The organism is Pseudomonas zeae (assembly GCF_014268485.2).
GTDB classification, from domain to species: Bacteria; Pseudomonadota; Gammaproteobacteria; order Pseudomonadales; family Pseudomonadaceae; genus Aquipseudomonas; species Aquipseudomonas neuropathica.
On the sequence record NZ_CP077090.1, the window covers coordinates 2,726,619 to 2,957,304 of the forward strand.

Here is a 230,686-nt window from a genome sequence, read left to right on the forward strand (position 1 = left end):
TCACCAGCGACTATCACCCGCAGCAGGCCGAGGTCACCAGCCATTTGCTCTATCAGCAATTGCGTGACCGGCCGATGCCGCAGCAGATGGGGTTGTGGGGATGATCAATCTCGATTGCGACGACCTGTTCGACACCTGGCGCCAGCAGGCGCGCTGGCTGCTGAGCCATGAAGTCGATCCGAGTCTGGTGAGCTGGGCCTCGCAAGGTGTGGGTGATCTGTTTGCCAGTGATGAGCCGGTGCCTGAAGGGCAGGGGCCATTTCAGGCACGTATTCCGCGAGCGCTGCTCGACACCCTGGAACAGGCCTCGCGTTATCGCGGTGATCAACGCTGGAGTTTGCTGTATGAAGTGCTGTGGCGCGTCAGCCACGGCGACCGTACCGCGATGATGGCCGGGGACAAACTCGGCAGCGAGTTGCAGCGACGGATCAAACAAGTGCATCGGGAGGCCCATCACCTGCACGCATTTGTACGTTTCATCGAGCGGCCACCGTCCAGCGCAGGCCCGCAATACGTGGCATGGCACGAACCGGCCCATGACATCCTGCACAGTGCCAGCGAGCATTTCATCGGGCGGATGGGTCGCCATCGCTGGTTGATCGCCACCCCGCGTGACGGGGTCTATTACGATGGCGAGCAACTGATCCATCAACGGCAATGCCCGCTGGAATGGCAGCAGTTGGCGCAGAACGTCGACGATCCTCATGGTGATCTTTGGCTGACCTATTACAGCCATATCTTTAATCCTGCGCGGTTGAACGAGAAGGTCATGCAGGGGCATTTGCCGGCACGGTTCTGGAAGAATCTGCCGGAGGGGGAGTTGATTCCCGGGTTGATTACGCAGGCGCGGATGGGTAAGCAGCAGAATGGGCAGGCGAGTGGGATTGCTGATCGTGCAGGTAAACGCATCGCACTGAAAAGCCCCTCACCCTAACCCTCTCCCAGAGGGAGAGGGGACTGACCGAGGTGTTTGGACTTGATCCATCGACCTGAAAGTTCGCGTCGAACTTCTGTCTGGAGAACAACCGAGATCGGCCCCCTTTCCCCCTCGCCCCCTTGGGGGAGAGGGCTGGGGTGAGGGGGAAAAGATCTCCAGCCTTACACAAAAAAAACCAACAACCACAATCAAAAAAGCCCCCCACCAATCACTCGGTGGAGGGCTTTTCTACATCAACACCCGTCAGATCAAACCTTGACGATCCAGCCCGCTGGCGCTTCGATGTCGCCGGTCTGCACGCCAGTCAGCTCTTTGTAGAGCTTCTGGGTCACAGGACCCACTTCGGTCTCGCTATGGAACACATGCAGATGGTCGTTGTAGCTGATGCCACCGATCGGGGTGATCACCGCAGCAGTACCGCAAGCGCCGGCTTCTTTGAAGTCCGACAGTTTGTCGATCAGCACATCACCTTCCACCACTTCCAGGCCCAGACGCGATTTTGCCAGTTCGATCAGCGACAGGCGGGTGATGCCTGGCAGAACGGACGGCGAGTTCGGGGTGATGAACTTGTTGTCGTGGGTGATCCCGAAGAAGTTGGCCGAGCCGACTTCTTCGATCTTGGTGTGGGTCATCGGATCCAGATAGATCGCGTCGGCGAAGTTGGCTTTCTTCGCTTTCGAACCCGGCATCAGGCTGGCCGCGTAGTTGCCGCCGACCTTGGCTGCGCCGGTGCCTTGTGGGGCGGCGCGGTCGTAGCTGGAGATCTGGAAGTTGTGCGGGGTCAGGCCGCCCTTGAAGTAGGCGCCGACCGGAATGCAGAAGATCGAGAAGATGAACTCGGGTGCAGTGCGCACGCCGATGTTGTCACCAACGCCGATCACGAACGGACGCAGGTACAGCGCGCCGCCGGTGCCGTAGGGCGGAATGAAGCGCTCGTTGGCGCGAACCACGGCTTTGCAGGCTTCGATGAACTGCTCGGTGTCGACCGTCGGCATCAGCAGACGCGCGCAGCTGCGTTGCATGCGCAGGGCGTTCTGGTCCGGGCGGAACAGGTTGATCGAGCCGTCCTTGCAACGATAGGCCTTCATGCCTTCGAAGCACTGCTGGCCATAGTGAAGGGCCGTCGAGCCTTCGCTGATGTGCAGCACGTTATCTTCGGTCAGGGTGCCTTTGTCCCACTCGCCATCGCGAAAGTACGACAGATAGCGTTTGTCGGTCTTGATGTAGTCAAAACCCAGCTTGTCCCAATTGATGCTTTCGTTACCCATGACACCCTCTATCACTGAACAACCGCCGAAACGGTTCAAGGCTTCTGACGTTTTTTGGATGGGCACAACAATACTTCATTCTTGAGCGGTTTCGCAGCCCGGACTATCGGATGGCACACAGATAAATCGTGTTGCCCTCAAGAATTCGCGAGCAGGCTCGCTCCCACATTTGAAATGCATTCCCATTGTGGGAGCGAGCCTGCTCGCGAAGGGGCCATCACAGCCACCCATCATCACAGGTGCAACGCATGCCCCAAAGCACGCAACGCCGCTTCCTGCACCGCTTCACCCAGGGTCGGATGCGCGTGAATGGTGCCGCCGATGTCTTCCAGCCGCGCGCCCATTTCCAGGCTTTGTGCAAACGCAGTCGACAACTCCGACACGCCAACGCCCACAGCCTGCCAGCCGACAATCACATGGTTATCCCGACGAGCGACCACGCGCACGAAGCCGCTTTTTGACTCCAGCGTCATCGCCCGGCCGTTGGCGGCGAACGGGAAACTCGAAACAATGCAGTCCAACCCCGCAGCCTTGGCCTCGTCCGGCGTCTTGCCGACCACTACCAGTTCCGGGTCGGTGAAGCACACGGCAGCAATCGCAGTCGGGTTGAATTCACGGGTTTTGCCGCTGATCAACTCGGCAACCATCTCGCCCTGAGCCATGGCGCGGTGGGCCAGCATCGGCTCGCCGCTCAGATCGCCGATGGCGTAGACGTTGCGCATGCTGGTCTGGCAGCGGCTGTCGATCTTGATCGCCGAGCCGTTCATATCCAGATTCAGCGCTTCGAGGTTCCAGCCCTGGGTATTCGGTTTGCGGCCGACGGCGACCAGCACCTGATCGGTTTCCAGGTTCAGGGTTTCGCCCTCTGGATCGCGCACCTGCAACGTGCCATCGAAACCCAGCACGCTGTGTTTCAAATATAACTTCACGCCCAGTTGCTTCAACGCTTCATGCACCGGTTGCGTCAGCTCCGCATCGTAGGCCGGCAAGATACGATCCTGCGCCTCGACCACGCTGACCTCGGCGCCGAGCTTGCGATAAGCAATGCCCAGTTCCAGACCAATGTAACCACCGCCCACCACCACCAGACGTTTAGGCACGGATTTCGGCGCCAGCGCTTCAGTGGAGGAGATGATCGGCCCGCCAATCGGCAGGATCGGCAGATTGACGCTGGTCGAACCGGTGGCCAGCACCAAATGTTCGCAGTGGATGCGCGTGTCGCCGACGTCAACAGTCTTGCCGTCGATGACTTTGGCCCAGCCATTGATGACCTGAACCTTGTTCTTCTTCAGCAGCGCCGCCACGCCAGTGGTCAAGCGATCAACGATGCCGTCCTTCCACTCGACGCTTTTCGTGATGTCGAGCGTCGGCGCCGAAACGCTGATACCCAGCGCTGAATGCTGGCTGTGATGCCGGGTCTGGTGAAACTGCTCAGCCACATGAATCAGCGCTTTCGACGGGATGCAGCCGATGTTCAGGCAGGTGCCGCCCAGAGATTGGCCTTCGACCAGAATCGTCGGGATGCCCAGTTGCCCGGCGCGAATCGCCGTTACATAACCGCCGGGGCCGCCGCCGATAATCAGCAGCGTCGTGTTCAGAGATTGCATGCGCGCCTTACTCCACAAACAAAGTGGCAGGTTGTTCGATCAGGCCACGAATGGCCTGGATGAAGAGTGCCGCGTCCATGCCGTCGACCACGCGGTGATCGAAGGAGCTGGAGAGGTTCATCATCTTGCGGATCACCACCTGGCCTTTGACGACCATCGGTCGTTCGACGATTTTGTTGACGCCGACGATCGCTACTTCCGGCAGATTCAGCACCGGCGTGCTGACGATGCCGCCCAGTGCACCGAGGCTGGTCAGGGTGATGGTCGAGCCGGACAGTTCATCACGGCTGGCCTTGCCATTACGCGCGGCGTTGGCCAAACGCGAGATTTCCGTGGCGCTGTCCCACAGGCTGCGCGCCTCGGCGTGACGCACCACCGGCACCATCAGGCCGACATCGCTTTGCGTGGCGACGCCGACATGCACCGCGCCGAGGCGAGTGATGACCTGGGCTTCGTCGTCATAACGGGCGTTCATCTGCGGGAAGTCGCGCAGGGCCACAACCAGAGCGCGGACGAGGAACGGCAGCAAGGTCAACTTGCCACGGCTGGCGCCGTGTTTTTCATTGAGATGCGCGCGCAGTTCTTCAATTGCGGTGACATCGATTTCCTCGACATAGCTGAAGTGTGCGGCACGCTGGGTAGCGTCCTGCATGCGCTGGGCGATCTTGCGGCGCATGCCGATCACTTGAATCTGTTCTTCTTCGTTACGCTGGGCGTAAGCGGCGGCGACTGGTGCCGAAGCGTTCGACTGACCTTGCGCCAGATAGGCCTCGAGGTCTTCGTGCAACACACGACCGGCCGGGCCGGAACCGCGTACCAGGCGCAATTGAATCCCCAGATCCAGTGCATGTTTGCGCACGGCCGGCGAGGCCAGTGGGCGCTCATCCGCTTCGCGGGCAACCATCGGGCCTTGGCAAACTGCAGCTGGACGTGGTGCGGCAGCAGGTTTGCTTTCCACCACGGTTTCAGCTTTCGGTGCAGCAGGTGCTTCTTTGACGGGAGCAGGCGCGGCCGATTCTTTCAGATTGCCGGCCCCTTCCACCTCAATGCTGATCAACACACTGCCAACCGCCATCACTTCACCTGGCTGACCACCGAGCGCAATCACTTTCCCGTGTACCGGCGATGGAATATCGACCATCGCCTTGTCGGTCATCACGTCCGCCAGCACCTGATCCTCAACGACCAGATCGCCAACCTTGACGTGCCACTGCGACAGTTCGACTTCTGCGATGCCTTCGCCGATGTCCGGCATCTTGATAACGTGCGTGCCCATTCAGACCTCCATAACCCGTTTCAACGCCGCGCCCACTCGGGACGGCCCAGGGAAATACGCCCACTCTTGCGCGTGCGGGTAGGGGGTGTCCCAACCGGTGACGCGTTCGATCGGCGCTTCCAGGTGATGGAAGCAATGCTCTTGCACCAGCGACACCAGTTCGGCGCCGAAACCGCAAGTGCGGGTGGCTTCGTGAACCACCACGCAACGGCCGGTCTTCTTCACCGACTTGACGATGGTTTCCAGGTCCAGCGGCCACAGGCTGCGCAGGTCGATGACTTCGGCATCAACGCCGGATTCTTCGGCCGCGACTTGCGACACGTAGACGGTGGTGCCATAAGTCAGCACGGTCACGTCCTTGCCCGGACGGGTGATCGCCGCGACGTCCAGCGGCACGGTGTAGTAACCGTCCGGCACTTGGGCTTGCGGGTGTTTCGACCACGGCGTTACCGGGCGATCGTGGTGGCCATCGAACGGGCCGTTGTACAGGCGTTTCGGCTCAAGAAAGATCACCGGGTCATCGTTTTCGATGGAGGCGATCAGCAAGCCTTTGGCGTCATACGGGTTGGATGGCATAACCGTGCGCAGACCGCAAACCTGAGTGAACATCGCCTCGATGCTCTGGCTGTGGGTCTGGCCGCCGTAGATGCCGCCGCCGCAAGGCATGCGCAGGGTCATCGGCGCGGTGAACTCGCCGGCCGAGCGATAACGCAGGCGCGCCGCTTCGGAAATGATCTGGTCGGAGGCGGGGTAGACGTAGTCGGCGAACTGAATCTCGGCGACCGGACGCAGACCGTAAGCGCCCATGCCCACGGCAACACCGACGATGCCGCTTTCCGAGATAGGTGCGTCGAATACGCGGGAGGTGCCGTACTTGGTCTGCAGGCCTTCGGTGCAACGGAACACGCCGCCGAAGTAGCCGACGTCCTGACCGAACACCACGACATTGTCGTCACGCTCAAGCATCACATCCATGGCCGAGCGCAGGGCCTGGATCATGGTCATGGTGGTCGTGGTCATGGCGGTTTCCAACTGAATATTGTTGTTGTGATCGTTCATGTCAGATCCCCAACTGCTGACGCTGGCGCTTCAAGTGCTCCGGCATCTCTTTGTAGACGTCTTCGAACATGGTCGCGGCGCTAGGAATCTGGCCGCCGGCAAGGGTGCCGTACTGTTCGGCCTGTTTCTGCGCGGCAATCACTTCGGCTTCAAGCTCGGCGCTGACGGCGGCGTGCTCTTCTTCTGACCAGTGACCGACCTTGATCAGATGCTGTTTGAGACGGGCGATCGGGTCGCCGAGCGGGAAGTGGCTCCAGTCATCGGCCGGGCGATATTTCGACGGATCGTCGGAGGTCGAGTGCGGGCCGGCGCGGTAGGTGACCCATTCGATCATGGTCGGGCCGAGGTTGCGGCGGGCGCGTTCGGCAGCCCAGGCAGAAGCGGCGTACACCGCGTAGAAGTCGTTGCCATCCACGCGCAGCGAAGCGATGCCGCAACCGACGCCGCGTCCGGCGAAGGTGGTGGCTTCACCACCGGCGATGGCCTGGAAGGTCGAGATCGCCCACTGGTTATTCACCACGTTGAGGATCACTGGCGCGCGATAAACGTGGGCGAAGGTGAGGGCGGTGTGGAAGTCCGATTCGGCGGTGGCGCCGTCGCCGATCCATGCCGAGGCAATTTTGGTGTCGCCCTTGATCGCTGAAGCCATGCCCCAGCCGACGGCCTGAATGAACTGGGTGGCGAGGTTGCCGGAGATGGTGAAGAAGCCAGCGTCCTTGACCGAGTACATGATCGGCAACTGACGGCCCTTGAGCGGATCGCGCTCGTTGGACAGCAGTTGGCAGATCAGGTCGACCAGCGGCACTTCGCGGGCCATCAGAATGCTTTGCTGGCGATAAGTCGGGAAGCACATGTCGTCGATGTTCAAGGCCAGAGCCTGAGCACTGCCGATGGCTTCTTCGCCAAGGCTCTGCATGTAGAACGACATCTTTTTCTGACGCTGGGCGACCACCATGCGGTTGTCGTAGATCCGCGTCTTGAGCATGGCGCGCATGCCCTTGCGAAGGATCTCGACCGGGACGTTTTCGGCCCAGGGGCCGAGGGCGTTGCCCTGATCGTCGAGCACACGGATCAGGCCACGCGCCAGGTCGGCGGTGTCGGCAGGTTCGACATCAATGGAAGGTTTGCGCACCGTACCGGCATCGGTCAGATGCAGGTAGGAAAAATCGGTTTTGCAGCCTGGACGGCCCGAGGGTTCAGGGACGTGCAGACGCAGCGGTTCATACGCTTGGGTCATGGCTTCTACGCTCGATCTTGTGAATTTCTTGTAGTGAGCTGGCAGTCATTCTTCGGTAGAAGAAATCTTGTCCTACAACAATCATAGGCCCGGGCAAGAAGAATATTTATCTCTGTTTCGTTGCGCTGGAGATGATTTGCAGATAGAAATTCTGCATAAACATAAAAAACAGGTGGTTTTGTCTCATGCGCAAACTGGACCGTACCGACATCGGCATTCTCAACAGCCTTCAGGAGAATGCGCGCATCACCAACGCCGACCTCGCACGCTCGGTCAATCTGTCGCCGACACCGTGCTTCAACCGGGTCAAGGCGATGGAAGAATTAGGCCTGATTCGCGAGCAGGTCACGTTGCTGGATGCCGACCTGCTGGGGCTGCATGTGAACGTGTTCATCCATGTCAGCCTGGAGAAACAGGTGGAGGAGGCGTTGCAGCATTTCGAAGAGGCGATTTCTGATCGCCCCGAGGTGATGGAGTGCTATCTGATGGCTGGCGATCCGGATTATCTGATTCGGGTGTTGGTGCCGACGATTCAGTCGCTGGAGCGGTTCATGATGGACTTCCTGACCAAAGTGCCGGGTGTGGCAAATATCCGGTCAAGCTTTGCGCTCAAGCAGGTGCGCTACAAAACCGCGTTGCCGTTGCCGGCGAATGGGTTGACGTTAGGCGCCTGACCCGAAGCGGAACGCGGAGCGTCCCCGGCAGCATTCCCACGCAGAGCGTGAGGAACGATCGATGTAGGAGCTGCCGCAGGCTGCGATCTTGTGCTGTTAAAGCTTATTGATCGGGATCTTCAGATAAACGACGCCGTTGTCTTCCGCCGCCGGCAGATTCCCCGCCCGCACATTGACCTGAATCGCCGGCAGCAACAGCGTCGGCATGCCCAGCCCGGCATCACGCTGGGTGCGCATTTCGACAAACGCCGCCTCATCAATCCCGTCATGCACATGAATATTGCTTTTGCGCTGCTCACCGACCGTGGTCTGGCACTGCGCGGCGCGGCCCTCGGGCGGGTAATCGTGACAGACGTAGAGTTTCACGCTGGCCGGGAAGGCCAGCAGTTTATGAATCGAGTTGAACAACTGATGGGCGTTGCCGCCGGGGAAGTCGCAGCGCGCGGTGCCGACGTCGGGCATGAACAGCGTGTCGCCCACCAGAATCTGTTCGCCGTCGATCAAGTAGGCCATGTCCGCCGGGGTATGCCCAGGCACATGCAGGGCAGTGGCTTTGAGATTGCCGATCCTGAATGACTCGTTCGGCGCAAACAGGTGATCGAACTGCGAGCCATCGACGCAGAACTCCGGCTCCAGATTGAACAGCGCCTTGAACACGTTTTGCACTTTGCTGATCGATTCACCAATGGCGATTTTCCCGCCCAGCTCCCGGCGCAGATAAGGCGCGGCGGACAGGTGATCGGCGTGGGCATGGGTTTCCAGCAGCCACTGCACTTGCAGATTGTGCGCGCGGACGAAGGCGATGATTTTATCGGCCTGGGCGGTGCATGTGCGCCCGGCGGCGCCGTCGTAATCGAGCACCGGGTCGACGATCGCACATTGCCCGCCGTCGGTTTCATAGACCACGTAGCTGTAGGTCGAAGAGGCGGGGTCGAGGAAAGCTTCAATCTGCGCGGGCATGGACACCAACCTGAACAAGGAAAATGGGTTGCAACACTTTATCTAAAAACATAATGTTCGCAGCTTAAGTGACCTTGAAGGCATCGTGCAAATGCAATCCAGTCTGACCGAATGTGAAGTCGCCCAACTGCGCGCCTCGGCCTCCAAGGCCTGCGCCTTGCTCAAGGCCATGGCCAATGAGGATCGCCTGTTGATCCTCTGTCAACTGACCCAGGGCGAGCGCAACGTTGGCGAACTGGAAAAGATGACCGGCGTACGCCAGCCAACGCTGTCCCAGCAACTGGGCATCCTGCGGGATGAAGGCCTGGTCGCGACTCGGCGTGAAGGCAAGTACATTTTCTACGGCCTCGCCAGTCCGGAAGTCATTCAGGTCATGAAGACCCTCTCCGGGTTGTATTGCGGGGCCGTGCTGAAAAGCCTGGGCCATCAATAAATGCCAGCCATGACACTGGTTCAATGTGGGAGCGAGCCTGCTCGCGAAAGCGTTAGGTCAGGCAATACTTGCATCGACTGACACGCCGCCTTCGCGAGCAGGCTCGCTCCCACATTGGGATTTGTGTTGGCTAGAAAACTCCTTGCGTGCAGCAAAAGGAACAAGCAATGAACGATCAACACTGGGGCCCATCCATCAGTGCAGACATCGTGGTCATCGGCGGCGGTACGGCCGGTATCGGTTTTGTCGCCAGCCTGCTCAAGCGTGACCCTGCGCTGAAAATTACCGTGATCGAACCGAGCGCCCAGCATTACTACCAACCGGCGTGGACGCTGGTCGGCGGTGGCGCCTACGACGTCAAAGACACCGTCCGGCCGATGAACAAGGTCATGCCCCGGCAAGCGAACTGGCTGCAAGCGGCGGTCACCGCAATCGACCCGGACCAACGCCAACTCACCCTCAACGATCAACGCACGGTCAGCTATCAGAACCTGATCGTCTGCCCCGGCCTGCGCCTGGCCTGGGAAAAGATCGAAGGCTTGCAAGAGAGCCTCGGCCAGCACGGCGTCACCTCCAATTACAGCTATCAGCACGCGCAGTACACCTGGGATCAGGTGCAGAAACTGCGCGGCGGCAAAGCGCTGTTCACCCAGCCGGCGATGCCGATCAAATGCGCCGGAGCGCCGCAAAAAGCGCTGTACCTGTCCTGCGATCACTGGCGCAAAACTGCCGTGTTGAACAACATCCATGTCGAATTCAACCTTGCGGGCGCCGCGCTGTTCGGCGTGGCGACGTTTGTGCCGCCGTTGATGAAGTACATCGAGAAATACAACGCGCAGCTGGCGTTCAACTCGAACCTGGTCAAGGTCGACGGCCCGGCTAAAACCGCGTGGTTCGAGATCAAGGACGCCGACGGCAACGTCAGCCGCGTAGCGAAAACCTTCGATCTGTTGCACGTGGTGCCGCCGCAGGTGTCGCCGGATTTCATCGCGCAAAGTCCCTTGGCCGACGCGGCCGGCTGGTGCGAAGTCAACCCGCACAGCCTGCAACATCCGCGTTATCCCGAAGTGTTCGCGCTGGGTGACATCTGCGGCACCAGCAATGCGAAAACCGCCGCAGCAGTGCGTAAACAAGTGGTGGTGGTCGCGGAAAACCTGCTCGCCCAGCGCAAGCAACAACCGCTGCCGCTGAAGTACGACGGTTACGGTTCCTGCCCGCTGACGGTGGAGAAGGGCAAGGTGATTCTTGCCGAGTTCGGTTATGCCGGTAAGTTGCTGCCGACCTTCCCGATGGACCCGACCGTGGCGCGGCGCTCGGCGTGGTTGCTCAAGGCGACGCTGCTGCCGTGGTTCTATTGGAATGGCATGCTCAAAGGGCGCGAGTGGCTGACCGGCCTGTCCAAAGTCGACTGAGAACATCCTATGTTGCTGGCAAGCCTGTTTGGTGTGGTGATGGGGTTGGTACTCGGTTTGACCGGGGCCGGCGGCGGGATTCTCGCTGTTCCGGCGCTGGTCCTCGGCCTCGGTTGGACGATGACCCAGGCAGCGCCGGTGGCGTTGTTTGCGGTGGGCAGTGCGGCGGCGGTCGGGGCTATCGACGGTTTGCGTCATGGCCTGGTGCGCTATCGTGCGGCGTTGTTGATTGCCGCGCTCGGCGCGGTGTTTTCGCCATTGGGGATCTACTTCGCGCACCAGTTGCCGGAGAAAATCCTGATGATCCTGTTCAGTCTGCTGATGGTCATGGTCGCCTGCCGCATGCTGCGCCGCGAGCATCAGCAGGAAGGGCCGAGTGATCATGGTCATGCCAGTTGGGGCCAGAAGAATTGCATGCTCAATGCCGAAACCGGGCGCTTTGACTGGACCGCGAAATGCACCGCAACGCTGGCAGCGTTGGGCGCGATTACCGGGGTGGTGTCCGGTTTGCTCGGCGTCGGTGGCGGCTTCTTGATTGTGCCGGCATTCAAGCAACTGACTGATGTGCAGATGCGCGGGATTGTCGCGACGTCGTTGATGGTGATCAGTCTGATTTCGGCAATCGGGGTGATCGGATCGTTTCACGCCGGTGTGCGGATTGACGGGCAGGGTGCGGCATTTATCGTTGCCAGCATCGTCGGCATGATCATCGGTCGTAAGCTCTGTGCGCGGGTGCCGGCGCGGGCGTTGCAGGTGGGATTTGCCAGTGTCTGTCTGGTGGTGGCGGGGTATATGTTGTTGCGGGCTTAAAGCAAAAATCGCAGCCCGTGAGGGCTGCGATCCATTAACCGCTTACAACACCAGATGCGGCAACCACAGCGAAATCGCTGGCACGTAGGTCACCAGAAGCAACACCAGAAACAGCACCGCATAAAACGGCAGCAGCGCTTTCACAGTGCTCTCGATACTGACCTTGCCCACCGCCGAACCGACAAACAACACCGCGCCCACCGGCGGTGTTATCAGCCCGATCCCGAGGTTGACCAGCATGATCATGCCGAACTGCACCGGATCCACACCGATGCCGAGAATCACCGGCATCAGGATCGGCGTCAGGATCAGGATCAGCGGCGCCATGTCCATCACCGTGCCGAGCAATAGCAGCATGACGTTGATGCACATCAGGATCACGTAGCGGTTGTCCGACAGGGTCAGGAACAGCGTGGTGATCTTCGCCGGGATCTGCATCAGGGTCATGATGTAGCCGAAGCTCGCAGCGAAACCGATCAGGATCATCACGATCGAAATCGTCCGCACGGTGCGGTGCATCAGTTTCGGCAGTTCACTCCATTTGTAGTCGCGGTAGATGAACATGGTGACGAAGAATGACCACAGCACGGCAATCGCCGCCGACTCGGTCGCGGTGAAGATCCCCGAGAGAATCCCGCCGAGGATGATCACCATCGCCATCATGCCCCACAGCGCTTCGCCGCAGATCTTCAAAGCCTCGCGCAGCGGGATGACGTCGCCCTTCGGGTAGTCGCGCTTTTTCGCGAAAATCAGGCACAGCACCATCAGGCACGCGCTCATCAACAGGCCCGGAACCACGCCGGCCATGAACAGTGAGGCAATCGAAACAGTACCGCCGGCCGCCAGCGAATAGAGCACCGAGTTATGGCTTGGCGGTGTCAGCAAGGCCTGCACCGAACCGCTGACGGTCACTGCCGTGGAGAACTCACGCGGATAACCTTTGCGTTCCATTTCCGGAATCAGTACCGAACCGACCGAAGCCGTGTCGGCCACTGATGATCCGGAGATCGCGCCGAAAAAGGTCGAGGCCATGATGTTGACCAACGACAGACCGCCACGCACGAAGCCGACCAGCACCCCCGCGAATGCCACCAGCCGGCGTGACATGCCGCCCTCGGCCATGATCGCCCCGGCCAGCACGAAGAACGGAATCGCCAGCAGCGAGAACTTGTTCACTCCGCCCGCGACCTGAATCATCAAGGCCTGAAACGGAATGTCGATCCACCACGCGCCAATCAACGCCGACAGCCCGAGAGCGTAAGCGACCGGCATGCCGATCAGGATCAACAAGATAAAACTGCCCAGCAGAATCAATGCGTCCATCAGGCAGCCCCTTCGTTTTCTTCAACCAGGTCGAAGCGCACAACCCGACGGTTGCTCTGGTCGCCAAACATGAGTTTTTCCAGCACGAACACCAGCGTCAGCGCACCGCCAATCGGGATCGGCATGTAGGTGATGCCTACGCGCAGGGTGGGCAGGGCGCTCATGAACTGGTTCCACGTCGAGGCGCACAGCTTGGCGCCCCAGATGGTCATGAACAGGCAAATGGTGCCCATCAGCAACTGCGAAACGATGCTCATGGTTTTGCGCAGGTTCGGTGGCAAACGGTCGGTGACCATCGCCACCGCCATGTGCGCACCGGCGCGATAACTGGCAGCGGCGCCGATGAAGGTAAAGACCATCATCAGCAGGATCGCGGTGGGCTCCGGCCAGCTCGAACCTGTGCCGAGGGCATAACGGGCGAACACGCCCCAGGGAATGATCAGGGCGATGGCCAGCACGGACAGGCCAGCGACCCAGATGCAGGTCATGTACAGCTTGTCGTTGAGGCGCAGCAGCGAATTCTTCATCGGGTTCCACCGTAACCGGGCAGCCGCGAGCGTCAGTGGACGCCAGCGCTGCCGGGCCTTTCATTGAGGGCTGGGAGGGTTACTGCACGGCTTCGATGCGCTTGATCAGGTCGGCGTAAGGCGCGCCGTATTTCTCGCGAACCGAGGCGGTGGCCTCGTAGAAGGGTTTCTTGTCGACGGTGATGAATTCGACGCCGGCCGCCTTGAGTTTTTCTTCGCTGCTGGCGGACTTGGCATCCCACAACGTGCGTTCTTCAAGCTGGGCAGCCTTGGCGGCTTTTTTCACCAGGGTTTGCTGCTCGGGGGTGAGTTTTTCCCAAGTGATTTTTGACATCACGATCGGCTCGGGCAGGATCAAATGCCCGGTCAGGCTGTAGAACTTGGCGTTCTGAAAGTGGTTGTGTTCGAGCAGGGTCGGCGGGTTGTTTTCCGCGCCGTCGATGACCCCTGTCTGCAGGGCGCTGAAGATTTCCCCGGTGTCCATCGCAATGCCGTTGCCGCCCATGGCATTGATGGTTTCGATGAACATCGGGTTGCCTTGCACGCGGATCTTCATGCCCTTGAGGTCTTCGAGTTTGCGCACCGGTTTCTTGGTGTAGATGTTGCGCGTGCCGCCGTCCATCCAGGCCAGTGCGACCAGACCGAATTCAGAGTTGGTGATCTTGTCGAGGATCGCATCGCCGACTTCGCCATCGATCACCGCGCGCATGTGCGCCTGGTCGCGGAAAATGAACGGCATGTTGAACACGTTCACATCCGGCACCACCGGCCCGACGATGCCAAGGCTGACGCGGGTCATCTGGATCGCGCCGACCTGGGCCTGTTCGATGACTTCTTTCTCAGAACCGAGCACGCCGCCCGGGAAATACTTGAAGGTGAGGTCGCCATTGGTTTCCTTGGTCAGGGTTTCGCCCATGCTTTTTTCAGCGACCACGGTCGGATAACCGGCGGGATGAATATCGGCGAACTTGATTTCCAGCGCCTGGGCGCTGCTGGCGAGGGTGAAGGCGAACGGTAAAGCGACGGCGAGCAAGGTGCGTTTGAAGTACATGGGGGTGAGTCTCCAGTCTTGTTATTGTTGTGTTCAAGGCGCAGCGGTGCAGCAGAGGGTTTAAAGCAAATCGTTGAACAAGGGTTCCGCAAGGCCTTTGACGTTGGGGTTCAGGGCGAACACGCCACCGGCCAGAGAGTGCGGATCGTGGTCGTCGCCGGGACGAATCGAGGTGACGAACAAAGTGTCCATGCGGCTGCCGCCGAAGGCACACATGGTCGGTTTTTTCACCGGCACCTCCAGTGAGAAATCAAGACGACCGTCCGGCGCGAAGCGGTGAATCAGGGCGGCGTCGTTGGCGCAGATCCAGTAAAAACCTTCAGCATCCACGGCAGCGCCATCGGGCCGCCCGGGAAAGTGGTTCATGTCGACGAACACACGACGGTTCGATGGCGTGCCGGTATCGGTGTCGTAATCGAACGCCCAGATCAGTTGCACGTCGGGGTGCGAATCGGACAGGTACATCGTCGTGCCGTCAGGGCTGAAACCGAGGCCGTTGGGTACGATGAAACCGTCGAGCTGCGCTGCGATCACGCCAGACTGCCCGGCGCCGTAGCGATAGAGCCGGCCTTCAGGCGCACTCAGGCCCATGTTCAGCACCATGCTGCCGGCCCAGAAACGGCCCTGTCGGTCGCAGCGACCATCGTTGAGGCGCATGTCTGCGCGACTGTGCGCGACGGTGGCGAGCAACTCGCTGTCGAGGCTGCCGTCGCTGTGTGGGTGCAGATGAAAAAAGCCGCTCTCCATGCCGGCAACCCAGCCGCCACCGCTATGGCGGGCGATGCAGGCGAGCATTTCCGGGGTTTTCCAGGCATGCACGTGGCCGGTGTCGGCGCTCCAGCGTTGCAGCCCGCCGTTGGCAATATCCACCCAATACAGCGCGTTTTCCTGCGGCACCCAGACCGGGCTTTCGCCCACGGCGTTGCGGGCATCGACGATCAATTCGGCTTGCATACTCATTCCTTCGCGTCGTTGTCAGGGTGATCAGTCGCCGAACGGACCTGCGGCGACAAACGCGCCGCCCTGATAGATCCGCGCCGGGTCATCGGCGGCCGGCATCGGTTGCGCCTCGACTTTTTCGCGGAACACTTCGGAGCTGTCCTTCGCTTCAAAACCGAGGTGACTGGCGAATTTGTTGTCCCACCAGACGTCCTTGTTGGCGGACATGCCGTAGACCACGGTGTGGCCAACGTTCGGCGTGTACAGCGCGCGTTCGAGCAATTGCGTGAGGTCGTCGAAACTCAGCCAGGTGTGCATCATTCGGCGGTTTTGCGGCTCGGGAAACGAGGAGCCGATGCGGATGCTGACGGTCTCGATGCCGTAGCGATCGAAGTAGAAACTGGCCATGTCTTCGCCGTAGGACTTGGACAGTCCGTAGTAACCGTCGGGGCGGCGCGCGGAGCTGGCGTCGAGCGGCTCGTCCTGTTTGTAGAAGCCGATAACGTGGTTGGAGCTGGCGAAGATCACCCGCTTCACGCCATGTCGGCGCGCCGCTTCGTAGATGTGAAACACGCCGCAGATGTTGGCGCCGAGGATTTCTTCGAAGGGTCGCTCGACGGAGACGCCGCCGAAATGCAGGATCGCATCGACACCTTCGACCAGTTGATGCACGGCGTGTTTGTCGGCCAGATCGCAAGGGACGATTTCTTCGCGATCATCGACGGCCGGGGCAATGGCGGCAATGTCCGACAGGCGCAGGACATTGGCATAAGGGCGCATACGTTCGCGCAGAACTTTGCCCAGGCCCCCGGCAGCGCCGGTCAGCAGCAAACGGTTGAGCGGGGCGTGGGGAGTAGAGGTAGACGTCATGGCAAGCCCTTACACGTTGTTATTAGGTTTGTTGTAGGTTGTCGTATGACTGCGCTGAAGTATCGGTAGGGTTTCCGGAACTTGTCAACGCGACTTTTGGTGTAAATGACGGAAGGCCCGGTTCCTTTCCCTTCAGCACAATTCCCTCCTTGCAATGCAATCCCCTTTAGGAGTGAGCCTGCTCGCGATAGCGGTGTGTTGAGGAAGAGGCGGCTGACACACCGCTATCGCGAGCAGGCTCACTCCTACAGGGGGATTGCGGCGCCCGCTGGTTACAACAACGAAATCGGATAACTGATAAAGATCCGGTTTTCATCAAACTCGTTGGTGCTGAAGTCCCGGCGTATCGTCGCGTTGCGCCATTTCACGTTGAGGTTTTTCAGCGGCCCGCTCTGCACCGTGTAGGCCAGTTCCGACTCGCGCCCCCATTCCTTGCCGTCATTGGTGGTGGCGGTGTGCACGTTGTCGCCGCTGATGTAGCGGTTCATCAGGGTCAGGCCGGGGATGCCGAGGGCGACGAAGTTGTAGTCGTGGCGCAACTGCCAGGAGCGCTCTTTGGCGTTGTCGTAACTGGCGTTGTAACTGTCGTTGGCGAGGGTGCCGCCGCTGGTGCCATTGACCCGCATCCACGCGTCGTCGCCGCTGAGCTTTTGCAGGCCGACATAAAACGTGTTGCCACCGTATTTGGCCGAAAGCAGGGCAAACGCAGTCTTGTTGTCGAGGTCGCCGGCTTGGGCGCTGCCGTCCTCCTTGCCGGTGAAGAAACCGAGGTTGGCGCCCAGGGTCCAGTCGCCCAACGGCTGGCTGTGGCTGAGGTTGAAATACTGCTGCTGGTAGATGTCGCTGAGTTCGGCGTACCACACGCCGACCAGGGTGCGTTTGTCGTTGAAGGTGTATTCGCCGCCGCCGAAGTTGAAGCGATCGGAAGTGAACGCCCCACGGCCGTTCATGGACATGTCTTCCATGCTCGCATCGTTGCGCGGGCTGTTGCCACGGAACTGGCCACCGTAGACGGTCAGACCGTTGATCTCGGTGGACGTGATCTGCCCGCCGCGAAAGGTTTGCGGCAGCGAGCGGCCATCGTCAGAGCGCAGGATCGGCAGCACCGGCATCCATTCGCCGACCTTCAATTCAGTCTTCGAGACTTTGGCCTTCAACGCCACGCCGAGCCGTCCGAAATTGTCGGCCGGACGCCCGTCATCGTGGATCGGCAACAGTTGCGTACCGCCCGTACCTTTGCCGCCATCGAGCTTCTGCGAATACATCCCCAGCACATCGAGGCCGAAGCCGACGGTGCCCTGAGTGAAGCCGGATTTGGCATCGAGAATGAAGTTCTGCGTCCATTCCTCAGCCTTGCCTTGTGGGTAGGCAGGGTTGACGAAGTTGCGGTTGAAGTAGGCATTGCGCAGGTTCAGCGTGGCTTTGCTGTCTTCGAGAAAGCCTTCGGCATCGGCGCTCATCGGCAAGGCCAAGGCCAGGCTGCTGCAACCGATCAGGCCAAGGGTGGTGTGCGGGCGCAGCGTGGCAAAGCGGGAAGGGCGGACGAAATTACGGGCGAGTGTGCTCACTGTGACGCTCCCTGTTGCGTTTGTTGTTTTTATTATTGTCATACGTCGTCGTACAACATGGTTGCGGATATTTCCTAGGTTTTAGGGGAATGTCAACAGCAAGTTATACGATGACTCCCGGCCATCACACAGAACCCTTGTGGGAGTGAGCCTGCTCGCGATAGCGGTGTATCAGTCGACATTTCCATCATTGACACATCGCTATCGCGAGCAGGCTCACTCCTACAAGGATTTGTGTTGTCCATGGGATGTGTGTTGCCGGTGAATTTGCGGCAAACTTCACCCACCTTCCGCACAAGGCCTTTCCATGGATCACTACGCCCCGCGCAACTGGCAGCCCCACGAAAAGCCCAGTCTGCCCGGTTCCCCCTCGACGCCGTTGCACTCCAACCCCAAGCGCCTGGCCTATGCGCTGGTCGGTGTACTGGTGGCGGTGACCGGTGGCTTGGGCAACTCGCTGGTGGTGGCCAACCTGCCTTATCTGCAAGGCGCACTCGGCGCAACCACGGCGGAAATGGCCTGGCTGCCGGCGGCGTATGTGATGACCAACGTGTCGATGAACCTGTTGCTGGTGAAGTTTCGTCAGCAGTTCGGTTTGCGTGCATTCACCGAAGTGTTTCTGGTGCTGTATGCGCTGGTGACTTTCGGCCATCTGTTCGTCAACGATCTGAATTCGGCGGTGGCGGTGCGCGCGGCCCACGGCATGGTGGGCGCGGCGCTGAGTTCGTTGGGCCTGTATTACATGGTCCAGGCGTTCCCGGCGAAATGGCGGCTGAAGGCGCTGGTGCTCGGTCTCGGCACATCGCAACTGGCCTTGCCATTGGCGCGTTTATTTTCCGAAGACTTGCTGCAGATCGCCGAATGGCGCGGCTTGTATCTGTTCGAACTGGGCATGGCACTGCTGTCGCTGGGCTGTGTATTGATGCTCAAGTTGCCGCCGGGCGACCGCTTCAAAACCTTCGAAAAACTCGACTTTCTCACCTTCGCCATTCTCGCCACTGGCGTGGCGCTGCTGTGTGCGGTGTTGTCGCTGGGGCGGATTGACTGGTGGCTGGAGGCCAACTGGATCGGCTACGCGCTGGCTGCCTCGATTGCTTTGATCCTCGCCGGTCTGGCCATCGAACATAACCGCAGCAACCCGCTGCTGATGACCCGCTGGCTTGGCAGCGGGACGATGATCCGCCTGGCGCTGGCGGTGACCCTGATTCGTATGGTCACCTCGGAGCAGTCCACCGGTGCGGTCGGTTTCATGCAGAACCTGAACATGGGCTATGAGCAGTTGCACAGCCTCTACGTGGTGATGCTGATCGGCAGTGTCGCGGGGCTGTTGACCAGCGCGTTGACCATCGACCCGAAACACCTGCTGATGCCGTTGATCATCTCGCTGGGTCTGATGGCCACCGGGTCGGTGATGGACAGCTTTTCCAACAACCTGACCCGCCCGGAAAACCTCTACTTCAGCCAGTTTCTGCTGGCGTTCGGCAGCACGTTTTTCCTCGGCCCGACCATGGTTTTCGGTACGCGCAACGTGCTGACCAATCCGCGCAATCTGGTGAGTTTTTCCGTGTTGTTCGGGATCTGCAACAACCTCGGCGGCCTGCTCGGTGCGGCGCTGCTGGGCACTTTTCAGATCGTCCGGGAAAAATTTCATTCCAGTCACATCGTTGAACACCTGACGCTGTCTGACCCCTTGGTGGCCGCGCGCGTGCAGAGCGGCGGTTCGGCGTATGGCTCGTTGCTGGCCGACCCGAGTCTGCGCAACCTGGCGGGGATTCGCAGCCTGTCCAACGCCGCGACCCGAGAGGCCAACGTCCTGGCCTATAACGATGTGTTCATGCTGATCGCCGTGATTGCGGTGCTGACCATGATCTGGCTGTCCATTCGTGCGTTGTGGCTGATGAGCACCACCAAAGCCATCGCCACTGCGCCTTCCACACCTTCGAGCGGTGCCACTTCTTCATGACCGAACCGACCACCACAACCACCAATGCCATTGCCGCCACGCCCGAAGGTGTGGCGCCGCCGTCATCGCCGAATACCGAGCCGCGCTCGCTGCGGGTGCGGATCATTTCTTCGCTGGGCTTTGCCGCGATTGCCATCGTCGGCGTGTTGATCGTTTTGTATGCCTGGCAATTGCCGCCGTTCAGCAGTGCGGTCGAAACCACGGAAAACGCCCTGATTCGTGGGCAGGTGACGATCATCGGCCCGCAACTCGCCGGTTATGTTTACGAGGTGCCGGTGCAGGATTTCCAGTACGTGAAAGCCGGGGATTTGCTGGTGCGTCTGGACGACCGCATCTATCAGCAGCGACTCGACCAGTCACTGGCGCAACTGGCGGTGCAGAAAGCCGCGTTGGCCAATGTGGTGCAGCAACGCAACAGCGCCGAAGCGACGATCAAATTGCGTCAGGCGGCGCAGGCCGACAGCGAAGCGCAGTTGCGCAAGAGTGAAGCGGATCTGCGCCGCAATCAGGAATTGGTGCGCGACGGTTCGGTGTCGAAGCGCGAGATGGACGTCGCGCTGGCGGCGAATGCGCAAAGCATTGCGGCGGTCGCACAAGCCAAGGCCAATCTGGAAATTGCCCGTCAGGATCTGCAAACAGTGATCGTCAATCGTGGCTCGCTGGAGGCGGCCGTGGCCAGCGCCGAAGCGGCGGTGCAATTGGCACGGATCGATCTGTCGAATACGCGCATCGTCGCCCCGCGTGATGGCCAGCTCGGGCAGATCGGCGTGCGCCTCGGTGCTTACGTCAACTCCGGAGCGCAGTTGATGGCGTTGGTGCCAAACCAGAAATGGGTGATCGCCAACATGAAAGAAACCCAGATGGATAACGTGCGCGTCGGGCAACCGGTGCGCTTCACCGTCGATGCGCTGAATCACCGCCGATTCACCGGGCATGTGCAGCATATTTCGCCGGGGACGGGCTCGGAATTTGCCCTGTTGCAGGCGGATAACGCCACCGGCAACTTCGTCAAAATTGCTCAGCGGGTGCCGGTGCGGATCACCATCGATCCGGATCAGCAGGAAGAGGAGCGGTTGCGGCCGGGGATGTCGGTGGTGGTCAGCATCGACACCGCAGCGGGCGACACCCAGCCCCACTGACTCAATGCATAACTCTGTGGGAGCGAGCCTGCTCGCGAAAGCGTCGTATCAGTCACATTTTTTTATCTGAGACACCGCTTTCGCGAGCAAGCTCGCTCCCACAGTTGAACGGTGTTTATCCTGTGATCATCGGGGGTAGGGTGCCCAGCAGCGAAACCGCCGCCACCGCGCCAATGCCGAGCAGCCACTCCAGCATCACACTGCGCCTGAGCGCGCCTATCCGCTGCTCGCAATCATCAATCCGCAAACGATTGAACAGCGCCAAGCCAAGCATGCCCAGCACGATCAGCGCCTTGATCAACAGAATCAACGCAAACCCGCTGAACAACGGCGTCGGCCACCACTGGCCGGTCAGCACGCGCACATTGATCAATCCCGTCAGCAGCAGCCCCGCGACCAGCGCATAACCGACGCCGCTGAAACGCCGCAACACTTCACGCATCGGTTCCGTCGGCTGACGCAGAATCATCACCAGCAACAACAAACCACCCAGCCACGCCGCCACGCAGGTCAGATGCACGATCTGGTTGAGAATCAGCAATTGCCCACTCAACCCGTCGAGCATGGCGCCGTGTCCGACCGGAGCGAGAGTCGCCAGCAGCAAGGCGCTCAAGCCCAGTCGCAACGGCATGCTTGAATGCCAAGGCGTGAACAACAGCGCCAACAGCGCGGCATTGATCAGCAAATGCCAGCGCCATACCTGACCAAAAAACGTATTGCCCAGCACCAGCGCAACCGTGTCCGGGTCAAACGCCGCCGCTGCCGAACCGGCCATGCTCGCGGTGATCAACAGCGCCCAGGCAATCCCGCTGAGCAGTGCCACAGTCGCCAGCCAACGCGCCAGTCGCGCCAGGTGCCGATCCACTTGCGGCGCTTCATCCTTGAGCAGCAACGGCCTGAACAACCAAGCCCCAAACAGCATCAACACCACGATGAAATGCACAAAGCGGCACAGCACCAGCGCTTCACCCATGAATTACTGACTCACCTTGAACTGGTAGGCGCCTTCGCTTTTGTGCGTGTCGACCGACACTGCGTGCCATTCGACTTTGTACTCGCCGGCGGTCAACGATGCGGCGGGGGTGACGATCAGGGTTTTCTTGTCGCCCTCGGTGGTCAGCGGTTTGACCGCGACCGGTGCGCCATCGCGAGTCAAGGTGACTTTGGTGAAACTGGCCTCGACACCTTCGGAAAAGGTCAGGCGCAAATCGGCGGGAGCTGCGACTGTGCTATCGGCGGCCGGGGTCTGGCTTTTCAAGTGGGCGTGGGCAAATACGGAAGATGCGGCGAACAGCGAAGCGAGCAGGGCAGTGGTGGTCAGGACGTTCTTGAACAGCATCGCGGATACCTCTGAGGCAGGATCGAAGAAGCGTCAGTTTAGCCATCCGCTCACACCAGTACGAAGTTTTGTTTGCAGCGGTCGCCCGCGGACCAGAGCGGATGCTAGTCTTGGGCAACGCTGTTGTCAGGGAGCCCTCATGGGCAATCACAAGATCGAGATTCGTCGCAACAACGTCGAGAAAATTCTCCTCGCGGCGGAAAAAGTCTTCGCCGAAAAAGGCTTCGGCGGCACGGCCATGGCCGACATCGCGGCTGAGGTGCAGCTGCCGCGTTCCAATCTGCATTATTACTTCAGCACCAAGAGCGAGCTGTACAGCGCGGTGCTGTTCGATCTGCTGGAAGTATGGAAACAGGATGCGCTGTGCTTTGAGATGTTCGACGATCCGCGCGTGGTGCTGAGCAGCTACATCCGCGCCAAGATGAACCACTCGCGCAGCCGACCGTACGGCTCGAAAGTCTGGGCCAACGAAATCATCCACGGCGCGCCAACGTTGGGCGAGGCGCTGGATGTCAGCCTGTATGACTGGGCGAAGATGAAGGAAGCGAAGATTCGTCAGTGGGTCGAGGACAAGCGGATTCTGCCGGTGGAGCCGTCGAGTTTGCTGTACATGATCTGGGCGTCGACGCAGCACTATGCTGACTTTGATCATCAGGTGAATATTCTGAATGAGCATCAGCCGTTGTCGGACATGCAGTTTGAACGGGCGGTGCAGACGGTGACGAGTGTGATATTGCGTGGGATCGGGTTGGAACCCTAAAAGCAAAAGCCAACCCTCACCCCAGCCCTCTCCCGGAGGGAGAGGGGGCTGACCGAGGTGTCCTGCGAGATATATCGACCTGAAAAACCGAGTCGATTGCGGATTCAAAGCAAATCGTTCATGTCGGTGGATTTCTGAAGCATCCCCCAATCAGTCCCCTCTCCCTTTGGGAGAGGGTTAGGGTGAGGGGGCTGTTGGATCAGTCGGCGATCTAGACCGCAACGTGATACGGGTTCCGCGGATCATGATTCCAGTCCAGAAACGGCTTCCCAGTCTCCATCGGCACCATCTCGATACAGTCCGCCACCGGACAAGTAATCTGACACAGATTGCAGCCCACACACTCCTCATCAATCACTTCATATTTATGCGTACCGTCCGCCTGCTTCAGACTGCTGATCGCCTGGTGTGAAGTGTCCTCGCAAGCAATGTGGCAACGCCCGCAGCCAATGCACGCATCCTGATCAATCTTCGCGATCACCTGATAGTTGATGTCGAGGTACTTCCAGTCCGTGGTGTTGCCCACCGCGCGCCCGGAAAACTCGGCGATGCTGGCGTAACCCTGACTGTCCATCCACCGCGACAAACCGTCCTTCATCTCCTCGACAATGCGGAACCCATGCAGCATCGCCGCCGTGCACACCTGCACCGCGCCGCTGCCCAGCGCCATGAATTCCGCTGCATCACGCCAACTGCCAATACCGCCAATCCCGCAGATCGGCAAGCCCTGGGTCTGCGGGTCGCGGGCGATTTCGGCGACCATGTTCAGCGCAATCGGCTTCACTGCCGAGCCGCAATAACCACCGTGGGTGCTTTTGCTGCCGACGGTGGGCAGGGCGACCATGTGTTCCAGGTCGACGCTGGTGATCGAGTTGATCGTATTGATCAGCGACACCGCGTCCGCACCGCCGCGATGGGCGGCGCGGGCGGCGACGCGGATGTCGGTGATGTTCGGCGTCAGTTTGACGATCACCGGCAGCGAGCAATAGGTTTTGCACCAGCGCGTGACTTGCTCGACATATTCCGGCACCTGACCGACCGCCGCACCCATACCGCGTTCAGGCATGCCGTGCGGGCAGCCGAAATTCAGCTCGATACCGTCAGCGCCGGTGGCTTCCACCAGCGGCAGGATGTGTTTCCACGACTCTTCGACGCACGGCACCATCAGCGAAACGATCAGCGCGCGGTCCGGCCAGTCCTTCTTCACCTGAGTGATTTCGCGCAGGTTGATTTCCAGCGAACGGTCGGTGATCAGCTCGATATTGTTGATGCCCAGCACTTCACGGTTATTGCCGTAGTGCGCCGAGTAACGCGACGACACGTTGACCGCCGCCGGATCCTCTCCGAGGGTTTTCCAGACCACGCCACCCCAGCCCGCTTCGAAGGCGCGGACCACGTTGTAGGCTTTGTCGGTCGGTGGCGCAGAGGCCAGCCAGAACGGATTCGGCGCTTTGATGCCAGCGAAGACAATCGACAGATCGGCCATTTACGCAGCCTCCACGTTAAGCATCAGTTGAGCATTGATCGCCTCGGCGGCGCGTTTGCCGTGCTGCACGGCTTGCACGGTGAGGTCCTGATCGAGGCTGGTGCAGTCACCGCCGGCATACACGCCGGGGATGCTGGTGCGCAGGTTTTCATCGACGTAGATGCGTTCGCCCTGACGCTTGAGTTCACGGGCCAACGGGTCGGCGAGGGCGCTGCCATCGAACGCCTGACCGATGGCTTTGAAGATCGCGTCGGCGGCCAGCTCGAAGGTCTCGCCGGTGGTTTGCAGGCGACCGTCGACCAGATCGGTGCGGGCGAAACGCATGCCGCGCACTTGGCCCTGAGCGTCGAGCAGCACCTCTTCCGGTTGTGCCCAGGTCAGCAGGCGCACCTGATTGGCTTTGGCGATGTCCTGTTCATGACCGGTGGCGCCCATGTCGGCAGCGCCACGGCGATACACCAGATTGACGTCGCGGGCCCCGAGGCGAGCCATTTGCACGGCCATGTCGATCGCCGTGTTACCGGCGCCAAGGACGATGCAGCGTTCGGCCAATGGCAATTGCGTGAGGTCATCGGCCTGGCGCAATTCGCGAATGTAGTCGGTGGCAGCGAGCAGGCCCGGCGCATCTTCGTGGGGCAGGCCGAGTTGTTTGCTGGCATTGAGGCCGAGGCCGAGGAACACCGCGTCGAACTGCTGATGCAGTTCGCTGAGGGTCAGATTCTCGCCGAGTTTCTGCCCGTGACGAATCTCGATGCCGCCGATCTGCAGAAGGAAATCCAGTTCCTTCTGCGCGTAGTCGTCGACCAGTTTGTACTTGGCGATTCCGTATTCATTGAGACCGCCAGCCTTCTCCCGCGCTTCGAAAATCACCACGTCATGACCGTGCATGGCGCTGCGATGCGCACAGGACAAACCGGCCGGCCCGGCACCGACCACGGCGATGCGTTTGCCGGTCGCTGCGGCGCGCTGGAACGGATGTTCGCTGAAGTGCGCGTTGTCCACGGCGTAGCGTTGCAGCAGGCCGATCAGTACCGGCGCGCACTCCTGAGCGTTGTTGCGCACGCAGGCTTGTTGGCAAAGGATCTCGGTTGGACAGACACGCGCGCAACTGCCACCGAGGATGTTCGCCGAGAGGATTTTCTGCGCTGCGCCGGGGACGTTGTCCTGATGAATGTTGCGGATGAACGACGGGATGTCGATCTCGCTGGGGCACGCATTGACGCACGGCGCGTCGTAGCAATACAGGCAGCGCGAGGCTTCCAGATGCGCCTGCCGGTCATTGAGCGGCGGCGCCAGATCGGTGAAATGCCCGGCGAGGGCGGCCGCGCTTTCGTGCGGGTGGGGGAGATGGTTCAGGGTCTCGATCACGGTTTATGGCCTCACGGTTATTTGAGGTGCTGCCTCTGATGGGCATTGGTTTTTGTGTTGCCTGGACTGGCCTTTTCGCGAGCAGGCTCGCTCCCACAGGGGAATGCGTTTCAAAGGTGGGAGCGAGCCTGCTCGCAAAGGCCGAAGGCCTGGATTTCAGCGTTTCACAGCAGTCGGCTTATGTTGCTCAGCCCGCTTGCTCAGCAAATCAAACACCGCCGGATACGCCGGCCGTTCGATATACCGCCCGGCGCCACGCTCGGCACGCAGGTCGCCATCGGCCCAGACCACCCGGCCCTGGCTGACGGTATGGCTCGGCACGCCGCGCACGGTCTTGCCTTCGAAGATGTTGAAGTCCACCTGCTGATGGTGGGTCTTGGCGGAAATGGTCCGGGTGCCTTGCGGATCCCACAGCACCAGATCGGCATCGGCGCCGACGCGAATCGCACCTTTGCGCGGATAGAGATTGAAGATCTTCGCCGTGTTGGTGGAGGTGAGGGCGACGAAATCCTGCATCGAAAAACGCCCGGAGTTAACCCCCTCATCCCACAGCACTGCCATGCGATCTTCGATACCCGCCGTACCGTTGGGGATCTTGCTGAAATCATCGCGGCCGGCGGCTTTCTGCTCGGCGCAGAAGCAGCAATGGTCAGTCGCGGTGGTGTGCAGATTGCCGTTTTGGAGTCCGTGCCACAGCGCCTCTTGATGGCCGCGCGGACGGAACGGCGGGCTCATCACGTAACCGGCAGCGGTCTGCCAGTCCGGGTGTTGATAGACGCTGTCGTCGAGCAACAAATGCCCGGCCAGCACTTCGCCGTACACCGGTTGGCCCTTGCTGCGCGCATAAGTGATTTCGTCGAGGGCTTCCTTGGTCGAAACGTGCACCAGATACAACGGCGTGCCGATGGTTTCAGCAATACGAATCGCCCGGCTCGCCGCTTCACCTTCAACCTGCGACGGCCGCGACAGCGGATGCGCCTCCGGCCCGGTGATGCCCTGCGCCATCAACTTGCGTTGCAGGTGATAGACCAACTCGCCGTTTTCCGCGTGCACGGTCGGCACCGCGCCGAGTTCCAGGCAGCGCTCGAAACTCGCCACCAGCGTGTCGTCGGCGGCCATGATTGCGTTCTTGTAAGCCATGAAATGCTTGAAGCTGTTGATCCCGTGATGGCTGACCAGCTCGGCCATTTCCTCACGAACCTGCTCGCTCCACCAGGTGATTGCGACGTGAAAGCCATAATCCGACGCCGATTTCTCGGCCCAGCCGCGCCACTGATGAAAGGCTTCCATCAGCGACTGCTGCGGATTGGGAATCACAAAATCGATGATCGATGTGGTGCCGCCGGCCAGACCTGCCGCCGTGCCGCTATAGAAATCCTCGCTGGCCACGGTGCCCATGAACGGTAGTTGCATGTGCGTGTGCGGATCGATGCCGCCAGGCATCAGGTATTGGCCGCTGCCGTCGAGGACTTCGGCGCCGGCGGGAATATCAAGGTTTTCACCGATGGCTTTGATCACGCCGTCGGCGCAATAGACGTCGGCGCGATAACTTTCATCATGGGTAACAACGGTGGCGCCACGGATCAACAGAGACATTCCGAGTTCCTCGCAGGCATTGACCGACTTGTGCCGGTTCTAGATGTTTTATTGATGTACGGCGATGAAAGGCGTATTCCTGTCAGCGCTGTCAGGAATAGAAACTAGTCGCAGATTTGCAATAGAGCAAGATTATTTTTTATAAGCTTATGACTGTTTTAAGTGTATGAAAAATAACGATAAAAAACGTAAATCACCAAAATGGTGAGGCTGTTCACCATTTTGACGCACTTGACAGGATGGAAATATGAGCAAGATTTCCTATGTGAAATCAGCCGCTTGAAGTTGAGCTGCGGCTGCTCGCTCACGATGAAAATAAATGCAGTGCACCAGTTTGAGTCCTGTCTGTTCGGACAACTTGCCAGGTGTTTAGCCTGAGCACCCAGACAAGTTTCCGCGAACTCCTCCGGTGAATAATTAAAACTGATGAATATCAGAAAGTTGCAAAGCGTTTGACCCTCGGCCCGATGCGTAAGCGGGGCACCCGGCACGTTTATTGATGCCGCCGCTGACACCTTGGCCGGTGCACGAAAGTTGTCAGTTCCTCCGGCCATCGTCCGGCTCGCACCCGCGTGTGCCTGCCGCCTGATGAGCAAAAAAATAATCAGAAGAACAGTGGAGCGGCCATGCAACAGATCAGATCGCAAGTGACCGAGCGCGACGGCTTGTTCGAACTCGAAGCCGGCAGCGACGTCCTCGACAGTCCCCGTTACAACCACGATATGGCACCGACCAAGGTGCATGAACGAACCTGGAACAAATGGCACATCACCGCGCTGTGGGTCGGCATGTCGATCTGCGTGCCGACTTATACCCTCGGTGGCGTGCTCACGGCGTACTTCGGCTTGAGCGTCGGTGAAGCGCTGCTGGCGATTCTGTTCGCCAACATCATCGTCCTGATTCCGCTGACACTTAACGCTTTCCCCGGCACCAAGTACGGCATCCCGTTTCCGGTGTTGCTGCGCTCGTCGTTCGGCATTCTCGGTTCCAACGTGCCGTGTCTGATTCGTGCGTTGGTGGCGTGTGGCTGGTTCGGCATTCAGACGATGTTTGGCGGGTTGGCGATTCACCTGTTTCTCGGCTCGGTGTTCGAGGGCTGGAAATCCCTTGGCGGCACGGGGGAGGTGATTGGCTTCATGGTGTTCTGGGCGCTGAACCTGTGGGTGGTGATTCGCGGCGCTGAGTCGATCAAGTGGCTGGAAACCTTGTCGGCGCCGTTGCTGGTGGCGGTCGGCATCGGTCTGCTGGTGTGGGCGATGCCCAATGTATCGATGAGCGAATTGATGGCGATCCCGGCCAAACGTCCAGAAGGCGCGAGCGTGTACGGTTACTTTGCCGCCGGCCTGACGGCGATGGTCGGCTTCTGGGCGACGTTGTCGTTGAACATTCCGGACTTCAGTCGTTACGCAAAGAGCCAGAAAGATCAGATTCTCGGGCAGATCATCGGCCTGCCGCTAACCATGTTTCTGTTCGCTGCGCTGGGTGTGGTGATGACCGCCGCGTCGGTGAAACTGGTCGGTGTGACGGTGTCCGATCCGGTGACGCTGATCGGCCATATCCAAAGTCCGGTGTGGGTCGCGGTGGCCATGGCGCTGATCATCATCGCCACGCTGTCGACCAACACCGCAGCCAACATTGTCTCGCCAACCAACGACTTTCAGAACATCGCGCCGAAGGTGATCAACCGCACCAAAGCGGTGTTGCTGACCGGGTTGGTCGGGCTGTTGTTGATGGGGCATGAGCTGTTGAAGAAGCTAGGCTGGATCGTTTCCGAGGTCAGCCTGGAAAGTGTCTACTCCAACTGGCTGCTGGGTTATTCGAGCCTTCTCGGACCGATCGCCGGGATCATGGTGGTGGACTATTTTCTGATCAAGAAACAGCAATTGGACCTGGCCGGGTTGTACCGCGACGACGTCTATCCAGCGTGGAACTGGGCCGGGTTTGTTGCCTTTGGCGTACCGGTGGTGTTGACCGTGATGTCGCTGGGCAGCGATGCGTTCAGCTGGTTTTACAGCTATGGCTGGTTCACCGGCTCGGCGCTGGGCGGGATTATTTATTACGGGTTGTGCGTGATGCGCGCGCAGCCTTCGGTCGTGAAGTCGGCGGTGTAGCACATGATCATTCCCACGCTCTGCGTGGGAATGCAGCCCGGGACGCTCCGCGTCCCAACAGCGGACGCAGAGCGTCCATGGATGAGTTCCCACGCAGAGCGTGGGAACTATCGGTATCAGCACTGAGGAGATCCCCATGAACGCAGCCGTAGACGTTCTGCAATCGAGCCATCAGCACATCAACCGCGACCGCCTGTGGGCCTCGCTCATGGAACTGGCCAAACTCGGCGCGACGGTCAAGGGCGGGGTCTGTCGCCTGGCCCTGACCGATCTCGACCGCCAGGCCCGCGACCTCTTTGTGCAATGGTGCAAGGACGCCGGATGCAGCGTCACGGTCGATGCCGTCGGCAACATTTTTGCCCGTCGCCCGGGACGCAATCCCGACCTGCCGCCAGTGATGACCGGCAGCCACATCGACACCCAACCGACTGGCGGCAAGTTCGACGGCTGCTTCGGCGTACTCGCCGGCGTCGAAGTCCTGCGCACGCTCAACGACCTCGGCGTGGAAACCGAAGCGCCGCTGGAAGTGGTGGTCTGGACCAACGAAGAAGGCTCGCGCTTCGCCCCGTGCATGATGGGCTCCGGGGTGTTCGCCGAGAAATTCACCCTCGAAGAAACCCTCGCCAAAGTCGATGCCGACGGCGTCACCGTCGGTGAAGCGCTGAACGCCATTGGCTATGCCGGTCCGCGTAAAGTCAGCGGGCACAAGGTCGGCGCCTATTTCGAAGCACACATCGAGCAAGGCCCGATCCTCGAAGACGAACAGAAAACCATCGGCGTGGTGCTCGGCGCGCTGGGGCAGAAGTGGTTCGACCTCAAGCTGCGCGGCGTCGAAGCCCATGCCGGTCCAACGCCGATGCACCTGCGTAAAGATGCACTGGTCGGCGCCTCGGTGATCGTCGGTGCGGTCAACCGCGCCGCCCTCGGCCATCAACCCCATGCCTGTGGCACCGTCGGTTGCCTGCAAGCCTATCCCGGCTCGCGCAACGTCATTCCCGGCGAAGTGCGCATGACCCTCGATTTCCGTCACCTGGAACCGGCGCGCCTCGACTCGATGATTGCCGAGGTTAAACAAGTCATCGAAGCCACCTGTGAAGAACACGGTCTGACTTATGAACTGACGCCGACAGCGGACTTCCCGCCGCTGTACTTCGAAAAGGGCTGCGTGGAAGCGGTGCGCGGCGCAGCGAAAGGGCTGGGTTTGTCGAATATGGACATCGTCAGTGGCGCCGGACATGACGCGATTTTCCTCGCCGAACTCGGCCCGGCCGGAATGATCTTCGTGCCGTGCGAAGGCGGCATCAGCCACAACGAAATCGAGAACGCCGCGCCGGATGATCTGGCGGCGGGGTGTGCGGTGTTGTTGCGGGCGATGCTGGCGGCTTCGGCGATGGTCGCGGGAGGGCAGCGGGCGGCTTGAAGATGAAAAGATCGCAGCCTTGCAGCAGCTGTCGAGTGTAACGAGGCTGCGATCTTTTCCTGTCACCCGAACGTCACGAACCTGTGCGATGTTGCCGGCCCATGAAAATCATCACCTCCGGCGCGTCCTATCTGGACATTGACGCCTACGCCTGCTGCATTGCCTATGCCGAATTGCTCAACCTGCAAGGCATTCCCGCCCGCGCCGTCAGCAGCGCGCCTGCCAACGCCAGCGTTTCGCCAAGCGTGCTCGGCTGGGGCGCGGCTTTTCACGACTACCAGCCGACATCGGACGATGAGTTTGTCTTGGTCGATGTCTCGGACTATCACCATTTCGACCCGTTGGTGGTGCTTGAACGGGTGGTGGAGGTCATCGACCATCATCCAGGCTACGAAAACTATTGGCAGCAGAAGCTTGGATCTGCTGCCGATATCCGCCCGATCGGCGCCGCAGCAACTCAGGTTTTTCAGCGCTGGCAGGCGGCCGGTGTGCTGCCGCAGATCAGCGTGCAAAGTGCCGCTTTGCTGGCCACCGCGATTCTCGACAACACGCAGAATTTCACCGGGCAGATGACCACGCCAGCGGACATCGAGGCTTACGTCGACCTCGCTTCACGGGCAAAACTGCCGGCAGACTGGCCCCGGCAGTATTTTCTCGAGTGCCAGGCCAACATCGAGTCGAACCTTGCCGCTGCATTGGCAGCCGACTCGAAACGGATGAAACCCGAGAGCAACCTGCCATGCTTTTTCGCGCAAATGACTGTTTGGGATGCCGACACCTTGCTGCAAAAGCACCGGCCGATGATCAATTGCTGGATGGCAGAGCAGGGCGATGACTGGCTGCTGAATGTGATCAGTATCCGCGACCGCGAAAGCTGCTTTCTGGCGCCAGCCGAGGTCAGCCAGCAAAAGCTCAATCGCTTGTTGCCACTCGACTGGCAGGGCGGATTGGCCGTGCGCGTACCCTCAATGCTGCGCAAGGAACTGTTGAAATTGGCACTGGACGCTGGCAGTCACTGCGCACCAAACACCATCGTCCAGTAAACCCCTTCATCACTGCGCGCTTCACTGGCAAACCCGGCACCGACCTGGGTAAACATCGGGTTCATCAGGTTGGCGCAGTGCCCGGGGCTGGCCAGCCATCCGGCCATGGCTTTGCCCGGTGAACTCTGTCCGGCGGCGATGTTTTCACCGATTTGCCGACCGCGATAGCCGGCTGCACGGGCGCGATCGGCAGGCAGGTCGCCGTCCGGATCGCGGTGGGCGAAGTAGTTGCCGTAAGCCATGGCTTTGCTGTGCCCCTGCGCGGCGGCGCCCAGCGCTGCGTTCCAGCTCAACGGCCGGGCGGCGGCGAAGCGCTGGCGTCCGCACATCCGTGGCCGGGCGCGCGCGGCATTGACCTCAGCGAGCAAGGCCTTGCCGACGCTGCGGTTATCGCCAACGCGGCTGTCGAGCACCGGTTGCGCCAACACCACTTGCCATTCATTACGCGAACGACTGATGCCGATGTCGGCATAGCTCGCATCCAGCAGCGCGGCGCAGTGTTCGTCTTGCAGCAAGTCGAAGGCCTCTTCGGCGTCCTCGGCCCCAATCACGCGAATACTGCGTACCGCGATGGCGGAATACCCGGACGACTTCAGCGCTTCACGCATGCCGCCGGCGTAGCGATAACCGATCGGCAAGGCCAGGTTCGACTTCAGCGCCAACGGCGCCAGGCGTTGTGCCGGACGTCGATCGCAACGTTGTGGATGGGCACGATAGTCGTTGATGGCGGCCACCAGTTGTCGCTCCGCGCCGGCATGGGCGGTTTCCGCGAACAGCGGCGAAAGGATCAGCAGGCACAGCGAAACGAAGCGAGACGAACGAACGGCGTGGCGCATGAGACGAGCAGCTCTGAAGAGGGACAGCGCAAAAGTTGAGTGAGCCGCAGAAAGCGGCGCGAGTAGGACTGGGCTTTTTCGACTTGGTTCAAGGGGCGGTGAAGGCTTTACGGCGAAGCGACGAACAGTGGAATCAAACAGAGCGCTATGTTGCGCCGGATGACGCTATCGCGAGCAGGCTCACTCCTACATTTGGAATGCGTTCCCCTGTAGGAGTGAGCCTGCTCGCGATGGCGTCACTGAAAACAATACAAAAGACACAGGCAGACCACTATCACCGATTCAACACATCCTTCATCCACTGCAAATACTGCGCACGATCCGAGATCGAGTTATGCCCCGAATCCGGCACCACCCGGAGCATCGCCACGCCTTGCGGGAAACTTTCCAGCAAACGCTGGGTGCTGGCGCGCGGAATCACCTCGTCATCACTGGCCGCGAGCAACAACGTCGGCACGCGGATATGCGCGGCGTACTTGCCGGATTCAAATCGGTCCTTGAGCAACCACTGCACCGGCACCCACGGATACTGGCGCGCCGCGATTTCTTCGAGGCTGTTGTAAGGCGTCACCAGAATCAGCTGTTGCAGCGGCCGCTGACTGGCCAGACGCACCGCGACGCCCGATCCCAGGCTGCGGCCAATGAGCGAAACCTGCGGGTGGCTGGCGTACACCTGATCAAAAAGTGCCAAGGCATCCTCGGCAATCGCCGCTTCCGACGGTGAACCGCCGCTGCCACCGAAACCGCGATAGTTGAGCAAATACACTGCGTAATCGGGAAACGCCTCGGCAAACTCCGGCAGATTGCGCGATACGTCCTCGGCATTGCCGCCGAAATAGATCAGCGCCCGTGGCCCGACGCGCTCGCGGGTGATCACTGAAACCCGCGCGTCCGGCATCGACAGGATCAGTTGTGAGTCGCTGCCGCCGACGGTATTGGGCTGCGGAAAATAGATCAGCGAGCGCTGAAAAAAGAACAGCGCTGCGCACAGCACCAGGTACACGACAACGATCAATGCGACGAGTGACATCAGGGTTCGGGACATTCGGCTACTTTTAACGGTGTGTGAAGGATCGCTGTCGCAGTGTAGTTCAGCCCTGCCACCGGGCCGCTCGCACACACAACAGGCAACAGATCCACGCAGCAGGGGAACCAGCATGAGCCACACTGAGGGTTACTCCCGTCGCCAATTGCTCACGCTGGCTGCCGGGGTTTCGGCGGTCTTCACCATTGATCGGGCGCTGTCCACAACCACCACGTCCACGACCACCGGAGGCCAAACCATGCAGACCCGTGCCATCCCGTCCAGTGCCGAGTCGCTGCCCATCGTGGGCCTGGGCACCTATCGCGGCTTTGACGTCGCCCCCGGTGACCCGGCCTATCGGCAATTGCCGGCGGTGCTCGATGAGCTGTTCAAAAAGGGCGGCACGCTGATCGACAGTTCACCGATGTATGGCCGCGCCGAACAGACTGCCGGTGAGCTGCTGTCGATCCACGAACCGCGTTCGCCAGCGTTTCTGGCGACCAAGGTGTGGACGCGCGGGCGCAAGGAAGGCATCGCGCAGATGGAACAGTCGTTCAGCCTGCTACGCACCGAACGCATCGACCTGATGCAGATCCACAACCTGCTCGACTGGCAAACCCACCTGCCGATCTTGCGTGAATGGAAAGCTCAGGGACGGATCCGTTACATCGGCATCACCCATTACACGCCCTCGGCCTATGAGGAAGTCGAATCGGTGTTGAAGGCCGAACAACTGGACTTTCTGCAAATCAATTACGCCCTCGATGACCGAGGCGTGGAGAAACGTATTTTGCCTTTATGCCGCGAACGTGGCGTCGCGGTGATCTGTAATCGGCCGTTCGGTGGCGGGGGACTGCTGGCCCGGCTCAAAGGCAAACCGTTGCCGGGCTGGGTGTCGGATGTGCAGGTCAACAGCTGGGCACAATTGGCGTTGAAGTTTCTGCTCTCGCATTCGGCGGTGACTTGCGTGATCCCGGGCACGGGCAATCCGCGCTATATGGCCGATAACGCCAAGGCCGGGTTCGGGCCGATGCTCACCGATGCGCAACGGCATCAGTTGATTGCGTTAGCCGCGGGATAATCGATCTCGTAGACGGCGCTTAACCGCGATAGCGCAACGCCTCCAGCAACAACGCAAACGCCGGCGCCGCCTGACGTCGGCTCGGGTAGTAGAGGTGATAACCGGCAAACGTCGGGCACCACTCGTCCAGCACTTGCAGTAAACGGCCGTCGGCCAGATACGGCGCGACGATGTTCTCCGGGATGTAGCTCAGGCCAAAACCGTCCAGCGCAGCGTCGAGCAACGGGTAGACGCCGTTCAGAGTGATCTGCCCGGAGACCCGCACTTTCAGGCTTTCGCCATCCTTCTCGAACTCCCAACTGTACAACCCGCCGTTGGTGGGCAGGCGCAGGTTGTTGCAGGCGTGCTCGGTCAGATCGCGTGGCGTTTGCGGCGCGATTCGTTTGGCGAAATAGGCCGGTGAGCCAACCACCGCCATGCGCATGTCGGGGCCGATGCGGGTGGCAATCATGCCTTGCGCGACGTCCTCGCCCAAGCGCACGCCAGCGTCGAAACCCTGGCCGGCGATGTCGACGAAACCATAGTCGCAGCTCACCTCGACGCTGATGTCCGGATATTTGGGCAGAAATTCCTTGAGTACTGGGCGCAGCAGCCAGTCCAGCGAATGGTCGGTGGCGTTGAGGCGGATCTTGCCCGCCGGGGTGTCACGTAGATTGCTCAGTGCCGCCAGTTCCACTTCGATCTCTTCGAAGCGCGGGCCGATGGTTTGCAACAGGTGCTCGCCAGCCTCGGTGGGCGAGACGCTGCGGGTGGTACGGGTCAGCAGACGCAGGCCCAAACGGGCTTCGAGTGCGCGGATGGTATGGCTCAACGCGGACTGCGAGACACCGAGCTTGGCCGCGGCCTTGGTGAAACTGCGCTCACGGGCCACGGCGAGGAAGGCGAGCAGGTCGGTGGCGTTTTCTCGAAGCATTGATGAGTGTCCTGCATAAGTTTTTTCAAATTCTAGTCGATTATCTGAAGAGTTGACGCCGGTAGAGTGCTGACATTGTTTATCTGGAGGAATTGCCATGAACCCGATTGCCGCTTCTGCGTTGACCCTTTCTCTGTTGGCGGGTGAGGTGCAGGCCAATGAAAATCCCCGAGTGACCGTCACCCCGAATGGTTCGCAACCTTCGGCCAAGGGCCCGTCAGATTGGTTCACTGGCACTGTGCGGGTGGATGCGCCGTTCAAAGGCTCCGACGCGGCGCGGATCAGTGGCGCGACAGTGACGTTTGAGCCGGGCGCGCGTACCGCGTGGCATACGCATCCGTTGGGGCAGACCTTGATCGTCACGGCCGGTTCCGGTTTTGTGCAGGAGTGGGGGCAGCCGGTTCGTCAGATTCGTCCAGGGGATACGGTGTGGATTGCACCGGGGGCCAAGCATTGGCATGGTGCGGCGCCCGGTACGGCGATGACTCATATTGCTATTGCTGAAGTGCTTGATGGCAAGGTCGCGGATTGGATGGAGCAGGTGAGTGATGAGCAATATCCGTCAACCGAGTGAGGCTTTTCCCTCACCCCAGCCCTCTCCCGAAGGGAGAGGGGGCCGACCGAGGTGTCTGGCGTCATACATCGACCTGAGAGACCGAGTCGATTATGGATTTACAGGAAAACGCTATCCATCGATCTGAAAGTGCTGTGTCAATTATGGATTCACAACAGGACGTTCAAGTCGGCGCAGCTTCCGAACATCCCCGGATCGGTCCCCTCTCCCTTTGGGAGAGGGCTAGGGTGAGGGGCTCTTTTCAGGCGTTTAGATCATCTCCGGCAGTGAAGAAAGGATTTTATCGAGGGTAACCGGATACTCCCGTACTCTCGCCCCCGTAGCGTTGTAGATCGCATTAGCCACCGCCGCACTGACCCCGCAAATCCCCAACTCACCGACACCCTTGGCCTTCATCGGCGAAGACACTGGATCAGTCTCATCAAGAAAAATCACCTCCTGGTGCGGTATGTCGGCATGCACCGGCACCTCGTACCCGGCCAGATCATGATTGACGAAAAACCCAAGTTTCTTGTCCACCGCCAACTCTTCCATCAACGCCGCACCGACGCCCATGGTCATCGCACCGATCACCTGACTGCGTGCCGAAGTCGGATTGAGAATCCGCCCTGCTGCACACACCGCCAACATGCGCCGCACGCGCACTTCACCGGTGGCAGCGTCGACGGCGACTTCGACGAAATGCGCACCGAAGGTCGACTGCTGATACTTCTCGGCCAGATCACCGAACTCGATGCTGTCCTCGCCGACCAGCGCGCCGCCTTCAGCCGCGTTGCGCAACGGTACGCTCTTGTTGCCGAGCCGCACCTGACCGTCGACAAACTCCGCCTGATCCGCCGCCATGCCCAGCTTGCCCGCCACCGCTTCACGCAGTTTTACGCACGCGGCATAGACCCCGGAGGTCGAGCAGTTACCGCCGAACTGGCCGCCGGAGCCGGCCGACACGGGGAAGTTCGAGTCACCCAGCCGCACCACCACCGCGTCGAGGCCAACGCCCATCATCTCGGCGGCAGTCTGCGCGATGATCGTATAGCTGCCGGTGCCGATATCGGTCATGTCGGTTTCCACAACAATCTTGCCGTCACGCTCCAAATGCACGCGGGCGCCGGACTTGACCAGCAGGTTGTTGCGAAACGCCGCCGCCACGCCCATGCCGATCAGCCAGCGACCTTCACGACGGCTAGCCGGTTGAGCCTTGCGCTGGTTCCAGCCGAATTTCTCGGCCCCGGTCTGCAGGCATTTGACCAATTGCCGCTGGGAAAACGGCCGTTCGGTCTTCACCGGATCGACCTGCGTATCGTTGAGAATGCGGAATTGCACCGGGTCCATCTTCAGTTGCTCGGCCATCTCGTCCATGGCGATTTCCAGCACCATCAACCCCGGTGCTTCACCCGGTGCACGCATGGCGTTGCCTTCGGGCAAATCGAGCGGCGCGAGGCGCATGCTCACGCGACGGTTTTCGGCGGCGTACAGCAACTGGCTCGGTTGTGCAGCGAGTTCAACCTTGCCGTCGGCAAGGTTGCCCGACCAGCCTTCGTGAGCGATGGCGGTGAGCTTGCCGTCCGCCGTGGCGCCCATGCGGATGCGCTGAATTGTCGCCGGACGGTGCGTGGTGTTGTTGGCCATCTGCGGGCGGGCGAGGGCCACTTTCACTGGTCGGCCAGCCATGCGCGCACCGAGGGCGGCAAGAATCGCGTCGGCGCGGATGAACAGCTTGCCGCCGAAACCGCCACCGATATACGGCGAGACCAAACGAACTTTTTCCTTCGGTAAACCGAGGGTTTTCGCAATGTCGCCGACACTCCACGCGACCATCTGATTGGAGGTCCACAAGGTCAGTTGATCGCCTTTCCACGCTGCCAAAGTCGCGTGGGGTTCCATCATCGCGTGGGACTGGTCCGGGGTGGTGTAAGTCTGATCGAACTGTACCGGCGCGGCGGCAAAGGCCTTGTCGAAGTCACCATGATTGACGTCGGGCAACTCGTCTTTCGGCTCGACGCCCAAGTCTTTCACGCTGGCCAGATCGAATTTGCCTTCGACGGCCTCGTAATCGACCTTGACCCGTTGCGCGGCGGCGCGGGCCTGTTCGAAGGTCTCAGCGACGACCAGCGCGACGGCCTGCTGATAATGCTGCACTTCGGGACCGGCGAGCAGGTGGGCGGCGTTGTATTGACCCTTGTCGAGCTTGCCGGCATTCGCGGCGGTGACAATCGCCAGCACGCCCGGCGCGGCTTTCGCCGCGTCCAGATGAATGGCTTTGATCCGCCCTTTGGCGATGGCCGCATCGACCATGACACCGTAAGCCTGATTGGCGGCCGCTTCATGTTGCTCATAGGCATAAGTGGCCTGGCCGCTGGTTTTCAACGGGCCTTCGATGCGCTCGGTGGGTTGGCCGATGACCTTCAACTGGTCGATCGGGTTGGTGGTGGCGGGCGTGTCGAATTTCATGCTTCATCCCTCGCTTGCGCCAACACCGAGCCGAGCGTGCGCTCGACCAGGGTCAGTTTGAACTGGTTGTCGTGGGTCGGCGTGGCGCCGTCGAGCAGGCGTTTGCTGACGGCTTTGGCGCCTTTTGGCAGCAGCGCTTCGGCCGCTTCAACCCGCCACGGTTTCGGCGCGATACCGCCGACTGCAACGCGACCGCTGCCGTCTTTTTGCAGGATCAGACCGACCGAGACCAGCGCGAATGCGTAGGACGAACGATCACGCACCTTGTGATAAATGTGGGTGCCGCCGACGGGCGCGGGCAGTGTCACCGAGGTGATGAACTCGCCGGGCGTCAGGCTGGTTTCGATGTTCGGCGTGGTACCGGGCAACTGGTGAAAGTCGGCCATGGCGATGCTGCGGGTGCTGCCGTCGGGTTTCACCGTGTCAATCTGCGCATCGAGAGCACGCATGGCAATCGCCATGTCACTCGGGTGCGTGGCGATGCAGGCGTCGCTGACGCCGATGATGCCCAGTTGCCGACTGACCCCGCCAATCGCCGCGCAACCGCTGCCGGGATTGCGTTTGTTGCAGGCTTGATGGGTGTCGTAGAAATACGGGCAGCGCGTGCGTTGCAGCAGGTTGCCGGCGGTGCTCGCCATGTTGCGCAACTGTCCGGAAGCCCCGGCGAGCAAGGCGCGCGAGAGCAGGGCGTAGTCTTGCCGCACGCGCATATCGGCCGCCAGATCGGTGTTGCGCACCAGCGCGCCGATGCGCAAGCCGCCCTCGGGTGTGGCTTCGATCTGATCCAGGCCGAGGTGGTTGACGTCGATCAGGTGCAGCGGGGTTTCGATGTCGAGTTTCATCAAGTCCAGCAGGTTGGTGCCGCCAGCGATGAAGCGTGCGCCCTCGACCTGTGCGGCTTGCGCAGCGGCAGCGGCGGGGGAGTCGGCGCGGCTGTAATTGAACGGTCTCATGCCGGTACCTCCGCGACTTCAGTAATGGCTTCGATGATGTTCGAGTACGCACCGCAGCGGCAGATATTGCCGCTCATGCGCTCCTGAAACTCTCTGGCGATCAACTGCGGCGCCTCGGTGAGGCTCTCACTGACGTGGCTGGGGATACCGTCGCGGATTTCCTTGATCACTGACACCGCCGAGCAGATCTGCCCCGGTGTGCAATAGCCGCACTGATAGCCGTCGTGCTTGATGAATGCGGCCTGCATCGGGTGCAGATTGTCGGGCATGCCGAGGCCTTCGATGGTGGTGATCTCGCTGCCTTCGTGCATCACCGCCAGGGTCAGGCAAGAGTTGATGCGTCGACCATCGGCGATCACCGTGCAGGCGCCGCACTGGCCGTGGTCGCAGCCTTTTTTGGTGCCGCTCAGGTGCAGGTGCTCGCGCAAGGCATCGAGCAGGGTGGTGCGGGTGTCGACGTCAAGCGCACGCGGCTTGCCGTTGACGTTGATCGTCACTTTGCTCATAGCCGGTTGCTCCAGATTGGCCGCGTAGGCCTTGAGGCTGATAAACGGCGGCATCGCGAACGCGGTGGCGGTCACGGCGCCGAGGATCAGAAATCCGCGTCGGGAAATCGTCATGGTTCGATTCCTTTTCTCTCTTCATCAGGGCAGCAGGGTCGTGAATGGCCCAAGCGGGCAGCCAGCGTCATCGCCGGTCTCGTAAAGGAGTGACTGCCGAAGAGAGGAAAAGGTTTTTGCGGATTTGCGCTATAGAGTTATGCGTGTGGTTCATCAATCGCCTGACTTGGCACAAATCCCTGTGGGAGCGAGCCTGCTCGCGAAGAGGTCGGCACAGCCAAAGTCTTCATTGCCTGACCGGCCGCTTTCGCGAGCAGGCTCGCTCCCACCTTTGAAATGTGTTCGGCCGGACTAATGCCCACCCACCACCATCGAGGTAAACGGCGCCACATACGCCTGCAACGTCACCAGCCCGCCGACCAGAATCGCCAGCACAATCGAGTGGAAGAACACATAGCGCAGAATCTCGCCTTCATGCCCATACCAACGGGTCGCGGTGGAGGCGACCACGATCGATTGCGCATCGACCATTTTGCCCATCACCCCGCCGGAGCTGTTCGCCGCCGCCATCAGGATCGGACTGATCCCGAGCTGTTCCGACGTCACCCGCTGCAAGCCGCCAAACAGTACGTTCGAAGCGGTGTCGGAACCGGTCAGCGCGACGCCCAGCCAACCGAGCAACGTGCCGAACATCGGATAGAAAATCCCCGTCGCGGCAAACGCCAGGCCCATGGTCGCGTCAAGTCCCGAGTAGCGCGTGAGAAACCCGAGCGCCAGCATCGCCGCAATGGTGATCAACGAAAACCGCACCACCCACAACGTGCGCAGGTATTGCTTGATCAGTTGCGGGATCGAATAGCCCATCAGCAAACCACCGACAATCGCCGCCAGCAGAATCCCGCTGCCGGTGGCGGTGAACCAGGTGAATTTGTACACCGCTTCCTCGGCTTTCGGGGCCGGTACCACCGGCGGGACTTTTTGCACTTGCAGGTGCAGGGTGGTGAAAGTCACGGTTGGGGCGAAGATCGGATTAGCCTCGTTCAGCGGCTTGCCAGTCGGGTCGAGTTTGGCCGAGTGGGTGACCGGATCGATCGCCGGCCGGACATCGAAGATGTTCTTGAAGCCCTGAGTACCCCAGGCAAACACGAACACGGTGAGGATGATCCACGGCATCCACGCGCGCATCACCGCCGGGCGCGCCTGATCGCTGAACGCGGCGCTGGCAGTGACTTTTTCTTCCTCGACTTTGGAATTGTCGACGCGCCCTGACAGCGCTGCCGAAGTGTGAATGGTCGCCGGTTTCCACACCTTCAAAAACAGCGTCAGACAGGCCATGGAAATCAGCGCGGCGATCACGTCCACCAACATTGGGCCGTGGTAGTTCGACACCAGAAATTGCGGGATCGCGAAGCTGACGCCGGCCACCAGAATCGCCGGCCAGATCTCCAGCATCTTGCGCCACCCGGCGAAGGCCCAGATCAACCAGAACGGTACCAGCACCGAGAAAAACGGCAACTGCCGACCGACCATCATCGACAGCTCCATTTCATCCAGGCCGGTGACTTTGGCCAGCGTGATGATCGGCGTACCGAGTGCGCCAAATGCCACCGGCGCGGTGTTGGCGATCAGCGCCAGACCCGACGCGGCCAACGGCGAAAACCCGAGACCGATCAGAATCGCCCCGGTCACCGCTACCGGCGTGCCGAACCCCGCCGCACCTTCGAAAAACGCACCGAAGCAGAAAGCGATCAGCAGCAACTGCAAACGGCGGTCATCGGTGATCCGCGCAAGGGAATCCTGCAGCACTTTGAACGAGCCGTTCTCGGTGGTCAGACGGTGCAGAAAGATGATGTTGAGGACGATCCAGCCGATTGGCAGCAAGCCATTCGCCGCACCGAACAACGCCGCAGAACCGGCCATGCTCGCCGGCATGCCGAAGGCAAAAATCGAAATCAGCAGGGCGGACGCCAGCGCCAGCAGCGCCGCGAGATGCGCCTTGACGTGGAAGAACGCCAGCGCCGCAAGCATCACCACCACCGGTACGGCGGCCATGAGCGTGGAGATCACCGGGTTGCCGAACGGGTCGTAAATTTGCTGCCAGACCATGGTCCACCTCTGCTTGTTGTTATTGAGGGCGCAGATCCATTGCGTGGGGCTTGGTTGCAAGGAGTATAGGTGGCATTTCGCCGCTGCTCGGGCAGCGCGGGCGGGGCGACAAACGGTCGATAGTGGCCAGTGAATCAACGGCGTTTTGCCCGGTCGTATCTGCGGCTGCGCGCACCGCGTCCTGAAGGCGCGGGGAGCGTCGCCGATTCCGTCGTCAAGACCTTGGTTTTAGGGAAGTGTTGAATGAAGCGCGCAACAACGATGCTGCTGACCGTGACCGCCGCCGTATTGCTCGGCGGCTGTGTCGCGGATTTTGATGATGACCACCGCCATGGCCGGCATTACGACCGCGATCATGGCCGCAATTACGACCACGACCGGCGCTGGGATGATCGCGATGATCGCCGCGATGGGCGTCGTTACTACCGTGATCGGGATGATGATTGATTGAACAAAAAGAGGGCGTTCCCCAAAAAGGAACGCCCTCTGTCATTAGCCCTCAATTAAAAGTGAGCGCTCGCCCGGACGCTGGATCGCGCAGGCACGGAGGCCTCGATGTCCAGCAAATGGGTGGCGAGAATGTCGCTCAGAAAACGGAACTGATCGTTGATGCCGACCACTTCATTGTTGAAATGATTGGTGGCGGCGGGCATCAGCAGATCTTCGAAATCTTCGTTGAACACCAGTGCCTGCGCCTTGTGCGACACGGCGTGCTGGTCGTAATAGTTGCTGCCGAACACCGGGAAACTCACGGAGAGTGTGACGTGGGTGTGAATCATGTTGTGAACTCCTCGTTGTGTTTCGGATGGGTCAATCGTGCCTTTGATGGGCGGTGGGCGGAAGGCAATCGTGGCGATGGTGAATATCGATGGCAGTGATGGTTGGGGTTTTTGGGGTGTTGCTGATGGCCTCATCGCGAGCAGGCTCGCTCCCACTTTGAAATGCATTCCCCTGTGGGAGCGAGCCTGCTCGCGAAGGCGCCAGTCCAGCCACAACCGGACAAACGGCCCGATACTCACACCTATACTCAAACTGCCTCCACACATTTGAAGGACACCCCCACCGTGAACCTCCGTGCGCTGCTCGTCGCCGCACTGTTGTTGCTGGCCGGCTGCGCCACTTCGGCGCGGGCGCCGGTGTCAGCGCCGCAAGCCGTGTTTGTCTCGCCGGCCACCTGGCAGCAGATCGACCGGGAAATCGTCAGCGCTTCGCAGCAGTCCACCGAGCAAGTCAAAGTCTTCGCCCGTGGCTCGATGGAACATTGGCGCACTCGGGTCTATCAGCAAACTGAAGAAAATTTCATTCCGTGGTTCAGCAGCTACTGGACCCAGGAATGGCTGTCGATGAAGGTCAGTTGGTACACGATCAATGCCGGCGGTGAGCAGGACGCCTCGGCCAAGCGGCTGGCGGCCTATCTGCTTGAGCAATATCAGGAAAGAGTGCTGGCGCCGGTGGCGGTGGAGATCGATCCGGATGCAATTCTGGGGCAGGCGACGGCGTTCTATGCGCAGTTGATGGCGCAGCAGATGCCGCTCATCGCCCAGCGTCATGGTGTGCCTGTCGCTCAGCTCAACGGGCGTTTGCAGAAAATCCCCGCCATTGCACTGGGCCCGCCGCCTGCGCGGGATGCTTCGTTGTTTCAAGTGATCAGCACGGAACCATTGAACACCTTGCCGGCCTATGCCGCGTTGATCGACAAGATCCACACTGACGGCGGCGCCAAGGGCATTGCCTCGACCGATGCCGGCATGGCCCCGGTGGCCAAGCGCGCCAGTCAGCGGATGGAAGCGGAAATGGCCCCGCGCGGGGCCGCCAGTGCTGTAGCGGCCGCGGCGGGGAAACTGGCTGGAGGGCTGATCTCGGTCGGTGTCGCCGGCATTCGCGCCATCCTCCAGGCCAATGACCGGCCCGACAGCGAAGCGCTGATTCGCAGCAGTCTGGGCAGCACCTTCGACAAAGCCTGGCTGAAACTGGTGCAGAGCCCGACGACCGGGGTTATGGCCGGCACGTTGCACGTGGCCGGGCAGGTCGAGCGCAATCTGGGTAGGGTTGATGAACCGTCGGTCGGCTTGGGCGTGAATCCTGTCGAATGGCAGCCGCCGCAATCGACTAACCAGCAGATCGAACCCAACGTGCAAGGAGAGTGATCATGGCTTACATCGATATTTTTGTAGCGCCGGTGCCAACCGCCAATCGTGAGCAGTACAAAAAACACTGTGAAATCGCCGCGAAGCTGTTCAAGGAATATGGTGCACAGGGCGTGGTTCAGTGCTGGGGCGATGACGTGCCGGAGGGCAAAGTCACCTCATTTCCGATGGCGGTCAAACTCAAGGAGGGCGAGACGGTATCGGCTGGCTGGCTGATCTGGCCCGACAAGGCCACTCGCGACGCTGGCATGGGCAAAATGATGGAAGATCCGCGCATGCAACCGGACGTCAATCCAATGGGGTTTGATGGCCAGCGGATGATCTTTGGTGGCTTTAAAAATATTCTTGAGTCCTGAACCCGATTTTGGAATGGACAAGATTCATGCTTCACCACAAAACCCTGTGGGAGCGAGCCTGCTCGCGAATGCAGTGTGTCAGTCGACAAAAAGGTCACTGATACTCCGCTTTCGCGAGCAGGCTCGCTCCCACAGGATTAGTGCTCACTGGCTGTGTTCACTCGGCTGAAGGGGTGATGCGGCAGCTTTTACGGTTGCGGATCTGCTCGTCCGTCGGGCGTTCGCGGACGAATTCGAAGCGCGGCTCACCTTCGCTGTAATGCACCAGCCAGCCCCATTCCAGTTCACTTTCATCCTGCCCGGGATTGGGCGGGCGGGCCCACCACGGTTCTTTGCTGAGGATCGCGCGCATGGCGGCCTCCGGTTGATGGCAATCCTTGAACTATAGCTTCCTGTCACGAGTCGTCAGATCAGGCTGTGTAGAATCCGGCGGATCACTTTGAACAGGGGAGCAGGGCCATGACCGAAGAAGCGAAGCGACTGTTTTTCGCCCTCGATTGCCCGGCGGTGCAACGCAAGGCAATTGCTCAGTGGCGCGGGGAGTTGGGTTTACGCACCGGTAAGCCGGTGCCTGCGGACAATTTTCACCTGACGCTGCTGTTTCTCGGCGCCGTGCCCTTGGCGCAGATCAACGAAGTCTGCGAGGCCGCCGGACAAGTGCGTACGCCGGGAGAGGCCTTGAGAATTCCGCTTGATCGACTGCAGGTCTGGCATCGCCCCGGGGTGTTGTCGCTGGCGCCGGAGCAGGCGCCGCCGGCGTTGTTGCGACTAGTTTATGCGCTGGAACAGGCGATGTTGCCGTTCGGTTTTGAAGAGACGCCCCGCGAGTTTCGTCCGCATCTGACCCTGGCCCGAGACTACCGTGCGCCAGAGCCGGAATCTGCTACGCCGCCAGAGTTTTTCCTGCGCGCTGAACGTTTTGCCTTGTTCGAATCGCACAAAGGGCGCTACCGGATCCTGCAGGACTGGTCGCTGATCTGAGGCACAAAAAAAGGCGCCCGAGGGCGCCTGAAATTCACCTTGACCGAGGAAGCCAGGTGAGGCCGTTCATTGCAGGGTGCAGCGGTGGTAAGGCGCTGCGTGAACGGGAAATCTTTACACTGCATCGCTTTACTGTGGGAGCGAGCCTGCTCGCGAAGGCGTCGGAACATCCAACATTTTCAGCGCCTGTCCTACCGCTTTCGCGAGCAGGCTCGCTCCCACATTTGGATTTTCGCTGGCTTACTTACCGAGTTTCACTCGGGTCCAGCCACGGGTCATGATTCGCTGGGTGGCAATCGGCTGATCCGGCACCGCATACAGCGTCGCCATCACCGCTTGCGACGGGTACGAACCCGGGTCGTTGCGGATCGCTTCATCCACCAATGGCGTCGCCGCCGCGTTGGCGTTGCTGTAGCCGTTGCTGTTGGTGATCTCGGCGATGATCTCCGGGCGCATCAGGAAGTCCATGAACAGGTAGGCGTTCTCGACGTTCGCCGCATCGCGCGGGATCGCGACCATGTCGTAGAAGCTGCCGGCGCCTTCCTTGGGAATGCTGTAGTCGATCACCACGTTGTTGCCCGATTCCACCGCGCGGGCCTTGGCCTGCAGCACGTCGCCGGAGTAACCGACCGCGACGCAGATGTTGCCGTTGGCCAGATCCGAGATGTATTTCGAGGAGTGGAAGTACGCCACGTTCGGGCGGATCTTCATGAACAGCGCCTCGGCTTCCTTGATGTGCGCGGTGTCCTTGTCGTTCACCGGGTAGCCCAGGTAGTGCAGGGCGGCCGGGATCATTTCAGTCGGCGAATCGAGGAAACTGATGCCGCAGGCTTTGAGTTTTTCAGCGTTTTCCGGTTTGAACAGCAAGTCCCAGGAATTGGTCGGGGCGTTGGCGCCGAGCACTTCCTTGACCTTGGCCGGGTTGAAACCGATGCCGATCGAGCCCCACATGTACGGGAACGCGTGGGCGTTGTCCGGATCACTGGCAGCGGCGTTTTTCAGCAGCACCGGGTTGAGATTCTTCCAGTTCGGCAGCTTGGATTTGTCCAGCGTCTGATAGACGCCGGCCTTGATCTGCTTGGCCAGGAAACTGTTCGACGGCACGACCAGGTCGTAGCCGGATTTGCCCGCCAGCAAACGCGCCTCAAGGGTTTCGTTGCTGTCGAAGACGTCGTAGGTCACGCGGATGCCGGTCTCGTCTTCGAACTTCTTGACCGTATCCGGCGCGATGTAATCGGACCAGTTGTAAACACGCAGCACCTTGTCGTTGGCCTGGGCGCCCATGACCATTGCGCCCATTAAGGACAGTGTCAGCAGAGTCCTGCCAAACATTTTCATCGGTACAACTCCATTCTTTTTATTCACGTTACGCAAAGCCCCCGAACCCCCTCCCGAGGGAGAGGGTTAGGGATACAGGTTAAGCGGTTGCTGCGGATTGCTGAGGCTGCCACGACTCGTTTGCGGTCTGATCCATCGCTTCCTGAATCGCTCGTTTGCGATTGGCTTCTGCCTTGCGGCCGAAGTACCAGACCAGGAAGGTCACCAGTGACACCGCCAGCAGAATCAGGCTGGCCACGGCGTTAATCTCAGGCTTGACGCCCAGACGCACCGCCGAGAACACTTCCATCGGCAGGGTCGTCGAACCCGGCCCGGAAACGAAGCTCGCCAACACCAGGTCATCCAGCGACAAGGCAAACGACATCATCCCGCCCGCCGCCAGCGACGGCGCGATCATTGGAATGGTGATCAGGAAAAACACCTTGAACGGTTTCGCGCCGAGATCCATCGCCGCTTCTTCGATCGATAGATCCAGTTCCCGTAAGCGCGCGGAGACTACCACCGCGACATAAGCGGCACAAAACGTGGTGTGGGCGATCCAGATCGTGACAATGCCACGCTCCTGCGGCCAGCCGATCAACTGCGCCATGGCCACGAACAGCAGCAACAGCGACAGACCGGTGATCACTTCAGGCATCACCAACGGCGCGGTGACCAGACCACCGAACAGCGTGCGACCCTTGAAACGCGTGACGCGAGTCAGCACGAAAGCGGCGAGGGTGCCCAGCGCCACGGCAGCAATCGCCGTGTAGCAGGCGATTTCCAGCGAGCGCACCACCGAGCCCATCAGTTGCGTGTTGTCGAGCAAACCGACGTACCACTTCACCGACCAACCGCCCCACACCGTCACCAGTTTCGAGGCGTTGAACGAGTAGATCACCAGAATCAGCATCGGCAGATAAATGAACATCAGACCGAAGATCAGCATGAACTTGGAAAATCCGAAGCGTTTCATCCCCGTGCCTCCATCTCTTTGGCCTGGCTGCGGTTGAACAGCAGAATCGGCACAATCAGGATCAACAGCATCACCACCGCCAAGGCAGACGCCACCGGCCAGTCGCGGTTATTGAAGAACTCTTGCCACAGCACGCGACCGATCATCAGGGTCTCCGGGCCACCCAACAGTTCCGGAATCACGAACTCACCGACCACCGGAATGAACACCAGCATGCAGCCTGCGATGATGCCGTTCTTGGCCAGCGGCACGGTGATTTTCCAGAAGTTGTTGAAGTTGCTCGAACCCAGGTCCTGCGCGGCTTCCAGCAGACTGCCATCGTGCTTGACGAGGTTGGCGTACAGCGGCAACACCATGAACGGCAGGTAGGCGTAGACCACGCCGATATACACGGCCGTGTTGGTGTTGAGGATCTCGATCGGGTGATCGGTCAGCCCCGTCCACATCAGAAACGCGTTGAGCAGACCGTTGTTGCTGAGGATGCCCATCCACGCATAAACGCGGATCAGGATCGCGGTCCAGGTCGGCATCATGATCAACAGTAGCAGGACGTTTTGCGTTTCCTTGCCGGTCTTGGTGATCGCGTAGGCCATCGGGAAACCGATCAGCAGGCACATCATCGTGCTCAGTGCCGCCACCTTCAGCGAACCGAGGTAGGCCGAAAGATACAGCTCGTCTTCGCCGAGCATGGTGTAGTTGCCGATGTTGAGCATCAGCTGGAATTTCTGTTCGGCGTAGGTGTAGATCTCCGAGTACGGCGGGATCGACAGCGCGGCTTCCGAGAAACTGATCTTCATCACCAGAAAGAACGGCAGCATGAAGAACAGGAACAGCCAGATGAACGGAATGCCGATCACCAGTTTTCGCCCGCTGGGCACCAGGCGCAGGAATTGCTGATTGAAGGTTCTCATGAGCGCAGTACCACGCCGCTGTCGTCTTCCCACCAGACGTAAACCTTGTCGTCCCAGGTCGGTCGCGCGCCACGGCGTTCGGCGTTGGCCATGAACGACTGGACGATTTTGCCGCCGGGCAATTCGACGTAGAACACCGAGTGACCGCCGAGGTAGGCGATGTCATGCACCTTGCCTTCGGACCAGTTGTAGCGGAACTCCGGCTTGGTCGTGCTGACAAGCATTTTTTCCGGACGGATCGCGTAGGTGACCGATTTGTCCTGCACCGAAGTGCTGACGCCGTGACCGACGTAGATCTTCTGCTGCAAGTCCGGGCTGTGGATGATCGCGTGACCTTCAAGGTCTTCCACCACGGTGCCGTCGAAGGCGTTCACGTTACCGATGAACTCGCAGACCATGCGGCTGACCGGCGCTTCATAAATGTCGACCGGGCTGCCGATCTGGGCGATCCAGCCGAGGTGCATGATCGCGATGCGCTCGGCCATGGTCATGGCCTCTTCCTGGTCGTGAGTCACCATCACGCAGGTTACGCCGACGCGTTCGATGATCTGCACCAGTTCCAGTTGCATCTGCGAACGCAGCTTTTTATCCAGCGCGCCCATCGGCTCGTCGAGCAGCAACAGCTTCGGACGCTTGGCCAGCGAGCGGGCGAGGGCGACGCGCTGACGCTGACCGCCGGACAACTGGTGCGGACGGCGTTTGGCGTATTGGGTCATGTGCACCAGACGCAGCATTTCATCGACACGGGCGTCGATTTCACTGGCCGGCAAACGGTCCTGCTTGAGGCCGAAGGCGATGTTCTGCGCGACGGTCATGTGTGGGAACAGCGCGTAGGACTGGAACATCATGTTGATCGGCCGCTCGTACGGCGGCATGTCGGTGATGTCCACGCCGTCGAGCAGAATCCGCCCTTCGGTCGGCCGCTCGAAACCGGCGAGCATGCGCAGCAGGGTCGATTTGCCCGAACCGGAGCCGCCGAGCAGGGCGAAGATTTCGCCCTGATGGATCTCCAGGGACACATCGTCCACGGCCACGGTTTCGTCGAACTTCTTGGTGACACGATCGACTTTCACCAGCACCTTTTTCGGTTGCTGATGACCTTCAAGTGCCTTCCTGTAAGTGCTGGAGGCGTTTGCCATGTGAAACTCCCAACAGGTTTCGTTCGCCTGGCCAATGTGGCCGGGCTTAAGTGGATTGCAAGCCTGTAAGCGCAATCTCAGTCATTACACATCCCCTGTAGGAGTGAGCCTGCTCGCGATGAGGCCATGTCAGTCGACATCTCTGTTGACTGGTCTATTGCTATCGCGAGCAGGCTCACTCCTACAGGGGAATTGCGCATGCCTGACTGACCTTGCACTGCCGAGGGCTTGGTCGGCGCCGCCGTCCTGGCTGCCTGGGTCGTACTTGTTGTTATTACGGGTGTTGTTGTTCACGAATGACGGATGCGCAAAGGCACACCCGACGTCCGTGGGGGCAGTAAATCGTTACGGATTCTTGGGTTGAGTCAGCGCTGGTTGCGCCGCGTCGCCCGTTGCCGGCAAGCCGCGCCGAAGGCCTGGAAAATCTTCAGGTAGTTCGGGTTATCGAGCACTTGCCATTCCGGGTGCCATTGCACGCCGAGGGCGAAGGTCGGGCTGTGCTCGACCGAGATCGCCTCGATCAAACCGTCCGGCGCCACCGCTTCGGCACGCAGGCCGGGCGCGAGACGATCGATGCCCTGGCTGTGAATCGAATTGACCTGGAACTCACCCGGCAACCCCAGCGCTTCGAACACGCCGCCGCTCAATACCGTCACCGCGTGAGCCGGTGCGTATTGCACGGCCACGTCAGGGCTGTCGGCTTCACGGTGATCGAGCATGCCCGGCAGCTCATGCACCTTCTGATGCAGGCTGCCGCCGAACGCCACGTTCATTTCCTGGAAGCCCCGGCAAATGCCGAGCACCGGAACGCCCGCCGCAATGGCTGCACGCAATAAAGGAAGGGTGGTGGCATCCCGCGCCGGATCGTGATCCGTGCCGGGGGCGCTGGCCGGGCCTTGATAGTGGAAAGGTTCCACGTTCGAGGGCGAGCCGGTCAGCAGCAGACCGTCGAGTTGACCGAGCAGGTCTTCGATTTCAGTCAGGTTGCCAAGGGAAGGAATGACCACTGGCAACCCGTTAGCGCCAACGCTGACAGCACGTACGTACTTGTCGCCGCTGATGTGATAGGGGTGCAGGCCAATCTGTTTGACGCACGCAGTAACGCCGATCAATGGCTTGAATGCCATTTTTATTCACCTCGAAGTTTGACACTTGAACGAGCTTTTCCGGAGCTTAGCCTCGTTGATTTTAATTAACAACTGCCATGTAAAAAATTCTAAACGCCGTTCATCAAATCTTCATGATTCTCGGGGCTGTGGCGCCTGAATTGGCACGCAGGTGTTAAAAAAAACCCGAAAAATAAACCCTGAGCGCCCATCTGTTCGCTATTGACTTCACTTTGCCGTTCGGGTTGACTGGCTCGGCGAAACAGCAGTGAACATAATAATTAACAGCTAAATAGGTGCATCATGTCGGTCCCTCTGCGTACCGTTCAACTCAACGAAGCAAACGCATTCCTTAAGAAATATCCTGAGGTTTTGTACGTCGACCTTCTGATTGCGGATATGAACGGTGTGGTGCGCGGCAAGCGCATCGAACGCACCAGTCTTCATAAGGTTTACGAGAAAGGCATCAACCTGCCGGCCTCGCTTTTCGCGCTCGATATCAATGGCTCCACGGTGGAAAGCACCGGCCTGGGTCTGGACATCGGCGACGCTGACCGTATTTGCTACCCGATCCCCGGCACCCTGAGCATCGAGCCGTGGCAGAAGCGCCCCACCGCACAACTCTTGATGACCATGCACGAGATCGAAGGCCAGCCGTTCTTCGCTGACCCGCGTGAAGTGCTGGCCAACGTCGTGCGCAAATTCGACGACCTCGGCCTGACCATTTGCGCGGCGTTCGAACTCGAGTTCTACCTGATCGATCAGGACAACGTGAACGGCCGTCCGCAATCGCCACGTTCGCCGGTGTCCGGCAAGCGTCCGGTGTCGACTCAGGTGTACCTGATCGACGACCTCGACGAATACGTCGATTGCCTGCAAGACATCCTCGAAGGCGCGAAAGAGCAGGGCATCCCGGCTGACGCGATCGTCAAGGAAAGCGCCCCGGCGCAGTTCGAAGTCAACCTGCATCACGTCTCCGACCCGATCAAGGCGTGCGACTACGCCGTCCTGCTCAAGCGTCTGGTGAAGAACATCGCCTACGACCATGAGATGGACACCACCTTCATGGCCAAGCCGTATCCGGGCCAGGCGGGCAACGGTCTGCACGTGCACATTTCGATCCTGGACAAAGAGGGCAACAACATCTTTGCCAGCGAGGATCCCGAGCAGAACGCCGCACTGCGTCACGCGATCGGCGGTGTGCTGGAGACCCTGCCTGCGCAAATGGCGTTCCTCTGCCCGAACGTCAACTCGTACCGCCGCTTTGGCGCGCAATTCTACGTACCGAATTCGCCGAGCTGGGGCATCGACAACCGCACCGTTGCGGTCCGTGTGCCAACCGGTTCGGCCGACGCTGTGCGTATCGAGCATCGCGTTGCCGGCGCTGACGCCAACCCGTACTTGCTGATGGCTTCGGTGCTGGCCGGTATTCACCACGGTCTGACCAATCAGATCGAGCCGGGCGCCCCGGTGGAAGGCAACAGCTACGAGCAAAACGAACAGAGCCTGCCGAACAACCTGCGCGATGCACTGCGCGAGCTGGACGACAGCGAAGTCATGGCCCGCTACATCGACCCGATGTACATCGACGTGTTTGTTGCGTGCAAGGAAAGTGAGCTGGCCGAGTTTGAGAACTCGATTTCTGACCTTGAGTACAACTGGTATCTGCATACGGTCTGAGTGTTTGAGGGCCCCAAAGGCCAAAAGCCCCTCACCCTAACCCTCTTTCGGAGGGAGAGGGGACTGATCCGGGGATGCTCGGGCAATCCGCTGACCTGAACGATTTTTGCCGAATCCATATTCGACTCGGTCGTTCAGGTCGGTGCAACTCCCGAGACAACTCGGTCGGTCCCCTCTACCCCTGGGAGAGGGCTAGGGTGAGGGCAGCCATCCCAACCCAGACACAGCAACCCGACACCCCCAAATCCCCCCTTGTCGAGCCACAACAATGACAACGACCCGCAACGACTGGGAACAACGCTTCCAGTCCCTGACCATCGAAGCCCGCGCGTTCATCAACGGTGAATACCGCCCGGCCATCAGTGGCGACACCTTCGAATGCCTGAGCCCCGTCGACGGCCGTTTCCTCGCCTCCGTGGCCAGCACCGATGAAGCCGACGCCAACCTCGCCGTTGAAGTTGCGCGCCAGTCTTTTGAGTCCGGCGTGTGGGCGAAAAAGGCCCCGGCCGAGCGCAAGCGCATTCTGATTCGCTTCGCCGATCTGATCCTGCAGAACCAGGAAGAACTGGCGCTGCTGGAAACCCTCGACATGGGTAAACCGATCAGCGATTCGATGAACATCGACATCCCGGCGACCGCCAACGCGATCCGCTGGAGTGCCGAAGCCATCGACAAGATCTACGACGAAGTTGCTGCCACGCCGCACGACCAACTCGGTCTGGTCACCCGTGAACCCTCCGGCGTGGTTGCGGCCATTGTGCCGTGGAACTTCCCGCTGATCATGGCCAGCTGGAAATTCGCGCCGGCCCTGGCGGCGGGCAACTCGTTCATTCTGAAACCTTCGGAAAAGTCGCCGCTGACCGCGATCCGCATCGCTCAACTTGCGCTGGATGCCGGCATTCCGAAAGGCGTGTTCAACGTTCTGCCAGGCTTCGGCCACACCGTCGGCAAGGCGCTGGCGTTGCACATGGACGTCGATGTGCTGGCCTTCACCGGCTCCACGGCGATTGCCAAGCAACTGATGATTTATGCCGGGCAAAGCAACATGAAACGCGTCTGGCTCGAAGCCGGGGGCAAGAGCCCGAACGTGGTGTTTGCCGACGCCCCGGACTTGCGCGCGGCAGCACAAGCAGCGGCCGGCGCCATTGCCTTCAACCAGGGCGAAGTGTGCACCGCCGGTTCGCGTCTGCTGGTCGAGCGCTCGATTCGCGAGCAATTCATTCCGCTGTTGGTGGAAGCGCTGCAAGCGTGGAAGCCGGGTCATTCACTCGATCCGGCGACCACCGTCGGTGCCGTGGTCGATCAGCGTCAACTCGACAATGTGCTGCGCTACATCAGCATCGGTCGCGAGCAGGGCGCCGAACTGATCGCTGGCGGCCAACGCACCCTCGAAGAAACCGGCGGCCTCTATGTGCAACCGGCGCTGTTCGACGGCGTGACCAACGCGATGACCATCGCCCAGGAAGAAATCTTCGGCCCGGTGCTGTCGCTGATCACCTTCGACACCGCCGAAGAAGCGCTGCAGATCGCCAACGACAGCATCTTCGGCCTCGCTGCCGGCGTGTGGACCAGCAACCTCAGCAAGGCGCACACCTTCGCTCGTGGCCTGCGTGCCGGCAGCGTCTGGGTCAACCAGTACGACGGCGGCGACATGACCGCACCGTTCGGTGGTTTCAAGCAGTCGGGCAACGGTCGCGATAAATCGCTGCACGCGTTCGACAAGTACACCGAGCTGAAAGCGACCTGGATCAAGCTCTGACTCTATTACAGCGGTGGTCGCCTTCTATTGGCGGCCCTCGGAGAAACGTATGAAACAGCAACACGTAAACAGCTACTACGCCGCCACTCGCAACGAAGTCATCGACTTTCCGGTTCTGGAAGAGTCGGTCGAGTGCGATGTCTGCATTATCGGCGCCGGCTACACCGGCCTGTCCTCGGCGCTGTTCCTCACCGAAGCCGGCTACAAAGTGACGGTGCTGGAAGCGGCGAAAGTCGGCTACGGCGCCAGTGGTCGCAACGGCGGTCAACTGGTCAACTCGTATAGCCGCGACGTCGACGTGATCGAAGAGCGCTACGGCGACAAGACTGCGGAAATCCTCGGCAGCATGATCTTCGAAGGTGCCGACATCATCCGTTCGCGCATCAAGGAATACGACATCAAATGCGACTACCGCCCGGGCGGTATCTTCGCAGCGATGAACAAGAAACAACTCAACGGTCTGGCTGAGCAGAAGCGCGGCTGGGAGCGTTATGGCAACCGCAATCTGAAGATGCTCGACGCAGCGGATATCCGTCGTGAAGTTGGCTCCGATGCTTACGTTGGTGGTCTGCTCGACATGCAGGGCGGCCACGTTCACCCGCTGAACCTGGCCCTCGGTGAAGCGGCTGCGATCACGCGTTTGGGCGGCAAGATCTACGAGCAATCAGCGGCTGTAGAAATCAAATACGGCGAGCCCAACGTCGTGCGCACCGCCAAAGGTCAGGTCCGCGCCAAGTACTTGCTGATCGCCGGCAACGCTTATCTGCCGCAAGGTCTCGACAACCGCGTGACCGCGAAAAGCATGCCGTGCGGCTCGCAGATCGTTGTCACCGAGCCGTTGACCGAAAAACAGGCGCGCAGCCTGATCACCAACAACTACTGCGTCGAAGACTGCAATTACCTGCTGGATTACTACCGCCTCACCGCCGACAACCGTCTGCTTTACGGCGGCGGCGTGGTCTACGGCGCGCGGGAACCGGACGACATCGAACAACTGATCCGCCCGAAGATCCTCAAGACCTTCCCGCAGCTCAAAGACGTGAAAATCGACTACCGCTGGACCGGCAACTTCCTGCTGACCATGTCACGCATGCCGCAATTCGGTCGCATCGAAAAGAACGCCTACTACATGCAAGGCTACAGCGGCCACGGCGTCACCTGCTCGCACCTGGCCGGCAAGCTGATCTCGGAAATGATCCGCGGCGACGCTGAACGTTTCGATGCGTTTGCATCGCTGCCGCACATGCCAATGCTCGGTGGCCGCACCTTCTCCGCGCCACTGACCGCCCTCGGCGCCGTCTACTACTCGCTGCGCGACCGTTTCGGCATCTAGGTTACCTCCCCGGCGGTGGCCCAAGACCCCGCCGGTTTTTTTACATGACACACCGAAGCTCCAACTGTAGGCCTTCGCCTGCTCGCGATGAGGCCAGCCCAGTCATCCTCCCTCCCACAGAAACACCTGGAACCCTGTGGGAGTCTGGCTTGCCAGCGATGACGGCCTGACAACCGCCACTAAGCCAACTGACAAAAAAGAGATCCAACTGTGGGAGCGAGCCTGCTCGCGAAGAGGTCATATCAGCCAACATCCCCGTCGTCCGACACACCGCTTTCGCGAGCAGGCTCGCTCCCACAGTGCCCGCATTACCAAGGCAGGAAGGACTTTTGCCGCACCGTCCATCGAACCTGCTGAGCAACACCGGCAAACGTGATTTAATAGCCGCCTTTCACGGTTCCGGGACACGGGAGCAACGTGATCCGCGCCCCTCGCGCGGCACCCGCCACCCACCCCCCATTACCCGTGGGTCTGCGCGAGAACCGCCGAGCGGCGATCAGGCAAGGCAAAAACAGGCGAGGAAGCGGAGTGTAGGGCCCTACATGAGCATTCCGAGCCTGTTTTTAACGCAGCATGATCGTCGCGCAGGCAGTTTTCGCGCAGAGCCTAAGTACTTCTCACATAAGGCAGTCATGGATACGGGTTCTCGACTCAAACTAGTACGCGAAAGCTACAAACTCTCCCAGCGCGAGCTGGCCCGGCGTAGCGGCGTGACCAATGCCACCATCTCCCTGATCGAACAGAATCGCGTCAGCCCCTCCGTCAGCTCATTGAAAAAGCTGCTCGAAGGCATACCGATGTCCCTGGCCGACTTCTTCACCTTCGACCAACCCCCGCGCGAACACCAATACGTCTTCCGCGCCAACGAACAACCCGACCTCGGCCGCCACGGCCTGCGCCTGCTGCTGATTGGCGCCTCGGTGCCAAGTCGCCAGATGCGCCTGCTGCGCGAGCAATACGCACCGGGCGCGAGTTCGGGGGAAGAGCCGATTGTGCATGCGGAAGGCGAGGAGTGTGGGTTGGTGACGCGGGGCACGGTTGAGTTGACCGTGGATGGGTCGGTGAGTGTGTTGAATGCCGGGGATGGGTATTATTTTCCGACGACGCTGCCGCATAAGTTCCGGAATATAGGGGCGGATGAGGCGGAGATTATTAGTGCGAATACGCCGGCGAATTTTTAAAGGCGATACCGATTAGTTTTGGTGTTAATTGATACGGCCCGGCAGCGGCCTATGTGCCGGGTTATCAATGCGGATTAAACTGGCTCGATGAACCATCTTCTGTCCAGTTCTCTAATGGTAAGCCCTGGCGTTTTTTTAAGCTCCTTGTGAAAGGCTTCTATTAATTCGCTGTAGTGGGATTCGATGTCTTTTACTTGCCCGTTTGCCATTTTTACGGTGCTGATGTTTGCGCCATTGAGAACTCGCCGGTCTAATATTGGCGCTAAATCAATGAGGTGTGCTGATAGTAAGGCAGATGCGTAGGAGGGACCTAGCCCTCTGATTTTGCTTGAGCTTTCTTGTGTTAATTTTATAAAGGCTGTACATGCTATGGAGAAATCATTCAGCTCTGTCGGGTCCAGCGTTGATAGTGTTTTTTTATTGAAAGTGTCTTTGATTTCTTTTAGTGCCAGACTGTAGTGGTTAAGTTTGTCTTGAAGGGTTGATGGTGGCTCTGTAATTGACGCGTTACCACCTTTAAAGTTACTAACGTATAAGAGATCAATTATGGATAGTTCATGTGGTTGCTTTTTTTTATCTATGTATTTTGTGAAGTGAGCCAGCGCTTCGTTTAACATGTTCCACGTGGTTTCGGGTTTTCTTGCCATTTATTTTTTACCTCTGTATTAGTAGCTGGCTTGTGAAGGAGTTGTTTTTTTGTACTGGATTGATAGGGGATAGACTATTCGCTTTGCTCCGTGAAAGGCAGTGAGGGTGTTTCAAGGTTTTGAATTCTATCTTACTGCCCATCATAAAAAAATGGGATATCGAAAGACCGTAGTGGAGCTTTTTGTAGTCGCCCTTGAAGGTTGAAATGTAACCAGCAACCAGGCATTACTAAAAGATCTTGCTACAGTGAAACTGTGTCGCAGGACTAGAGATCTCTGGTGCTGCTATTTTAGAATCTTTTGATTAGTATTGTTAAAAATTATCTGGGTTTTTGTTTGGTTCTGCTGGATTTTAAGTCGGGCTCTCATGGTGCAATGTGGATAAAATAATTTAATTTATCTCTGTTATGGTCAATGTAGTAGGGTGGAGTTTGGTGATTGCAAGTTGGAAAGTTCTATTGTGCTTGCGGAATTTCCACACTGGCAGAGATTTATCCGCGCTTTTCATGGTTGCGATGCTGCTTTCGGAATCTGGTAGTTTTAGTTTAAGTCTTACAGTGTAGTTCGATTCAAATTCGCTGAAGTAGTCGATGCTGATGCGGATGCCTAATTGTTCATCTTGCCAAGGAATTTCGCGAGTCAGTTCTTGAGTTATAGGTTTGAAAGGTGAAGGTATTTCATTAATGGTTTTGTTGATTTCTATATATTTTTTCTGTAGGTCATTATATTTTTCGAGCGTTACATATTTTCCATCTATTTGAGAGCGAGGTACATAATTTCTTTCAATCTCGTCTTTTTTTAAGTAATCTGAAGAGATGGTTGACCTGGTTATATAGTTTGTTTCGACATCTTTTCGGAGGAGGTATTTTTCGTTGATGTCGGTTTTATATTCTACTGAGTTTGCTGGCACAAGTTTGAAGTCGAAGTATTTTAATACGGCACCTGCGGCGCCTATTAGTACGACGAGGGCGGTTATAAATGTAGGCAGCTTGATTGTGATTGGTTCGATCCCAGTACTCATTCTTTAGTCCTTCTGGTGGTTGCTTGTATTTTGTTCGCTTCATAACGGTGTTCTTCGTTAATTACTGCGGAACAGAGTCAGATCTATTTTTTTAACTTAGTCATAGAGTGGTATTAGAGTGCCATTATTTTTACGCAATTGGAAGAGATGCACTTCATGTATCGCTGGATGCATAGGGAATTGTTACATTCGGTTAAGGGGGGCATAGTAAATCGTGAGACAGTTCCTTCGAGCATGGGTATTTCCATCTGAGTGTTTCAATCCTCACAGTTGAGGGGCGTCGAGACACAGAATCTGTTCCATTTGTGACCATTCGTCCGGCGCACCGCACCTTCGCCGCACACCTTCTTCCAATGCTGTAACTCCCCACGCAAAGGAAGAGCCAACATGCTAAATCATAAAATCGCGGTGTTAACCCTCGCGGCATTTCTGTCCGGCAGTTCGCTGCACGCGATCGCTGCCGGCGAAACGCCGACTCCGACAGCGAACGACGGCAACAGCCAGACTCGTGAACCGGCGTCTCCAGCCACCAATGCCGACCCGGATGCCAATTCGCTGCCCAAGGGCGGTGATGGTGGCAAGACCGACAATGGGCCAGTGCCTTCTGCCTCCAAGCCCAGCCCTGCGGGACAACCGTCCGGTAGCAGCAGTGGTGGTAATGGCGGTGGTTAATGGAATTCGCGCACTAAAAAGCCCGGTCTTTTTGAGCCGGGCTTTTCTTTGCCTGTCGCGAACGCAGATATCAGGCGTTCACTTTGCCTTCCACTGCCCGCCACCATTCTCACAATCAATCCGCGCCTGCGCCAAATGCTCCACGTCGTAGTAATACGTGGTCACCTGAGCGTTGTCGGGGATGTTCAATGCCTTGGCGTTCTTGTCCTTGCTGGTGGAATGCGGGTTGGCCAGAGATTCCTGGGTAATCGTGGCGATACATGTAGCCTGATAGTGATCGGCGCAGTGCTCGACCTTTGTTTTGGTGCTGCTGAGCATGTCTTTGCTTTCGTTGCTGCACGACCAGTCGATTGAGTTCACCGGCATGCCTTCGTATTCATAACAACTGTGGCTTTCGACCGACGGCACTGAGGCGCTGGAGGATTGGGTCTGGACGTCGCAGCCTTCGGCCATGACGCAGGTGGGGATGATGGCGAAGGTGGCGATCAGAAGCAGGAAGCGAATGTTCATCGGGGTTTCCTCTTCAATGGCGCCGGGTCTGATCAATCATGTTGGCGCTTTATAGTTTCGAGACGGCGCGGAGGAGGGAGGTTCCATCGGGTTTTTGATTTGCTCCCATGGCGTACACTGCGAAACAATCGGAAACAGTCAGCGCCCAAGGATTGGAACATTGCCCATGATCGAAATTGGCAGCCGCAACAACGCGCCCCCCTCGCAGCATCCATTCCACGACATCTACCTGTTTCACATTGACCCTGCCAAGCCAGACACGCCTTTCTGTTTCGAGCAGTCGATGGCCGGCGGGCATATGGAACATGGCGGTGCCCGCTGGTTGGCGCTGGATGAGCTGGAAGCCTGGCCCGGCGAGTGGCGTGAGCATCTGAAAAAGGCTGATTGCGCGTGGGTTGCCGAGTTGATCGATGCCAATCCAAAAGCCGATCAGGCCACATTGGTGTCGCTGATTCTTCAGCGTCATTCCGAGCCAACGAAGCCAACCGGGCGGCTTAAAGCGATCAGCAACTGGCTCAAACGCAACATCCATGTCGGCGGCCGCTATGGCGTTTAACCCACGGAGACTCTCATGACCCAGACCCTCGAACGCGCTATCGCCATCGCCGCCACGGCCCACGCCGGGCAGGTCGACAAGGGCGGTGCGCCGTACATTCTGCATCCGCTGAAAGTCATGTTACGGATGAGCACGCTGGAAGAACGCATCGTCGCCGTGCTGCACGATGTGGTTGAGGATTGCGGTGTCAGCCTCGATGACTTGCGCAAGGAAGGTTTCAGCGAGGAAGTTTTGAGCGCTATCGAATCCGTGACCAAAGTGCCGGGCGAGTCCTATGAAGATTTCGTCGACCGCGCCGCGCAGAACCCGATCGGTCGGGTGGTGAAATTGGCGGATCTGGAAGAGAACAGTGACTTGTCGCGAATTGCCTCGCCGAGTTGGGAAGATCTGGAGCGAATCGAAAAGTATCGAAGGGCGATTGCACGGTTGCGTATGTGAACGAAATCCCTGTGGGAGCGAGCCTGCTCGCGAAGGCGTCGAGTCAGTGACTTATCTGCGACTGGCAAGACGCTTTCGCGAGCAGGCTCGCTCCCACAGGGACTAATCATTATTGGGTGATGTTGGGTCAGTTTATTAGCCAGGAAGGCGACTATGAAATCCATTCTCTGTTTGTTGATGGCTGCCGGTTTCGGCGCGCTGTTGCAGTTCGAAGGCGTGCCGCATGGCCTGCTGTTGGGTTCGATTGTCGTCACCGCATTGTTCGCCAGTAAAACCGGTATCGCACCGGCAACTCCCTATGGACTGGGCTACATCCAGGTCACGCTGGGCATCGCCACCGGGCTGATGTTCGAAGCGTGGGACAGCGCGACGGCCTCGACGATGTTGCCGAGCCTCGGTGTGTTGCTGATTTGCCTGGCAGTGCAGATCGCATTGGCCGGATGGTGGCTGACGCGCGGCGCGGGCTGGAATCGCACCGATGCATTGTTGGCGGTTTATCCGGGCGCACTGGCCGCAGTGTTCGATCTACTCGAATCGGAAAAGGCATCGAGCAAGGTCATCATCGTGCACTTGATGCGCTTGCTGTTGATCACCGTACTGGTGAGTTTCCTGATTCCCGGGCAAGCCGCTGCAGTGGCGGTTGCCGATGGTGATCCTTTAACGACAGGCATGGCGCTGACCGCGTTTTCGGTCATCGCGTTGAGCGTGCTGCTCGGGCGCTTGCTGCTGGTGATCGGCGTACCGGCGCCGTTCATGCTCACGGCGATCATCATTACGGCGGTGTTTGTGAAATCGGGATGGTTGCACGGGTTTCACATGCCGGACTGGAGTTTGAATCTTGCGGCGCTGATTCTCGGCGTGCGGATCGGCTCACGATTTCAAGGTCTCGGCTTCGCGGAGCTGACACGTCACGGCCGCACGGCGTTGGTCTCGGTTGGTTTGATGATCGTGGTCGCGGCGGTGTTTGCTGAAGTCGCGGCACGCTGGTTGGGCAGTGATCCACTGTCGCTGTGGCTGGCGTACATGCCGGGGGCGATTGAGACGATTGCGATTGTCGCGTTTGGTGGCGGGCTGAATGTGGTGTTTATTCTGACGCATCATTTGAGCCGGATGGTGTTGTTGCACTTTGCCCCGGCGTTGTTGGTGCAGGTGCGGCGGGCGCGCGAAGAGGCCTGACCGGAGCCACTGATGCCTGCATGTTGCGGCGTGTCAGTTAGATCCATCCCCCTCACCCCAGCCCTCTCCCCCAGGGGGGCGAGGGGGAAGTGATCTGGTCAAACGATACTGGACACGGTTATAGGGTTTAGGTCATTTCTCATGCTGCCAAGGCTTCCATTGCTACCGGAGTCCGATATCCGTTGTGACTGTGCAGCCTGATCCGATTGTAATAATGGGTCAGGTAGCGCAACACATCGGTACTGGCCTCATCTTCGTTTCGGTAGCCAGCCTTGGGTATCCATTCAGATTTCAAACTGCCAAAGAAACGCTCCATCGGGGCGTTATCCCAGCAGTTTCCTCGTCGACTCATGCTTTGTTTTATCCGCATCTCCGACAGCGTTTCACGGAACATTTTGCTGCTGTAATGGCAACCCTGATCCGAATGGAACATTAGGTTTTCAGGGCGTCCTCGCGACTCGAAAGCCATCTTTAACGCTCGACAGGTCAGAGCTGAATCCGGACTTCTGGACATCGCCCAGCCGACGATGCGGCGGGCATGCAGATCAAGTACAGCAGCCAGATAAACCCAGTAAGTACCGGCCCAAATGTAAGTCACGTCGCCACACCACACTCGATTGGGGGCCTCGACATTGAATTTACGCTCCAAATGATTTGGGGCGTATTGCGCCTCCGCACCGCTGGGTTTGTACCGATGCCTGCGCCGTTGCTGGCTCTTCAAACCGAGCTCGCGCATCAGGCTACGAGCCATGTAACGACCTACCGACTCTTTTTCGTTACACAGCGCTTTTGACAGGCTGCGCGCGCCCATTGAGCCGCGACTTTGCTCATGTAATTCGGCAGCCTTGATCTTTAGGCGATCGCGTCCGACATGCACTTTCGCCCGCTGTTTCAGACGCTCGTAATAACTGCTGCGGTTGATACCAAACACGCCACACAACTCGGATCTTGGATATTGCTCGCTTAACTCCTCGACCAGCCTTACCGATCGAGGGAATCCGACATCAAGAGAGCTGTAGCCTTTTTTAAAATTTCCTTCTCGCGCTCAATCCGTCGAATTGTTGCTTCCAGTTCCTGGATGCGTTGTTGGTCAACGGTCATGGCCTTGGACTTCTCAGGCGTCTTGCCGCTGCGCTCCGCACGCAGTTGCTCAACCCAGCGGCGCAGAGCTGTAGGGCCCACGCCCATTGCTTCGCAGGCTTCACTCACCGAATAGTCTTTATCCAAAACCAGGCAAGCCGCATCCCGTTTGAAATCTGTCGAAAAATATCTTCTGGTCAAATCACACCTCTTCGTTGGGCGTAGATTAACGCCCTTTAGGGGTGTCCAGAATCATTAAGCCAGATCAAAGGGAGCCGATCTCGATGCCTTTCAAAAGCTGAGTTCAACTCGAGATATCAGATCGGTGTGGCGCGAAAAAGCAACTCGGTCAGTCCCCTTTCTCCCAGGTGGGCGAGGGGGAAAGGGAGCCGATTGTGGGCTGTTCGAAATTTGAGTTCGGCTCGATATACCAGGTCGGCGTAACTCGAACATCCAACACGGTCGGCTCCCTCTCCCTCTGGGAGAGGGCTGGGGTGAGGGCAATGCGGCGCTAGCGGATGTGTGCTTGGAAGCCTTCGCTATCCGGCGCGATATCGCTCTTCAAGGTCAAAGCAGGAATCTCATATTCCCCACCATTCTGCTGCCGAAACCCAATCGGCCGTGCACTCCACAACTCATCCAGCCGCCGCCCCAGCTCATCACAAGTCTCGGCATACCGCGCCGCATCCATCCGACTCGTCCGATACACCACAAACGGTGGCACCACTTCAAAACCGGGGTAATACAAAATCCCGTGCTGAATCGGAAACAACAAATCATCCATCGGCCCGTTAATCCCACGCGGTGCGTAGTGCGATTCCCAGCCGCCGGTGGTGACCATCAACATCGCCCGTTTGCCTTGCATTTTCCCTTCGCCATAACGCTCGCCCCAACGACTGTCGGAATGCTCACCGACGCCATAGGCAAAACCGTAGGCGTACACCCGATCGACCCAGCCTTTGAGAATGGCCGGCATGGTGAACCACCAGAGTGGAAACTGCAGGATCAGCGCATCCGCCCAGAGTAGTTTCTCCTGCTCACGGGCGATGTCGGCAGCCTGGGTGCCTTCGGCGTAGGCGACTTTCGAGTCGAGCGAGGCGTGGAACGGTTTCGTCGCGTCGCGCTGCGGGGCGTCGTCGGCGTCGAGGGTGGCTTTCCAGTTCATCGCGTAGAGGTCGGAGACCTGCACGGTGTGGCCGGCGGCTTGCAGGCGCTGGACGCTGAAGTCGCGCAGCGAGCCGTTGAGGGAGGTCGGTTCTGGATGGGCGTAAACGAGTAAGACGTTCATGTTGAAGCTCCGTTAGCTGAGTGACTGCAGGATCGGCGTTCACCCGGTATATTGGAAATGAATGTCTGATATATCTGGTATAGCTATGAATAATTTGAGACGGCTGGATATCAATCTGCTGCTGACCCTCGATGTACTGCTGGCGGAGCACAACGTCACCCGCGCGGCGCAGCGCCTGAACCTGTCGCAGCCTTCGGTGAGTGTGCATCTGGGCAAGTTGCGCGACATCTTTGGTGATCCGCTGCTGTTGCCCGGGCCGCGCGGCATGCGCCCGACGGCGCGCGCCGATGAGTTGCGTGAGCCGTTGCGCGAAGCGTTGGAGGCGTTGGAGAGAGCGGTGGCGCCGGCCAGTGCGTTCAATCCGGCGCAGGCGACCCACACCTGGAAGATCGCCGCGACCGATTACGGCGAGTCGACGGTGGTGCTGCCGGCGCTGAGCAGCTTGCGCGAGCAGGCGCCGGGCACGCGTCTGGCGGTGATCGATCTGACGCCGGCGCATCTGGTCAAACAGGCCGAGCAGGGCGTGTTCGATCTGGCGCTGCACATCAGCGAAGACGCGCCGCCGGAGTTGCATCGACGTCCGCTGTTCACCGAGCGTTATGTGCTCGCCGGTAGAGTCGGACATCCAGATTTGATGCATGCGCCGAGCCGCCAACAGTTCTGCGCGCTGGAGCACGTCATGGTGTCGCGCGAGGGCGGGGGCTTTTTCGGGGTGACTGACCGGACGTTGGCCGATGTCGGGTTGATGCGCAAAGTGGTGTTGTCGGTGCCGCATTTTCTGATGGCGATGTCGGTGTTGGCCAGCACCGATCTGGTGGCGATGCTGCCGTCACGCCTGGTGCGTGGTAACCCGGCCTTGCAAGTGGTCTACGCGCCGCTGGAAGTGCCCGGTTACGAGATGGCGATGTTCTGGGGCGAACGTTCGCACCGCGATCCGGCGCACAAATGGCTGCGCGAGCAGCTGCTGGCGTCGGTCTGAGGCGCTGTCAGGCGTGGCCGAGGGCAATCGCAAACGACACGACGATCATGCACGCAAACGCAAAATTGAGATTCATGAGGTGTTCATCCTGAGCCTTTTAGAGTGGGGCCATTCTGAACAGGTTGAAAGCAAAGAAAAAATTCGCCTTGTTGATTCCAATGATCGAAACGATTGATACCCCGCCGGATTGTGTTTGCTCAGGGCTTTGGCTAATCTCGCAAAAACCTGCAACTACAAGCATAAACAGGCATAACCATGCACGATCATTCCGCGGCTGAACTGCCATCCCTGCGCCGGCAGAAAATCCTTTTGCTCCTCGAACGTGACGGCAAGGTCATGGCCTCCGAGTTGAGCCAGCACTTCGCAGTCTCCGAGGACACCATCCGCCGCGACCTCGCCGAACTGGACAACGCAGGACTGGTGCAGCGCGTGCACGGCGGCGCGTTGCCGCGTCCAAAAGACTCCGGCAAGGATTACTTCACGCGGCTGGACGAGACGGATGAGGTGAAAATTCGCTTGGCGCAACGGGCGGCGCTGGAAGTGGAGGACGGGCAGATTGTGCTGTTCGATTCCGGCTCGACCACGCTGCAAGTGGCGCGCTCGTTACGTGCAGATATCAGCATCACGGCGGTGACCGCTTCACCGATGACGGCGATTGCCTTGTCCGAATTCAAGGCTGTGAAAGTGATTCTTGCTGGCGGCCAGTTGAACCCGCGAACGATGGCGGCGGGTGGGCATGAGGCGCTGCGGCTGCTGGCGGGGATCAAGGCGGATCTGGCGATTACCGGGGTGTGCGCGATTCATCCGGAGGTGGGGATTACCTCGCTGCATTTCGATGAAGTGCCGGTGAAACAGGCGATGCTGGAGGGCGCGGCGCGGGTGATTGCGGTGACCACGGCGGACAAGCTCGGGGCGGTGGAGCCGTTTGTGGTGGCGCCTTGTACGCGCCTGCATACGCTGATTACCGAACGGCATGTGGCGTCGGGGAGTGTCGAGGATTATCGGCGGTTGGGGATTGTCGTCGAGCAGTTGCCGGATTGAGGTTTTGCGGTGGTTTTGATGGCCCCTTCGCGAGCAAGCTCGCTCCCACATTCGAACGCGTTTCTGAGATAGAACTCGATCAACTGTGGGAGCGAGCTTGCTCGCGAAGGGGCCGGTATATTCAGCACATGTTTCAGCGCAGGCGCTCGAGCATCTGGTAATACCACATCCCCGCCGCCAGCAACGGGTTACCGAGCAAATCCCCCATCGGCACCCGAATGTGCTGACACGCGGCAAACGTATCGAACTGCTCCATCTGCCCAGTGATCGCGCGGCTCATGATTTCGCCCATGATGTGCGTCGTCGCGATGCCGTGCCCCGAGTAGCCCTGGCAATACCAGACGTTGTCCGAGAGCTTGCCCAGTTGCGGGATGCGGTTGATGACGATGCCCATCGCGCAGCTCCACTGGTAATCGATCTGCACACCTTTGAGCGCCGGGAAGGTCTGCTCGATGCACGGGCGCAGTTCGGCGGCGATGTCCCGTGAGTCCTTGCCGCTGTAGTTGGCGCCGCCACCAAACAACAAGCGGCCGTCGGCGGTGAGGCGGTAGTAGTCGAGGACGAAGCGGCAGTCGTACACCGCGAGGTCTTCGGGGTTGATCTGTTTTGCCAGATCGCCCAGTGGCGCGGTGGTGACGATGCCGCCCATGGCCGGGAAAATCTTGCCCTTGAGCTGTCCCGGTTCGAGCTTGTGATAGACGTCGCCGGCGAGCATCACCTGCTTGGCGTCGATCTGGCCGTGGGCGGTTCTTACGCTAGGCGTAGCACCGTGAATGATCTCCAGCACTTCGCTGTTTTCAAAGATCAGCGCACCGAGACTTTCCGCCGCCCGTGCTTCACCGATGCACAGGTTGAGCGGATGCAGATGCATGTTGCGGGTATTCTTGATTGCGCCGTGGTAGAGGTCGCTTTGCAGCAGATCACGCACCTGGCTGCGGTCGAGCAGGCTGACTTCATCGCCTAATCCGCGACGCACGGCTTCTTCATAATCCTTGCGCAAGTCGGTCATGTGGCTGGGTTTGTACGCGGCGTGCAAATGGCCGTGTTTGAGGTCGCACTGAATGGCATATTTCTCAACACGCTGCTGGATGATTTCGTGCCCGCGCCAGCGCAGGTGCCAGATGAAATCATCGACCTCGTCGCCGAGTTTCGCGCGCATCTGTTTGCGCATCGCACCATCGCCGGAAAGGCTGCCGGTGACTTGTCCGCCGTTGCGCCCGGTGGCGCCCCAGCCGATCTTGTGGCTTTCGACGATGGCGACTTTCAGGCCTTTTTCGGCGAGTTCGACGGCAGTGGCGACGCCAGTGAAGCCGCCGCCGATGATCACCACATCGACAGTGTGTCGGCCTTGCAGGGTCGGGTAGTCGGTGTCCTGATTGAGGGTGGCGGTGTAGTAGGAATTGCAGCGTTCGGTCATGTCAGTGTCCACACAAAGTTCGGAAGTCGGAGTGCAGTCCCCTGTGGGAGCGAGCTTGCTCGCGAAAGCGGTGTGTCAGTCACCCAAAATGTTGAATGTGACGACGCCTTCGCGAGCAAGCTCGCTCCCACAGGTTCGGTGTCGGATCGTTAAGCTTCGGTGAGATACCAGCGCCAATCCTGCTCACCCACCTCCGCCATGAACTGCCGGTACTCTGCACGCTTCACCGCCAGATACACCCCGAGAAATTCCCGCCCCAAGGCATCCCGCGCCCACACCGAATTCTCCAGTGCCTGCAGCGAGGTCAGCCAATCGGTCGGCAGCAATTCCTTCGCCTGCGCATAGCCATTGCCTTCAACCGGAGCGCCCGGATCAAGGTCTTCACGAATGCCACGATGAATCCCGGCAAGGATCGCCGCTGCCGCCAGATACGGGTTGGCATCGGCGCCGCAGATGCGGTGTTCAATGTGTCGGGTATTGGCCGGGCCACCGGGTACGCGCAGGCTGACGGTGCGGTTGTCGACACCCCAGGTCGGCGCCAGCGGTGCGTAGCTGTTGGCCTGAAAGCGCCGGTACGAGTTGGCGTTCGGGCAGAACAGCAGCAACGAGTCGAGCAAGGACGCGAGCATGCCGCCAATCGCCGTGCGCAGCAGCGGGGTGCCGGCCGGGTCTTCGGAGGCGAATAGATTGTGTCCCGCGCCATCGGCCAGACTGACATGCATGTGCATGCCGGTGCCGGCCAGATCATCGAACGGCTTGGCCATGAACGTTGCCTGCATGCCGTGCTTGTGGGCGATGGCTTTGACCAGACGTTTGTAGCGCACGGCCTGATCCATCGCCTCCAGCGCGTCGCCATGTTCGAGGGTGATTTCCACCTGGCCCGGCGCGTATTCGGAGATCGCCGTGCGCGCCGGAATGCCGTGCAGTTTGCAGGCGCTGTAGAGGTCGGCGAGGAATGGTTCGATCTGTTCCAGCTCGCGCAAACCATAAACCTGCGTATGTCGCGGTCGACCACCGTCAGCGTCCAGCGCCGGTTGCGGGCGACCGTTGTGATCGCGTTTGGCGTCGAGCAGATAGAACTCCAGTTCACACGCCATCACCGGGTGATAACCCTCGGCCTTGAGCCCGTCGATAACCTTGATCAGCAAGTGTCGCGGGTCGGCGATGCTCGCGGGCATGCCCTCGGTCGGGTGCATGCTGACCTGCACGGCGGCGGTCGGAATCTTGCGCCATGGCAGGCGCACCAGACTGCCTTCCAGCGGATAGGCGCGGCAGTCGATGTCGCCGACATCCCAGACCAGACCGGAGTTCTCGACGTCTTCACCCTGTACGGTCAGACCGAGGATGGTGCTGGGTAGTGGCCGACCGCTTTGGTACACGGCGAGCAGTTCTTCACGGTGCAACAGCTTGCCGCGCGGCACGCCGTTGGCGTCGAGGATAAACAGCTCGATCATGTCGATATCGGGGTTCTGTTCAAGGAACAGGCGTGCGTCTTCGATGGCTGCGAATTTCATAATCAATCACTCACGATGGCGCCGCGCAGGCGCGCAGATTCGGGCCGGACACGACGCGACAAAAAGGCGTAGGTGTCCTGGCAGGGATATCAAGAAGTAGGGGACTGTCGCGGTTCTTTAACGGACGCGATCAGACAGACCGGGCGATATCCGGCGGGCGTGCGGAGTGACGCAGCTTGGAACGGCGCAGGGCCATGGGGAGATTGACGATACGATTCATACGCCGCCCCTGTGGGAGAGGGCGCGCAGGGTAGAGACGTTCAACGATTTTCGTTGTTGTGGTGACGTACTCATAACGCGTGTTTCCGTTGGCGGAAAACGTCGGTGGCGGGCTGACCCGCCGACCGGTGTGCCCGGATAGTAAGGGGGAATTCGCGGGCCTGTAAACGGGAGATTCGCAGGCACCGCTTTAGCGCATCAGCTCAAAGCCCAGCCCGGCGAGGGCGCAAACGATCAACACACTGATCACGCCGCGTTTGAAAACGAACAAGGCCAATGCTGCCGCAACCGCCAGCATCAGCGAAAACAGATCCAGTTTCCCGGCAAAACCGTTCGGCCAGAACACGTGGTAGGCGAAAAAACACGCCAGATTCAGAATTACCCCGACCACGGCAGCGGTGATCGCCGTCAGCGGTGCGGTGAACTTCAGTTCGTTGTGCGTCGATTCCACCAACGGCCCGCCGGCGAGGATGAACAGAAAAGAGGGCAGGAAAGTGAACCAGGTCACCAGCGTTGCCGCCAGCGCCCCGGCGGCAAAGGCATGTTCGGGGCCGAACGCCGGTTGCACGTAGGCACCGACGAAACCGACAAACGCCACCACCATGATCAGCGGGCCCGGGGTGGTTTCACCGAGGGCGAGACCGTCGATCATCTGCGTCGGCGTCAACCAGCCATAATGCCCGACGGCACCCTGATAGACGTAAGGCAGCACCGCGTAGGCGCCACCGAAGGTAAGCAGCGCGGCTTTGGTGAAGAACCAGGCCATTTGCGTGAACGTGCCGTCCCAGCCGAACAGCACCGTTAGTAACGCCATCGGTAAACACCAGAGCACTGCGCCGATCAAAGCCAGACGCAGCAGCTTCGGCAGGCTGAAACGGGCGTGTTCGGGGGGCGGCGTATCGTCGTCGATCAACGCCGGGCCGAAGGATTTCTCGCTGTTGCGCGCCCCTGCGTTGCTGAACCGCTGCGGTGCGAACCGTCCGCCCAGATAGCCGATCAACGCAGCCCCGAGGACGATCAAGGGGAAGGGCACATTGAAGGCGAAAATCGCCACGAACGACGCCCCGGCAATCGCCCACAGCCAGGCATTTTTCAATGCACGCGAGCCGATGCGATGCGCGGCGTGCAGGACAATCGCGGTGATCGCCGGTTTGATCCCGTAAAACACCCCGGCCACTGCCGGCACGTCACCGAAAGCGACGTACAGCCACGACAAGCCAATCAGAATGAACAACGATGGCAGCACAAACAGCGCTCCGGCGATCACACCGCCCCAGGTGCGATGCAGCAGCCAGCCGATGTACGTCGCCAATTGCTGAGCCTCGGGGCCGGGCAGCAACATGCAGTAGTTGAGCGCGTGCAGAAAACGCTTTTCAGAGATCCAGCGCCGGCGCTCGACCAGTTCTTGATGCATGATCGCGATCTGCCCGGCCGGGCCGCCGAAACCGATGCAGCCGAGTTTCAGCCAGAAGCGCCAGGCCTGGCGCAGGGTGACGGGATCGGGGCGGGGCAGGTTGTTCGGCGCTGTGCTCAAGCGAGACTCCGGAGTTGAATCCTGGCGGAGCGGCTATCTAATCAGACTTTTAACCCTCACCCCAGCCCTCTCCCAGAGGGAGAGGGGGCCGACCGAGGTGTCTGGTGTTATCCATCGACCTGAAAGATCGAGTCGATTATGGATTTGATGGTCACCCGAAGGGGCCGATCGATGTGTCTGCCGTTCTCCATGGCCGGAAAGATCCCATCGATTATGGATTCGCCACAACTCTTTCACGTCGGCGTACTTCTGCAATATCCCCCAATCAGTCCCCTCTCCCTTTGGGAGAGGGTTAGGGTGAGGGGCTTTTGCTCTTCAGGCATGCGCCAGACTCCAGCGCAACGCCGCATCCCGATCGCTCTCACGGCCCTCGACCCAGTGAGAACCTCCAGGCGTGGTCTCACGCTTCCAGAACGGCGCGCGGGTCTTGAGCACGTCCATGATGAAGGCGCAGGCTTCAAACGCCATATGCCGATGTTTACTGCTGACCCCGACAAACACGATCGGCTCGCACACCGATAACGCACCGACCCGATGCACAATCTCCACACCCAACAGCGGCCAGCGCTCGCGGGCCTCCTCGACGATCTGTTCGAGGGCTTTTTCGGTCATGCCCGGATAGTGTTCAAGAAACAGTTCATTCACGCTCTGACCAATATTCAGATCACGCACATAACCAATGAAATTCACCACCGCGCCCACCCGTGGATTGCGCGCGTGCAGATCAGCCGTCAACTGGCCGACGTCGAAGCTTTTGTGCTGGACTCGAATGGCCATCGATCAACCCCCGGTCACTGGCGGGAAAAAAGCGATCTCATCGAAATCTTCAATCACCTGACTCGGCTGACACAGCTCCTGATTCACCGCGCACATCAGGTTGCCGGCACCAAGCACCTCGCGCCAAAGATCGCCGCGTTCCATGAGCATTTGCCGGACATCTTCAACACTGCCCAAAGCCTCAGTCAGTGGGATTTTTTCACCACCGAGATTGAGCCGGTCACGGTAGCTGGCGAAGTAGTTGATCAGGATCATTGCGCGTCCTCCCATTGAAAGTGACCGGAACGGCCGCCCTGTTTGCTGAGCAGGCGAATGTCGCCAATCACCATCGCCCGGTCCACCGCTTTGCACATGTCGTAAATGGTCAGCGCGGCAACGCTGGCGGCGGTCAACGCTTCGAGTTCAACACCGGTCTGGCCGGTGAGGCGACAGGTGCTGGTGATCTGCACGCGATCCGGTTCGCAGGCCTTGAGTTCGACGTGGATCGAGCTGAGCAGCAGCGCATGACACAGCGGGATCAGTTCGTGAGTGCGCTTGGCGGCCTGGATGCCGGCGATCCGCGCCACAGCGAAGACATCGCCTTTCGGGTGACCGTTGGCCTGAATCATCTGCAAGGTTTCCGGGAGCATCTGCACCCAGGCTTGTGCCGTAGCTTCGCGGCGGGTCGCAGCTTTGTCGCTGACGTCGACCATGTTGGCGCGGCCCTGATCGTCGAGGTGGGTGAGGGTGTGGCTCATGCGGAAAACTCCTGGCGCGGGCTGTAGATTCGTGGGGCGTTGCGATGTGGCACGTGGATCAGATTGAGTCGATGCTTGAGCGCCCAGCGCACGGTCAACGCGGTAGGCGCTGACAGGCTGACGAGGGTGCCGAGGCGGGCGCGCACGGCTTTGTGGATCAGTTCGAGGCTGCAACGGCTGGTGACCACGACGAAGCCTTCAGCGGCATTGACGGCGTCGATCTGCATCGCGCCGATCAGCTTGTCGAGGGCGTTGTGGCGGCCGATGTCTTCGCGGCACAGCAAGGCTTCACCGTCAGCGTCGAAGTACAGCGCGGCATGCAGGGCGCCGCTGCTGCGTGCCAGTTGTTGAGCGGCTTCGATGCGTTGGCGAATACCGTCGAAATGCTCTGCCGGCGGTAGTGGTGAAGGTTGCAGGATCTGCAGTTGCGGCAGCGCCTGCTCCAGCGCTTCGACGCCACAGATGCCGCAGCCACTGGTGCCGGTCATTTGCCGACGATGATCTTTCAAGGCCCAAAACGCACGGCTGGAAATCTGCACATCGGCCTGACAGGCCTGATCGAAATGCGTGAGGCGGATGTCGTAGATCTCGTCGACGCTGTCGATGATCGCGTTGCTCAGGCTGAAGCCACGGATGAAGTCTTCGAGGTTGCCGGGCGAGACCATCATCACTGCCTGGCTCAGGCCGTTGTACGTGATGGCGAGGGCGATTTCCGAGGCCAGCGCTGCGTGGGAGAGGGCGGCGTCGGGCAGGTATTCGCGAAACATCACCTGCGCCGGTTGCGGTGCGGGGGCGTTAGGTTCGCTGGTGGATTCTGTGATGGTTTCTATGTGGCAGAGCATCTGAAAAGTCCCGAAGCGCTGAAGAGTGTTCAGGCTACGGGGGCGTTAAAAGTGCGTCCAATCGCTTGTTCCGATGTGGTGATTGCTTTGCTCGATCAACACCGTCACATCCGATTTTTTTGCTGTCTGGTTGGGCCTCTTCGCGAGCAGGCTCGCTCCCACAGGGGAATGCATTTCAATTGTGGGAGCGAGCCTGCTCGCGAAGGCGGCCTGATATACGACATCAATTACTCGGCAGAAACCTCAACCCCAAACAACTTCCGCGCCTCGGCAAAACACTTCTCGGCAATCGCCGAGCGCGGCTCGGTCTTGCGCATCACCAGGCCTAGCGGCGCGAGCACGCTGGCATCCGGCAACTGCATGAACGACAGGTGTTCGATCGGCTCTTCCAGGCCACTGTCCAGCGGCATGATCGCGCAGCAGAAGCCTTGGTGAATCGCCTGCAATAGCTGATAGGTCGAATCGCTTTCCATGATCGGCTGCGGACTGAGCCCACGGCTGCGGAAGCTCAAGTCGATGGATTTACGGTAATGCATGCCGGCGGTAATCATCCCCAGCGGCAGTTCGGCGGCGTCTTCCCAGCTCATTTGCGAGCCTTCGAACTGGAAGTGGCGGTTGTCGTAGAGCAGGCCGACACGGGTTTCACCGATCTCGAAAAACTCGAAATAGCTCGGGTTGACGTGGTCCAGATAGCAGACGCCCAGATCAAGCTGATTGTTGCCCAGCCCGGCGATGATCTCGTCGGAACTGAGCGATGACAGGCTGAACTTCAACTCTGGATATGTCCCCGACAAACCCTGAATGTAATTGACCGGGTTGAAGCTGCTCAGCGGCACCAGACCCAGACGCAAGCTACCCACCAATTGCCCGCGACACGCCGCCGCTTCGGCGAACAAACCGTCATGCGCGGCGAGCAAGGTGCGCGCCCAGGCCAGCACGCGTTCGCCGGCCTGGGTGAAACCTTCGAAGCGCTGGCCACGGTTGACCAGCACCAGATCCAGCTCATCTTCGAGATTACGCAGGCGCATCGACAACGTCGGTTGGGTGATGTGGCAGCGTGCGGCGGCCTGGCCGAAGTGGCGGGTTTCGTCCAGCGCGATCAGGAACTTGAGTTGTTTGATGTCCACGATGGCACCTGCTCGATGAGGATTTTTTTGATTGAGTATTAACGCAGATGCGCGAGGCGCACGAAAAGCGCAGGGTGCGACGATCTCACTTGAACAGTTGTTCGTCCAATCGGAAGTGTTTAAGGGCCAATCGATCAGCTCTATCAGGCCCGGTTTTACTGGCCCTGAACAACGTGAAAGGTACCGATAGAGCCGGTCGATAATGTGGTTGGCCAGAGTGATTAGACAGTACTCATAAGTGGCACTTAGGCTGCTCGGCAATGTTGATTGACTGCTGCCGGAGAACTGCCATGAGCGCCAAAGCCGATGCCCTGTTTGTCCCCCTGAATATTGCCGTGCTGACGGTCAGCGATACTCGCGATTACGCCAGCGATACGTCGGGCCAATTGCTGGTCAGTCGGTTGCTGGAAGCAGGGCACACGTTGAGCGAGCGCAACTTGCTCAAGGACGATCTTTACAAGATCCGCGCGCAGGTCGCCCAGTGGATTGCTGACGAAGGCATTCAGGTGGTGCTGATCACCGGTGGTACCGGGTTTACCGGTCGCGACAGCACGCCGGAAGCGGTGGCCTGCTTGTTTGATAAGCAGATTGACGGCTTCGGCGAACTGTTCCGGGCGATTTCGATTCTGGATATCGGTACATCCACCGTGCAAAGCCGCGCGCTGGCCGGGCTGTCGAACGGCACGCTGGTGTGCTGCCTGCCGGGTTCGACCGGTGCGTGCCGCACGGCGTGGGAAGGCATTCTTGCCGAGCAGCTGGATAACCGTCATCGCCCGTGCAACTTCGTCCCGCACCTGAAAGCCGTGCAAGCCTGCGGGCCACGCGGATGAGCAAGACACCGCTGATGCCGGTCGAGGACGCCCTCGACCATTTGCTCGGTATGGCCAATGAGCAACGTCTGGCCGACAGCGAACTGCTGGCGCTCGACGAAGCGCGTGGGCGGGTGCTGGCCAGTGATCTGCTGGCGACACTCGACTTGCCGCCGTGGCCGAACAGCGCCATGGACGGTTACGCGCTCAATCTCGCTGATCTGCACCGACAGCCGCTGAAGGTCTCACAGAAGGTTTACGCCGGGCTGGCGCCGGACACGTTGCTGCCCGGCACCTGCGCACGGATTTTTACCGGCGCACCGCTGCCGCCCGGCGCCACTTGTGTCGAGATGCAGGAGAACGTCGAAGTGCTGGAGGACGGTCGCGTGCGCTTCTTGCAGCCGCTGAAGGCGGGGCAGAACATCCGCGCGCAAGGTCAGGAAAATCGCGTCGGCGACATCCTGCTGCGCGCCGGCAAACGCCTTGGACCGTTCGAGCTGGCGGTCGCCGCCGGGCAAGGGCTGGCGCAACTGCACGTGGTGCGTCGCCCGCGTGTGGCGCTGCTGTCGACCGGTGATGAACTGGTCGAACCGGGCCAGCCACTGCGCCCCGGCAGCATCTACAACAGCAACCGCGTATTGCTCGGCCACTGGTTGCGTGAGCTGGGCTGCGAAGTGATCGACGCCGGCATCCTCCCGGATCGCCCGGCGCAGACGCGGCTCAAACTTGAGCAATTGCAAGTGGCGACCGACCTGATTCTGACCACGGGCGGGGTGTCTGCCGGCGATGCCGATTGCCTCGGGCAGGTGCTGCGCGACAACGGCAAACCGCTGTTGTGGAAACTCGCGATCAAGCCTGGCAAACCGCTGACCGTGGGCCATTTCGGCACGGTGCCGGTGATTGGCCTGCCGGGTAATCCGACCTCAGCGCTGGTGACGTTTGGCTTGTTGGCGCGGCCGTATTTGCTGCGTATTCAAGGCGTGGAAAATGTCACGCCGCTGAGCTTCACAGTCAACGCAGGTTTCGATTGGCACAAGGCGGGCAGCCGTCGTGAATACCTGCGGGTGAAGCTGGAGGCAGGGCGTGCGGTCCTCTATCCGAATCAAAGCTCCGGCGTTCTGCTCGGCGCCACCTGGGCCGATGGCCTGGTGGAAATCCCCGAGAACAGCACCCACAACCTCGGCGACCCGCTGCGCTTCATCCCGTTCAACGAACTCTTCTAAACCGACAACACAAATTAAAACTGTAGGAGCGAGCCTGCTTGCGAATGCGAAGTGTCAGTCAACATTGATTTTGGCTGACAGGGCCCCTTCGCGAGCAGGCTCGCTCCCACAATGGCTTTATGGCGCTCATCAATATCCGGGTGTGAATGCAAAACCTGTGGGAGCGAGCCTGCTCGCGAAGGCGGAGTGTTAGTCAACATTGATTTTGGCTGATAGGGCCCCTTCGCGAGCAGGCTCGCTCCCACAATGGATTTGGCGCTCATCAATACTCGGGTGTGAATGCAAAACCTGTAGGAGTGAGCCTGCTCGCGATGACGGCGGGTCAGTCGACGAAGATATTGACTGGGCCGGCACCATCGCGAGCAAGCTCACTCCCACAGGGTTTTGAGGTGTCTGCAGAGCTAAGGGTCAGCTCAGCACATAGTCCACCGGCTTCAGCGCCGGCGGCACTTCTGCGCCAAGTTCGGCGAGGATGTCGCGTTCGATGGTGCGCACCAGCGCGTCGGTCGGCAGGTCGTTTTCATCGCGGCCGAACGGGTCTTCCAGTTCATCGGCAATCGCATCCAGGCCAAAGAACGTGTAGCTGACAATCGCCGTGAACAACGGTGTCAGCCAGCCCAGCGGTTCGGCCATGGCGAACGGCAGCAGGATGCAGAACAAGTAAATCGTCCGGTGCAGCAACAGCGTGTAAGGAAACGGCAGCGGCGTGGTTTTGATCCGTTCGCACACGGCTTGCGCCTGGGTCAGGCTGGTCAAATGGTTCGCCAGCAACATGTAGCGCCATTCAGTCAGTTCACCGTTCTGATGCAGATCGGAACACTGCTGGCCGACCGTTTGCAAAATGCGCCCGCTGTAATCCGGCGTCTGCGGATCAGGTTTGGGCATGATCCACTGGCTACTGGCGTCCGCTTCACTTTCCTTGCGCAACCGCGCGTTCAGCGCATGGGCAAAGCCGCACAAATTGAGCAACAACGGCTTGCGCTCAGCGGACTCGCGAATCACATGGGTTTCGCGAATCACCGAGCGAATGTGTACGATCACCTCGCCCCAGGCTTTACGGGCTTCATACCAGCGGTCATAGCAGGCGTTGTTGCGAAAACTCATGAAGATCGACAGCGACAAACCGAGCAAGGTAAACGGCGTGGCATTGACCTTGGTGAAGTTGCTCGGATGGAGGATTTCCACCAGCACGATGGCCGAGGCGAGCAGGGTGACCATCAACGTGCGCAGGGCGATGCGCTTGGCAATCGAACCCTTGAGGGTGAAGAGAATGGCGAACTGGTTGACCTTGGGTCTGATGATCATGCTGTGCGGTTCCGATAACCGATGAAACTGGCGGGATCAGCCGCCGGTCATGTTCATGAAGCGCACGACCTGAACGTCATCGTTCACTTCGAAATTGTGCCGATACGGCTTGAGTTTCATCGCCTCGATAATGGCTTTCTCCAGCCGCTGCGGTTGCCCCGGGTGCGCACGCAGCACCGCTTTCAGGTCCACCGAATGCTCGTTACCCAGACACAGTAGCAGGCGCCCTTCGACGGTGAGGCGCACGCGGTTGCAGGTGCCACAAAAGTTGTGACTGTGCGGTGAGATAAAGCCCAGACGAATCTCCGGCGCCTCGGCCAGCCGCCAGTAGCGCGACGGGCCTTGCGTCGACTCCGCCGAGTCGATCAGGGTGTAGCGTTCGGCAATCTTTTCCCGCACCTGGGCGCTGGAGAAAAACGACTCGGCGCGGCTGTGTTCGCTGATGATCCCCAGCGGCATTTCCTCGATGAAGGAGACGTCGAGCTGACGATCAATGGCGAAGCTGACCAGATCATTGATTTCCTGATCGTTGCGACCCTGCATCACCACGACATTGAGTTTAGTGCGGGTGAAACCGGCCGTGCGCGCAGCATCGATGCCGTTGATCACCTGCGCCAGATCGCCGGTGCGGGTCATCTGTTTGAAGCGCTGCGGGTCGAGGCTGTCGAGGCTGATGTTCAGGCGCTTGACCCCGGCGTCGAACAGCGGCGCCGCGAGTTTGCCCAGTTGCGAGCCGTTGGTGGTCATGCACAGTTCGCGCAGACCGGGGAGGGCGGCGATCTGCTCGCAGAGCTTGACCACGCCCGGACGGATCAGCGGCTCGCCACCCGTGAGGCGAATCTTGCGCGTGCCGAGCGCCACAAAGCTCTGCGCCAGTTGATAGATCTCCTCCAGCGTCAGCACCTGCTGGCGCGGCAAAAACTGCATGTCTTCGGCCATGCAATAGACGCAGCGGAAGTCGCAGCGGTCGGTCACCGACATGCGCAGATAGTCGACGCGGCGGTTGTAACCATCGATCAAGACACGCTCTGACATGACAGCCTCGCAGGAATGAAAACCACTGTAGAAGGGGTTTGGTCAGCGCAGGTTATGGGCAACTTTCATTGCCGTCCAATCACTGTTAATGAACAGCTGATTGATGCCGTCGATGATGAAATATTTTTCGCCGAAAGTTGCTCCGTTAGTTTCGCAAGGCCCCGTAAATAAAGGGTTTTTAGCCGTGATAGATGCTTTCGATAAGACGGTCATTAATAGCGATTAGACAACGTTTTGTAACGGTTCATATCCTTGCCCCGGCAAACCCAACGACCGCTTTGCAACCTTGAAAGTCGGCCGTCGCTGTTTAACCGAATCAGGTTCATGCCTGTGTGCATCGTCATGGAGAGTCCCATGTCACAAGTCGACCGTTACAAACCCTACAAAGGCGCCGCTGCCGGTTGGGGCGCTGTCATCAGCCTGACCAAGAGCTGGCTGGGCAGTGAAAACGCCCTGAAAAACATCCGCGCCATGCTCAAGACCAACCAGAACGGCGGCTTCGACTGCCCGGGTTGTGCCTGGGGTGAAGCACCCGGCGCGAGTATGTTGAAGTTCTGCGAGAACGGCGCGAAAGCGGTGAACTGGGAAGCGACCGGGCGTTTGGTCGACCCGGCCTTCTTCAACAAGTACACAGTGTCGAGCCTGGCCGAACAGAGCGACTACTGGCTGGAATATCAGGGCCGTCTGACCCACCCGATGCGCTACGACGCGCGGGTCGACCGCTATGTGGAAATCAGCTGGGAAGATGCGTTCGCGCTGATCGCCGATCACTTGAAAAACCTCAAATCGCCGCATGAAGCCGAGTTCTACACCTCGGGCCGCGCGAGCAACGAGGCGGCGTTTCTCTATCAATTGTTCGTCCGCACGTTCGGCACCAACAACTTCCCCGACTGCTCGAACATGTGCCACGAAGCCAGCGCGGTGAGCATGATCGAGACCCTCGGTGTCGGCAAAGGCACCGTGGTCTACGAGGATCTGCATCACGCCGACGCGATTTTTGTCATCGGCCAGAACCCCGGCACCAACCACCCGCGCATGCTCGAACCGTTGCGTGAAGCGGTAAAGCGCGGCGCCCAAGTGGTGTGTATCAATCCGTTGAAAGAGCGTGGCCTCGAGCGTTTCCAGAACCCACAGAACCCGCTGGAAATGCTCAGCAACGGCTGGGAAGCGACCAACACCGCGTACTTCCGTCCGGCGCTGGGTGGCGACATGGCGATGATTCGCGGCATGGTCAAATTCCTGTTGCAGTGGGAACGCGAGGCGCAGGCGACTGGCGGCGAACCGGTGTTCGATCACGCGTTCATCGCCGAGCACACTACGGGTCTGGACAGCTATCTGGCTGAAGTCGAGGCAACCAGCTGGGAGCACATTCTCGAGCAGTCCGGCGTGCCGCTGCATGACATCGAGCTGGCTGCGCGCATGTATGGCCGCGCCAAGAGCGTGATCATGTGCTGGGCCATGGGCCTGACCCAACACGTGCATTCGGTGGCGACCCTGCAGGAAGTCATCAACCTGCAACTGCTGCGCGGCAACGTTGGCCGTCCGGGCGCAGGTCTGTCGCCGGTTCGCGGCCACAGTAACGTGCAGGGCGACCGCACCATGGGCATCAACGAGCTGGCGCCGAAAGACTTGATGGACGCGCTGGAAAAACGCTTCAACTTTGACGTGCCGCGCATGCACGGCCACAACACAGTGATGGCGATCGGCGCCATGGAACGTGGCGAAGCCAAGGTGTTTATCGGTCTGGGCGGCAACTTTGCCCAAGCCACGCCGGACACCCCGCGCACCCACGCCGCCATGCGCAAACTCGACCTGACCGTGCACATTGCGACCAAGCTCAACCGCAGCCACTTGGTCACCGGTCGCGACGCGCTGATCCTGCCGTGCCTCGGGCGTACCGACATCGACATCCAGGCTGAAGGTCCGCAAGGGGTGACCGTCGAAGACACGTTCAGCATGGTGCATTTGTCGTTCGGTCAGTTGAAGCCGAAGTCGGCGCAGTTGAAATCCGAGCCGGCGATCATTGCCGGGATCGCCGCCGCGACGTTGGGCAAGCACCCGATCGATTGGGAGTGGGTGGTGGGCGACTACGGACGCATCCGCAACCTGATTGCCGACGTGATTCCGGGCTTCGAAAACTTCAATGAGAAGCTGCTGATTCCGGGTGGTTTCCATCTCGGCAACGACGCCTCGGATCGGGTCTGGAACACCGCCAGCGGCAAGGCTCAATTCACCCCGTGCGTGCTGCCAGAACATCTGATCAGCGAAGGCGTGCGCAACTTGCCGGTCAAGCCGCATCTGATTCTGCAATCCATGCGTTCCCACGATCAGTACAACACCACGCTGTACGGCCTCGATGATCGTTATCGCGGGGTTTACGGCATGCGCGATGTGATCTTTGCCAACCAACAGGACATCCAGCGTCTCGGTTTCGAACCGGGGCAGAAGGTTGATCTGGTGGCGCTGTGGGATGACGAACGTGAACGTCGGGTCAGCGGTTTCACCCTGATCGCTTACGACATTCCGGCAGGGCAGGCGGCGGCGTATTACCCGGAGACCAATCCGCTGGTACCGCTGGAAAGCTACGGCGACCGGACCTACACGCCGACCTCCAAATTCGTGGCGATCCGCCTCGAAGCCGCGAAGGTCAGCAACCTGATCCCGTCGTCGGTGGCGTAATCCGCAACCTATAAAAACCATAGCAATTTGACTGGCTGCAGGCGTTCACGTCTGGCGGTGGCCCGGGTTCGTGCTGCCGCTTTTCAGCCTGGATGAGGACATCATCATGTTCAATCTGGAGGCACTGGACCTGGCGCGAATTCAATTCGCGTTCACGGTTTCGTTCCACATTATTTTCCCGGCAATCACCATTGGCCTGGCGAGTTTCCTGGCGGTACTCGAAGGTCTTTGGCTGAAAACCCGTAATGACACCTACCGTGATCTCTACCATTTCTGGTCGAAGATTTTTGCGGTCAACTTTGGCATGGGCGTGGTTTCGGGACTGGTCATGGCGTATCAGTTCGGCACCAACTGGAGCGGCTTTTCGGATTTTGCCGGGAGCATCACCGGGCCGTTGCTGACCTATGAAGTGCTGACCGCGTTCTTCCTTGAGGCCGGGTTCCTTGGGGTGATGCTGTTCGGCTGGAACCGTGTCGGCCGTGGCTTGCACTTCTTCGCCACGGTGATGGTCGCCATCGGCACGTTGATCTCGACCTTCTGGATTCTTGCGTCGAACAGCTGGATGCAGACGCCGCAGGGCTTCGAAATCGTTGACGGGCGGGTGATGCCGCTGGACTGGCTGGCGATCGTGTTCAACCCGTCATTCCCGTTCCGTCTGGCGCACATGGCGATTGCCGCGTTTGTGGCGACGTCGTTCTTCGTCGGTGCGTCGGCTGCCTGGCATTTGCTGCGCGGCAATAACACGGCGCCGGTGCGCAAGATGTTTTCCATGGCGTTGTGGATGGCCCTGATCGTTGCGCCGATCCAGGCAGTGGTCGGTGATGCCCATGGCTTGAACACGCTGGAGCATCAACCGGCGAAGATCGCCGCCATCGAAGGCCACTGGGAAAACACCGACAACGGCCCGACGCCGCTGGTGCTGTTCGGTATCCCGGATATGGACGCGGAGAAGACCAAGTATGCGTTGGAGATTCCCTATCTCGGCAGCCTGATCCTCACCCACAGCCTCGACAAGCAGATCCCGGCGCTGAAGAGCTTCCCGAAGGAAGACCGGCCGAATTCGACCGTGATCTTCTGGAGCTTTCGCGTCATGGCCGGGTTGGGAATGTTGATGATCCTCGTCGGTTTGCTCGGTCTGGCGTTGCGCCGGGGCGGCAAGCTTTATCAGCATCGCGGCTTTCAGCGTCTGGTGTTGGTGATGGGGCCGAGTGGCTTGATTGCATTGCTGGCCGGTTGGATTACCACGGAAGTCGGGCGTCAGCCGTGGGTGGTGTACGGCTTGCTGCGCACCCACGACGCCGCGTCGCATCACTCAGTGGCGCAGATGAGTACGTCGCTGGCGCTGTTCGTGGTGATCTATTTCACCGTGTTCAGCGTGGGCATCGGCTACATGATGAAACTGGTGAACAAAGGCCCGCAGCCGCACCACGAACATCCGCCTGAGGGCGACGCCACACAGACACCGCGCCGACCGCTTTCGGCGGCTATCGCCCCTATGAAGGAGCATTGAGTCATGGGTATTCAAGGTATCGATCTCTCGTTGATCTGGGGAGTGATCATCGCCTTCGGGGTGATGATGTACGTGATCATGGACGGCTTCGATCTGGGCCTCGGGATCCTGTTTCCGCTGATCCCGGATGAGCAGGAACGCGATGTGATGATGAACACCGTCGCGCCGGTGTGGGACGGTAACGAGACGTGGTTGGTGCTCGGTGGCGCGGCGTTGTATGGCGCGTTTCCGCTGGCGTACGGGGTGATTCTGGAGGCGCTATACCTGCCGCTGATCCTGATGCTGTGCGGTTTGATTTTCCGTGGCGTGGCGTTTGAGTTTCGCTTCAAGTCTTCGCCGCAAAAACGCCATTGGTGGGACAAGGCGTTTATCGGTGGTTCGCTGCTGGCGACGTTCGCCCAAGGTGTGGTGATTGGCGCGTATGTGTCCGGGATTCCGGTGGTCGATCGGCAGTTTGCCGGCGGCGGTCTGGACTGGTTGGCGCCGTTTCCGCTGGTGTGTGGCGTGGGTCTGGTGATTGCGTACGCGTTGCTCGGCAGCACCTGGTTGCTGGTCAAGACCGAGGGCATGCTCGAATCGCGGATGCGTCTGTTCACCCGGCCGCTGGCCTTGCTGTTGATGGCGATGGTGCTGGTGATTGGCGTGTGGACCCTGCAACTGCATCCGGAGCTGGCAGTGCGTTGGTCGACACACGGGCATCTGCAGGTGTTTGCCGGGTTGGTGGTGTTGGCCTTGTTGTCGGTGTTCGGGCTGCTGCGCACGTTGCGTCAGCGGCATACGCACTGGCCGTTCGTGTTCACGCTGGTGCTGATGTTGCTCGGTTACATCGGCCTGGCGCTGAGCATCTGGCCAAACATCATCCCGCCGTCGGTGAGCATCTGGGCCGCCGCGTCACCACCGTCGAGCCAGTTGTTCGCGCTGATCGGCGCACTGTTCATCCTGCCGGTGATCCTGATGTACACCTTCTGGAGCTACTACGTGTTCCGCGGCAAAGTGAGGATTGGCGATGGCTACCATTGATTCGCGCGAAGTGAAAAGCAGTCGCTGGTACCAGCGTTTGGGCTGGTTGTTGTTGATCTGGCTGGGCAGCGTGGTGTCGCTGGCGGTTGTCGCCAGTGTGCTGAAACTGGCGATGTATGCAGCGGGCATGAGAGCCCATTGACCCCAAAAAAACCGGAGCCTGGCTCCGGTTTTTTATTGCCGCCGATCTTGAGGTCACTGACTACCCCCAGTAGGCCTTCGCCTGCTCGCGAAGGCGTCAGGTCAGACAACATTGATGTTGAATGTAATGGCCTCATCGCGAGCAGGCTCACTCCTACAGGGATTTGTGGTGGTTGGAGAATATGTAAACACCGCCGAACATTGTGGGAGCGAGCTTGCTCGCGAAGGCGTCAGGTCAGACAACGTCGATGTTGAATGTACTGGCCTCTTCGCGAGCAAGCTCGCTCCCACAGGGGGGGTGGTGAACTTGAGAGCGGCTTATTGAGCGCCAAACATCGCGGTCCAGTAGATCCCGGCGCTGCTTTTCGGGTCGGTCGCGTAGGCGGCGCCGAGTTCCTGGTATTGCGGGTTCATCAGGTTGGCGCAGTGGCCGGGGCTGGCGAGCCAGCCTTCGACGACTTTGTGCACGGTGTCTTGGCCGGCGGCGATGTTTTCGCCGACCTGTTGGCCGCTGTAACCAGCGAGTTCCGCGCGATCGCCCGGGGTGCGGCCGTCGCGGTCCTTGTGATCGAAGTAATTGTTGTTGGCCATGTCGCGGCTGTGATCCTGGGCGATCGTGCCCAGCGTCGCGTTCCAGGCCAGCGGTGCGGCAGCGGCGAATGCCTGACCGCCACACTGACGTGCCTGGCTGCGCGCGGCGTTGAGTTCACTGAGCAACTTCTGCCCCTCACTTTGCGCATCCCCCAGCTTGGCCGACAGCAGCGGCCGCGCCAATACGATGCGCCAGTCACGATCATCGCGGCTGACACCGACATCGACGAACTGCGGATCAAGCACCACCTGACAGAAACTTTCCTGAATCGCCTTCATCGCCGACGCCGCATCGCGCGGGCCGTTAAGCGTGATTGCCTGCACATTGACCATCGGGTAACTGGCGCTGGCCATGGCTTGTTGCAGATCGACAGCACCGGTGGCGCGTAATCTCAGCCGGGGATCAGCCGACAGCGGTGGCAGTTCATTCGATGCCTGCGACCCGCAACGCTGCGGCTGGCTGCGGTAGCTGTTGATCGACTCGATCAATTGCGACTCATCGCCAGCCAGCGCGGGAATGGCAGACATAACGCCCACGGACAAAGCGGCAAGACGCAAAACGAACGGCATGAAGCGCATGGAAATCTCCCTTGAGCTGAATGCGCCCATGATGCGCGAAAGGCACCCTGTGAGTGCAATGTCTTTTTTCTTCATTCAGCGGTTTTTCTGCGCAACTTTGTCTCTGGGTTTGCCGTCTACACTCACCGAAGACCCCGGGATACGGGTGTCTCCCCGACGTAACACCTTGCCCGACTCGGGCGCTGCCGGAAGAACAGACATGGGATTGAAAGGCTGGGCGGGTTGTCTCGTATTCACCCTGTTGGCAGGCTCTGCATGGGCCACCGATCAGGCCCCGATCAAAGCGAAGGCTGAAGAAAAAGCCCAAGTGCTGGAAGAGAAAGCGGCGGACAAGGTCAGCGCCGCACCGGCACCGAAAGCCGAAGCCATCACCCCGACCGAAGTGCAAGCGGTCGACCCGGCCGGCGCTGCGCCGCTGGACGATCCGATCACTTGCCTGGCGCGCAGTATCTATTGGGAAGCCAAAGGCAAAGACACGCCGGAAATGGAAGCGGTGGCCAGTGTGGTGATGAATCGCCTCGGCCACGAAGGTTTCCCCGACACGGTCTGCGCTGTCGTCAAACAAGGCTCGGAAACCAAGAGCTGCCAGTTTTCCTGGTGGTGCGACGGGCGTCCGGATCAGGTCAAGGAAGATGCCGAATACACGCTGGCCAAGGATATCGCCCGCAAAGCGCTGAACCGCCAGCTCAAGGATCGCACCAACGGCGCGCTGTATTTCCACGACCGCAATGTGCATCCGAGCTGGGCCAAGGAATATCGCAAGACCGCCGAAACGAAAAAATTTCTCTTCTACAAACCTGCCGGCGGCGACGCGCGTTAGGCGCAGACCTGCCGCACACAATCACGCAACCAGCGATGCGCCGGGTCAGCGTCCATGCGCGGGTGCCAGAGCATCGACACACTGATATCCGGCATCGCGAAGGGCAGGGCGAAACTGTGCAGGCCCGTGCGTAGTTTGCTGGTATGACGCTGCGGGACTGTGGCGATCAGGTCTGACTCACACACCAGCGTCAGCGCCGCCGAGAATCCACCGAATGAGGTGACGATGTCCCGCGTCAGACCGAGCGCGAGTAACGCTTCGTCTACTGGTCCGCTGCTGCGCCCGCGTCGTGAAATGAGAATGTGCTCGCCGCCGGCAAAGCGCCTGCTGGTGATTTTTCCCGTGCTCAAAGGATGCCCCTCACGCACTACGCCAATCCATTGATCCTGAAACAGGATGCGGCTGTGTAGTGTCGGGTCGGTGCTGTCATCGACCACGCCGGTTTCCAGATCGACGCGGCCTTCGCGCAGCGGCGTGCTGTCCTTGTCGGCTTTCTGCACAAAGCGCAGGCGTACATCCGGCGCTTCTTCAGCGATGCGTGTGAGCAGGGCAGCGGCGAAGGTTTCAACAAAACCGTCGGTGTTGCGCAGGGTGAAGGTGCGTTGCAATTTGCGCGGGTCGAGCACTTCGGCAGGGCGTAAAACCGCCTCGGCTTCCTGCACCAGATGACTGACCCGCTCGCGCAATTCGAGTGCGCGCGGTGTCGGCACCAGGCCACGACCTGCTCGCACCAGCAGCGGATCCCCAGTGGTTTCGCGCAAACGGGCGAGGGCGCGACTCATGGCCGACGGGCTTAACCGCAGGCATTTGGCGGCGCGGGCGACGCTGCCTTCGCGCAGCAAGACGTCGAGGGTGATCAGCAGGTTCAGATCCGGTGCAGTCATGACGTGGCGTTCCATGCAGGTATTGAGTGCAAAGCATGCGTCTTGCGCCGTGTGTTGTCGAGGCTCAGGCTATGACGCATCACCTTTGCACTGCGAGCCTGCCATGCCCCAAGAACCCCTGAGCACTCCCGCCCGCTGGGCGCTGACCAGTCTGGCCTTGTCGATGTTGATGCCTTCCCTGGACACCAGCATCGCCAACGCCGGGCTGCCGATTCTGGCGGCGGCGTTCGAGGCGACGTTTCAACAGGTGCAATGGATCGTGCTCGCTTACCTGTTGGCGATCACCACGTTGATCGTCAGCGTCGGGCGTCTGGGCGATGGTTTTGGTCGACGTCGACTGCTGTTGATCGGGATCGGCATTTTCACCAGCGCTTCGTTGGCCTGTGCGCTGGCTCCCGGACTGGGTTGGCTGATCGGCGCACGGGCGGTGCAAGGCGTCGGCGCGGCGATCATGTTCGCTTTGACAGTGGCGTTGGTGGCCGATGCGGTGCCGAAGACGCGGGCAGGCAGTGCGATGGGCTTGCTGGCGACGATGTCGGCGACGGGCACCAGTCTTGGGCCGTCGCTGGGTGGGTTGTTGATGACGCACATCGGCTGGCAGGCGATTTTCCTGCTCAACGTGCCGCTGGGCTTGCTCAATGTCTGGCTGGTGTATCGCTTTCTGCCGGCGGATCGCGCAGCAGGGCCGCGAGTGACGTTCGATTATTCTGGCAGCGTGGTGCTGGTCTTCACGCTGGCGGCCTATGCGCTGGCAATGACGCTCGACGGTTTCATGTTGCCGCTGCTGCTGGCCAGTCTGGGCGGCGCTGGCTTGTTCTTCATGATCGAGAAGAAGGCCAAGGCGCCGCTGATACGCTTGTCACTGTTCGCTGACCGGCGATTGAGCAGCAGCCTGGCGCTGACCTTGCTGGTGACGACCGTGATGATGACCACGCTGGTGGTGGGACCGTTTTACCTGAGTCGCGGATTGGGCCTCAGCAGTGCCGTGGTCGGCTTGGCGTTATCGCTCGGGCCGTTGTTGTCTGCGTTTGGCGGTGTGCCGGCCGGGCGTCTGGTGGACCGCTTCGGCGCGCGGCGCATCGTGCCGGGCGCGTTGCTCGCCATGGCCTGTGGTTGTGGCTTGTTGGCGCTGTTGCCGATGAGTCTGGGGTTGCCCGCCTATTTGCTGCCGATTGCAGTGGTCGCCGTCGGCTATGCGCTGTTTCAGGCGGCGAACAACACCGGGTTGATGGCCGGAGTTCGTCAGGAGCAACGCGGTGTGGTTTCGGCGATGCTCGGACTGGCACGTAATCTGGGGTTGATCACTGGGGCGGCGGTGATGGGCGCAGTGTTTGCGCTGGCGGCGGGCGATCCGACACAGGCGCCGGCAACCTCCATTGCCAGCGGCTTGCACATTACTTTTGGCGTCGCGGTGGCATTGATGCTTATGGCGTTGATCATCAGCCGAGCGCAGTTCAACTGTAGGAGTGAGCCTGCTCGCGAAGAGGCCGGCACAGCCAATATCTTCAGAGACTGACACACCGCTATCGCGAGCAGGCTCGCTCCCACAGGGGATCGAGTTGATCAGAGATCTTCGGCCGAGCGCAGTTCAACTGTAGGAGTGAGCCTGCTCGCGAAGAGGTCGGCACAGCCAATATCTTCAGAGACTGACACTCCGCTTTCGCGAGCAAGCTCGCTCCCACAGGGAATCGAGTTGATCAGAGATCTTCAACCGATCCGAGATCAAATGTGGGAGCGAGCTTGCTCGCGAAGGGGCCGGCACAGCCAATATTTCCAGAGACTGACACTCCGCTTTCGCGAGCAGGCTCGCTCCCACAGGGAATCGAGTTGATCAGAGATCTTCAACCGAACCGAGATCAAATGTGGGAGCGAGCCTGCTCGCGAAGAGGTCGGCACAGCCAATATCTTCAGCGACTGACACACCGCTATCGCGAGCAGGCTCGCTCCCACAGGGAATCGAGTTGATCAGAGATCTTCAACCGAACCGAGATCAAATGTGGGAGCGAGCTTGCTCGCGAAGGGGCCGGCACAGCCAATATTTCCAGAGACTGACACTCCGCTTTCGCGAGCAAGCTCCCTCCCACAGGGAATCGAGTTGATCAGAGATCTTCAACCGAACCGAGATCAAATGTGGGAGCGAGCCTGCTCGCGAAGAGGTCGGCACAGCCAATATCTTCAGAGACTGACACACCGCTTTCGCGAGCAAGCTCGCTCCCACAGGGGGATCGAGTTGATCAGAGATCTTCGGCCGAGCGCAGTTCAACTGTAGGAGTGAGCCTGCTCGCGAAGAGGCCGGCACAGCCAATATTTCCAGAGACTGACACTCCGCTTTCGCGAGCAAGCTCGCTCCCACAGGGAATCGAGTTGATCAGAGATCTTCAACCGAACCGAGATCAAATGTGGGAGCGAGCCTGCTCGCGAAGGGGCCGGCACAGCCAATATTTCCAGAGACTGACACTCCGCTTTCGCCAGCAAGCTCGCTCCCACAGGGGATCGAGTTGATCAGAGATCTTCAACCGAACCGAGATCAAATGTGGGAGCGAGCCTGCTCGCGAAGGGGCCGGCACAGCCAATATTTCCAGAGACTGACACTCCGCTTTCGCCAGCAAGCTCGCTCCCACAGGGGATCGAGTTGATCAGAGATCTTCAACCGAACCGAGATCAAATGTGGGAGCGAGCCTGCTCGCGAAGGGGCCGGCGCAGCCAATATCTTCAGAGACTGACACTCCGCTTTCGCGAGCAAGCTCGCTCCTACAGGGCATTTGTGGTGGCCGTCAGCTCGCGTGGGTGTTGAGGATGCTCGCCACCTGCTGCGGCTGGCAGTTCAGGTACGGCGACGACTTCAGCCAGCGTTGATCCGGGTACCACGAAAACATGAACTGGCCATTCTTCAGGCGATCAATCACTTGCTTGGCAATCTGCGGCCGCACTGCCGGGCAGCCTTGGCTGCGGCCGATACGTCCTTGTTTCTTGCTCCACAACGGATTCACATAACTGGCGGCGTGAATGACGATCGCGCGATCGCGGGCCATGTCATTGAAACCCGGCTCCAGACCGTCCATGCGCAGCGAATAACCGTGGGTGCCTTCGTAGCTTTCCTGCGTACGGAACAGGCCGAGGCTGGATTGATAACTACCTTCGACATTGGAAAACTGCGTAGCGAAGTTTTCCCCGGAATTCGAACCGTGAGCGACCAGATCGCGTAGCACCAATTTCCGTTTGCTCAGGTCGAAAATCCACAGACGGCGTTCGGTGGACGGCTGCGAATAGTCGATGATCGCCAGGTGGCGCGACGGTTTCGCACCGCTGTTGACCGCGCATTGCATGGCGTTCAGGGCACCTTTCAGCGCTTGGGGATTGAGTTCTGGCGCGGCGTGCGCGAGGCTGGTGTAGAGAACCGGCGATGGTTTGCCGGCGGCAAAAACGGGACTGGACACGGCGACAAGGGTCGCGGTGGTCAACAGCAGTCGGCGCAAAAACGTCAACATTTTATAAAGTGTCCTCACTTGCTACTTATTTGGCACTTTGGCTCCTGACTCCCAGTCAATACCGGCAAGCCCGTTGATCGAGCCTGACTGTTCAGCGCACCTGATGTAAGGTTGGCCATCATCTAGACGGCCATGGATTGGAGTAAAGCAGTTGTTCAAAAAGTACGCATGCTACTTGAGCATTTGTTTGCTCGCTGCGCCGTTTGTCGCTTGTGCCGATGAGCCGCTGCCGCCGCTGGAAACACTGCCGACGCCACCGGCAGAAATGCCGGTCGAGCCGCAAAGTCCGTTGCAGGCGGTTTTGATCAGTCTGGCGCAGTCATGCCCGGCGATTGCCGCACATCTCAACGGCCCGGCGCTGACGCAATTGCAAGCCTTCTACCAGCAGCAGGACTGGATGCCGGTGTGGGCCGGTGACTCGGCACGATTGCCGGCCTTGCAGGCGCAATTGCAACTGTTAGCCGACGATGGCCTCAATCCTAAACGCTACCCGATCGCGACCACGGCGCCGCAGGATGGCGAGTTGTGTGCCGACATCGACATCAGCCGCAACTACCTCCAGGCGCTGCAGGATCTGCATTACGGAAGCCTGCTGCAATCGCACTTCGAACCGCTGTGGCATGCCGACGCCACTCCACGCGACCGTCAGGCGGAATTGTTGGCCATCGCGGTACCGGGCATGCACGACATTCCCGCCGCGTTCGATCTGGCCCGGCCGCGCCTGGCGCAATATCAGGACTTGCGTCAGCTCTACGCCGCGCAACGGCTCAAAGCCTTGCCGCAATGGCAGTCGGTGGGCAGCGGGCCGCTGTTGCGCCCGGCCATGGAAGACAAACGCGTGCCGGAACTGGCCCAGCGTCTTTACAACGAAGGTTATCTGACTCAGATCATTGGTACGCCCGGCAATGCTTATGACGGCGTGCTGGTCGACGCGGTGAAGAGTTTTCAGGCCAACCACTCGCTGCAGGCTGACGGTGTAGTCGGGCCGGGAACGATTGCCGAACTCAACATCAGTCCGCTGAGCCGCCGCGAACAACTGCGGGTCAACCTCGAGCGTTTCCGCTGGATGGCCCAGGATCTGGAGCCCAATGGCTTGCTGGTCAACGTCGCCGCTGCCGAGCTGACGCTGTATCAGGGCGGTGTTCCGGTGTGGCAAACGCGCACTCAGGTCGGCCGCGCCGAACGCCAGACACCGCTGCTGAAATCGCGGGTGACACGCCTGACCCTGAACCCGACGTGGACCGTGCCGCCGACCATCTGGAAAGAAGACAAGCTGCCGGAAATCCGCAAGGACCAGACCTTCCTCAGCCGGCAGAACCTGCAAGTGCTCGACGCCAACGGGCAGCCGCTGGCGGCGGCGGACATCGATTGGGATAACCCCGGCAACATCATGCTGCGTCAGGACGCCGGGCCGCGTAATCCGTTGGGGCAAATGGTCATCCGCTTCCCCAACCCGTTCTCGGTGTACCTGCACGACACACCAAGTAAGGCGCTGTTCGAAAAAGGTCCGCGCGCCTTCAGCTCCGGCTGCGTGCGGGTCGAGCACCCAATGCAACTGCGTGATCTGCTGCTCACCCCGGCGGAAAAGGCCCGCACCGAAACCTTGCTTGCTACCGGCACCACCCACGAATTTCGCTTGTCGGAACCGGTGCCGATCCTGATGACTTACTGGACGGCACAGGTCGACAGCAGTGGCCGCGTGCGTTACTCACCGGACATCTACAGTCGCGACAGCGCATTGCTGGTGGGGCTTGATCGAGCGCATTGAGCCTCAGCGGGTGCTTCGGTTCCAGAACACCCGCGCCAGCCACGCATCGACACTCAACTTGCCAGCCCCGGCGAACACCAGTGGCAGTAGCGCCGCCAGGTAAATTGCCGGCAGCTTGAAGTTGCCGAAGCCTTTGTTAGTGATCGCATACCCCTGCGCCAGCTCGCTCAGTGACGACCAGTCCGCGGGCCAGTGCACGGCGGCGGTCGCGACGACGGTGACCACGATCAGCGAAACCGCCGAAATTCGCGTGCCGAAGCCAAGCAGAATCGCCAGTGCGCAGATCAGTTCCGCCCACATCGACAGTTCCCAGTTCAACGTTGCCGGCAGTTGGTCGAAGGGGAAGGGGAATCGCTCCTGAATGTCTTCGAACCAGTTCTGCCCGTTGAATTTCTCCAACCCGGACTCGAAGAATTCCCAGGCGATGAACAGGCGCAGCGTCAGAGGGGCGAGCCAGGTGCCGGCGCGGTCGAGGTTCAGGTGCAGGGTTTTGACGGCGGTTGAAAGGGTGGCGGTCATGATGCAGCTCCGGTGAGTTAAGTGAAATCGACCGGGGTATTTCAGCGTTGGGGTGTATCGGGTGTGTGTCGGCGGGGTGGGGATTGTGCTTTTGGTGTGTCTGCGGCTTCGGGGTATACAGAGCGATACAGTCAAAGGCCCCTCACCCTAACCCTCCCGAAACGTCGGACCGCCCAGAGGGAGAGGGGACTGACCGTGGGATATTGAAGAGGTACGCCGACGTGAACCTGTTTTGTTGAATCCATAATCGACTGGATTTTTCAGGTCGATGGATGGCGTAAGACACCTCGGTCAGCTCCCTCTCCCTCTGGGCGGTCCGACGTTTCGGGAGGGCTGGGGTGAGGGTGACAAGGCTGGACGCGCCCCCAAAGCCCAGTCAGCATGACCAAAAAAACGGACCACCCCCATGCGACGACTTCCCTCCCTGGCCGCCCTGCGCACCTTCGAATGCGCCGCCCGCCACGCGCATTTCGGCCGTGCAGCCGCCGAACTGTGCGTCACCGACAGCGCCGTCAGCCATCAGATCCGCCAGCTCGAAGAACAACTCGGCGTCTCGCTGTTCATCCGCGAAGGCCGGCAAATCCGCCCTACCATCGCCGCCGGCCGCTTGATGCAAAGCCTGCAACAAGCCTTCGAACTGATCGGCGATGCTTGCGATGAACTGCGAGATCCATCCTCGCTGGCTGTGCTCAGACTGGCCGTCACTGCCGAACTCGCGCAGAAGTGGCTGATGAGTCGTCTCACCGATTTCTACGCGCGCTACCCGCACATCACCCTGCACCTCTACGAACAACCGATCGATGCCACGGCGCCCGGCGAAGACATCGACCTGGCGATCACCTACGGCACCGGCCCGGTGGACAGCAGTGCTTACTTCGTGCGGCCGCTGCCAGCCTTGCAGTTCTTCCCGGTGTGCAGCCCCGGCCTGTTCAACCAAGGCACATTGAAAGCGCCGAAGGATCTGGCCCGCCACTGCCTGCTGCACGACGATCAGGACGGCAAGACCTGGACCGCCTGGTTGACCAGTCACGCTGGCGATCAACGCCCGCAACGTCAGTTGTATTTCGCTCATGCTGGTTTGGCGTTGGAAGCGGCGGCGCAAGGGCAGGGCGTGGCCATGGGCGACAACCTCACGGCGCAGGAAGATCTTCAAAGTGGTCGACTGGTGCGTCCCTTCGCATCGAGCATGACCGCCCTTGGCCAATACGCGCTGGTCTGCGAGCGGCTGCGGCTGGAGCGTCCGGCGGTGGCGCAGATGCTCGAATGGTTCAACGATCAACTGGCCGATTGATGAGTTGAATTCAACTGTTCCGTAATAATCATCGTTGGCAGGCGCAGTGCGCGCGCCCTTAGCCTGTGGTCATTCCAATCCCATCGCGAAGACGAGGTTTGACCATGGCACGTTTGCTCGACTCCACCCCGAAACACGACGGCTTTCGTCTGCCCGGCGAATTCGAAGCCAAATCCGGCTGCTGGCTGGGCTGGCCGGAGCGCACCGACGTCTGGCGCAACGGCGCCAAGCCTGCGCAGAAAGTCTGGGTGCAAATCGTCACCGCCATCTCCCACAGCGAGCCGGTCACTGTGTGCGCCTCTGCCGCGCAGTTCGCCACGGCACGTCGGCAGTTGCCGCCGCAAGTGCGCGTGGTTGAGATGACCTGCAATGACACTTGGTTTCGCGACAGCGGCCCATGCTTTGTGGTCAACGACCAGAGCGGTGAAGTACGCGGCGTCGACTTCGAATTCAACGCCTATGGCGGCCTCGACGGTGGTCTCTATTACCCGTGGGACAAGGACGATCAGATCGCCAGCAAAATCCTCGAGATCGAGCGTTTCGACCGCTACCGCGCGCCATTGATTGCCGAACTGGGCGGCATCCAGAGCGATGGCCAGGGCAGCATCCTCACCACCGAACAATGCTTGCTCAACCGCAATCGCAACCAGCATCTGGGCAAGGACGAAGTCACCCGACGCCTGACCGATTACCTCGGTGCCGAACAAGTGATCTGGCTGCCACGCGGCTGCAAGTTCGACGAAACCGATGGCCACGTCGATGACCTCGCCTGTTTCGTCCGTCCCGGCGAAGTCGTGCTGCAATGGACCGATAACCGCGACGATCCGCAGTGGGAAATCTATCAGGAGGCCTACGACATCCTGCGCAGCACCCGCGATAGCCGTGGTCGTGAGCTGATCGTGCACAAATTGCCGCAACCGGATGTGCTCGAGTGGACCGCCGAAGAAGCCGAAGGCCTCGATCAGCAGGACAGCACTCACACCCGTCAGGCCGGCACGAAAATCTGCGCGTCGTACATCAACTACTACGCAGGCAACAGCTCGATCGTGGTGCCGCTGTTCGGTGATCGTAACGACAAGGTTGCCATGGCGACGCTGGCCGAACTGTTCCCGCAGCACAAGATCGTCGGCATCGAAAACTCCCGGGAAATCCTCCTTGGCGGCGGCAACGTTGCGTGCATCACCATGCCGCAATACGCCGGCAAAGGAGTGTAATCATGGGCCTGCACAAACTGACTCAAGCGTTATTGCTGGTGCTTGCACCCCTATGTGTGCAGGCCGCTGACTCCGCCAAACCGGTGGTTAATCTGTACATCTGGGGCGAGTATCTGGCGCCGGATACGCTGAAGAATTTCGAGGCGAAGACCGGTATTCATGTGGTCGCCGATCACTTCGATTCGCTGGAAACCGTCGAGACCAAATTGCTCACCGGGCGCAGCGGCTACGACCTCGTGTTGACCGCCGGGCAGCATCTGTCGCGGGCCATCGAAAGCGGCGCGATCCAGCCGCTGGACAAGGCCCGGGTGCCGCACTTTGCCGGGGTTGGCGAGGAGTTTCGCCAGCACATGGCGGTGTTCGATCCGGGCAATCGCTATGCCGGGATTTACGCCTGGGGCACCACCGGTGTGGGCTATCAGGAACAGGCGATCAAGCAGCGTTTGCCCGATGCACCGACGGACAGTTGGGCGATGTTGTTCGATCCGGCAGTGGTTTCGAAATTCGCTGACTGCGGGGTGAGTCTGCTCAACGATCCCAACGAGGTATTTGCCGCCGTCATGAAGTACATGGGGCTGGACATCAACCGGCAGAACCTCGATGACTTGAAGCTCGCCGAGCAGCAACTGGCGAAGATCCGGCCGTACATTCGTTACTTCGATAACGACTTGAACATCAGCGATCTGGCCAACGGCAACACCTGTGTGGCGATGTCGTGGAATGGCAATGTGGCGATCGCGGCGGGGCAGGCTGAGGCGGCGAAGAAACCGTTCACGCTGAGTTACCGGATTCCGAAGGAGGGTACGTTGATCTGGTTCGATGCCATGGTCGTGCCCAAGGACGCGCCGCATCCGCAGGCCGGGTTGGCGCTGATGGATTATCTGATGACGCCGGAGGTGATTGCGCCGATCACTGACACCATTCATTACGCCAACGCTATTACGGCGGCGGATGGTTTGGTCGATGCATCGATTCGTAATGATCCGGGGACGTATCCGTCGGCCGACGTCAGGGCCACGCTGTACAGCAAGAATGACAATGGCAAGGCGTTCAATCGTGCGTTGATCCGGGCGTTTAGCCGGTTGAAGTCCGGACTGTGAAAAGCTGACCCTCACCCCAGCCCTCTCCCAGAGGGAGAGGGGGCCGACCGAGGTGTCTTGCGTTAAACATCGACCTGAAAACCCGAGTTGATTATGGATTTAAGCCCTGGCGGTCATGAGTTCTCAGGCGTTATATCAAGTCGGCGTAAATCTCCGATCTCCCCCAATCAATCCCCTTTCCCTACGGGCGGTCCGACGTTTCGGGAGGGCTAGGGTGAGGGCGGTCGATTATGGGTTTGAAAAGTCTTGGCAATCATGGATTCACAGACGTTATTTCAGGTCGGTGTAGATCCCCAATATCCCCCAATCAGTCCCCTCTCCCTCTGGGAGAGGGCTAGGGTGAGGGCAGCGGTTTCGGCACCCGCCACAAATACCACGCCGCCACTGTCCGATACGGCCGCCAAGCCAACCCGATCTCAACCATCTGCCTGCGCGTCGGCTGCACCTCCAACCCCTTCAAGCGCCGATAACCCTCACGCACACCAAAGTCATCCGCCGGCAAAATATCCATGTGTTCCAGGCTGTAAATCAGCAACATCTCCACCGTCCAGCGACCGATCCCGCGCAAACTGACCAGACGTTCGATCAGCGCCTCGTCATCCATCGCCAGCGCCGTGGCGTAATCCGGCACCACGCCTTCCAGCGTCGCCCGGGCAATCCCCTGGATCGTTGCAATCTTGCCGGCGGAAAACCCGCAACTGCGCATGCGCTCAAAATCCGTCGCAAGGATCTGCTCGGGACGCGGAAACGACTGCCCAGGAAACAACCCCACCAGCCGCCCGACAATCGCATCGCCGGCCTTGGCATGCAGTTGCTGATAAGCAATCGCCCGCACCAGCGATTCATACGGATCACGCGCTGGATGCGGTTGATGCAGGCACGGACCTACCGCTGCGACATGGCGCTGCCAGTGCGGATCAAGCGCGGCCAGAAACACGCTGGCCGCTTGATAGTCGTCAGCCATTTATTTCAGCAAGCCGTTGACTTCGCCGTAGCTGAACGCCTTGAGGTCATGGCTGTCGAGTTTGCCGCTGGCCAGAAAGCTTTTTACCAGCCCGCCCATCGCGCCATAGAGGAATTCAGCGATGCCGGAGCCGGCGCTCAAGCGGCGTACGCCCAGCGCTTGCAGTTCTTCGGGCGAAGGCAGGCAAACGAAACCAAGCACGTTGACTGGCAGCGCAGAGCCTTTGCAGATGGCCTCGATTTCATAGGCACTCGTGACGCCCGCCGCGAACAGGCCATCGGCACCGGCCGCTTGATAGAGCGTGGCACGGTGCAGGGTTTCGGCGACGCGATCCTCGGCCGGGACGAGGCTTTTCAGATACACGTCGGTGCGCGCATTGATGAACAGCCGCACCTCGCGCTTGTTGGCCACCTGACGTGCCACTTCGATCTTGCGCGCGAGCAACTCCGGATCCGCAGAACCGTCCTCGATATTGATGCCAACAGCACCCGCCGCAATCACCGCATCCAACACTTCCGCCACGCGTCCGAGGTCATCGGAGTAACCGGCTTCAACGTCCACAGTCAACGGCACGCTGATCACCCGGGCGATCGATTCCACGGTCGACACCAGCCGTTCGAGGGGCAGAGCGTTGCCGTCCGGATAACCGTGGGCCCAGGCCACCGCCGCACTGCTGGTGGCCACGGCTTTACAGCCCAAGTGCTCGACCAGTCGCGCACCGGTGGCGTCGCCGACATTGGTCAGCATCAACAGGCCTTGCTGGTGCAACTGGTGAAACTGCGTAGCGAGCGCGTTCATCAAAAATCCTTCTTGTCAGTTGATTCGATTCGTCAGAATGCCAAGGGTTGCGTGAGCTGCACGGCGGCGTTTTCCAGTCGCAGCAGAAACGCTTTGCGCGGCTGCCCACCACCATAGCCGGTCAGCGAGCCATCCGCGCCGATCACGCGATGACAAGGCACCACAATCGACAGCCGATTGTGCCCGTTGGCCAGGCCGACCGCGCGACTGGCGCCGGGCTTGCCCAAACCGGCGGCGATGGCGCCGTAGGTACTGGTGTGGCCGTAAGGGATTTGCAGCAGCGCCGACCAGACCTGCCGGGCGAACTCGCTGCCGGGCAGGTGCAATGGCAGGGTAAAGGTATTCAGCTGGCCGGCGAAATACTGCGCCAGTTGCGCCTCGATCTGCTGCAAATGCGCGTTGTGCCCCGGCGCCACCGCGTAACCGTAGCGGTTCTGCAATTCCTCGACTTCGCGGGTCAGTGCCGGGCGATCAAGAAATTCCAGCAACACCAGGCCGCGGCGTTCGGCCATGGCGATCATCGGCCCCAGCGGCGTGGTCAACCGGGTGAACAGCAGCGGCTCGCTGTGTCCGGCGCGGCCCGGGGTGATGTGGAAGGACTTCTGGAAGGCATCGCGAAAACCGCTGAGCGATTCATAACCCGAATCAAACGCGGCGTGATCAATCGAGATGCCTTGCTTGATCCCGCCCAGCGCCATGCCCAAGCGGCGCGTGCGCAGCCACGCATGGAAGGTCATGCCGAAATGCTGCTTGAACCAGCGCCGCAGCTTCAGCGGCTCGATGCCTTCAGCGAGCAATTGTGCGTCGCTCCAGTGCACCTCCGGATCGGCGTCCACGGCGTTGAGCAGCCGTTGCACCCAGTCCGGGGCGATGGCTGCGGCATCCAGTGGTTTGCAGCGCAAGCAGGCGCGATAGCCCGCCGACAGGCAGTCGTCGGCGTGGGCGAAGAACTCGACGTTCTCCGGTTTCGGTTTGCGCGCCGTGCAACTGGGGCGGCAGAAGATCCCGGTGGTTTTCACGGCCGTGAAGAACACGCCCTCGTAGGCAGTGTCGCGTTCGAGCATGGCGCGAACCATTTCGGCGTGGGGCGGCAGGACAGCGGTTTGTATGTTCATGGGCTGAGAGTAAAACCAGTTTGTCGATGGCTCCACCGAAAAATCGACAGTGAATTATTTCGATTCTGCACCACAATGACCGGGTCGCTGAATGTGAGGAACCCAACCCATGCATCCCTTCGCTATCCAACATATTGATCACATCGTCCTGCGCGTCGCCGACCTGCAACGCAGCATCGACTTCTACGGCCAGGTGTTCGGCGCCGAAGTGGTCAAGCGCAACGAACCGTTGGGCCTGATACACCTGCGCGCCGGCACTTCGATGATCGACCTCGTCGACCTGCAAGGCGAACTCGGCCGCAAGGGCGGCGGGGCGGCCGGCAGCGAGCGGCGTAACGTCGATCACTTCTGCCTGCGCATCGAGCCGTTCGACGAAGAAGTACTGCGCGCGCACTTGCAATCCTTCGGCTTGAGCGTGGCCAAAGCCGAGTCACGCTTCGGCGCCGAGGGCAAAGGGCTGTCGCTGTACTGCGTCGACCCGGACGGCAATCAGGTCGAGCTCAAAGGCCCGTCCGAGGCTTAAGCGCGTTTGGCCAGCAACAGCACCGAAGCCGCTGCCGACAGCAGGCCTGCGCAGCAACGATTGAAGATCCGTTTGCCGCGCGGCTCGGCGAACCAGCGGCGCATGTGCAGGCCCATCCACGCGTAGGCGCTGATGGCGATCCACTCCAATAAAAGGAACAGCACGCCGAGTACGGCGAATTGCGCCGCCACCGGGCGCGCCGGGTCGACGAATTGCGGCAGAAACGCGGTGAACAGCAGAATCGCCTTCGGATTGCCCGCCGCTACCAGAAATTCCTGCCGCGCCAACGCGAGGAAGCCAACGGTCGTGCCCGTTGCTTGCTGTTCGGCCTCGGGATTGGCCCGCCACAACTGCCAGGCCATGTACAACAGATACGCCGCGCCGACGATCTTGATCGCATGGAACAACCATTCCGAAGTCTGCAACACCACCGACAGACCGGCACCGGCCAGTGCGATCATCCCGGCGAACGCCAGAATCCGCCCGATACCCGCGGTGCAGGCACGGCGAAAGCCATAGCGTGTGGCGTTGCTGACCGACAGCAGGTTGTTCGGCCCGGGGGCCATGTTCAGGGCGAAGCAGGCCGGGAGAAACAAGGCGAGGGTGGCGAGATCCATGACAGCACTCCAGAAACGAGAGCGATATTTTTAGCACAGCCTCCGGGCGCTCAGACCCATACAGTCACGCGGCGCTGTCGCGGTACAGCGCCCGGTGCCGTTGGGCAACGCGGTCGAACTTTTTGCAGATGCCTTCACTCTGAAAGACTCAGAGGGTGATAGTTTCGGCAGAAATATCTATCCGGCCGGTCAGAAACCGCGATAGCCGTGTAAAATTTCGCCGACGTTGCATTCACCCCGTTTGGCCCCCGGCGGCCCCACCAAGAGCGATCTACATGCAAGCAAAGGCCCGTGAAGTTTATGTGCCACCGGTGCTGCAAGATCTGCGAGCCGGCACTGCCGAACTGCACATCGCACTGGAAAAACGCCTTCCTTTTTTCTCCGATACCCTCGATACCCAGGCTTTTGTGCGGTTGATGCAGGCTTATTACGGCTTCTATCTGCCGCTGGAAAACGCCTTGCTCCGCAGTGATGCAATGCCTGCCGATTTTGATCTGACGCCTCGACTCAAAGCGCCAACCTTGCGCACTGATCTGCACGCGCTGGGCGTATCTGCCGAAGCGCTGCAAAACCTGCCGCAGTGCGAGCAGTTGCCGGTCATCGACTCAAGCTTCGCCTGCCTTGGCGTGCTCTACGTCCTCGAGGGGGCGACGCTCGGCGGGCAGATTCTGCGCCGGGAAATCTCGACGCGGTTAGGCCTGGAAGCCGATAACGGCGCGGCCTTTCTCGATATCTACGGCGCTGCCACGGGGCGGCGCTGGCGTGACTTTATCGAATACCTCGGCAGTCGGCCAATGAGCGCCGCCGAGCGCGGCGCTGTCGTCACCGCTGCACAAACCACATTCAGCTGTTTCGAGCGCTGGCTCGAAAGCCGGGAGGTACTGGCATGAACCCGCAAGACAAACAAGACTTTGAAGAACTGCTGGCCAACTGTGCCGACGAGCCCATTCGTTTCCCCGGTGCGATCCAGCCCCACGGTTTGCTGCTGACCCTGAGCGAACCTGCATTGGCGATCATTCAGGTCAGCGCCAACGTCGAAAGCCTGCTGGCCCGGGTGCCGCAAAGCCTGATCGGCCAGCCACTGGAAAGCCTGATCGGCGACGCCGAAGCGGCGCAAGTGCGCGAAGCTTTGCTGCAACCGTTGCTGTCCGATGTGCAGCCGCTGCGCTTCAGGCTCAACGGCACGGCATTCGAAGGTTTGCTGCACCGCCATCAAGGTGTGCTGATTCTGGAGCTGGAAATCCACGTGGAAAATTTCCAGCCGCGCAATGTCGCCGGCAATCAAACGCATCTGGGGCGCATGCTCCAGCGTCTGCAGGCGGCCACCACGTTGCAGGCGCTGTATGACATCAGCGTCAAGGAAATTCAGGCCATGACCGGTTACGACCGGGTGTTGATCTATCGTTTCGAGGAGGAGGGCCACGGTCAGGTGATCGCCGAAGCCTCCGACCCGTCGATGGAAGTGTTCAACGGCTTGTTCTTTCCGGCGTCGGACATTCCCGAACAGGCGCGCGAGTTGTATCGCACCAACTGGCTGCGGATCATCCCCAATGCCGACTACCAACCGGTGCCGCTGGTGCCGAAGTTGCGCCCGGACACGAACACGCCGCTGGACCTGAGTTTTGCCACCCTGCGCAGTGTGTCGCCGATCCACTGCCAGTACATGAAGAACATGGGCGTGTTGTCGTCGATGAGCATTTCCCTGCTCAAGGGCGACAAGCTCTGGGGTTTGATCAGCTGCGGCAATCGTCAGCCACTGCACGTGCCGCACGAATTGCGTGCGGCGTGTCAGACCATCGGCCAGGTACTGTCGCTGCAGATCAGCGCCATGGAAGCGCTGGAGATTAGCCGCCAGCGTGAAGAAAAAGTCGAAGCCTTGGCGCTGCTCAATCAAGCGATGATCGATTCGCCGCAGAATGTCTTTGACGGTCTGGCCAATCAGCCGCAGACCCTGATGGCGCTGACCAATGCTGGCGGTATTGCGATCATCGAAGACAAACAACTGCACCGTTACGGCAACTGTCCGGAACCGGAAGACATTCGCGCCTTGCACAAGTGGCTGCAGGACAGCGGCGAGCCAGTGTTTGCCAGTCATCACCTGGCCAGCGTCTACCCGCCGGCCGCGCAGTTCCAGCAGGTGGCCAGCGGCGTGCTCGCCATGAGCCTGCCGAAACCGGTGGACAACGGCGTGTTCTGGTTCCGTCCCGAGGTCAAAGAGAACATCAATTGGAGCGGCGACCCGCGCAAGCCGCTGGACCTGGAAAACTCCGACGCCGGCCTGCGCTTGCGCCCGCGCACCTCGTTCGAAATCTGGAAGGTCGAGATGGCCGGGATCTCCACCAAGTGGAGCCACGGTGATCTGTTTGCCGCCAACGATCTGCGCCGTTCGGCGCTGGAAAACGATCTGGCCCGGCAGGTGCGCCGCGAACAGGAAGCGGTGCGCGCCCGCGATGAGTTGGTGGCGGTGGTGTCGCACGATCTGCGTAACCCGATGACCGTGATCTCGATGCTCTGCGGCATGATGCAGAAGGCTTTCAGCTCCGCCGGTCCGCACACTTCGCGCAGGATCTCCACGGCGATCGACACCATGCAGCAGGCCGCCGGGCGCATGAACACGCTGTTGGAGGACTTGCTCGATACCTCGAAAATCGACGCCGGGCGTTACTCCATCACCCCGCAGAAACTCGACGTCGGGCAGATGTTCGAGGAGGCGCAGGCGTTGCTCGCGCCGCTGGCGCTGGACAAGGACATCAGCATTTCCTTCGCCGCCGACCCCGATCTGCGCATCCACGCTGACCCCGAGCGGCTGTTTCAAGTGTTGTCCAATCTGGTCGGCAACGCGATCAAGTTCACCCCGCGCCTGGGCACGGTGGGCGTGCATGCCACGTCGGTCGGCGATGATATCGTTTTCACCGTGCGCGACAGCGGCGAGGGCATTCCCAAGGAACATCTGCCGCACGTCTTTGACCGTTACTGGACGGTGAAAGAGGGCAATCCGACCGGCACCGGTCTGGGCTTGTACATCACCCAAGGTATCGTCGAAGCTCATGGCGGGCGGATCTTCGCCGAGAGCGAACCGGGGCAGGGCAGCGAGTTCCGCTTCACCGTGCCGCGCCTGGACTGAACACAGCTTTTATGTGGGAGCGAGCCTGCTCGCGAATGGGGGCGTCCTGGCAATGCAGTGCTGAATGACCCACCGCTTTCGTCGGAACGCCGCCCGGAGCAGGCTCGCTCCCACAGGGGAAATGTGTGTCAGGGGCATTTTCTTCAATACCGAGGACCGGGTGCTCGCTACCGTGAGCACCTTGTTCCTCGATTTGAAGCAGGTGTGCGATGAGTCTGATTGTTTCCATGGCGGCGTTTGCGCTGGCGGCGTCCATCACGCCGGGGCCGGTGAACATTGTCGCGTTGAGTTCCGGGGCGCAGTTCGGTTTTCGCGCCAGTCAGCGGCATGTTGCCGGAGCAACGCTGGGGTTTGTGCTGTTGCTGGTGTTGATGGGCCTGGGTCTGCACGAGGTGCTGAAACTCTGGCCATTCATGACCCGCGTGGTGCAACTGGCCGGCGTGGCGTTTCTGCTGTTCATGGCGTGGAAACTGGCCATGGATGACGGGCAGTTGAATGCCGGTGAGTCAGGGCGGGCGCCATCGATGCTGTATGGCGCGGTGATGCAATGGCTCAACCCGAAAGCCTGGCTGGCATGCGTCGCGGGTATGGGCGCGTTTGTCGCCGATGGCGAGGCGCGGCTGGTGTGGCAGTTTGCAGCGGTGTATCTGGTGATCTGTTATCTGTCGGTCGGCTGCTGGGTGTATGCCGGGACGTTTTTGCGTGGGTATCTGAGCAATGCGGCGGGGATGCGTTGGTTCAATCGGAGCATGGCGTTGTTGCTGGCGCTGAGCGCCATCTACTTGTTGTTCACTTGACCCTGTGGGAGCGAGCCTGCTCGCGAATGCTGTGTGTCAGTCACTGGATATGCCGGCTGAACCACCGCTTTCGCGAGCAGGCTCGCTCCCACATTGATCGGCGTCACTGCCAGAGATTAGTTGAACGGCTGCGCAAAATCGCCCCCCTCAATGTGCCAGACCTTCGGTTCGTCCGAGAAATAATCTTCCAGCCCCAGCATGAATAACCGATGGTCCTCACTCGCTTCAAAACCCGGGGTGTGATCCTCAAGGGATTGCCAGCGCACAATCAAATTGAACACCTCAGGCGTTTCTATCCCTGGCGCGAGCATGTGGCCGCCGTAACCCTGCGCGCGCATGAGCAGTGGCTCGACCTCGGCAAACGCACGCCGAAACGCTGCAGTTTGTTCTTTGTGAACGGGTAGCAGAGCGATCTCGTAAACCATGATGTTCTCCTCGGGACTGAATTCAGCGATTGGCGAGTTCGGGCGACGGCGCGACGGCAATCGCGATCTTCCCTTGAACGCCGTTGTTGGGCGTCTCCAGCCGGGTGTGGGCGAGGCCGATGTCGGCCAGCGCATAGACTGCGCCAACGTGTGGGCGCAACTGCCCGTTCGCAATCAACGCACTCAACTCGTCGAGCTTGCCGCGATTCTGTCGGGTGAAAACGAAGTGGTAACTGGCGTTCTTGCCCCAGGCCTGCATCAGGTTCTGTGGCTGGGCAAGGTCTACGATCGATACCACGCGGCCAAGCTGTGCGAGGGCGTCGGGGCTGCGCGTCAAGGTGTTGCCGCCGATGGTGTCGAAGACGGCGTCGACGCCGCGGCCATCGGTTTCGCGCAGGATCGCTTCGACGTAATCTTCCTTTTCGTAATCGATCAGCACATCGGCGCCCATCTGCCTGGCGAACTCGAAATTGCCTTCACGTACGGTAGTGAAGACCTTCGCGCCGATGGCTTTGGCCAGTTGAATTGCGACATGACCGACACCGCCCGCACCGCCATGAATCAGAATGTTCTCACCTACTCTGAGCGCCGCCCGCACGACCAGCGCTTCCCACGCCGTTCCGCCAACCAGGCTCAGGCTTGCCGCTTCAAGGTGGCTCAGTGCGGGCGGCTTCTTGCCGACAATGCTTTCGGCCGCCACGTGATACTCGGCGTAACTGCCCGGACCGTCGAATATTTGCGGGGTGTACCAGACTTCGTCACCCGGCACGAACGCCGTCACCCCCGGGCCGACCGCTTCGACAACGCCAGAGACGTCGTGCCCGGTGATGGCGGGGAGGGGCACCAGATCGGCATAGTCGCCACGGCGCACCTGATAATCCAGCGGGTTGATGGAGGTCGCGTGCACCCGTACCAGTACTTCTCCGGCTTGTGGCTCTGGTTTGGGCACGTCGCACAGTTCGAACGATTGCGCGCCGCCAAATGATGTAAGGATCATCGCTTTCATTGCATTGCCTCGTTTCGGTAAAAAGGGATATCGGGAATTCTCGATATCATGGGGTAAAAAATTACAGCTCGCTGCCGATGATCTCGGCCAGCGCGCTGATCGCTGCTTCGTTGCGTTTGTAATAGGTCCACTGCCCAATACGCCTGACTTCGACCAGGCCGGCGCGTTGCAGCGTCGCCAGGTAATCGGACACCGTCGACTGCGACAGCCCGACACCTTCCTGAATACTGCTGACGCAAACGCCCACCGTATGCACGTCACCTTCGTCCTGGGGAGGAAAGTGTTTCTCGGGATCCTTCAAGCCTTTGAGGATTTCCAGGCGTGTGCGGTTCGAGAGGGCTTTGAAGATTTCGAGTAGTTCCATGCCGCGACGATATCGGAATTTACCGATATGTCAATATCTCAATTCGAAGGTCATCAGCCGATGATGCTGGCACTTCACCTTGTGGGAGCGAGCCTGCTCGCGAAAGCGATGGCACAGTCAATATCCCCGTGACTGATACACCGCTTTCGCGAGCAGGCTCGCTCCCACAGGGGAGGTGTTGAGTTTCAGATGACGTGTCAGCCGCGATATTGGCCGGGTGTCGCCGCCAGGTGTTGCTTGAACGCCCGCTGAAAATGCGCCTGATCGGCAAACCCGGCTTCCAGCGCCACATCCGCAATCAACTGCCCGCCGCGCAAACGCTCGCGGGCAAACTGGATGCGTTGGTTGACCAGAAACGCGTGGGGCGTCATGCCGTAATGCTGTTTGAAGGCGCGGATCAGGTAGGACGGTGAAAGCTGTGCAGCAGCGCAGATGTCGTCGAGGTTCAGTACCTCGGTGCAGTGCTCGCGGATGAAATCGGCAGCGCGTTCCAGTTTGAAATTCGGCTCGCGCAGAGAGGGGCCGGCGGGGTTCAAACGCAGTTGCAGATCACTGAAAAACTCTACTGCTGCACTCTGTTTGCGTAGCACATCCTGTTGCGGGTCGACCAACGTTTGATACAGCCCGTTCAGTTCGTTGAAAAGCGCAGTGTCATCAAGGTGTGTGGTGGAAAAACGCCGAAACTCAAGATCACCGGCAAAGCCCAACTGATGCTGCAAATCCGTCAGCCACGGCGTCTCGACGTACAGCATCACATACGACCACGGCTGATCATCGATCGGATTACACGCATGTACATCGCCGGGATTCATCAGCACCACGGTGCCCGCCGCGACCTCGAACTGCGCCTGTTCATGCACATAAGTACTGCGCCCGGCGGTGATCGCGCCAATGGAAAAATGCGCATGGGAATGCCGGGCGTAGCAGACCTCGCGGCCATCGGCGATGGCCCGCGCTTCAATGAACGGCAGCGCCGCGTCGCGCCAGAAGCGCGGGGCTTTTTCAGGGTGTTTGGCGGCAGCGTGTTTCATCGTTGTTATTCCCGGCAGGCCAGGGCGCCAGTGTATTAGCTCTGGCCGGCAAAGGCCCGTTCGAGTTCGGCAATGTCGAGTTTTTTCATCGTGAACATGGCCTGCATCGCTCGCTGCGATTTGCTGGTGTCGGCATCCAGCATCATCTGCATGAACGCCACCGGCACGATCTGCCACGACACGCCGAACTTGTCCTTGAGCCAGCCGCATTGCTGGGCTTCGACAGGGCCACCCTCGGACAGACGGCCCCAGAAATGGTCGACTTCTTCCTGATTCTGACAATTGACCTGAAATGAAATCGCCTCGCTGAACTTGAACATCGGCCCACCGTTGAGGCCGGTGAAGGTCTGGCCATCGAGTTCGAAACTGACGGTCATCACCGCACCTTCCGGCTTGCCGTGAAATTCCTGGCCGACCTTGCTGTAGTGGGTCAGGCCGGTGATTTTCGAGTGATCGAAGATCGAGCAATAGAACTTCGCGGCGGCTTCGGCCTGATCGTCGAACCACAGGCAGGGCGTGAGCTTTTGAAAGCGTTGCATGGCAGTCATCCTCGGCAGGTTAGACACGCAGGATTTACAGCGTAGTCAGTCCTTGGTCGATTGCCGATGCCGTAGATCGACAATTGCCGAGCATTGGAAATCCCGACGACTGAGACACCGAGCCGCAGATCGGCGTTTCCTTTCGTGCCTTGCTGTAGTCGTAATGACAAGGTTTCGGGTCGAATTGACTGCGTCCGGTTTGTGTCAAATTGACTCGTTATCGTGCAACTAACTGATTTCATTGAATTGAAAATCTGGCACGAGACTTGATGTACTCAACTTATCTACACGAACCACTCAGGAGTACGCCACCATGTTCACGTTCTTTGAAAGCCCGCTGAACGTTCTGCACCTTTCGAGCAAAATCCTCGTTGCTGGTCTGCTCATGTTGCTGGCCGGCATCTACGGCGCGTATCTCTACAACGGCCACATGCCGATTGCGCTGCTGGTGGCGATGCATTCGCTGACCATCCTCGGCCCGACCCTGATCAAGATCGGCTACGTCATGCGCCTGCTGGCGCAGTACCGCATCCGTGGTCCACAGGTGATCCGGCAAACCGCGTAATTCCTGTGGGATTACTTGGATATGTTGTCAACGCAAAACCCTGTAGGAGTGAGCCTGCTCGCGATGGCGTCGGGACAGTCTGCACTTGTATTGCCTGAAATACCGCTATCGCGAGCAGGCTCACTCCTACAATGATCAGCGGTGTTCTGGAAGTCAGCGGCGCTCGGCAACCATCAGCAATGACTGCGGCAGCGGACTTTGTGGGTGTTGTGGCTCTTGCAGGCTGACGAGTTGGAACCCGGCCATATCCAGCGCATTCAGCCAACTCGATAACGTGCGGAAATACCACGGCATCGGCTGCCACTGGCCCTTGAACCCGGCGAAGGATTCTTCGCGCCAGCCATCCTGATAATCCCCAGCCGCCACAGCCCACGGATGCAGTGTCTGAATGACTAAAACCCCGCCGGGAACAAGCAGCGTATTCATCGCCGCAAGCAACGGAATGATGTCCTGATGCAGCAATGAAAAATTGGCGCAGATCAGGTCATAGTCGCGACCGATGTCGATCTTGCCATCGACCAGGATTTCATAAGAGGCGACATGCACCCGCGCCGCCCCCGCCAAACGCGCCGCTTCAATAAGCCGCGCATCGCCATCCACACCGACTGCCTCAATCCCGCGATCCGCCAGCGCCCGCAACATCCAGCCTTCGCCGCAGCCGAGGTCGAGCACACGCTGCGGCTGCCGGCCCATGATCGCCAACAGAATTGCCTGATCGGTGACCTGCTGGCGGCTTTCAATGGCGCCGCTGCGGATCACGTCGATCCAGGCATCAGCGTTGTCTTGCCAGCTCTGCAAAAGGCTGGATTCGGGGGAGGGCATGGCGGTGTCCCGACTTCTGAAAAACCACAGTATGGACGCTGATCGCAAGCCAGGGTTTGTAGATCAGCGCACCCACACAACTCCGAACGCCGATTTCTTTGAGAAATCGATATCAGGTCCATTTTCCGGTCATTTTTTCGAAGCCGCCAAAGCCTCTTTGAGCGCTGCATCTGCACGTTCGGCGGTTTGCGCATCACCGTGCTTTTTCAGCAGCTCAGTGACCTCGGCCAACTGTGCCGCGCTGAGCCCGACGCGCAGGCTTGCCGCCATATGTGCGCGCAGTTGCGATTCCACGCCCGGCGTCGCTGCCAGGGCCCCGACAGTCGCCAGTTCACGGCTTTGCCAGTCAAGGTTGTCGCGCTCGAAGATATCGCCGAACAGGTGGGTTTGCAGGAACCGGTTGATAACCGGGGCGAACTCGAACACCGGGCCTTTGACCGGGGCGCCCGAAATTTTCGTTTGATTTGCGGTGCCGCTGGCCAGCAGTTCATCCCCAACTGGAATCGCCCGGCCCGGCTCACGCCCCGGCGCATCTTCGATGCCGCGTTGTTTGCGTGCCTGCACCACGGTCATCAGCTCGTTCAAGGCATTGAGGCTGCGCGGGAAACCCACATAGGCGTAGAGCTGCACGAGAATTTCCCGGGTTTCGCTGATGGTCAGGCCGGCGTCGAGTGCCTGGTTGAGCGTCGAGTTGAGATTGGGCATGTCGCTGGTCGCCATGAACGCGGCCATCAGTGGAATCGTCTGTTGTTTACTCGACAGGGCTTGTGCGGTGGTTTGCGGAGTAGTCATGGATTGCGGTGTCTCGGCTGCTTGAGTGGTAGCGCTGAACATCGACCCAACGCTCAGGCAGAACGCCATGAGTGCGGGGAGGGCAGCGCTGCTGCGTGTGTCAGTGGTCATCGTGGAGGGCTCCGTCCACTGCGGTGCTGCGATGTCCTGAGTATCCGTGGTCGGGCCATAACCATGGTTCAGGCCCATGCAGCCAAGGCCGAGGGCGGATACTTCGAGTGAACGGTTGCCGAGTGTGCGCTTGTGCATGTCGATCTCCCGTTGGGCGTGGGGAGAACAGTAAGCGAGGTGGCTGGTGAGGACTAGACGGGTAAATCGGGATGGCTTGATGAGTTCTGTTCATTAATCGACAGAGGGGGGCAAACGCGAAAGTGAGGGGTAACCCCTCACTTATTCGGTCTGGTGATTATTGCGGTACGCGCAGCTTGTCCAGCAGTCGGTTGACCAACAGCTCGTTCAGCATGATCACCTGTTGCAGCGCCAGCAGCGGTTTGCGCTCCGGGCCGCCTATTGAGTTGGCGATGTTACCGGCCATGGAGTGGGCGTAGGAAAGCGACTCACAGGCTTCGACCAACAGGGTTTCTTCATCCAGCGTGGGGTCGACCAGATAGACCGGGCGAAACGGGGGCGAGCTTGGCGGAGCGCCCAGTGCTTCGGGTCGCAGGTAGTAGTCGAGGGCGCGGTCGGTTGCCTCTTTGACCTTTTGCGGGTTGAGCGCGGGGTCGTGAGGGATTGGGTCGGTGATCGGTGGGTTGGGCGTGATTTTGAACATGGATGAAACTCCTATCGCAGTTTAAGGAGCCATCACTCTCGCTACCAAACGAGTGGGTGGTGGCCATACGCGGGTTGGTAGACCGGCTGCAATAGGAACCCGGCGCTCACGAGTGAGCCCCACGCATGACTACCATTGAACTGAGCCTCCACAAAGAGACAGCACAGGGTGTTGTCACACGGCTATTACAGACGGGCTACCAAACCCGATCACTGTTTTGCAGTGACAGGCAAACGATATAGCCCGGCCCATAGCCGTGTAAGCCGGCGGATTCTGGCGTACGCGTAGGTAACGACGCAAGGTGTTGTAGGGAGGATGGCGTAACGGTTTGTGTGCTTTAAACGCGATAACCGGATGACGTTTACCAATGAGCATTGCCGAGCAATGAGGTCTAAATTCAGGAGTTTTACGGACTACAATTTTGGGTGTAATGACCTACAGATCTGCAAGAATCCGCCGACTTGTCTGCCTTGAAACAAGATCCTATCGTTTGCCGGTCAAAACTTAATCACTTAAGCTGGTCAGCATGAATACACATCCTTCGGAGGCTCCGATGGCCACCACCAGAAAGACCGACAAACCTAACAAAAAGGAAGTCCGTGATGAGCTGACGTTCCTTGATGTTCGGCAAGCCGCGCGTGATGGGCAGAAAGTGTTCGATAAATTTGTGATCACTGGCAGGCTACCTATTACAAGGTAGGCCTGAATGCCAGCCATCAAGATTTCTGCGCTTTTTGAACAAATCACTAACTGGCAAAACTTCGCTGCACATTTTTATAACTACAAGGTGTGCGGTGAATTACCCGGGATTTTCGGGCGTGACGAACGACTCGACTTGACCGATATGCACCATATCCACCTTGCCAGTACTTCGTCACTGCAAGCTCGATGGGCAAAAATAAATCGTCAGTATTACCGCACTGTATTGGTTGACGATGCTGATAATGACTTTTGGCTGATCTATGCCTATGACGCGTTTCGGGATGAATATCTGTTACTGACAGTCACCGGCCCGGATGCCCATAACCGAAGCGAGTGGGGCTCATTTCTGCGCAATGTGCATTGCCAGATTGTTGGTCCTTGGACGTTGGGCAGGATTGCCTTTCCCGATTTGGACGATCTGTAATTCGAGGTCGAGCAGAGGAGGTGTGACATGGATCGATTGACCGGCGGTTGCCTGTGCGGCGATGTCCGTTTCGAAATGACGGGTCAGCCCTACCGAGTCGGCATCTGCCACTGCCTCGACTGCCGCAAACGCCACGGCGCGCTGTTCAGCACCTCGGCCATATTTCCCGAGGATGCGCTGAAAGTCACTGGCGAAACCCGCGACTACAACGGGCGCTTTTTCTGCCCGCGCTGCGGCTCTCCGGTGTTCACGCGTTCGGCAGATGAAGTAGAGGTCAACGTCGGATCGCTGGATGAGCCTAATCAGTTCAAACCCACCTACGAACTCTGGACCATCCGCCGCGAGTCGTGGCTGCCGGCGCTGCCACTGGCTCACCACTACGAGCGTGATCGCGAGAGCACGGAGCGTACAGAGGAGTAGAGGGGGCAGAAAACTTCTGGGACTTGGAATGGAGTGAGGATTTTTGGCATGTCACATAGTCCCTGTGGGAGCGAGCTTGCTCGCGAAGGCGTCGTGTGAGTCGACATCAATATTGAAAGTAATGACGCTTTCGCGAGCAAGCTCGCTCCCACAGGGTGCAGTGCATAAACTTACAGATCTTCACCGCGAATAAACGCCAGCAGATCGGCGTTAATCGTCTCGGCCTCCGTCGTCGGCATCCCGTGCGGGAATCCCGGATAAGACTTCAGCGTGCCATTGGGCAGCAATTTGGCCGACAACGGCCCCGAATCCGCATACGGCACAATCTGATCATCCTCGCCATGCATCACCAGCACCGGCACGGTGACCTTCTTCAAGTCCTCGGTGAAATCCGTCTGTGAAAACGCGACGATCCCGTCGTAATGCGCCTTCGCCCCACCAATCATGCCCTGACGCCACCAGTTGGCAATAATCCCTTCCGATGGCGTGGCGCCCGGCCGGTTGTAGCCATAAAACGGCCCCGTCGGAATGTCCCGATAGAACTGCGCCCGGTTCGCCGCCAGTTGCGCCTGAAAATCATCGAACACCGATTTCGGCAGCCCACCCGGATTGCTCTCGGTCTGCACCATCAACGGTGGCACCGCACTGATCAGCACACCTTTGGCGACGTTGGCCTGACCATGCCGGGCAATGTAATGGATGACCTCACCGCCACCGGTCGAGTGGCCGACGTGCACGACGTTCTTCAGACCCAGATGATTGACCACCGCCAGCGTATCGTCGGCGTAATGATCCATATCGTGGCCATCCCAGACCTGACTCGAACGCCCATGCCCACGGCGATCATGGGCAACCACCCGAAAGCCTTTGCCCAGGAAGAACAGCATCTGCGCATCCCAATCATCGGAACTCAGCGGCCAGCCGTGGTGGAAGTGGATCACTGGCGCGTCTTTCGGGCCCCAGTCCTTGTAGAAAATCTCGACGCCGTCTTTGCTGGTGACAAATCCCATGTTCGCAACTCCAGACCAATCTGATGGATAACCCGCGCGGTGATCGCGGACCGGTTTCGCTCATGACGAGTTTTCTACAGTGCAGGCTCAGTGCGAGCCGTTATCAACTGTAGGATTAAAGTCGACATCTGCATGACCGGTGGTCGCAACGTCTGGCTTCGTACGCAAATTAGGCTTTGCTGAAAGGGATAAGCCGAGGCGCGCGTAGGCTTTGCTGGCCACAGCGGCGCCCCTTCAGAACACCGTGAGTCTGAGGAATTTCCCCGATGCTGACCTTGAATATCAATGGCAAGGATCAGGAGCTCGATGTCCCTGCGGACATGCCGTTGCTCTGGGTCCTGCGCGATGTTGCGCACCTGACCGGTACCAAATTCGGCTGCGGCATGGCCCAGTGCGGGGCCTGCACCGTGCACGTTGACGGGGCGCCGTTGCGCGCCTGCATTACGCCCGCGACCGCCGTAGCCCATGGCCAGAAAATCCTTACCATCGAAGGGCTGTCCACCGACGGTTCGCACCCGGTGCAGCAAGCCTGGGCCGAACTCGACGTGGTGCAGTGCGGTTACTGCCAGTCGGGGCAGATCATGTCTGCGGCGGCACTGCTGGCGAAAATCCCCAAACCCACCGACAGCGATATCGATCAGGCGCTCTCCGGCAATATCTGCCGTTGCGGCACCTATCCCCGCATTCGCGCAGCGGTTAAGCGTGCATCGGAAATCGGCTGATTCAATCTGTGGGAGATAGGCGATGAACAGTCCTGTATCGCGTCGGGGTTTTCTCAAGGGCAGCGCCGTGTTGGGCGGCGGTCTGGTGGTGGCGTTTGTCGTCCCTGGCGGCCACAAGTTTGCCTATGCGGCCGAGAATGAAGGCAAGGTTTTCGCGCCGAATGCGTTTTTGCGCATCGCAGCAGACAACAGCGTCACCGTTTTGCTGGGGCATTCGGAGATGGGCCAAGGCATCTGGACCGGCCTGACCATGTTGATTGCCGAAGAGCTGGACGCCGATTGGTCGAAGATCCGCGTCGAGCACTCACCCGCGTCGGCGGCGGATTACGGCATGCCAGGTTTTGGCGGCATGCAGATTACCGGCGGCTCGACGTCGACGTGGATGGAATTTGACCGCTATCGACTGGCAGGCGCGACCGCGCGGCAGATGCTGGTTGAGGCGGCGGCGAAACGCTTCGAGGTGGCACCATCGGCCATTCGCACTGAATCGGGCGTGGTGATTGCCGGTGACAAACGTGCAACTTATGGCGAGCTGGCGGATGCCGCCGGGCAACTGCCGGTGCCGGATCCGAAGTCGATTACCTTCAAGGAAGCCAAGGACTGGAAAGTCATTGGCAAACCGACCAAACGCCTCGACACACCGGAGAAAATCACCGGCCGCGCCAAGTTCGGCATGGACGTGCAGTTTGAAGGCTTGATGACCGCAATGGTCGCGCGCCCACCGGTATTCGGTGCCACTGTTAAATCTTTCGAAGGCGCTGAAGCGCTGGCGGTGCCGGGCGTACACAAAGTGGTGCAGGTACCGACGGGCGTGGCGGTGATTGCCGAGCATTACTGGGCGGCGAAACTGGGGCGTGATGCGCTGAAGGTCGATTGGGATCTGGGTCCGCATGCCGATCTGAGCAGCGAGAAATTGCTGGCGAGTTTCCGCAAACTGGCCGCCACGCAAGGCACGTCAGCCAGTCAGGCCGGTGATGCCAAGGGCAGTTTTGGCAAAGCGGCGAAGAAGATCGATGTCGAATACAGCGTGCCTTATCTGGCTCATGCGCCGATGGAACCGCTCAATTGCACGGTGAAAATCAGCGCCGAGAAATGCGAAATCTGGACCGGCACACAATTCCAGACGCTGGATCAAATGGTCGCTGGCAAGATCACCGGGCTGAAACCCGAGCAAGTCGAAATCCACACCGAATTCCTTGGCGGTGGTTTTGGGCGCCGGGCCAACCCGACTTCAGACTTCGTCGCCGAGGCGGTGCAAGTGGCTAAAGCCGCCGCCATGCCGGTGAAAACCGTGTGGTCGCGCGAAGACGATATTCGCGGCGGGTACTACCGCTCGATGTTTCTGCATCAGGCGAAGATCGGCCTCGGTGCTGATGGCTTGCCGTCGAGCTGGCAGCACGTGCTCGTCGGTCAGTCGATCATGACCGGCACGTTGATGGAGGCGACGATGGTCAAAAACGGCATCGACCCGACCTCGGTCGAAGGCGTTTACGACAGCCCTTACGTCAAAGGCCTGGCTAATCACCAGGTTGATCTGCATTCGCCGCAAACGGGCATCAATGTGTTGTGGCTGCGCTCGGTGGGCCATAGCCATACCGGTTTTGTCATGGAATCGCTGATCGATGAAATGGCCACGGCGGCGGGCAAGGATCCGGTGGAGTACCGACGCACCTTGCTCAAGGATCATCCTCGGCATCTGGGCGTGCTCAATCTAGCGGTGGAAAAGGCCAACTGGAAAGCCCCGTTGCCGGACGGCCATGCGCTGGGCGTGGCGGTGCACGAGTCGTTCGGCAGCTACGTGGCGCAGGTCGCCGAGGTGTCGCAGGACAATCTGGCAATTCGCGTGCATCGCGTGGTCTGTGCGGTGGACTGCGGGATTGCGGTGAACCCGCAGAGCATCGCGGCGCAGATGGAATCGTGCATCACTTTCGGTCTGGGCATGGCGCTGCACAGCAAGCTGACGCTCAAGGACGGCGCGGTGGTGCAGTCCAACTATCACGATTATCAGGTGCTGCGGCTCAACGAGATGCCGGTGGTGGAAGTGCACATCGTGCCCAGCAGCGACAAACCCGGCGGCATCGGCGAGGCCGGTGTACCGCCGACCGCGCCAGCCGTGGCCAACGCGGTGTTCGCCCTGACCGGGCAACGCCTGCGCGAGTTGCCGCTGCAACTGTCGGGGGTGTGAGATGAAACGACATCTAGTGTTGGGCACGGTGGTTCTACTGGGGCTGGGCGGTTATGCCTCGGACCTGTTTGCCGATGATCAGGAAGCCTTGAAAGCCTTCACCACGGTACAGAAAGTCTTCCAGAGCCCGCGTTGCCAGAACTGCCACATTCCCGGTGATTCGCCGTTGCAGTTCGACGCCGGCATTCCCCATGCGATGAACGTGGTGCGCGGCATGGACGGCAAGGGCGCGGCAGGTTTGCCTTGCGCGACCTGCCACGCGGAAAACAATCCGCCGGCCAGTTACGGCCCGCATGCACCACCGGGTGCGCCGCACTGGAGCCTGCCGCCGGCGTCGCACAAAATGGCCTGGATCGGCCTGCCGCCGGACAAGCTATGCGCGATGATCAAGGACCGTTCGAGCAATGGCGATCGCGATTTTGCTGCACTGATCAAGCACGTCAGCGAAGACAAATTGGTGCTGTGGGGCTGGAATCCCGGGGCAGGGCGCGCGCCGGTGCCAGTACCGCACGATATTTTTGTCACGCAATTCAAGCTCTGGGCCGATGCGGGCGGGCCATGCCCGGTGGCGCAAATGTGAGCCATTGCCAAATTAGCGCTACGCTTGGAAGCATTGTTGCCAATGGAGTGTGCTGATGCTGGTTCCAGGAAAACCTGCGAATGAAACGGCGCGCGTTCAAGCGTTGCACGGTCTTGAGCTGCTCGATTCCGCCCCTGAAGAACGTTTCGACCGACTGACGCGGTTGGCGAAACGCCTGTTCAATGTGCCGATTGCACTGGTGACGCTGGTCGACACCAATCGGCAGTGGTTCAAGTCGTGCGTGGGCCTGGATGTCAGCGAGACACCGAGGGATGTCTCGTTCTGCGGCCATGCGATTCTTAACGACGGCCTGCTGTTGGTGCCGGACGCCCGCGAGGATGTGCGCTTCCATGACAACCCGTTGGTGACAGGCGCGCCGAACATTCGCTTCTACGCCGGTTACCCGCTGACCGTGCCCAATGGCAATAAAATGGGCACGCTGTGCCTGATCGACACCAAGCCCCGCGACCTCGACGAGGAAGAGCGCGCGTTGTTGCGTGATCTGGCGGAAATGGCCGAGCAAGAGTTGGCCGCTGTGCAGATCGCGAGCATGGATGAGTTGACGTTGCTGTCCAATCGCCGTGGTTTCAAACAACTGGCGCAGCATGCACTGGACGCCTGCGCACGGCTGGAACGGCCGGCAACCTTGCTGTTTTTCGACCTCAATGACTTCAAGCAGATCAACGATCTGTATGGGCATGCCGAGGGTGACAGTGCGCTGAAAACCTTTGCCGACGTGCTGCGCATCGCCTTTCGCGAGAGTGATGTGGTCGGGCGCCTGGGCGGGGATGAGTTCGTCGCGTTGCTGACCGGCTCCAGCCATATTGAAACGACGGCGATCATGGCGCGGCTCAAGGATATTCTCGAAGAGCGCAATGCCACGTTGCACCGGGGCTATGCGATTCGCTTTAGCGTGGGTCAGATCGAATATGACGCCAAGCGCCATGAGACCGTGGATCGGCTGCTGGCGGATGCCGATAGCGCGATGTATGTGCACAAGCAGGCCTTGAAGCGTTGTTAGCGAATGCACCGCAGATCGCTTGTAGGAGTGAGCCTGCCCGCGAAGAGGCCGGCACAGGCATTATCTCCGGTGACTGACACACCGTCTTCGCGAGCAGGCTCACTCCTACAGGGGGGGGCGGGTGTTCTCAAAATCCCGGTTCACCACAAATCCATGTGGGAGCGAGCCTGCTCGCGAAGCGGCCGGCACAGGCATTATCTCCGGTGACTGACACACCGTCTTCGCGAGCAGGCTCACTCCTACAGGGGGGGCGGGTGTTCTCAAAATCCCGGTTCACCACAAATCCATGTGGGAGCGAGCTTGCTCGCGAAGAGGCCGGCACAGGCATTATCTCCGGTGACTGACACACCGTCTTCGCGAGCAGGCTCACTCCTACAGGGGGGGGGCGGGTGTTCTCAAAATCCCGGTTCACCACAAATCCATGTGGGAGCGAGCCTGCTCGCGAAGAGGCCGGCACAGGCATTATCTCCGGTGACTGACACACCGTCTTCGCGAGCAGGCTCACTCCTACAGGGGGGGCGGGTGTTCTCAAAATCCCGATTCACCACAAGTCCATGTGGGAGCGAGCTTGCTCGCGAAGAGGCCGGCACAGGCATTATCTCCGGTGACTGACACACCGTCTTCGCGAGCAGGCTCACTCCTACAGGGGGGGCGGGTGTTCTCAAAATCCCGGTTCACCACAAATCCATGTGGGAGCGAGCCTGCTCGCGAAGAGGCCGGCACAGGCATTATCTCCGGAGACTGACACACCGCTTTCGCGAGCAGGCTCGCTCCCACAGGGGGGGGGCGGGTGTTCTCAAAATCCCGATTCACCACAAATCCATGTGGGAGCGAGCCTGCTCGCGAAAGCGCTGGATCAGGCCATGATCAGTTGACTGAATGGACGCTTTCGCGAGCAAGCTCGCTCCCACAGGGGACAGTGTTGCAGGCATAAAAAAACCCGCCAGATCGGCGGGTTTTTTATTGGCTAGGCGAAGATCACTCTTCGATGTTGCCCATGGCGGTGGTGTTGAAGCCGCCGTCCACGTACATGATTTCGCCGCTGATGCCCGACGCCAGGTCGGAGCACAGGAAGGCGCCGGCGTTGCCTACTTCGTCGATGGTGACGTTGCGACGCAGCGGGGTTTGCGCTTCGTTGGCGGCCAGCATCTTGCGGAAGTTCTTGATGCCCGAGGCTGCCAGGGTACGGATCGGGCCAGCCGATACGCAGTTGACGCGGGTGCCGTCCGGGCCCAGGGAGCCGGCCAGGTAACGTACGCCAGCTTCCAGCGAAGCCTTGGCCATGCCCATTACGTTGTAGTTCGGCATGGTGCGCTCAGCGCCCAGGTACGACAGGGTCAGCAGGCTGCCGTTGCGGCCTTTCATCATTTCGCGGCCGGCTTTGGCCAGGGCCACGAAGCTGTAGGCGCTGATGTCGTGCGCGATGCGGAAACCGTCACGGGTGGTGGCTTCGGTGAAGTCGCCGTCCAGTTGGTCGCCCGGAGCGAAGCCAACGGAGTGAACGATGCAGTCCAGGCCGTCCCACTTCTTGCTCAGTGCTTCGAAGACCTTGGCGATTTCTTCATCGCTGGCCACATCGCACGGGAAGCACAGCTCAGGGCTCGAACCCCAGCCTTGGGCGAATTCTTCAACACGACCTTTCAGTTTGTCGTTCTGATAAGTGAAGGCAAGCTCAGCGCCCTCGCGATGCATGGCGGCAGCGATGCCGGATGCGATGGACAGCTTGCTGGCGACACCGACGATCAGTACGCGCTTACCGGCGAGAAAACCCATGTGTTGCTCCTCTTTCAGGTTATTGCGCAGTGGCTGGTGCCAAAAAAGCGGCTTCCAGCAACTGCTGTGTATACGGATGTTGGGGGGCGGCAAAAATACTTTGCGCGTCTCCCTGTTCGACCACTTGGCCATGCTTGACCACCATCAACTGGTGGCTCAGCGCTTTGACGACAGCCAAATCATGGCTGATAAACAAATACGTCAGGTTGTACTTGGCTTGCAGTGAACGCAACAGCTCCACCACTTGCCGCTGCACCGTCCGGTCGAGTGCCGACGTCGGCTCGTCCAAAAGGATCAGCGCCGGCTTCAACACCAAAGCCCGGGCAATGGCGATTCGCTGCCGTTGCCCACCGGAAAATTCGTGGGGGTAGCGGTGCCGGGTTTCCGGATCCAGACCTACCTCCTTCAATGCCGCAATAATCGCCGCCTCTTGTTCCTCAGCGGTGCCCATCTTGTGAATCCGCAGGCCTTCGCCAACGATATCGCTGACACACATGCGCGGGCTCAGGCTGCCAAACGGGTCCTGAAACACCACCTGCATCTCCCGACGCAACGGGCGAACCTCGTTCTGCGTCAGGCAGTCTAGCTGCTTGCCTTCAAAGCGGATCGCGCCTTTGCTGCCAATTAGCCGCAAAATCGCCAGACCCAGCGTGGATTTGCCGGAACCGCTTTCCCCCACGATCCCCAGGGTCTGACCCTGCGGCAGGCTGAAATTGATGCCATCCACTGCCTTGACGTGATCCACCGTGCGCTTGAGCAGGCCTTTCTTGATCGGGAACCAGACTTTCAAATCCTCGACCTCAAGCAGCGGCGCGCCGATTTTATTGCTCGCCGGGCCTCCGCTGGGCTCCGCGCCGAGCAATTCCCGAGTGTACGGATGCTGCGGCGAACGGAACAGCTCTGCGCACGATGCCTGTTCGACGATGCAACCGCGCTGCATGACACATACGCGATGCGCAATTCTTCGCACCAGGTTCAAATCGTGACTGATCAGTAACAACGACATGCCCAATCTGGCCTGTAATTCCTTGAGCAAATCGAGGATTTTCAGCTGAACGGTCACATCCAGCGCAGTGGTCGGTTCGTCGGCAATCAACAATTCCGGCTCGTTGGCCAGGGCCATGGCGATCATCACACGCTGGCGCTGGCCACCGGACAGTTCGTGGGGCAGGGCCTTGAGACGCTTGTGCGGCTCGGGGATGCCGACCATGTCCAGAAGCTCCAGCGTACGCTTGGTCGCGACTTTGCCGGTCAGGCCCTTGTGGATGCCGAGCACTTCGTTGATCTGCTTCTCGATCGAATGCAGCGGATTCAGCGAGGTCATCGGCTCCTGAAAGATCATCGCGATGCGATTACCACGAATGTGGCGAATCGTCTTCTCGCTCAGGCCCAGCAGGTTTTGCCCGGCATAGTTGATGCTGCCGGCCGGATGGCGGGCCATCGGGTAGGGCAGCAGGCGCAGGATCGAGTGCGCGGTGACCGATTTGCCCGAGCCGGATTCGCCGACCAGCGCCAGGGTTTCGCCGCGTTTGATGTCGAAACTCACGCCTTCGACGACCCGGTGCACACGCTCGCCGAAACCGAATTCGACGGCGAGGTCGCGCACTTCGATCAGATTGTCCTGATTCATTTCACTTCCTCGGGTCGAAGGCATCGCGAGCGGACTCGCCGATAAACACCAGCAAACTCAACATCAACGCCAGCACGGCAAAGGCACTCATGCCCAGCCACGGCGCTTGCAGGTTGGATTTGCCCTGGGCGACCAGTTCACCCAGCGACGGACTGCCGGCCGGCAAGCCGAAACCGAGGAAGTCCAAAGCGGTGAGGGTGCCGATGGCGCCGGTGAGGATGAACGGCATGAAGGTCATGGTCGAGACCATCGCGTTGGGCAGGATGTGGCGGAACATGATCGCGCCGTTCTGCATGCCCAGCGCTCTTGCTGCGCGCACGTATTCGAGGTTGCGGCCACGGAGGAACTCGGCGCGCACCACGTCGACCAGGCTCATCCACGAGAACAGCAGCATGATCCCCAGCAGCCACCAGAAATTCGGCTGGACGAAACTGGCGAGAATGATCAGCAAGTACAGCACCGGCAGCCCTGACCAGATTTCCAGAAATCGCTGCCCGGCCAGATCGACCCAGCCGCCATAGAAACCCTGCAAAGCACCGGCAATCACGCCGATGATCGAACTCAGCACGGTCAACGTCAGCGCGAACAGCACCGAAATGCGGAAACCGTAGATCACCCGCGCCAGCACGTCGCGACCCTGATCGTCAGTACCCAGCAGGTTGTCCGCCGACGGTGGCGCCGGGGCCGGGACTTTCAGGTCGTAGTTGATGCTCTGGTAGCTGTAGGGAATCGGCGCCCACAACACCCACGCTTCCTTGGCCTTGAGCAGTTCGCGGATGTACGGGCTCTTGTAGTTGGCTTCCAGCGGAAATTCGCCGCCGAAGGTGGTTTCCGGGTAGCGCTTGATCGCCGGGAAGTACCAGTTGTTGTCGTAATGCACCACCAGCGGCTTGTCGTTGGCGATCAGCTCGGCGCCCAGGCTCAGGCCGAACAGCACCAGAAACAGCCACAGCGACCACCAGCCACGCTTGTTGGCCTTGAACAGTTCGAAGCGGCGGCGGTTGAGAGGGGACAGGTTCATCTCAATGCTCCCGGCTTTCGAAGTCGATGCGCGGATCGACCAGGGTGTAGGTGAGGTCGCCGATCAGTTTTACCACCAGCCCCAGCAGGGTGAAGATGAACAGGGTCCCGAACACCACCGGGTAATCGCGGTTGATCGCCGCTTCGAAACTCATCAGGCCGAGGCCGTCGAGGGAGAAGATCACTTCCACCAGCAAGGATCCTGTGAAGAAGATGCCGATGAACGCCGACGGGAATCCGGCAATCACCAGCAGCATGGCGTTGCGGAACACATGGCCGTACAACACGCGATGACGCGTCAGGCCTTTGGCCTTGGCGGTGACCACGTACTGTTTGTTGATCTCATCGAGGAAGCTGTTTTTGGTCAGCAGGGTCATGGTCGCGAAGTTGCCGATCACCAGTGCGGTCACCGGCAGCGCCAGGTGCCAGAAGTAATCGAGGATCTTGCCGCCGAAGCTCAGTTCATCGAAGTTGTTTGAGGTCAGGCCCCTTAGCGGGAACCAGTCGAGATAACTGCCGCCGGCAAACACCACGATCAGCAGGATCGCGAAGAGAAACGCCGGGATCGCATAGCCGACGATGATCGCCGAACTGGTCCACACGTCGAAATGGCTGCCGTGCCGGGTTGCTTTGGCGATCCCCAACGGGATCGACACCAGGTACATGATCAGCGTGCTCCACAGCCCCAGCGAGATCGACACCGGCATCTTTTCCTTGATCAGGTCGATGACCTTGGCGTCGCGGAAGAAACTGTCGCCGAAATCCAGCTGCGCGTAGTTCTTGACCATGATCCACAGACGTTCCGGGGCCGATTTGTCGAACCCGTACATGTGTTCGATTTCCTTGATCAGCGCTGGGTCCAGACCCTGCGCGCCGCGATAGGACGAGCCGGCCACCGACACCTCGGCACCGCCGCCGGCAATCCGGCTGGTGGCGCCTTCGAAGCCTTCGAGCTTGGCGATCATCTGTTCCACCGGGCCACCGGGCGCGGCCTGGATGATCACGAAGTTGATCAGCAGAATGCCGAACAGGGTCGGGATGATCAGCAGCAGTCGCCGAAAAATATACGCCAGCATCTGATTACTCCGTGCCCACAGGGTCGGCTTGCAGTTTGGTTTCGACTTCTATTGCCGGTTTTGCGTCGGGCTTGACCCACCAGGTATTAATCCCGATGTCGTACTTGGGCGAGACTTTCGGGTGACCGATGTGGTTCCAGTACGCCACGCGCCAGGTCTTGATGTGCCAGTTCGGCACCACGTAGTAACCCCATTGCAGCACGCGATCCAGTGCGCGGGCGTGGGCCACCAGGCTTTTGCGTGAGTCGGCGTTGATCAGGTTTTCGACCAGTTGATCGACAATCGGATCCTTCAGGCCGATGGTGTTGCGGCTGCTCGGTTTGTCGGCAGCGGCGCTCATCCAGAATTCGCGCTGTTCGTTACCCGGTGAGTTGGATTGCGGGAAGCTGCCGACCATCATGTCGAAGTCCCGCGAACGCACGCGGTTGATGTACTGCGAAACGTCTACGCGGCGGATTACCAGATCGATGCCAAGGTCGCTGAGGTTGCGCTTGAACGGCAGCAGTACGCGTTCGAATTCGGTCTGCGCGAGCAGGAACTCGATCACCACCGGTTTGCCCGTGGCGTCGACCATTTTGTCGTCGACGATCTTCCAGCCGGCCTCTTGCAGCAGTTGGTAGGCCTCGCGCTGCTGCGCGCGGATCATGCCGCTGGCATCGGTCTTCGGATTCTCGAACGCTTCGCTGAACACCTGCGCCGGCAGTTTGCTGCGGAACGGCTCGAGGATCGCCCGTTGATCGGCGTCGGGCAGGCCGGTGGCGGCCATTTCCGAGTTTTCGAAATAGCTGCGGGTGCGGAAGTAGGCGCTGTTGAACAGTTGTTTGTTGGTCCACTCGAAATCGAACAGCAGACCGAGTGCCTGACGCACCCGCACATCCTGAAACACCGGGCGACGCAGGTTGAAGACGAAGCCCTGCATGCCGGTCGGGTTGCTGTTGGCGATCTGTTCCTTGATCAAACGGCCTTCGGTAACCGCCGGGATGTTGTAGGCGTTGGCCCAGTTCTTTGCGGTCATTTCCAGCCAGTAATCGAATTGTCCGGCCTTCAGCGCCTCAAGGGCGACGGTGTTGTCGCGGTAGTAATCGGTGGTCATCGTGTCGAAGTTGTAGAAGCCACGGTTGACCGGCAGGTCCTTGCCCCAGTAATCCTTGACCCGCTCGTAACGCACTGAACGTCCGGCCTTCACTTCGGCGACCTTGTAAGGGCCGCTGCCCAGCGGAATCTCCAGGTTGCCCTTGGTGAAGTCGCGATCGGCCCACCAGTGCTTGGGCAGCACCGGTAACTGGCCGAGGATCAGCGGCAGTTCGCGGTTATTGGTGTGCTTGAACTTGAAGAGCACTTTCAGCGGATCTTCGGCGATTACCTCGGAAACGTCGCTGTAATAGCCGCGAAACAGTGGAGAGCCTTCTTTTGTGAGCGTGTTGAAGCTGAACACCACGTCCTCGGCGCGTACCGGGTGGCCGTCGTGGAAGCGCGCTTCGGGGCGCAGGTAGAAACGCACCCAGCTGTTGTCCGGAGCTCTTTCGATCTGCCGGGCGATCAAGCCGTATTCGGTGAACGGTTCGTCGAGGCTGTGTTTGGTCAAGGTGTCGTAGATCTGCCCGACATCGTCGGCCGGCACGCCTTTGCTGATAAACGGGTTGAGGCTGTCAAAGCCGCCGAAACCGGCCTGACGGAAGATGCCGCCCTTGGGCGCATCAGGATTCACGTAATCGAAATGTTTGAAATCGGCCGGGTATTTAGGCGGCTCGTTGTACAGGGTCACGGCGTGTTGCGGAGCGGCAAAGGCCAGCCCGGCGAACAGCAAACCGCTGGCCTGGACGAGCAGGGCGCGGATCGGTTTCATTGATCTTTCTCCGAAGACTTCAGCCACCACGCGCTCAGGCCCAGGGTGTAGGGCGGCGTGGTGACGAAGGCCAACCGGTTGCGGTAGGCCAGACGGTGATAATTGAGGTACCAATTGGGAATGCTGTAGTGCTGCCAGAGCAGCACGCGGTCGAGCGCCCTGCCGGCGGCGACCTGCTCGTCGCGGGTGCGCGCGGCGAGCAATTGTTCGAGCAGGTGATCCACTACCGGGTTGGCAATGCCTGCGTAATTCTTGCTGCCCTTGACCCCGACCTGACTGGAGTGGAAGTACTGCCACTGTTCAAGCCCCGGGCTGAGGGTCTGGTTGAGCGTCATCGAGATCATGTCGAAATCAAATTGATCGAGGCGCTGTTTGTACTGCGCCCGATCCACGGTGCGCAGGCGCGCGTCGATGCCGATGCTGTTGAGGTTCTCGATATAGGGCTGGTAGAGGCGCTCCAGGTTCGGATTGACCAGCAGCAGCTCGAACCGCAGCGGTTGGCCGTCAGCGTTTTGCAGGCGCTGACCGTTGAGCTTCCAGCCGGCTTCGGCGAGCAATGCCAATGCCTTGCGCATGGTTTCCCGGGGAATGCCGCGTCCGTCGGTTTTTGGCAGGGTGAACGGCTCGGTGAACAGCTTGGCCGGCAGTTGTTCCTTGTACGGCTTGAGCATCAGCCATTCGTGCCCGACCGGCAGGCCGGAGGTGGTGAACTCGCTGTTGGGGTAGTAACTGGTGGTGCGTTTGTAGGCATCGCTGAACAGTGCGCGGTTGGTCCACTCGAAGTCGAACATCAGGCCCAGCGCTTCACGGGTCTTAACGTCCGAGAACGTCGCACGGCGGGTGTTCATGAACAGGCCCTGAGTCTGGGTCGGGATCTGATGCGGGATCTGCGCCTTGATCACATCGCCACGGCGTATGGCGGGGAAGTTGTAGCCGTTGGCCCAGTTCTTCGCCTGATGCTCGATGTAAATGTCGAATTCGCCAGCCTTGAATGCTTCGAAGGCCACGTCGCTGTCGCGGTAAAACTCGACTTCCATGCGATCGAAGTTGTACTTGCCGCGATTGACCGCCAAGTCCTTGCCCCAGTAATCCTTGACCCGCTCGAAGATCAACTGCCGGCCCGGCGTCACCGAAGTAATGCGATACGGGCCGCTGCCCAACGGTGGTTCGAAGGTGGTGGCCTTGAAGTCGCGGTCTTTCCAGTAATGCTGCGGCAGCACCGGCAACTCGCCGAGGCGCAGGATCAGCAGCGGATTGCCCGAGCGCTTGAGCACGAAGCGAATGCGCTGCTTGTTGAGAATGTCGACCCGCAGCACTTCCTGCAACGCGGTACGGTACAGCGGATGGCCGTCCTTGAGCAGCGTTCGATAGGAGAAAGCCACGTCATAAGCGGTGATCGGCGTGCCGTCGTGGAAACGCGCCTCGGGACGCAGGTTGAAGACGACCCAGCTGCGATCTTCGCTGTACTCCACCGATTGCGCGATCAAACCATAGCTCGACGCCGGCTCGTCACCGGACGGCGAATACTGGCCGGTGCCGACCATTAGCGGCTCGTTCAGCTCATTGATGCCGTACTGGAGGAAATTCGCGGTGGTCACCGGGCTGGTGCCTTTGAACGTGTACGGATTGACCGTATCGAAGGTGCCGAACGCCATCACCCGCAACGTACCGCCCTTGGGCGCTTGCGGGTTGACCCAGTCGAAGTGGGTAAATCTGGCCGGGTACTTGAGCGTGCCGAACTGCGCATAACCGTGACTTTCGGTAATCGTCGCGCTTGCGGTTGAGCTCAAGGCCAGGCTGATCAGGAACAGGAGGAGGGGACGCTTCAAGTCAGATCCGATCCAGGCGGCTTGGGCTTAGTGGGCCGTACAGTAACAGCTTGTCTGGACAGGAAAAAGATGCGGGTTAAAGAGCCCCTCACCCTAACCCTCTCCCGGGGGGAGAGGGGACTGACCGAGTTGTTTCTTCGAGCTGCGCCGACCTGAACTGTCGAGTCGAACTTACGTTTTGAAAAGCCCCTCACCCTAACCCTCTCCCGGAGGGAGAGGGGACTGACTGTGGTGTCTGGGCGAATTGCATCGACGTGCGATACCGAGTCGAACTCGGATTTTGAACAGCACGGAGATCGGCTCCCTTTCCCCCTCGCCCCCGTGGGGGAGAGGGCTGGGGTGAGGGGGATCGATCTAAAGCACACCACAAAATCCGGACGAAAAAAAAGCCCCCGAAATCTCAGGGGCTCTTCTGTCAGTGCGGCTGATAAACCGTGAGCATCTGCCCAGGCTTCAGTGCTTTGCCCGCACCCGGATTCCAGCGCTTGAGATGCTGCATCTCAACGTTAAAGCGCTTGGCCACGACGTACAGTGTGTCGCCGCGTTTGACCTTGTACTGGGTTTGCTGCGCGCTGTCGTCCTTGCCTTTGCTCTTGCTGTTGGCCGCAATCACCGTGTTGACCCGGCCGGATTTGCGTGCCGGCGCGCGCTTGGTGGTGTCTTGCATCACCAGGGTCTGACCAACCTTGAGGTTCTTGCCGGTCAGCTTGTTCCAGCGTTGCAGATCCTTGACTTCGACCTTGTTGGCCTTGGCGATGGAACCGAGGTTGTCGCCACGCTTCACCCGATAGGCACGCTTGAGCTGCGCCACTTCCGACGGATCGGCGCCTTCGAAGACTGGTTTCAGCGAACGCGAGCTGATCAGCTCTTCCGGACGCATGGTCTGCAAACTGGCCGTCAGCAATTGCGCCTTCGACGTCGGCACCAGCAAATGCTGAGGGCCGTCGATGGTGGTGCGTTGCTTGAAGGCCGGGTTGAGCTGGAACAGTTCGTCTTCGTCGATGTTGGCCACCGCAGCGACCTTGGACAGGTCCATGCGCTGGTTGATTTCGACGACCTGGAAGTACGGTTCGTTGGCGATCGGGTTGAGGTTCACGCCGTAGGCTTCCGGCGCCAGCACCACTTGCGACAGCGCCAGCAGCTTCGGCACGTAGGCCTGGGTTTCCGCCGGCAACGGCAGGTTCCAGTAGTCGGTGGGCAGGCCGAGCTTTTCGTTACGTTCGATGGCGCGGCTGACCGTGCCTTCACCGGCGTTGTACGCCGCCAGCGCCAGCAACCAGTCGCCGTTGAACATGTCGTGCAGGCGGGTCAGGTAATCCATCGCTGCGGTGGTCGAGGCGGTGATGTCGCGACGGCCATCATAGAAGCGCGTCTGACGCAGGTTGAAGTAACGCCCGGTGGACGGAATGAATTGCCACAGACCCACCGCATCGGCCCGGGAATAGGCCATCGGGTTGTAGGCGCTTTCAATCACTGGCAGCAGGGCCAGTTCCAGCGGCATATTGCGTTCTTCGAGGCGTTCGACGATGTAGTGAATATAGAGACTGCCGCGTTCACCGGCGTTCTCGAGGAAAGAGGGATTGCTGGCGAACCACAGGCGCTGTTGCTCGATGCGCGGGTTGACGCCGAGACCTTCCTGCAGCTGAAAGCCCTGGCGCATGCGTTCCCAGATGTCCTGGGGAACCTGTGGGCTGGGCTTTTCGGACAGCCAGATCGGCTTCTGCTTGGCTCGCGCAGCAATGTTCGGCGTATGGGTCGCTTCAGTCTGCGGAGCATGGCTGGAACAGCCCGCCAGCGTGGCGGACACAGCCACCGCGATGGCCTGCGCCAGGCGGGTCAATGCGTCTGAATTGACGGACTTACGTATGGATGACGACATTGGCTGGAAGTAAGTTCCGGGCAAAAATGTCGGGCGATTCTAGAAAGCGCACCCCCTGCGGTCAACCATTCAGAATTTTTGTACCAAGTAGTGGGGGGCTTAGAACTTATCTTTCCAAGCCCGCAGAGCCGCAAATACCTCACTCGGCGCCCGGTTTTGAGCGCCTGCCCGTTCGTCCACTTTTTGTGTAACTAATGTTTCACAGGTACGCAAGAACGGGTTTGTGAGCTTTTCCAGTGCCAGGGTCGAAGGCAGGGTCATGACGCCGTTTTGCCGCTGCTGAGTGACTTTTTCCAGACGGGCGGCGATGTCCGGATTGCCCGGCTCGACGGCAGCGGCAAACTTCAGATTGCTCAGCGTGTATTCATGGGTGCAGTAGACCAGGGTATCTTCCGGTAGAGCAGCGAGGCGGCTGAGCGAGTGGTGCATTTGCTCCGGCGTGCCCTCGAACAGGCGACCGCAACCGGCGGCGAACAGGGTGTCGCCGCAAAACAGCAGGCCGTGGTGGTAATAGGCAATGTGTCCCAAGGTGTGACCGGGCACCGCATAGACGTCGAAGTCCCAGCCGAGCACGCTGACCGTGTCGTTGTCCTCGAGCGCCACGTCGCGCCCCGGGATGCTTTCGCTGGCCGGGCCGTAGACTTTTGCGCCGCTCAGCGTTTTCAGGCGTTCGACGCCGCCGACATGATCATGATGGTGGTGGGTGATCAGGATGTCGCTCAACACCCAGCCCGGATGCGCTGCAAGCCACGCCTGCACCGGCGCGGCATCGCCCGGGTCGACCACGGCGCAGCGCTGGGTGCGGTGATCCTGTAACAACCAGATGTAGTTGTCGGTGAACGCGGGCAGGGCACTGATCTGTATCATCGTCGGAATTCGCCAAGCGGAAAACATTGGCGCATCTTAGTAGTTCCTGGCGCTTTGGAGAATGCGATGAGTGATAAAGCGTTCGCACAGGCTGATCCTGACTGGCTGGCCCTGATCGGTGCAGCCCGTGAATGGCTGTCCGGCCCGCTCGGGCAATTTCTGCTCGATGAAGAGCGGCGCATGCTCGAAGACGAGTTGGGCCGTTTCTTTGGCGGTTATCTGGTGCACTACGGGCCATCGGCCGAAACCCCGCCGTCGGCACCGCAAGTGCAGCGCAATGTGCGCCTCGGTGCACCGTTGCCCGGGGTCGAGATTGTCTGCGAGGAGCAGGCCTGGCCGCTGAGCGAGCATGCCGCCGATGTGGTGGTGATGCAGCACGGTCTGGATTTCTGCCTGTCGCCCCACGGTTTGCTGCGTGAAGCAGCGAGCAGCGTGCGTCCCGGTGGGCATTTGCTGATCATCGGCATCAACCCCTGGAGCACCTGGGGCCTGCGCCATGTGTTCGCCCACGACGCCTTGCGCCAGGCGCGCTGCATCTCGCCGTCGCGGGTCGCCGACTGGCTCAATCTGCTGGGCTTCGCGCTGGAGAAACGCCGCTTCGGGTGCTATCGTCCGCCGCTCGCGTCACCCAAGTGGCAGGCCCGTCTGGCCGGCTGGGAACGCAAGGCCGGTGAGTGGCAACTGTCGGGTGGCGGCTTCTATTTACTGGTCGCGCGCAAGATTGTGGTCGGACTGCGACCGTTGCGTCAGGAACGGCGCGAGCCGATGGGCAAGCTGATTCCGCTGCCGATGGCCAAGGTCAACCGCCGCCGCATCGAACCGTAAAACTTTCTTTTATTTGTGGCCGGGTGTGTCCCGGCCTCGGTCATTGTCGATCCGTGATCGGCAAGACACGCATTTTTCTGGATAGATTGGCATGAGCGAAAGCGTTGAAAGCGTCGACACCGTAGAGCTGTTCACTGACGGCGCCTGCAAAGGCAACCCCGGCCCCGGCGGCTGGGGCGCCTTGCTGGTGTGCAAGGGCGTCGAAAAGGAACTGTGGGGTGGCGAAACCAACACCACCAACAACCGCATGGAACTGCTCGGCGCGATCCGTGGCCTCGAAGCCTTGAAGCGCCCCTGTGAAGTGCTGCTGGTGACCGACTCGCAATACGTGATGAAGGGCATCAACGAGTGGATGGCCAACTGGAAGAAGCGCGGCTGGAAAACCGCAGCGAAGGAGCCGGTGAAAAACGCTGATCTTTGGAAGGAGCTGGATGAGCAGGTCAACCGCCACAAGGTCACCTGGAAATGGGTGCGTGGGCATATTGGCCATCACGGTAACGAGCGGGCGGACCAGTTGGCTAACCGTGGCGTTGACGAAGTGCGCGGCTACAAGCAAAGCTGATTTCGCTTCTGAACCGTGGTGCGGCCATTTACGAGCAAGCTCGCTCCCACAGGGAAATGCATTCCAGATCTGATGCCCTTCCCTGAATTGGAATGCATTCCAATGTGGGAGCGAGCTTGCTCGCGAAGGGCGCGCCACGGTCTGACTGAAACACCCCGCCGAGCGTGTTAACATCCGCGTTTTTTGCAAGATCGCCCCGTTGAGAGCTGAACACTGATGGCCACCAGATCCGTTGTACTCGATACCGAAACCACCGGCATGCCGGTGACCGATGGTCACCGGATCATTGAAATCGGTTGTGTCGAACTGATCGGTCGGCGCCTGACGGGCCGGCATTTTCACGTTTACCTGCAGCCGGATCGCGAGAGTGATGAAGGCGCCATCGGCGTCCACGGCATCACCAACGAATTCCTCGTCGGCAAGCCGCGCTTTGCCGAAGTGGCCGATGAGTTCTTCGAGTTCATCAAAGGCGCGCAGCTGATCATCCACAACGCGGCGTTCGACGTTGGCTTCATCAACAACGAATTCGCCCTGATGGGTCAGCACGATCGCGCTGACATCACCCAGCACTGCTCAATCCTCGACACCCTGATGATGGCTCGGGAACGTCACCCGGGGCAGCGCAACAGCCTCGATGCGTTGTGCAAACGTTATGGCGTCGACAACTCCGGCCGTGAACTGCACGGCGCCTTGCTCGACTCGGAGATTCTCGCCGACGTCTACCTGACCATGACCGGTGGCCAGACCAGCCTGTCACTGGCCGGCAACGCTTCCGACGGCAATGGCACGGGCGAGGGCGCGGACAACTCGGCGACCGAGATTCGCCGCTTGCCGGCTGATCGTCAGCCAGCGCGGATCATTCGTGCAACCGAAGAGGAACTGGCGGCGCATCTGGTGCGGCTGGAAATTATTGCCAAGTCCGCCGGTGGCCCGGCGATGTGGACGCAGATCGCGGAAGCTGACGCCCAGGCTTGAAGATCAACGGATCGGACGATCTTTGCTTTTGGCGGCATGAAGCCAACTGGCCACCCTCGCCACATTCGCTGCAACCCTCTACCCTGAGTGCATTGGCCGATTCAATTCGGCCGCCTCAGGACACTGAGCCTCATGTACAAAGATTTGAAGTTTCCGGTGTTGATCGTTCATCGCGACATCAAGGCCGACACGGTCGCCGGTGACCGTGTCCGTGGCATCGCCCAAGAGTTGGAGCAGGAAGGTTTCAGTATCGTGTCGGCCACCGACTACGCCGAAGGGCGGTTGGTCGCGTCGACCCATCATGGTCTGGCGTGCATGCTGATTGCCGCCGAGGACGCCAGCACCCACTCGCATCTGTTGCAGAACATGGCCGAGCTGATCGGTCTGGCGCGGGTACGCGCACCGGATCTGCCGATCTTTGCCCTCGGCGAGCAAGTTACCCTGGAAAACGCGCCGGCCGATGCCATGGCCGAGCTCAATCAACTGCGCGGCATTCTCTATCTGTTCGAAGACACCGTACCGTTCCTCGCCCGGCAAGTGGCCCGTGCGGCGCGCAAGTACCTCGATGGTTTGTTGCCACCGTTTTTCAAGGCGTTGGTGCAGCACACCGCCGACTCCAATTATTCCTGGCACACCCCTGGCCATGGCGGCGGTGTGGCGTATCACAAGAGTCCGGTCGGGCAGGCGTTTCACCAGTTCTTCGGTGAAAATACCCTGCGTTCGGATTTGTCGGTGTCGGTGCCGGAGCTCGGGTCGCTGCTCGATCACACCGGGCCGCTCGCCGAAGCCGAAGCGCGCGCCGCGCGCAATTTCGGCGCCGATCACACCTTTTTCGTGATCAATGGCACCTCGACCGCCAACAAGATTGTCTGGCATTCGATGGTCGCGCGCGACGATCTAGTGCTGGTTGACCGCAATTGCCACAAGTCGGTGTTGCACGCGATCATCATGACCGGGGCGATCCCGCTGTATCTGTGCCCTGAGCGTAATGAGCTGGGGATCATCGGCCCGATCCCGCTGAGCGAATTCAGCCGCGAGTCGATTCAGGCCAAGATCGACGCCAGCCCGCTGACCAAGGGCCGCGCGCCGAAAGTCAAACTCGCCGTGGTCACCAATTCGACTTACGACGGCCTCTGTTACAACGCCGAGCTGATCAAGCAAAGTCTCGGCAACAGCGTCGAGGTGCTGCATTTCGACGAGGCCTGGTACGCCTATGCGGCGTTTCACGAATTCTTCGCCGGGCGCTACGGCATGGCCACCTCGCGCAGCGAAGACAGCCCGCTGGTATTCACCACGCATTCCACGCACAAGCTACTCGCCGCCTTCAGTCAGGCCTCGATGATTCATGTGCAGGACGGCGGTGCGCGGCAACTGGACCGTGACCGTTTCAATGAAGCGTTCATGATGCACATCTCGACTTCACCGCAGTACAGCATCATCGCCTCGCTCGACGTTGCCTCGGCAATGATGGAAGGCCCGGCCGGGCATTCGCTGTTGCAGGAAACCTTTGACGAAGCGCTGAGCTTCCGTCGCGCGCTGGCCAATCTGCGGCAGCACATCGCCGCTGATGACTGGTGGTTTTCGATCTGGCAGCCGCCGGGTGTCGAGGGCATCGACCGCGTGCAGACCGAAGACTGGTTATTGCAACCGGATGCCGAGTGGCATGGTTTTGGGGAGGTCAGCGACGATTACGTGTTGCTCGATCCGATCAAAGTCACGCTGGTCATGCCGGGGTTGAACGCCGGCGGCGCGCTGAGCGAGAAGGGCATCCCGGCGGCGGTAGTCAGTAAATTCCTCTGGGAGCGGGGGCTGGTGGTGGAGAAGACGGGTCTGTATTCATTTCTGGTGCTGTTCTCCATGGGCATTACCAAAGGCAAATGGAGCACGCTGCTCACCGAGTTGCTGGAATTCAAACGCAGCTACGACGCCAATGTGCGCCTCGACACCTGCCTGCCGTGTGTTGCTCAGCAAGACATCGTGCGTTATCGCGGCATGGGCCTGCGGGATTTGTGTGATCAACTGCACGCCTGTTACCGCAGCAATGCCACGGCCAAACACCTCAAGCGCATGTACACCGTGCTCCCGGAAATTGCCATGAAACCGGCGCACGCCTACGATCATCTGGTGCGTGGCGAAGTCGAGGCGGTGCCGATCGATGATCTGAAAGGACGCATCGCCGCGGTGATGCTGGTGCCGTATCCGCCGGGGATTCCGCTGATCATGCCCGGCGAACGCTTTACCGAGTCGACACGCTCGATCATCGATTACTTGAAATTTGCTCGCACGTTCGATAGCAGCTTCCCCGGTTTTGTCGCGGATGTGCATGGATTGCAGCACGAAGATGAAGGCAATGGGCGGCAATACACCGTCGATTGCGTCAAGGAATGAGGACTTTTCCCAGTATGCAACCGGTCATGAATCCGAAATACCCAGGGCTGTCGGTGCGCGTCGCCGATGAAGGCTTTGCGCCGTATATCTGGGGCAGCGACTTCAGTTTCGAGGTCACCGCCTATGGCGCTGCCGTGATCGGCCAGCCTGTCGAGCAATGGCGGGTGACGCCGATCGTGCCGTACCGCAAGTGCTACGGCATCGATCCGGAAGAGTTCAGCGCCTTTCATAACGCGCCGGACAGCGCGATTTTCATGGCGTATCTGGATGATCAGCCGGTCGGCCATCTGGTGATCAGTACCAACTGGAACGGCTTCGCCCATATCGATGAGCTGGCGGTGCATGCGCCGGCGCGGCGCCATGGCGTGGCCAAGGCGTTGCTCGATGTCGCGCAGTTCTGGAGTCGCAAGAAAAAACTGCCGGGGATCATGCTCGAAACCCAGAACAACAACCTCGGCGCTTGTCGGCTGTATGAGCGTTGCGGCTACGTGATTGGCGGCGTGGACCAGTTGCGCTATCGCGGCATTGATCCGAACACCGCCGAAGTGGCGCTGTTCTGGTATCGATTGTTCGATAACCCGCTGGAAAACCCGCTCAGCTCGCCAGCATCGCCTCGGCTTGTTCCGTGATGATCGCCAGTAACGTCTGAATCGCCGATGCCGGCGCGGTGTGCTTGAACGTCAGGGCATAGAGGCTGATCGGCACCGCCGGCGACAGTGGGCAGACATCCAGCCCTGCCGGGCGCGCGCCCAATGCGGTGAACGGATCGACGATGGCCAGGCCTTCGCCGGCCTCGACCATGCTGCGCATCATCTGATGGGTTTGTACGCGGGTCTGAATGCTCGGTGCCGGACGCAACGCCTGGAGTTTGTTTTCCAGCGCCGGGCTCAGCGGGTCCTGGCCTTCGAGGCCGACCATGGCCTGGCCAGCGAGATCCTGCAGGGAAATGTATTTCTGTTTCGGTTGCAGCCAGCCATGGGGGGCGAGCAGTTGCAGCTTGCCCTGGGCCAATGGCCGGCAATCAATGTCGGGGTGTTCGGGATCGTGCAGGCTCAAGCCGAGATCGCTTTCACGTAACAACAGGCTGCGGACGATATCGCGGGTTGGCGCGCTGAGCAGGCTGCACGGTGCATCGGGCAGGCGTCGGCGCAGGGCGGCAAGGCTTTGTGGCAGTAATTGTTGCGCCAGCGGCGGGGTGCCGATGATGCGCAAGGGTGGGGCGAGGTATTGCTTGAGGCTGCTGGCCAGACGCTGCACCGGCTCCAGCGCTTCATAAACGTGGGCGATTTCGACCTGCAATGCCCGCGCCTCGGGCGTCGATTGCAGGCGCCCGCGTACGCTGGCGAACAGCATGAACCCCAACTGACTCTCGGCTTCGCGCAAACGCTCTTCGACCTCGGCCACCGGCAACTCCAGCCATTCGGCGGCAGTGCCCAGGTGACCGGTCTGCAAGAGCGCCTGAATCACTTCGATATGACGTAAACGCATGCGTGAAGTCCATGTTCAGCAGGTGGGGTCAGTGGCTGAATCCTACCCCAACTCTGCGCATATGACTTCTGCTCATAACGGCCAGTTATGAAGCGACGGTGGTCTCAGGCTCACGGGTCAGGGTGATGCCTGACTGAACCAGGAGAAACTCATTGTCGTTGACCTTGTTGACGCGATCGCCAATGGCCAGTTTGTAAATCGGCTCCGAGCCAGTGGAACCGTCTGCCGACGGGTTGGATTCCTGGAACTCATGCACGGAATAAACGCGGCCTTCCGCATCTCTTGCATGGAACTGACCGACCAGTACTGCTGCCATCTGCTTAGAACCTCTGGAGATAAAACGCTTGATTTGCGGCTTGGTAGACCGCTATCAAGGCCTGTAAGTTTTCCTACAGGAAAAAAATAATCAGCGCGCGGGAATTTCCCATTGTGTGCTGGTGGAATCGTCACCGGATCATCTATAACTAGTGGCTCCTCCCACGGACCATCGAGAGTTCTTCCATGAGCAATGTCTACAACGTCGCTGTAGTGGTCGGTAGCCTGCGCAAAGCTTCGATCAATCGCAAAGTCGCCCTGGCACTGGCGGAGCTGGCCCCGGCGAACCTCAAGCTTGAGATTGTCGAGATTGGCGATCTGCCACTGTATAACGAAGACATCGACGGCGATTCACCGCCGGCAGCCTACAGCACTTTCAGGCAAAAAGTGGGTTCTTCCGACGCGGTGCTGTTTGTCACGCCCGAGTACAACCGTTCGGTGCCGGCGCCGTTGAAGAATGCCATCGACGTCGGCTCGCGGCCTTATGGCAAGGCTGTCTGGAGTGGCAAACCGGGGGCGGTGATCAGTGTATCGCCCGGTGCGATCGGTGGTTTCGGGGCGAATCAGCATCTGCGCCAGTCGTTCGTATTCCTCAATGTGCCGTGCATGCAGCAACCGGAAGCGTATCTGGGCGGCGCGGGTTCGGCGTTTGACGAGGCGGGCAAGTTGAGCGAGTCGGTGAAACCTTTTCTGCAAAGCTTTATCAATGCCTACGGACAATTCGTAGAACAACACAAGAAGTAACCTGTACACGGAACAATGTAGGAGTGAGCCTGCTCGCGATAGCGGTGTGTCAGTCGACCAATTGGTAACTGACAGTCCGCTATCGCGAGCAGGCTCACTCCTACAGTTTTGTGTTGGCTTCATAACCCCATTTCAATTTAAGGCTGTTGCGGATGCTCGCTGCGTCACTGATTTTCCTGCTGACCATTACCCTTGTCATCTGGCAACCCAAAGGCCTTGGCGTCGGCTGGAGTGCGACGCTTGGCGCGGTGTTGGCGCTGATCTTCGGCGTCGTCCACCTCAGCGACATTCCGCTGGTGTGGCAGATCATCTGGAACGCCACCGGCACCTTTGTCGCGCTGATCATCATCAGCCTGTTGCTCGACGAAGCCGGGTTCTTCAACTGGGCCGCGTTGCACGTGGCGCGTTGGGGGCGGGGCAGTGGGCGCAAGCTGTTTGCTTTTATGGTGCTGCTCGGCGCATTGGTGTCGGCGTTGTTCGCCAATGACGGCGCGGCGCTGATCCTCACACCGATCGTCATTTCGATGTTGCTGGCACTGCGCTTTTCTCCGGCGGCGACGCTGGCGTTCGTGATGGGCGCGGGGTTTATCGCCGATACCGCGAGCCTGCCGTTGGTGGTATCGAACCTGGTCAACATTGTTTCGGCAGACTTCTTCCACATCGGTTTCAACCGCTACGCAGCGGTGATGGTGCCGGTCAACTTCGTCAGCGTGGCGGCGACGCTGGGCATGCTGCTGTGGTTTTTCCGCCGCGATATTCCCTCGGCGTACGACCCTGAGCAACTCGAACATCCTGAAACCGCGATCCACGATAAAGCCACGTTCTACGCCGGTTGGGCGGTGTTGGTGATTCTGCTGATCGGCTGCTTTGCGCTGGAGCCGCTGGGCATTCCGATCAGTGCGATTTCCGCCGTGTGCGCCGCTCTGTTGCTGGGCATCGCCGCCCGTGGTCACAAGATTTCCACGCGCAAGGTGATGAAAGAAGCGCCGTGGCAGATCGTGATCTTCTCGTTGGGTATGTATCTGGTCGTGTATGGCCTGCGCAATGCCGGGCTGACCGGGTATCTGGCCGGTTGGCTGGATGTCTTTGCCGGTCATGGCGTTTGGGGCGCGGCAATGGGCACGGGTGTGCTGACTGCGTTGCTGTCATCGATCATGAACAATTTGCCGACGGTGTTGATTGGTTTGTTGTCGATTGATGCCAGTCAGGCCAGCGGAGTGGTCAAGGAAGCGATGATCTATGCCAACGTGATTGGCAGTGACCTGGGGCCGAAGATCACGCCGATTGGCAGCCTGGCCACGTTGTTGTGGCTGCATGTGCTGGAGCGCAAGGGGATTCATATTGGCTGGGGGTATTACTTCCGGGTCGGGATTGTGTTGACGGTGCCGGTGTTGTTGGTGACGTTGGCGGCTTTGGCTTTGCGGCTTTCACTTTAGACCGAGGTGACCCCATCGCGAGCAGGCTCACTCCTACAGGGGAATGCATTCCAAATGTGGGAGCGAGCTTGCTCGCGAAGGCGTCATATCAAACACCAACAAACTCAGGCCTGGCCGGGGACATTCGGCCAAAGATCCGACACCAGAAACAACCGCTCAGCCTCTTCCCATTCCCCCTGCGCGTTCTCGGTCAGGCGCACCATCAGCTGTGCCGGGGCCAGCGGCTCAAGATCCTCCAGCCACATGCGTAAATGCTCCATGGTCCACGTCTGGTCCGCCGGATAATGCGCCGGTGCCAGCCAGGCGTGGCGGGGCAGGGGTTGCCAGCGTCCTGCCGGACGTTGAGCGACGAATGCTGGCCAATCCTTCTGATGCAACCAACTGCCGCGCAAATGCTGCGGGTGCGCACCGCTCGGTGATTCAGCGGGCCCGGGCCACGGATACAACAAGTAACCACCGAGCCACAGCTGCGCGCTGAACACCTCGATATCCAGCGCTGCCAGCACTTCGCGACTTTCCGGGCGCGCCGAGATCGGCAATTGATGCTCGGCCAGATGCGCCAGTTTGCGATCCAGCCGATCATGACAACCCGGGCCTAGCCACTGCGCGGGATCACGACCGTCGCCATTTTGCGGGCCGAGATAAAGCTTGATCGCCAGTTCCAGGTGATGCACGCCGTCGCGGTCACGCAACAGCATGTCTAGCTCGCCGAGGGTGTGGCCCTCGCGGCGGATCGGCAGGTTGGCGGCGATCAGCTCAATGCCCGGCGCATGCTCCACGGCAAACTGCCACAGCCGTTCGTAATACAGGCCCAGACGCCGCGTGCGCGCCTGCGACAGCCAATGCAACAAGCCATAACTGTCGCGGTCGAGCTGGCGCAACCAGTGCTCCAGCCGCTGCGGGTCATGCACCCAATCGCTGCCCGCCAGCGGATGACGCTGCGGCCATGGCGTGGTGGCGAGCATCGGCGGGGCGAGGATCACCCACGCCAGATCCCGCACTTCCGGGTGGCGTAATTGGTGGGGCAACTGAAGCAAATCGGGAAACAGGATCATCTTGCGAGCATAGCCTGAAACATGAGCGCACCCTTGAGGCTGAAAGGATTTTGTCTAACCGGCGCTTTCGCCCATAATCGTGCTTTTCGCGTTTTCGATTGTCCGCAGAGGTCCCATGGAGCAATTTCGTAATATCGGCATCATCGGTCGCCTGGGCAGTTCCCAGGTGCTGGATACCGTCCGCCGACTGAAACGGTTTCTGCTCGATCGTCACCTGCATGTGATCCTCGAAGACACCATCGCCGAAGTCCTGCCAGGCCACGGCCTGCAAACCTCCTCGCGCAAGATGCTCGGCGAAGTCTGCGACATGGTCATCGTTGTCGGCGGTGACGGCAGCCTGCTCGGCGCCGCACGGGCGCTGGCCAAACACAATATTCCGGTGCTGGGGATCAACCGTGGCAGCCTCGGCTTCCTCACCGACATTCGCCCGGACGAGCTGGAAGTCGAAGTCGCCAAGGTGCTCGACGGCCATTATCTGGTGGAAAACCGCTTCCTGCTGCAAGCCGAAGTGCGCCGCCACGCCGAGGCCATTGGTCAGGGCGATGCGCTCAACGACGTGGTGCTGCACCCCGGCAAATCGACGCGGATGATCGAGTTCGAGCTGTACATCGACGGTCAGTTCGTCTGCAGCCAGAAGGCCGACGGCCTGATCGTCGCGACGCCGACCGGTTCCACCGCGTATGCGCTGTCTGCCGGCGGGCCGATCATGCATCCCAAGCTCGATGCCATTGTGATTGTGCCGATGTACCCCCATATGTTGTCGAGCAGGCCAATTGTGGTCGATGGCAACAGTGAGCTGAAAATCGTCGTGTCGAAAAACATGCAGATTTACCCGCAAGTCTCCTGCGATGGGCAGAACCACTTCACCTGCGCGCCGGGCGACACCATCACCGTCAGCAAGAAAGCACAGAAGCTGCGGCTGATTCATCCGCTCGACCACAACTACTACGAAGTCTGCCGCACCAAGCTCGGCTGGGGCAGCAAGTTGGGTGGTGGAGGCGACTGATGCTCGATCCCGCGCGCAGTTATGACCTGATTGGTGACGTGCACGGATGCGCCCTGACCCTTGAACACTTGCTGGACCGTCTCGGTTATCACAAGCAGGGCGGGGTCTGGCGGCATCCATCGCGCATGGCCGTGTTCGTCGGCGATATCATCGACCGTGGCCCGCGCATCCGCGAGGCGCTGCACATCGTCCACGACATGGTCGAGGCCGGTCAGGCCTTGTGCATCATGGGCAACCACGAATTCAACGCATTGGGCTGGAGCACGCCGGCGCCGCCAGGCAGCGGCAAGCAGTTCGTTCGCGAACACACGCCGCGCCACGCGCGTCTGCTGCACGAAACCCTGACCCAGTTCGAAGACCACCCCGGTGACTGGCACGATTTCCAGCGCTGGTTCTATGAGTTGCCGCTGTTTGTCGACGCCGGCCGCTTCCGCGTCGTGCATGCCTGTTGGGATGCCGGCCTGATCGAGCCGTTGCGCGCGCTGTTCCCCAATGGCTGTATCGACGAACACTTCCTCCAGGCTTCGGCGGTGCCGGACAGCTTTGCCTGCACGGTGTTCGATCGCCTGCTGCGCGGCACCGACATGCGTTTGCCCGATGGTCTGACCATGACCAGCGGCGATGGTCTGGTGCGCTCGTTCTTCCGCACCAAGTTCTGGGAGGACGATCCGAAGACTTACGGCGACATCGTTTTCCAGCCTGATGCACTGCCAGATCCGGTGGCGCAGAAGCCACTGACGTCCAGCGAAAAAAACAACCTGCTGCGCTACGGCGTCGACGAGCCACTGCTGTTCGTCGGCCATTACTGGCGCAGCGGCAAACCAGCGCCGATCCGCCCGAACCTCGCGTGCCTGGATTACAGCGCGGTGCTCTACGGCAAACTCGTCGCCTATCGTCTGGATCAGGAAACACGTCTGGATCCGCATAAATTTGTCTGGGTCGATGTCGAGCGGCCGGAGGTGCTGCAATGACTGCGGTAGCGGTATTACGTCTGCCGTTGGCGGTGGACTTGAGTGGTTTCGTCAAACTGCTGCAACGCATGCAGGTCCCGCATCGGGTCAGCGAAGAGGCCGGCGAACAAGTGCTGTGGGCGCCGGCGGAAATCAGCGAAGACGTGCGCTCCTTGTACGAACGCTTCCCGGCGGGCGATCCCGAGCAAACACTGGACATACCCGTTGCGCAGACCTTCAAGCGGCCGAGCTTCGCCGAGCAACTGAAATACGCCAAGGCCACCGGGTTCATCCTGTTGTTGTGCCTGATCGTTGGCGGATTGACGTACCTCGGCGAGAACCTGCAAACGCTGCGCTGGCTGACCTTTCTCGATTTTCAGGTGGTCGGCGAGTACATCCATTTCACGCCATTGGCCGACAGCCTGGCGGCAGGGCAGTGGTGGCGTCTGGTCACGCCGATGCTGATCCACTTCGGCATTCTGCACTTGGCCATGAACGGCATGTGGTATTGGGAGCTGGGCCGGCGTATCGAGTCGCGTCAGGGCAGTATCAACCTGATCGGCCTGACGCTGCTGTTCAGCCTGGTGTCCAACTACGCGCAATTTGCCTGGAGCGGTGCGACGTTGTTCGGCGGTCTGTCCGGCGTGCTGTACGGTTTGCTTGGACATTGCTGGATCTTCCAGCTGCTGGCGCCGAACCCGGCCTATCGCCTGCCGCGTGGCGTGCTGGTGATGATGCTGGTGTGGTTGCTGGTGTGCATGTCCGGGCTGATCTCGATGATCGGTTTCGGCGAAATCGCCAACGCCGCCCACGTCGGCGGGTTACTCATCGGATGCTTCACCGGTTTGTTGGGCGGTTTGTATAACCGCCGTAAACTGGCCGCCTGAAATTTTCAGTAGATAAAGAGCACGGAGACCCTGATGTCCTCTTTTAACGACATGATCAACAACATCACCCCGGACATCTACGAGAGCCTGAAACTGGCCGTGGAAATCGGCAAGTGGTCCGACGGTGGCAAACTCACCGCCGAACAGCGCGAGCTGTCGTTGCAGGCGATGATCGCCTGGGAAATCCAGAACCTGCCTGAAGACCAGCGCACCGGTTACATGGGCCCGCAGGAATGTGCATCGAAGTCGATCGAAGTGCCGAACATTCTGTTCAAATCGGATGCCATCCATTGATCGAGATTGGCCGCGGTGCAATCAGCAAAATGTCGGCGCGCCTGGACGGGCCGAACGTGCAATACGCGTTTCGTCTGGATGACGTCGAGGTGCCGGTCAACCCGTTGATCGGCAGCACGGTGCGTCTGGAATACCTGGGGGCGATCCACTGCACCCATTGCGGGCGCAAGACCAAAACCAGTTTCAGTCAGGGTTATTGCTACCCGTGCATGACCAAACTGGCGCAGTGCGACCTGTGCATCATGAGCCCGGAGCGCTGCCACTATGACGCCGGCACCTGCCGCGAGCCGGAGTGGGGCGAGAAATTCTGCATGACCGACCATGTGGTTTACCTGTCCAATTCGTCGGGGATCAAGGTTGGCATCACTCGTGCTACGCAACTGCCGACTCGCTGGATAGATCAGGGCGCATGTCAGGCATTGCCGATCATGCGCGTCTCGACACGGCAGCAATCGGGCTTCGTTGAAGACCTGTTCCGCAGTCAGGTCGCGGATAAAACCAACTGGCGCGCGCTGCTCAAGGGCGATGCGGCGGCGGTCGATCTGGCGCAGGTACGTGATCAGTTATTCGAAAGCTGCGCCGAAGGCCTGCAAGGTTTGCAGGAGCGCTTCGGCCTACAGGCTATTCAGACGATTGCCGATGTAGAACCGCTGGAAATCCGCTATCCGGTCGAGCAATACCCGGCCAAAATCGTCAGCTTCAACCTGGACAAGAACCCGATTGCCGAAGGCACGCTGCTGGGGATCAAGGGCCAGTACCTGATCTTCGACACCGGCGTGATCAACATTCGCAAGTACACGGCTTATCAGCTCGCCGTGCATCAATAAGGACGCCAGCATGCGCACCGAACAACCGAAGATGATTTACCTGAAGGACTATCAGGCGCCCGAGTACCTGATCGACGAAACACACCTGACCTTCGAGTTGTTCGAGGATCACAGCCTGGTCCACGCGCAGTTGGTGATGCGCCGCAATCCGGCACGTGGCCCGGGCCTGCCGCCGCTGGTGCTCGATGGCCAGCAGTTGGAGTTGCTCTCGGTAACGCTGGCGGATCAGGAACTGTCTGACGGCGACTACCAGCTCACCGAAAACCACCTGACCCTGCAGCCGACCAGCGAAAGCTTCACGGTCGACACCAGCGTGAAGATCCATCCGGAAACCAACACCGCGCTGGAAGGCCTGTACAAGTCCGGCACGATGTTCTGCACTCAGTGCGAGGCCGAAGGTTTCCGCAAGATCACCTATTACCTCGACCGCCCGGACGTGATGAGCAAGTTCACCACCACCGTGGTCGCCGAACAGCACAGCTATCCGGTGCTGCTCTCCAACGGCAACCCGATTGCCTCGGGCCCGGGCGAAGACGGCCGGCACTGGGCAACCTGGGAAGACCCGTTCATGAAACCGGCGTACCTGTTTGCGTTGGTGGCCGGTGATTTGTGGTGCGTTGAAGACAGCTTCACCACCATGACCAACCGCGATGTTGCACTGCGCATTTATGTCGAGCCGGAAAACATCGACAAGTGCCAGCACGCGATGAACAGCCTGAAGAAGTCGATGCGCTGGGACGAAGAGGTTTACGGTCGCGAGTACGATCTGGACATCTTCATGATCGTCGCCGTGAACGACTTCAACATGGGCGCGATGGAGAACAAGGGCCTCAACATCTTCAACTCCAGCGCCGTGCTGGCCCGCGCCGAAACCGCGACCGACGCCGCGCATCAGCGCGTTGAAGCAATCGTCGCCCACGAATATTTCCACAACTGGTCGGGCAACCGCGTGACTTGCCGCGACTGGTTCCAGCTGTCGCTGAAAGAAGGTTTCACCGTATTCCGTGACTCGGGCTTCTCTGCCGACATGAACTCGGCCACGGTCAAGCGCATTCAGGACGTGGCTTATCTGCGCACCCACCAGTTCGCCGAAGATGCCGGCCCGATGGCCCACGCTGTGCGCCCGGACAGCTTTATCGAAATCTCCAACTTCTACACCCTGACCGTGTACGAGAAGGGTTCGGAAGTGGTTGGCATGATCCACACCTTGCTCGGTGCCGAAGGCTTCCGTAAGGGCAGCGATCTGTACTTCGATCGCCATGACGGCCAAGCGGTGACCTGCGACGACTTCATCAAAGCGATGGAAGACGCCAACGGTGTCGACCTGAGCCAGTTCAAGCGCTGGTACAGCCAGGCCGGCACGCCGCGTCTGGCGGTGAGCGAGTCTTACGACGCTGCCGCAAAAACCTACAGCCTGACCTTCCGCCAGAGCTGCCCGGAAACCCCGGATAAAGTTGAAAAACTGCCGTTCGTGATTCCGGTCGAACTCGGCCTGCTCGACAGCCAAGGTAACGAAATTGCCTTGCGTCTGAGCGGCGAAGCGTCGGCGCAAGGTACCACCCGCGTGATCTCGGTGACCGAAGCCGAGCAGACCTTCACCTTCGTCGACATCGCCGAACAGCCGCTGCCCTCGCTGCTGCGCGGTTTCTCCGCGCCGGTCAAGCTGAGCTTCCCGTACAACCGCGATCAGCTGATGTTCCTGATGCAGCACGACAGCGACGGCTTCAACCGCTGGGATGCCGGTCAGCAACTGTCGGTGCAAATGCTGCAAGAACTGATTGGCCAGCAGCAGAAGGGCGAGAGCCTGAAGCTTGATCCGCGCCTGGTCTCGGCGCTGCGTACGGTGCTGTCGGATGAGTCGCTGGATCAGGCCATGGTCGCCGAAATGCTTTCGTTGCCGGGTGAGGCGTACCTCACTGAAATCAGCGAAGTGGCGGATGTCGATGCGATTCATATCGCCCGTGAGTTCGCTCGTCAGCAACTGGCGGAAGGTCTGTTCGAAGCGCTGTGGCTGCGTTATCAGGCCAACCGTGATCTGTCGAAGCAAACCCCGTATGTGGCCGAAGCCGAGCATTTCGCCCGTCGCGCGCTGCAGAATATCGCGCTGTCGTACCTGATGCTCAGTGGCAAGCCGGAAGTACTTGCGGCGGCGCTGGAACAGTTTGAAACAGCCGACAATATGACCGAGCGCCTGACCGCGCTGGCGGTGTTGGTCAATTCGCCGTTCGAAGTGCAGAAAGCCTTGGCACTGGCCAGTTTCGCCGAGCACTTCAAGGACAACCCGCTGGTGATGGATCAGTGGTTCAGCGTGCAGGCCGGCAGCACCTTGCCGGGCGGTCTGGAACGGGTGAAAGCGTTGATGCAACACCCGGCGTTCAACATCAAGAACCCGAACAAGGTGCGTGCACTGGTCGGTGCGTTTGCCGGGCAGAACCTGATTAACTTCCACGCGGCGGACGGTTCCGGTTATCGCTTCCTCGCGGATCTGGTGATCGAGCTGAATGGCTTCAACCCGCAGATCGCTTCGCGCCAACTGGCGCCGCTGACTCGCTGGCGTAAATACGACGATGCGCGTCAGGCGCTGATGAAGGCTGAGCTGGAGCGGATTCGGGCGTCTGGGCAGTTGTCGAGTGATGTGTATGAGGTGGTGAGCAAGAGCCTGGCTTGATGGTGTATTGGCGTCGGTGTTCGAGCTGTGGACCGGCCCTCACCCTAGCCCTCTCCCAGTGGGAGAGGGGACTGACCGAGGTGAATGTTTTGAGTTACACCGACCTGAAAGTCCGGAGTCGAACTCAGATTCTGAAACAGATCAAAAGCCCCTCACCCTAGCCCTCTCCCGGTGGGAGAGGGGACTGACTGAGGTGGATGGTTGAGTTACACCGACCTGAAAGTCCGGAGTCGAACTCAGGACTTGAAAAGCACGAAGATCGGCTCCCTTTCCCCCTCGCCCCCCTGGGGGAGAGGGCTGGGGTGAGGGGGTAGGATTTACGCATCACCATAAAACCCAAGCCGTACACACAAAAAAACGCCGCATTGAAACAATGCGGCGTTTTTATTTTCCGAAAAATTACTTCAAATCAAAGCGATCCAGATTCGTCACCTTCGTCCACGCCGCAACAAAGTCCTTAACAAACTGCTCCTTCGCATCCGAACTGGCATACACCTCAGCCAATGCCCGCAGTTGCGCATTCGAGCCGAATACCAGATCAACCCGCGTCGCCGTCCACTTCACGCTGCCGGTTTTACGGTCACGCCCCTCGAACTCATCCGCATCCCTCGAAGTCGGCTTCCACTCCACCCCCATGTCCAGCAGGTTGGTGAAGAAGTCGTTGGTCAGCGCCTCGGTCTGCGAAGTGAACACACCATGCCGGGTTTGCCCGACATTGGTGTTCAACACCCGCAAACCGCCCAGCAGCACAGTCATCTCCGGTGCGGTAAGCGTCAGCAGTTGCGCCTTGTCAATCAGCAACGCCTCGGCCGAGACGGTGTATTTGCCTTTGCTGTAGTTGCGGAAGCCATCGGCAATCGGTTCAAGGAAACCGAAGGAATCAACATCGGTTTGCTCTTGGGTTGCATCCGTACGCCCCGGTGTGAACGGCACCGTGACCGAGTGGCCAGCGTTTTTCGCTGCTTGCTCGACCCCGGCATTCCCGGCCAACACGATCAGGTCTGCCACAGAGACTTTCTTGCCAGTGGCTGCGCCGTTGAATTCATTTTGAATGCCCTCAAGGGTTTGCAGCACTTTGGCCAGTTGCTCAGGCTGGTTGGCCTGCCAGAACTTTTGCGGTGCCAGACGCAGACGGCCACCATTGGCGCCGCCGCGCTTGTCGGAGCCACGGAACGTCGAGGCAGCGGCCCATGCGGTCGAGACCAGTTGCGACACCGAAAGGCCTGACGCGAGGATTTTGCCTTTCAGCGCAGCCGCGTCGCTGTCGTCGATCAGCGGATGACTGACATCCGGAATCGGATCCTGCCACAGCAATTCTTCGCTCGGCAGTTCCGGGCCGAGATAGCGCGACAATGGGCCCATGTCGCGGTGGATCAGCTTGTACCAGGCTCGGGCGAAGGCGTCGGCCAGTTGATCCGGGTTGGCGAGGAAGCGCCGCGAGATCTGCTCGTAAGCCGGGTCGAAACGCAGCGCCAGGTCGGAGGTGAGCATGGTCGGCGAAAGCTTTTTGCTCGGATCATGGGCATGCGGAACGGTACCGGCACCGGCGCCGTTTTTCGGAATCCACTGATGCGCACCGGCCGGGCTTTTGCTCAGCTCCCACTCGAAACCGAACAGGTTTTCCAGGTAGTTGTTGCTCCACTTCGTCGGTGTGGTGGTCCAGGTCACTTCCAGACCGCTGGTAATGGTGTCGCCACCCTTGCCGGTACCGAACGCGTTGCGCCAACCGAGGCCTTGTTCTTCGAGGCCGGCCGCTTCCGGCTCAGGCCCGACGTTATCGGCTGGGCCGGCGCCGTGGGTTTTACCGAAGGCGTGACCGCCAGCGATCAACGCGACGGTTTCTTCATCGTTCATGGCCATACGGCCGAAGGTTTCGCGGATGTCGTGGGCTGAAGCGACCGGGTCTGGATTGCCTTCCGGACCTTCGGGGTTCACGTAGATCAGGCCCATTTGCACGGCGGCGAGCGGGTTTTCCAGATTGCGTTCGCCCTGATCGGTGCGGCTCTCTTCTTTGCCATGCAAATCCGGCTCGGCGACCAACGTACCGTCACCGGGTTCCTGCATGGCGGACTTGTCCTTGCCGTAACGGCTGTCGCCGCCCAGCCATTCGTGCTCCGAACCCCAGTAAACGTCTTCGTCCGGCTCCCACACATCGGGGCGGCCACCGGAGAATCCGAAGGTTTTGAAACCCATGGATTCCAGCGCGACGTTCCCAGTGAGAACGATCAGGTCAGCCCAGGAAATATTGCGGCCATATTTCTGCTTGATCGGCCACAGCAGGCGCCGGGCCTTGTCGAGGCTGACGTTGTCCGGCCAGCTGTTCAGTGGAGCGAAGCGCTGTTGCCCGGAGCCGGCGCCACCACGGCCATCGGCGGTTCGATAGGTGCCGGCGCTGTGCCAGGCCATGCGGATGAAGAGGGGGCCGTAGTGGCCAAAGTCGGCCGGCCACCAGTCCTGAGAGTCGGTCATCAGCGCATTGAGGTCTTGTTTCAGCGCCTGGAAGTCCAGGCTTTTGAAGGCTTTGGCGTAGTCGAAATCCTTGCCCAACGGATCGGACTTTGGCGAATGCTGACTGAGGATTTTCAGGTTGAGTTGATTCGGCCACCAGTCACGGTTCGTCGTGCCACCACCGGCGGCGTGGTTGAACGGGCATTTCGATTCGTTTGCCATGTTCGGGTCCTTATCAGGTCTGCTACGGCCGGCTCGTGCCGACTTCGGACTAGTAAGGCTAGACCCGACTGGGGAAGTCAGCTAATAGGCCGACTATTGGACGTTGATAGTCAGAACCTTTTACTGCGCGCTCGCCCCTATAGGACCTTGATCAGGTGGATTGGGCCGTGTCGTCCTCCGGCACGTCGTCAAGGATGTCCTCTTGCCCTGGCAACTCGGTAATCACACTGAAATCCGTCACCTCAACCGCGCCCAATCCATACCCCAGCAAATGGAAAGAAAACGCTTTGCGCTCTTGCGGGTTGTCGAAGCTGAAGTTCATTTCCAGTGGCTGCTCGGCGGTTGCCACCATCTCCTGCGGCAGGCCAATCTGCACGTCCTGTTCAAACTCCTTGGCCTTGAGCTGAATGTACGCCGCTTGTTGCGGATCGACCGAGCGTACGGTCAGGCGCACGCGGGTGTGCGAGCCTTTGGGCATTTCCAGGTACTGCGCGCCGATCAGGTTGTCGGCCCAGTCATCCTTGATTTGCGCTTGCAGCGGGATGACGTTGGTGCTGCCGAACTGATAGCGATGATTGAGCGGCGTGCGCAGCAGCGACAGGTCGAGGGCGTTGGCGCGGGCGGCGATCTGCCGGGCCGGATGACCGCTGTAGTTGCCTTTGTACGTGGCGCTTTCAGCGATGAAGCCGGCGCTTTCGTAATAGCGGCAGCGGCGCGGCATGTCGCACTCGGAAAAAATCCCCTGACCGTTGTGATAGCGCAGCTTGCCGTTGGTGAACGACATGATTTCGCGGCCGCTGTCGTAGTCGCGAAACAGCGAGCGGCCGCTCAGCGCGGAAGGCACCGGCAGGTCGAAGTAGTCGAGGATGGAAGTGCTCAGATCGACGTGGCCATACACGCCTTTGTTGAGCCTTGGCAGTTGTTCATGCTCCGGCGCCAGGGTCAGGTTGAAGCCCCATGAAGAGGCCAGGCGCACGCCGTCAATGCCATGGGATTCGTCCGAAGTGATCACCACCAGCGTGTCTTTCAGGACGCCCTGGCGTTCGAGGCCCCTGAGGAATTGCTCCAGCGCATCGTCGAGATAACCGACGGCGGCCTGTTTCGGCGTTTCGTAGCGCTCCAGGTATTCCTCGGGCGCGGAGTAGGGCTGATGGGTGCCGACGGTCAGCAATGTCAGCATCCACGGCTTCTTCTGCTTTTTCAGTTGGCCGACATAATCCAGCGCACCTTCGAAAAACGCCTTGTCATCCTTGCCCCACGGGAATTCCAGATAATTGCTGTTGCTGAACCATTCCAGACCATGAGTCGCATCGAAACCAATGTGCGGCATGATCTTGTCTTTGGCCATGAAGCGCAGCCCGGCACCTTGCAGATAGTGCGTGCTGAAGCCGTGTTCGCGCAGCTGCGCCGGCAGGCAGGCCTGATTGCGCTCGTTGAGGGTGAGCATTTCCACGCCTTTGGGCGTGCCGTTGTTGAGTTTGTCGTAATCGCCGCAGAGCATCGCGTACAGACCGCGAATGGTCTGGTGCGTATGCAGCACGTAGTCCGGGGTGTTCATGCCGCGCTCGGCCCAGCGGCTGAGGTTGGGCATCAGGTCTTCCTGATAATGGCTGCCGATCGCCTCGCGGTTGGCGCGGATGTAAGCCCCGGGAATGCCTTCCAGCGCGATGATCAGCACGTTGCGTGCTTGTCCCGGCGCGGCCAGCAGTTTCTGCCCGTTGAGGTCGACGTCGGTGAGCCCGGCCATGGCCGGCGCGGGTTCTTCGACATCGCCGTCCAGCCATTCCTCGGCCTGGATCTGCAGATCGGCGACCTCGCTGGCCAGCAATTGGTGCGGCAGGTTGTACTGGCGCCACGGATCCGCTTCGCTCGGCCACAGGTTCTGCGCGCCCCAGTGGGCGGCGAACAACACCAGCGGTGCGCTCCAGGCAGCGCGGGGCAGGGGCGAACGTGGCAGGTTGCGGTTGGCAAACCGGGTCAGCAGCCAGAACAGCAGGGCCAGTACCAAAGTGATGCCCAGTGCAGGATGGGCCAGGCCGCCACCCGTGGAGTTTTCCACGAACTGCGGATCGATCAGGTAATGAATGTCCGAAGGCGTCGGCAGCCGACCGACCGCGCTGACCAGTTCAGCGGTCGCCACCGCCAGCAATCCCCAGAACAGCAACACCGGCAAGGCCAGCCACCACGCCCGGCGATGCAGCAACACCACCAACAGGCTGCCGATGGCCAGATCCGACAAATAGCCCAGCGGTGCCGACCAACCCAGCGCCGCACGCAGGCACAGCGGCACCACCAGCACCAGAACAATCAGGGAAAAGAGGCGGGCATGCGGCTGCCGCAACCGATTAAAAAGAGCGCTCACAAAAAAGACCTTCCAGCCATTAAACCGTCATAAAAGTGTGCGCGATGATACCAAGGGTGAGCTGTCTGATCGCCCTTTTAAACCCTCAGCTGATGCGCTGGTGCGGTGGCCTCTGAAGGTGATGGAGTGTCTGCAGGCCTGACCCGCCTTCGCGTGGCACGGCAATCGACGATATTGAGGCTGGTGGATTTATTGTTTCAGGCTGTTTAACCCGTCGAGCCGCCACCGGATTCCAATGTAGGAGTTGCGGCACGCTGCGATCTTTTGATCTTGTTATCGAAACCCGGAATCAAAAGATTGCAGCCTCCTTTCGCTCGACAACCCGTGCTATCGATATGCGATAAAGGTATTTAATTTCTGTTTTTTATAGCGATAAAGTCAGGCCTTTCAGCACACCACTCCCATGCTGCGAGGTTGTCATGGCCACACCGTTCAAACGTTCTGCACTGACTCTGTTGGCCGCCTCCCTGGCCGCGAGTGCGTTGTTCAGCACCGGCGCCCAGGCCGAAGGCAAGATCAGCATCGCCCAGCAATTCGGCATCGGTTACCTGATTCTCGATGTAGTGCGCGACCAGAATCTCATCGAAAAACACGGCAAGGAGCAGGGCCTCGACATCAAGGTCGACTGGAACAGCATCTCCGGGGCCACCGCGATGAACGAAGCATTACTTACCGGATCCCTCGACGTGGTGTCCGCCGGTGTGCCGCCGATGCTCACCGTGTGGGATCGCACCAAAGGCAAACAGAACGTCAAAGCCATCGCCGCGCTGGGTTCGATGCCCAACTATTTGCTGACCAACAACCCGAACATCAAAACGCTCAAGGACTTCACCGACAAGGACCGGATTGCCGTGCCGGCTGCCGGCGTGGGCTTCCAGTCACGCACCTTGCAGATCGAAACCGCCAAGGAATTCGGTGACGCGCAGTACAAGAAATTCGACGATATTTCAGTCAGCCTGCCGCACCCCGATGCGACCGCCGCGCTGATCGCCGGTGGCTCTGAGATCAACTCGCACTTCTCCAGCCCGCCGTTCCAGTACCAGGCGTTGCAGAATCCCAACGTGCACAAAGTGCTGAGCTCTTATGATGTGCTCGGCGGTCAGGCGACATTCAACGTGCTCTACACCACGGAAAAATTCCACGACGAAAACCCGAAAACCTATAAGGCGTTCTACGACGCTTTGGCTGAGGCTGAGAAAATCATCAAGGCCGACAAACCGGCGGCGGCTCAGGCTTATATCCGTGTCGAGCAGTCGAAGTTGCCGCTGGCCCTGGTCGAGCAAATCGTCAAAGACCCGGAAATCGACTTCACCGTGGTGCCACAGCGCACCTTTATCTATGCCGAGAAGTTGCAGGAACTGGGTGTGCTGAAGAACAAGGCTGAGAGCTGGAAGGATTACTTCTTTGAAGAGGCGCATGGTGGCGCGGGGAGTTGATAACGCCGGGTCAAGGAGGGAACACCGTGGGTTGTTTCTGGACAGCGTAATAGCCACTCAGTAGCATTCGACTCCAACGGATTATCCCATCGCACGTCGTCCGACGTGGAACGCTCAAGGAATCGGCATGCGCGAGACCCCCAATGACCCACAACGAACCGTCGTGACCTTGGTCAACGGCGAGATTCACCATGAAACCCAGATCAGTTTCAGCTCCATGTCGCTCGTCGATGGCGAAATTCGCGTGCATCGTGCTGAAGGCAATCAGCTAGACATTCCGGTGGCCGGGGCGGACTTCGCTTGGCGCATTGATCTGGATGGGGTGCACAGAGTACCGGTGACGCAGGCAGTGGTTGAACCGGCTGAACCGGTGCCTGCCGATGACAGCTTGAAGTTATTCACCTCGAAAACCGTGTGGATCACCCTCGGGCTGTGGTTCTTCGTCAGTTCGGTGTTCGGTTGGCTGGGGATTGTGGCGGCAGGCGGATATCTCGGTTATCAGTGGCGTGAGGTGGAAAAGCGCAAGGGACAGTTGGCCAAGGCAACCGTCGTTGAAACCGTGACTCGTTCCGGCTCGGGGATGTCACGGGAAAGTGTGCGCAAGGCATTGGCCCGCAGGCGTTAATGCGGCGCCCATCAAAGACAAAAAAAGGGGCGGCCTGATTATCGATCAGGCCGCCCCTTTTTTATTGCCGCTCAGTCAGATCAGTGCATTTTGCTGTGATCGTGACCTTCCATGTTGGTCAGCGCACGAACCGGTGCCTTCACTTCGATGGTTTCTTTTTCGCCCTTGGCGTTTTCCACGGTCAGGGTCAGCGGTACGCTTTCGCCTTCTTTGAGCTGACCGTTCAGGCCCATCAGCATCACGTGATAGCCGTTCGGATCAAGCTTGACGGCTTTGCCGGCCGGCAGCTCGACGAACTTCACCGGGCCCATGCTCATGACGTCGTTCTTCATGGTCATTTCGTGGATCTGCACGTCTTTGGCCGCCGGCGTCGCGACGCTGAGCAACTTGCTGTCACTGTCGGCGGTGAGGGTCATGAACGCGCCGCTGGCGGACTGGGTCGGCACGGTGGCACGGACCCAGGCGTCGTCGACTTTGGTCTGCGCGGACACCTGGAACGCCAGGCCCAGCAGAGACAGACCGATGACAGCGCGTTTGATGTGGTTCAGAACAGGTTGCATCAGCAAACCTCCATAACAGTAAGCAAATCTTCCGTGCATTGTTCTGCCGAAAGCGAGGTGGACAGACCCAGGCGCAAGCCGCCGTTGGAGTCGTAAACGTAACTGGTGGCAGTGTGCGAGATGGTATAGGTGTCGCCGGCCGGGACTTTCTCGTAGAACACGTCGAATTCCTTGGCGGTGGCCGCGGTTTCCTCGAGTGTGCCGTACAGCGCAACGAACGTCGGGTCGAAGGCCTTCATGTAGGCGTCGAGGATTTCCGGGGTATCGCGCTCGGGATCGAGGGTGATGAAGATCACCTGCAAACGATCGCCATCGGCGCCCATCAGTTTCTTGATTTTCGCCGCGCGGGCGAGGGTGGTCGGGCAGACTGCCGGGCACTGGGTGAAGCCGAAGAAGACCATCGGCATCATGCCGCGAAAGCTCGACAGCGTCATGGTTTCGCCATCGGTGTTCTTCAGTTTGAAGGTGCGCCCCATGATCTTGTTACTCAGATCCTTGCCGTACTTGTACGACAGTTGGCCGCGGGTGTCGCAGCCGGCGAGCAGGCCGAGCCCGAGTACGCCCATTCCCGCAAGCACCTTGCGGCGAGTCAACAAAGCCGTCATCTAATACCGCCTTTTGCAGCCCGTCAGTCAGCAGGACTGGCGGGGGGTTAACCGTAAAAGCGGCGCATGATACCAAACTGCAGGCAGACGCCGGCCACGGATCGCCGCACGGCACAGGATCGCGCGACAAAAGGTGTAAGAAAAAGTGACTACAGCTTACTGCACGCTTGATTCAGCGGCGCTCCAGCCCCCGCCCAGCGCGGTGTACAGATTGACCTCGGCGACCAGTTGCGCGAGGCGATCGGTGATCAGGCCTTGCTGCGAACTGAACAGCGAGCGCTGCGCATCGAGGAACGTCAGGCTGCTGTCAACGCCATTCTGATAACGGTTCTGCGCCAGGTTGTAGTAAGTCTGTGTGGCCGCGACCAGATCCCGCTGCGCCTGCAATTGCTGCTGATACGTGCTGCGCGCAGCGAGGCCGTCGGCGACTTCCTGAAACGCGGTTTGAATCGACTTTTCGTATTCGGCCACCGCCACATCTTTCTGCAATTTCGAATAATCCAGGCTGGCGCGCAGGCTGCCGGCGTTAAAAATCGGCAGGCTGATCTGCGGCTGAAAGGTCCAGGCGCCAGAGCCACCGCCGAACAGCCCGGACAGACCGCGGCTCGACGTCCCGGCATTCGCCGTCAGGCTGACACTGGGAAAAAACGCCGCCCGTGCCGCACCGATATTGGCGTTGGCTGCTTTCAGTTTGTACTCCGCCTGAAGGATGTCCGGCCGACGCTGCAGCAGATCCGAGGGCAACCCGGCGGGCAGTTGTTGCACCAGATCGCTGGCCAGTGGGCGGGCGGGCAGTGACTCGGGCACCGGCGCGCCGACCAGCAAGGTCAGGCTGTTCAAGTCCTGGGCGACCTGACGCTGATAGCGCGCCAGATTGGCCCGTGAACTGTCGACGCTGGTTCTGGCCTGCGCCTGCTCCAGCGCTGACGATTTGCCGGCCTCACGGTTGCGGGTGGTCAGGTGCAGGCTCTGTTCATCGGCAGCAAGGGTGTCGCGGGTCAATTCCAGCAACTCCTGATCGGCGCGCCAGGTCAGGTAGGCGTTGGCGACGTTGGCCACCAGACTCAACTGTGCGCTGCGCCGCGCTTCTTCAGTCGCAAGCCAGGTTTGCAGCGCTTGCTCGCTGAGGCTGCGCACGCGGCCGAAGAAGTCCAGCTCATAAGCGCTGATGCCGAGGTTGACCGAGTACGTCGAATTGATCAGCGCTTTGCCTTGGGTCACGCTCGGCGGCATGCGCTGGCGCAATTCATTGGCATTGGCCGACACCGCCGGCAGCAGGTCGGCGCGCTGAATGCGGTATTGCGCCTGAAAGGCTTCGACGTTGAGTGCCGCCACGCGCAGGTCGCGGTTGTTGACCAGTGCGCTTTCGATCAGTTGTTGCAGCGCCGGATCGGTGAACAGCGTGCGCCAGTCCTCGGCGCTCGTGGCTGGCTGCGTTGCTGTCGGATACTGCGCGGCGGTGGGGGACGCGGGGCGCTGATACTCGGGAATCAATGAACAACCGCCCATCAGCACCGCGATGGACAGCAGGGAAAGTCGCAACGTCAACATCGAACTGCCTCATGCATATAAAGAGCGTTGTGCTCAGGCCCCGGCCATCCATTTCGCCAGGCCATGACGGCCACTGACGCCGAGTTTGGCGGTGGCGCGTTTCAGGTACGTCTCGATCGAGCTGTTTTTGACTCGCAGCTTTTCCGCCATTTGCGGCACGGTGCCGCCGGTCAACAGGCCGAGGCAGACTTCTTTCTCGCGCACCGACAGGGCGATGTCGCTTAATGCCAGGCGCTCATCGAACACCTGCGCCAGCGGCGCCTGATCCAGCTCGGCCAATGGTTGGCGCGGTTGCCGGGCGAGGATTTGCCGACTGATCTGCGCGTGACGTTCGATCAGTGGCAGCAGGGTGTCGGACAGGCTCTTGAGAAACGACAGCTCCGGCAGGGAAAACACCCGTTGGGTATGCGGTCGGTAAAACGAAATCACGCAACGGCGGTTGGACGTACGCGAAACCAGATTGCATTGATGGGCACTGTGTTGCGGATGGCGAGGCTGGAGCGAGGCTTTCAGTTGAATCAGCAGCGAGTCGTTCATCTCGATCATCTTCTGCAGCAGCGGATGATCGTCGGGGCTTTCCAGCGGATTGGGCGCTGCACAGGTCTGCGTCAAACCGGCGCTGCCCAACGGTTTGATGTCGACCACACTGGCCTGACGTTCATCCAGCGTCCACTCACTGAGATCCACGCGGTTGACCGGCACCAAGGTGTCGACCAACTGGAACATGTTCGTGGCGAAGTGATCATCGCCGGTGCTGGCAATCAACTCACCCAGTTGCCAGTAGAAGTGTGGGTTTTCCATATTACGAATGCTGCCGGTCAGATTCATATCCTTCATCCTTGGTTCAGAGCCATCACTGAATCGTCTGCCGTCTCTGTAAAAGCCGCCCACGCAGTCATTTCTCCTTGAACATGATCTGGAGCGGGATTTAAGCCTATGGATTTGTCCTACGTCTGTAGGGGAAAACAGGGACACAAAGTGCCACTATTTCTGAATATTGGCGCCGGGGTTCTGACGCTGTTAAACGCCGGCGTAGCGGCGAGAGTGACTGTTCAGTCACGCTCAAGCCCCGGAAAACCTGGCGAAGGGGAATTCTGATCGGCAGCGCTCGGGTAAATGGCGGCGCTGCTATGTGGTTTTTTTCCTACAAGCTTTTCAGTATTTCCTCTCCGAACTTTTCGACAGTGCCTACGGTAAACACGCCCGCAAGGTCAGACAGGCGCGAACGAGCCTGGTGGTTGTCCGGGTTTCAGGTGTCATGTCGGCGCCGGGGCCGATGCTTGAATACCGGCAAAATTTCATGAGATGGATCTTATGCAGCCTACTTCTGCCAACGTGGCGGACGATGTGTCCGTGCCTGTCGAGACATTTGCGCTGACTGCCGCCCAACGGGATATCTGGCTGGACCAACTGAGCCGCGGCGATTCGCCGCTGTACAACATTGGCGGTTACGTGGAGCTGAGCGGGCCGCTGGATCCGGCATTGCTGCAATCGGCGCTTGAGTCTCTGGTGGCAGCGAATGATGCCTTGCGCATTGTGCTGCTCGCGGACGTGGGGCACGACGGACTGCCGTTGCAAGGGTTTGCGCCGGCACTGCCGGTGGCCATGCCGCTGTTTGATCTCAGCGGCCAAGCCGATCCGCAGTCGGCGGCCCGGGCGCTGGTTGAAGCACAGATGGCGCAGGCCTTTGTGTTGAGCGGGCAGGCGTTGTTCCGCTTCAGTCTGATTCGCCTCGATCGCCATCGTCACTGGCTGGCAGCCCAGGCCCATCACTTGATCATCGATGGCTGGGCGTTCGCGCTGCTGTTCAAGTCGGTGGGCGAGATCTACAGCACGTTGTGCCGTGGCGAGCATCCGCGCAGGGCGGCACCGTCCTATGTCGGCTTTATCGAAGAAGACGCGCGCTACCATCAGTCACCTCGCTATGAGCGCGATCAACGTTACTGGCTGGACAAGTACCGTAGCTTGCCCGAGCCCTTGTTGACGCCCCGTCATCGCGAATTCCTTGATATTGAAGCAGCGCCAAGTCGCATCCACGTCGAGGCTTTTCCAGCCGTGCTGCACGAGCGCATGAAAGACACTGCGCGGCACCTCGGCGGTTCGGCCTTTCATGTATTGCTGGCGGCGCTGCACGTGTATTTCAGTCGCACCGCGCAACGTGATGAGTGGGTGGTCGGTTTGCCGATTCTCAATCGCTCCGGTGCCCGCTTCAAAAGCACCTTGGGCTTGTTCACCCAGGTCAGTGCAATGCGCATGGGCTTCGGTCGAACGTTGTCATTCGCTGGATTGATCAAGGCGATCGGCGCTGACCTGAAGCAGGATTTCCGCCATCAACGCTACCCACTGAGCGAGATGAACCGCGCGTTGGGCCTGTTACGTGACGACCGTGCGCAACTGTTCGAGTTGTCGCTGTCCTACGAGCAGGACGACCATGACTACCGTTACGGTGAGGCTTCGGGGCACTCGGTAAAGGTCTCCAACCAGCACGAGGCGACTCCGCTGGCCATTCACCTGCGCAGCAACCGTTACACCGACAAGGCCTGGCTGCATCTGGTGTACTCGCCAGCCTATTTCACGGCTGACGAGATCGCGGCGTTGACCGAGCGCTTGCTGCTGATTCTGCAGCAAGGTCTGGAATGCCCGGCGCTGGCGATCGCCGATTTCAACCTCAATAGCCCGGCAGAACTGGCCCTGTTCAATGAGTGGAACGACACCCGGTTCAGTTATCCGCAAGGCCGACTGATTCATCAGCGCTTCGAATCGCGAGTGGCCGAAGAGCCGGACGCTGTGGTCGCTACGTACCAGGGACGAACCCTGAGTTATGCCGAGCTGAATCGGCAAGCCAATGCGTTGGCCCATCATCTGATCGGCCTCGGCGTGCTTCCTGACGATCGTGTGGCAATGGTTGCCCGCCGTGGCCTGGACACGCTGGTCGGGCTGTTGGCGATTCTCAAGGCTGGCGCTGCTTATGTGCCGATTGATCCGGCGCATCCGCCCGAGCGCCTGAGTTATCTGCTCAGCGACAGTGCGCCGGTGGCGCTGCTGACGCAAAGCGATCTGCGTGATCATCTGCCCGCCACAACGCTGCCGGTGATCGAGTTGGATCGGCGCGAATGGTCGCTCGACAACACGACCGATCCCGACGTGACGGGGTTGAACAGCCGCCACCTCGCCTATGTGATTTACACCTCCGGCTCCACCGGTTTGCCCAAAGGCGTGATGGTCGAGCACCGCACGCTGGGCAATCTGGTCGACTGGCACTGTGCGGCGTTTGGACTTGGCCCCGGGCAGCACACCTCAAGCCTGGCCGGCTTCGGTTTTGACGCGATGGCCTGGGAGGTGTGGCCGGCGCTGTGTGCCGGGGCAACGCTGCATTTTGCACCCGCGAGCGAAGGTAGCGAAGACATCGATGCGCTGCTCGCCTGGTGGCGGGCGCAGCCGCTGGACGTCAGCTTTCTGCCGACGCCGATTGCCGAATACACCTTCAGCCAACAGGCCGATCATCCGACCTTGCGCACCTTGCTGATCGGCGGCGATCGTCTGCGCCAGTTCAACCGCGCGCAGTCGTTCGCGGTGGTCAACAACTACGGCCCGACCGAGGCCACGGTGGTCGCCACGTCGGGGCTAATCACTCCGGGGCAGGCGTTGCACATCGGCAAACCCGTCAGCAATGCCACGACTTATCTGCTCGATGATCAGCAGCGTCCGGTGCCGATCGGCATCATGGGCGAGTTGTATGTCGGCGGCGCCGGGGTGGCCCGGGGTTATCTGAATCGTCCGGACCTGACCGCCGAACGCTTTCTCGACGACCCGTTCAGTGCGCAGCCTGATGCGCGCATGTACCGCACCGGCGACCTCGCGCGGTGGCGCGCCGACGGCAATATTGAGTACATCGGTCGCAACGATGACCAGGTGAAAGTTCGCGGGGTGCGTGTCGAGCTGGGCGAAATCGAAGCCGCACTCGCCAGCCATGACGCGGTGCAGGAAGCCGTGGTGCTGGTGCGCGACGGTCAATTGTTGGCATGGTTCACCGAGCGCGAAGCGCTGGACATCCAGCAACTGCATGCGCATCTGACATCGCGTTTGCCAGCCGCCATGCTGCCGTCCGCCTACATTCAATTGGCGAGTTTGCCGCTGACCGCCAACGGCAAACTCGACCGTCAGGCGTTGCCGGCGCCGGGGCCGGACGCGTTGATCCGTCGTCAATACGAGGCGCCACAAGGTGACGTCGAAATCGCCTTGGCGCAGATCTGGGCCGAGGTCCTGCAGGTCGACCGGGTAGGGCGTCACGACCATTTCTTTGAGCTGGGCGGCCACTCTTTGCTCGCCGTAGGCCTGATCGAACGCATGCGCCAGATTGGCATGAGCAGCGATGTTCGCGTGCTGTTCAACCAACCGACACTGGCGGCGTTAGCGGCGGCAGAGGGCAGCGGCCGCGAAGTCGAGGTGCCGGCTAACCGCATTGCGCCCGATTGCACGTACATCACGCCGGACCTGTTGCCATTGGTGCAACTGGATCAGGCGATGATCGAACGCATCGTCGCGACCGTGCCGGGCGGTGCCGCCAATGTGCAGGACATCTACCCGTTGGCCCCGTTGCAGGAAGGCATTCTCTATCACCACATCACCGCTGCGCAGGGCGATCCGTATTTGCTGCAATCGCTGCTGGCGTTCGACAGCCTCGAGCGGGTCGAGGCCTTTGCCGCTGCGCTGCGTCAGGTCATGGCGCGGCACGACATCCTGCGTACGGCGGTGGTTTGGGAAGGGCTGACGTCACCGGTTCAGGTCGTTTGGCGCGAGGCGATTTTGCCGGTGCAGGAGGTTGAATTTGATCCTGCCCGTGGCGCGATCATCGATCAATTGCACGAGCGTTTCGACGCGCGGCGTTATCGCCTCGATGTCAGTCAGGCGCCGCTGCTGCGCCTGATGTATGCCCGTGATCCCGCGCACAATCGGGTGGTCGGCATCTTGTTGTTCCATCACCTGGCGATGGATCACATTGCGCTGGAGGCGATGCGCGAAGAAATCCACGCCAGCCTGTCCGGGCACTCGGAGACGCTGGCGCCGCCAGTACCGTATCGCAACTACGTGGCGCAGACGCGACTGGGCGTCAGTGAGCAGGAGCATGAAGCGTTCTTCCGCCAGATGCTCGGCGACATCGACGAGCCGACCTTGCCGTTCGCTTTGCAGAACGTGCAGGGCGACGGCAGCAACATCGAAGAAGCCGAGCAGGCGCTGGGCAGCGATCTGTATCAGCGCCTGCAGCAGCAGGCACGCCTGGCGGGCGTGAGCATCGCCAGCCTGATCCACCTCGCCTGGGCGCAAGTATTGGCGGCGACCTCCGCGCAGCAAAGTGTCGTATTTGGCACGGTGTTGATGGGCCGCATGCAGGGTGGCGCGGGTGCCGACCGGGCGCTCGGGGTGTTCATCAACACCTTGCCGCTGCGGGTCGATGTCGGCGAGGGTGCGCGCGCAGCGCTGAAGTCCACCCATGCGCGCCTGAGCGCGTTGCTTGCCCATGAACACGCTTCGTTGGCGCTGGCCCAGCGTTGCAGCGGCGTTGCTGCGCCGGCGCCGCTGTTCAGCGCCTTGCTCAACTATCGGCACAGCGATGATGTCGGGCAAAAAACCTCCCGGCAAACCTGGCAGGGCATCGAGACCCTGGCCAACGAGGAGCGGACCAATTATCCGTTTACCCTGAGTGTCGATGACCTCGGCACAGGCTTGCGTCTGACCAGCCGAACCCTGTCGAGCATCGGTGCGCAGCGGATTTGCAGTTATGTGCAGTCAGCGCTGAGCGTGTTGGTCGAAGCGCTGGAGAACACGCCGCAGCGGCCGCTGAATAGCCTGCCGTTGTTACCGCAGGAGGAACTGCAACGGCTGCTGATCGAGTTCAACGATACGGCAGTCGACTGCCCGCTGGATCAGCCACTTCAGGCGCTGTTTGAACAACAGGTGCAGCGCAAGCCGCATGCCATCGCCGTGCAGTTCGCCGAGCAACGCCTGAGCTATCGCGAGTTGAACGAGCAGGCCAACCGCCTGGCCCATCATCTGCGCGGGCTCGGCGTGCAACCGGATTCGCGGGTCGCGATCTGCGTCGAGCGCGGGCCGGAACTGGTGATCGGTCTGTTGGGCATTCTCAAGGCTGGCGGTGCTTATGTGCCGCTCGATCCCGATTATCCGCAGCAACGGCTGAACTACATGTTGCAGGACAGCGCCCCGGTCGCGCTGCTGGTGCATGCCGCAACGCGTGATTTGCTCGGCGAATCCCGCGTGCCGCTGATCGATCTCGATCTCGGTGTATGGCGGGACCAACCGCACGAGAATCTGCAGGTGCCTGGTCTCGGTGCGACGAATCTGGCCTACATGATCTACACCTCCGGCTCCACGGGCACGCCGAAAGGCGTGATGATCGAGCACCGCAGCGCCTGCAACATGGTGCACTGGGGTTCGCAGTTGTCGCCGCCGACTGAACACGGGGCGTTGCTGCAAAAGGCCCCGTACAGTTTCGACAGTTCGGTGTGGGAGATCTTCTGGCCACTGTGCTCGGGCATGCGCCTGATCCTGGCGCGAGCCGATGGCAATCGCGATTCGGCGTATGTCACGCAAGTGATCCGTGAGCAGAACATCACCGTGGTCAAGTTCGTGCCGGCCTTGTTGCAGCAGTTCATTGAACAGGACGATGTCAGCCAGTGCACCAGCCTGACCGACGTGCTCAACGGTGGCGGCGAGTTGACCGTTGCGCTGGCCCGGCAAGTGCGCGAACGCCTGCCGTGGGTGCGCCTGCACAACGTCTACGGGCCGACCGAAACCACGGTCGACAGCAGTGGCTGGACGCTGCAACCCGGCGAACCGGTGCCGCAGACACTGGTGCCGATCGGCAAGGCCCTGAGCAACACGCGGCTATACGTCCTCGATGCCTTTGATCAGCCTGTGCCGTTTGGCGTCAGTGGGCATTTGCACATTGGCGGAGTGGGCGTGGCGCGGGGCTATCTGGGACTGCCGCAATTGCAGGCCGAACGCTTTATCGACAGTCCGTTCGTGGCTGGTGATCGCTTGTATCGCACCGGTGATCTGGTGCGTTACGGCGCCGATGGCAACCTCGAATTCCTCGGTCGCAACGACTTTCAGGTCAAGCTGCGCGGAGTGCGCCTTGAGCTGGGCGAGATTGAAGCGCGCCTGCTGGAACACCCGGCCATCCGCGAGGCGGTGGTGCTGGTACGCGATGAGCGACTGGTGGCTTATTACACCCTGCGCGCCGAACTGGCTGCACCGACGCTGGAAGCATTGCGAGCGCATGTGTTGGCGCAGTTGCCGGAGTTCATGGTGCCTGGCGCCTACGTGAGGCTGGCGGCGTTGCCGTTGACGCCGAACGACAAAATCGACCGCAAGGCGTTGCCGGAACCGGGGGCGGAGGCGCTGCTCAGCCGTCCTTACGAGGCCCCCGCAGGCGACGTGGAAACCGCGTTGGCGCAGATCTGGGCGCAGGTGCTCAAGGTCGAGCGGGTGGGCCGGCACGACAACTTCTTCGAGCTGGGCGGGCATTCGTTGCTGGCGGTCAGTCTGGTCGCGCGCATGCGTCTGGCCGGTCTGCATGTCGACGCGCGCACGCTGTTCAGCCAGCCGACACTGGCCGCGCTGGCGGCTCAGACCTCGCGGCAGGCGAAGCAGGTCGAAATCGCCCAGACCACCATCCCGAGCCTCAACCGCAAACGCCGGCTCTGACGGCGACCACAATCCCTGTAGGAGTGAGCCTGCTCGCGATTGCGGTGGGTCAGTCACGAACATATCGCCTGACCTGACGCCATCGCGAGCAGGCTCACTCCTACAGGGGAGGTTGTGTGGCCCCTGTCCGGTATGGCTTGTCCCCGCTTCCCATGTCAGACACCCACGCCCCGATGTTTTAGTTTTTCCAGGCTGCGCGCCGCCTGCATGGACTCGCTGCTGCGCGCTCTTTTTTTTCGTATTTACAGCAGGTTACCTCATGCATTTCAGCGAACTGATGGCTGCCATTTCCACCCGTGCGATCCGCCTTCAACAGGAAGATGAAGACCTGGTCATTCTGGGCAGCGACGACGCGCTGGATGACGCGTTGTGGGACAGCCTCGCGGCGCACAAGGCGCAACTGCTGGAGCTGGTCGCCGAACACGGCGGTGACTGGCTGAGCCCGGCCTTTCGCATCACCCCGGACATGCTGCCGCTGGTGAAGCTGAATCAGGACACGCTTGACCGCATCGTCGCCACGGTGCCGGGTGGCGCCGCCAACGTGCAGGACATCTATCCGTTGTCCGCGTTGCAGGAAGGCATGCTCTATCACCACCTATCGGCCGCTGCCGGTGACCCTTACATCTCGCAGGCGCGCTTCGTATTCGACAGTCAGGAACGGCTGGACGCTTTCGCCGACGCGCTGCGCTGGGTGGTAAACCGTCACGACATCCTGCGCACCTCGTTCGTCTGGGAATACCTCGACGAAGCGCTGCAAGTGGTCTGGCGCGAGGCGCCGCTGGTGTGTGAGGAAGTCCCCGTCGACAGTGGCGCCGACGTGCTCACGCAACTGCTCGCACGCCACGACCCGCAACACTTCCGTCTCGACATGCAGCAAGCGCCTTTATTGCGCCTGGTGTATGCGCAGGATGCCGCGCAGGGCCGCGTGGTCGCGCTGTTGCTGTTTCATCACATGATCATGGATCACGTGGCGCTGGATGTGCTGCGTCGGGAAATTCAGGCCTGTCTGCTCGGGCAGACCACGCAAGTGCCTGCTGCTGTGCCGTATCGCGATCACTTGGCCAGGGCACGCAATGCCGGTAACGAGCAGGCGCAGGAAGCGTTTTTCCGCGACATGCTCGCGGATATCGACGAGCCGACGCTGCCCTGTGGTTTGCAGGATGTGCAGGGCGATGGCCACGCCATCGAGGAAGCCTCGCTGATGCTCGACAGCCGCTTGAGCCGGCAGTTGCGCGAGCAGGCGCGGCAACTCGGCGTCAGCGTCGCGAGCCTGACGCATCTGGCGCTGGCGCGGGTGCTCGGGCAATTGTCCGGGCGCACGGCGGTGGTGTTCGGCACCGTGCTGCTGGGGCGGATGGACGCGGGCGAGGGCGGCGAGCAAGCGTTGGGCATGTTCATCAACACTTTGCCGCTGCGCGTTGATGTTGGCGAGCAAAGCGTGCGCGCCGGCGTGCTGGCGACCCATCGGCGCCTGACCGCGCTGCTGGCGCACGAGCAGGCTTCGCTAGCCCTGGCGCAACGCTGCAGCGCCGTTGCGGTGCCGACGCCGCTGTTCAGCGCGATCCTCAACTACCGACACAGCAGCGTTGAGGAAGTGGCGGAGGTAATCGACATTGCCCCCGGTGTGCAGGTGTTGGGTGCCCGCGAGCGCACCAACTATCCGCTGACCATCAACATCGATGACCTCGGCGCCGATTTGCGCATCACCGCGCTGGCGGACGCAGCGCTGGGGGCCGAGCGCATGGCCGCGTACCTGCACACGGCGCTGGAGAGTCTGCTCGCAGCCTTGCAAACCAGCGCCGATGTGGCGCTGCAAACGCTGCGCATCCTCCCGGCCAGCGAACGCGAACACTTGCTGTACGACGTCAATTCGCCGCTGGCACAGTTCCCGGAAACCCTGTTGATTCATCAGCAATTCGAAACCCATGCCCAGGCCCAGCCTGAGGCCACGGCGCTGATATTCGACGGACAAACCCTCAGTTACGGCGAACTCAACCGCCGTGCCAACCAGGTGGCGCATCATCTGCTGGCCCTGAACATTCGTCCCGACGACCGCGTGGCGATCTGCGTCGAGCGTGGCGCGCCAATGATCATCGGCCTGCTTGGTGTGCTCAAGGCCGGCGCCGGTTACGTGCCGATCGATCCGGCCTATCCGCTCGACAGAATCAGCTTCACCTTGCAGGACAGCGCCCCGGCAGCGCTGCTGATGCAGGCGGCGACGCGCGAGCGCGTGGCCGATCTGGATGTGCCGCAGATCGACCTCGACAGCGCTCACCTCAAGGCCGAACTCGACAGCAATCCGCAGATCCCTGAGCTGACCCCGGCGCATCTGGCGTACGTGATCTACACCTCCGGTTCCACCGGTTTACCCAAAGGCGTGATGGTCGAGCACCGCAACGTGGCGCGGTTGTTTTCCGCCACCCACGATTGGTTCCAGTTCAACCCGCAAGACATCGGGGTGTTGTTCCATTCCTTCGCGTTCGACTTCTCGGTCTGGGAAATCTGGGCCGCGCTGGCGTTCGGCGGGCAACTGCTGCTGATCCCGCAAGCCGTCAGCCGTTCGCCGGACGACTGCTATGCATTGCTCTGCCAGACCGGCGTGACCGTACTCAACCAGACGCCGAGCGCCTTCCGCCAACTGATCGCCGCGCAGGGCCGCAGTCAGCTGCAACACTCGTTGCGGGAAGTGGTGTTCGGCGGCGAAGCGCTGGAGCCGGGCTTGCTCAAACCGTGGTATGCGCGGGTCGGCAATGCCGGCACGCGGTTGGTGAACATGTACGGCATCACCGAAACCACCGTGCACGTGACCTATCGGCCGCTGCAAGCCGCCGACGCGCAGTTGCTCGGCGTCAGCCCGATTGGCGTGCGCATTCCCGATCTGCAACTGTATGTCCTCGATGCCCAGCGCGAACCGGTACCGGTCGGCGTGATTGGCGAGTTGTACGTCGGCGGGGCCGGGGTGGCGCGCGGTTATATGAATCGTGAAGCATTGACTGCCGAGCGTTTTATCAATGATCCGTTCACTGAAAATGTCGATGCGCGGCTGTACAAAACCGGCGACCTTGCGCGCTGGGCTGCGGATGGCAGCCTCGAATACCTCGGTCGCAATGACGATCAAGTAAAAATTCGCGGCTTCCGCATTGAGCTGGGCGAGATCGAGGCACGTCTGTCTAGTTGCGAAGGCGTGCGCGAAGCCGTGGTCATCGCCCGTGAGGACAGCCCCGGCGATCAGCGTCTGGTCGCCTACTGGCTGGCCGATGAAGGTGCGGCGCCGGCTGTGGCGCAATTGCGTGATCAGCTGTTGGCGGGGTTGGCTGACTACATGGTGCCGAGCGCCTTCGTGCGCCTGGAGGCCTTCCCGCTGACCACCAACGGCAAGCTCGACCGCAAAGCCTTGCCGGCACCGGACAGCGATGCATTCGCGCGGCGCGGTTTCGAAGCGCCGGTTGGAGCGGTAGAGAATTTGATCGCTGGTCTCTGGCAGACATTGCTAGGTGTCGAGCAGGTCGGGCGTCATGACAATTTCTTCGAGCTCGGCGGTCATTCGCTGTTGGCAGTGAAGCTGATCGAACGCATGCGCCAACAGGATCTGCACTGTGATGTGCGCGTGCTGTTCGGTCAGCCGAGTGTGGCCGCGCTGGCGGCGACCTTGAGCAGCGAACGCGGCATCGTCGTTCCCGACAACCTGATCGAGCCGGGTTGTACGCGCATCACCCCGGCCATGCTGCCGCTGACCAATCTCGATCAAGCCGCGATCGACCGTGTCGTTGCCAGCGTGCCGGGCGGCAGCGCCAATGTGCAGGATATCTATGGCCTGGCGCCTTTGCAGGCAGGGATTCTCTATCATCATCTGGCAACCAGTGCCGGTGATCCGTATGTGTTGCAGGCGCAATTTGCCTTCGACGGTCTGGCGCAGATCAAAACCTTCGTTCGCGCCTTGAACGGCGTGATCGCGCGCCACGACATTCTGCGCACCGGCATCGTCTGGGAAGGGCTTGAAGAGGCGGTACAAGTGGTCTGGCGCGAGGCGCCGCTGGCGCTGGAACGCGTCGATGCCGACGAACTCGACGGCGACGTGCTCGAGCAGATGCAGGCGCGTTTCGATCCACGCCACTATCGTCTGGACCTCAATCGCGCGCCGCTGATGCGTTTTGTCTACACCGAAGATCAGCCAAACCAGCGCTGGATCGGCATTCTCCTGATGCACCATATCGTCCTCGACCACACCGCACTGGACGTGCTGGTCGCGGAAATGAATGACGTCATGCTTGGCCGCAGCGAGGATCTGCCGCCGCCGGTGCAATACCGCCACTTTGTCGCCCTGGCGCGGCTCGGCATTGATGATCAGGCCCATGAGGCGTTCTTCCGCGAGATGCTTGGCGATATCGACGAGCCGACCGTGGCCTTCGGTCTGCAGGACGTGCACGGCGACGGCAGCGACATTCTCGACAGTCATTCCGAACTCGATGCCGACCTCGGTAAACGTCTGCGAGAGCAGGCGCGGCGGCTCGGTGTCAGTGTGGCCAGTCTGGTGCATCAGGCCTGGGCTCAGGTGTTGGTGCAGGTGTCCGGCCAGCAGGACGTGGTGTTCGGCACGGTATTGCTCGGGCGCATGCAGGGCGGCGAAGGCGCAGATCGGGCGTTGGGCATGTTCATCAACACCTTGCCGCTGCGCGTCAGCGTCGGGGCTGATTCGGTGGAGAGCGGGGTGCGGGGAGCCCATGCGCGTCTGGCGCAATTGCTCGGCCACGAGCAAGCCTCGCTGGCACTGGCCCAGCGTTGCAGTGGTGTCGGCGGTGCGCAGGCGCTGTTCAGCACTTTGCTCAATTACCGCCACAGCGCGCCCGAGTCGGCCGCTGTAGCGTGGGACGGCGTGCAGATTCTCAGCTCCCGCGAGCGCAGCAATTATCCGTTGGTGGTCAGTGTCGACGACCTCGGCGAAGGCTTCCGCGTGAGCGTGCAAGCTGTGCCACAGGTGGACGGCGCGCGGGTCTGCGATTTCTTGCAAACCGCGTTGCACAGTCTGGTCACGGCACTGGAGTACACGTCGCAGGCACCGTTGCAGCAACTGTCGATCCTGTCGCCGAGTGAGCGGCAGCGCGTGCTGGTCGGCTTCAACATCAGCGGTCGTGAATACCCGCCGGCGCAGACCGTGCCGCGCCTGTTCGAAGCGCAAGTGGCGGCGCACCCTGAGGCGCTGGCGGTGGTGCAGGGCGAGCAACAGCTCAGCTACCGCGAACTGAATCAGCGCGCCAATCGTCTCGCCCATCACCTGATTGGTCTCGGCGTGCAAGTCGACGACCGTGTCGCGCTGTGCCTGCGTCGCGGCCCGGACATGCTGGTTGCGCTGTTGGCGATTCTCAAGGCCGGCGCCGGTTACGTGCCGATCGATGCGGATTACCCGGCAGAGCGCATCGCCTACCTGTTGCAGGACAGCGACCCGATCGCGGTGCTGGCGCAGGCGTCGACGCGCGAGCTGCTTGGCGTTGTCCCCGTTATCGACCTGGATGCCGGCGACTGGCAGCACTTGCCTGACACCAACCCAGCGCTGTCGAGGCTGACCCCGGCGAATCTGGCCTACGTGATCTACACCTCCGGTTCCACCGGGCAGCCGAAAGGCGTGATGGTCGAGCACCGCACCCTGGAAAACCTCGTGCACTGGCACGCCGAAGCCTTCGATCTGCATGCCGGCAGCCACACCGCCAGCGTCGCCGGTTGCGGTTTCGATGCCATGGCTTGGGAAGTCTGGCCGGCGTTGTGCGTTGGCGCGACCGTGCATCTGCCACCGTCTTCGATCAAAAACGAACATCTTGATGAACTGCTCGAATGGTGGCGCGCGCAGCCGTTGCAGGTGAGCTTTCTGCCAACCCCGGTGGCCGAATATGCCTTCAGTCGTGAATTGGGCCATCCGACCCTGCGCACGTTGCTGATCGGTGGCGACAAGTTGCGCCAGTTCCCGCGTGATCAGACATTTGCCGTGATCAATAACTATGGCCCGACCGAAGCCACGGTGGTGGCGACGTCCGGACGCGTCGAACCCGGGTGTGTTCTGCACATCGGCCGGCCGATCGCCAATGCCCGAATCTATCTGCTCGACCGTCAGCAACAACCAGTGCCGACCGGTGTGCAAGGCGAGTTGTATGTCGGCGGCGCCGGGGTTGCGCGCGGCTATCTGAATCGTCCGGAACTGACCTCAGCACAATTCCTTGACGACCCGTTCAGCGATGAACCGCATGCGCGGATGTACCGCACCGGCGACCTGGCGCGCTGGCTGGCGGACGGCAATATCGAATACCTGGGGCGCAACGATGATCAAGTCAAACTGCGCGGCGTGCGCATTGAACCCGGCGAAATCGAAGCGGCGCTGAGCGCTCACGACGCGGTGCGCGAATGCGTGGTGCTGGTGCGCGACGGCCGTCTGGTCGCCTGGTTTACCGCCATCGAATCTGTCGAGATCGGCGATTTACACCAGCATCTGCAAGCAATCTTGCCGGACACGTTGGTGCCGGCGGCGTACGTGCGTCTGGACAGCCTGCCGCTGACCGCCCACGGCAAACTCGACCGCAAAGCCTTGCCCGAACCGGATCAGGATGCGTGGCTCAGCCGTGAATATGAAGCGCCACAAGGCCCGGTCGAAATGGCGCTGGCGCAGATCTGGGCCGACGTCCTCAACATCGAGCAGATCGGCCGTCACGACAATTTCTTCGAACTCGGCGGCCATTCGCTGTTGGCGGTGAGCCTGATCGAGCGCATGCGTCAGGCCGGTCTGAGCGCCGATGTGCGCGTGCTGTTCAACCAGCCGAGTCTGGCCGCACTGGCGCGAGCCTTGGGCAGTGGCCGGGAAATCGCAGTGCCGGCCAATCTGATTGCGGCCGATTGCACGCACATCACCCCGGACATGCTGACCCTGACCACGCTGGATCGGGCCAGCATTGATCGTATCGTCGCGACGGTGCCGGGCGGTGCAGCGAATGTGCAGGATATCTATCCGCTGGCACCGTTGCAGGAAGGCATTCTTTATCACCACCTCAGTGCCGAACAGGGCGATCCGTACCTGCTGCAATCGCGTCTGGCCTTCGACAGCCTTGAACGTTTGCACAGCTTCGCTGAACACTTGCAGCAGGTCATCGCCCGTCACGACATTCTGCGCACCAGCGTGGTCTGGCAAGGCTTGCCGAGCCCGCATCAGGTGGTCTGGCGCGCGGCGCAGATGGTCGTGCAACAAGTGCTGCCGGATCCGCAGGACGGAGACATTCTCGAACAGCTGCACGCGCGTTTTGATGCCCGGCATTTCCGCCTCGACCTCAATCAAGCTCCGTTGATCCGCATGGTCTACGCCGAGGATCCGGCGCAACAGCAAGTGGTCGCCATCGTGCTGTTCCATCACTCGATTCTCGACCACACCGCCATGGACGTGATCGGCCGGGAAATGCACGCGTTGATGTTCGATCAGCTCGACACGCTGACGCCGCCGATGCCGTACCGCAATTACGTGGCGCAGGCACGTCTCGGCGCCGATGAGCAGGAACATGAGGCGTTCTTCCGCGAGATGCTCGGCGACATCGACGAGCCGACTTTGCCCTTCGGTCTGCAGGATGTTCAGGGCGACGGGCGTGGCATCGAAGAAGCGCTGCAAGCGGTCGATGCCGCGCTCAATCGGCGTCTGCGTGAACAGGCGCGGCAGTTGGGCGTCAGCCCGGCGAGCCTGATGCACATGGCCTGGGCGCAAGTGTTGGGCGTCGTTTCCGGCCGTCGCGACGTGGTCTTCGGCACCGTGTTGATGGGGCGCATGCAGGGCGGTGAGGGCGCCGACCGCACGCTGGGAGTGTTTATCAACACCCTGCCGCTGCGGGTGGGGCTCGCTGAAAGTGTGCGCGCCGGGGTGAAAACCACCCACGCGCGGCTGACGGCGCTGCTCGCTCATGAACACGCGTCACTGGCGCTGGCTCAACGCTGCAGCGGCATGCCGGGTTCGGCGCCGCTGTTCAGCGCCTTGCTCAATTACCGGCACAGCGCCGCCGCACAACAGCCGCGCGACGGCCAGGGGATCTGGCAAGGCGTGCGCATGCTCGGTGGCGAGGAGCGCAGCAACTATCCGCTGACCCTGTCGGTGGATGATCTGGGCGACGGTTTTGCCTTGGACGTGCTGGCGCTCGCCGAGATCGGTGCGCAGCGGATCTGCAGTTACATGCACACCGCACTGGAGCAACTGGTGCAAGCGCTGGAGCAGCAGCCCCAAATGCCACTCAATCAGCTACCGATTCTGTCGCTGCCGGAGCAGACGCGACTGCTGGTCGATTTCAATCGGAGTGCCGTCGCGTTTCGCCGTGGCGCAACCCTTCATGCGCTGTTCGAGGCTCAGGCGGCACAACGGGCGGATGCGCTGGCGGTGGTGCAGGGCGGGCAAGCGTTGACCTATGGCCAGCTCAATCAACGCGCCAACCGCCTGGCTCACCATCTGCTCAGCCTTGGCGTGCAGCCTGACGACCGCATCGCCGTGTGCGTGCGTCGCAGCCCGCAGATGCTGGTGGCGCTACTGGCGATCCTCAAGTCGGGCGCCGGTTATGTGCCGGTCGACCCGGCCTACCCGGCGGAACGCATTGCCTACTTGCTTGAGGACAGCGCGCCGTTGGCGGTTCTGGCCGAGGCTTCGACGCGTGATTTGCTCGGTGCTGCGTCTGTGATCGATCTCGATGGCAGTGACTGGGCGCATCTGCCGGACCGCAATCCGCAGGTGCCGACGCTGACCCCGGCGCATCTGGCCTACGTGATCTACACCTCGGGCTCCACCGGCCAGCCGAAAGGCGTGATGGTCGAACACGCGACGCTGGAAAACCTCGTGCACTGGCACAACGGCGCCTTTGACCTGCACGCGGGCAGCCACACATCGAGTGTCGCCGGGTTTGGTTTCGATGCCATGGCGTGGGAGGTCTGGCCAGCGCTGTGCATCGGCGCGACCGTGCATCTGCCACCGCAATCGGTGAGCAACGAGCACCTCGACGAGTTGCTGGCGTGGTGGCGCGCGCAGCCGTTGCAGGTGAGTTTCCTGCCCACGCCTGTCGCCGAATACGCCTTCAGTCGTGACCTCGGCCACCCGACCTTGCGCACGCTGCTGATCGGTGGCGACAAATTGCGCCAGTTCCCGCGTCAGCAGACGTTCGCGGTGATCAACAACTACGGCCCGACCGAAGCTACGGTGGTTGCCACCTGCGGCGCGGTCGAGGCCGGGCAGGTGCTGCATATCGGTCGGCCGATGGCCAACGCGAAGATTTACCTGCTCGATGACCAGCAGCGCCCCGTACCGGTTGGCGTTGCTGGCGAGTTGTATGTCGGCGGTGCCGGCGTGGCGCGCGGTTATCTGCATCGCCCCGAGCTGACTGCCGAACGCTTCCTCGACGATCCGTTCAGCGATGAACCGCAGGCGCGCATGTACCGCACCGGCGACCTCGCACGCTGGCTGGCTGACGGCAACGTCGAATACCTGGGGCGCAACGATGATCAGGTCAAACTGCGCGGCGTGCGCATCGAATTGGGCGAAATCGAAGCGGCGTTGAGTGCTCACGAGGCTGTGCAGGATTGCGTGGTGTTGGTGCGCGACGGCCAGTTGCTGGCGTGGTTTACCGAACGCCTGGACGTCGAGATCGAGGATTTGCGCAGTCATTTGCAAGCGCAGTTGCCGCAAGCCCTGGTGCCTGCCGCTTACGTGCGCCTGCCAGCACTGCCGCTGACCGCCAACGGCAAACTCGACCGCAAGGCGTTGCCAGAACCGGATCAAACGGCGTGGCTGAGCCGCGAATATGCCGCGCCACAAGGTTCGGTGGAAATCGCCTTGGCGCAGATCTGGTCGGACGTCCTCAAGGTCGAACAGATCGGCCGTCACGACAACTTCTTCGAACTGGGCGGGCATTCATTACTGGCGGTGACGCTGATCGAGCGCATGCGTCAGGTCGATCTGAGCACCGACGTGCGCGTGCTGTTCAGCCAACCGACCCTGGCTGCGCTGGCGGCGGCGGTGGGCAGTGGCCGCGAGGTCGCCGTGCCGGACAATCTGATTCCTGCCGATTGCACGCGCATTACCCCGGACATGCTGCCACTGGTGCAACTGGATCAGGCCAGCATCGAGCGCATCGTCGCCACGGTGCCGGGCGGCGCGGCCAACGTGCAGGACATTTACCCGCTGGCACCGTTGCAGGAAGGGATTCTGTATCACCACCTCAGTGCGGCTCAGGGCGATCCGTACCTGCTGCAATCGTGTCTGGCGTTCGACAGTATTGAACGGTTTCAAGGGTTCGCGGCGGCGTTGCGTCAGGTCATGACGCGCCACGACATCCTGCGCACTTCGGTGGTCTGGCAAGGCTTGGCGGCGCCGGTGCAAGTGGTCTGGCGCCGTGCAGAGTTGCCGGTCCAAGCGGTGGCGCTGGAGCCCGCGCAGGGCGAAGCCATCGATCAACTACGTGCGCGCTTCGATGCGCGGCACTGGCGTCTGGAACTTGATCAGGCACCGTTGCTGCGTTTGGTGTATGCCCTCGATCCGGACAATCAGCGTGTCGTCGCCATGCTGTTGTTCCATCACATTGCCATGGACCACACCGCGCTGGCGGTGGTCAGCGCAGAAATGCAGGCGATTTTGCAGGGCGATGAGCGACTGCCTGTATCCGCCGTGCCATACCGCAATTATGTCGCGCAAACCCGCCTCGGCGTCAGCGAACACGAGCACGAAGCGTTCTTCCGCGAGATGCTCGGCGACATCGACGAGCCGACACTGCCGTTCGGTTTGCAGGATGTGCATGGCGACGGGAATGACATCGAGGAAGTCTGCCAGCCACTGCCTGCCTCGGTGGCGCAGCGTTTGCGCAGTCAGGCGCGCTTGCTCGGCGTCAGCGTCGCCAGTCTGTTTCATCTCGCCTGGGCGCAGGTGCTGGCGGCAACGTCGGCTCAGGAGCGCGTTGTCTTCGGCACGGTGCTGCTGGGCCGCATGCAGGGCGGCGCGGGCGCAGATCGCGGGCTGGGCATGTTCATCAACACCTTGCCATTGCGCGTGGATGTCGACGAAACCGATGTGCGCGCCGGGGTCAAGGCCACGCATGCGCGGCTCAGTGCGCTGTTGGCTCACGAACATGCTTCGCTGGCATTGGCCCAGCGTTGCAGCGGTGTCGCGGCACCGTCACCACTGTTTAGCGCGATGCTCAATTACCGCCATAGCGACAGCGAAGCTCAGCAAACTACCAAGCGCGAGGCCTGGCAGGGCATCGAATCCCTGGCCGGCGAGGAGCGCACCAATTACCCGTTGACCCTCAACGTCGATGATCTCGGCAGTGGTTTCGCACTGACGGTGATGACCCCTTCGCGCATCGGTGCAGCACGCCTCGGCCAGTACATGCACAACGCGCTGATCGCGCTGGTTGAAGCGTTGGAGCACACACCGCAACAACCGTTGAACTGCCTGACGGTGTTGCCGGACGAGGAGCGGCAGGCGTTGCTGTTCGGCCTCAATGCCACGGACGTCGATTACGATTTGCAGCAGACGCTGCACGGCTTGTTCGAAGTGCAGGTGCAGCGTACGCCGCAGGCTGTGGCCGTCGTTGCCGGCGAACAGGCATTGAGCTACACGCAGCTGAACGAGCGCGCCAATCGCTTGGCCGGGCACTTGATCAGCCTTGGCGTGCAAGTGGATTCGCGGGTGGCGATCTGCGTCGAGCGCAGCCTGGAAATGGTCATCGGCCTGCTCGCCATCAACAAGGCCGGCGCTGGTTATGTGCCGCTCGATCCGGCCTATCCGCCGGAGCGTCTGGCCTACATGCTCGAGGACAGCGCGCCGGCCGTGGTGCTGGTGCACGGGGCTACCAGCGAGTTGCTGGGAGATATCACGGCGGCAGTGGTCGATCTTGACCAGAACAGCTGGCACTCCTTGTCCGCCGAAAATCCGCAAATCCCGACGTTGACACCACAGCACAGCGCCTACGTGATCTACACCTCCGGCTCCACCGGCCAACCGAAAGGCGTGGTCAACGAACATGCCGGGGTGGTCAACCGCTTGCTGTGGATGCAGGACGCCTATCGCCTGACCGCTGCCGATTCGGTGTTGCAGAAAACCCCATTCAGTTTTGACGTCTCGGTATGGGAGTTCTTCTGGCCGCTGATGACCGGCGCGCGCCTGGTCATGGCGCAGCCCGGCGGGCACAAGGATCCGCAGTACCTGAGCGAAGTGATCGAGCGCGAACACATCACCACGCTGCACTTTGTGCCGTCGATGCTTGATGTGTTCCTCGCCAATAGCGACACCACACGCTGCGACAGCGTGCGGCAGGTAATGTGCAGCGGTGAGGCGTTGCCGGGCAGTGTGGTGCGGCGTTTCAAACTTCAGTTAACGGGCAGCCAGTTGCATAACCTCTACGGGCCGACCGAAGCGGCCGTCGACGTCACCGCTTGGGATTGCGCCGGATCGATCGAGCAGACCCCGGACAACACGCCAATTGGCAAACCGATCGCCAATACCCGCATGTACATCCTTGATGCGCAACAGCAACCCGTGCCGCAAGGCGTGATCGGCGAGCTGTACATCGCTGGCGTGCAGGTGGCGCGCGGTTATCTGAACCGACCTGAGTTGAATGCCGAGCGCTTCCTCGACGATCCGTTCCAGGCCAACGGGCGGATGTATCGCACTGGTGACGTCGCCCGCTATCTGGCGGACGGCAACATTGAATACCTGGGGCGTAACGACGATCAGGTGAAGATCCGTGGCTTGCGTATCGAACTGGGCGAAATTCAGGCCGGCATTGCCCGGATCGAAGCTGTGCAGGAGGCGGTGGTGGTCGCCCGCGAAGACGTGCCAGGCGACAAACGTCTGGTCGCCTATTACACCGGCGAACGCCTGGAAATCGACCTGCTGCGCAGTCACTTGCTCGAGCACTTGCCGGATTACATGGTGCCTACGGTGTTTGTGCATCTCGATAGTTTGCCGCTGAGCCCCAACGGCAAGCTCGACCGCAAGGCGCTGCCGGCGCCGGATCAGCAATCGCTGAAAACCCGCGAATACGAAGCCCCGGTGGGCGACGTCGAAATCACCCTGGCACGGCTCTGGGCCGAGCTGCTCAACGTCGAGCGGGTAGGGCGTCACGACCATTTCTTTGAACTGGGTGGTCACTCATTACTGGCGGTCAGTCTGATCGGCCGGTTACGTCAGGAAGGCATGGAAGCCGATGTCAGGGCGTTGTTCGAACAACCGACCCTGGCCGGCTACGCCGCAATTACGGAAAGAATGGAGATCGTCCTGTGAATGTGCTCGAACTGTTGGCAACCCTGAAGACAAAAGACATTCAATTGGCGGTGACCGATGAGCAATTGCGCGTCAACGGCAACAAACAGGCGTTGAGCGATCCGGCGCTGCTGGCCGCGCTGCGCGAGCACAAACCGGCGCTGATCGAACTGATCAAGGCCGGCCAATACTCGGCCAGCCGCGTCGGCCAGATCGACGTTCCGGCCAACGGCATCCTCCCCGGCACCACGCGCATCACGCCAGCGATGGTGACCCTGGCTGACGTGGATCAGGCGACCCTCGACCGCTTGCTCGCCGAGGTACCGGGCGGCGCCGCCAATGTGCAGGACATCTACCCACTGGCGCCGTTGCAGGAAGGCATTCTCTATCACCACGCGAGCAACGAGCAGGGCGATCCCTACGTCATGCAATCGTACTTTGCGTTCAGCAGCCGCGAGCGTCTGCAGGACTTCGCTCAAGCCTTGCAAAAGGTCATCGATCGCCACGACATCTTGCGTACGGCGGTGCATTGGGAAGGGCTGGACGTACCGCTGCAAGTGGTCTGGCGTCAGGCACCGTTGCCGATGGAAGAGATCGTGCTGGCAAACGGCGCAAGTGATGCGCTGCAGCAATTGCACGAACGTTTCGATGCGCGGCATTTCCGTCTGGACGTCCGGTGCGCGCCGATGATGCGTCTGGCCTACGTGTGGGATGAGGGCGGTCAGCGGGTGGTCGCGACGTTGTTGTTCCATCACATGGCGCTGGACCACTCGGCGCTCGACGTGGTGCGTCACGAACTGCTCGCCTGCCTCACTGGCCAGGCTCAATCGCTCGGCCGGCCGGTGCCGTTTCGCAATTACGTAGCGCAGGCGCGACTGGGCATCAGCGAAGCCGAACACGAGGTTTTTTTTCGCGAGATGCTCGGCGACATAGCCGAGCCGACCCTGCCCTACGGTTTGCAGGACGTGCAGGGTGACGGGCTCGGTATCGCTGAGCTGAGCCTGCCGGTCAATCCGTTGCTCGGCCAGCGTTTGCGCGCACAGGCGCGGCAGCTTGGCGTGAGTGTCGCGAGCCTGTTTCATCTGGGCTGGGCGCAGGTACTGGCGGTGCTCACCGGCAAACAAAACGTAGTGTTCGGCACGGTGCTGATGGGCCGCATGCAAGGCGCCGAAGCTACTGAACGGGCGTTGGGAATTTTTATCAACACCTTGCCGCTGCGGGTCGATGTCGATGCACAAGGCGTGCGTGCGGCGGTGGAGGCGACCCACAAACGCTTGACCACATTGATGCGCCACGAGCATGCGCCACTGGCGCTGGCCCAGCGTTGCAGTGGCGTGGTCGCACCCACGCCGCTGTTCAGTGCCTTGCTCAATTACCGCCACAGCCACACGGCGGCGACGGCGAGTGCCGAGACCCTGGCGGCGTGGGAAGGCATCAGCACGATCAGCTCCGAAGAACGCACCAACTACCCGCTGACCCTGAGCATCGACGATTTCGGCGATGCCTTCAGCCTGACGTTGTTGGCCACCACCGAGGTCGAGCCACAGCGCATCTGCGATTACCTGCACTGCGCCATGGAGAGTCTGGTGCTGGCACTGGAGCAGGCACCCGATACCGCGCTCAACCAATTGCCGATTCTGCCGACGGCCGAGCGCGAGCAGCTGCTGCTGGCGTTCAATGACAACCACGCCGAATTCCCGGCAATGTTGACCATTGCCCAGCGTTTCGAGGCGCAAGTGGCGCAGCGGCCCGAAGCCGTGGCCGCGCAATACCTCGGTGAGCAATTGAGTTACGCCGAACTCAACCGGCATGCCAACGCCTTGGCTCATCATCTGGTCGCACTGGGTGTCAAGCCCGATGATCGCGTCGCCATCGTCGCCCGCCGTGGCCTCGATACGCTGGTCGGGCTAGTGGCGATTCTCAAGGCCGGTGCCGGTTATGTGCCGGTCGACCCGGCGCACCCGGCCGAACGTCTGCACTACTTGCTCAGCGACAGCGGCCCCGTTGCTGTGCTGACCCAAAATAATCTGCGGGAGCGCTTGCCGACGCTGGCGGTGCCGGTGATCGATCTTGACCCGCGCACCTGGCCGCTGAGCGAAACCCTTGATCCGCAGGTGCCGGGCCTGACCGCCGCACATCTGGCCTACGTGATCTACACCTCCGGCTCCACCGGGCTGCCAAAAGGCGTGATGGTCGAACATCGCACCTTGTCGAATCTCGTCGACTGGCATTGCACAGCGTTTGATCTGTGCGCCGGTCGCCACACTTCAAGCCTTGCCGGGTTCGGTTTCGACGCCATGGCCTGGGAAGTCTGGCCGGCGCTGTGTGCCGGCGCGACCCTGCATCTGGCACCGACTCACGAGGGCACCGAGGACATCGATGCGTTGCTCGAGTGGTGGCGCGCGCAGCCACTGGACGTGAGTTTCCTGCCGACACCCGTCGCCGAATACGCCTTCAGCCAGAACCTTGAACATCCGACGCTGCGCACACTGCTGATCGGTGGCGACCGCTTGCGCCAGTTCAGCCGCAACCAGCAATTCGACGTGATCAACAACTACGGCCCGACCGAAGCCACCGTGGTCGCGACCTCTGGGCGAATCGAGGCAGGCGATGCCTTGCACATCGGCAAACCGGTGACCAATGCCACGGTGTATCTGCTCGACGAACAGCAGCGTCCGGTGCCGATTGGCGTCATGGGCGAGTTGTATGTTGGCGGTGCCGGGGTCGCTCGCGGCTATTTGAACCGTGCCGACCTGAGCGCCGAGCGCTTCCTTCATGACCCGTTCAGCCCTTTGCCGAACCCGCGCATGTATCGCACCGGCGATCTCGCCCGCTGGCGCGCGGACGGCACGATCGAGTACCTGGGGCGTAACGACGATCAGGTGAAAATCCGTGGCGTGCGTATCGAACTCGGCGAAATCGAAACCCGCCTCAATCAGTTGCCCGGCATTCAGGAAGCCGTACTGCTGGCGCGTGAAGATGAACCCGGCCAGCCGCGGCTGGTGGCGTATTTCACCGAGCAGAGCCAGGTCGAACCGTTGGCCGTGGCCGAGTTACGCGCGCACCTGCTGACCCAGTTACCGGAGTACATGGTGCCGGTGGCCTTCGTCAGACTCGACGCGCTGCCGTTGACCGCCAATGGCAAGGTCGACCGCAAGGCCCTGCCGAAACCCGAGCGAGCGGCGCTGTTCACCCGCGAATACGAGGCGCCGCACAACGAACTGGAAAGCGCCTTGGCGCAGATCTGGGCGCAGGTGCTGCAAGTCGAGCGAGTCGGGCGTCAGGACCATTTCTTCGAACTCGGTGGTCATTCGCTGTTGGCCATGCGCATGGTGTCCCAGGTTCGCCAGCGTCTTGGCGTGGAACTGGCGCTGGGCGATCTGTTCGCCAACGCCGAACTGGCAGCGGTTGCCGAGGCGGTGGCGCAAGCCGGGCGCAGCACGCAACCGGAGATTGTCGCGGTGGCTCGTGACGGCGCGTTGCCGCTGTCGTTCGCCCAGCAACGCTTGTGGTTTCTCGCACAAATGGAAGGCGCCAACACCGCGTACAACATTCCCATCGGCCTGCGCCTGCGTGGGCAACTGAATGAGCATGCGCTGCAACAAGCCTTGGCGCGTATCGTTGCGCGTCACGAAACCCTGCGCAGCCGTTTCGCCCAGTTCAACGACCAGGCGCAAGTGCTGATCGCCCCGGTCGACAGCGGTCTGCTGCTGCGCGTTGAAGACCTGCGCCAGCATCCGCAAGCCGACCAGACCTTGGCGGCGCTGATTCAGGGCGAGGCCTCGGGACCGTTTGACTTGCAGGATGATGCACTGATTCGCGGACGCCTGGTGCGGCTGGCCGACGATCATCATGTGCTGTTGCTGACCCTGCACCACATCATCTCCGATGGCTGGTCGATGGGGGTTCTGACCCGTGAACTGATGGCGCTTTATCAGGCGTTCAGCCACGGTCAACCAGATCCACTGCCGCCGCTGGCGCTGCAATACACCGACTACGCAGTGTGGCAGCGGCGCTGGCTCAGTGGCGAGGTTCTGGAGCGTCAAAGCGAGTATTGGCAACAAACGTTGGCGGGCGCTCCGGCACTGTTGACGCTGCCGACTGATCGCGTGCGCCCGGCGCAGCAGGATTACGCCGGCAACACCGTCGACGTGGTGCTCGACGAACGCCTGAGCGCCGGGCTCAAGGCTTTGGCCCAGCGTCACGGCGTGACGATGTACATGCTCATGCTCGGCGCATGGGCGAGCCTGTTGAGTCGGTTGTCCGGGCAATCGGAAGTGGTCGTCGGTTCGCCCGTGGCCAACCGCAGTCGGGCCGAGATCGAAGGCCTGATCGGCATGTTCGTCAATACCCTGGCCCTGCGTATCGATACCTCGGGCGCTTTGAGCACCGAGGCGCTGCTGGCGCGGGTCAAGGCGCGGACGCTGGATGCGCAGACGCATCAGGACCTGCCGTTCGAACAAGTGGTGGAAATCACCAAGCCTGCACGCAGCATGGCGCACAGCCCGTTGTTTCAAGCGATGTTCAGTTGGGACAGTGGCCACGGTGCCAGCCTGAGTCTCGGCGAGCTGACGCTGGAAAGTGTTGCCGAACCGAGCCACTTTGCCAAATTCGATCTGTCACTGACGCTGGCAGACGCGCCGGACGGCATTCGCGGTGTGCTGGAGTACGCCGTTGCCTTGTTCGATGAGTCGACTATTCAACGTTACGTCGGCTACTTCCAGCGCCTGTTGCAGGCCATGGTCAGCAACGATCAAGCGGTGTTGGAGCAGGTGACGTTGTTGGCGGACGATGAGCGTCAGCATCTGCTGGTCGATCTGAACGCAACCACTGTCACCCACGATCTTGAGCAGACTGTTCATGCTCGCTTCGAGACGCAGGTGTTGCGCACGCCAGACGCGGATGCCGTGGTGGCCGGTGAATTGCGTTTGAGTTACGCCGAGTTGAACCGTCGCGCCAACCAGCTCGCCCATCACCTGCGCCAGTGCGGCGTGGGCCGCGATTCGCGGGTGGCGATCTGCGTCGAGCGCGGGCCGCAGTTGCTGGTCGGTCTGTTGGCGATTCTCAAGGCCGGCGGCGCTTATGTGCCGCTGGACCCAGGGTATCCTGCTGAGCGTCTGGCCTACATGCTTGAGGACAGCGCGCCAGTGGCGGTGCTGGTGCATGCGCCGACGCGTGCGCTGATCGGCGAGTGGGCCGGCGTGTTGGTCGACTTCGACCATTGCACCTGGCAAGACCTTGCGCAAAGCAATCCGCAGGTGCCAGGCCTGAGCGCCGCGAACCTGGCCTATGTGATTTACACCTCCGGCTCCACCGGCACGCCGAAGGGCGTGATGGTCGAGCACCGCAACCTGGGCAATCTGCTGCACTGGAGCGCCAGCCTGTGTCCGCTTTCTACCGGCGCCGCGCTGTTGCAGAAAACCCCGCTGAGTTTCGACGCCTCGGTGTGGGAGCTGTTCTGGCCGTTGAGCTGCGGCATGCGTCTGATCCTCGCTGGCCCGGACGACCACCGCGATCCAGCCGCGCTGGTGCAACTGATTCGTGAGCAACAGGTCAACGTCGTTCAGTTTGTACCGGCGCTGTTGCAGCAATTCCTTGAAGTGGCAGAGGTGGGCGAGTGCAGCAGCCTTACCGATGTGTTCTGTGGTGGCGGTGCTCTGGCGGCCGCGTTGGTGCGCAGCGTGCGCGTACATCTGCCGCAGGTGCGCCTGCACAACGTTTATGGCCCGACCGAAGCCACCGTCGACAGCACCGTATGGACGCTGGATGCGAATTCGCCGGTACCGCAAGGCGCGCCACCGATTGGCAAACCGCTGTGCAATACCCGCGTGTACATCCTTGATGCTCACCAACAACCGACGCCATTGGGTGTGGTCGGCGAGATGTATCTCGGCGGCGTGCAGGTGGCGCGGGGTTATCTGAATCGGCCTGAGCTGAGCGCCGAACGTTTCCTCGACGATCCGTTCAGTGATCAGCCCGGCGCACGTTTGTACCGCACGGGTGACGTCGCACGGTATCTGGCCGATGGCAACATCGAGTACCTGGGGCGTAATGACGATCAGGTCAAAATCCGTGGTTTACGCATCGAACTGGGCGAGATTCAGGCGCATCTGGCGCAGGTCGACGGTGTCCGCGAAGCGGCCGTGCTGGCCCGTGAAGACGTGCCGGGCGATCAGCGTCTGGTCGCGTACTACAGCGGCGAACTCGTCGAAACAGATCAGCTACGCAGCCAATTGCTCAAGCATCTGCCGGCCTACATCGTGCCTGCCGTGTTTGTGAATCTGCCGGCGTTGCCACTGAGCCCCAACGGCAAACTGGATCGCCAGGCGTTGCCGGCTCCCGACCAGACTGCGCTGCTGAGCCGGGAATACGAAGCTCCGATCGGTGAAGTCGAAACCGTGATTGCCGGGATTTGGGCCGAGTTGCTGAAGGTCGAGCGGGTAGGGCGCTTCGATCATTTCTTCGAACTGGGCGGCCACTCGTTGCTGGCAGTCAATCTGGTTGCGCGCATGCGTCGGGCCGGCCTGTCGGCGGATATTCGTGTGCTCTTCGGCCAGCCGACATTGGCCGCGCTCGCTGCGGCTGTGGGCGGCGAACCTGATGCGGCGGTGCCGGCAAACCTCATTGCGGCCGATTGCCCGCGCATCACACCCGAATTGTTGCCGCTGGTAGCGCTGGACCAAGCGACGATCGACCGTATCGTTGCAAGCGTCCCCGGCGGTGTGCGCAATGTTCAGGACATCTACCCGCTGGCACCTTTGCAAACCGGCATCCTGTTCCATCATCTGTCGGCCGCGCACGGCGATCCATATGTGCTGCAGGCGCAGTTTGCCTTCGCCGATGAACAGCGTTTGCAAGTGTTCACTGATGCCCTGCAACGGGTAATCGAACGCCATGACATTCTGCGCACGTCGCTGTTCTGGGAGGGGCTGGAAGAGCCGGTGCAAGTGGTCTGGCGTCAGGCTTCGCTGGGCTGCGAGGCCTTGCCGCTAGACGCCGAAGCGGGCGATGCGCTGAGCCAGTTGCGCAGACGCTTCACCATCGATAACTACCGTATGCCCGTCACCGAGGCGCCGCTGATGCGCGTGGTGCACGGCCGCGATGAGGCCAATCAACGCGTGGTGGCGTTGTTGCTGTTCCATCACCTGGTGATGGATCACGTGGCGCTGGAGGTGTTGCAGCACGAGATGCAGGCGTTTCTGCTGGGCAACGACGGGCTGCTGAGCGAACCGGTGCCGTACCGCAATTACGTGGCGCACACCCGTTCCGGCCTGACCGCGCAAGCACACGCCAGTTTCTTCGGCGAGATGCTCGGCGCTGTTGATGAGCCGACCTTGCCTTACGGGCAGAATCTGGCCAGCGACGGCCCTGCACAAGAGGCGCAACTGGACCTGGAAAACGCGCTGAGCCACAGCATCCGTCAGCAGGCCCGGCGTTTGGGGGTCAGCGCTGCCAGCCTGATGCACCTCGCCTGGGCACAGGTGCTGGGGCAATTGTCCGGACGCGACGCCGTGGTGTTTGGCACGGTGTTGCTCGGGCGATTGCAGGGCGGTGAAGGATCGGAGCGCGCACTCGGTGTGTTCATCAATACCTTACCGCTGTGCATCGAACTGAATGCGCACAGCGTTAAAGGTGCGGCACTGGCGACCCACGAACGCCTGAGTCAGTTGCTCGCTCATGAGCACGCGCAACTGGCGCAGGTGCAACAGTACAGCGCGATGCCGGCGGGCACACCGTTGTTCAGTACGCTGCTCAACTATCGTCACAGCGCCCCGGTCGGGCCGGTATCCGCTGAGGTGCAAGCGGCGTGGCACGGCATGCAATTGCTCGCTGCCGAGGAACACACCAACTATCGCCTGACTCTCAGCGTTGATGATCTCGGTGAAGACTTCCGCCTGAAGGTATTGGCCGGGGCCGGCATTGATGCGCAGCGTATCTGCGGGTACATGCAGGGAGCGTTGATGACGTTGCTGGAGGCACTGGAGCACACGCCGCACGTGGGCTTTGACCGGTTGTCGATCCTGCCGGCAGCTGAGCGCGAACAGTTGCTGGTGGATTTCAATGCGACCGAGGCTGACTACCCGCGTGAGCTGACGATTGCCCGGCGCTTCGAGTCGCAGGTCACCGAGCGTCCGCAGGCTATTGCAGCGGTGTTTGCCGGACAGCCACTGACTTACTTGCAGCTCAATCGCCAGGCCAATGCCTTGGCGCATCACTTGATCGCCATCGGGGTGAAAGCCGATGACCGCGTGGCCATCGTCGCCCGCCGGGGCCTGGATACATTGGTCGGGCTGGTCGCCATCCTCAAGGCCGGCGCCGGCTATGTGCCGATCGATCCGGCGCATCCCGTCGAGCGGATCAGTTATTTGCTGAGCGACAGCGCACCGGTCGCGGTGCTCACGCAAAGCGATCTGCACGAGAGACTGCCGCAACCGGGCGTGCCAGTGATTGATGTCGATCTGTGCGCATGGCCGGCGCAGGCGCAGCACAACCCTGCGGTGCCGGGCCTGAGCGCTGCGCATCTGGCGTACGTGATCTACACCTCGGGTTCGACCGGTCTGCCCAAAGGCGTCATGGTCGAACATCAGACGTTGTCCAATCTGGTCGACTGGCACTGTGAAGCGTTCGATTTACGCGCCGGCAGCCACACCTCAAGCCTTGCCGGATTTGGTTTCGATGCGATGGCGTGGGAAGTCTGGCCGGCCCTGTGCGCGGGCGCGACCCTGCACCTGGCCCCAACCCATGACGGCGCTGAAGACATCGATGGGTTGCTCGACTGGTGGCGTGCGCAGCCGCTGGACGTGAGCTTTTTGCCAACACCGGTCGCCGAATATGCGTTCAGCCAGAACCTCGATCATCCGACCTTGCGCACCTTGCTGATCGGTGGCGATCGCTTGCGCCAGTTCAGCCGTCAGCAGCGCTTCGCCGTGATCAACAACTACGGCCCGACCGAGGCCACCGTGGTCGCGACTTCCGGGCGTATCGACGTTGGCGCGGCGTTGCACATTGGTAAACCGGTGGCGAACGCGGCGGTTTATTTGCTCGACGAGCAGCAACGGCCAGTGCCAATGGGTGTCATGGGCGAGTTGTACGTCGGTGGCGCGGGCGTGGCCCGGGGTTATCTGAACCGCGCCGATCTGACCGCTGAGCGCTTCTTGCACGACCCGTTCAGCCCCTTGCCGAATGCGCGCATGTACCGCACCGGTGACCTTGCTCGTTGGCGCGAAGACGGCTCGCTCGACTACCTGGGGCGTAACGACGACCAGGTGAAAATCCGTGGCATGCGCATTGAATTGGGCGAAATCGAGACTCGCCTCAATCAGCTCCCTGGTATTAACGAAGCGGTGTTGCTGGCCCGCGAGGACCAACCCGGCCAGCCGCGACTGGTGGCCTATTTCACCGAACAGGCGGGGGCCGAGCCACTGGCAGTGGGCGAGTTGCGCGAGCATCTGCTGACGCAGTTGCCGGACTACATGGTGCCGGCAGCGTTTGTCCGGCTCGAGGCTTTGCCGCTGACCGCCAATGGCAAGGTCGACCGCAAGGCATTGCCGAAACCGGACCTGGCCGCGCTGCCGACCCGCGAATACGAGGCTCCGCAAGGCGAGCTGGAAACCGCGCTGGCGCAGATCTGGACCGAAGTGCTGCAAGCCGGGCAGGTCGGCCGTCACGACCACTTCTTTGAACTGGGCGGTCATTCGCTGTTGGCGATGCGCATGGTCTCGCTGATCCGTCAGCGCCTCGGCATCGAACTGGCGCTGAGTGATCTGTTTGCCGATGCGCAATTGAGCGCAATCGCTGCAGTATTGAACCGCGCCGGGCGCAGCGCGTTACCGGAGATCTTGCCGGCACCGCGTGATCAGGCGCTGCCGATGTCCTTCGCCCAACAGCGCCTGTGGTTTCTCGCGCAAATGGCGGGTGGCAACTCGGCGTACAACATTCCTCTCGGCTTGCGCCTGCGCGGTCACCTCGACGTCGATGCCCTGCAATCGGCGCTGGCGCGGATCGTCGCCCGCCACGAAACCCTGCGCAGCCGTTTCATCCGCCTCGACGACAGCGCGCAGGTGTCGATTGCCCCGGTCGATAACGGTTGGCTGCTGCGTGTAGAAGATCTGCGCCAACAGCCGCAGGCCGAGCACACCTTGCAAATATTGCTGGCGCAGGAAGCCTCGACAACGTTTGATTTGCAGAACGATTCGTTGATTCGTGGACGGTTGGTGCGTCTGGCTGACGATCATCATGTGCTGCTGTTGACCGTGCATCACATCGTTGCCGACGGCTGGTCGATGGGCGTGCTGACCGGCGAGTTGATGGCGTTGTATCAGGCGTTCAGCCAAGGCCAACCGGATCCGCTGCCAGCACTGACGCTGCAATACGGCGACTACGCCCTATGGCAACGGCGCTGGCTCAGCGGTGAAGTGCTGCAGCAGCAAAGCCAATATTGGCAGCAGACCCTCGACGGTGCGCCGGCCTTGTTAACGCTGCCCACCGATCGCCCGCGACCGGCCCAACAGGATTACACCGGCGGCAACGTCGAAGTGCTGCTGGACCAGCGTTTGAGTGCGGCGCTCAAGGCCTTGAGCCAGCGTCATGGCGCGACCCTGTTCATGACCCTGATGAGTGCCTGGGCGTTGCTGATGAGTCGGCTGTCCGGGCAATCCGATGTGGTGATCGGCGCGCCGGTGGCCAACCGCAGCCGCGCTGAAGTCGAAGGCCTGATCGGCATGTTCGTCAATACGCTCGCCGTGCGCATCGACACCTCGGGCGCGCCGAGCGTCGAAGCGCTGCTGGCACAGGTCAAGGCGCGGACACTGGAAGCGCAGGCGCATCAGGATCTGCCGTTCGAGCAAGTGGTGGAAATCGCCCGACCGGTGCGCAGCCTGGCGCACAGCCCGTTGTTCCAGACCACGTTAAGCTGGGACGGCAGCGTTGGCCCGCAACTGGCCTTGGGCGAGCTGACGCTGGAGGGTGTTGCCGGGACCGGCGATGTCGCCAAGTTTGACCTGACGCTGACACTGGGCGAGGTCAACGGAGTGCTGCGCGGCACGCTGAACTACGCCACGGCGCTGTTCGATGCGCTGACGATCAAGCGGTACATCGGCTACTTCGAACGTCTGCTCGAGGCGATGGTTGCCGATGATCAAACGGTGCTGGAACGTGTGCCATTGCTGGCAAACGATGAGCGCCAGCGCTTGCTGTACGACTTCAACGCCACGGCGCGTGGCTACCCGCAAACACTGACCGTACACGGGGTTTTCCAACAGCAGGCAGCCGCGCATCCCAAAGCTGTGGCGGCCGTGCATGGTGCGCATTCGCTGAGCTACTTTGAACTCAACGCGCAAGCCAACCGCCTGGCCCATCACCTGATCGCGCACGGCGTGCAGCCGGGCGATCACGTGGCGATCCTGCTGCCGCGTTCGCTGGAGTTGCTGGTCGCGCAACTGGCCATTGCCAAATGCGCGGCCGCTTATGTGCCGCTGGACATCAATGCACCGAGCGAGCGCCAGGCGTTCATGGTCGAGGATTGCCGCGCGGTGGCGTTGTTGACCTTGAGCGGCGAAGTCATCGACTACGCCGCGCCGCGTATCGACCTCGACAGGCTGACCCTCAACGGCCAGCCGACGCACAATCCGAATCTGTTGCAGTCGTCCGAGTCGCTGGCGTACATCATGTACACCTCAGGTTCCACCGGCACGCCGAAAGGCGTGATGGTGCCGCACCGGGGCATCGGCCGCTTGGTGCTCAACAACGGTTACGCCGATTTCAATGCGCAGGATCGTGTGGTCTTCGCCTCGAACCCGGCGTTCGATGCGAGCACCATGGACATCTGGGGGCCGCTGCTCAATGGCGGTCGCGTGGTGATCATCGACCATCAAACCTTGCTCGATCCGCATGCCTTTGGCCGTGAACTGAGCAGCAGTGGCGCAACGATCCTGTTCGTCACCACCGCGCTGTTCAATCAATACGTGCAACTGATTCCGCAGGCGCTCAAGGGCCTGCGGATTCTGCTGTGCGGCGGTGAGCGTGGCGATCCGGCGGCGTTTCGTCGAATGTTGGCCGAGGCGCCAACACTGCGCATCGTGCATTGCTACGGCCCGACCGAAACCACCACCTACGCCACAACCTTTGAAGTGCGCGAAGTTGCGGAAAACGCCGAGAGCGTGCCGATTGGCGGGCCGATCGCTAACACGCAGGTTTACGTGCTTGATGCGTATCAGCAGCCGGTGCCGATGGGCGTCACCGGTGAGCTGTATATCGGCGGGCAGGGCGTGGCGCTGGGGTATCTGAATCGGGCGGATCTGACTGCCGAGAAATTCCTCTGCGATCCGTTCAGCGAGATGCCGGGCGCGTTGCTCTATCGCACCGGCGACCTCGCGCGCTGGCTGGCGCCGGGGCAACTCGATTGCATCGGGCGCAACGACGATCAGGTGAAGATTCGCGGTTTCCGCATCGAACTGGGAGAAATCGAAAACCGCCTGCTGAATTGCCCGGGGATCAAGGAAGCGGTGGTGCTGGCGCGCCGCGACGGACAGGACTCCCCGCGTCTGGTGGCGTACTACACGGCGCACGATGAGCACTTGGACAGCGCTGAGCTGCACGCGCAAATGCACGCGCGACTGCCGGAATACATGGTGCCCACCGCGTGGGTGCAACTCGATGTATTGCCGTTGAACAACAACGGCAAGGTCGATCGCAAGGCGCTGCCGGCACCGACGCAGGAGGCACTGCTCAGTCGGGCCTACGAGGCACCGACCAATCCACTGGAAGCAAGCCTGGCGCAGGTCTGGGCCGAGGTGTTGCAGGTCGGGCAGGTCGGTCGCTATGACAACTTCTTCGAGCTCGGCGGCCATTCATTGCTGGCCATGCGCATGCTCTCCCTGGTGCGCCAACAATTGGGCGTGGAGCTGGCGCTGGCCGATCTGTTTGCCAACCCGGAACTGGCGGCGGTCGCCGAAGTGTTGAGTCAGGCCGAACGTAGCAGCTTGCCGCCGATTCTGCCGGCGCCGCGCGATCAGGCACTGCCGTTGTCGTTCGCCCAGCAACGCTTGTGGTTCCTCGCGCAAATGGATGGCGGCAACACCGCCTACAACATTCCTCTGGGCTTGCACCTGCGTGGCCGACTCGACGCCGTGGCACTGCAACGGGCATTGGCGCGAATCGTCGCTCGTCACGAAACCCTGCGCAGCCGTTTCGCACAATTGCACGACGAAGCTCAGGTGCTGATTGCCCCGGTCGACATTGGTCTGCCGCTGATTGTGGAAGACTGGCGACAACAGCCGCAGTCCGAGGAGGCCTTGCGTGCTTTGGTCGACGCTGAAGCGCGCGGGCCGTTCAACTTGCAGGACGATCCGTTGATTCGCGGTCGGCTGGTGCGTCTGGCCGATGATCACCATGTGCTGTTGCTGACGATGCACCACATCATCTCCGACGGTTGGTCGATGGGCGTGCTGACCCATGAATTGATGGCGCTGTATCAGGCGTTCAGCCGTGGCGAGGACGATCCGCTGCCACCGCTGGCCTTGCAGTACACCGACTACGCGGTATGGCAACGGCGCTGGCTGAGCGGCGAGGTGTTGCAGCGCCAGAGTGATTACTGGCAGCAGACTCTGGCCGGCGCCCCGGCATTGTTGAGCCTGCCGACTGACCGACCACGGCCGGCGCAACAGGATCACCGCGGCGGCAGTGTCGAGATCGTACTGGACGCGCAGACCAGCGCCGGTCTCAAGGCGTTGTGTCAGCGCCACAGCGTGACGCCGTACATGGTAATCATGAGCGCCTGGGCGATGCTGCTTACGCGTCTGTCCGGGCAGTCCGATGTGGTCATCGGCTCGCCCGTCGCCAACCGTACCCGCGCCGAAATCGAAGGATTGATCGGCATGTTCGTCAACACCCTGGCGCTGCGCATCGATACCTCGGGTGATCTGACGGGGGCAGCGCTGCTGGCGCGGGTCAAGGCCCAGACTCTGGCCGCGCAGGCGCATCAGGATCTGCCGTTCGAACACGTGGTGGAAGTCACCCGACCGCTGCGCAGCCTTTCCCACACACCGTTGTTCCAGACTTTGCTGAGCTGGGACAGCAGCGTGGCGCCAGCCCTGGCACTCGACGAGCTGACGCTGGAAGGCCTGGCCGGGGAAAATCACTTTGTGAAGTTCGACCTGTCGCTGAGTCTGGGCGAAAGCCAGCACGGGGTGCGTGGCTCGCTGCGCTACGCCACCGCGCTGTTCGATGAGTCGACCGTGCAGCGTTTTGTCGGTTACCTCCAGCGCTTGCTGGCGGCGCTGGTCAGTGATGATCAGGCGGTTTTGGCGCAAGTCGAGTTGCTTGCCGAGGATGAGCAGCGACGCCTGCTCGGCGACTTCAACGCGACGGCGCTTGATTGCCCGGTCGAGCAACCGGTGCAGAGCCTGTTCGAAGCACAGGTGCGGCGTCAGCCGGACGCCATCGCCGTGCAGTCGGGCGAACACAGCCTGACCTATCGCGAGCTGAATGCCCGTGCCAACCGCCTCGCGCATCACCTGCGTGAGCAAGGCGTCGGGCCGGATGCGCGGGTGGCGCTGTGCGTCGAGCGTGGGCTTGATCTGGTGGTGGGGCTGCTCGGCATTCTCAAGGCCGGTGGCGCGTACGTGCCGCTGGATCCGGCTTATCCGGCGGAGCGCCTGGACTTTATGCTCAGGGATTGCGCGCCGGTGGCGGTGCTGGTGCAGACGGCCACGCGATCGCTGTTTGCCGAGGCCGGGGCAGTGCTGATCGACTTTGACCAATGCACCTGGCACGACCAGTCAGAAAACGATCCGCAAGTGCCAGGCCTGAGTCCTTCGAACCTGGCGTACATGATCTACACCTCAGGTTCGACCGGCACACCCAAAGGCGTGATGCTCGAACATCGTGGCTTGTGCAATCTGGTGCATTGGGGCTCGCAGATTTGCCCACCAGCTCCAGAGGGCGCGTTGTTGCAGAAAGCCCCATTCAGTTTCGATGGTTCGGTGTGGGAATTCTTCTGGCCACTGACGGCCGGTGTGCGTCTGGTGCTGGCACGGCCGGGAGGTCACCGGGAACCGGCGTACCTGGCGCAAGTGATTCGTCAGCAGCGGGTCACGGTGGTCAAGTTCGTGCCGGCGCTGTTGCAGCAATTTCTCGAGCTGCAAGACGTCAGTGAATGCACCAGCCTCACCGATGTGTTCTGCGGTGGCGGCGAACTCACGGCGGCCCTGGCCCGCGAAGTACGCCAGCAACTGCCGTGGGTGCGCCTGCATAACGTGTATGGCCCGACCGAAGCCACGGTCGACAGCACAGCGTGGACACTGGAACCGCACATGCCCGTGCCATCCACCGAATTGCCGATTGGCAAGGCCATCTGTAACACCCGTTTGTACGTGCTCGATGCGCATGACCAAGCGGTACCGCTCGGTGTCATTGGCCAGTTGCACATCGGCGGCATCGGCGTGGCGCGAGGGTATATGGGACTGCCACAGATGCAGGCCGAGCGCTTTATCGACAGTCCGTTTGTGCCCGGTGACCGCTTGTACCGCACCGGCGATCTGGTGCGTTACCGCGCGGACGGTAACCTCGAATTCCTCGGGCGCAATGACTTCCAGGTCAAGCTGCATGGTTTGCGTCTGGAACTCGGTGAAATCGAAGCGCGGTTGATCCAGCACCCGGGTGTGCGCGAGGTGGTCGTGCTGATGCGCGACGAACGACTGGTCGCGTATTTCACTTTGCGCGAGGGCAGTGCTGCACCGGCTATCGACACGCTGCGCGCGTTCATTCTTGAGCAGTTACCCGAGTACATGGTGCCGGGTGCGTTTGTTGCGCTCGACGTTTTGCCGCTGAGTCCCAACGGCAAGATCGACCGTCAGGCGCTGCCGGCGCCGGGCCTCGACGCGGTACTCAGCCGACATTACGAAGCACCTGAAGGCGAGGTCGAAACCGTGTTGGCGCGGGTCTGGGCTGAGGTGCTGAATGTCGAGCAGGTCGGACGCCACGACAACTTCTTCGAATTAGGCGGGCATTCGCTGCTGGCGATTCGTCTGGTCAACCTGCTGCAGCGTGCGGGGCAACAGGTGACGCTGGCGGAGCTGTTCCAGCGTCCGAGTGTCGAGTCGCTGGCCGCGCTGCTCTGTCAGCGCAACACGGTGCCCGAACAGCCGGATGGCCTGGTCGTGGTGCGGCCGGGCGAGGGCGGCGATGCGCTGTTCCTGATCCATGAGTTCAGCGGCAGGGAGGTGTATTTCCCGGCATTGGCGATGCACATCGAGGGGCAGTTTCCGATTTACGGTTTGCCCGGTGTGCCGTTGGGGCAGCCGCAGCTGCGCACGCTTGAGTGCATGGCCACGCGGATGGTCGGGATTATCCGGGCGGTACAACCGCATGGGCCGTATCGTCTGGCCGGGTGGTCGTTTGGTGGCTTGCTGGCGTATGAAATCGCTCAGCAGTTGCTGGGTCTCGATGAGACGGTGGCGTTTGTCGGCCTGCTCGATACCTACGCGCCGCATCCGGCCAGTCAGGATAAAACCCGCTGGAGCGGCGCGCATCGCGACAAGCATCAGTTGCTGGAGCACTGCCGCGCGCGTTCGCAGATGCGCGGTGCAGAAGGGCTGCCGGCGTTGGCTGAGGTCGAGCGGCTTGAGGCTGAAGTCGAACGCATTGCGTTCGATGAGCTGTTCCAGCGCTGCTGCGAACAGCAATTGCCTGACCCGGAACTGGCCGCACTGAGTGCAGCGGATGCCTGGAGTTACTTTGATCGTGAGGCCGCTCATGGCCTGGCGCTGGCGCATTACCGGGTCAGCCCGGCCAGTCTGCCGGTGCACTTGTTCCGCGCTCAGGCACTGATGCCGGGGCAGGCGCAGCCGAGTCCGATCCGCGGTTGGGAAAACAAGATCAGTACAGGTTTGCTGCGCTGCATCGATGTCCCGGGTGATCACCGCAGCATGATGAAAGCTCCGGATATTCAGGCGCTCGGTCAGGCCTTGAGTCAGGCTATGGCCGCTGCGCAGGTTCCGGAGCCAGAGGCCTATCAGCCGCTGTTGACCATTCAGAGCGGGCACGCCGGGCATGCGCCGATCTTCTGCGTGCCGGGGGCGGGCGACAGTGTCACCGGGTTCATTCACCTGACCGAGGCCTTGGGCCCGGAGTGGCCGATCATCGGCCTGCAACCGCGCGGGCTCGATGGCAACGGCGTGCCGCACAGCCAGGTTGAAGCGGCAGCGAAGTGCTATCTGCAAGCGGTCGAGCAGTTGTATCCGCAAGGTCCGGTGCACCTGATCGGCCATTCCTTCGGCGGCTGGGTCGCGCATGCCATGGCCGCGCAGTTGCAGGCGGCGGGGCGTGAGGTGGCGTCATTGACCCTGATCGACAGCGAATCGCCCGGCGGCAACGGTACGGCGGGCAAGCCGTACACCACGACTGCCGCACTGGAACGCTTGATCGAGACGCTGCAACTGTCCAGCGGCAAGTCGTTGGGCATCGACCCGCTGGCGTTCGCCGAAGCTGACGACACCACGCAAATGCGCCTGTTGCACGAGGGCATGGTGTGCGCCGGTGTGTTGTCTGCGCGTTCGTCAGCGCAGGCCATGCACGGCCCGGTCCGCACCTTCGCCACAGCCTTGCGCACGGTCTATCAACCGCAGTTGGCATACACCGGGCCGGTGCGGCTGGCGCTGGTCGATGACCCGACGCTGGATGCGTGGGGCAATCAGCGCGAGCAAGCGGCGATGGTCGAAGGCTGGCAACGCCAGGTGACGGATCTGGCGGTGTGGTACGGGCCGGGCAACCACTTCACGATTCTCAAGGCGCCCAACGTTTTCAGTTTCGCGGCGTGGTGGCATGACGGCCTGAAAGTGCCGGCCGGCCAAGTGGTTTCCTGATTGTTGTTTATTTACCAGAGCCCGGCCGCTGGCCGGGCTCACCCCTGAACGGACTTGTGGTTATTTATGGAAAAGTCGAAGTTGCGCAAAGTCGGTATGGGATTAGCGTTGGTGGCAGTGGCGGGATTGGCGTTCTACGCGGTGCAGGCACCGGCCGAGGCGCCGCAATACCTGACCGCGCCGGTGGAACGCAGTGATATTGAAAACGCGGTGCTCGCCACCGGGTTGCTCGAAGGCATCAAGCAAGTGGACGTCGGCGCGCAAGTGTCGGGGCAATTGAAGTCGCTCAAGGTCAAGGTCGGCGACAAGGTGAAGAAGGGCCAGTGGCTGGCGGAAATCGATCCGCTGGTGTTGCAGAACACTTTGCGTCAGGCCCAGGTTGATGAGGAAAACCTGCAAGCGCAAAAACGCGCGACCCAGGCTCAGCTCAGGCAGACCAAAGCGATTTACGAGCGCTACAAGAACTTGCAGGACGACGCGTCGATCTCGCGCCAGGACTTCGAAACCGCCGAGTCGGATTATCAGGTGCAACAGGCCAATCTGATGTCGCTGGATGCGCAGATCAAAAGCGCGCACATCCAGATCGACACGGCCAAGGTCAATCTGGCCTACACACGGATTGTTGCGCCGATTGATGGCGACGTGGTCGGCGTGGTCACTCAGGAAGGCCAGACGGTGATCGCCAGCCAACTGGCGCCGGTCCTGCTGAAACTGGCGGATCTGGACACCATGACGGTCAAGGCGCAGGTGTCCGAAGCCGACGTGATTCACATCGCCCCGGGGCAAGAGGTGTATTTCACCATTCTCGGCGAGGACAAACGCTACTACGCGAAACTGCGCGGCACGGACCCGGCGCCGCAGAACTTTCTTGAAACACCGCCCGCCGGTACGCCGAAGCAAAGCAGCGCGGTGTTCTACAACGCTTTGTTCGAGGTGCCCAATCCCGATCATCGCCTGCGCATCTCGATGACCGCGCAGGTGCGCATTATCCTCGACACCGCCAAGTCGGTACTGACCGTGCCGGTGGCGGCGCTCGGCCCGCGCAATGCCGATGGCAGCTTCCCCGTGCGCGTGCTCGACGCCAAGGGCCACGCGCAGTCGCGCAATGTGCAGACCGGGATCAACAACAACGTCAAAGTGCAGATCAACGCCGGTCTGGCAGAAGGCGACCGCGTGGTGATCGGTGATCCGGTGAACAATGTGGTGGGGGCCTGAGCATGACTGAGCCACTGCTACAACTGACCGGCATCACCCGCAGTTTCACCGCTGGCGACCGCGAGTTTCTCGCGCTGAACAACATCAACCTGACGATCAACGCCGGGGAAATGGTGGCGATCATTGGTGCCTCCGGTTCCGGCAAATCGACGCTGATGAACATCCTCGGTTGCCTCGATTACGCCACCGCTGGCAGCTACAGGATCAACGGCCAGGAAACCCGCGATCTGGACAATCAGGCCCTGGCCGAGCTGCGCCGCGATTACTTTGGTTTCATCTTCCAGCGTTACCACTTGCTGCCGCATTTGAGCGCAATGCACAACGTCGAGATGCCGGCGATTTACGCCGGTACGCCGCAGCTTCAACGCCATGCCCGTGCCCGTGAGTTGTTGGCGCGACTGGGTCTGGAAGGCCATTTGACGCATCGGCCGAGCCAGCTCTCCGGCGGTCAGCAACAGCGCGTGAGTATCGCCCGCGCTTTGATGAACGGCGGCGAAGTGATCCTCGCCGACGAACCGACCGGCGCCCTCGACACGGCCAGCGGCAAGGAGGTCATGCGCATCCTGCTGGAGCTGCACGCGGCGGGGCACACGGTGATTCTGGTCACTCACGACCCGAAAGTGGCGGCCAATGCCGAGCGCATCATCGAAGTCAGCGACGGCGAAATCCTCAGCGACCGCAGCAATGAACGCGATACCACGCACCTGCTCAGCGAAGAACCGGTGGCACCGAAAGCCACCGCTTCGCGTCGCCTGGTCGCCAGTCTCGGGTTGTTCAAAGAGGCGTTCGCCATGGCGTGGGTGGCGTTGATCTCGCACCGCATGCGTACCTTGCTGACCATGCTCGGCATCGTCATTGGCATCACGTCGGTGGTGTCGATTTCGGCGGTCGGGGAGGGTGCGAAAAACTACGTGCTCAAGGACATTGCGGCGATTGGCAGCAATACCATCGATGTCTATCCCGGCAGCAGTTATGGCGACAAACGTGCCGCCGCCATTGAAACCCTGACGCCGGCTGACGTCACCGCGCTGAATCAGTTGTACTACGTCGACAGCGCCACGCCGATGATCGGCCGCAGCCTGTTGTTGCGTTATCGCAATATCGATCTGGATGCGCAGGTCAACGGCGTCAGCGATCAGTACTTTAAGGTGCGCGGGATCAAAATGGCCGCGGGCATCCCGTTCAGCGAAAGCGATGCGCGGCGCCAGGCGCAGGTGGTGGTCATCGATCACAACACCCGGCAGCGCCTGTTTGGCCAGGATGTCGACCCGTTGGGCCAGGTGATCCTGATTGGCAACCTGCCATGCACAGTGATCGGCGTGGCCGCGCAGGATAAAAGCCTGTTTGCCTCGGGCAAGACCCTCAACGTCTGGGTGCCCTACGAAACGGCGGCCGGGCGGGTGTTGGGCCAGCGTTATCTGGACAGCATCAGCGTGCGCATGAAGGACGGCCAGCCGAGCAAAGTGGTGGAAGAGCACGTCACCCAACTGCTGCTGCAACGCCACGGCACCAAGGATTTCTTCACCAACAACCTCGACAGCGTCTTGCAGACCGTGCAGAAAACCAGCCGCTCGCTGGCGTTGCTGCTGTCGCTGATTGCGGTGATTTCCCTGGTGGTCGGCGGCATCGGGGTGATGAACATCATGCTGGTGTCGGTGACCGAACGGACCCGTGAGATCGGCATTCGCATGGCGGTGGGGGCGCGGCAGTCGGACATTCGTCAGCAGTTTCTGGTGGAGGCGGTGATGGTTTGTCTGTTGGGCGGGGCGATCGGGATTTCCCTGTCGTATGCGATCGGGCATTTGTTTTCGGTGTTTATCAAAGAGTGGGAGATGGTGTTTTCGCTGGCGTCGGTGCTGACGGCGGTAGTGTGCTCGACGTTGATCGGGATTGTGTTTGGCTTTGTGCCGGCGCGGAATGCTTCGCGGCTTGATCCGATTGAGGCGTTGGCGCGGGATTAAAAGCGGCCCTCATCAAACCTGCTGGACATTGCACAGGTCGTGATGTTGGGGGGATTGCCGGTGAATCAGGCATTGGAGCACGTCGCGGGATTGCCCTCACCCTAACCCTCTCCCAGAGGGAGAGGGGACTGACCGCAGTGTTTGCTGGAGATACGCCGACGTGGGATACCGAGTCGAACTCAGGTTTTGAACAGCACAAAAATCGGCTCCCAAGTCGAACTCAGTTTCGAATTCAACCAAGATCGGCTCCCTTTCCCCCTCGCCCCCCTTGGGGGGAGAGGGCTGGGGTGAGGGGGGAATCTCACTGACACACCGCAAAACCTGGAACCACCGCATCCAGTATTTCCATCAATAAACATAACGCCGTGAGCGCGTTTAAATTACACGAACCGTTACGTCATACCGCCTACAACACCTTGCGTCGTTACCTACGCGTACGCCAGAATCCGCCGGCTTACGCGGCTATGGGTCGGGATATATCGTTCGCCTGTCACTGCAAATCAGTGATCGGGTTTGGTAGCCCGCTTCGGTACCGCCGTATGGCGCCACCTTATGCAGTCTCTTTTTGCGGCTGCGTTTTATATGGTGGACATGCGTGGGGCTCATTCATGAGCGCCGGGTTTCCGTATCGACCGGTCTACCAACCCGCGCATGGCCGCCACCTTCGTTTGGTAGCGAAAGTGATGGCTCCGGTTAATTTCGATACGAGACTTTATCTATGTTCAAAGCCACACCCAACCCACCAGACACCGATCCGATCCCCTACGACGCCGCACTGGAACCTCAAAACATCAAAGAGGCCACAGAGCGGGCGATCAATTTCTACCTCAACCCTTCCGCACTCAAAACCTCAAAACCCACCCGCAAAACCGGCAAGATCTACCTGATCGACCCCACCGTCGACGACGAAACCCTGCTGGTTGAAGCCTACGAATCGTTGTCCTCGGCCAGTGACATGGCCCGCGACCTTGCTGACTCGGTCGACAGCCCTCACCGCAAGAAAATGCTGATCCTGCAGCAGGTGATCATGTTGAGTGAATTGGTGGTGAGTCGCGTCCTCGACAACCAGCGCCTGCCCAACTAATTGCGGAACAGCCGCGGGAGGGAGCCTGCTCCCTTGCTGCGCAGAAGGAGTTTGAGCTGATGTCCAAGACACCCGATCCGCCGGTGACTGCGGCCAACATCATGGCCACGCCCTATACGCCCAATGTTATGTTCCGGGTCAACCCGCAAATTGATACCGAATCCCTGCTGGCAAACGCCTGTGAATCGCTGGCATCCGCCTCGGTCATGTTGTCTGATTTTGCCGGGATGCTGGAGGGGCCGCATCGCAATACCTTGCTGGGTATTGCGCAAGTGGTGATGTTGGGGGAATTGGCGGTGAATCAGGCATTGGAGCACGTCGCGGAATTGCCCTCACCCTAACCCTCTCCCAGGGGGAGAGGGGACTGACCGAGGTGTTCTTTCGAGATGCACCGACGTGAGATACCGAGTCGAACTCAGGGTTTGAACAGCACAAAGATCGGCTCAAAGTCGAACTCAGTTTCGAATTCAACCGAGATCGGCTCCCTTTCCCCCTCGCCCCCTTGGGGGAGAGGGCTGGGGTGAGGGGGTAGATCCAACTGACCCACCCAAATACCGAAGGCGTCGCAATCCCGGCGTATCAAGCCGCACTCGACGCCAACGCCTCCAACGGCGAATACATCCAGCGCATCAACGAATGCCGCCCGCTGATGCCCAACTTGATCGCCGCGCGTTTCAGATAACTCTCGACGGTGTTGACCTTCAACGCCAATTGCTCCGCCAGTTCCGGCGCCGTGCGGCCGGCGAGCAGGCCGACACACACTTCGGTTTCGCGGTTGGACAGGCTCAGCCCCAGTTGCTCCAGGCGCTCGTCAAAGCGCAGGCGCAAGGTTTCCAGGCCGCTGCCTTCGGCTGCTTCGGACGGAATTTGTGGATCAGGGGTGGCCGGTTGCAGGGCGTTGATGTGTTTTTCCACCATCGGCAGCAGCACCGGGGAGATGTCCTGCAACAGGCTGCGCTCCTGCGCGGAGAAACGCTGCGACTCGCCGTTGCGGTACACCGAAATCACGTAGCGATAGCCGTCCTTGCGCCGGGTCAGGTGCAGTTGCGAGGCGTCCGCACTGGTCGCGGCCGGCGGATTCTGTAAATGGTGAGCTGCCGCACTGTGTTCGGAAAACACCGTTTCGGCGAGCAGGGCCGGCTCTTTCAGCGGCTCCGGCTCACTGCGGCTCGACGCGCGGCCCACTGGTTCGACACGCATCTGCCGGATGTGCGTGGCGTCGACCGCCAGTTGCGTCAGGATCAGGTCATGCAGCATGCGCGGAAAGTGCCGGCTGCCGGTGCTGGCGATGACCTTGCCGATGTGGGGGAACAAGTGTGAATTCATATGCGTGTCATCCCTGAGAGGCGTTAATTCAAAAACGTCTGCAGCCCTGTCGACGATCTCCTTGGTCGACGAAAAACCGCAGACTTGGATCCTATCCTAGTACAACGTTTGAGCGACGGTTTAATGAAGGTGTTATTAGCTAATAACCCTGAATTTGCTGGCTTCAACGTGGGAACGAAGAGAACACCGTCGTTGAATTGTCCTGTTCAGGTTGACGGTGAAACACATTTCAACCGATTTATCCCTTTTCGATGCGTCAGTAACCTGTACACAACTTGAACGCAACAACAACTTTCCAACATTGAAAAGGGACGCACACCATGACCACTCCAACCTACAACCGCCTGAACAAAGACGACGCTATCGTGCTGCTGGTCGACCACCAGACCGGCCTGATTTCGCTGGTGCAGGACTTCTCGCCAAACGAGTTCAAGAACAACGTGCTGGCCCTGGCGGATCTGGCGAAGTTCTTCGAACTGCCAACCATCCTCACCACCAGTTTCGAACAAGGCCCGAACGGCCCGCTGGTACCGGAGTTGAAAGAGATGTTCCCGGACGCGCCGTACATCGCTCGTCCAGGCCAGATCAACGCCTGGGACAACGAAGATTTTGTGAAGGCGATCAAAGCCACCGGCCGCAAGCAGATCATCATTGCCGGTGTGGTGACGGATGTGTGCGTAGCGTTCCCGACCTTGTCGGCGCTGGCAGAAGGGTTTGATGTGTTTGTGGTGACCGACGCTTCCGGCACTTTCAACACCACAGTGCAACAGGCTGCATGGAGCCGCATGACCCAAGCCGGTGCGCAGATGATGAACTGGTTCTCGGTGGCCTGTGAGCTGCACCGCGACTGGCGCAACGATATTGAAGGCTTGGGTAATCTGCTGTCGCAGCGCATCCCCAACTACCGCAACCTGATGAACAGCTACTCGGCGCTGACGGCTCAGCAGAAGTAAGCCGACGCGACCGAACAAAAGCCTGCTCTGAAAGCAGGCTTTTGTCGTGTCTGCGCTTTAAAGTGCTAGCAGCGTTTCGATGACGTTACTTCAGGTTATGGCTGAAGAACGTGGTCAATTTGGCGAAGGGAATCAGGTTGACCCGGTCGTACAAGTCGACATGGCCGGCCCCTGGAATGATCAGCAGCTCTTTGGGCTCGGCCGCGCGCTGGTACGCGTCTTCACTGAACTCGCGGGAGTGCGCCTGAGCGCCGGCAATGAACAGCAGCGGGCGCGGGGAGATGCTCTCGATGTCATTGAACGGGTAGAAGTTCATGAACTTCACATTGCTGATCAGCGTCGGCATGGTGGTGGTCTGCGGCGAAGCACCGGCCGGGGTGACCTGGCCACGCGGGGTGCGGTAGAAATCGTAGAACTCGTCACCCACGGCATTGCCAGTGAGTTTGAGCGGTGTGCCGCCGGTGTAGCGGACCGGGCCGCCCCAGGACTGCGCGTCACGCTGCTGCGCCGCCTGTTCAATGATGGATTGGCGTTGCGCTGGCGTGAGCGAATGTTTGAGACCGTTACGGTTGGCAGCACCCATGTCGTACATGCTGACGGTGGCAATCGCCTTCAAACGTGGGTCGATCTTGGCGGCGCTGATGGCGAAGCTGCCGCTGCCGCAAATACCGATAACGCCGATACGCTCGCGATCGACCAGTGGGCGAGTGCCGAGAAAGTCCACCGCTGCGCTGAAGTCTTCGGCATAAATGTCCGGCGCAACCGACTGGCGTGGCAGGCCCTCGCTTTCGCCCCAGAAGGACAAGTCGAACGACAGCGTGACGAAACCCTGTTCCGCCATTTTGGTCGCGTAGAGATTGGCGCTTTGCTCCTTCACTGCGCCCATCGGGTGGCCGACGATGATTGCGGCATTTTTTGACTGTGGGTCGAGGTTCTTCAGGCTGAACAGATTGCCTGCGACCTTCATTCCGTACTGGTTCTTGAAGGTGACCTTTTCCACGGTCACTTTATCGCTGGTGTAGAAGTTGTCTGCGCCGTTCGACATATCGGCTCCCATGGCTGAAAAAGTACTGAAGAGCAGCCCGAGGGCCAAGCAAAAACCTTTCACTGGAATGTCCTTGCGATTGAGGGTTTATTCGTCTGAGCCTGTGCACGAACATTCTCTCGATCAGCGCCTCGGCGCCGAAGTGCATTCCTCTGGATTGCTTGCCTGATCCACTGAATCCTGGATTTTTAATGCCGCGCAAACACGATTTGGCGGCGATGAGAGGGCAGGGACGGAATATGGATTACGCTGAGGATTCGGTGCTGGCCTCGACCAATCCGGTTTCAGCTTGCCGGCCACTGCGCTGAGTTTCCGGCACCCCGATCCCAAGCAACACAACCGCCACCGCCGCAATAGCGGCCAGGGTCAGAAACGCCGCGCTGTAACCGGCCTCTTGCACCACGAGTCCGGCGAGGCCGTTGCTCAGTGCCGCGCCGAGTCCGAAGGCTGTCGTCAGCGCGCCGAGGCTGATGTTGAAGTGACCGGTGCCCTGGGTGAGGTCTTTGACCATGATCGGAAACAAGGCGCCGAACAGACCGGCGCCGACGCCGTCGAGCAGTTGCACCGCGACCAGCCAATAGGCATCGTCCGACAGCGTATAAAGCACGCCGCGCAACGGCAGGATCAGAAAACCGGCCAGCAGCAGCGGCTTGCGTCCCCACAGATCGGCTTTTGCCCCGACCAGCAATGCCGCCGGCACCATCACCAATTGCGCCGCGACGATGCAGGCCGAAGTCAACGGGGTGGCCATCTGCAAATTGGCTTGCGCGAGTTTTTGACTCACCAACGGCAACATCGCCGCATTGGCGAGGTGGAACAGCGCACAGCAAATGGCGAACAGCAACAGCGGCCGGTTGCTCAGCAGCACCGACAAACCGGAAGGCTGGCGGTGGCTGGCGTCGGCCGGATCCAGTCCGCGCGCCAGATCATGGTCGATGGCTGCTGGCGAAACGCAGGCGATGGCAATGACACTGGCCAGGGCCATGGCCGCCATCAGATAGAACACCGCCACCGGGCCGAACAGGTAGGCAAATATACCGGCCAGCAGTGCGGCGCAGGCATTGCCGGCATGATTGAAGGTTTCGTTGCGCCCGGTTCGCCGAGTGAACGCCCGTGGCCCGGTCATGCCCAGGGTAATCGCACAAATGGCCGGGGCGAATATCGAGGCGGCCATTGCGCTCAAGGTTTGCGTCAGCGCCACCCAAGTGAACGACGTCACGAATGGCAGCACCAGGCAGCTTCCGGTCACCACCAGCGCGGCGATCGCAATCAACGCACGTTTGCGCCGGCTGTTGTCGACCCAGGCGCCGGCGGGTGTCTGGGTGATCAGCGCGGCGACCCCGGCGATGGTCATCACCAGACCAATGCTGGCCGGCTCCCAGTGATGCACCGCCAACAGGTAGATGGCCAGATAGGGGCCGAGGCCGTCGCGCACGTCGGCGAGGAAAAAGTTCAGGCTGTCCAGGGACAGGTTGTTGCGGCGATCGAGGTCAGCGGCCACGGCGGTGTCTTCAATGTTCGAGGTTTGCGGATGGATTCAACCTCAGCAAGCCTAATGACCTGCGCCCGTGAATATAAGTTGCAGGCCGCTGCCGTGTCGTTGTGAAACAACGCCAAGGGGCTGAAAACGACGTTCCGTCATACGGTTGCTGCACGTTCGACGCGCTACTTGTATCCTTGCGCCGGTCGAGGACATACGACTGCTGTTATTGCCTTGAATCAGTAACGGCCGGAACCGGAAACCGGACTTTCCATTAGGTACTTTCGTGAAGCGTGATACACACCTCGTCATCCTCTTGCTACTGGTCATCGGCTGCTCCCTGGCGTCGCTGACCATCTGGAAAGTGCTGTCTTCGCGCGATCGCGCGCTGGAGGAAGTCAACGTGCACGGGTTGAACCTGACCCAAGCACTCGAGACCTATTCCGAAGGCATTGTCCGGCAAAGTTCGCTGCTGTTGCTCGGGCTGGTCGAACGCCTGGAAACCGAAGGCAGTGGCCCCGCGCAGATTCAGCGCCTGAATGCACTGATCAACCGCCAGCAACCGCTGATGCCACAGCTCAGCGGTATCACCATCTATGACCGCCATGGCCATTGGCTGATGTCGTCGAACCGGCCGATTCCGGTCGGTGCCAACAGCAGTGATCGAGCCTATTTCATTCATCATCGCGCCGATCCGAGCCGCGAACCCTTTATCGGGCCGCCGATCCGCAGCCGTTCCAATCAGGAGTGGGTGATCACCGTCAGCCGCCGTTTCAATAATGATCGCGGCGAGTTCGCCGGGGTTGTGGCCGTGACCCTGGGCGTGGAAAACTTTCTGCGCCTGTTCGGCAAACTCGACATCGGCCAGGACGGTGCCATCGGCTTGTCCTATACCGACGGTACGTTGCTGGTGCGCTATCCCTTCCGCGAGCAGGACATGGGCCGCAACTTTTCCAAGTCGCCGATCTACGCCAAGTACCTGGTCGATCAATCGGTCGGCACCGCGTCTTATACCTCCAGCCTGGATGGCGTCGAACGCCTCTACGCCTTCCGCAAAAGTGAGAAATTGCCACTGATCACCACGGTCGCCATCGGCAAGCGTGAAGCGCTCAAGGCGTGGCGAACCGAGGCACTGCTGTCGGCGGTGGTGGTGGCGGGGCTGTTGGGGCTCACCGGTCTGATCGGCTGGTTCTTGATCCTCGACATCCGCCGTCGGACCCAGGTTGAAGGCGAACTGCGCATCGCTCAGCAGCAGTTGCTCGGCTCCAATCGGCAACTCGAGTTGTTGGCCATGAAGGATGCGCTGACCGGGCTGGCGAATCGGCGCTGCTTCGACCAGACCCTGGCCACAGAGGCGCGTCGGGCAAAGCGCGACGGTTCGTCACTGGCCTTGCTGATGATCGATATCGACTATTTCAAGCGCTTCAATGATGCCTTCGGGCATGTTGCCGGCGACGCTTGTCTGCAAACCGTCGGTAGCGTGCTGGATGAGTGTGTGCGGCGACCGTCGGACCTGGTGGCGCGCTACGGCGGCGAAGAGTTCGCCGTGATCATGCCCGACACCGATATGGGCGGCGCTGCGGTGGTGGCGCAGCTGATTATCGAGCGCCTGCAGCAAGCCAACATTGCCCACCCCACCAGTCCGGTGGCTCGTGTGAGCCTGAGCATCGGCATCGCCGCTGCGCGCGGTGCGCACCTGGAGCCGGTGAGCGCTCTGATCGAGTGCGCCGACCAAGCGCTGTATCAAGCGAAAACGGCAGGGCGCAACAGGTTCATGACATCCGCTGCGCAACCCTCACTCAACGTCGATGGACAGCAGGCCACCGACTCGTGACACCAGCGTGTCGACGGCAAACGGTTTGGTCAGTACCTGCATGCCCGGGCCGAGCTGACCGTTGCCGATCACTGAGTTTTCCGCGTACCCGGTGATGAACAAAGTCTTCAGCCTCGGCCTGATTTCCCGGCCCGCATCGGCCATCTGCCGGCCGTTCATGCCGCCCGGCAAGCCGACATCGGTGATGAGCAAATCGATGTGCGCGCTGGAACGCAATACTTCCAGTCCCTCAACGCTGTCGGCCGCTTCGAGCAGGTTGTAGCCGAGGTCGTTCAGCACGTCTTTGAGCAGCGTTCGAACGGTGGGTTCGTCGTCGACAATCAGGATGGTCTCACCGGCCTTTGCCGGCAGGGTTGCCGAGTTTTGCGTGTCATCGTGATTGCGCTGCGTTTCGCCGCGGTAGCGCGGCAGGTAAATGCAGATGATGGTGCCTTGCCCCACGGTCGACTGCACCCGCACCTGGCCACCGGATTGCTTGGTGAAACCGTAGATCATCGACAGCCCCAGCCCGGTGCCCTGGCCCAGCGGTTTGGTGGTGAAAAACGGGTCGAACGCCTTGGCCATGACCTCCGCACTCATACCGGTACCGGTGTCGGCAACCGACAGGCACAGGTATTGCCCTTCGGGCATCTCCCTGATTCGCGCCGATTCAGCATCGAAGGTTCGATTGGCGGTTTCAACGGTAATGCTGCCGCCATCGGGCATCGCATCACGGGCGTTGATGCACAGGTTGAGCAAAGCGTTTTCCAGTTGGCTGGCATCGACCAGCGCCGGCCACAGATCGGCGGCAACGACCGTCTTCAGGCGAATGCTCGGGCCGACGGTGCGCTGGATCAGTTCGCTCATGCCGGCAATCAGCGCGTTGACTTCAGTCGGCCGAGGATCGAGGGTCTGCCGGCGGGAGAACGCCAGCAGGCGATGGGTCAGGGCGGTCGCGCGTTTGGCGGCGTCCTGGGCGATCAGCATGTATTTGTCGATGTCCTTCAGACGACCTTGGGCGATGCGTTTTTCCATCAGCTCCAGAGAGGCACAGATCCCCGCCAGCAGGTTGTTGAAGTCATGGGCCAGACCGCCAGTGAGTTGCCCGACGGCTTCCATTTTCTGCGATTGCCGTAGCTTCTCTTCGGCCTGCATCAGTTCTGCGGTGCGCGCCGAGACCCGTTGTTCCAGTGTGTCGTTGAGCGCTTTTAAAGCGGCGGTGACCCGGTCGCGTTCGTCTTCGACATTGCGCCGGTCTTCGACATCGATCAGCACGCCGGGAAAGCGTAAAGGCGTGCCGTCCTCGGCGCATTCGACGCGTCCGTTGGCTTCGATCCAGGTGTATTTGCCATCCGCACCGCGCACTCGGTACTGATGCGAATAGGCGCCACCGCGGGCAAGGGCGTCATTGATTGCCATTGTCAGCCCCTCGCGGTCATCGGGGTGCACGGTGACTACCACTTGCTCCAGGCTCAGACCGTCGCGGCCCAGTGCCGGGTCAAGGTTGAAAACCCGGGCGAAGGCTTCGTCGACGTAGAAACGATCGGTGGGCAAGTGCCAGTGCCAAGTGCCGATAATGGCGCCGGCGGCCAAGGCCAGTTGGACCCGTTCGACGTTTTCCCGAGCAATCGCCTCGCTGACGCGCAAGCGTTCCTGCGCGTCGCGGCGCTCGGTGACGTCGCTGAAGAAGATCGCAATCTGCCGATCGGCCGGGTCACCGACACGGACGGCGCGTACGTCGAACCAGCGTTCGAAGGTGTTGGCGTAGTTCTCGAAGTTGGCCGGCTCGCCAGTCTTGGCGACATGGCCGTAGGTCTCGAACCAGAATTTCTCCAGGTTGGGCGCAAACTCAGTGACCCACTTGCCCCGCAGGTTGACCCCGGCCTGACGCTCGAACGCCGGGTTGGCCTCAACGAAGCAATAATCGATGGGGTAGTCGTCGGCGTCGAATTTGACTTTGACGATGGCGAACGCGGCTTCGATGGTTTCCAGAATGGTGCTGAAGCGCTCTTCACTTTTGCGCAGTGCGGTTTCGGCACTTCGCGAACGGGTCAGGTCGAGCATGGCCCCGATCATGCGTTCGGCTTTGCCATCGGCATTGCGGATCAGATGCCCGCGGTCGAGCACCTCGGCGTAGGATCCGTCCTGACAGCGGAAGCGGTACTCGGCACTCCAGGTGGTGCCTGTGCCCGCCATCGCCGCCCGAATCGAAGTCTCGACCCGCGCGCGATCCTGCTGGTGGATCTGCGCAAAGCGCCAGTCACACGTCGGTTCGATGGCGCTGGGGGCATAGCCGTACGCCTGTTCCAACGCGTCGTTCCAGACAATCTGATGGGTTGTCAGATTCCAGTCCCAGACGGCGTCGCAGGTCGCTTTGACGGCCAGGCGCAGGCGCGTGACCTCGGACTCAAGCTCCTCGCGAGTAAGCTGTTTCAGGATATCCACCCCTCATGCCTTGATTATTGGTCTGCGTTCAATAGGCGTGTTTCAAGCGAACACCCAGGTTGCTTCGTAAGCTTTGTGAGCCATTGACCCGGGGGGCCCTGTTTAAGTTGCACGCGGGGCACGGGCGCGTGCGTTTTCATAACGAGTCGCCGTTATCCAGCGTGTCGAGCAACTGTTGGCCGCGTTGCCACAGTGCCTGTTGTTTGGCTGGCGGCATGCGGTCGAGGTTTTTGTACATCATGGCCATGCGCTGATTGTTCCGTAGAAGGTCGGCGTGGCGCATCAGGAAATGCCAGTACAGGGCGTTGAACGGGCAGGCGTTGTCGGCCGTGGTTTCGCGCACCGAGTAAGCACAGTCGCGACAGTAGTCGGACATCCGGTTGATGTACTGGCCGCTGGCACAATAAGGCTTGGAACCGAGGTAACCGCCATCGGCGTGCATGACCATGCCGAGGGTGTTGGGCAGTTCGACCCAATCGAACGCATCCATGTAAATTGCCAGATACCATTCGCAAATCTGCTTCGGCGCGATGCCGGCGAGCAGGGCGAAGTTGCCGGTGACCATCAGGCGCTGGATGTGATGGGCGTAGGCGTGTTTGAGGCTTTGGCCGATGGCCTGGCGCATGCAATTCATTTTGGTAGCACCGGTCCAGTAGAACTCCGGCAATGGCCGCTGGTTGGCAAATGCATTGCCCTCGGCGTACTCGGGCATGTGCAGCCAGTAAACGCCACGGACATATTCGCGCCAGCCGATCAGTTGGCGGATGAAACCTTCGGCAGCATTCAGCGCGATACCGCCGGACCAATAGGCCGACTCCACATCAGCGCAGAGTTGGCGCAGGTCGAGCAAGCCGATGTTCAGCGCCGCGCTGATGCGCGCATGGAACAGAAACGGCTCGCCGCTGGCCATGGCGTCCTGATAGTCGCCGAAGCCGGCCAGGGCGTAGTCGAGAAAGTACGCCCAGAGCGCCTGCGCATCGGCGTGCGTCACCGGATAGTTGAAGTCCTCCAGACTGCCGTAATGACTGGCGAAACGGTGTTTTACCAAGGCGAGGACTTCGACGGTGATTGCATCGTTGGCAAAACCGGCCGGGTAGGGTGACTTGACGGTTTTCGGCAAAGCTTTGCGATTCTCGGCGTCAAAGTTCCACGCGCCGCCGACCGGCGTGCCGTCACCGTTGAGCAACAGGCGACTTTTGCGGCGCATCTCCCGGTAGAAGAACTCCATGCGCAACTGTTTTTTGCCTGCGGCCCAAGCGCGAAACTCATCGCGGCTGCACAGGAAGCGGCCGTCCGCGTGCCAGTGGATCGGCACACCACATGCTTTTAGCGATTGCTCCAGGCGCCAGTCTCCGCACTCCGTCACGTGCAACTCGCTGGCCTGCAACAAAGCCTGCCAGCGCTTCAGCTCGCCGGGCACCGAGCCGCTGTTCTGCGGGTCGTCGAGGGCCACGTAATGCACGTGGATGCCCTGGTTCTCCAGCGCCTGAGCAAAGTGACGCATGGCACTGAAAATCAGCGCGATCTTCTGCGGGTGATGGGCGACATGGGTGGCTTCTTCCATGACCTCGACCATCAGCACACGGTCGTGTTCGCTATCCAGTCCGGCCAATGACGCCAGATCAAACGATAACTGGTCACCCAGCACCAGGCACAACCGACGGGTTTTGTTCATTTCACGAATTCAGCGTAAGGGCAGCAGGCTGCCGCGTGGACGTTTAAGTGCTAAGTCCAGATAGTTGTACAGATTGTAGTTTGTGTATAGGTTTTTGTGCGGTGAATTGCGTGATATTCAGATCTTCCCTGTGGGAGCGAGCCTGCTCGCGAAGGCGGCGTCACATTCAATATTTTGGCTGACTGACATGGCGCTTTCGCGAGCAGGCTCGCTCCCACAAGGGCTTGCACTGCGACTCGGATCAACGTTCCCGCTGTTGCGGGAGCGCTTGACGCCGCGTGGAAAGGGTTAGCCGGGATAAACGGGGTAATCCACATAGCCCTCGGCGTTGCCGCCATACACCGTCGCCGGGTTCAGTACATTCAACGGCCAGTCATTGGCAATGCGCGCCGGCAGGTCGGGGTTGGCCATGAACGGGCGGCCGAAAGCGACCAGATCCGCCAGCCCGGAGTCGAGCAGTTGCGCCCCGGATTCGGCGGTGTAGCGCCCGGCGTAAATGATCGCGCCGCTGAAGGTTGCGCGTACTGCCTGACGAAACGTCAATGGCATCGCCGGGGCGTTGTCCCAATCGGCTTCGGCGATCGACAGATAGGCGATGCCCACGTCCTGCAGCACTTTGATCGCTTCGATGTAAGTTGTGTGCGGGTCTTCCTCGACCATGCCCAAATAGGTCCGCGCTTCATCAGTGGTGGTGAACAGCGGGGCGAAGCGCACGCCGACTTTTTCCTTGCCGATGCATTCGGCAACACCGGCCACCACTTCGCGCAGAAAACGCAGGCGATTGTCCAGCGAGCCGCCGTACTGATCGGTGCGCAGGTTGCTGTGGGCCGAGATGAACTGGTTGACCAGATAGCCGTTGGCGCAATGCAGTTCGATGCCGTCGAAACCGGCATCCATCGCGTTGCGCGCAGCCTGGATATACAGCTGCACCAGTTCCTGAACTTCATCTGTGCTCAGTGCGCGAGGTGCCGACGGTGGAACCAGTTCACCGGCGCCGGGCGCGGTTTCGATAAACACGCTGACGCGGTCGGTAGCCACGGCGGAGGCTGAAACCGGAGCTGCGCCGTTGGGCTGCAACGCGGTGTGCGAGACACGGCCAACGTGCCACAACTGGGCGAAAATCACCCCGTCCACGGCGTGCACGGCGTCGGTGACTTTGCGCCAACCGGCGATTTGCTCAGGCGTATGAATACCCGGCGTCCACGCATAACCCTGGCCACGAGGTTCGATTTGTGTGCCTTCGGTGACCAGCAGACCGGCGCCGGCGCGCTGTTGGTAATACTCGGCCATCAGCTCGTTGGCGATATTGCCCGGTTGCGTGCTGCGCTGGCGGGTGAGGGGCGGCAGGACGATACGGTTTTTCAGGGTGTGATGACCCAGTTTGGCGGGGGTGAAGAAACTGCTGTGGTTCATGGAAGACCTTGTTTGCGGAATATTAGACCAGTCGTCTATTGGCTGGGCGAAAAAATAACGCCGGGCAAGACGCACCCGGCGTTTGGAAGGGTTGTTCGAGGTTTTAGCCGAGCATCTTCAGCAGTTTCTCGGCGACGGCGGCGGAACTGGCCGGATTCTGGCCAGTGACCAGTTGCCCGTCGGCGACCACATGAACCTGCCAGTCAGCGACTTTCGAGTAATAACCACCGAGACGCTGGAATTCGTCCTCGATCAGGAACGGCACCACTTTTGTCAGGCCGACTGCTTCTTCTTCGGCGTTGGTGAAACCGGTGACCTGGCGATGCTGCACCAGCGGTTTGCCGTCAGCGGTAAGGACATGACGCAATACGCCAGGCGCATGGCAGACGAAACCGTGGGGTTTGTTGGCGCGGTCAAACGCTTCGATCAACGCGATCGACTGCTTGTCTTCGGCCAGATCCCACAGCGGGCCATGGCCACCCGGGTAAAACACGGCATCAAAGTCATCAGCGTTGACGTCGGCCAAGCGGCCGGTGTTGGCCAGTGCCTGTTGCGCGGCAGAGTCTTTGCGGAAGCGATCAGTCTCGGCGGTCTGCGCATCGGGCTCATCGCTTTTCGGGTCCAGCGGCGGCTGGCCACCGGCCGGCGAGACCAGGGTGACGTCGGCACCGGCGTCCTTGAAGGCGTAGTAGGGCGCGGCGAATTCTTCCAGCCAGAAGCCGGTTTTCTTGCCGGTGTCGCCGAGTTGATCGTGGGAAGTCAGAACCATCAAGATTTTCATAGAGCACCTTGCGTAGGTTGGGCGTCTTCGATTGGGCGAAACATTCGCGCATCGGCCACACCGGTCAGAAAACGTTTGTCGGGGCGCAGCATAGATTCCAATTAGACCAGTCGTCTAGTAATTTTTTATCCGAAGGTTTTTCATCGACAGGTATGGCAAACTTCCGTTCCTCAGAAAATACGACTGGTCTATTGCCTGGTAATTCGCGCCCCATGAAACCGACCTACGACGACACCCGCCAACACTTGCTCGACACCGGCCACCGAATGATGGCCGAAAAGGGCTTCACCAGTGTCGGCCTCAACGAGATCCTGCAAACCGCCGGTGTGCCCAAGGGTTCGTTCTATCACTACTTCAAATCCAAAGAACTGTACGGCCAGGCATTGCTGGCGGATTACTTCGTCGATTACCTCGCTGACATGGAACGGCGCCTGACGCTGCCAGGCCTGAGCGCGTACGAGCGGCTGATGGATTACTGGCAGGGCTGGCAGAACCGCTGCACCCTCGAAGGCCACGGCGATGAATGTCTGGTGGTGAAACTCAGTGCCGAAGTCGCCGACCTGTCGGAGTCGATGCGCCTCACCTTGCGCGATGGCGCCGAGCAAGTGGTGGCGCGCATTGCGCTTTGCATCGAACAGGGTCAGGCCGAAGACAGCCTGCCCAAAGGCGATGCCCGGCATCTGGCGGAAACCTTGTATCAGCTGTGGTTGGGCGCGAGTTTGCTGAACAAGTTGCAGCGTACCGGGCAGTCGCTGGAGACCTCGATGGCGATGACGAAACAACTATTGCACGTTTGACCAAGGTTTTTGTGCGGCGCAATGGGTGACCTACCTGTCGGCACTCGATCGGTTAAATATACGAATGGGAATAAGTTTCAATAACGGAACGCTTGGTATACCATCGCCGCGTTTTGCTGGCGGTTTTACCCTTCGTTCTGGCCTATTCGTAAGGTTTTCATTTCATGCGTCGTACTCTGCTTTCAATTTGCGTGCTGCAGGCGTTGTCCCCTTCCTCATGGGCCGAACAGGCCGAATCAACACCCGCAGCGCTAGAGCTGGAGGCGACCGACGTGGTCGGTACAGCGGATTACGAACGGGCCGACGGCCCGGTGCAGGGTTACCGCGCCACACGTTCCGCCAGTGCTACCCGTACCGACACCTCGATTCATGAAACCCCGCAATCGATCAGCGTAGTGACCAGGGATGCTGTCGAAGACCTCGGCGCCACGCGTCTGCAAGATGCGCTGGACTATGCCGGCGGTGTGGGCCGGGCGAACAATTTCGGCGGGCAGGGGCTGACGACGTTCACTGTGCGTGGCTTCACCACGGGCGAGTTCTATCGCAACGGTTTCCCGATCAATCGCGGCTACCCGAACATGCCCGACGCCAACACCATCGAGCGTCTGGAAGTGTTGCGCGGGCCGGCAACGATGCTCTATGGCCGTGGCGATCCCGGCGGCACCTTCAATGTCGTTTCCAAGCAGCCGTTGGCCGAGCGTACGGTCACGTTGGGCAGCCAGTTGAACGATCAAGGCATGAAGCGCGGCACCCTGGACGCCTCCGGCCCGCTGGATGAAGAGGGACGCCTGGCCTATCGACTGAACGTGGTGGGTGAGGGCGGCGATACCTTCCGCGATCACGTCGAGACTGAGCGCTACGGCATCACGCCAGTGCTGACCTGGCAGGCCAGCGATGCCACCCGGGTGATCTTCGAGGGTGATTTCATGCGCAACAATCATCCGCTGGATCGCGGCGTGACGCGTTACGCCAAGCAGATCGGCACCGCCTCGCGTGACACGTTTTTCGGCGAAAAAGACGCCGGCAAATTGCACAACGACAACAACATGGCGCAACTGCGCTTCGAACATCTGCTCAACGATGACTGGACGCTGGGCGGTGGTTTCCAGTGGCTCGACGGTTCGCTTGAGGGCAATGCGATCGAGGCCAACGGCATTGCCGATGACGGTCGAACCCTGGGGCGCAACTTCAACTACCGCAAACTGGAATGGACCGACAAGGACACGCAGCTCAATCTGACCGGGCATTTCAGCACCGGTGGTTTGCAGCACACCTTGTTGACCGGCATTGAGTATGAAGATTATGACTACAAGTCGATCATTCAGCGCTCCAGCGGCGCGGTCGGCGCCTACCCGATCGACATCTTCGATCCGGTCTACGGCCAGTCGCGTCCGGCACTGACGCGCACGCCGACCCATGACAAGGAAAATCTCAAGACTTACGCCGCGTTTGTGCAGGATCAGGTCGCGTTGACCGAGCGTCTGAAGGTCTTGGCCGGCGCACGTTTCGAGCGTTTCGAGCACGACTATGAAACCTATGTGCCGGGCGGCAAAAACTGGCAGGCCAGTGACAACGCGGTGACCCCGCGCCTCGGTGTGACCTACGACCTGACCGAGACCCTGGCGATCTATGCCGACACGGCGCGCTCGTTCAAGCCCAATACCGGCGCGAGCCGTACGGGCGGAGGCTTCGCACCGGAGAAGGGCAAGTCCTACGAAATGGGCATCAAGTGGGAAGCGCTGGACCATCAGTTGAGCGTGGATGCCGCGATCTACCAGATCGAAAAACGCAACGTGCTGACCACCGACCCGATGGACTCGACCTTCAACGTCGCCGCCGGAGAAGTGCGCAGCCGAGGTTTCGACCTGAACGTCGCCGGTAACCTGACACCCGAATGGCGGGTGATCGGCGGCTACGCCTACGTCGATGCCGAGGTGACCAAGGACAATGTGATCCGCTCTGGCACGCGCCTGATGAACATTCCGCAAAACAGCTTCAGTCTGCTCAACGTCTACGAGTTTCAGGACGGTGCGCTAAAAGGCCTGGGCCTGGGCACCGGACTCAAGTACGTCGATCAGCGTGCCGGGCAAACCGCCAATACCGCGTTCTCGATGGACAGTTACACCGTTGTCGACCTGCTCGGCTTCTACAAGGTCAACGAGAAAGTGCGGCTCAACCTTGACCTGAAAAACCTGTTTGACCGCGATTATGAAGAGGGCGCCTTTGGTAACGTCTACGCCTATCCAGGTGCACCAAGAACCGTGCAGGTGGGGATTTCCTACACCTTGTAAGCCGAGCTCGACGCTACAACCGCAGCCCCTCACCCCAGCCCTCTCCCGGAAGGAGAGGGAGCCGACCGAGGTGTCTTGCGTTATGCATCGACCTGAAAGGTCGCGTCGATTACGCGGGCATCGGCAATGCTTGGCGGTATCGAACTCACCGGCGCTATTGCACGTCGGCGCTCATCGCCAATCTCCCCCAATCGATCACCTCTCCTCGGGGAGAGGGAACCGACCGAGGTGTCTTGCGTTATGCATCGACCTGAAAGGTCGTGTCGATTACGCGGGCATCGGCAATGCTTGGCGGTATTGGATCAGCGGCGCTATTGCACGTCGGCGCTCATCGCCAATCTCCCCCAATCGGTCACCTCTCCTCGGGGAGAGGGAGCCGACCGAGGTGTCTTGCGTTATGCATCGACCTGAAAGGTCGCGTCGATTACGCGGGCATCGGCAATGCTTGGTGGTATCGAACTCACCGGCGCTATTGCACGTCGGCGCTCATCGCCAATATCCCCCAATCGGTCCCCTCTCCTGAGGGAGAGGGAGCCGACCGAGGTGTCTTGCGTTATGCATTGACCTGACAGAACGCGTCGATTACGGGTTCATTCGTAGTGCTTGGCGGTATTGGATTCACCGGCGCTTTTGCACATCGGCGTTCATCGTCAATATCCCACAATCGGTCCCCTCTCCTAGGGGGAGAGGGAGCCGATCGAGGTGTCTTGCGTTATGCATTGACCTGACAGAACGCGTCGATTACGGGTTCATTCGTAGTGCTTGGCGGTATTGGATTCACCGGCGCTATTGCACGTCGGCGTTCATCGTCAATATCCCCCAATCGGTCCCCTCTCCTGAGGGAGAGGGCTAGGGTGAGGGCAGCTGCTTCGGCACATGCCCGTTAGTGAGCGAGTGCTCGAAATCAGGATGCACGCGGCGCGCAATGTCCTGCTCAACAGCACGCGCTCGGTGGGCGAGGTGGCGCGATTGTGGTCGCTAGAGATTGTCCTTTTTGAGTTGACGGATAAACGCTTTTCAGCCGATTTATCCCGTCCCTGTGCGTCAGTAATCTGTACCCAACTTGAACGCAACAACAACTTCCAACATTGAAAAGGGACGCACACCATGACCACTCCAACCTACAATCGCCTCAATAAAGACGACGCTATCGTGCTGCTGGTCGACCACCAGACCGGCCTGATTTCCCTGGTGCAGGACTTCTCGCCAAACGAGTTCAAGAACAACGTGCTGGCCCTGGCCGATCTGGCGAAGTTCTTCGAACTGCCAACCATCCTCACCACCAGTTTCGAACAAGGCCCGAACGGCCCGCTGGTGCCAGAGCTGAAAGAGATGTTCCCGGACGCGCCGTACATCGCTCGTCCAGGCCAGATCAACGCTTGGGACAACGAGGACTTTGTGAAGGCGATCAAAGCCACCGGCCGCAAGCAGATCATCATTGCCGGTGTGGTAACGGATGTCTGCGTAGCGTTCCCGACCTTGTCGGCGCTGGCAGAAGGGTTTGATGTGTTTGTGGTCACCGACGCTTCCGGTACCTTCAACACCACCGTGCAGCAAGCCGCGTGGAGCCGCATGACCCAGGCCGGTGCGCAGATGATGAACTGGTTCTCGGTGGCCTGTGAGCTGCACCGCGACTGGCGCAACGATATTGAAGGCTTGGGTAATCTGCTGTCGCAGCGTATCCCCAACTACCGCAACCTGATGAACAGCTACTCGGCGCTGACCGCTCAGCAGAAGTAAGCCTGCGCGATCCGGACAAAAGCCTGCCCTGAAAAGCAGGCTTTTGTCATTTGTTGCGCCGATTTAATCCGCGTTAACCGGCCCACTCATCACGAAACTGCAGCAGAAAATCGACAAACGCCCTGACCCGTTGCGGCACATAGCGGCCGTGCGGGTACAACAATGTATAGGGACGCGAGCGGCCGGCGTACGGCTGGAGAACTTCTACGAGGCTGCCATCGGCCAGCTCTCTTTCGACGATGAACTTGTAAGTCTGAAAGACCCCGGCACCATGTTTGGCCAAGGTGACGCCGCCGAGTACATCGTCGGAGCACGAGTAACCACCGTCGGAAAACACTTCACGATCCTGCCCGTGTTCCTGAAACAGCCAAGATATTCGCCGTCCGCTGCTCGGCAGTTCGAACTGAATGCATTCATGTTGCAGCAGATCCTCCAGCGTCTTCGGTGCTCCCGCCTTTTTCAGATAGTCGGGAGACGCGACCACCACCAGTTTTGCATCCTCCAACAGGCGCGCGACCATGGTCGAGTCCGGTTGGGCGCGGACGCGGATCGCCAGATCGTAGCCTTCGCCGACGAAGTCGATATTACGGTTGCCCAAGTGGATGTCGACGGTGACGTCGGGATAGAGCGCACGGAATTTCGGCAGCAGCGGCAGGATGCGGTGATGGCCGTAAGTGGTGGGAAGGCTGATGCGCAACTGACCGGACGGTGAGGTCTGTGCGCCCATGACTTCTTGTTGCGCTTCGACCAGTTGAGTCAGGGCCTGGCTGCACTGCAGGAAAAAGTTTCTGCCGGCCTCGGTCAAGCGAATGCTGCGGGTAGTGCGGGCAAACAAGCGTGAACCCAAGCGCTTTTCCAGACGCAGAATCGACCGGCTCACGGCGGCCGGTGTAACCCCAGCGAGCTGGGCGGCAGCGGTGAAACTGCCGGCTTCAGCGGCGAGGCAAAAGAGTTCGATACTGCCTAACTGCAAGTCTTCAAAGTGGCGCTTCATGGGATAAGCCTGAAGATCAACTGACGGTTCATCCTCAGGCTTATCTCATGAAGCGGCACCGCCGGTACACACCGACGATGCAGCAGGGAGGTATCAATGGCCAGCGCTTTGACCACCGTCGACATGGAGGATTTCGCCAGTGACGAAGTTCGCGCCGTCCAGGTAAAGGATCGCTTGCACAATGTCATCGATCTCACCCATATGCCCGACCGGGTGCAGGCTACCGAGGGCGGCGTGAGTTTCTTCGCCGTGCATCGGCGTTTTGATGATGCCGGGCGATACCGCGTTGACCCGAATACCACGCTTGGCGTACTCGATAGCCAGAGACTTGGTCGCCGCGTTGATGCCTCCCTTGGTCAGCGAAGCGAGCACCGACGGTACGCCGTCAATCGCGTGGTCGACCAGGCTGGTGGTGACGCTGACAATATGGCCGCTGGCGTTTTTCTCCATTTCGACAATCGCCAGTTGCGAGATATGGAAGAAGCCGCTCATGTTGGTCGCCACCACTTGTGCGTAGTCTTCCTGGCTGTATTCAGTGAAAGGTTTGGCGACGAAGATCCCGGCGTTGTTGACCAGCGTATCGATACGGCCGAAATGTGCGACGGCTTCACGGATCACGCGCTCGGCGGTCTGCGGGTCGGCGATGTCACCGGCGACGGCGAGAATGTCCGGGTCAGAGGAAGGCTTGATCGAGCGCGAGGTCGCGACAACCTGATAGCCGCGCTCACGGAATCCCTTGACCAGGCCTGCGCCAATGCCTTGCGAGGCGCCGGTAATCACTACAACTTTCTTGGACGTGCTCATGATGTTTCCTCATGCAATCTGGATGGTTTGAATAAACGGATTTCGAAGGTCAGGCGTGAGCCGCAACCTGTGCTGCCTGACGTAGCGCTTGCTCGTAATAAGCGACGGACTGGGAACCGGGGATGACCTGTTTGTCATCGATGACCATGGCCGGAACCGAATCGATGCCGCGTTGCTGATAAAACCGTTCGAGTTCGCGCACTGGCTGGCTGAACTCAGCGGTGGCCAGAAGCGCTTGCGCACGCTGGCCATCGAGTCCGACTGCTTCTGCCAGTGTCACCAGCGTGGCGTGGTCATTCGGGTTCTTGCCGTCAGTGAAGTAGGCCTTGAGCAAGGCCTGCTTCAACTCACGCTGACGTCCTTGGGTGGCGGCCCAGAACAGCAGTCGATGGGCGTCGAAGGTGTTGTGGAAATGGCTGCGTTTTTCCAGGTCGAAGTGAAAACCGATCTGCTCGCCGCGCTCGATGATCATCGCGTTGCGATCCGCCACTTGCTCAGCGCTGCGCCCGTATTTGCGCATCATGTGCTCGATGGCGTGCTCACCTTCGGCGGGCATGTCGGGGTTCAGTTCGAACGGTTTGTAGGTCAGCTCTACATCGACTTCGCCCGCCAGATTCCGGATCGCTTGCTCCAGAGCGGTGGCGCCCAACGCACACCAGGGGCAAACGACATCCGAGACGAAATCGATTTTCACGGCCCGGCTCATGACTGCGAGTCCGCCAACTGCTGGCGATATTCGGTGGTGGTAATGCCGGCATAACCCCAGTTATCGGTGTCGACTTCTTCGATCACGATGTGGGTGAGTTTCGGATCCTTGTGCAGCACCCGCTCCATCGTTTCGGTGATTTCCTTGATGACCTGGGCTTTCTGCTCTCGGGTCACGCCGTCACGGGTGATACGTACGCTGATGAAAGGCATTTGGGGTATCTCCAGTCGCTGGCCCGTCGGAGTGATGGGCGGCTGTTGGAGAGGACTTTAGGGGGAGGGCTGGAATTGATAAATGGGGCTTGAGGTACATCATTTGTGATGTGGTGTATCAAATGAGGGCGTGAGGACTCAGGTGATCCTGGCGCGAAACGCTGGCGCTCAGGCCAGCAGTTCGTTGATCCAGCGTGCTTGTCGGGTGATGTCCTGCAGCTTTTGCTCAGGCAGATTGTGCTGCACGCGAGCGAGATGGCTCAGGGTCTTTTGCTTGTGGCGGAGTTTGTGCTGCCACTTGGTCAGGAATGCGGGGCTGCGGGTCTGCAGGTGCAAGGGGCCGAAGTACAGTTCCTGGTCGGAATAGCTCACCGGTTCGGCGCGTTCGGCGACGATGATTTCGTAGTCGAAGCGGTTTTCCCGCAGCACTTCTTCGCTGAGGATGCGGTAGCCGTTTTCCATCAGCCACTGGCGCAGGGGTTGTTCACCGCCGTTGGGCTGCAGGATCAGACGTTCCTGGCCGCTGAGGTGAGCCTTGCCGCTGTCGAGGATGTCGCGGATGGTTTCGCCGCCCATGCCGCAGACGCTGACGGCGGTGATGCCGTCGTCAGGTTTGATTGCTGCCAAACCATCGGCCCGGCGTACGCTGATGTGCTGTTGCAGATCGTTCTCGCGCACGGTGCGTTCAGCCGCTTGGAACGGCGTCGCCGCAACCTCGCCAGCCACTGCCGCAGTGATCGAGCCACGACGCATCAGCGCCACCGGCAGATAGCCGTGATCCGAGCCGATATCGGCCAGTCGCGCACCGGCCGGCACGTGGGCGGCCACGCGTTCAAGGCGCATGGACAATGTCTGTTCGTTCAACGGCAACCCCTTGATGGCAGGCAAAGGGGTGCGACTCTGGCGAGCAACGTCGGGCCTGTCAAATCCCGGCGACGGAATTCAATGGCCCATTGGCCGCACTTAATGGCCAATGGGCGCTGAGGCTTAGCCGGCCAAGGTTGCGTTATCGATCACGAAACGATACTTCACATCACCCTTGAGCATGCGCTCGTAGGCGTCGTTGATCTGGTCGGCGCGGATCAGTTCGATGTCGGAAACGATGCCGTGCTCGGCGCAGAAATCCAGCATCTCCTGGGTTTCCGGAATGCCGCCGATCATCGAGCCGGCAATCGTGCGGCGCTTCATGATCAGATTGAACACGTTCGGCGAAGGGTGCGAGGTGGCCGGCGCACCCACCAGCGTCAACGCACCATCTCGCTTGAGCAGGACGAGGAATGCATCGAGATCGTGCGGCGCGGCGACGGTGTTGAGGATCAAGTCGAAACTCTTGGCGTGGGCGGCCATTTCTTCGGCATTGCGCGAAACCACCACTTCATCGGCACCCAGCGCTTTGGCCGCTTCGCGTTTGGATTCGGAGGTGGTGAACGCCACAACGTGGGCGCCCAGGGCATGGGCCAGTTTGATGCCCATGTGGCCGAGGCCGCCGATGCCGACCACACCGACTTTTTTGCCCGGGCCAGCGTTCCAGTGGCGCAACGGCGAGTAGGTGGTGATGCCGGCACACAGCAGCGGTGCGACGGCGGCCAGTTGCGCTTCGGGATGACGGATGCGCAGCACGTAGCGTTCATGCACGACGATGTTTTGCGAGTAGCCGCCCAGCGTCCAGCCCGGTGCATCCGGGGTCGGGAAGTTGTAGGTGCCGATCATGCCGTCGCAGTAGTTTTCCAGCCCGCTTTCGCAGTCATCGCAATGTTTGCAGCTGTCGACGATGCAACCGACGCCGACCAGATCACCGACCTTGAAATCGGCGACATGCGCGCCGACGGCCGAAACGCGACCGACAATTTCGTGCCCCGGTACGCACGGGAACTGCGTACCGGCCCATTCCGCCCGTACCTGGTGCAGGTCGGAATGGCAGATGCCACAGAACGCGATGTCGATCTGCACATCATGGGCGGCCGGCGCGCGGCGGTTGATCTGCATCGGCTCAAGGGGTTTGTCGCCAGCGTGGGCACCGTAGGCTTGAACAAGCATGGGAACATCCTCAATCGGTTTGTCGTAAGGCATTGTTGCTTGTTCAGCGCTGCGGGCAGTAGTGCATTCCTGTGCAATCCTTGCCTGATCCTGTGCGTCGTTGTGACATTGCGCGGACAGACGCTCGTGGCGTTTGCAGGTAATCTCCCGGTTCACTGACGACAACAAAATCAAAACAGGAGTCATTGATGCAACCAATCCGTCTCGGTCTGGTGGGCTACGGCAAGATCGCCCAAGATCAACACGTCCCGGCGATCAACGCCAATCCCGCTTTCCACTTGGTCTCCGTCGCCACTCAAGGCAAACCCTGCGCGGGCGTGGAGAACTTCCAGTCCTTGAGCGAGTTGCTCGAAAACGGTCCGCCGGTGGATGCGATTGCCTTCTGCACGCCGCCGCAAGGTCGTTTTGCGCTGGTGCAGCAGGCACTGGCCGCCGGCAAACACGTGCTGGTGGAAAAACCGCCGTGCGCCACCTTGGGCGAGGCGCTGGCGCTGGTCGATCAGGCTGCCGGGCAGGGCGTCAGCGCCTTGTTTGCCTGGCACTCACGCTACGCGCCAGGCATCGAAGCCGCCCGCGACTGGCTCGCCTCGCGCACCCTGCAAAGCGTGCAGATCGACTGGAAAGAAGACGTGCGCAAATGGCACCCCGGTCAGGCCTGGATCTGGCAACCCGGCGGCCTCGGCGTATTCGATCCGGGCATCAATGCCTTGTCGATCGTCACTCATTTGCTGGCGCTGCCGTTGTTTGTCGAATCGGCTGAACTGCGCGTGCCAAGCAACTGCCAGTCGCCAATTGCCGCGTCGATCAAAATGTCCGACCCGCGCTGCCTCGATGTGCGCGCAGAGTTTGATTTTGACCATGGGCATGATGAGCTGTGGAGCATTGAGGTGCGTTGCGCTGAAGGCGTGTTGCGCCTGGATAACGGCGGCGCGCTGTTGAGCATTGACGGTGTGCGCCAAGCGGTGTCGGAGGAGGGTGAGTACGCAGCGGTGTATCGGCATTTTCAGCAGTTGATTGGCGACAAGGCCAGTGACCTGGATGTGCAGCCGTTGCGCTTGGTGGCGGACAGTTTCTTTGTCGGCAGTCGGGTGTTGGTTGAGGCTTTTTACGACTAGTGCACCTTCAGCGCTCACCGCTACACACAACGAAAAAGCCTGCCCTGAAAAGCAGGCTTTTCGTTTGTGGCGTGACCGTCAATGCGACGAAACATACTCCGACGGTGTGGTTGGCAATGGCAGTGCATACGTTGCCTTCATCCATTCGATCTCTGCCTGTGGCGTCCTGCCGAAGAAGCGTTTGAACTCACGACTGAATTGCGAAGCACTTTCATAGCCAACGTTGAAGGCGGCTGCCGAGGCACTCATGGCCTGGCGCAACATCAACAGGCGCGCCTGATGCAAACGCGTCGACTTCAAATACTGCATGGGTGAGGTGTCGGTCACGCTGCGAAAGTGCAGGTGGAAGTTCGGCACGCTCATGCTCGCTTCATGGGCCAGTTGCTCGACGTCGAGTCGCTGCTGATAACAACTATGGATCTTGCGGATCGCACGACTCACTTTGCCGAAATGTCCCTGCCGGTTGAGCGCGGCGCGCATGGAGCCACCTTGCTCGCCGGTCAGGATGCGGTAATAGATTTCCCGCAACAGTGCCGGCCCGAGGATTTGCGCTTCGCCGGCAACGCTCATCGCTTCCAGAAAACGCAGGGTGGTTGCCCGCAGTGAAGCGTCCATCGGCGAGGCATACATACCTTTGGGCGGGGCATCGCTTGGGCCATGCACGTCATCCACTTGCAGCATCAACTCGCTGGCCAACTGGAAATCGAGGTGCATGTAGATCGCGAGCATCGGCTCGGTCTCAGTGGCATCGGTCTCCATGGTGAAAGGGATCGGCACCGAGACCACCAGATAGTGCTGGGCGTCATAGACGTAGGTGTCCTCTCCCAGATAGCCGCGTTTGCGGCCCTGGCAGAGAATCACGATGCCGGGGTCATACAGCACCGGGGTGCGCGTCAGGGGGCGATTCGAACGCAGGAAGCGCACGCCTTCGAGGGCGCTGAGGTTGTAGCCCTCGATCGGTGCGAGGGCTTTCATGAGCTGCACCATGCGCGCGGTGCCTGCATCGACCTGCGTCATCACATCCTCTCTCAATGATCGGTGGACCGGCTCAGCGCTTCCCATTGGTCAATCTCGCTGGCAGCATTTTTCAGTTTGTCACGGACCAGACGCAAGGCGTCACTGCCCAATAGCAAATGGGCCGGTGGTGTCGGGCTGGCGATGATCTGCAGCATCGCTTGGGCAGCCTTTTGCGGGTCGCCGAGTTGCTTGCCGCTTTTCTCTTCGCGGGCTTTGCGGATCGGATCGAAACTGGCGTCATAGTCGGCAATGCTGCGCGCGGTGCGTTGCATCGAACGGCCCGCCCAATCCGTGCGGAACGAACCCGGTGCGACGGCAGTGACGAAGATGTTGAACGGCTGCAACTCCTTGCTCAGGGTATCGGAGATCCCTTCGAGCGCAAATTTGCTACCGCAGTAGTAAGCGATGCCCGGCATGGTAATGGTGCCACCCATGGAGGTGATATTGAGGATGTGCCCCGCACGACGCTGGCGAAAGAAGGGCAGAAACGCTTTGATCACCGCCACCGCGCCGAACACGTTGACGTCGAATTGATGACGCATGTCTTGCAGCGGTGATTCTTCGCAAATGCCTTCGTGGCCATATCCGGCGTTGTTGACCAAAACGTCGACGGGACCGTGAGTGGCTTCGACCTGCATAACGACGCTGTCGATCCGCTCGAAATCAGTGACGTCCAGCACCACCCCGTAAGCGTTGTCGGGGGACAGTGCCTGGAAGTTTTTCAGGTCGGTTTCATTGCGCACAGTGCCGATGACACGGTGGCCGTTGGCAATGGCTTCATTGGCCAGCGCATGGCCGAAACCGCTGCTGACGCCGGTGATGAACAGGGTTTTAGCGTGAGTCATGTCGAGCTCCCATTGGGTCAGGTCTGAGTCCATGGTAGCGATCAGCAAACGGGGCACCTATGCCGGTTTATCTTCGAGCATTGCCTATTCCTATCGGGCGCTCTTGATGTTGAAAAAAAACGGCGGCAACGCAGCTACGCTCGCTCACCGTCGAACTTGCAGATCAGTGCCGTCAGAAACGCGCCAACCTATAGGGCTCGCCACTCGGCAATGCCGTTGCCGGGAAGGCGTACAGGCCCGCCATCCGCACCACCATCTCCGCCGTCACCGCCGCCTGCGTCAGCCCCAGATGCTGATGCCCAAAAGCAAGCATCACCTTGCCCCCACACACCTGATCGATCACCGGTAATGAATCGGGCAATGACGGTCGAAAACCCATCCACGGCGTCGCTGCTTCAGCATTCAGATCCTGGCGAAACAAACCCTGACTCAACCGGTGCAGTTGCCACGCACGCTCCATGCTCGGTGGTTTCTCCAGTCCGGCGAATTCAACCGTGCCGGCCAGGCGCAACCCTTCAGACATCGGCGTCATGATGAATTTGCGCTCCAGCGAGGTCACGGGGAAGGGCAGTCGGTCGTGTTCCTGCGGCAGCATCAGGTGATAGCCGCGCTCGGTGTCCAGTGGGACTTTTTTGCCGGTGAGGGCGGCGGTGAGTTTTGCTGAATGTGCGCCGCAGGCGATCAGGACGCGGCTGGCAGTCAGGCCGCTATTGCCGGTGGTCAGCGTAACGCCGTGCTCCTGCACGTAGCCGCCCTGAACCTGTTGCTGGACAAAGCTCACGCCGCTGGCCTTGGCCGCTTCGACCAGTTCGCACACCACGCGGTAGGGATCGATAAAGTGCCCGGTGCGTGGAAAGAACAAACCGCCCTGGATCTGTTCACTGAGTTGCGGCGCGGTTTCGCGGATGGCGCCGGCCTGCCAGTAATCGACCGGCACCTGCTGCTGATGCAGTCGAGCCTGTAATGCCTGGATGGCCTGACGCGATTCGGGGCGTTCGAATACCAGCAGCGAACCATCGATCTTCAGCAAGTCCGGCCTCTGGATGTCGGCGAGCAAGCGCTGCCAGGCGTCCAGGCTGTTTTCATTGAGCGCGCGCAAACCCGCCACGGTGTTCTGAAAAGACACCGGGCGCAGATTCAGCAGCAGGCGGGTGAACCATGGCAGGGCGCGCGGCAGGTATTGCCAGTCCAGTCGCAACGGCCCCATCGGGTCCATCAGCATGGCCGGCAGGCGCTTGAGGATGGACACGTCGGCAATCGGAAACACCTGCTCGGTCGCCAGATGCCCGGCGTTGCCGAACGAGGCGCCGTGGCCGGGTTGCTGCTGATCGATCACGACCACGCGCAACCCTTGGCGAGCCAGACGCAGTGCGCAGGCGACGCCGATGATGCCGGCGCCGACCACGGCGATGTCGTGGGAGCCGTTATTCGCCATGGTGCTGCGCTTCCCTTTGGCCATCGAGCAGACGGCGCAATTGCAGCGGATTGGCCTGTTTCAGTGCGGCAGGCAACAAGCTGTCCGGGAAGTCCTGATAGCACACCGGGCGCAGGAACCGCAGGATCGCCGCGGTACCGACCGAAGTCGTGCGGGCGTCGGAGGTGGCCGGGAAAGGCCCGCCATGCACCATCGCGTCACACACCTCGACGCCGGTTGGCCAGCCGTTGACCAGCAACCGGCCGGCCTTGCGTTCCAGCGTCGGCAGCAGAGCGCGGGCCTGTTGCAGGTCTGGCTCATCCAGGTGCAACGTCGCGGTCAACTGGCCTTCCAGGTGTTCGGCGACCTGGCGTATTTCCGCTTCATTGCTGCATTGCACGATCAGCGCCGCCGCACCGAACGCTTCGGCTTGCAGGCGCTGATCGGCGAGAAAGTCGGCGGCTTCGGTCACGAATACATGGGCCTGGCATTGATTCGGGCCGTTGCCGGTCTGACCGATGCCGGTGATGCGTGCAGCGGCATTTTCGGCCAGTGCATTCACGGCAGACTCGTAAGCACTGAAGATGCCGGGTGTCAGCATGGTCTGCGCGGGGCTGCGTTGAATCACCTCGGCGGTGGCGGCGATGAACTTGTCCAACGCCGGTCCTTTCAAGGCAATCACCAAGCCCGGATTGGTGCAAAACTGGCCCGCGCCTAATGTCAGCGAAGCCACAAACCCTTCCGCCAATGCTTGCGTGCGATTGTCCAACGCCGCTGGAAACAGCAGCACCGGATTGATCGAACTCATTTCCGCGTACACCGGAATCGGCTCGGGCCGCGCTTGCGCCGCTTGCATCAGCGCCAGACCACCGCTACGCGAGCCGGTGAAACCCACTGCGTTAATCCGTGGATCCGTGACCAGCGCAATGCCCACTTCGCGGCCGGAACCGTACAGCAACGAGAACACGCCTTCCGGCAAACCACAGTTTTTTACCGCCCGAGCGACGGCGCGGCCGACCAGTTCGCTGGTGCCGGGATGCGCACTGTGCGCCTTGACGATCACTGGGCAACCGGCGGCCAGCGCCGATGCGGTGTCACCGCCGGCCACGGAGAACGCCAGCGGGAAATTGCTCGCGCCAAACACCGCGACCGGCCCCAGCGCGATCTGCCGTTGACGCAGATCGGCGCGCGGCAACGGCTGACGTTGCGGCTGCGCGCTATCGACACGCACATCCAGCCATTCACCGGCGCGCACGGTGCGAGCGAACATTCTCAATTGTTGGCAAGTACGCCCGCGTTCACCTAGCAGACGCGCGTGCGGCAGGCCGGTTTCGGCGTGGGCACGGTCGATCAGTTCATCGCCGAGGCCTTCGATTTCTTCGGCAATGGATTGCAGGAATTCAGCGCGGACATTCAGGGTTGTCTCGCGATAAACATCGAACGCTGCCCAGGCCAGCGCGCAGGCCTGTTCGACATGCTCGGCCGCTCCACCGGCGTACGCCGGTTCCAGCGTTTCATTCGTAGCCGGATTGATCCCGCGAATGGCGCTGCGATTGCCGGCAATCATGTGCTGCCCGATCAGCATGTGGCCCGTCAAAGTCATGGTGTCTTCCTGATAAAAAGAGGGAGGCCTGCCGCGAATCACAAGGCTTCGCGGCAGGTGAGGGGGACGTGATCAGGCGAAGTTCTGTTCCGCCGACCAGTTCTCGTACCAGTGACGGAACAGCGAATACTGCTTCTCGGCATACCGCCGCTGCGAGTCGCTCAACGCATCGGTTTCATTGAAATGCAGGGTGTATTCCTTGTCGCCGTTGAGCACCATCAGGTGCTTGTAATACAGCACCAGGTCGCAGCCTTCATCGAACGACGACAGCACCGCCAGCGCCGATTCCAGTTCCCGCGCCTGACGCCGGGCCTTGGCGTCACCTTTGGCCGCTTGCTTGCTCAGCGCGACCAGTTGCAGCACCTCGCGGGGCAGGGCGTTGCCGATGCCGGTGATGGCGCCGGTGGCGTTGCAGTTGACGAAACCGTGCACCACTTGCGTGTCGACGCCGACCATCAAGGTCACGTCATCGTCCTTGGAGGTGATGTTTTCGGCGGCGTAACGCAGGTCGGCGCCACCGCCGAATTCCTTGAAGCCGATCAGGTTCGGGTACTCGCGGCGCAGTTCGAAGAACAGGTCAGCGCGGGTGGCAAAGCCGTAGTAAGGGCTGTTGTAGATCACCGCCGGCAAATTTGGCGCGGCTTGCAGAATCGCAGCGAAATGGGCCTTTTGCGCGGTGACCGAAGCGCCGCGAGACAGTACGCGGGGAATCACCATCAAACCCTGCGCGCCGACTTTCGCCGCATGGGCCGCGTGGGAAACCGCTTCGCGGGAGTTCACCGCGCCAGTGCCCACGATCGTCGGAATGCCTGCCGCGACCAGACGCGCCACGCCTTCCTGACGCTCGGCTTCGGTCAGCAGCGGCCAGTCACCCATCGAGCCGCAATAAACCACGGCGCTCATGCCGATATCGATCAGCTCGCGACCCTTGGCCACCAAGGCATCGAAGTCCGGTTTGCGCTGGGCGGTGCACGGGGTCATCAGGGCCGGCATGCAACCGGTGAAGATGTTGTCGCTCATTGTTTTAACTCCTTGGCACATCATTCAAATTGAGGTGAAAAGTCAGCGTGGCGGTTTAGATGCCCCACGCGAACGGGTCTGCTTCGTCGATCAGCAAGGTGCTGTCGGCGGTCATGTAGGCGCGACCGGTGATGTACGGGCGGATGCGTTCGCCTTGCCATTCGAAGCGACCTTCGAACTGGCTGCCGGTGATGCTTGCCTGCACCCAGGTTGCGCCGGGTTGCAGCTTGTCGTCGGCGGCCAGACAGGCGAGTTTGGCGCTGGTGCCGGTGCCGCACGGGGAGCGGTCGTAGGCTTTGCCGGGGCACATGACGAAGTTGCGGCTGTCGGCCTGATCGTCATCGGCGAACAGTTCGATGTGATCGATCACCGCGCCGTCCTCGCCGTAAATGCCTTGGTCTTTGAGGGCCTTGAGCATGGCCCAGGTGTACGCTGTGAGGTGTTCGACGTTGTCCATGGTCAGCGTCTGGCCGTGCTCGGAAACGAGGAAGAACCAGTTGCCGCCGTAGGCGATGTCGCCCAACACGCGGCCGTAACCCGGCACATCCACCGGCACCTGTTGGCGATGGCGATAAGCGGGGACGTTGCCCAGGGTGACGGTTCCGTCGTCATGCAACGTGGCGCTGACCGGGCCGACCGGGGTGTCGATTTTGTGCTCGCCCGGTTCGATTTGCCCCAGGTACTGCAGCGAGTTGATCAGGCCGATGGTGCCGTGGCCGCACATGCCGAGGTAGCCGGCGTTGTTGAAGAAGATCACCCCGCAAGTGGCGTCCGCCGAGACCGGTTCGCAATACAACGCGCCGACCAGCACATCATTGCCGCGCGGTTCCAGCAGGCAGGCGCGGCGCCATTGATCATGTTGAGTGCGCAGCGCATCGCGCTTCTCGACCATGCTGTTGCCGGGCAGCTCGGGGAAGCCGTTCATTACCAGGCGCGTCGGTTCACCGCCGGTGTGGGAATCAATCACGTGTACTCGTTTCATGAACATGTCCCGTTGGATGATTTCAGTAGGCGCCGGCAGGGCGCGCAGAGACGGTCGAGGCGGGGGCAGCGATTTCGCTTTCCTCGTCGTCCTCTTCCAGGCGCAGCAGATGCGCCGGTACACCGGTCGCCGCGCCCCAGTAGTAAATGCCGGTGGCACACGCCGCGACGACAAGGGTGTCGAATGGATGGGCGAGGATGCCGAGGCCGCCGAAGGTGCCGAGTTTCGACAGCACGATGGTCACCGCGTAGAAGGCGATCAGCCACGCCGAGGAACGCACTTGGCTGGCCAGATTCAGGTGAGCGGTTGGCACAAATCGACCGCACAGCAGATACACCACGAACATCAGGATCTGCAGACCGAGCAGCCACGACACGGTGCTCCAGCCCGACCAGTAGACGATCAGCGCGGCGATGATGAACGACACCGGCCCGAGCACGCCCATGCACTTGACCCGGAACGGCCGTGGCATGTCCGGCGCATTGCGGCGCAGCGCGGCCAC

Annotated in this window: 179 protein-coding genes (2 of these 179 only partly in view); 79 read left to right on the forward strand and 100 right to left on the reverse strand. The window is 60.5% G+C overall.

Annotated features, from left to right (window positions below):
* Together HU754_RS12050 and HU754_RS12055 are read left to right on the forward strand one after the other, a co-directional pair.
* Positions 1-104, forward strand: partial view of a putative DNA modification/repair radical SAM protein gene (locus HU754_RS12050; RefSeq protein ID WP_160040869.1) — the 3' portion only. The gene continues 1,117 nt to the left of window position 1, outside the view; only the last 104 of its 1,221 coding nucleotides appear in the window; its start codon lies off the left edge, out of view; its stop codon occupies positions 102-104.
* On the forward strand, positions 101-934 hold the full coding sequence (locus HU754_RS12055; RefSeq protein ID WP_186624571.1) for a TIGR03915 family putative DNA repair protein: 834 nt from the start codon (positions 101-103) through the stop codon (positions 932-934). The genes HU754_RS12050 and HU754_RS12055 overlap by 4 nt, the downstream gene beginning before the upstream one ends.
* A 251-nt stretch (positions 935-1,185) precedes the next feature.
* Here HU754_RS12055 and HU754_RS12060 read toward each other — a convergent pair whose 3' ends face one another.
* The 5 genes from HU754_RS12060 to HU754_RS12080 all read right to left on the reverse strand — a co-directional run bounded on the left by HU754_RS12060 (position 1,186) and on the right by HU754_RS12080 (position 7,384).
* Positions 1,186-2,205 carry a branched-chain amino acid aminotransferase gene (locus HU754_RS12060; RefSeq protein ID WP_008086978.1) on the reverse strand — a complete coding sequence of 340 codons (1,020 nt, stop codon included), beginning with the start codon at positions 2,203-2,205 and terminating at the stop codon, positions 1,186-1,188.
* Between the two features lie 233 nt (positions 2,206-2,438).
* Positions 2,439-3,812, reverse strand: a complete 1,374-nt coding sequence (gene lpdA / locus HU754_RS12065; protein WP_186624572.1) for a dihydrolipoyl dehydrogenase — start codon at positions 3,810-3,812, stop codon at positions 2,439-2,441.
* A 7-nt stretch (positions 3,813-3,819) separates the two neighbouring features.
* Positions 3,820-5,088, reverse strand: a complete 1,269-nt coding sequence (locus HU754_RS12070) for a dihydrolipoamide acetyltransferase family protein (RefSeq protein ID WP_186624573.1) — start codon at positions 5,086-5,088, stop codon at positions 3,820-3,822.
* On the reverse strand, positions 5,089-6,147 hold the full coding sequence (locus HU754_RS12075) for an alpha-ketoacid dehydrogenase subunit beta (RefSeq protein WP_003224000.1): 1,059 nt from the start codon (positions 6,145-6,147) through the stop codon (positions 5,089-5,091).
* Between the two features lies 1 nt (position 6,148).
* The gene (locus HU754_RS12080) at positions 6,149-7,384 is read right to left on the reverse strand and encodes a 3-methyl-2-oxobutanoate dehydrogenase (2-methylpropanoyl-transferring) subunit alpha (protein WP_003224001.1); all 1,236 of its coding nucleotides are present in this window, start codon (positions 7,382-7,384) and stop codon (positions 6,149-6,151) included.
* A gap of 185 nt (positions 7,385-7,569) precedes the next feature.
* On the opposite strand from HU754_RS12080, the gene bkdR reads away from it, so the two are divergent.
* Entirely contained in the window at positions 7,570-8,058 is a 489-nt protein-coding gene (gene bkdR / locus HU754_RS12085) for a Bkd operon transcriptional regulator BkdR (protein ID WP_025111414.1), read from the forward strand.
* Between the two features lie 96 nt (positions 8,059-8,154).
* Here the strand turns inward: bkdR and HU754_RS12090 are convergent, their stop codons facing one another.
* Positions 8,155-9,018, reverse strand: coding sequence for an MBL fold metallo-hydrolase (locus HU754_RS12090; RefSeq protein ID WP_186624574.1), 864 nt, complete (start codon positions 9,016-9,018; stop codon positions 8,155-8,157).
* Positions 9,019-9,109: 91 nt separating this feature from the next.
* On the opposite strand from HU754_RS12090, the gene HU754_RS12095 reads away from it, so the two are divergent.
* From HU754_RS12095 to HU754_RS12105, 3 genes are all read left to right on the forward strand, one after another.
* Positions 9,110-9,451 carry an ArsR/SmtB family transcription factor gene (locus tag HU754_RS12095; RefSeq protein ID WP_007915092.1) on the forward strand — a complete coding sequence of 114 codons (342 nt, stop codon included), beginning with the start codon at positions 9,110-9,112 and terminating at the stop codon, positions 9,449-9,451.
* A 167-nt stretch (positions 9,452-9,618) separates the two neighbouring features.
* Positions 9,619-10,863, forward strand: a complete 1,245-nt coding sequence (locus HU754_RS12100) for an NAD(P)/FAD-dependent oxidoreductase (protein ID WP_186624575.1) — start codon at positions 9,619-9,621, stop codon at positions 10,861-10,863.
* A gap of 9 nt (positions 10,864-10,872) precedes the next feature.
* On the forward strand, positions 10,873-11,673 hold the full coding sequence (locus tag HU754_RS12105; RefSeq protein WP_186624576.1) for a sulfite exporter TauE/SafE family protein: 801 nt from the start codon (positions 10,873-10,875) through the stop codon (positions 11,671-11,673).
* Positions 11,674-11,715: 42 nt separating this feature from the next.
* Here the strand turns inward: HU754_RS12105 and HU754_RS12110 are convergent, their stop codons facing one another.
* From HU754_RS12110 to HU754_RS12135, 6 genes are all read right to left on the reverse strand, one after another.
* Positions 11,716-12,996, reverse strand: a complete 1,281-nt coding sequence (locus HU754_RS12110) for a TRAP transporter large permease (RefSeq protein WP_186624577.1) — start codon at positions 12,994-12,996, stop codon at positions 11,716-11,718.
* Positions 12,996-13,523, reverse strand: a complete 528-nt coding sequence (locus HU754_RS12115) for a TRAP transporter small permease (RefSeq protein ID WP_186624578.1) — start codon at positions 13,521-13,523, stop codon at positions 12,996-12,998. The genes HU754_RS12110 and HU754_RS12115 overlap by 1 nt, the downstream gene beginning before the upstream one ends.
* A gap of 79 nt (positions 13,524-13,602) precedes the next feature.
* Positions 13,603-14,574 (reverse strand): TRAP transporter substrate-binding protein, encoded by a 972-nt coding sequence (locus tag HU754_RS12120; protein ID WP_186624579.1) that lies wholly within the window; start codon positions 14,572-14,574, stop codon positions 13,603-13,605.
* A gap of 60 nt (positions 14,575-14,634) precedes the next feature.
* On the reverse strand, positions 14,635-15,528 hold the full coding sequence (locus HU754_RS12125; protein ID WP_186624580.1) for an SMP-30/gluconolactonase/LRE family protein: 894 nt from the start codon (positions 15,526-15,528) through the stop codon (positions 14,635-14,637).
* Positions 15,529-15,558: 30 nt separating this feature from the next.
* Positions 15,559-16,383: an NAD-dependent epimerase/dehydratase family protein gene (locus HU754_RS12130; protein ID WP_186624581.1), complete on the reverse strand. Its 825-nt coding sequence runs from the start codon at positions 16,381-16,383 to the stop codon at positions 15,559-15,561.
* A 272-nt stretch (positions 16,384-16,655) separates the two neighbouring features.
* Positions 16,656-17,951: an OprD family porin gene (locus HU754_RS12135; RefSeq protein ID WP_186624582.1), complete on the reverse strand. Its 1,296-nt coding sequence runs from the start codon at positions 17,949-17,951 to the stop codon at positions 16,656-16,658.
* A gap of 307 nt (positions 17,952-18,258) precedes the next feature.
* Between HU754_RS12135 and HU754_RS12140 the strand changes: the two genes are divergently transcribed.
* Positions 18,259-19,914, forward strand: a complete 1,656-nt coding sequence (locus HU754_RS12140; protein ID WP_186624583.1) for an MFS transporter — start codon at positions 18,259-18,261, stop codon at positions 19,912-19,914.
* A complete protein-coding gene (locus HU754_RS12145) occupies positions 19,911-21,053 on the forward strand; it encodes an HlyD family secretion protein (protein ID WP_093440910.1) in 1,143 nt (380 codons plus the stop codon). The genes HU754_RS12140 and HU754_RS12145 overlap by 4 nt, the downstream gene beginning before the upstream one ends.
* 115 nt (positions 21,054-21,168) lie before the next feature.
* On the opposite strand, the gene copD is transcribed toward HU754_RS12145, so the two are convergent.
* Entirely contained in the window at positions 21,169-22,026 is an 858-nt protein-coding gene (gene copD / locus HU754_RS12150; RefSeq protein WP_186624584.1) for a copper homeostasis membrane protein CopD, read from the reverse strand.
* Between the two features lie 3 nt (positions 22,027-22,029).
* Positions 22,030-22,392, reverse strand: a complete 363-nt coding sequence (copC, locus tag HU754_RS12155) for a copper homeostasis periplasmic binding protein CopC (protein ID WP_186624585.1) — start codon at positions 22,390-22,392, stop codon at positions 22,030-22,032.
* Between the two features lie 139 nt (positions 22,393-22,531).
* Between copC and HU754_RS12160 the strand changes: the two genes are divergently transcribed.
* Positions 22,532-23,152 carry a TetR/AcrR family transcriptional regulator gene (locus HU754_RS12160; protein WP_007919317.1) on the forward strand — a complete coding sequence of 207 codons (621 nt, stop codon included), beginning with the start codon at positions 22,532-22,534 and terminating at the stop codon, positions 23,150-23,152.
* A gap of 211 nt (positions 23,153-23,363) precedes the next feature.
* Here HU754_RS12160 and preA read toward each other — a convergent pair whose 3' ends face one another.
* The 3 genes from preA to hydA form a co-directional block, all read right to left on the reverse strand.
* The gene (gene preA, locus HU754_RS12165) at positions 23,364-24,638 is read right to left on the reverse strand and encodes an NAD-dependent dihydropyrimidine dehydrogenase subunit PreA (protein ID WP_093440896.1); all 1,275 of its coding nucleotides are present in this window, start codon (positions 24,636-24,638) and stop codon (positions 23,364-23,366) included.
* A complete protein-coding gene (locus tag HU754_RS12170; RefSeq protein ID WP_093440892.1) occupies positions 24,639-26,006 on the reverse strand; it encodes an NAD(P)-dependent oxidoreductase in 1,368 nt (455 codons plus the stop codon). It abuts the gene before it with no gap.
* Positions 26,007-26,162: 156 nt separating this feature from the next.
* A complete protein-coding gene (gene hydA / locus HU754_RS12175; protein WP_186624586.1) occupies positions 26,163-27,602 on the reverse strand; it encodes a dihydropyrimidinase in 1,440 nt (479 codons plus the stop codon).
* 626 nt (positions 27,603-28,228) lie between these two features.
* Here hydA and HU754_RS12180 point away from each other — a divergent pair.
* The 3 genes from HU754_RS12180 (at position 28,229) to HU754_RS12190 (ending at position 32,176) form a co-directional block, all read left to right on the forward strand.
* The gene (locus tag HU754_RS12180) at positions 28,229-29,713 is read left to right on the forward strand and encodes an NCS1 family nucleobase:cation symporter-1 (RefSeq protein ID WP_186624587.1); all 1,485 of its coding nucleotides are present in this window, start codon (positions 28,229-28,231) and stop codon (positions 29,711-29,713) included.
* A 136-nt stretch (positions 29,714-29,849) separates the two neighbouring features.
* Entirely contained in the window at positions 29,850-31,133 is a 1,284-nt protein-coding gene (locus HU754_RS12185; protein WP_186624588.1) for a Zn-dependent hydrolase, read from the forward strand.
* A gap of 101 nt (positions 31,134-31,234) precedes the next feature.
* Entirely contained in the window at positions 31,235-32,176 is a 942-nt protein-coding gene (locus tag HU754_RS12190; protein ID WP_186624589.1) for a DHH family phosphoesterase, read from the forward strand.
* Here the strand turns inward: HU754_RS12190 and HU754_RS12195 are convergent.
* Both HU754_RS12195 and HU754_RS12200 read right to left on the reverse strand, forming a co-directional pair.
* Positions 32,146-33,012 (reverse strand): CAP domain-containing protein, encoded by an 867-nt coding sequence (locus HU754_RS12195; RefSeq protein ID WP_186624590.1) that lies wholly within the window; start codon positions 33,010-33,012, stop codon positions 32,146-32,148. The two genes, HU754_RS12190 and HU754_RS12195, sit on opposite strands and share 31 nt — an antisense overlap.
* 274 nt (positions 33,013-33,286) lie before the next feature.
* Complete coding sequence (locus tag HU754_RS12200) at positions 33,287-34,057, reverse strand: alpha/beta hydrolase (RefSeq protein ID WP_186624591.1); 771 nt, start codon at positions 34,055-34,057, stop codon at positions 33,287-33,289.
* Between the two features lie 112 nt (positions 34,058-34,169).
* On the opposite strand from HU754_RS12200, the gene HU754_RS12205 reads away from it, so the two are divergent.
* Complete coding sequence (locus tag HU754_RS12205) at positions 34,170-35,117, forward strand: aldo/keto reductase (RefSeq protein WP_186624592.1); 948 nt, start codon at positions 34,170-34,172, stop codon at positions 35,115-35,117.
* 19 nt (positions 35,118-35,136) lie between these two features.
* Here the strand turns inward: HU754_RS12205 and HU754_RS12210 are convergent, their stop codons facing one another.
* Positions 35,137-36,030, reverse strand: coding sequence for a LysR family transcriptional regulator (locus HU754_RS12210; RefSeq protein WP_186624593.1), 894 nt, complete (start codon positions 36,028-36,030; stop codon positions 35,137-35,139).
* A 97-nt stretch (positions 36,031-36,127) separates the two neighbouring features.
* Between HU754_RS12210 and HU754_RS12215 the strand changes: the two genes are divergently transcribed.
* Positions 36,128-36,604: a (R)-mandelonitrile lyase gene (locus HU754_RS12215; protein ID WP_186624594.1), complete on the forward strand. Its 477-nt coding sequence runs from the start codon at positions 36,128-36,130 to the stop codon at positions 36,602-36,604.
* A gap of 249 nt (positions 36,605-36,853) precedes the next feature.
* On the opposite strand, the gene paoC is transcribed toward HU754_RS12215, so the two are convergent.
* The 4 genes from paoC to HU754_RS12235 all read right to left on the reverse strand — a co-directional run bounded on the left by paoC (position 36,854) and on the right by HU754_RS12235 (position 42,671).
* Entirely contained in the window at positions 36,854-39,052 is a 2,199-nt protein-coding gene (gene paoC, locus HU754_RS12220) for an aldehyde oxidoreductase molybdenum-binding subunit PaoC (protein WP_186624595.1), read from the reverse strand.
* The gene (locus tag HU754_RS12225) at positions 39,049-40,005 is read right to left on the reverse strand and encodes an FAD binding domain-containing protein (RefSeq protein ID WP_186624596.1); all 957 of its coding nucleotides are present in this window, start codon (positions 40,003-40,005) and stop codon (positions 39,049-39,051) included. Before HU754_RS12225 ends, paoC begins: the two co-directional genes overlap by 4 nt.
* Entirely contained in the window at positions 40,002-40,625 is a 624-nt protein-coding gene (gene paoA, locus HU754_RS12230) for an aldehyde dehydrogenase iron-sulfur subunit PaoA (protein ID WP_093440843.1), read from the reverse strand. The genes HU754_RS12225 and paoA overlap by 4 nt, the downstream gene beginning before the upstream one ends.
* A 291-nt stretch (positions 40,626-40,916) precedes the next feature.
* On the reverse strand, positions 40,917-42,671 hold the full coding sequence (locus tag HU754_RS12235) for an L-lactate permease (RefSeq protein WP_186624597.1): 1,755 nt from the start codon (positions 42,669-42,671) through the stop codon (positions 40,917-40,919).
* A 243-nt stretch (positions 42,672-42,914) separates the two neighbouring features.
* Between HU754_RS12235 and HU754_RS12240 the strand changes: the two genes are divergently transcribed.
* Entirely contained in the window at positions 42,915-43,118 is a 204-nt protein-coding gene (locus HU754_RS12240; RefSeq protein WP_007918829.1) for a hypothetical protein, read from the forward strand.
* Between the two features lie 56 nt (positions 43,119-43,174).
* On the opposite strand, the gene HU754_RS12245 is transcribed toward HU754_RS12240, so the two are convergent.
* Positions 43,175-43,450 (reverse strand): hypothetical protein, encoded by a 276-nt coding sequence (locus HU754_RS12245; protein ID WP_095047967.1) that lies wholly within the window; start codon positions 43,448-43,450, stop codon positions 43,175-43,177.
* Positions 43,451-43,735: 285 nt separating this feature from the next.
* Between HU754_RS12245 and HU754_RS12250 the strand changes: the two genes are divergently transcribed.
* Positions 43,736-44,818: a hypothetical protein gene (locus tag HU754_RS12250; protein WP_186624598.1), complete on the forward strand. Its 1,083-nt coding sequence runs from the start codon at positions 43,736-43,738 to the stop codon at positions 44,816-44,818.
* Positions 44,819-44,820: 2 nt separating this feature from the next.
* Positions 44,821-45,174: a DUF1428 domain-containing protein gene (locus HU754_RS12255; RefSeq protein ID WP_186624599.1), complete on the forward strand. Its 354-nt coding sequence runs from the start codon at positions 44,821-44,823 to the stop codon at positions 45,172-45,174.
* A 157-nt stretch (positions 45,175-45,331) separates the two neighbouring features.
* Here the strand turns inward: HU754_RS12255 and HU754_RS12260 are convergent, their stop codons facing one another.
* Positions 45,332-45,526, reverse strand: coding sequence for a hypothetical protein (locus HU754_RS12260; protein WP_186624600.1), 195 nt, complete (start codon positions 45,524-45,526; stop codon positions 45,332-45,334).
* A gap of 107 nt (positions 45,527-45,633) precedes the next feature.
* Between HU754_RS12260 and thpR the strand changes: the two genes are divergently transcribed.
* On the forward strand, positions 45,634-46,155 hold the full coding sequence (gene thpR, locus HU754_RS12265; protein ID WP_186624601.1) for an RNA 2',3'-cyclic phosphodiesterase: 522 nt from the start codon (positions 45,634-45,636) through the stop codon (positions 46,153-46,155).
* A gap of 240 nt (positions 46,156-46,395) precedes the next feature.
* On the opposite strand, the gene HU754_RS12270 is transcribed toward thpR, so the two are convergent.
* The 5 genes from HU754_RS12270 to HU754_RS12290 form a co-directional block, all read right to left on the reverse strand.
* Entirely contained in the window at positions 46,396-47,493 is a 1,098-nt protein-coding gene (locus HU754_RS12270) for a polyamine ABC transporter substrate-binding protein (RefSeq protein WP_093440814.1), read from the reverse strand.
* Positions 47,494-47,572: 79 nt separating this feature from the next.
* Positions 47,573-48,448 (reverse strand): ABC transporter permease subunit, encoded by an 876-nt coding sequence (locus HU754_RS12275; protein WP_038365610.1) that lies wholly within the window; start codon positions 48,446-48,448, stop codon positions 47,573-47,575.
* Positions 48,445-49,359, reverse strand: coding sequence for an ABC transporter permease subunit (locus HU754_RS12280; protein ID WP_034155532.1), 915 nt, complete (start codon positions 49,357-49,359; stop codon positions 48,445-48,447). Before HU754_RS12280 ends, HU754_RS12275 begins: the two co-directional genes overlap by 4 nt.
* Positions 49,356-50,498 carry an ABC transporter ATP-binding protein gene (locus tag HU754_RS12285; protein WP_077572275.1) on the reverse strand — a complete coding sequence of 381 codons (1,143 nt, stop codon included), beginning with the start codon at positions 50,496-50,498 and terminating at the stop codon, positions 49,356-49,358. Before HU754_RS12285 ends, HU754_RS12280 begins: the two co-directional genes overlap by 4 nt.
* A 365-nt stretch (positions 50,499-50,863) precedes the next feature.
* Positions 50,864-51,625, reverse strand: a complete 762-nt coding sequence (locus tag HU754_RS12290; RefSeq protein ID WP_116254944.1) for a gamma-glutamyl-gamma-aminobutyrate hydrolase family protein — start codon at positions 51,623-51,625, stop codon at positions 50,864-50,866.
* Positions 51,626-51,907: 282 nt separating this feature from the next.
* On the opposite strand from HU754_RS12290, the gene HU754_RS12295 reads away from it, so the two are divergent.
* The 4 genes from HU754_RS12295 (at position 51,908) to HU754_RS12310 (ending at position 57,557) form a co-directional block, all read left to right on the forward strand.
* A complete protein-coding gene (locus tag HU754_RS12295) occupies positions 51,908-53,284 on the forward strand; it encodes a glutamine synthetase family protein (RefSeq protein WP_007918694.1) in 1,377 nt (458 codons plus the stop codon).
* 268 nt (positions 53,285-53,552) lie between these two features.
* On the forward strand, positions 53,553-55,043 hold the full coding sequence (locus HU754_RS12300) for an aldehyde dehydrogenase (RefSeq protein ID WP_093440797.1): 1,491 nt from the start codon (positions 53,553-53,555) through the stop codon (positions 55,041-55,043).
* 49 nt (positions 55,044-55,092) lie between these two features.
* On the forward strand, positions 55,093-56,376 hold the full coding sequence (locus HU754_RS12305; protein WP_093440793.1) for an NAD(P)/FAD-dependent oxidoreductase: 1,284 nt from the start codon (positions 55,093-55,095) through the stop codon (positions 56,374-56,376).
* 632 nt (positions 56,377-57,008) lie between these two features.
* Positions 57,009-57,557: a cupin domain-containing protein gene (locus HU754_RS12310; RefSeq protein WP_007950154.1), complete on the forward strand. Its 549-nt coding sequence runs from the start codon at positions 57,009-57,011 to the stop codon at positions 57,555-57,557.
* A gap of 74 nt (positions 57,558-57,631) precedes the next feature.
* Here the strand turns inward: HU754_RS12310 and HU754_RS12315 are convergent, their stop codons facing one another.
* Positions 57,632-58,204: a hypothetical protein gene (locus HU754_RS12315; RefSeq protein ID WP_186624602.1), complete on the reverse strand. Its 573-nt coding sequence runs from the start codon at positions 58,202-58,204 to the stop codon at positions 57,632-57,634.
* 391 nt (positions 58,205-58,595) lie between these two features.
* Complete coding sequence (locus tag HU754_RS12320) at positions 58,596-59,225, reverse strand: hypothetical protein (RefSeq protein WP_186624603.1); 630 nt, start codon at positions 59,223-59,225, stop codon at positions 58,596-58,598.
* A gap of 387 nt (positions 59,226-59,612) precedes the next feature.
* On the opposite strand from HU754_RS12320, the gene HU754_RS12325 reads away from it, so the two are divergent.
* On the forward strand, positions 59,613-59,897 hold the full coding sequence (locus HU754_RS12325; RefSeq protein WP_186624604.1) for a hypothetical protein: 285 nt from the start codon (positions 59,613-59,615) through the stop codon (positions 59,895-59,897).
* Between the two features lie 78 nt (positions 59,898-59,975).
* Here HU754_RS12325 and HU754_RS12330 read toward each other — a convergent pair whose 3' ends face one another.
* Positions 59,976-60,407, reverse strand: a complete 432-nt coding sequence (locus HU754_RS12330) for a hypothetical protein (RefSeq protein ID WP_186624605.1) — start codon at positions 60,405-60,407, stop codon at positions 59,976-59,978.
* 166 nt (positions 60,408-60,573) lie between these two features.
* On the opposite strand from HU754_RS12330, the gene HU754_RS12335 reads away from it, so the two are divergent.
* The 3 genes from HU754_RS12335 to HU754_RS12345 all read left to right on the forward strand — a co-directional run bounded on the left by HU754_RS12335 (position 60,574) and on the right by HU754_RS12345 (position 62,577).
* A complete protein-coding gene (locus HU754_RS12335; RefSeq protein ID WP_186624606.1) occupies positions 60,574-60,963 on the forward strand; it encodes a hypothetical protein in 390 nt (129 codons plus the stop codon).
* Between the two features lie 15 nt (positions 60,964-60,978).
* On the forward strand, positions 60,979-61,401 hold the full coding sequence (locus HU754_RS12340; protein WP_093440765.1) for an HD domain-containing protein: 423 nt from the start codon (positions 60,979-60,981) through the stop codon (positions 61,399-61,401).
* A 153-nt stretch (positions 61,402-61,554) separates the two neighbouring features.
* Positions 61,555-62,577 carry an AbrB family transcriptional regulator gene (locus HU754_RS12345; RefSeq protein WP_186624607.1) on the forward strand — a complete coding sequence of 341 codons (1,023 nt, stop codon included), beginning with the start codon at positions 61,555-61,557 and terminating at the stop codon, positions 62,575-62,577.
* A gap of 139 nt (positions 62,578-62,716) precedes the next feature.
* Here the strand turns inward: HU754_RS12345 and HU754_RS12350 are convergent.
* Positions 62,717-63,858 (reverse strand): IS3 family transposase gene (locus HU754_RS12350; RefSeq protein WP_225919934.1). Its coding sequence is split into 2 segments (ribosomal slippage): positions 62,717-63,597 and positions 63,597-63,858, totalling 1,143 coding nucleotides; the frame shifts between segments, so codons are not numbered across the junction.
* A gap of 310 nt (positions 63,859-64,168) precedes the next feature.
* Entirely contained in the window at positions 64,169-64,945 is a 777-nt protein-coding gene (locus HU754_RS12355; protein ID WP_186625485.1) for an NAD(P)H-dependent oxidoreductase, read from the reverse strand.
* Positions 64,946-65,030: 85 nt separating this feature from the next.
* Between HU754_RS12355 and HU754_RS12360 the strand changes: the two genes are divergently transcribed.
* Positions 65,031-65,924 carry a LysR family transcriptional regulator gene (locus tag HU754_RS12360; protein ID WP_186625487.1) on the forward strand — a complete coding sequence of 298 codons (894 nt, stop codon included), beginning with the start codon at positions 65,031-65,033 and terminating at the stop codon, positions 65,922-65,924.
* Between the two features lie 255 nt (positions 65,925-66,179).
* Positions 66,180-66,965, forward strand: a complete 786-nt coding sequence (locus HU754_RS12365; protein ID WP_186625489.1) for a DeoR/GlpR family DNA-binding transcription regulator — start codon at positions 66,180-66,182, stop codon at positions 66,963-66,965.
* A 133-nt stretch (positions 66,966-67,098) separates the two neighbouring features.
* Here the strand turns inward: HU754_RS12365 and HU754_RS12370 are convergent, their stop codons facing one another.
* The 8 genes from HU754_RS12370 to HU754_RS12405 all read right to left on the reverse strand — a co-directional run bounded on the left by HU754_RS12370 (position 67,099) and on the right by HU754_RS12405 (position 75,132).
* Complete coding sequence (locus HU754_RS12370; protein ID WP_186625491.1) at positions 67,099-68,382, reverse strand: NAD(P)/FAD-dependent oxidoreductase; 1,284 nt, start codon at positions 68,380-68,382, stop codon at positions 67,099-67,101.
* Between the two features lie 149 nt (positions 68,383-68,531).
* Complete coding sequence (locus HU754_RS12375) at positions 68,532-69,896, reverse strand: glutamine synthetase family protein (RefSeq protein WP_099756544.1); 1,365 nt, start codon at positions 69,894-69,896, stop codon at positions 68,532-68,534.
* A 409-nt stretch (positions 69,897-70,305) separates the two neighbouring features.
* Positions 70,306-71,649, reverse strand: a complete 1,344-nt coding sequence (chrA, locus tag HU754_RS12380; protein WP_186625493.1) for a chromate efflux transporter — start codon at positions 71,647-71,649, stop codon at positions 70,306-70,308.
* A gap of 315 nt (positions 71,650-71,964) precedes the next feature.
* Positions 71,965-72,426 (reverse strand): molybdopterin synthase catalytic subunit MoaE, encoded by a 462-nt coding sequence (gene moaE, locus HU754_RS12385; RefSeq protein ID WP_186625495.1) that lies wholly within the window; start codon positions 72,424-72,426, stop codon positions 71,965-71,967.
* A gap of 3 nt (positions 72,427-72,429) precedes the next feature.
* Entirely contained in the window at positions 72,430-72,681 is a 252-nt protein-coding gene (locus tag HU754_RS12390; protein WP_150694028.1) for a MoaD/ThiS family protein, read from the reverse strand.
* On the reverse strand, positions 72,678-73,163 hold the full coding sequence (gene moaC, locus HU754_RS12395; RefSeq protein ID WP_186625497.1) for a cyclic pyranopterin monophosphate synthase MoaC: 486 nt from the start codon (positions 73,161-73,163) through the stop codon (positions 72,678-72,680). The genes HU754_RS12390 and moaC overlap by 4 nt, the downstream gene beginning before the upstream one ends.
* Positions 73,160-74,005 carry a formate dehydrogenase accessory sulfurtransferase FdhD gene (gene fdhD, locus HU754_RS12400; protein WP_186625499.1) on the reverse strand — a complete coding sequence of 282 codons (846 nt, stop codon included), beginning with the start codon at positions 74,003-74,005 and terminating at the stop codon, positions 73,160-73,162. The genes moaC and fdhD overlap by 4 nt, the downstream gene beginning before the upstream one ends.
* Before the next feature lie 227 nt (positions 74,006-74,232).
* Positions 74,233-75,132: a LysR family transcriptional regulator gene (locus tag HU754_RS12405; RefSeq protein ID WP_186625501.1), complete on the reverse strand. Its 900-nt coding sequence runs from the start codon at positions 75,130-75,132 to the stop codon at positions 74,233-74,235.
* A gap of 290 nt (positions 75,133-75,422) precedes the next feature.
* Between HU754_RS12405 and moaB the strand changes: the two genes are divergently transcribed.
* On the forward strand, positions 75,423-75,962 hold the full coding sequence (moaB, locus tag HU754_RS12410) for a molybdenum cofactor biosynthesis protein B (protein WP_093440704.1): 540 nt from the start codon (positions 75,423-75,425) through the stop codon (positions 75,960-75,962).
* Positions 75,959-77,164 carry a molybdopterin molybdotransferase MoeA gene (locus HU754_RS12415; protein ID WP_186625503.1) on the forward strand — a complete coding sequence of 402 codons (1,206 nt, stop codon included), beginning with the start codon at positions 75,959-75,961 and terminating at the stop codon, positions 77,162-77,164. Before moaB ends, HU754_RS12415 begins: the two co-directional genes overlap by 4 nt.
* Before the next feature lie 408 nt (positions 77,165-77,572).
* On the opposite strand, the gene HU754_RS12420 is transcribed toward HU754_RS12415, so the two are convergent.
* Positions 77,573-78,469 carry a bestrophin family protein gene (locus tag HU754_RS12420; RefSeq protein ID WP_099756540.1) on the reverse strand — a complete coding sequence of 299 codons (897 nt, stop codon included), beginning with the start codon at positions 78,467-78,469 and terminating at the stop codon, positions 77,573-77,575.
* Positions 78,470-78,505: 36 nt separating this feature from the next.
* Positions 78,506-79,504 carry a GTP 3',8-cyclase MoaA gene (gene moaA / locus HU754_RS12425; RefSeq protein ID WP_186625505.1) on the reverse strand — a complete coding sequence of 333 codons (999 nt, stop codon included), beginning with the start codon at positions 79,502-79,504 and terminating at the stop codon, positions 78,506-78,508.
* 354 nt (positions 79,505-79,858) lie between these two features.
* Between moaA and HU754_RS12430 the strand changes: the two genes are divergently transcribed.
* From HU754_RS12430 to HU754_RS12445, 4 genes are all read left to right on the forward strand, one after another.
* On the forward strand, positions 79,859-82,183 hold the full coding sequence (locus tag HU754_RS12430; RefSeq protein WP_186625514.1) for an FdhF/YdeP family oxidoreductase: 2,325 nt from the start codon (positions 79,859-79,861) through the stop codon (positions 82,181-82,183).
* 106 nt (positions 82,184-82,289) lie between these two features.
* Complete coding sequence (locus tag HU754_RS12435; protein ID WP_186625524.1) at positions 82,290-83,693, forward strand: cytochrome ubiquinol oxidase subunit I; 1,404 nt, start codon at positions 82,290-82,292, stop codon at positions 83,691-83,693.
* Positions 83,694-83,696: 3 nt separating this feature from the next.
* A complete protein-coding gene (gene cydB / locus HU754_RS12440) occupies positions 83,697-84,713 on the forward strand; it encodes a cytochrome d ubiquinol oxidase subunit II (protein WP_186625516.1) in 1,017 nt (338 codons plus the stop codon).
* The gene (locus HU754_RS12445; RefSeq protein ID WP_186625518.1) at positions 84,700-84,855 is read left to right on the forward strand and encodes a DUF2474 family protein; all 156 of its coding nucleotides are present in this window, start codon (positions 84,700-84,702) and stop codon (positions 84,853-84,855) included. The genes cydB and HU754_RS12445 overlap by 14 nt, the downstream gene beginning before the upstream one ends.
* Before the next feature lie 317 nt (positions 84,856-85,172).
* Here HU754_RS12445 and HU754_RS12450 read toward each other — a convergent pair whose 3' ends face one another.
* The gene (locus tag HU754_RS12450) at positions 85,173-86,024 is read right to left on the reverse strand and encodes a CAP domain-containing protein (RefSeq protein ID WP_099756538.1); all 852 of its coding nucleotides are present in this window, start codon (positions 86,022-86,024) and stop codon (positions 85,173-85,175) included.
* A gap of 199 nt (positions 86,025-86,223) precedes the next feature.
* Between HU754_RS12450 and HU754_RS12455 the strand changes: the two genes are divergently transcribed.
* The gene (locus HU754_RS12455; protein ID WP_034155563.1) at positions 86,224-86,844 is read left to right on the forward strand and encodes a cell wall hydrolase; all 621 of its coding nucleotides are present in this window, start codon (positions 86,224-86,226) and stop codon (positions 86,842-86,844) included.
* Here the strand turns inward: HU754_RS12455 and HU754_RS12460 are convergent.
* Positions 86,841-87,728 (reverse strand): LysR family transcriptional regulator, encoded by an 888-nt coding sequence (locus HU754_RS12460; protein WP_186625520.1) that lies wholly within the window; start codon positions 87,726-87,728, stop codon positions 86,841-86,843. The two genes, HU754_RS12455 and HU754_RS12460, sit on opposite strands and share 4 nt — an antisense overlap.
* A 103-nt stretch (positions 87,729-87,831) precedes the next feature.
* Here HU754_RS12460 and HU754_RS12465 point away from each other — a divergent pair, with 103 nt between their 5' ends.
* Positions 87,832-89,244: an MFS transporter gene (locus HU754_RS12465; protein WP_186625522.1), complete on the forward strand. Its 1,413-nt coding sequence runs from the start codon at positions 87,832-87,834 to the stop codon at positions 89,242-89,244.
* A gap of 1,258 nt (positions 89,245-90,502) precedes the next feature.
* Here the strand turns inward: HU754_RS12465 and HU754_RS12470 are convergent.
* Positions 90,503-91,216 carry a murein L,D-transpeptidase catalytic domain family protein gene (locus tag HU754_RS12470; RefSeq protein ID WP_186625430.1) on the reverse strand — a complete coding sequence of 238 codons (714 nt, stop codon included), beginning with the start codon at positions 91,214-91,216 and terminating at the stop codon, positions 90,503-90,505.
* Positions 91,217-91,367: 151 nt separating this feature from the next.
* Here HU754_RS12470 and HU754_RS12475 point away from each other — a divergent pair, with 151 nt between their 5' ends.
* The gene (locus tag HU754_RS12475) at positions 91,368-92,984 is read left to right on the forward strand and encodes a L,D-transpeptidase family protein (RefSeq protein WP_186625432.1); all 1,617 of its coding nucleotides are present in this window, start codon (positions 91,368-91,370) and stop codon (positions 92,982-92,984) included.
* A 3-nt stretch (positions 92,985-92,987) separates the two neighbouring features.
* On the opposite strand, the gene HU754_RS12480 is transcribed toward HU754_RS12475, so the two are convergent.
* Positions 92,988-93,503 carry an HvfX family Cu-binding RiPP maturation protein gene (locus tag HU754_RS12480; RefSeq protein ID WP_186625434.1) on the reverse strand — a complete coding sequence of 172 codons (516 nt, stop codon included), beginning with the start codon at positions 93,501-93,503 and terminating at the stop codon, positions 92,988-92,990.
* 406 nt (positions 93,504-93,909) lie between these two features.
* Between HU754_RS12480 and HU754_RS12485 the strand changes: the two genes are divergently transcribed.
* The 3 genes from HU754_RS12485 (at position 93,910) to HU754_RS12495 (ending at position 97,108) form a co-directional block, all read left to right on the forward strand.
* A complete protein-coding gene (locus tag HU754_RS12485) occupies positions 93,910-94,794 on the forward strand; it encodes a LysR substrate-binding domain-containing protein (protein ID WP_186625436.1) in 885 nt (294 codons plus the stop codon).
* A 104-nt stretch (positions 94,795-94,898) separates the two neighbouring features.
* Positions 94,899-96,008, forward strand: coding sequence for an agmatine deiminase (aguA, locus tag HU754_RS12490; RefSeq protein WP_038366106.1), 1,110 nt, complete (start codon positions 94,899-94,901; stop codon positions 96,006-96,008).
* 2 nt (positions 96,009-96,010) lie between these two features.
* The gene (locus HU754_RS12495; protein WP_186625438.1) at positions 96,011-97,108 is read left to right on the forward strand and encodes an extracellular solute-binding protein; all 1,098 of its coding nucleotides are present in this window, start codon (positions 96,011-96,013) and stop codon (positions 97,106-97,108) included.
* Positions 97,109-97,442: 334 nt separating this feature from the next.
* Here HU754_RS12495 and HU754_RS12500 read toward each other — a convergent pair whose 3' ends face one another.
* The 3 genes from HU754_RS12500 to HU754_RS12510 are packed head-to-tail and all read right to left on the reverse strand — an operon-like array spanning position 97,443 to position 99,985.
* The gene (locus HU754_RS12500; RefSeq protein ID WP_186625439.1) at positions 97,443-98,072 is read right to left on the reverse strand and encodes a DNA-3-methyladenine glycosylase family protein; all 630 of its coding nucleotides are present in this window, start codon (positions 98,070-98,072) and stop codon (positions 97,443-97,445) included.
* Positions 98,073-98,870 carry an isocitrate lyase/PEP mutase family protein gene (locus HU754_RS12505; protein WP_186625441.1) on the reverse strand — a complete coding sequence of 266 codons (798 nt, stop codon included), beginning with the start codon at positions 98,868-98,870 and terminating at the stop codon, positions 98,073-98,075. It abuts the gene before it with no gap.
* Between the two features lie 32 nt (positions 98,871-98,902).
* Positions 98,903-99,985 carry a bifunctional transcriptional activator/DNA repair enzyme AdaA gene (locus HU754_RS12510; RefSeq protein ID WP_186625443.1) on the reverse strand — a complete coding sequence of 361 codons (1,083 nt, stop codon included), beginning with the start codon at positions 99,983-99,985 and terminating at the stop codon, positions 98,903-98,905.
* Positions 99,986-100,094: 109 nt separating this feature from the next.
* Between HU754_RS12510 and HU754_RS12515 the strand changes: the two genes are divergently transcribed.
* Complete coding sequence (locus tag HU754_RS12515; protein WP_186625452.1) at positions 100,095-100,508, forward strand: VOC family protein; 414 nt, start codon at positions 100,095-100,097, stop codon at positions 100,506-100,508.
* On the opposite strand, the gene HU754_RS12520 is transcribed toward HU754_RS12515, so the two are convergent.
* Complete coding sequence (locus HU754_RS12520; protein WP_186625454.1) at positions 100,505-101,125, reverse strand: LysE family translocator; 621 nt, start codon at positions 101,123-101,125, stop codon at positions 100,505-100,507. The two genes, HU754_RS12515 and HU754_RS12520, sit on opposite strands and share 4 nt — an antisense overlap.
* Before the next feature lie 275 nt (positions 101,126-101,400).
* Here HU754_RS12520 and HU754_RS12525 point away from each other — a divergent pair, with 275 nt between their 5' ends.
* The 3 genes from HU754_RS12525 (at position 101,401) to HU754_RS12535 (ending at position 105,046) form a co-directional block, all read left to right on the forward strand.
* Entirely contained in the window at positions 101,401-102,015 is a 615-nt protein-coding gene (locus HU754_RS12525) for a biliverdin-producing heme oxygenase (RefSeq protein ID WP_186625456.1), read from the forward strand.
* On the forward strand, positions 102,012-104,249 hold the full coding sequence (locus HU754_RS12530; RefSeq protein ID WP_186625464.1) for an ATP-binding protein: 2,238 nt from the start codon (positions 102,012-102,014) through the stop codon (positions 104,247-104,249). Before HU754_RS12525 ends, HU754_RS12530 begins: the two co-directional genes overlap by 4 nt.
* A 209-nt stretch (positions 104,250-104,458) precedes the next feature.
* Positions 104,459-105,046, forward strand: coding sequence for a LysE family translocator (locus HU754_RS12535; RefSeq protein ID WP_186625465.1), 588 nt, complete (start codon positions 104,459-104,461; stop codon positions 105,044-105,046).
* Between the two features lie 116 nt (positions 105,047-105,162).
* Here the strand turns inward: HU754_RS12535 and HU754_RS12540 are convergent, their stop codons facing one another.
* The 5 genes from HU754_RS12540 to HU754_RS12560 form a co-directional block, all read right to left on the reverse strand.
* On the reverse strand, positions 105,163-105,471 hold the full coding sequence (locus HU754_RS12540) for an antibiotic biosynthesis monooxygenase family protein (protein ID WP_186625467.1): 309 nt from the start codon (positions 105,469-105,471) through the stop codon (positions 105,163-105,165).
* A gap of 22 nt (positions 105,472-105,493) precedes the next feature.
* A complete protein-coding gene (locus tag HU754_RS12545; protein ID WP_186625469.1) occupies positions 105,494-106,477 on the reverse strand; it encodes a zinc-dependent alcohol dehydrogenase family protein in 984 nt (327 codons plus the stop codon).
* Positions 106,478-106,538: 61 nt separating this feature from the next.
* On the reverse strand, positions 106,539-106,841 hold the full coding sequence (locus tag HU754_RS12550; RefSeq protein ID WP_077572353.1) for an ArsR/SmtB family transcription factor: 303 nt from the start codon (positions 106,839-106,841) through the stop codon (positions 106,539-106,541).
* Between the two features lie 197 nt (positions 106,842-107,038).
* On the reverse strand, positions 107,039-107,872 hold the full coding sequence (locus HU754_RS12555; protein WP_186625471.1) for an AraC family transcriptional regulator: 834 nt from the start codon (positions 107,870-107,872) through the stop codon (positions 107,039-107,041).
* A gap of 35 nt (positions 107,873-107,907) precedes the next feature.
* Complete coding sequence (locus tag HU754_RS12560; protein WP_186625473.1) at positions 107,908-108,411, reverse strand: VOC family protein; 504 nt, start codon at positions 108,409-108,411, stop codon at positions 107,908-107,910.
* Positions 108,412-108,724: 313 nt separating this feature from the next.
* Between HU754_RS12560 and HU754_RS12565 the strand changes: the two genes are divergently transcribed.
* Positions 108,725-108,976 carry a transmembrane sensor/regulator PpyR gene (locus HU754_RS12565; protein WP_186625475.1) on the forward strand — a complete coding sequence of 84 codons (252 nt, stop codon included), beginning with the start codon at positions 108,725-108,727 and terminating at the stop codon, positions 108,974-108,976.
* A 153-nt stretch (positions 108,977-109,129) separates the two neighbouring features.
* Here the strand turns inward: HU754_RS12565 and HU754_RS12570 are convergent, their stop codons facing one another.
* The 3 genes from HU754_RS12570 to HU754_RS12585 all read right to left on the reverse strand — a co-directional run bounded on the left by HU754_RS12570 (position 109,130) and on the right by HU754_RS12585 (position 111,362).
* Positions 109,130-109,798, reverse strand: coding sequence for a class I SAM-dependent methyltransferase (locus tag HU754_RS12570; protein ID WP_186625477.1), 669 nt, complete (start codon positions 109,796-109,798; stop codon positions 109,130-109,132).
* Positions 109,799-109,927: 129 nt separating this feature from the next.
* The gene (locus HU754_RS12575; protein WP_225919977.1) at positions 109,928-110,839 is read right to left on the reverse strand and encodes a carboxymuconolactone decarboxylase family protein; all 912 of its coding nucleotides are present in this window, start codon (positions 110,837-110,839) and stop codon (positions 109,928-109,930) included.
* 157 nt (positions 110,840-110,996) lie between these two features.
* The gene (locus HU754_RS12585; RefSeq protein ID WP_016982909.1) at positions 110,997-111,362 is read right to left on the reverse strand and encodes a DUF6124 family protein; all 366 of its coding nucleotides are present in this window, start codon (positions 111,360-111,362) and stop codon (positions 110,997-110,999) included.
* 706 nt (positions 111,363-112,068) lie between these two features.
* Here HU754_RS12585 and HU754_RS12590 point away from each other — a divergent pair.
* Positions 112,069-112,488 carry a type II toxin-antitoxin system YafO family toxin gene (locus HU754_RS12590; RefSeq protein ID WP_093442506.1) on the forward strand — a complete coding sequence of 140 codons (420 nt, stop codon included), beginning with the start codon at positions 112,069-112,071 and terminating at the stop codon, positions 112,486-112,488.
* A gap of 27 nt (positions 112,489-112,515) precedes the next feature.
* Positions 112,516-112,908, forward strand: a complete 393-nt coding sequence (locus HU754_RS12595; protein WP_186625479.1) for a GFA family protein — start codon at positions 112,516-112,518, stop codon at positions 112,906-112,908.
* Positions 112,909-113,078: 170 nt separating this feature from the next.
* Here the strand turns inward: HU754_RS12595 and HU754_RS12600 are convergent, their stop codons facing one another.
* Positions 113,079-113,918 (reverse strand): alpha/beta fold hydrolase, encoded by an 840-nt coding sequence (locus HU754_RS12600; RefSeq protein ID WP_180699112.1) that lies wholly within the window; start codon positions 113,916-113,918, stop codon positions 113,079-113,081.
* A gap of 266 nt (positions 113,919-114,184) precedes the next feature.
* Between HU754_RS12600 and HU754_RS12605 the strand changes: the two genes are divergently transcribed.
* From HU754_RS12605 to HU754_RS12620, 4 genes are read left to right on the forward strand one after another with little or no spacing between them, the layout of a single operon-like run.
* A complete protein-coding gene (locus tag HU754_RS12605) occupies positions 114,185-114,640 on the forward strand; it encodes a (2Fe-2S)-binding protein (protein ID WP_003224136.1) in 456 nt (151 codons plus the stop codon).
* Positions 114,641-114,662: 22 nt separating this feature from the next.
* Positions 114,663-116,825 (forward strand): xanthine dehydrogenase family protein molybdopterin-binding subunit, encoded by a 2,163-nt coding sequence (locus HU754_RS12610; RefSeq protein WP_186625481.1) that lies wholly within the window; start codon positions 114,663-114,665, stop codon positions 116,823-116,825.
* A 1-nt stretch (position 116,826) separates the two neighbouring features.
* Positions 116,827-117,405: a hypothetical protein gene (locus HU754_RS12615; RefSeq protein WP_099756514.1), complete on the forward strand. Its 579-nt coding sequence runs from the start codon at positions 116,827-116,829 to the stop codon at positions 117,403-117,405.
* Positions 117,406-117,460: 55 nt separating this feature from the next.
* A complete protein-coding gene (locus tag HU754_RS12620) occupies positions 117,461-118,426 on the forward strand; it encodes a GGDEF domain-containing protein (RefSeq protein ID WP_099756513.1) in 966 nt (321 codons plus the stop codon).
* A 978-nt stretch (positions 118,427-119,404) separates the two neighbouring features.
* Here the strand turns inward: HU754_RS12620 and fabI are convergent.
* The 8 genes from fabI to gloB form a co-directional block, all read right to left on the reverse strand.
* Complete coding sequence (fabI, locus tag HU754_RS12625) at positions 119,405-120,199, reverse strand: enoyl-ACP reductase FabI (protein ID WP_007910591.1); 795 nt, start codon at positions 120,197-120,199, stop codon at positions 119,405-119,407.
* Positions 120,200-120,218: 19 nt separating this feature from the next.
* Positions 120,219-121,829, reverse strand: coding sequence for an ABC transporter ATP-binding protein (locus HU754_RS12630; RefSeq protein WP_095047910.1), 1,611 nt, complete (start codon positions 121,827-121,829; stop codon positions 120,219-120,221).
* Between the two features lies 1 nt (position 121,830).
* The gene (locus HU754_RS12635; protein WP_186624340.1) at positions 121,831-122,850 is read right to left on the reverse strand and encodes an ABC transporter permease; all 1,020 of its coding nucleotides are present in this window, start codon (positions 122,848-122,850) and stop codon (positions 121,831-121,833) included.
* 1 nt (position 122,851) lies between these two features.
* Positions 122,852-123,925: a microcin C ABC transporter permease YejB gene (locus tag HU754_RS12640; protein WP_007910584.1), complete on the reverse strand. Its 1,074-nt coding sequence runs from the start codon at positions 123,923-123,925 to the stop codon at positions 122,852-122,854.
* A gap of 4 nt (positions 123,926-123,929) precedes the next feature.
* A complete protein-coding gene (locus HU754_RS12645; RefSeq protein ID WP_186624341.1) occupies positions 123,930-125,771 on the reverse strand; it encodes an extracellular solute-binding protein in 1,842 nt (613 codons plus the stop codon).
* A complete protein-coding gene (locus HU754_RS12650) occupies positions 125,768-127,600 on the reverse strand; it encodes an extracellular solute-binding protein (protein ID WP_186624342.1) in 1,833 nt (610 codons plus the stop codon). Before HU754_RS12650 ends, HU754_RS12645 begins: the two co-directional genes overlap by 4 nt.
* A gap of 415 nt (positions 127,601-128,015) precedes the next feature.
* Positions 128,016-129,479 carry a transglycosylase SLT domain-containing protein gene (locus tag HU754_RS12655; RefSeq protein WP_186624343.1) on the reverse strand — a complete coding sequence of 488 codons (1,464 nt, stop codon included), beginning with the start codon at positions 129,477-129,479 and terminating at the stop codon, positions 128,016-128,018.
* A 99-nt stretch (positions 129,480-129,578) separates the two neighbouring features.
* Positions 129,579-130,346, reverse strand: a complete 768-nt coding sequence (gene gloB, locus HU754_RS12660; RefSeq protein WP_186624344.1) for a hydroxyacylglutathione hydrolase — start codon at positions 130,344-130,346, stop codon at positions 129,579-129,581.
* 66 nt (positions 130,347-130,412) lie between these two features.
* Here gloB and HU754_RS12665 point away from each other — a divergent pair, with 66 nt between their 5' ends.
* The 5 genes from HU754_RS12665 to HU754_RS12685 all read left to right on the forward strand — a co-directional run bounded on the left by HU754_RS12665 (position 130,413) and on the right by HU754_RS12685 (position 135,725).
* Positions 130,413-131,171, forward strand: coding sequence for a class I SAM-dependent methyltransferase (locus HU754_RS12665; RefSeq protein ID WP_186624345.1), 759 nt, complete (start codon positions 130,413-130,415; stop codon positions 131,169-131,171).
* Between the two features lie 91 nt (positions 131,172-131,262).
* Positions 131,263-131,733, forward strand: a complete 471-nt coding sequence (rnhA, locus tag HU754_RS12670; RefSeq protein WP_093430719.1) for a ribonuclease HI — start codon at positions 131,263-131,265, stop codon at positions 131,731-131,733.
* A 216-nt stretch (positions 131,734-131,949) separates the two neighbouring features.
* The gene (gene dnaQ, locus HU754_RS12675) at positions 131,950-132,708 is read left to right on the forward strand and encodes a DNA polymerase III subunit epsilon (protein ID WP_093430720.1); all 759 of its coding nucleotides are present in this window, start codon (positions 131,950-131,952) and stop codon (positions 132,706-132,708) included.
* Positions 132,709-132,840: 132 nt separating this feature from the next.
* On the forward strand, positions 132,841-135,096 hold the full coding sequence (locus HU754_RS12680; RefSeq protein WP_186624346.1) for an Orn/Lys/Arg family decarboxylase: 2,256 nt from the start codon (positions 132,841-132,843) through the stop codon (positions 135,094-135,096).
* Positions 135,097-135,110: 14 nt separating this feature from the next.
* Entirely contained in the window at positions 135,111-135,725 is a 615-nt protein-coding gene (locus HU754_RS12685) for a GNAT family N-acetyltransferase (RefSeq protein ID WP_099756507.1), read from the forward strand.
* On the opposite strand, the gene HU754_RS12690 is transcribed toward HU754_RS12685, so the two are convergent.
* Together HU754_RS12690 and HU754_RS12695 are read right to left on the reverse strand one after the other, a co-directional pair.
* Positions 135,691-136,584, reverse strand: coding sequence for a LysR family transcriptional regulator (locus HU754_RS12690; protein ID WP_186624347.1), 894 nt, complete (start codon positions 136,582-136,584; stop codon positions 135,691-135,693). The genes HU754_RS12685 and HU754_RS12690 overlap by 35 nt on opposite strands.
* 85 nt (positions 136,585-136,669) lie before the next feature.
* On the reverse strand, positions 136,670-136,900 hold the full coding sequence (locus HU754_RS12695; RefSeq protein ID WP_093430724.1) for a hypothetical protein: 231 nt from the start codon (positions 136,898-136,900) through the stop codon (positions 136,670-136,672).
* 185 nt (positions 136,901-137,085) lie between these two features.
* Between HU754_RS12695 and HU754_RS12700 the strand changes: the two genes are divergently transcribed.
* The gene (locus HU754_RS12700) at positions 137,086-137,643 is read left to right on the forward strand and encodes an NADPH-dependent FMN reductase (RefSeq protein ID WP_038366013.1); all 558 of its coding nucleotides are present in this window, start codon (positions 137,086-137,088) and stop codon (positions 137,641-137,643) included.
* A gap of 152 nt (positions 137,644-137,795) precedes the next feature.
* Positions 137,796-139,079, forward strand: coding sequence for an arsenic transporter (locus HU754_RS12705; RefSeq protein WP_099756505.1), 1,284 nt, complete (start codon positions 137,796-137,798; stop codon positions 139,077-139,079).
* 104 nt (positions 139,080-139,183) lie between these two features.
* Here the strand turns inward: HU754_RS12705 and HU754_RS12710 are convergent, their stop codons facing one another.
* Positions 139,184-140,134, reverse strand: a complete 951-nt coding sequence (locus tag HU754_RS12710) for a DUF1853 family protein (protein WP_186624348.1) — start codon at positions 140,132-140,134, stop codon at positions 139,184-139,186.
* A gap of 115 nt (positions 140,135-140,249) precedes the next feature.
* On the opposite strand from HU754_RS12710, the gene HU754_RS12715 reads away from it, so the two are divergent.
* Genes HU754_RS12715 through pepN form a run of 6 tightly spaced genes read left to right on the forward strand, consistent with a single transcriptional unit; the run spans position 140,250 to position 146,766 of the window.
* On the forward strand, positions 140,250-141,140 hold the full coding sequence (locus tag HU754_RS12715; RefSeq protein WP_003224174.1) for an NAD(+) kinase: 891 nt from the start codon (positions 140,250-140,252) through the stop codon (positions 141,138-141,140).
* Positions 141,140-142,111, forward strand: a complete 972-nt coding sequence (locus HU754_RS12720; protein WP_093430727.1) for a metallophosphoesterase — start codon at positions 141,140-141,142, stop codon at positions 142,109-142,111. The genes HU754_RS12715 and HU754_RS12720 overlap by 1 nt, the downstream gene beginning before the upstream one ends.
* Positions 142,108-142,977, forward strand: a complete 870-nt coding sequence (locus HU754_RS12725; RefSeq protein WP_175554020.1) for a rhomboid family intramembrane serine protease — start codon at positions 142,108-142,110, stop codon at positions 142,975-142,977. The genes HU754_RS12720 and HU754_RS12725 overlap by 4 nt, the downstream gene beginning before the upstream one ends.
* 33 nt (positions 142,978-143,010) lie before the next feature.
* A complete protein-coding gene (locus HU754_RS12730) occupies positions 143,011-143,271 on the forward strand; it encodes a YeaC family protein (protein ID WP_007919229.1) in 261 nt (86 codons plus the stop codon).
* Positions 143,268-144,098 (forward strand): DUF2797 domain-containing protein, encoded by an 831-nt coding sequence (locus tag HU754_RS12735; RefSeq protein ID WP_093430729.1) that lies wholly within the window; start codon positions 143,268-143,270, stop codon positions 144,096-144,098. The genes HU754_RS12730 and HU754_RS12735 overlap by 4 nt, the downstream gene beginning before the upstream one ends.
* 10 nt (positions 144,099-144,108) lie before the next feature.
* Positions 144,109-146,766 carry an aminopeptidase N gene (gene pepN, locus HU754_RS12740; RefSeq protein WP_186624349.1) on the forward strand — a complete coding sequence of 886 codons (2,658 nt, stop codon included), beginning with the start codon at positions 144,109-144,111 and terminating at the stop codon, positions 146,764-146,766.
* Between the two features lie 399 nt (positions 146,767-147,165).
* On the opposite strand, the gene katG is transcribed toward pepN, so the two are convergent.
* The gene (gene katG, locus HU754_RS12745; RefSeq protein WP_186624350.1) at positions 147,166-149,436 is read right to left on the reverse strand and encodes a catalase/peroxidase HPI; all 2,271 of its coding nucleotides are present in this window, start codon (positions 149,434-149,436) and stop codon (positions 147,166-147,168) included.
* 151 nt (positions 149,437-149,587) lie between these two features.
* Positions 149,588-151,798, reverse strand: a complete 2,211-nt coding sequence (locus HU754_RS12750) for an LTA synthase family protein (protein WP_186624351.1) — start codon at positions 151,796-151,798, stop codon at positions 149,588-149,590.
* A gap of 419 nt (positions 151,799-152,217) precedes the next feature.
* Here HU754_RS12750 and HU754_RS12755 point away from each other — a divergent pair, with 419 nt between their 5' ends.
* Together HU754_RS12755 and HU754_RS12760 are read left to right on the forward strand one after the other, a co-directional pair.
* Positions 152,218-153,234, forward strand: coding sequence for an ABC transporter substrate-binding protein (locus HU754_RS12755; protein ID WP_186624352.1), 1,017 nt, complete (start codon positions 152,218-152,220; stop codon positions 153,232-153,234).
* A 127-nt stretch (positions 153,235-153,361) separates the two neighbouring features.
* Complete coding sequence (locus HU754_RS12760; RefSeq protein ID WP_186624353.1) at positions 153,362-153,859, forward strand: hypothetical protein; 498 nt, start codon at positions 153,362-153,364, stop codon at positions 153,857-153,859.
* An 80-nt stretch (positions 153,860-153,939) separates the two neighbouring features.
* Here HU754_RS12760 and HU754_RS12765 read toward each other — a convergent pair whose 3' ends face one another.
* The 4 genes from HU754_RS12765 to HU754_RS12780 form a co-directional block, all read right to left on the reverse strand.
* Entirely contained in the window at positions 153,940-154,419 is a 480-nt protein-coding gene (locus tag HU754_RS12765; RefSeq protein ID WP_093430737.1) for a copper chaperone PCu(A)C, read from the reverse strand.
* A complete protein-coding gene (locus tag HU754_RS12770) occupies positions 154,419-155,024 on the reverse strand; it encodes an SCO family protein (protein WP_007915980.1) in 606 nt (201 codons plus the stop codon). The genes HU754_RS12765 and HU754_RS12770 overlap by 1 nt, the downstream gene beginning before the upstream one ends.
* 156 nt (positions 155,025-155,180) lie before the next feature.
* On the reverse strand, positions 155,181-156,575 hold the full coding sequence (locus HU754_RS12775) for an efflux transporter outer membrane subunit (protein ID WP_186624354.1): 1,395 nt from the start codon (positions 156,573-156,575) through the stop codon (positions 155,181-155,183).
* A 33-nt stretch (positions 156,576-156,608) separates the two neighbouring features.
* A complete protein-coding gene (locus HU754_RS12780; protein WP_186624355.1) occupies positions 156,609-157,403 on the reverse strand; it encodes a helix-turn-helix transcriptional regulator in 795 nt (264 codons plus the stop codon).
* 486 nt (positions 157,404-157,889) lie between these two features.
* On the opposite strand from HU754_RS12780, the gene HU754_RS12785 reads away from it, so the two are divergent.
* From HU754_RS12785 to HU754_RS12815, 7 genes are all read left to right on the forward strand, one after another.
* Positions 157,890-164,300 carry a non-ribosomal peptide synthetase gene (locus tag HU754_RS12785; protein WP_186624356.1) on the forward strand — a complete coding sequence of 2,137 codons (6,411 nt, stop codon included), beginning with the start codon at positions 157,890-157,892 and terminating at the stop codon, positions 164,298-164,300.
* A gap of 259 nt (positions 164,301-164,559) precedes the next feature.
* Positions 164,560-177,576 (forward strand): non-ribosomal peptide synthetase, encoded by a 13,017-nt coding sequence (locus HU754_RS12790; protein WP_186624357.1) that lies wholly within the window; start codon positions 164,560-164,562, stop codon positions 177,574-177,576.
* The gene (locus HU754_RS12795; RefSeq protein WP_186624358.1) at positions 177,573-195,416 is read left to right on the forward strand and encodes a non-ribosomal peptide synthase/polyketide synthase; all 17,844 of its coding nucleotides are present in this window, start codon (positions 177,573-177,575) and stop codon (positions 195,414-195,416) included. Before HU754_RS12790 ends, HU754_RS12795 begins: the two co-directional genes overlap by 4 nt.
* Positions 195,417-195,482: 66 nt before the next feature.
* On the forward strand, positions 195,483-196,631 hold the full coding sequence (gene macA / locus HU754_RS12800; RefSeq protein ID WP_186624359.1) for a macrolide transporter subunit MacA: 1,149 nt from the start codon (positions 195,483-195,485) through the stop codon (positions 196,629-196,631).
* A gap of 2 nt (positions 196,632-196,633) precedes the next feature.
* Positions 196,634-198,592, forward strand: a complete 1,959-nt coding sequence (locus HU754_RS12805) for a MacB family efflux pump subunit (protein WP_116254885.1) — start codon at positions 196,634-196,636, stop codon at positions 198,590-198,592.
* A gap of 718 nt (positions 198,593-199,310) precedes the next feature.
* Positions 199,311-199,676 (forward strand): DUF6124 family protein, encoded by a 366-nt coding sequence (locus HU754_RS12810; protein ID WP_186624360.1) that lies wholly within the window; start codon positions 199,311-199,313, stop codon positions 199,674-199,676.
* Positions 199,631-200,017, forward strand: coding sequence for a DUF6124 family protein (locus tag HU754_RS12815; RefSeq protein ID WP_437182486.1), 387 nt, complete (start codon positions 199,631-199,633; stop codon positions 200,015-200,017). The genes HU754_RS12810 and HU754_RS12815 overlap by 46 nt, the downstream gene beginning before the upstream one ends.
* A 238-nt stretch (positions 200,018-200,255) precedes the next feature.
* On the opposite strand, the gene HU754_RS12820 is transcribed toward HU754_RS12815, so the two are convergent.
* Positions 200,256-201,002, reverse strand: coding sequence for a response regulator transcription factor (locus HU754_RS12820; RefSeq protein WP_186624361.1), 747 nt, complete (start codon positions 201,000-201,002; stop codon positions 200,256-200,258).
* Positions 201,003-201,322: 320 nt separating this feature from the next.
* On the opposite strand from HU754_RS12820, the gene ycaC (HU754_RS12825) reads away from it, so the two are divergent.
* The gene (ycaC, locus tag HU754_RS12825; protein ID WP_007916011.1) at positions 201,323-201,955 is read left to right on the forward strand and encodes an isochorismate family cysteine hydrolase YcaC; all 633 of its coding nucleotides are present in this window, start codon (positions 201,323-201,325) and stop codon (positions 201,953-201,955) included.
* 85 nt (positions 201,956-202,040) lie between these two features.
* Here ycaC (HU754_RS12825) and HU754_RS12830 read toward each other — a convergent pair whose 3' ends face one another.
* Both HU754_RS12830 and HU754_RS12835 read right to left on the reverse strand, forming a co-directional pair.
* On the reverse strand, positions 202,041-203,063 hold the full coding sequence (locus HU754_RS12830) for an alpha/beta hydrolase (protein WP_186624362.1): 1,023 nt from the start codon (positions 203,061-203,063) through the stop codon (positions 202,041-202,043).
* Positions 203,064-203,244: 181 nt separating this feature from the next.
* Positions 203,245-204,501, reverse strand: a complete 1,257-nt coding sequence (locus tag HU754_RS12835; RefSeq protein WP_186624363.1) for an MFS transporter — start codon at positions 204,499-204,501, stop codon at positions 203,245-203,247.
* Positions 204,502-204,766: 265 nt separating this feature from the next.
* Between HU754_RS12835 and HU754_RS12840 the strand changes: the two genes are divergently transcribed.
* Positions 204,767-206,314: a sensor domain-containing diguanylate cyclase gene (locus HU754_RS12840; protein ID WP_186624364.1), complete on the forward strand. Its 1,548-nt coding sequence runs from the start codon at positions 204,767-204,769 to the stop codon at positions 206,312-206,314.
* Here HU754_RS12840 and HU754_RS12845 read toward each other — a convergent pair.
* From HU754_RS12845 to HU754_RS12860, 4 genes are all read right to left on the reverse strand, one after another.
* Positions 206,276-208,738, reverse strand: a complete 2,463-nt coding sequence (locus HU754_RS12845; RefSeq protein WP_186624365.1) for a hybrid sensor histidine kinase/response regulator — start codon at positions 208,736-208,738, stop codon at positions 206,276-206,278. The genes HU754_RS12840 and HU754_RS12845 overlap by 39 nt on opposite strands.
* Before the next feature lie 136 nt (positions 208,739-208,874).
* Positions 208,875-210,413 (reverse strand): cryptochrome/photolyase family protein, encoded by a 1,539-nt coding sequence (locus HU754_RS12850; protein ID WP_186624366.1) that lies wholly within the window; start codon positions 210,411-210,413, stop codon positions 208,875-208,877.
* A gap of 288 nt (positions 210,414-210,701) precedes the next feature.
* On the reverse strand, positions 210,702-211,826 hold the full coding sequence (locus HU754_RS12855; protein ID WP_186624367.1) for an alkene reductase: 1,125 nt from the start codon (positions 211,824-211,826) through the stop codon (positions 210,702-210,704).
* Between the two features lie 103 nt (positions 211,827-211,929).
* A complete protein-coding gene (locus tag HU754_RS12860) occupies positions 211,930-212,607 on the reverse strand; it encodes a type 1 glutamine amidotransferase domain-containing protein (RefSeq protein WP_186624368.1) in 678 nt (225 codons plus the stop codon).
* Positions 212,608-212,819: 212 nt separating this feature from the next.
* Here HU754_RS12860 and curR point away from each other — a divergent pair, with 212 nt between their 5' ends.
* From curR to ycaC (HU754_RS12875), 3 genes are all read left to right on the forward strand, one after another.
* Positions 212,820-213,404, forward strand: coding sequence for a TetR family transcriptional repressor CurR (gene curR, locus HU754_RS12865; RefSeq protein WP_093430772.1), 585 nt, complete (start codon positions 212,820-212,822; stop codon positions 213,402-213,404).
* Positions 213,405-213,568: 164 nt separating this feature from the next.
* Positions 213,569-215,695 carry a TonB-dependent siderophore receptor gene (locus HU754_RS12870; protein ID WP_186624369.1) on the forward strand — a complete coding sequence of 709 codons (2,127 nt, stop codon included), beginning with the start codon at positions 213,569-213,571 and terminating at the stop codon, positions 215,693-215,695.
* A 1,107-nt stretch (positions 215,696-216,802) separates the two neighbouring features.
* A complete protein-coding gene (gene ycaC, locus HU754_RS12875; protein WP_007916011.1) occupies positions 216,803-217,435 on the forward strand; it encodes an isochorismate family cysteine hydrolase YcaC in 633 nt (210 codons plus the stop codon).
* A gap of 73 nt (positions 217,436-217,508) precedes the next feature.
* Here ycaC (HU754_RS12875) and HU754_RS12880 read toward each other — a convergent pair whose 3' ends face one another.
* From HU754_RS12880 to HU754_RS12905, 6 genes are all read right to left on the reverse strand, one after another.
* On the reverse strand, positions 217,509-218,429 hold the full coding sequence (locus tag HU754_RS12880) for a LysR family transcriptional regulator (RefSeq protein ID WP_186624518.1): 921 nt from the start codon (positions 218,427-218,429) through the stop codon (positions 217,509-217,511).
* 93 nt (positions 218,430-218,522) lie between these two features.
* Complete coding sequence (locus tag HU754_RS12885; RefSeq protein WP_186624519.1) at positions 218,523-219,233, reverse strand: SDR family NAD(P)-dependent oxidoreductase; 711 nt, start codon at positions 219,231-219,233, stop codon at positions 218,523-218,525.
* A gap of 49 nt (positions 219,234-219,282) precedes the next feature.
* Positions 219,283-219,939, reverse strand: a complete 657-nt coding sequence (locus HU754_RS12890; RefSeq protein WP_186624520.1) for a DsbA family oxidoreductase — start codon at positions 219,937-219,939, stop codon at positions 219,283-219,285.
* A complete protein-coding gene (locus HU754_RS12895) occupies positions 219,936-220,151 on the reverse strand; it encodes a tautomerase family protein (protein ID WP_007916028.1) in 216 nt (71 codons plus the stop codon). The genes HU754_RS12890 and HU754_RS12895 overlap by 4 nt, the downstream gene beginning before the upstream one ends.
* 168 nt (positions 220,152-220,319) lie before the next feature.
* On the reverse strand, positions 220,320-221,015 hold the full coding sequence (locus HU754_RS12900) for a tRNA (adenine(22)-N(1))-methyltransferase (RefSeq protein ID WP_302473220.1): 696 nt from the start codon (positions 221,013-221,015) through the stop codon (positions 220,320-220,322).
* 123 nt (positions 221,016-221,138) lie between these two features.
* On the reverse strand, positions 221,139-222,188 hold the full coding sequence (locus HU754_RS12905; protein ID WP_093431666.1) for an NAD(P)-dependent alcohol dehydrogenase: 1,050 nt from the start codon (positions 222,186-222,188) through the stop codon (positions 221,139-221,141).
* A 188-nt stretch (positions 222,189-222,376) separates the two neighbouring features.
* Here HU754_RS12905 and HU754_RS12910 point away from each other — a divergent pair, with 188 nt between their 5' ends.
* Positions 222,377-223,303, forward strand: a complete 927-nt coding sequence (locus tag HU754_RS12910) for a Gfo/Idh/MocA family protein (protein WP_093430789.1) — start codon at positions 222,377-222,379, stop codon at positions 223,301-223,303.
* A gap of 78 nt (positions 223,304-223,381) precedes the next feature.
* Here HU754_RS12910 and HU754_RS12915 read toward each other — a convergent pair whose 3' ends face one another.
* The 7 genes from HU754_RS12915 to HU754_RS12945 form a co-directional block, all read right to left on the reverse strand.
* Entirely contained in the window at positions 223,382-224,320 is a 939-nt protein-coding gene (locus HU754_RS12915; RefSeq protein WP_099756473.1) for an AraC family transcriptional regulator, read from the reverse strand.
* Between the two features lie 11 nt (positions 224,321-224,331).
* Positions 224,332-225,165: an oxidoreductase gene (locus HU754_RS12920; protein ID WP_186624522.1), complete on the reverse strand. Its 834-nt coding sequence runs from the start codon at positions 225,163-225,165 to the stop codon at positions 224,332-224,334.
* A 172-nt stretch (positions 225,166-225,337) separates the two neighbouring features.
* The gene (locus tag HU754_RS12925; protein WP_186624523.1) at positions 225,338-226,600 is read right to left on the reverse strand and encodes an NAD(P)/FAD-dependent oxidoreductase; all 1,263 of its coding nucleotides are present in this window, start codon (positions 226,598-226,600) and stop codon (positions 225,338-225,340) included.
* On the reverse strand, positions 226,590-228,182 hold the full coding sequence (locus tag HU754_RS12930) for an aldehyde dehydrogenase (NADP(+)) (RefSeq protein WP_186624524.1): 1,593 nt from the start codon (positions 228,180-228,182) through the stop codon (positions 226,590-226,592). Before HU754_RS12930 ends, HU754_RS12925 begins: the two co-directional genes overlap by 11 nt.
* A 72-nt stretch (positions 228,183-228,254) precedes the next feature.
* On the reverse strand, positions 228,255-229,202 hold the full coding sequence (locus tag HU754_RS12935; RefSeq protein ID WP_007916052.1) for a dihydrodipicolinate synthase family protein: 948 nt from the start codon (positions 229,200-229,202) through the stop codon (positions 228,255-228,257).
* Positions 229,203-229,257: 55 nt separating this feature from the next.
* Positions 229,258-230,184, reverse strand: a complete 927-nt coding sequence (locus HU754_RS12940) for a 4-hydroxyproline epimerase (protein WP_186624525.1) — start codon at positions 230,182-230,184, stop codon at positions 229,258-229,260.
* Positions 230,185-230,206: 22 nt separating this feature from the next.
* Positions 230,207-230,686, reverse strand: the final stretch of a protein-coding gene (locus HU754_RS12945; RefSeq protein ID WP_099756469.1) for an APC family permease. 1,146 nt of this gene lie beyond the right edge of the window; only the last 480 of its 1,626 coding nucleotides appear in the window; the start codon falls outside the window, past its right edge; the stop codon is at positions 230,207-230,209.

Coding starts and splice junctions, on each gene's coding strand:
- HU754_RS12055 (WP_186624571.1), top strand. CDS start 101: ATGATCAATCTCGATTGCGACGACCTGTTCGACACCTGGCGCCAGCAG.
- HU754_RS12060 (WP_008086978.1), bottom strand. CDS start 2,205: ATGGGTAACGAAAGCATCAATTGGGACAAGCTGGGTTTTGACTACATC.
- lpdA (WP_186624572.1), bottom strand. CDS start 3,812: ATGCAATCTCTGAACACGACGCTGCTGATTATCGGCGGCGGCCCCGGC.
- HU754_RS12070 (WP_186624573.1), bottom strand. CDS start 5,088: ATGGGCACGCACGTTATCAAGATGCCGGACATCGGCGAAGGCATCGCA.
- HU754_RS12075 (WP_003224000.1), bottom strand. CDS start 6,147: ATGAACGATCACAACAACAATATTCAGTTGGAAACCGCCATGACCACG.
- HU754_RS12080 (WP_003224001.1), bottom strand. CDS start 7,384: ATGACCCAAGCGTATGAACCGCTGCGTCTGCACGTCCCTGAACCCTCG.
- bkdR (WP_025111414.1), top strand. CDS start 7,570: ATGCGCAAACTGGACCGTACCGACATCGGCATTCTCAACAGCCTTCAG.
- HU754_RS12090 (WP_186624574.1), bottom strand. CDS start 9,018: ATGCCCGCGCAGATTGAAGCTTTCCTCGACCCCGCCTCTTCGACCTAC.
- HU754_RS12095 (WP_007915092.1), top strand. CDS start 9,110: ATGCAATCCAGTCTGACCGAATGTGAAGTCGCCCAACTGCGCGCCTCG.
- HU754_RS12100 (WP_186624575.1), top strand. CDS start 9,619: ATGAACGATCAACACTGGGGCCCATCCATCAGTGCAGACATCGTGGTC.
- HU754_RS12105 (WP_186624576.1), top strand. CDS start 10,873: ATGTTGCTGGCAAGCCTGTTTGGTGTGGTGATGGGGTTGGTACTCGGT.
- HU754_RS12110 (WP_186624577.1), bottom strand. CDS start 12,996: ATGGACGCATTGATTCTGCTGGGCAGTTTTATCTTGTTGATCCTGATC.
- HU754_RS12115 (WP_186624578.1), bottom strand. CDS start 13,523: ATGAAGAATTCGCTGCTGCGCCTCAACGACAAGCTGTACATGACCTGC.
- HU754_RS12120 (WP_186624579.1), bottom strand. CDS start 14,574: ATGTACTTCAAACGCACCTTGCTCGCCGTCGCTTTACCGTTCGCCTTC.
- HU754_RS12125 (WP_186624580.1), bottom strand. CDS start 15,528: ATGCAAGCCGAATTGATCGTCGATGCCCGCAACGCCGTGGGCGAAAGC.
- HU754_RS12130 (WP_186624581.1), bottom strand. CDS start 16,383: ATGACGTCTACCTCTACTCCCCACGCCCCGCTCAACCGTTTGCTGCTG.
- HU754_RS12140 (WP_186624583.1), top strand. CDS start 18,259: ATGGATCACTACGCCCCGCGCAACTGGCAGCCCCACGAAAAGCCCAGT.
- HU754_RS12145 (WP_093440910.1), top strand. CDS start 19,911: ATGACCGAACCGACCACCACAACCACCAATGCCATTGCCGCCACGCCC.
- copD (WP_186624584.1), bottom strand. CDS start 22,026: ATGGGTGAAGCGCTGGTGCTGTGCCGCTTTGTGCATTTCATCGTGGTG.
- copC (WP_186624585.1), bottom strand. CDS start 22,392: ATGCTGTTCAAGAACGTCCTGACCACCACTGCCCTGCTCGCTTCGCTG.
- HU754_RS12160 (WP_007919317.1), top strand. CDS start 22,532: ATGGGCAATCACAAGATCGAGATTCGTCGCAACAACGTCGAGAAAATT.
- preA (WP_093440896.1), bottom strand. CDS start 24,638: ATGGCCGATCTGTCGATTGTCTTCGCTGGCATCAAAGCGCCGAATCCG.
- hydA (WP_186624586.1), bottom strand. CDS start 27,602: ATGTCTCTGTTGATCCGTGGCGCCACCGTTGTTACCCATGATGAAAGT.
- HU754_RS12180 (WP_186624587.1), top strand. CDS start 28,229: ATGCAACAGATCAGATCGCAAGTGACCGAGCGCGACGGCTTGTTCGAA.
- HU754_RS12185 (WP_186624588.1), top strand. CDS start 29,850: ATGAACGCAGCCGTAGACGTTCTGCAATCGAGCCATCAGCACATCAAC.
- HU754_RS12190 (WP_186624589.1), top strand. CDS start 31,235: ATGAAAATCATCACCTCCGGCGCGTCCTATCTGGACATTGACGCCTAC.
- HU754_RS12195 (WP_186624590.1), bottom strand. CDS start 33,012: ATGCGCCACGCCGTTCGTTCGTCTCGCTTCGTTTCGCTGTGCCTGCTG.
- HU754_RS12200 (WP_186624591.1), bottom strand. CDS start 34,057: ATGTCCCGAACCCTGATGTCACTCGTCGCATTGATCGTTGTCGTGTAC.
- HU754_RS12205 (WP_186624592.1), top strand. CDS start 34,170: ATGAGCCACACTGAGGGTTACTCCCGTCGCCAATTGCTCACGCTGGCT.
- HU754_RS12210 (WP_186624593.1), bottom strand. CDS start 36,030: ATGCTTCGAGAAAACGCCACCGACCTGCTCGCCTTCCTCGCCGTGGCC.
- HU754_RS12215 (WP_186624594.1), top strand. CDS start 36,128: ATGAACCCGATTGCCGCTTCTGCGTTGACCCTTTCTCTGTTGGCGGGT.
- paoC (WP_186624595.1), bottom strand. CDS start 39,052: ATGAAATTCGACACGCCCGCCACCACCAACCCGATCGACCAGTTGAAG.
- HU754_RS12225 (WP_186624596.1), bottom strand. CDS start 40,005: ATGAGACCGTTCAATTACAGCCGCGCCGACTCCCCCGCCGCTGCCGCT.
- paoA (WP_093440843.1), bottom strand. CDS start 40,625: ATGACGATTTCCCGACGCGGATTTCTGATCCTCGGCGCCGTGACCGCC.
- HU754_RS12235 (WP_186624597.1), bottom strand. CDS start 42,671: ATGGTCTGGCAGCAAATTTACGACCCGTTCGGCAACCCGGTGATCTCC.
- HU754_RS12240 (WP_007918829.1), top strand. CDS start 42,915: ATGAAGCGCGCAACAACGATGCTGCTGACCGTGACCGCCGCCGTATTG.
- HU754_RS12245 (WP_095047967.1), bottom strand. CDS start 43,450: ATGATTCACACCCACGTCACACTCTCCGTGAGTTTCCCGGTGTTCGGC.
- HU754_RS12255 (WP_186624599.1), top strand. CDS start 44,821: ATGGCTTACATCGATATTTTTGTAGCGCCGGTGCCAACCGCCAATCGT.
- HU754_RS12260 (WP_186624600.1), bottom strand. CDS start 45,526: ATGCGCGCGATCCTCAGCAAAGAACCGTGGTGGGCCCGCCCGCCCAAT.
- thpR (WP_186624601.1), top strand. CDS start 45,634: ATGACCGAAGAAGCGAAGCGACTGTTTTTCGCCCTCGATTGCCCGGCG.
- HU754_RS12270 (WP_093440814.1), bottom strand. CDS start 47,493: ATGAAAATGTTTGGCAGGACTCTGCTGACACTGTCCTTAATGGGCGCA.
- HU754_RS12275 (WP_038365610.1), bottom strand. CDS start 48,448: ATGAAACGCTTCGGATTTTCCAAGTTCATGCTGATCTTCGGTCTGATG.
- HU754_RS12280 (WP_034155532.1), bottom strand. CDS start 49,359: ATGAGAACCTTCAATCAGCAATTCCTGCGCCTGGTGCCCAGCGGGCGA.
- HU754_RS12285 (WP_077572275.1), bottom strand. CDS start 50,498: ATGGCAAACGCCTCCAGCACTTACAGGAAGGCACTTGAAGGTCATCAG.
- HU754_RS12290 (WP_116254944.1), bottom strand. CDS start 51,625: ATGGCATTCAAGCCATTGATCGGCGTTACTGCGTGCGTCAAACAGATT.
- HU754_RS12295 (WP_007918694.1), top strand. CDS start 51,908: ATGTCGGTCCCTCTGCGTACCGTTCAACTCAACGAAGCAAACGCATTC.
- HU754_RS12300 (WP_093440797.1), top strand. CDS start 53,553: ATGACAACGACCCGCAACGACTGGGAACAACGCTTCCAGTCCCTGACC.
- HU754_RS12305 (WP_093440793.1), top strand. CDS start 55,093: ATGAAACAGCAACACGTAAACAGCTACTACGCCGCCACTCGCAACGAA.
- HU754_RS12310 (WP_007950154.1), top strand. CDS start 57,009: ATGGATACGGGTTCTCGACTCAAACTAGTACGCGAAAGCTACAAACTC.
- HU754_RS12315 (WP_186624602.1), bottom strand. CDS start 58,204: ATGGCAAGAAAACCCGAAACCACGTGGAACATGTTAAACGAAGCGCTG.
- HU754_RS12320 (WP_186624603.1), bottom strand. CDS start 59,225: ATGAGTACTGGGATCGAACCAATCACAATCAAGCTGCCTACATTTATA.
- HU754_RS12325 (WP_186624604.1), top strand. CDS start 59,613: ATGCTAAATCATAAAATCGCGGTGTTAACCCTCGCGGCATTTCTGTCC.
- HU754_RS12330 (WP_186624605.1), bottom strand. CDS start 60,407: ATGAACATTCGCTTCCTGCTTCTGATCGCCACCTTCGCCATCATCCCC.
- HU754_RS12335 (WP_186624606.1), top strand. CDS start 60,574: ATGATCGAAATTGGCAGCCGCAACAACGCGCCCCCCTCGCAGCATCCA.
- HU754_RS12340 (WP_093440765.1), top strand. CDS start 60,979: ATGACCCAGACCCTCGAACGCGCTATCGCCATCGCCGCCACGGCCCAC.
- HU754_RS12345 (WP_186624607.1), top strand. CDS start 61,555: ATGAAATCCATTCTCTGTTTGTTGATGGCTGCCGGTTTCGGCGCGCTG.
- HU754_RS12355 (WP_186625485.1), bottom strand. CDS start 64,945: ATGAACGTCTTACTCGTTTACGCCCATCCAGAACCGACCTCCCTCAAC.
- HU754_RS12360 (WP_186625487.1), top strand. CDS start 65,031: ATGAATAATTTGAGACGGCTGGATATCAATCTGCTGCTGACCCTCGAT.
- HU754_RS12365 (WP_186625489.1), top strand. CDS start 66,180: ATGCACGATCATTCCGCGGCTGAACTGCCATCCCTGCGCCGGCAGAAA.
- HU754_RS12370 (WP_186625491.1), bottom strand. CDS start 68,382: ATGACCGAACGCTGCAATTCCTACTACACCGCCACCCTCAATCAGGAC.
- HU754_RS12375 (WP_099756544.1), bottom strand. CDS start 69,896: ATGAAATTCGCAGCCATCGAAGACGCACGCCTGTTCCTTGAACAGAAC.
- moaE (WP_186625495.1), bottom strand. CDS start 72,426: ATGGCCATTCGAGTCCAGCACAAAAGCTTCGACGTCGGCCAGTTGACG.
- HU754_RS12390 (WP_150694028.1), bottom strand. CDS start 72,681: ATGATCCTGATCAACTACTTCGCCAGCTACCGTGACCGGCTCAATCTC.
- moaC (WP_186625497.1), bottom strand. CDS start 73,163: ATGAGCCACACCCTCACCCACCTCGACGATCAGGGCCGCGCCAACATG.
- fdhD (WP_186625499.1), bottom strand. CDS start 74,005: ATGCTCTGCCACATAGAAACCATCACAGAATCCACCAGCGAACCTAAC.
- moaB (WP_093440704.1), top strand. CDS start 75,423: ATGAGCGCCAAAGCCGATGCCCTGTTTGTCCCCCTGAATATTGCCGTG.
- HU754_RS12415 (WP_186625503.1), top strand. CDS start 75,959: ATGAGCAAGACACCGCTGATGCCGGTCGAGGACGCCCTCGACCATTTG.
- HU754_RS12420 (WP_099756540.1), bottom strand. CDS start 78,469: ATGATCATCAGACCCAAGGTCAACCAGTTCGCCATTCTCTTCACCCTC.
- moaA (WP_186625505.1), bottom strand. CDS start 79,504: ATGTCAGAGCGTGTCTTGATCGATGGTTACAACCGCCGCGTCGACTAT.
- HU754_RS12430 (WP_186625514.1), top strand. CDS start 79,859: ATGTCACAAGTCGACCGTTACAAACCCTACAAAGGCGCCGCTGCCGGT.
- HU754_RS12435 (WP_186625524.1), top strand. CDS start 82,290: ATGTTCAATCTGGAGGCACTGGACCTGGCGCGAATTCAATTCGCGTTC.
- cydB (WP_186625516.1), top strand. CDS start 83,697: ATGGGTATTCAAGGTATCGATCTCTCGTTGATCTGGGGAGTGATCATC.
- HU754_RS12445 (WP_186625518.1), top strand. CDS start 84,700: ATGGCTACCATTGATTCGCGCGAAGTGAAAAGCAGTCGCTGGTACCAG.
- HU754_RS12450 (WP_099756538.1), bottom strand. CDS start 86,024: ATGCGCTTCATGCCGTTCGTTTTGCGTCTTGCCGCTTTGTCCGTGGGC.
- HU754_RS12455 (WP_034155563.1), top strand. CDS start 86,224: ATGGGATTGAAAGGCTGGGCGGGTTGTCTCGTATTCACCCTGTTGGCA.
- HU754_RS12460 (WP_186625520.1), bottom strand. CDS start 87,728: ATGACTGCACCGGATCTGAACCTGCTGATCACCCTCGACGTCTTGCTG.
- HU754_RS12465 (WP_186625522.1), top strand. CDS start 87,832: ATGCCCCAAGAACCCCTGAGCACTCCCGCCCGCTGGGCGCTGACCAGT.
- HU754_RS12470 (WP_186625430.1), bottom strand. CDS start 91,216: ATGTTGACGTTTTTGCGCCGACTGCTGTTGACCACCGCGACCCTTGTC.
- HU754_RS12480 (WP_186625434.1), bottom strand. CDS start 93,503: ATGACCGCCACCCTTTCAACCGCCGTCAAAACCCTGCACCTGAACCTC.
- HU754_RS12485 (WP_186625436.1), top strand. CDS start 93,910: ATGCGACGACTTCCCTCCCTGGCCGCCCTGCGCACCTTCGAATGCGCC.
- aguA (WP_038366106.1), top strand. CDS start 94,899: ATGGCACGTTTGCTCGACTCCACCCCGAAACACGACGGCTTTCGTCTG.
- HU754_RS12495 (WP_186625438.1), top strand. CDS start 96,011: ATGGGCCTGCACAAACTGACTCAAGCGTTATTGCTGGTGCTTGCACCC.
- HU754_RS12500 (WP_186625439.1), bottom strand. CDS start 98,072: ATGGCTGACGACTATCAAGCGGCCAGCGTGTTTCTGGCCGCGCTTGAT.
- HU754_RS12505 (WP_186625441.1), bottom strand. CDS start 98,870: ATGAACGCGCTCGCTACGCAGTTTCACCAGTTGCACCAGCAAGGCCTG.
- HU754_RS12510 (WP_186625443.1), bottom strand. CDS start 99,985: ATGAACATACAAACCGCTGTCCTGCCGCCCCACGCCGAAATGGTTCGC.
- HU754_RS12515 (WP_186625452.1), top strand. CDS start 100,095: ATGCATCCCTTCGCTATCCAACATATTGATCACATCGTCCTGCGCGTC.
- HU754_RS12520 (WP_186625454.1), bottom strand. CDS start 101,125: ATGGATCTCGCCACCCTCGCCTTGTTTCTCCCGGCCTGCTTCGCCCTG.
- HU754_RS12525 (WP_186625456.1), top strand. CDS start 101,401: ATGCAAGCAAAGGCCCGTGAAGTTTATGTGCCACCGGTGCTGCAAGAT.
- HU754_RS12530 (WP_186625464.1), top strand. CDS start 102,012: ATGAACCCGCAAGACAAACAAGACTTTGAAGAACTGCTGGCCAACTGT.
- HU754_RS12535 (WP_186625465.1), top strand. CDS start 104,459: ATGAGTCTGATTGTTTCCATGGCGGCGTTTGCGCTGGCGGCGTCCATC.
- HU754_RS12540 (WP_186625467.1), bottom strand. CDS start 105,471: ATGGTTTACGAGATCGCTCTGCTACCCGTTCACAAAGAACAAACTGCA.
- HU754_RS12545 (WP_186625469.1), bottom strand. CDS start 106,477: ATGAAAGCGATGATCCTTACATCATTTGGCGGCGCGCAATCGTTCGAA.
- HU754_RS12550 (WP_077572353.1), bottom strand. CDS start 106,841: ATGGAACTACTCGAAATCTTCAAAGCCCTCTCGAACCGCACACGCCTG.
- HU754_RS12555 (WP_186625471.1), bottom strand. CDS start 107,872: ATGAAACACGCTGCCGCCAAACACCCTGAAAAAGCCCCGCGCTTCTGG.
- HU754_RS12560 (WP_186625473.1), bottom strand. CDS start 108,411: ATGCAACGCTTTCAAAAGCTCACGCCCTGCCTGTGGTTCGACGATCAG.
- HU754_RS12565 (WP_186625475.1), top strand. CDS start 108,725: ATGTTCACGTTCTTTGAAAGCCCGCTGAACGTTCTGCACCTTTCGAGC.
- HU754_RS12570 (WP_186625477.1), bottom strand. CDS start 109,798: ATGCCCTCCCCCGAATCCAGCCTTTTGCAGAGCTGGCAAGACAACGCT.
- HU754_RS12575 (WP_225919977.1), bottom strand. CDS start 110,839: ATGCACAAGCGCACACTCGGCAACCGTTCACTCGAAGTATCCGCCCTC.
- HU754_RS12585 (WP_016982909.1), bottom strand. CDS start 111,362: ATGTTCAAAATCACGCCCAACCCACCGATCACCGACCCAATCCCTCAC.
- HU754_RS12590 (WP_093442506.1), top strand. CDS start 112,069: ATGCCAGCCATCAAGATTTCTGCGCTTTTTGAACAAATCACTAACTGG.
- HU754_RS12595 (WP_186625479.1), top strand. CDS start 112,516: ATGGATCGATTGACCGGCGGTTGCCTGTGCGGCGATGTCCGTTTCGAA.
- HU754_RS12600 (WP_180699112.1), bottom strand. CDS start 113,918: ATGGGATTTGTCACCAGCAAAGACGGCGTCGAGATTTTCTACAAGGAC.
- HU754_RS12605 (WP_003224136.1), top strand. CDS start 114,185: ATGCTGACCTTGAATATCAATGGCAAGGATCAGGAGCTCGATGTCCCT.
- HU754_RS12610 (WP_186625481.1), top strand. CDS start 114,663: ATGAACAGTCCTGTATCGCGTCGGGGTTTTCTCAAGGGCAGCGCCGTG.
- HU754_RS12615 (WP_099756514.1), top strand. CDS start 116,827: ATGAAACGACATCTAGTGTTGGGCACGGTGGTTCTACTGGGGCTGGGC.
- HU754_RS12620 (WP_099756513.1), top strand. CDS start 117,461: ATGCTGGTTCCAGGAAAACCTGCGAATGAAACGGCGCGCGTTCAAGCG.
- fabI (WP_007910591.1), bottom strand. CDS start 120,199: ATGGGTTTTCTCGCCGGTAAGCGCGTACTGATCGTCGGTGTCGCCAGC.
- HU754_RS12630 (WP_095047910.1), bottom strand. CDS start 121,829: ATGAATCAGGACAATCTGATCGAAGTGCGCGACCTCGCCGTCGAATTC.
- HU754_RS12635 (WP_186624340.1), bottom strand. CDS start 122,850: ATGAACCTGTCCCCTCTCAACCGCCGCCGCTTCGAACTGTTCAAGGCC.
- HU754_RS12640 (WP_007910584.1), bottom strand. CDS start 123,925: ATGCTGGCGTATATTTTTCGGCGACTGCTGCTGATCATCCCGACCCTG.
- HU754_RS12645 (WP_186624341.1), bottom strand. CDS start 125,771: ATGAAACCGATCCGCGCCCTGCTCGTCCAGGCCAGCGGTTTGCTGTTC.
- HU754_RS12655 (WP_186624343.1), bottom strand. CDS start 129,479: ATGTCGTCATCCATACGTAAGTCCGTCAATTCAGACGCATTGACCCGC.
- gloB (WP_186624344.1), bottom strand. CDS start 130,346: ATGATACAGATCAGTGCCCTGCCCGCGTTCACCGACAACTACATCTGG.
- HU754_RS12665 (WP_186624345.1), top strand. CDS start 130,413: ATGAGTGATAAAGCGTTCGCACAGGCTGATCCTGACTGGCTGGCCCTG.
- rnhA (WP_093430719.1), top strand. CDS start 131,263: ATGAGCGAAAGCGTTGAAAGCGTCGACACCGTAGAGCTGTTCACTGAC.
- dnaQ (WP_093430720.1), top strand. CDS start 131,950: ATGGCCACCAGATCCGTTGTACTCGATACCGAAACCACCGGCATGCCG.
- HU754_RS12680 (WP_186624346.1), top strand. CDS start 132,841: ATGTACAAAGATTTGAAGTTTCCGGTGTTGATCGTTCATCGCGACATC.
- HU754_RS12685 (WP_099756507.1), top strand. CDS start 135,111: ATGCAACCGGTCATGAATCCGAAATACCCAGGGCTGTCGGTGCGCGTC.
- HU754_RS12690 (WP_186624347.1), bottom strand. CDS start 136,584: ATGCGTTTACGTCATATCGAAGTGATTCAGGCGCTCTTGCAGACCGGT.
- HU754_RS12695 (WP_093430724.1), bottom strand. CDS start 136,900: ATGGCAGCAGTACTGGTCGGTCAGTTCCATGCAAGAGATGCGGAAGGC.
- HU754_RS12700 (WP_038366013.1), top strand. CDS start 137,086: ATGAGCAATGTCTACAACGTCGCTGTAGTGGTCGGTAGCCTGCGCAAA.
- HU754_RS12705 (WP_099756505.1), top strand. CDS start 137,796: ATGCTCGCTGCGTCACTGATTTTCCTGCTGACCATTACCCTTGTCATC.
- HU754_RS12710 (WP_186624348.1), bottom strand. CDS start 140,134: ATGATCCTGTTTCCCGATTTGCTTCAGTTGCCCCACCAATTACGCCAC.
- HU754_RS12715 (WP_003224174.1), top strand. CDS start 140,250: ATGGAGCAATTTCGTAATATCGGCATCATCGGTCGCCTGGGCAGTTCC.
- HU754_RS12720 (WP_093430727.1), top strand. CDS start 141,140: ATGCTCGATCCCGCGCGCAGTTATGACCTGATTGGTGACGTGCACGGA.
- HU754_RS12725 (WP_175554020.1), top strand. CDS start 142,108: ATGACTGCGGTAGCGGTATTACGTCTGCCGTTGGCGGTGGACTTGAGT.
- HU754_RS12730 (WP_007919229.1), top strand. CDS start 143,011: ATGTCCTCTTTTAACGACATGATCAACAACATCACCCCGGACATCTAC.
- pepN (WP_186624349.1), top strand. CDS start 144,109: ATGCGCACCGAACAACCGAAGATGATTTACCTGAAGGACTATCAGGCG.
- katG (WP_186624350.1), bottom strand. CDS start 149,436: ATGGCAAACGAATCGAAATGCCCGTTCAACCACGCCGCCGGTGGTGGC.
- HU754_RS12755 (WP_186624352.1), top strand. CDS start 152,218: ATGGCCACACCGTTCAAACGTTCTGCACTGACTCTGTTGGCCGCCTCC.
- HU754_RS12760 (WP_186624353.1), top strand. CDS start 153,362: ATGCGCGAGACCCCCAATGACCCACAACGAACCGTCGTGACCTTGGTC.
- HU754_RS12765 (WP_093430737.1), bottom strand. CDS start 154,419: ATGCAACCTGTTCTGAACCACATCAAACGCGCTGTCATCGGTCTGTCT.
- HU754_RS12770 (WP_007915980.1), bottom strand. CDS start 155,024: ATGACGGCTTTGTTGACTCGCCGCAAGGTGCTTGCGGGAATGGGCGTA.
- HU754_RS12775 (WP_186624354.1), bottom strand. CDS start 156,575: ATGTTGACGTTGCGACTTTCCCTGCTGTCCATCGCGGTGCTGATGGGC.
- HU754_RS12780 (WP_186624355.1), bottom strand. CDS start 157,403: ATGAATCTGACCGGCAGCATTCGTAATATGGAAAACCCACACTTCTAC.
- HU754_RS12785 (WP_186624356.1), top strand. CDS start 157,890: ATGCAGCCTACTTCTGCCAACGTGGCGGACGATGTGTCCGTGCCTGTC.
- HU754_RS12790 (WP_186624357.1), top strand. CDS start 164,560: ATGCATTTCAGCGAACTGATGGCTGCCATTTCCACCCGTGCGATCCGC.
- macA (WP_186624359.1), top strand. CDS start 195,483: ATGGAAAAGTCGAAGTTGCGCAAAGTCGGTATGGGATTAGCGTTGGTG.
- HU754_RS12805 (WP_116254885.1), top strand. CDS start 196,634: ATGACTGAGCCACTGCTACAACTGACCGGCATCACCCGCAGTTTCACC.
- HU754_RS12810 (WP_186624360.1), top strand. CDS start 199,311: ATGTTCAAAGCCACACCCAACCCACCAGACACCGATCCGATCCCCTAC.
- HU754_RS12820 (WP_186624361.1), bottom strand. CDS start 201,002: ATGAATTCACACTTGTTCCCCCACATCGGCAAGGTCATCGCCAGCACC.
- ycaC (WP_007916011.1), top strand. CDS start 201,323: ATGACCACTCCAACCTACAACCGCCTGAACAAAGACGACGCTATCGTG.
- HU754_RS12850 (WP_186624366.1), bottom strand. CDS start 210,413: ATGAACAAAACCCGTCGGTTGTGCCTGGTGCTGGGTGACCAGTTATCG.
- HU754_RS12855 (WP_186624367.1), bottom strand. CDS start 211,826: ATGAACCACAGCAGTTTCTTCACCCCCGCCAAACTGGGTCATCACACC.
- HU754_RS12860 (WP_186624368.1), bottom strand. CDS start 212,607: ATGAAAATCTTGATGGTTCTGACTTCCCACGATCAACTCGGCGACACC.
- curR (WP_093430772.1), top strand. CDS start 212,820: ATGAAACCGACCTACGACGACACCCGCCAACACTTGCTCGACACCGGC.
- HU754_RS12870 (WP_186624369.1), top strand. CDS start 213,569: ATGCGTCGTACTCTGCTTTCAATTTGCGTGCTGCAGGCGTTGTCCCCT.
- ycaC (WP_007916011.1), top strand. CDS start 216,803: ATGACCACTCCAACCTACAATCGCCTCAATAAAGACGACGCTATCGTG.
- HU754_RS12880 (WP_186624518.1), bottom strand. CDS start 218,429: ATGAAGCGCCACTTTGAAGACTTGCAGTTAGGCAGTATCGAACTCTTT.
- HU754_RS12885 (WP_186624519.1), bottom strand. CDS start 219,233: ATGAGCACGTCCAAGAAAGTTGTAGTGATTACCGGCGCCTCGCAAGGC.
- HU754_RS12890 (WP_186624520.1), bottom strand. CDS start 219,939: ATGAGCCGGGCCGTGAAAATCGATTTCGTCTCGGATGTCGTTTGCCCC.
- HU754_RS12895 (WP_007916028.1), bottom strand. CDS start 220,151: ATGCCTTTCATCAGCGTACGTATCACCCGTGACGGCGTGACCCGAGAG.
- HU754_RS12905 (WP_093431666.1), bottom strand. CDS start 222,188: ATGCTTGTTCAAGCCTACGGTGCCCACGCTGGCGACAAACCCCTTGAG.
- HU754_RS12910 (WP_093430789.1), top strand. CDS start 222,377: ATGCAACCAATCCGTCTCGGTCTGGTGGGCTACGGCAAGATCGCCCAA.
- HU754_RS12915 (WP_099756473.1), bottom strand. CDS start 224,320: ATGACGCAGGTCGATGCAGGCACCGCGCGCATGGTGCAGCTCATGAAA.
- HU754_RS12920 (WP_186624522.1), bottom strand. CDS start 225,165: ATGACTCACGCTAAAACCCTGTTCATCACCGGCGTCAGCAGCGGTTTC.
- HU754_RS12925 (WP_186624523.1), bottom strand. CDS start 226,600: ATGGCGAATAACGGCTCCCACGACATCGCCGTGGTCGGCGCCGGCATC.
- HU754_RS12930 (WP_186624524.1), bottom strand. CDS start 228,182: ATGACTTTGACGGGCCACATGCTGATCGGGCAGCACATGATTGCCGGC.
- HU754_RS12935 (WP_007916052.1), bottom strand. CDS start 229,202: ATGAGCGACAACATCTTCACCGGTTGCATGCCGGCCCTGATGACCCCG.
- HU754_RS12940 (WP_186624525.1), bottom strand. CDS start 230,184: ATGAAACGAGTACACGTGATTGATTCCCACACCGGCGGTGAACCGACG.